This is a genomic window from Legionella pelazae, assembly GCF_052527395.1.
In genome coordinates, this window is record NZ_JBNVZS010000001.1 from 1 (window position 1) to 230,686 (window position 230,686).

Below are 230,686 nucleotides of genomic sequence, written 5' to 3' on the forward strand. Positions count from 1 at the left end.
TATAAAATATCTATTAAATTTAGCACATTACCTATGAGGATAACTTTAATTATTCCAGCAAATAACAACCATTTAAGTTAATGGCGTAAAGTTAAAACAATCATGGTAATTAGTGATCAATTTAATGTTTATTTATACTGAATATATGTAGCTAAAGTAGATCGAGCCAAACTTAGCAAATATTATTCTCACGCCAACGGCAGAATCTATTGTGTCCGGTTAGTCAGTATCTATATTCGATTTCAAAGGGTTAATCTTACATCCTCAATTTATAAACTTTAGTATAAAGTAACATAGAGTTATTTATTCATTCTCTCTAAGTTAAGTAACCACTCTTTACGTGCTATCCCACCACCATAGCCACCTAATTGGCCATTTTCCTTGATAACGCGATGACAAGGGATGATAATTGCCAGTTGATTTGCTCCATTGGCTTGCGCTACGGCTCTAAAAGCAGAGGGCTTTCCAAGAGATTTAGCAATATCTGAGTAGGTCCTTGTTTCGCCGGCAGGAATTCTTTGTAATTCTTCCCATACCCTTTGTTGAAAAGATGTTCCAAGAAAAAAGACAGGTGTTTTAAAATAATTCAATTTACTAGTAAAGTATTCTGCTAGTTCTTTTTCAATGGACGTAATAGGTGATGTTTTTCCTGGCAAAATACATGCTTTTGTTTTAGATTTCAGACGCTCAATTTCTCGTTCTAGACCACGGCGATCAACAAATTCCAAAAGATATAATGCTGAGTCAGAACTAATAGCAAGCATTGACCCAAGTTTGGTATCAAGCCATGATGCATATAAAATAAATTTATTCTCAGATTGTGAAGGTGAAGTTCCTAAATGACGAGAAAATGCATCTCTTAGACCACTTCCAGATTCATAACCTATTGTTAACTGGGTATTAATGACTGAATCACCTTCTCGGATTTGTTTCATAGCAATTCCCAATCGACGAGCCCTTGCATAAGCAACAAAAGTCATACCAAATTGTTTCTTAAATTGACGACGTGCAGTTGAAGCGTCAATCGACATTTGTTGAAAGTCACTTTCTTTCCATCTTTTTTCTGGATTATCCTCAACAGTTTTTACAAGAAATTGAACAAGATCTGAAACCTGATTTGGAGATGATAGTGGTTGACAGCGTTTACAAGGGCGATAGCCTGCTAATAAAGCTTCTTGTGCTTCATTAAAAAAATCACAATGCTTAAATTTTGGTTTTCTTGCAGAGCAGGTTGGACGGCAGAAAACGCCTGTTGTCTTAACTCCAACAAAAAATATACCTTCGTAATGACTATCTTTAGCGATTAAAGCTTGATAATACTCTTGATATTTATGCATAGATAGATCTTCATAAACTATTTTCTCTGATTTATAGTATAAATTTTTTGTTATTAGCTTGCCGCCGAAAATCAGGCATCAATTTTTTAATTAAAATTTTATTACTTTTGAATAAAGGACAAAACCCAACTTAGAAGCGTTAAGAATATGAAAAAACTAATAGACTTACATCTTCGCTTAACTAATAATAAATTAACAACGATAAATGATTATAAAGCAGATGAAGCAGTGAATAACAAATCGGGCTTAACTTGGGAAAAATTATGGAATAATGTTAACCTAAATGCACTTAGTTTTTGGAAAAAAGATAGCGCTCTTGCCGTTGGTCCTGAAGGCGTAATTGCTGAGATAAAATACCTAGCCAAAAAATGTAAATAACAAGTTATTGTCTTCTTTGAGGATGTGTGATAAATAGCTTTGCTAGGTCATTCCTTGTTCCGGTAGATGGATTCCCACGCCAGTGGAGATCCATCCTTCAAGCTGTTTTGGCGGTTTTTAGGAGATTGGATACTCGCCTACGCGGTATGACAGAGAAGGAGCGGGTATGATAGAGAATAAAAAGTAGTCAGACGCCTCGCTACCCAACAAAAACCTTGTCATTCCCGCGCGGCATTGTTGCGTAGCTAATAAATGTCTTTCCCGCGCAGGAATCCATCTAAAAATTAACCTCAGTGCTAATTGATGAATAGATCCCCGCCTTCGCGGGGATGACATAAAATTCATGGGTATGACATAAAATTCGCGGGATGATATAGAATTTTCGGGATGATATAGGATCATTTTTGGTTATAGTTAATTCTTTAACTTATCCACGCAATAATACCTTTCGGCGCAGGCAGAAATCTACCATCAAAGCTGCTTTAGCAGTTCTTACAGAGATTGGATACTCGCCTATACAAGTATGACAGAAAGCGAAAAACAGAAAACGAAATTGATAGAAGTCATCTAAGGAGAGATAATTTAATAGATTAACAGATGTAGGAATTTATAATGAAAGATATTCATAAAAATGTTAGTTTATTTGAAAAAGATTTAACAAAATTACCTCATGAAATACGTCGTCATTTGTTTAGCTTTTTTAATCAGAAAGAATTGAAAACAATGGCTAGAGTAAACAAAAAATTCCATGAGTATTGTATTGATGAACTTAAAGAATTAGCTAATAAATATAAATCTAATATTTTTTATACCGTTGGTAGTCCTATTCAATTTTCAGAGAATACTAGTAGCCATTATATTTTAGACCTGGACCCGCAGATAAGATATAGAAAAAATATTCCTCTTACAGAGATATATGATTCTTTCAGCGGAAAAAATATTGAAAGTATAAAGCTTTTTGCAAAGGAAGATGAAGCCTGTGAGTATTCTCGATTTTTAAGGAAAGGAAGCCATCTGAATGATGGTGAAGAGGCCTCGCAGCCTGCTATTTTTAAAGTCATTTATTTGAGTGAAATTAATTTTCTTGATAAAAAACAAGAAAAAATAATAATTAATCACAGGCAGCGATCTAACACATATGATTTAAATGAACGTACTAGCGATATCGAATTTTTTGAAGCCAAGAGAATAGATGTTATTCCATTAGAGGGAACATTAAAAATTCATTATTGTGAAAAAGGTAAATTTCTTGATTATGGAACAATAAATTATTCTAATTTTAGTTTAAAGCAAGAAGAAAATTATTTTAATTTCAAAAGTTGTACTATTTGTTGAAAAAAGTTGGTAAACGTAGATCGGACCTTGGCCTGATCTATGTCATCCCCGCAAAAGGCGGGGTTTACCCTTAGGATCACTACACTTGTTACACCAGCGCTTACTAGCTATTTAACTGTATCATTACCTAGATTACCAATATGAAACACCCTCTAAATATAGACTTGTTTATTTTTTTCCAATCACTGTCTAATGATGTAATCGATAATTGTAATACTAAAATTCAAGATGTCATAAGTAGTTTAAAGTTTTCTAATTCTGTTAATTTTAGATTTAGATTTTTTATAAATAGGTCACTATTTCCTTGACTAAATGATTTTTAATTTAATAGACTTCAAAAAAATTATAATAAGAATAGAGGCTTGGAATGAAAAATAGATTTTTATCCTATATACAAGATTGTTTTGAATCATTAGCAAAACAAGATTCCCACTTATTTAACTTAATAGAAGAAGAACATCAAAGACAGGATAGCTCACTCATTTTAGTCGCTTCATCTGGCGTTGCTTATCCATCGGTAATTGCTGCCAGCACTAGCGATATCACCAATTTAACTTTGGAAGGATATATCGGTAATCGTTTTCATGCTGGATGTGAAGTGATTGATCAAATAGAGCATTTAGCTATTGAAAGAGCAAAGTTAGTTTTTAAAGCGCGTTATGCTAACGTTCAGCCCTTAAGCGCAGCTATTGCAAATAATGGCTTACTTTTTAGTTTATTAGATGCTAACGATACAATCTTGGGCATGCACCTGGATGCAGGCGGGCACTTAACACATGGCGCGAAGGCTTCTATTTCCGGTAAATATTTTCATGCGGTTTCTTATGGTGTGAATTCAGAAGGCTTAATTGATTATGATGAAGTTAGAGCTTTAGCTAGAAAGCATCGACCAAAGCTTATTATTTGTGGTGCCAGCGCCTATCCTAGACTTATTGACTATAAAATTTTTCGCGAAATTGCTGATGAAGTAGGAAGTTATTTGTTAGCTGATATTTCGCATATAGCCGGTTTAATTGCTGCTGAACTTATACCTAGTCCTATTGATGATGCGCATTTTGTTGTCACTAGTACTTCTAAGCAATTATACGGGCCTCGCGGCGGTTTAATTTTAATGGGTAAAGAAGCTGATACTATTGTTAATGGTAAAACATTAGCTAATCTTGTGCAAAGTAGTATTTTTCCGGGCATTCAAGGTGCACCTAACTTAGCTTCTGTTACAGCTAAGGCGGTCATGTTTGGAGAGATATTAGCAAATGATACATTTCTACCCATGATGAAACGAGTGCAAAAAAATGCAAAATACTTAGCTGATGCATTAAGCGAAAAAGGTTATCGAATTTTAGCTGGAGGAACGGATACTCATATGGTGCTTATAGATATTTTCTCTTCGAAAGCGATGACCGGGTTTATTGCTGAAAAAGCATTAGAGCAATGTCGAGTTATCGTAAATAAAAATAGAATACCAGGCGATCAACATTCTGTTTTTGTAACTAGCGGAATTAGGCTCGGTACCAATACTATTGCTTATCATGGTATGGAAAAAGAAGGCGTGATGGCCTGTGTTGACATTATTAATAAGATACTTTCTTCAACCCAGTGCATTGATAAGAAGCAATTTGAATTAAACCCAAAAATAAAACAAGAAGCCATGGAAGGCATTACTTACATCAAACAAAATTTTTGTAATAAGGATTTGAAAATAAATAAAAATTACGAATCTCTTACAGAGAGTTTAGTCTAATTTTTATTTAAGGAATGATGTGATGTTTTCTATAATAATCAGCATCTTGTTTCTACATTTGGGTTTTGTAGCGTTGCCTGGGCCGGATTTCGCTATAGCAATGAATACAAGTCTTACGTGTGGAAGAAAAGCAGGAATTTTATGTGCCAGTGGTATTGCTACTGGCATGTTATTTAACGGTTTTATTAGTTTTTTATTAGGAGCAGCTCTTAATAAAAATTATCCAAAACTTTATTTTCTATTTATATCTTTGGGACTCATCTATTTATTTTATATTGGTTTTAGTTTGATTCTTAAATTTTATTTTTCTAATAGAAATACTTATCATCAACCTGTTTCTATTCAATTAAAAAAATCTTTTTTCATGGGCTTTATTACGAATTTAACAAACGTCAAAATTACTCTTTTTTTTACATCTATTCTGCCTTTATTTATGAGTCTTAATAAATATTTTCAATTTATTGCTTGGGTAAGTATTGGAGTAACTACCTTTGCTTGGTTTAGTTTTGTAGCTTATTTTTGTGATAAGAAAATTAAAAATATTTTTATTAATCAAATTCACTATATTGAATTAGCAATGGGTATCATCATAATTATGTTCTCTCTAGTGACTTTTTATAAGTTTGTCATATAGATTCTAAAATAATGAATTACCTTATAATATGCAAAGCTAATTATCGTGATAATTAACTTTGCTTAAAAGGTTTTTCTTAGCAAAGCTTAGCTAAACTGCCATGTTGCTCTTTCATCATACGTTGCTGATGCCTAGCCACTTCTTCTTGGCACTCTTGTACAAGGTATTTAGAACTTTTCAGATCTAGCGCTGTTTCATTGTTGTTATTTACAATAGTGCTATCAACACGTTCATCCTGCAGTAAACGTTTAACACAGCTTAAGTGGCCTCGTTCTACAGCGTCATGGAGCGCCGTATAGCCCACATTGTCTTGTCTATTTGGATCTAGTTTAGGATCTGCTAGAAACAATTCAAGAACTGCCACATCACCAATGGATGTTGCCATAAATAAGATGGGTTCTGATGTTGCCATAAGTGCATTAATATCAATACTTGGAGTTTTTAACATCATTTTGACAATTTCAAAAGCATCCTCATATTCTTTCCCTTTTTTTCCAGCCATTTTTTGTATTGCTTCTGTTAAAGGGGCTGTGCAATAGAATGAGCTATAATTAACTACTTTAATATGGGGGTAAGCTATTAGACATCCACGAATAGCACGTACATCATTTAGACGAAGAGCTACAATAAGATAATCTACATCTTCTTTAATAATACCTGGATTACTATTTTTGAAATTCTCAAAATAGGCAAGATCAGCCTTTCTTTCTTGTTTCTTTGATTTGATCAGCTGCTTTAAAGTATCGTCTTTGGTCATTTTAGCTACAGAGCCTCCCCGATTAGGTGGTCTAAACAATGTATGTGGATATTCAGATAATAATCTAACTGTAGCAGTGTGACCTTGAGTAAGAGCTAATTGTATGGGGGTAACACCATTCACATCCGCTTCATCTGGATTAGCCCCAGCATAGTAAATCAGATCATGGATATTTACATTATGACCACTTCTTGCTGCAGCATGAATGGCGGTACTATAGTTGTGAGTGGGTTTTGTTACTACTGTTGGATAAAAATCCATAAGTAACTGTAAAATTTTTGGATTCCTACTTGCTGCATAATAGGCGCTATATTCGCTCGTTTTAGCACCATGTTTGAGTAAAGCCTCTACTAGATCTACCCTGTCTGCTTTAATGGCATAGTCTAGTGCATTATCGTAATTGGTCCTAGCTGTACTAGCTCCTGCTTTAATTAAGAGCTCAATCATTTCGACAGATTTTACTAAACATAAGGACTCTTGCTCAAACCAGTTAGTCTGATTGACTGCTTGAGGAAACAGTTGGATGAGTGACGAAGCAAGTGCTAAATTGTTATTCACTACAGCAAAGTGTAGCAGAGGATAACCCTGAAATGTTTGTTTATCTAAAGACCATGAGCTTAATTCATTTAAGTTGTCAACAGTCACCGTATCATTAAGAAAATGATCCAATATTTCTAAACGACGATTCATGTTAGGATTGAGAGCTATACCAAGTGATTGTATTTGCTTGTCAAACTGCTCCGTAGAACTACCTTTAATTCGTTGCTTCCATTGGTGCAGCATGAATTCAGCTTGCATGATTTCCTGGTTAGCTTCAGATGCAAAATGATTTTTTAACAATTTTTCTGTTAACTCCAGTTTTTCCTCAGGCATTAATTTTTGGACAATTAAGCGCATTAATAGATGGGGTAGAACAGGATTATTAACATAGCGCGATATAAATTCTTCTAGATAAAATTGTTCAAAAAAGCTTATAGTATCTGTGAATAATTCGTCAGCAATCTCTTGGGGTAAAAACAAACGATATTTTACTTTCAAGGCGATTAACATACTTGCAAGACTACAATTGCCAACAGTTTGAAATTTTCCAGCAATAGTACTGTCAAATACTAATCCTAAAATGTTATGCAAATCACGCTGAATGTATGGTTTATTTGATTCTCGATTACTCTCATGGTAGAGCTTATCTAGGACTGCCTCTGTTAAATTTTGAGTCTTTGTTATTTTATAATGCTCAGTGGTCGCGTCCATGCTACAGCCGCCACCATTATTACGGTAAAAATCATCTTGGTGAAAAATGAGATCTACTGCGTGCTCAAGCCAGCCTGTAATTATTTCCGCACCTGAATTTTTGCTGTCAGCTAGTACAGATGATAGTAGATTAGCTTTAGAGGATTTAATTGACGGATAATAATCACCCCAAGGCAAAGACAAAAAATAAAAGCGCACTGCTTTTATTGTCATATTTCTTACTTGCTTAATAGCATCATGATAGGCAGTGTATCTTCCATTTATCTCACAATCTCTGACATAAGCATTCATCAAATGTACTAGAAAGGGTGCGGTATCAGAAAAAGTGCTCCCAGTTAGCAGGGTAAGGTTGTTATTGATTGGTATTGAGCCACTTAATGAAAATAAATGGCCAAACATTTTGCAATCTTTAATGAGGCCAGAATTTGCCTTAGCCGCAAGATATTGTTCTTCCCAGGCTAACATAGTCTCGTCAAAGCACTCTAAATTAAAAGCTAATTCGCTGACATAATTTAATGCTTGTAATCGTTCATCACTGTTTTCTGTCGTTAAGTTCTTAACATGACCTATGATTACATTTAGATCAGACTTTGGATTGAATTTTTTGAGGTCAGTGTATATTTCATCTCGTTCAAAAAAAGGTTTACTAATAGCGATACTAGCAAGGCAATACTCTATATCTATATCAATATTTGCTTTAATCAGCGCTTTAGTTAAAGATATTAATGTAGACTCAGATATCTGATTTTGACGAAAGTCATTAAAGCAATCTGATATAATATGCTTAAGAAACTCACTGTTTTCTTTTTGATCTTTGCATAAGTCAAGGAGCTCTTTAAATTCGGATTTAATGAAGAAATCAGAACTTCTAAGTAACTCACTCAACACCGTTCTACCGCTTGAATTTTTTTCAAAAAATAAAGATGGGTGTAGTTTAAGAACAGATAGCAGCAATACTTTATTTCCATAGTCTGATCTATTTGCTTTATTCTCCTTAATTAAATCAATTACAGTTTTACCCTCACTATTTTTATGTAAAACATCAATACCTTTCTTTATAAGTAGGGCTGCAATGTCTTCAACCGAATACTGGCAATAAATAATTGCAAGCTGCAAATAGTTATTTCCATCTTTATCTAACGTATTAACATCGAATTGCTCATGATTGATTAATTCGCTAATTAATTTCATGTCTTTATAGTCGTCATTCGACAAGATCTGCGCTAGAGCTGTTTGTCCATAATTATTTTTGATATTGGGATTTGTTTTAATATTTTTAGCTACATCATAAAGGTACTCTCTATAAGAATATGAATTTTCAGAGATCATATGTAGCAATATAGAATTATATTTGGAGGTTTTCTGGTTGGGGTTAAAGTCTTTATGTTTTATTAACTTTTTCAGTGAATCTTCTACTTGGTAGCAATTTGAATTAGAAATTAATTCGAAAAGTGTTAGGTCTGCATTAAATTGCTGATTAACATCAAACTCTTTATTTTCAAACAATAAATCAAAAGTTTTGTTTGTGTAGAATGATTCATGCTTTAAATAATAGATTAGAAAACTATTACCCTGCTTATCAATAGCATTCGCCGGGGCTCCAGCTTGTATTAATACTTGAACATAATCGGAAAAATCACTATTTTTCGCATGATTTGATTTAGCCAATACATGCAAAACTGAATCACCATCCTCAGTAAGATCCGTAGCAGCAAAATTTTCTTCCCTAAGTTTAATTAAAATTTCAGACGGTTGGTTTGTATTATTAAATAGATCGAGTAGCTTTTCACTTAACATATTTTTATCAACCTGATTTAAAAAAAGCTAGTTTAGCAAGTAAAGATTAATAAAATATTAAGCACTAGTGAAAATTAAATTTTAGGCAATATGTAGGGTAAAGAACCTTTTAAACTTAGATTAATAGGAAGGAAAGCTTACTTGCCTCGATGAGCTTTAATGTAATTATATTTATTAGCTTTTAAATGTTAGTTACCGAGCTCGGAGGTGTTTTAGCAACAGAAGTAGAATAATTTGTATATTTTAAAAGTAAATACTTTATTATTTTATTGAGCACAATACAAATAGCAGTTGCACTAAGTAATATAATGAACATATGAGTAAAGGTTTGACTGTAATGGAATTTTAGCTCAACTACAGACATAGAATCAGGAGCAATTGCAGTAAGGTTAGCTAATTTACCCGATAGATAGGCACCAATTCCTAACGAGACAAAGAAAATGCCCATCATAGTGCTTACTTTTTCTCGGCTAGCAAGTGTCGTTATTGCTGCAAGTCCAACTGGTGACAGTAATAACTCTGCTATGGAAATTAATAAATAAGTGGGTATAAAGAATAAAGGCGATAATAAGGCTTTGGAATTTTCCGAAAAATGGCACACTAAAATAATAAATACATAAGCTAAAGTTGTAAAAATCATAGCCAGTAAAAATTTATTACCAGTTCTAATACCACTTTGCTCGAGAGTTAATTTATGCTTGTTTTTGGACATAAAATAGCCAAAAAATAACATGCCGAAACTTTGAATACTAACATAATAGGGTGGAGGAAATTTAATGCCTAATAGGGTAGGTTTAACTACTCTAGCAATAAATAAAGTTAATGACAGAAACATTTGAAAATAGAAAGCCCAAAACATAACCGAGACAATACAAAGCAATCCTATAACCATCGTTTGATTAGCTTGCTTAGCAGGTTCGTGAATGTAAGTCAAAATAAGGTAACTTAATGACAATAAAACAACAAAGCCAAATGCTAAATCAGCAAAATGAGGATAAAATAAAATGAAAAAGGAAATAGACCAAAGGATAGCAATTAATAAAGCAGCTTTAATTGTTTTACTAGGGGAATATTGATAAATTTGATAATCACTAATTTGATAGCACTTAGCACCCATAATAAAGACTAAAGCAGCAATTATCATACCGAAAGCAGCACTTATAAAAGCAATTGGCCAACCAAAATAGAGATTTAAATAACTAGGTAAGGTAGTTCCTAATATAATTCCTGAAGTTATGCCCATATAAAAAATGGTAAATCCACGCTCTTTATTAGGACAATCAGTATCATAGGCATTACCTAATAAAGAAGAAATGTTGGGCTTAAGTAATCCTGTGCCTACTGCAACCCCTGCTAAGGCCGTAATTAATCCTTGGGTAGATGCTACACAGGCTAAAGCAATATAACTAATAAATAAAAAGAAGGCGCCTGTAATGATCGTTCGCTTTTGGCCAAGTAATTGATCAGCAATCCAGCCTCCAACAATGGGTGAGAGATAAGTAAGCGCAGTAAAAGAACCTACTAATGCATAAACTTGCTTATCAGGCCACTTAAAATGTAAAGCCATATATAAAGCAAGTAGAGACTGAACCACATAAAAGCCATAACGCTCCCACATCTCTGTGGCAAAGAATACTCGTAATGCTGGCGGTTGTTTAATATTATTTTCCACTTTCGTTTGCTTCAAGAAAAGCCAATACTATATATTAACATAAATGATTGTTTATTTTATATTCTTCCTGTAGAAATAAATGAATTTTTTCGTATTTAATAGAGACGCTTTTTTAAACCAATGCCAGAAGCATTAAGGTTTAACATTAAATTCTCACAAAAATAGAATAATGTATTTATTCATTAAATATTGTATAATTTATTATCACACTTGGATAAAAATTGTATATTTTTATGAAAGGAAAAGATGAAGACGAAGTTTCTAAAGTATCTAAGTTAGATAGTGTTATTAACTCTAATAGTTTATTTTCTGCAAAACCTTCTCAAAGAAGTCAATTAGGCATGGCTTCATCTATTGATCGTTTAAAAGATTTTTCTAATGCAAATCAAAGTTTATGGATAGAATTAAGTCATCAGACTATTAATGAATTAATTAGTTTATTAGCTACTTTCCCTAACACTAAACCTATATTGCGCTCAGATATTCGCTGCCCTGAAGAGGTACTATCTACCAAATTAGGTTGCGCTTACGCTTTTTTAGCAAGTAAACGGCGTGAGATAGCTAAGATTTTAAAACATAAGCCATTAGGTCATCAATTTGGTTTATTTAATAAAGCAGGTTTTGCATCTACTGATGACTTTAATTTAAATAAACATTTACCGACTCAGCGTGATAAAATTTATGCATTACTTATGGGTTTAGTGCATACTAAACATCCTTTAATTGAAGTGAGCAAATTAAATAAAGTACCTGCAACTGATTATTACGTAGAAACTGGAAAGATTGAAGATGAAGCTAACCCTGCAGTAGAGGATAAAAAGATTTCAGCAGCATTGGAAGATGTTGAACTTTATAACATAAAAATCAAGCGAAGCGCTGAGGAAATGAAGCAAATACATATCATGAATATGGCCTCAAATCAACCATTTATTGAAGATGATACAGTACTTACTATTACCTTTAATAATTATGGCAAAGACGATCTAAGAACCTCAATTATTATAGATCATAATCCAACGCCATTTGCGGAAGATTACGCAAGTGAGTCAAGTTTTTTCAGGGTGCAATTTCAGTTATTAGAACCTTATTTTATAGCCTGTTTAGATTGGCATCCTACGCAAGGAGTAGAGCAATTTTTAATTAATGCGGGTAAGCTTTGTTATGGTCTTGCCCGGTTACAGCCAGTAGGAAGAGGAAATTCAGCAATTGTCGAATGGTTAATTCGCGCTCTTGCTCAGGCTAAAAATATTGAGTTAAGTGCTTTTAATCCTACAGAGGGAATCGGTTGGGACTTTAAAGCTTTTTTAACAGTAGATATGGAAAGTTATGCTCAATGGTTTGCAAAGAATGCCTTCACGAAAGTTGTTCTTAAAGATTTATCAGCTACAACTTTAGAGAGTAATGAAGATAGGCCTTTTGTTTTATAGTTTGCAATTTTATTTATCACTTTCATAATGCATTAAATAATTATTATCACAGTAATAGCTTCTCTAAATTGATCTTCTTGTTCAAATAAGTCAATAATTCAAAATAGGACTGATAAAGGATAAATTACAATTATGGAAAATGTGCAACAAAGGCAGATAAAAGCGAAAACGGGCTCGACACTAGAGGCTAAAAGTTGGTTAACAGAAGCTGCCTTAAGAATGCTTTGTAATAATCTTGATCCAGACGTAGCTGAAGCGCCCGAATCTTTAATTGTCTATGGCGGACTTGGACGTGCAGCACGTAATTGGGAGTCTTTTAATAAACTTGTTGAAGTTCTTAAGCAATTAGAAGAAGATCAAACCCTCCTTGTTCAATCCGGAAAGCCTGTAGGTGTTTTTACAACGCATAAAGATGCACCTCGCGTATTAATTGCTAATTCTAATATCGTACCACATTGGGCGACCTGGGCTCACTTTAATGAATTAGAGCACAAAGGGTTGATGATGTACGGACAAATGACAGCAGGAAGTTGGATATATATCGGTTCACAAGGCATTATTCAGGGTACTTATGAAACGTTCAGTGCGGCAGCGAATAAGCATTTTAATGGCAATCTAAAAGGTCACTGGATATTAACAGCCGGTCTTGGTGGTATGGGAGGCGCACAACCTTTAGCGGCAGTAATGGCTGGAGCCAGTATGCTTGCTGTTGAATGTGATTTAAATCGTATTAAAAAGCGCCTACAGACTCGTTATCTCGACTGTTTTACTGATAACCTTGATGAGGCTTTACAATTAATCTCTGAGTCTTGCCAGAAAAAAGAGCCGCTATCAGTGGGTTTATTAGGAAATGCAGCTGAAATATATCCAGAGTTACTGCGCCGACAAGTAAAACCGTCACTCATCACGGATCAAACAAGCGCTCATGACCCCCTGAATGGTTATTTACCTAAAGGCTGGACATTAGAAAAAGCAGAATTCATGCGTAAAACATCACCTGATGAAGTTGTTAGCGCTGCAAAGCAGTCTATGGCTGAACAAGTAAACGCAATGCTTGGCTTTCAAGAGCAAGGTGTTGCGGTATTTGATTATGGTAATAATATTAGACAAATGGCTTATGAGCAAAATGTCAAAAATGCATTCAATATTCCAGGCTTTGTGCCAACCTATATAAGACCCTTATTTTGTGAAGGCATTGGACCTTTTCGTTGGGTTGCTCTTTCGGGTGATCCTAATGATATTTATGCCACTGATGAGAAAGTAAAAGAATTAATTCCGCATGATAAGCATTTACATCGCTGGTTAGCCATGGCACGTGAAAAAATTGCCTTTCAAGGCTTACCCGCTAGAATCTGTTGGTTAGGTCTTAAAGACAGAGCGCGTATAGGTTTGGCATTTAATGAGATGGTAAAAAATAAAGAAGTAAAAGCACCGATTGTTATAGGTCGCGATCACTTAGATTCTGGCTCTGTTGCAAGCCCTAACCGGGAAACAGAGGGTATGCAAGATGGTAGTGATGCTGTTTCTGATTGGCCATTTCTAAATGCCCTGTTAAACTGTGCAAGTGGTGCAACTTGGGTTAGTATTCACCATGGCGGCGGTGTAGGCATGGGATTTTCTCAGCATGCAGGCGTGGTTATTGTCGCTGATGGATCTGAAGCTGCAGCAAAACGTCTGCAACGCGTGCTGCACAATGATCCCGCCACCGGTGTTATGCGGCATGCTGATGCAGGCTATGAAATAGCTAAGCAATGTGCCAGAGAAAACCAATTATGGTTACCAATGCTATAAAGGGAGTTATAAGGATGGCCGAGTCTTTTGAGCTAAATCCAGGGCAATTAAATTTACAAGATATTTATTTTTTGCTAAACACGAGAGCAAAAGTTACACTTAGCCCATCCTGCTTACGACGCATTGAAGATTCTAATGAAACTGTTAAAAAAATCATTGCAGATGAAAAAACCGTCTATGGTATAAATACAGGTTTTGGTTCGCTGGCTTATCAAAGGATATCATCCGAGAAATTATATCAGTTACAACGTAATATTGTTTTATCCCATGCATGCGGCTCTGGTGAATTGCTAGCAGATGAAATCGTTGCACTCACTTTACTATTAAAAATAAATGCACTCGCTTGTGGCTATTCAGGCGTGCGGAAAGAGTTAATAGAAGCACTTTTGTTACTTTATAATAAGCAATTATATCCTTGTATTCCTGCTATGGGCTCTGTAGGCGCTTCAGGTGACTTAGCACCTTTAGCCCATTTAGCTTTGCCATTATTAGGTGAAGGAGAAATCCGTTTTAAAAATGAAATTATATCAGCTAAAGACGATAAGATAAGGGCAAGATTACCTCTTTTAGATTTAGGTCCTAAAGAGGGCTTAGCCTTGTTAAATGGCTTACAAGTTTCAACGTCTTTATGCCTTAAAGCGTTGTTTGATACTGACCTATTATTTAAGACGGCCCTACTAGCTGGGAGCCTTTCAATTGACGCAGCTAGAGGCAGTGATATCCCTTTTGATGATCGTATTCATCTTATTCGTGGTCATGAAACACAACGTCAAGTTGCTAGTCTCTATCGGTTATTTTTATCAGGCAGTCAAATTAGAGAGTCACATCGGCTATGTAATCGCGTTCAAGATCCGTATTCGCTTCGCTGCCAGCCTCAGATAATGGGCGCTATCTTGCATCAAATGAAATTTGTTGCACAAACACTGCAAGTTGAAGCTAACGCGGTAACGGATAACCCTCTAGTATTTTCAGCTGAAGGTGATATTTTATCAGGAGGAAATTTTCATGGCGAAATCCTTGCTATGGCGGCTGATAATCTAGCTTTAGCGATAGCTGAGATTGGTGCTAATGCTGAAAGGCGAATAGCGCTATTAATTGATCAGCATTTTAGTGGCTTACCTGCTTTTTTAGTCAATGATTGTGGTTTAAATTCAGGTTTTATGATAGCCCATGTCACAGCAGCTGCCTGTGCTAGTGATAATAAAGCTTTAGCACATCCTCACTCAGTCGATAGTTTACCAACTTCTGCTAATCAAGAAGATCACGTCTCAATGGCAACCAATGCAGGTAGACGTCTAAGTAACATGATTACTAACACAGCAACCATTTTAGCAATTGAGTTACTTGCAGCATGCCAAGGGTTAGAATTTCATGCGCCTTTGCAAACCTCACCCCTACTTAAAGAAGTTTACGAAAAAGTACGTACTTATGTATTGCCTCTTAATCAAGACCGGTATTTTGCACCAGATATCGCAATAATTAAAGAAAAAATTTTACAAGGCGAATTTAACAACTATGTCGCTGAAAATTTTTTCTAATTTACATAAAGGATAACTGTGACTGATCAAGATGAATTGCTATCTAGTTTTCAAAGGCATCAGCGCTTATTTGCTAGTCATTCTTATTTACCTATTGCAACTAGATTAAAAAATTTACGCTTATTAAAAAAATTATTACAACATAACGCCCTTTGTTTAGCAGAGGCAGTTAATAAAGATTATACGCATCGGGTACGTGAAGAAACGCTACTTCTTGAAATTCTCCCGACAATTAATGCTATTAATTATTGTCTAAAACAGTTAAAGAAGTGGGTAAAACCAAGAAAGAGGAGAATAGATTGGTACTTCGGTACTGGGAAAGGACATATTATAGCTCAACCCCTAGGTGTCGTAGGTATTATATCACCCTGGAATTATCCGATTCTTTTATCTATTGTGCCGCTTGCTTATGCTTTGGCTGCTGGTAATCAGGTTATGGTTAAAATGTCGGAATTTACGCCGAATGTCGGCCAAAAACTGCATGAACTGATTAAGCTTACGCCTGGCTTAAATGACTATGTCAGTCTGTATAATGGTGATATTGCTTATGCAGAAAGATTTACTAATCTACCATTTGCTCATCTATTGTTTACCGGTTCTACCACAGTGGGTAAAAAAGTAATGGCTGCTGCTAGTAAAAATTTAACACCGGTAACTTTAGAGTTAGGTGGTAAATCACCAACAATTCTTTCTTCTACAGCAAACATACGTTTTCTAAAAAGAATCTTTATGGGCAAACTGTTTAATGCAGGGCAGACTTGTCTTGCTCCTGATTACCTATTAATCGCAAGAAAGTGGGAAGATAATATTAAAAGTTTAGCTACTCAATTTATTCAGAAACACTACCCAAATATGACGGATAATAAGCACTATTCTAATATTATTTCTAGTAAACATAGCGAAAGGCTTTTAAGTTTACTGGAAGATGCTCGATCCAAAGGAGCAGATATTATCCAGTTAGGCGATTTTAAAGAAGGTGAGCGCTCCTTACCTCTTTACTTGGTCTTTAAGGTAAATTTCACTATGCAGCTTATGAAGGAAGAAATATTTGGTCCTATATTGCCCATTATTATTTATGATAACTTTCAAGAAGCTATTGATTTTATTTTATCATTACCCAATCCATTAGCTGTCTATTATTTCGGAAATAACAATTTTGAAATTAACCAACTACAATATGAAACACTATCAGGTGCTCTAGCTATAAATGATACAGTGACACAAGCAGCTATTGATGATTTGCCTTTCGGGGGCGTTGGTCAAAGTGGAATAGGCCGATATCATGGACAAGAAGGTTTTGATACTTTTTCTAATTTAAAACCAATTTTTAAGCAAGGCCGATTATCATCAATCACTTTTTTTTACCCACCCTATGGTAAATTATTGTATTATTTTCTTCGGTATTGGGCAGGTATTCGGATATCCAAAAATAACTTGGATTAAATACTTAATCCATCTGAAGCTTAAAGGTGTATGTTAATTATTATGACAGTTGAAATATTTACTGACGGCGCATGCAAAGGTAATCCAGGCCCTGGTGGCTGGGGCGCATTACTACGCTATAATGGCCAAGAGAAAAAGATTTATGGCGGTGAGACACTCACTACAAATAATCGTATGGAATTAACTGCTGCCATAAAAGCGCTACAGGCATTAAAACGGCCTTGTACGGTAGAGCTTTATACGGATTCTCAATATTTACGGCAAGGGATGACACTTTGGCTAACAGGCTGGAAGAAAAATGGTTGGCGAAATTCTAAAAGAGAGCCTGTAAAAAATGCTGATCTTTGGATACAACTAGATGAGTTAGCAAATCAGCATAAAATTAATTGGCATTGGGTTAAAGGACATAATGGTCATTATGAAAATGAGTTAGCTGATGCCTTAGCAAATCAAGGTATACTTGAGGCTGCAAAATAGCTAATTTATGCCATAATTTAAGCTATTATTGAAAAAAAATCTTTTTGTACTTACCAAAAAGGTAGAGCTTATACGAAAAGGTTTAAATACTTAATTTTTTATTTCAGGAAGTTGAATGCGGCAGATAGTTTTAGATACAGAAACAACTGGAATTGACCCTCAAAACGGGCATCGAATTATTGAAATAGGGTGTGTTGAATTAATTGATCGGAAGTTAACAGGCAATAATTATCATGTCTATTTAAATCCCGAGCGAGAAGTGGACGAGGGTGCTTTTAAAGTCCATGGTATCAGTACCGAGTTTCTTGCTGATAAGCCTAAATTTTGTGATATTGCGGAAGAATTGCTTACGTTTATTAAAGATGCAGAGCTAATTATTCATAATGCAGCGTTTGATATGGCTTTTTTAAATGCTGAATTAACTTTACTTAATTGGCCTCATCAACTGCATAATTATTGTAAGGTTCTTGATACTCTTTTATTAGCCCGTGAGAAGCATCCTGGCCAGCGAAATAGTTTAGATGCGCTTTGTAAACGTTATGAAATAGATAATTCTAATCGTCAATTGCATGGCGCACTGCTTGATGCTGAAATTTTAGCGCTTGTTTATTTAGCCATGACCGGCGGTCAGACCAGTTTGTTTGAAGATAACCTTAAACCAGTTGAGTCAGAAATTATCGATGTTGCGGTTAATGAAGTAGTTCTAAAGAGTTCTTCGCCCATTATCTATGCTACTGAACAAGAGTTGGCTACACATCAGGAATTCATTGAATTTCTGGTAAAGAAATCGGGTGTTAATCATTGGGAAGAGAAAAATTAATTTCAATTTTATTCACTGTTCGCACCATCGTGTTGTGTTGCGACTTGTTCACAGTATCCAATAGATAGTTAAGTTGAAAGTATTCGTTACTTCATCGTCATGCTGTGACTTATTTTCGCAAATTCTAGTTAAGAATTGTCTGCCATTTTTGCTAAATGAACACTTTCTTTATGAAAATGAAAAAAAATTAGCAAATTAGCTCAGCTAATTCACCCTTATTTCCCTATTTATCAGTAGAGGCCAGCAACATAGTGTAACTCGTTAACAAGCAAGATGATGGTGTGACACAGCTTATAAAATAGTATTTTCAGGTAAGGTAGGTGAGGAGAGGTTAATGGCCTAGATTAGCTTTGCTCAACAAGTGTTCTAATATAATTCTATATGAGTAAATATTATTTATTTTATTTATAATTTTCTTAATGTCACAGATATGAAAGCTAAAATTACTTTTGATGAACTTCTTAATGCTGCTAAAAAATGTGGCGATATCCTCGAAATGGGAGTTAAACTAAAAGTTTCTCCCAAACGGCTTTATGGGATCTTTTGCCTTCTGGGAAGAGATAGAAACGGATTAACTGAATTAAATGCGGCATCAGAAACAGCGATGCGACAGCGTTTTTTGGACAATGATCTATCTGACTACTTGTTAAAAAAAGAAGATTTAAATTTGTTAAATGAAGAAGACGCGAAAAAACTATTAAATTTTAATGTAAATGTTTTAGGGGGAATGTTTTCAACCACTACTGAATTAATAAGGGAAGAATTAAGAAAAAGAGGTTTAAATCCTGCGGATATTCAAAGAAAATATGTGCAAGCCCAGGGTTATATAAAAGCTAAAGAATTTATTGAATATGTAAAGGGCTTACGTAAAACTAGCCAGCTAGTGTGGATGCTTTGCAACAAAGCCAACCACCAATATCCTCCACCAGCTCAAAGGACGAGAATACAACTCTACCTCAAGTCAATGTAAAATTAACTCTCTCAGAAAGCGGCTTACAATCTACTAGCACTGATAATTTACTCAAACAACAGTTAGGGCAGTTTTTTCTGCAATTAGGGTTGCTAGATTTACAGAATACTCAAGCTGTCACTCAATGGATTGCAACTATAACTAATTTTTTAAAGCCTTATTTAGATGTAATGCCTGAAGAAAGGTTTGAACATAACATAAAGCTAATTAAAAATTCTTTAATTACTTATAATGACTATCTTTATAGGTTGTTACGAACGTTATCAACTAGCCAGGAAGATAATCTTTATTTGAATTGCTTATGTAATCTTTATAAATCCCAAGAGAGTGCTTTGGGGAATAGTTTCTCTAACCCACTCGCTTCTGTAAGGGAGGATGAATTTAGCCATATATTTCCTAATTCAGGAACTTCAATTCCTTCATACCAATCTTCGCTCACTGAATTATTTGCCGAACAATTTGATTCATTGGAAGATAAACTATCATTTTTATTAAACCGTTTACCGGATATAAACCTAAGTGATTATGAATCATTAAACTTGTGGGTCAAAGATGTGACTGACGTTTTGCAGGTCGTTTTTGAAAGGAACTCAGTAATTTCTGATGTAGTTAGGGATGTTATTACGACAATCAGCCGATCATCGTATACCCCTAATACCTACACTCAAAGCTTATTGTCTCAGCTTGTGGCTAATAATTTAAACAACTTCCATCTGCGTGTCTTATTAGAGGGGTATAATCACTTAACTTCAACTAAAAAGCGCAAACCTGAAATCCAGGAGAACTACAATAATGTTTTTTTTAGATCTAATAATATGCAGCAAAATCCCATAGATTTGCTCAACTCATCTCAAGCTTCTGAATCTTCGCTTTCGATAGGACAATCCAACTTAGAAGAAATGGAAAAAAGGACTCATAAAGTCAAGCGAGTTAATTCTTTTTTTTCAACACCAGCAGATAATAACTTTTTACAGTCAAACCTTGAAGAGCTTTCTATGCAATTTTCAACTATGAAACTTAGAGATGTAAGCTCAGATGAATTTAAAGGCTGGCTTAAAAATTTAGAAACTTTATTACGCGTGTTTGATTTATCGGAAGAAAAATTAGCGATTACAACATTAGCTCAAGCTTTACCAAGCAACTTTAAGGAACCTGAGTTTAGAAGTCAGTTACTTTTAACAGGTTTTATGTCAGATAATAAATATTTAAATTTATTAATTGATGCTATGGTATTGAAATATCCTAATTTAAATCAGCCATCTCCTTCTTAATGTCGCTGCCAAAAGCAATATTAAGTATTTTAATATATTATTGCTTAAATAAGGCACCACATTAGTTAATCTCAAAAGAAACAAAGCAGTTGTGGGATTTATTTAAACCGTTAGAAACAGCATGTTTGTTACTTTTAAAAATGATATTTTGTAAGCTCGCCCTATGTATTTAGCTCAAAGAGAGTTTAATGGAACTTTTTTACTGAGAATCCTTCCGAAAAAACAGAGGCAATAAAACAGAAATCAGAAGTATGCCTAGCATTTGGTTGCCCAAAATCGCAAAAGTTTGTATCTGTTTCTGGGTAAGATTTTTTATATCAAGATGGGTAATTAATTGAAACTTATGGAATACTTTGTGGCTTTATGGTTTCTGTAAGGAAAAGATTCACCCTCAGTAGCTTTAAAGGTTGATTCTTAGCTTTTTCAGCCCTTTTTGAACAGCCCCTGTCTTGTCACTGACGGTTTGGAAAGAGGTCTAATGAAATTTGCAGAATTGATTTGATATTCATAGCTAAGATGTCATCACAGACATAGTTAAATCACAATGGCATTATTTTATGAAGAAATTATCGCTAATTAATATTCTCTGGAGGCTGCGGATAAGTTACGACCTATAGGCGTGGGATGAATTATCAATATTTTTTAATAAAATTCTTGCCATTTTTTATTAATAGTTCAAAAGCTTACTATTTATAGTCCCTCTACAATCATATATATTGATCAAAAATACTACAAATAGTTAAATAATTGTCCTATATTTAAAATAACCTCAATAAAGATGGGGCTCATTATGGAAGCTGAGTTAAGAATAAGACATCGTGTGGTCTATTTCGTATTTATTTCCCTCTTTTTCTATTCATCGGCGCAATTTGCTGGCACATTTATATTTAACCCTAAAAAATTAACCTGGTCCGCCGTTAATCATAATGGAAAAGTTATTCGTAGTGGTAAGGCTTCTGGAGGCAGCCGATATTGTAAAGATGTAAAAAGAGCATGTAAAACACCCTCAGGAACTTATAGGATTATTAGTAAACAGGGGCCTGAATGTCGCTCAAGCCGCTATCCTTTAGGTCGAGGTGGATCGCCCATGCCTTATTGTATGTTTTTTTCAAAAAACTATGCTATTCATGGCTCTTATGATGTACCGAATTATAATGCAAGCCATGGCTGTATACGTGTAAAGCCCCATGATGCTAAATGGTTACATAGAAATTTCATTAGAATAGGGACAAAAGTTGTAATACATCCCTACTAATTTAATTTTTAAAAATTAATTATATAAGCTATTCTTCTTCAATGCTAAAAGAAGAACCACAGCCGCATGTGGTTTTAGCATTGGGATTGCGAATCACAAATTGTTCGCCTTGAATTCCTTTTATATAATCTATTTCTGCTTCATGAAGAAATTGATAGCTCATTGAATCTACTAACAATTTAACAGATGACTTTCCATCCGAGCAATGTTGAGTAATGACTGTGTCATCAGGTTGAATAGTTTCATCAAAGGTAAAACCATATTGGAATCCTGAGCAACCGCCACCTGTAATATAAACTCGTAAATGCAAGTTAGGATTATCTTCTTCAGCAATTAAAGAAGCGACTTTATCAGCAGCATTGACCGAGAAATGAAGACCTGTTTTGGGAGATTCTAAAGCTGTAGGTGATGCACTAACAGTACTCATTATCTACTCCTGAAAAAATTGTTAGAGAAATTAGCTGTAAATTGCCCATTAACCTTTATCTAAAATATAAATATATTTGGATTAACGTTAATTAATATGACTTGATAATTAATTATATTGTAACACTTAACCCAAATTTTTGTGCAATTTTCATCAATTGGTTGATTTTAACTAACGAATGACCTGCTCTATAATTGCGCCACCTAAACACTGATTACGATCATAAAATACAATGTATTGCCCCGGGGTTACTGCACGTTGAGGCGTTGAAAACATCACGCAATGCCCATTATCTATAGCAGGCGAAATGACACAAGCTTGATCAGGTTGCCTGTAGCGTGTTTTAGCGTAGCAAGTTAAGGGAAGCTTATCTTTAAAAGGCGCCAACCAGTGAATGGCACTGCAAATTAATCCTTGTGCATAAAGCATAGGGTGATCATTACCTTGGGCTACAATTAAGGTATTTGTTCTAATATCTTTTTCAACAACATACCAGGGCTCATCACTACTATCGTAGCGTCCTCCAATACCTAAGCCTTGTCGTTGCCCTATTGTGTAAAACATCAGACCATCATGACGACCTAATACTGTGCCATCACTACTCATTATTTCGCCTGGCTGAGCTAAAATAAATTCGTTAAGGAATGATTTGAAGCGCTTTTCTCCGATAAAACAAATGCCAGTAGAGTCTTTCTTTTGTGAGGTAACTAAGTTAAGGTTAGATGCAAAAGAGCGAATTTCTGGTTTTAAGTAATCACCTACTGGAAATAAAGTCTTAGCTAGGGCTTCTTTATCGACTGCATGTAAAAAGTAGGTTTGATCTTTATCCCTATCCTTAGCTTTAAATAAATTACCATTCTCTATCTTAGCATAATGGCCGGTAGCTATAAAATCTGCGCCTAATGTAAGTGCATGATTTAAAAAAGCTTTAAATTTAATTTCCTTATTACAAAGGACATCAGGATTGGGCGTACGCCCAGCTTCATATTCCCTTAAAAAGTGAGCAAAAACTCTGTCCCAGTACTCAGAAGAAAAATTAATAGTATGAAGGTGAATTCCTAATTGATTAGCTACCGCCTGGGCATCAGCTAGATCCATAGCAGCGGCACAATGGCCATCATCGTCGTCTTGTTCCCAATTTTTCATAAATAAGCCTTCAACATGGTAACCTTGTTCCTTCAGTAACCATGCGGCAACTGAAGAATCAACGCCACCAGACATACCCACTATTACTTTTGCTTTCATAAATTACGACGATTCTTAAAGGTTATATTTATATTTAAGTTTCAACTCAATTAGGTTAGATATATACTATATTTTAATTGTTATCTATTTGTCATTTTGCCAAAAAAGAGAACGTAAATTAAAATTAAATGCGTTATTATATAATATTTGAGACTTAATATGCTAATTGATCTTAAGACCCAAGCAAAACAACTCGAAGGTCAAACTGTTGAAGTTTATTTAAAAGAGAGAATGCCCAATAGAATTCCTGCACCTTGCTCATTAAGTTGTACGTATTTAGTCAAGGAAGTAGATGATTATTTTCTTTTATCACTAGAAGTGAGCGGTCAGCTAGATATTGAATGTCAACGTTGCTTAAAAAATTTTTTATATGATTATAAAAATACAACAACGTTAGCTATTTGTAATGCGGACTCTTGTGCTGAAAAATTAATGGATAAATATGAATGTGTGGTAGCTAATAATTTTTTCATAGATCTGATAGAATTAGTTACTGATGAATTACACCTTTATAGTCCAGAAAACCATCTAAATATTGGTGAATGTGATAAAGAAGTAAGCAAATTTATTCATTTTTCACCCTCAACAGTGGATAAAAGGTAAGTAATACTTGGATTACAGTCAAAAAATATGTAATATTTCGCACCAATGAATACAAATTGCCTAGGAGTAACGCAATGGCCGTACAACAGAACAAAAAAAGTCGCTCTAGAAGAGATATGAGACGTTCACATGATGCTTTAAAAGCACCGACATTAAGCGTTGATAGTACAACTGGTGAAACTCATCGTAGACATCATATAACTGCTGACGGTTATTACCGTGGCCGTAAAGTATTAGATACCGATAATGTTTACGAAGAAGAAAAAGAGTAACTCGCTTGAAAATCATTACCATTGCAATCGATGCGATGGGCGGGGATCATGGCTTGAATGTCATAATCCCCGCTTGCGCTCGCGCTGCGAAAAATAATCCTGATTTAAGATTATTATTAGTCGGTGATCAATCTCAAATTACAACTCAACTTAAGAAGCAAGGTCATTTTAATCATGATCAATTTGATGTAATTCACGCTTCTGAAGTTGTTAGTATGGATGAGTTACCTTCACATGCTATGCGCAATAAAAAAGATTCATCAATGCGAGTAGCTATAAATCTAGTTAAAGATGGTCGTGCCCAAGCTTGTGTAAGTGCGGGTAATACAGGCGCATTAATGGCGACTGCGCGCTTTGTTTTAAAAACTTTACCTGGAATTGACCGGCCGGCTATTATTGCAGAGCTACCTACTTTACAAAGTAAGACTCGAGTGATTGATTTAGGTGCTAATGTTGATTCATGTGCTGAGCATCTTTTTCAGTTTGCGGTTATGGGATCAGCACTTATTCAAGCAATTGATAAAAAAGAAAAACCTAAAATTGCTCTTCTGAATATTGGTGAAGAAGAAATCAAGGGAAATGATAAGATTAAGCGCACTGCACATATGTTAGCTAACTGTAGTTTATTAAACTATGTAGGTTATGTAGAAGGCGATGGCTTTTATTCAGGAGAAGTAGATTTAGTTGTTTGTGATGGATTCGTTGGTAATGTTGCCTTAAAAGCAAGTGAAGGCCTCGCGAAGCTTATGTTGGCTATCTTAAAAGAGTCTTTCTTAAAAAATTATTTAACTCGCCTGATGAGTGTGCTTGCTTGGCCAGCCTTAAAGCGCCTTAAAATGCGTATGGATCCAGCACGTTATAATGGTGCTAGTTTAATAGGTTTAAATGGTATAGTGGTCAAAAGCCATGGTAGTGCCCGAGAGTTAGCTTTTCGATATGCCATTGAAGAAGCTATGCTGCAGGTCAGAAATAATGTGGTTGATTTAGTACGAGATCAGATAAATGAGTTTATTAATCAAGGTGTACTGTTATGATGCATGCGGTTATTAATGGTACAGGTAGTTATTTACCTGAGAAAAGACTTACAAATTATGATCTAGAAACTAAACTTAATACTTCACACGACTGGATTATCTCTCGTACTGGCATTAGTAGCCGTCATATTGCATCTGATTATGAAACGACTTCTTATATGGCTGCTCAAGCAGCAAAACAAGCTATTAAGGCATCAACCATTAACGCTGACGAAGTAGATTTAATTATTGTTGCAAGTTGTACGCCTGATAATTTTTTTCCTGGTATCGCTTGTTATGTACAAGACGCATTAGGAATTAAATCTTATATTCCTGCAATGGATATTGGTGCTGCTTGTAGTGGTTTTGTTTATGCGCTGGATATTGCTAAACAATACATTCAAACTGGCTCGGCTAAGCATGTGTTAGTTATTGGTAGTGAAGCTATGTCTCGTGCTGTTGATTGGACTGATCGTTCTACTTGTGTATTATTTGGCGATGGTGCTGGTGCTGCCATCTTAAGTGCAGAAGAAAATCCAGGAATATTGGCAAGTGTTTTACATGCTTCTTATGATGTAAGCTCATTATTAACTTATCCAAACTATACTTCTTTTGATAATAAAGCATTAATTAGTATGCGTGGTAATGAGGTCTTTAAAATTGCAGTTAATATAATGGGTGATATTGTTGATGAAGTTCTAGAAGCTAGTAATTTAACTAAATCGGATATTAATTGGTTAATTCCTCATCAAGCTAATATTCGTATTATTCAAGGAATTGCTAAAAAACTAGATTTATCTATGTCACAAGTAATTGTTACTATTGAAAATCAAGGTAATACATCAGCTGCTTCTATACCCTTGGCTTTGGACTTAGCGATTAAAGAGAAGCGTATTAAACGTGGTGATTTATTATTACTAGAATCTTTTGGTGGTGGTATGACTTGGGGCGCAATGGTTATTCGCTATTAATATAAAGTAGTTTATTCAAATTAATTTTTAAATCCCTTGGAGAAAAGTAACTATTCGTGATAGGGATAACGATTAAAATCGAGGCTTTATATGTCAAAACTAGCATTTATATTTCCTGGCCAAGGTTCGCAATCCATAGGAATGCTCTCAGAATTAGCTGAAAGTTATCCAATCATTCAAAAAACCTTCAATATTGCTTCAGAGGAAGTTGGTTATGACGTTTGGCAACTTACTCAGCAAGGGCCTGAAGAAAGATTAAATCAAACAGAAATTACTCAAGTCGCTATGCTAACTGCGGACGTGGCTGTCTATAATTTATTATATAATTTAGATTTACCGCAACCTAAATGGATGGCTGGCCATAGTCTTGGTGAGTATGCAGCTTTGGTATGTGCTGGTGCTATTAGTTTAGATCAAGCTGTAAAATTAGTTGCAAAACGCGGCCAGCTAATGCAGGAAACTATTCCTTTAGGTCAAGGCGCTATGGCAGCTGTAGTTGGCTTAACTGACGAGCAGGTTAATCAAATTTGTGCAGAAATTAGCACGGACACCGAACAAGTTTCTGTAGCAAATTACAATTCTATAGGACAAGTTGTTATTGCAGGCCATCGCCCTGCAGTAGAAAAAGCGATCGCTAAAGCAGATAGCCAGGGAGCTAGAATGGCTAAAATACTTGCTGTAAGCGTTCCTTGTCATTGCTCGCTGTTAAACGAGGCTGCTAATGCATTCGAAACATTCTTAAATGAAGTATCATTTAAATCACCACAAATAAAAGTAATAAGTAATGTTGATTTAAGTATTTATGAAACACCTATACAGATTCGTTCCTTGTTAAAAGAGCAGTTATATAAACCTGTAAGGTGGGTTGAAATAATTCAGCTAATGAAAAAAGATGGGGTGAATCAGTTTGTTGAATGCGGTCCGGGCAAAGTTCTTTCAGGTTTAATTAAGCGCATTGATAGAGACTTACTTACATTTAATACACAAGATAAAAATTCAATAGATTATACTGTATCGCATATTGAAGCTTACAAGGTCAGTTACTGGTAAATGATTTACAAAACTTAAATTATTTAAGTTTAAATACATTTTGTATAGGGGTTTATATGATTAGCTTAGAAGGAAAAATAGCTTTAGTGACAGGCGCTAGTCGAGGAATCGGAAAGGCTATTGCGCAAACATTAGCGCAAAGAGGCGCCTATGTAGTAGGTAGTGCAACTACTAGCGAATCTGCTCTAGCTATTAGTAGAAATTTTAATGAGAGTAATCTAGCAGGTGAGGGCGTGACGCTTGACGTTACGAGTGCTGAAAGTATTGAGAGCCTTATGACTCAACTTTCTGATGAGAAAAAACTGCCCTCAATTCTTGTAAACAATGCAGGTATTACTGCTGATAATTTATTATTACGCATGGATGATAATGAGTGGTATCGAGTCATTGAAACTAATTTAAATTCTATTTTTCGCATGAGTAAAGCTTGTGTTAAAACTATGTTTAGAGCTAGATGGGGCCGTATTATTACTATTGGCTCTGTAGTTGGCTCTAGCGGAAACCCTGGCCAAGCCAATTATACGGCCGCTAAGGCAGGTATAATAGGGTTTTCAAAATCTCTGGCCCAAGAATTAGCTAGCCGAGGTGTCACAGTGAATGTTGTAGCACCGGGTTTTATTGAGACTGACATGACTGATGCTCTACCTGATTTGGTCAAGGAAGAGATGCTTAAACGCATTCCTATGAAGCGCTTTGGACAAGTAAATGATATTGCTGAAGTTGTTGCATTCTTAGCATCTGATAGGGCAAATTATATTACTGGCGAAACTATTCATGTTAATGGTGGCCTATATATGGATTAATCAAAATTTTTAATGGGTATTCTGATAAACTTATATTAATTAAGCTTGCGTTCTGTAAAGAATTGAATAAACTACCCACCATATATTTTTTTAACCTTAAGAAAGGAAATACAAGTTATGAGTACAGTTGAAGAGCGAGTTCGTAAAATTGTTGGCGAGCAATTAGGTGTTAAGGAAGATGAATTAAAAAATGATGCCTCATTCGTTGAGGATTTAGGTGCTGATTCTCTTGACACGGTAGAACTTGTTATGGCTCTTGAAGAAGAATTTGAAACTGAAATACCAGATGAAAAAGCAGAAAAAATCACAACAATTCAAGAAGCAATTGATTACATTGAATCAAATATGAATAAAGAAGAAGCCTGATAATTAAGGAGCAATTCGTTGAGTAAGCGGCGTGTTGTAGTGACCGGGATGGGGATGGTAACCCCACTTGGCTTAAATGTAGAAGAGACTTGGCGAGGTATTTTGGCTGGTAGAAGCGGTGTAGTGCCTGTAGAAGGGTTTGATGCAACTGATTTTCCAACCAAAATTTGGGCTAAAGTAAAGAATTTTAACATTGAAGATTATGTCCCTCTCAAAGAAGCTCGTAAAATGGATATGTTTACACAATATGGGTTGGCTGCAGCTGATGAGGCTATAGCCAGCTCTGGCCTCATTATTAATGAAGACATAAGTTTGCGTGCGGGCGTGGCTGTTGGCGCTGGTATTGGTGGTATAGAAACAATCACAAATAATCAAGAAAAATTAATGGCAGGTGGGCCCCGTAGAGTTTCTCCTTTTTTTATACCTGCTGGCATTATTAATATGGTTGCAGGCCAAATATCAATTAAATATAAATTAAAAGGCCCTAATATATCTGTAGTAACAGCGTGTACGACTGGTACACATAACATAGGTCTTGCAGGCAGAATGATTGCTTATGGCGATGTTGATATTATGGTTTGTGGTGGTGCTGAAATGACAACTACGCCATTGTGTTTGGCTGGTTTTTCTGCTGTTAAAGCGCTATCTAGAAGAAATGATGAGCCAGAAAAAGCCTCACGTCCTTGGGATAAAGACAGGGACGGTTTTGTTATGGGAGAGGGTGCTGGTGTTTTAGTTTTAGAAGAATATGAACACGCTAAAGCGCGTGGTGCGAAAATCTTTGCTGAATTAGTAGGATTTGGAATGTCTGGTGATGCTTTTCATATTACGGCCCCAGATGATGACGCAGATGGTGCATCTAGAGCCATGTTAGCAGCTATTCAAGATGCAAATGTAGCGCCTAGTGAGATCAATTATATTAATGCGCATGGTACATCAACTTATTTAAATGATTTAAACGAGACTAAAGCTGTAAAAAAAATATTTGGTGAGCATGCGTATCAACTAGCGATCAGTTCAACTAAATCTATGACTGGACATCTGCTTGGTGCTGCTGGTTCAGTAGAAGCCATATTCTCAATATTAGCAATTAGAGATCAAGTTGCGCCGCCTACTATTAATTTAGAACAACCAGATGTAGGATGTGATTTAAATTATGTTCCTCACAAGCCGCAGTCGATGAAGATTAACTATGCTTTGAGCAATTCTCTAGGATTTGGTGGAACTAATGGTAGCTTACTATTTAAACGTCTTTCTTCTGTTTAGGTTAAATAACTGTATTAAGTTAAGTCTTAATTCTATTTTTTAGTTTATTAGATTGCCTAATAAACTTATAATTATTATGCTAACTAATTAGTTAAATTTTTAACCTTGCCGTTTCTAAACTAAGATTAAATGGTATATTTTTTAATTAAGGCTTCTATTATAAAGGCAATTCTTATACTTAATCTTGTTTTTAATTGGAAATGCAATATGTCAAAAAAGTTTAGATATCAAGCATTCGCCTACGGTGTAATAAATGCATGCTGATGATCCCTCTCTTAATAATCGCAATACTGGATTGAAACATAAGCGCTCAATTAAAATTTTTATTGCAGTTTTAATATTCTTAATTTTAATAAGTGCACTTCTGGGTTGGTTTATCCTACTTCTCACTAAGCCCATGGCAACTGAAGGTAAATCGCTTATCTTAGAAGTAAAACCTAACTCAACAGCAAAGGTATTAGTGCAAAAATTATATGAAAACGGTTTAATTGATTCAGAATTTATTATAGAAAATTATATTAAGTATAAAGGGTTAGCTAACCAATTAAAGGCAGGCGTTTATCAAATTCAGCCTGGTGAATCACCAATAAATTTAGTCGATAGAATTGTAAAAGGTGATGTTTTAATGGCTGCATTTCGCATTATTGAAGGAACTAATATTTATCAAGTGAAGCAAAAGTTGGCTCAAGCTCCCTATCTACGTTATCAACCAGAAGATTGGACAGCTATCTTAGATCATTATCCAAGTGCGGAAGGATTATTGCTTGCCGATACTTATTATTATAATGCGGGCAGTGATGCCAAACCGCTTTTAATAAATGCAAACAAAAAATTATTAACTGTTTTAAATTATAATTGGGAGAAGCGAAGCCCAGGGTTACCCTATAAAACGCCTTATGAGTTACTTATCGCCGCTTCTATTATTGAAAAAGAGACTTCTCTACCTTCGGAGCGAAGAATTATTAGCGGTATTGTAGTTAACCGAATAAAAAAGCGAATGCCTCTACAAATGGATCCAACCGTCATTTATGCTTTAGGACCTACATTTTCTGGCAAATTAGGACATCATAATTTAGATTTTGATTCCCCTTATAATACCTATCTTTACCGAGGGCTACCGCCTACTCCAATTGCAATGGTTGGCCGGGATGCAATTGAAGCAGCAGCTCGTCCTCAATTTTCAAATTATCTCTATTTTGTAGCAAAAGGCGATGGGTCTCATATTTTTTCTACAACCTATGAGGAGCAGAAAAAAGCTATTGCTCGTTACATGAACAAGGAGAATCAATGATGCCAGGACAATTTATTGTGGTTGAAGGCCTTGAAGGAGCTGGTAAAACAACAGCTATTGAAACAATTAGGCACTATCTACAAGATAGGGTAAAAAAGGTTATAGTGACTCGTGAACCAGGTGGAACTTGTATTGGTGAGAAACTTAGGGCTTTAATTAAAGAGTCTATCCCTAATGAGCCACTTGATAGCCTTAGTGAATTGTTAATGATATATGCAGCAAGGGTGCAATTAATTCAAAATGTTATTCGGCCAGCACTAGCTAGGGGTGATTGGATACTAGCAGATCGTTTTGAGCTATCTACGTATGCGTATCAAGGGGGCGGTAGGGGCATACATCAAGCTATTTTAGATAATTTATCTAGTTTTTGCCTTTCAGGGCTAAAACCTGATTTAACTATCTTTTTAGATATTACGCCCGAACAAGGCCTGCAGCGCATCAATAACCGTGGGAAAATTGATCGCATTGAGCAAGAGCCTTTAGCATTTTTTAATCGAGTCTATCAAGCTTATCACCAAAAATTAGAGCAGATTGAAAGTGCGGTAGTCATCGATGCAAGTATGCCTGTCGAAAAAGTGCAACAATCTATTTGCTTACAGCTAAAAATATTTTTGGATGAAAATGCATACTCCTGATCTCATTAATATTGAGCCTGAATACCTTAAATTCTGGCAGCACTTTAAAGAAGTATATAGTGGTAACCGTCTGACCCATGCGCTTCTATTACGAAGCTCATCTATAAACAAGCTAGCGACTCTTTATAATCAAATGATGGCTACTCTTTTATGTAAGAAAGCTAATCCGCCTTGTGGCTCTTGTAAATCTTGCTTATTAATTAATCAAGGAGCGCATCCAGATTTATACCAAATTCAACCTGAAAAAGCAGGCGCGGCTATTAAGGTTGAGCAGATTAGAGACTTACATAATTCCTTATATACTTCACCACAAGTTTCTGAAAATAAATTAATTTTAATCTTAAATGCCGAAAGAATGAACCATGCTGCAGCAAATTCTTTGTTAAAAATTTTAGAGGAGCCACCACGTAATATCTATTTTATTTTAATCATAGAATCAATAAGCACTCTTCCTGCAACTATTTTTAGTCGTTGTCAACACTGGTATTTTCCTGAATTCAATCATGAAGGTGATTATTTTTTATCAAATGATGAATGTGCCTCAGAAAAAACGCAAAGTGAATTGTTTAAGCAGAAAGAAATCTTTATAGATGATTTAATAAATATTAGAAAAAAAAGCGCTTCAATTAATATCATTGCTGAAAAATGGGTAACTTATGAATTAGCAGATTTAACACGATTGCTTTATTTAATAACGGCACAAATGATTTATAATTATTTTTATAAGGATGTCGAAAAAACAGCTTTGTCGCTTAAATTAAATGAATTAATTCAAGGGACTAAAGTGACTCATTTGTTCTCACTCATTGATAAGTTAAATCAACTCAGTAAAAATTTAAGCTATAGTATAAATGTAAATCAGTTGCTTACTATAGAGGATTTACTGTTAAGCTTTCTGAAAAAATAGGAGCGCAAATGATTGATGTGCCTATTGTAAACGGAGATTTTCCAACAGAAGCCGCACTTTATATGGCTTATATGCCTTTTATTAAAGGTGGTGGGTTATTTATCCGCACTAACTTAAGTTTACTTTTAGGTGCTAAGGTTAAATTGTCTATTAAATTAATTGATGAACCTGAACCTTATGTTATTCCTGCAAAGGTTGCATGGATAACTCCTAGAGGTTCCCAGGGTAACAAGCCTGCAGGTTTAGGTTTTCAGCTTCAAGGAGAAGAGGGCCGAGCTTTGAAAAATAAAATAGAAACCTATTTAACTACCATGTTAAAATCGACACAAATCACTGACACCATGTAAATATGTTGACTGACTCGCATTGTCATTTAAATCTGCTAGATTTAACTGATTTTAATAACCAATTAGATAATGTCATTTCTGCGGCGCTTAACAATGATGTTAATTCACTTTTATGCGTTTGTGTAAATTTAACCGATTATCCTATACTTTGTAATATCGCCAATAAATATAGACAGGTTAAAATATCAGTGGGCTTGCATCCTAATAATCCTGTAGATCAAGAGCCTAAAGCAGAAACCCTCGTAGAATTAGCTAATCAGCATCGAGCTTGTATTGCTATTGGTGAAACAGGCCTTGATTATTATCGTGTTCATGAGGCTCATGCTCAAAAACAGCAAAGAGATCGTTTTCGCGAGCATATTCATGCAGCTATTGCTTCTCAAAAACCATTAATTATTCATACTCGACAAGCAGCAGAAGATACCTTGCAAGTTATGGCCGATGAAAATGCAAGCCAAATTGGTGGAGTAATGCATTGCTTTGCTGAAGATTTAAGTATTGCCGAGCAAGCTATTGATATGAATTTTTATATCTCTTTATCTGGAATTGTTACATTTAAGAATGCGACTACTTTGCATGAAGTAGCTAGAAAAATACCCTTGGATCGATTACTCATTGAAACAGACTCACCCTATTTAGCCCCTGTGCCTTATCGGGGAAAACAAAACCATCCTGCTTTAGTCAAATATGTAGCTCAAGCTATAAGTGAACTTAGGCAGATTAATTATGAGCAAGTTGCTATTCAGACAACTAAGAACTTTAAGCGTTGTTTTAAGTTAGAATGAACAAACGGTAGGTAAATATGAAAACAGAAGCTCAGGTTGTTATTATTGGTGCGGGTCCTGTAGGTTTAAGTGCGGCTATTGGTTTAGCTCGCCAGGGTATTAAAAGTATTATCATTGAGCGTCATGCCTCTACAACCGATCATCCTAAAGCTCGTGGAATTAACACAAGAACCATGGAAATTTTTAGGTTGTGGGGCATTGAGTCACCGTTACGGCAATATCAACTGCCAAGAGAAGCTCTCCGTTTTATCTGGCTTGAGTCCCTACAAGGTAAAGAATTAACGCGTATTAGTGCCAAGCCTAGAACAAATTTAAATACTCCAACAACAAATGCCTTGATTTCTCAAGATTGGGTTGAACAGGAGCTTTTAAAAAGAGCACAAAGCTATTCTGAGATTACATGCTATTTTAATGTAGAAATGCTTAATATTCAGCAAACGAATACAAATGTCATTACCACCGTAAAAGATAAATTATCAGGTAAACAATATCAGTTAAATTCAGATTATTTAGTCGCAGCAGATGGCGCCTCAAGTCTAACCCGTAAGTTACTTTCGATTAATATGCAGGGCCAGGATAATCTAGGTAAATTTTGTAATATTTATTGTGAAATGGATTTATCAAAATATGTGCAAGATAGACCTAGTATAGGGTATATTTTTACGCGTAAAGATGTTATGGGCACCGTTCTTTTGGCAAAAGATGGATTGCGTAAATGGTTGGTTAATATACGTTATGATGTAATTCCTGAATTAACAAAAGAGAGCTTTACGGATGATTTTTGTTTAGAAGTAGTTAGAGAAGTCATTCAAGATAAAACTATTGATGTAAGGCTCATTAATAAAGGTTTCTGGACAATGGCAGCCTTAGTTGCGGAGCGATTTCGTGACAGGCGAATCTTGCTAGCAGGAGACTCAGCACACAGGCTACCTCCAACAGGTGGCTTAGGTATGAATACGGGAATTCAGGATGCTCATAATCTTGCTTGGAAATTAGCTTTTGTTATTAAAGGGTATGCTAGCGATGCGCTCCTAGATACTTACTTTAATGAACGTGTACCTGTTGCTGTTCAGAATATCGAGTGGAGTGCTAAAAATGCTGAGCGCTTTAACGTCATATTTACCGCTCTCTATAAAGGTGATTATAAAACCATGATAGCTGCAATTGAAGAACAAAATGAACATGTTAATCAAGTTGGTTTAGATTTAGGCTTTTGTTATGAAGAAGGCGCTGTGATTAAGGAAAGTGGGCCTGCGCCTGTTCTAGATCTTTATACCTATACGCCGTCTACTTATCCAGGTTGCAGAGCGCCACACTACTTACTGAAAAAAGGGAAGAAGCTTTTATCTACACTCGATTTATTTGATAATAAATTTGTTTTATTAAGCGCTGATAAAACGGATTCTTGGCATAAAGCAGCTTTAAGGCTATCGAATTTACCTCTCGTTAGTTATCGTATTGGTGCTTCAGGAGATTTAGATGATCCAGAAGGACAGTGGCTGGATATGTATCAAATTAATTCTACAGGGGCTGTTTTAGTTAGACCAGACGGACATGTTGCTTGGCGCAGTCCAGATAATGTAGATAATCCAGAGAAATGCTTAAGCGAAATTTTTCAAAAACTATTGTTTAAGCAAGTTTAAACTAAAACCTACATGAGTTCTTTTTGTTATTAAAGACTTCACTGGAGATAAATTTAGCACCATAGTTATAACGTTTGTGCCTAGGGATAATTTTATTATTACTTATGTCATAAGTTCTTATTTTAAGCCTAAAAACCCCTTAATTTTTTGTTATAAAAATATTCAAAATGATAAGTCAGGTAATTAATTAGGTATGATGACTCTATTAATTTTGCTTTCTCTAAGTTAAGTTGAGTTGATAATATATAGCCTTGTCCATTAAGTTTTATACGGCGTTGCAAGTTCATGTATTCTATATACATTCCTTCGCTTCAGTCACTTGGGCCTGTTTAAAGTTTAGTGGGCAAGGCTATAACAATAAGGATTAAATTTAATTAAGGGTCGTCAGCAATGAAGCTTTATATCGGTATTATGTCGGGCACTAGTATGGATGGAATTGATGTTGCACTTGTTGATCTTAGTAAGAATGAATTTATTTATGGTATTACTTTTCCTTATAGTAGCGACATTAAAGCAATGCTTAGAGAATCCATGTCACTTAAGCCTCATGATTTAGGCCACTTCAGCCAATTGCATACTTTATTAGGAAGAGAATTTGCTAAAGCAGTTTTATTTCTATTAGAGCAAAGCAATCAACCTGCCCGGAATATTATTGCTATTGGTAGCCATGGACAAACGCTTTGCCATGATACTACAGCTGCTATTCCGTACACAGTCCAATTAGGGTGCCCTCATACTATTGCTGAGATGACAGGCATTACAGTAGTTGCTGATTTTAGAACACGCGATTTAGTCGTTGGCGGGCAAGGCGCTCCTTTTGCGCCAATTTATCATCAAGCTATTTTTAAAGATTTTGGTTTTCCTTTAGCGGTAGTTAATATCGGCGGTATAGCGAACTTAACTTATCTTAAAAATGAATCTGAAGTAATTGGCTATGATGTAGGTCCTGGTAATTGTTTAATGGATGCGTGGATTTATCATTGTCAAGGACTTGACTATGATAGGGATGGAGATTGGGCAGCAAAAGGTAAAGTGATAGAATCTTTATTAAACATTTTACTGCAAGATGCTTATTTTTCTCGTCAGTCACCAAAAAGTATAGGTAAAGAATATTTTTCCCTGGATTGGCTGGCTAATTACTGTGGTGCTCTTACTTTTAAAGCTATAGATATACAAGCTACTCTATTACACTTAACTGCAATAAGCATTGCAGAAAATGTAAAAGTATTATTTCCTCAGCCAAAATATCTATTCATCTGCGGAGGAGGTGCTCATAATAAAACCTTATTAAAGGAACTTACTCGTTTATTGCCTCAAATTAATGTTTTACCAACCCAAGAAATTAATATTAATCCAGATTTTATTGAGGCAGCTATGTTTGCTTGGCTTGCTGAAAGAGCATTAAATAAAGTTGCTCTAAATCTTAGAAGTATTACTGGAGCAAACTGTCCTGCAATTTTGGGAGCAATCTATCCTGCAGGGATTGACAAAGTAAATTCTCATGCGGTGTAATGCGTGTTTTAATTTGAACATAGATCTTATTTTGCAATCAGTAAAATCACAATTAGAGCACCCTTCTAAATTAAGTGCTTATACAATTTTTATATTGTCAGCAACATTTTATTTGTATGAATTTGTACTGCAAGTTGCGCCCAGTGTTATGGCTGATTCAATGATGAAAACCTTTAATGTTGGAGCAGCTGGATTTGGTATTGTTTCTGCTTTTTATTTCTATGCCTATGCGCCTATGCAATTGCCTGCAGGTCTCTTATTCGATCGCTATGGGCCAAGGAAATTAATGACTCTTGCCCTAGTTTTATGTGCAATAGGCTCGTTTTTTTTCGCCGCTACAGATAGCCTTTTTACTGCTGCTATTGGACGTTTTTTGATAGGTATTGGCTCAGCTTTCTCCTTTATAGGTGTTTTAGTATTAGTTTCACGTTGGTTTCCTGCTAAACAATTTGCGCTATTAGCAGGGATTGCCCAATTAATGAGTTCCGTTGGCGCTATGTTTGGCGAGGTGCCGCTAGCTGCTTTAATTCAAGCAGTAGGATGGCGGCAAGCGAGCTTTATTCTCGCATTAATAGGCTTTTCTTTATCTTTATTAATTTGGTTGGTCATTCGAGATTATCCTTATCAGCCAACTCAAATTGTAGCAAAACGTCATATTCGTGATGAATGGTATCGTCTTATACAGGTCTGTACTCGTACTTATACCTGGATTATTGGCGCTTATTCTTGCGCAATATGGACGCCAATTGCTGTTTTCGCAGCATTATGGGGCGTGCCTTACCTACAGCAGAAATTTCAAATTAGTGTTCTTGAGGCTTCCGGGCTTTGTAGCATGATTTGGTTAGGCATAGGTGTAGGTAGTCCTCTGTTGGGGTGGCTAAGTGACAGAGTTTATAGTCGGCGATTGTCACTTATTATTAGTGCAAGCTTGGGTTTACTAGCAACAATCTTGTTATTATATATACCTGGTATTCCAATAGGCTGGATGTACCCAATTTTATTTATACTTGGGTTTGGTGCTGGCGGCCAGACAGTAAGCTTTGCCGTAGTTAAAGATAATAATCCTCTTGAGCTAGTAGGTACTGCATCGGGTTTTAATAATTTATCTGTACTTATAGGTGGAGCAGTATTTCAACCTCTAGTGGGTATCTTTCTAAAAAATAGCAATAATTCTTTGCAAAATGGCGTTCACTTTTATACTTTAGCTAGTTACAACAAAGCATTAGTAGTAATGCCTTGTTGCTTCTTTATAAGTTTTATTATTGCTCTTTTTATTTTAAAAGAATCTCATCCAGGTCAGGTGAAATAACGTTTACTGGATTTCACAGTTAGCCAGAACCGATGAGGTGCCGTGGTTGGTTATTTCAACCATTGCACTACCCGCAACACTGATGGTTAAATCACTATTATTTTTAACACGAAGCGAAACACTCTCACCTTCTTTAAGAATATGGTTGTTTACTGTGCCCGTATATTTCAACATGACTGCAGTCAAAGTATTTTGCTTATCCTGAGTAGATAAGTTACATTTCATAGTAAGTTGCCATACAAAGGGATTAGTTAATACTTTTGCTTCATTTGGTTTAAACTCATACTGTCTTGATGCTAAGTCGGTTGCGAAACATGAGCCAGATAAAGCGATAGCTATTAAACTAATTAATCCCTTCGGTTTCATCTTCATAATCTTCCTATAAGTAAGTTAATAATCGTGCCAATTAATCATTTCATAAATTTAAGTAATTGTGTAGTTTAAATTTTTAGGTATAGCGTTACCCACTAAGCTTTATACTGCGTTGCAAGTTCACTCGGCTCAGTCATGTACTCCTATGTACAATCCTTCGCCTTGTTTCACTTACGCCTTGTCTAAAGCTTAGTGGGCAGCGCTATATTAATTATTAAATAGTAGTGAATGAATTTTTAAAAAAAATCAGCTAAGCTAACTAAAAAATAATTATTATTCATATGAGCCAGCAAGCGAAAATAATAAAAGAGCTAGCTCTACATAAAGGTTATGTAGAAGTTGCCAAATATGATTTTGCAGTTTCAAGTCTATCGTCTAATCAAGATGTAACTATTATTGCTAATCGGGAAGTTGTTAAAACATCAGACTCTGTATCAGCTCTGCTTTATATTCCAAGCCAAGATAGTTTTATATTTTGCCAACAATTTAGAGCAGGGGTTTTTTTAAATGATAGTCATGAAAATTGCTTTACTTTGGAGTGTGTCGCAGGAACTATAGATAATTCTGATGATCCAGAACAAACAGCTTGTCGTGAAATTAAGGAAGAAACAGGCATCGAAATTGAAAAACTGCAATTAATTGCAAAAACATACAAAAGCCCCGGCCTTATGACGGAAAAGAATTACCTTTTCTATGCCGAGGTAGAAGCGCCGCCTAAGCGTAACTTACATGGCGTTGACGATGAGGAAATAGTTACGCAGGTTATTAAACGTGAAATAACCTATGAATTGATGGATAACATGCAGTTAATTGATGCGGCTACATTACTGATACTTAATTGGTTTCGCGCTAAGTATTCTTAAAAAAGTACGACTTTTTAATTTTAACAAAATACTTTTTGGTAAATGTGTTTTCTAATTAGGTTATATATTTCTTTTAAACGGATATAAATGAAGTAGGTAAATAATATGCTTTATGTTTGGCTATTAATTTTTGCCATAGCTATTTTAATTAAATATAAAATATTAACGCAATTGAATTTTACTTTTATCAGTAATATTGTTGGTAATCCCAATTTAGATTCCACTAAAGCTAAAATTAGCAATGGCTTAAAACATGATGATTTACTTAGATTGATGGAGCGTTTTAATTATAAGCCAGGAGAAGGGGTCTGTTTTGGTTTTACTATTACTTGGGCACAAGAGACTGTATCGCAAAGAGAAAATGTTTTCTATGAAAGAATTAGCTTAATCCGTAGGGAGAAGGAAAATTTAGTTGCTAAAATTAGAAACATTACACATAAAATTAAGCGTAATCAATTAGTTGGTTATCAAGAGGATCAATTACTTGAGATAAAGGCACTTATCGAAGTAGTATGCATTGCTCAGTCACCGTATGACTATGAAAATATTTATGCAGAACGTATAACTCAGACAAGCATTGATAGTATTATTACTGCTCAACAAGGTTTAGACTGTGTAGATAGAACTATTAAGCGAGTCTTTACAAAAACTGTTGCTCTGACATCTCCAACAGAAGTAATCACTTACTTTAAGCATCTAAGCTTCTTAGTACATAGCCAGGATAGTTTAGCCATGGTAGTGAGTAATGAACAACACACCATAGGTTTAAAAAAACATCCCTACGGTTGGCTTTTACTAGATATTAATTGCTTATATGGGCAATCATCTGCTTATCCTTACCTCCTTCTTGACGATGAGCAATTAAGTAATCAATTGAATGACTGTTTTGAAGAGGAAGGCATTCTTATTATTAATATTGATTTTATTGCATTCGATAATTTGAATTTAAGACGTCGTTTACATCAATTAAATAATAGTTATCCGGTAACCTATCAACATTTTTCTTATAAAAATTGTCGGAATATAAGTTTTATAGAAATTTGTGCTCAAAGCGGTGATGATCTAAGCATTAGGGAGCTAGTTGCTTTACAAAATAAAAGAGGTGGTTTTTTAACCCAACAGCAAATCAAAGCCACTCTAAACTTAGCTGTTGATAACAACCAAAGCAAAATTTTAGCTGCTTTAATGGAGATTCATGATTTAAATATTAATATAGCATGTCAGTCTAATGGAACAACAGTATTAGGATTAGCCTGTAAATTAGGAAATTTATCCTTAGTTAAATTGCTTTTAACTCATCCGCGTATCAATATTAATTGTGCTAATGATAAGGGGAATACGCCTCTTATGCTTGCTTGCCAATACTCTAAACAGAGCACGGAGTTAATTATGACTTTACTTCAAGCTAGGGCTAGCTTAGTAGTACAAAACAATGATAAAAAAAATGCCTTGAAAATTGCTAGAGAAAATCATAATTCAATAGCTATTTCAGCGATTGAAAGTTATAACCGATCTCAACATCTATTAGCGGCGGGTAATAATAATATAAAATTTTTAGAAAGACAGTACGCTCTCTATCAGGTAACTCCTTACGGACATACTTTTTTTACTACTAGAAGAGCAGCTTACGATGGCGGAAATATTCAGCCTGTAAACCAATTTTCTATGTATTAAGATATGTAGCATCTTTACTTTTGTTAATAGATGCTACATGAATTAAATAAAACAAGCATTAAGGTACATCTCTTTCTTTTTCACCGGTATAAAGCTGTCGTGGGCGGCCAAGCTTAGAGCGATTAGCAACCATTTCCATCCAATGAGACATCCAGCCTACAGTTCTTGCTAAGGCGAAAATAACGGTAAACATGTTAGTGGGAATACCAATAGCACTTAAAGTTAATCCTGAATAGAAATCAACATTAGGATAAAGTTTTTTCTCAATAAAATACTCATCTTCAAGCGCAATTCGCTCAAGTTCCATTGCTAGTTTGAAAAGTGGTGAATCAAGTGCACCCACAGCTTGTAATACTGCATGACAAGTTTTTCGCATTACCTTAGCACGAGGATCATAGCTTTTATAGACTCGATGGCCAAAGCCCATTAAGCGAAATGGATCGTCTTTATCTTTAGCGCGTTTAATATAGTGATTAATATTCTTAATATCACCAATCTCATTTAACATATTCAAGCATGCTTCATTAGCTCCTCCATGTGCCGGGCCCCATAAAGCCCCAATACCCGCTGATATACACGCAAATGGGTTTGCGCCTGTTGAACCAGCAAGTCTTACTGTTGAAGTTGATGCATTTTGTTCATGATCTGCATGTAGAATAAAGATAGTATCCATTGCATTAACAATGATGGGATTAGGGGTGACGTTTTCCGAGGGGACCCCAAACATCATATGTAAAAAGTTCTCAGCATAAGACATCTTATTTAAAGGATACATATAAGGTTGGCCAACAGAGTATTTATAACTCATCGCAGCAAGAGTTGGCATTTTAGCTATGAGTCGTATTGCTGAGATATACCTATCTTTTTGGTTATTTAAATCCATTGAATCATGATAAAATGCAGATAAAGCGCCGACAATTCCAACCATAATTGCCATAGGATGAGCATCACGCCGAAAACCATTTAAAAATTGATACATTTGCTGATGTACCATGGTATGATTATTAATAAGGCTTACAAAGTCCTTTTTCTCTTCTTCATTAGGTAATTCCCCATTTAAAAGGAGATAACTAACATCTAAAAAATCCTTTTTTTCCGCTAATTGTTCAATAGGATAACCTCGATAAAGTAATATCCCTTTGTCGCCATTAATAAAAGTTATTTTTGATTCACAGGCGGCTGTTGAAACAAAGCCTGGATCAAAAGTAAATAAACCAACACTGCTTAAATTATTAATATCAATAACATCATTACCAAGTGTAGGACTATAAATAGGTAATTCTACCGGCTCGTGGCCCTCTAGGCTAAGTTCGGCAAACTTTTTGGTCATAGCGTCTCCTGAGTAATGGCTTGAGAGCCTCGCTGCGTAAAAATGCAAAAGACTATATAAAAATGATTACTGCGAGTCTACAATTTTTTTTATACTAAATGTATAATTATAATACAAATTGGCTTTTTTAAGAGGCAGATGTTTAAATTATTTAAGTGTAAAATCGATTTTTTAGATACAATAATATAATTAGATAAAAAGAAAAAGCTTTCTTGTTATAAAGTCTTAATAGCTGCTTTACCTGATTCAATTTAAGCTATCTGTATGGTATCCTTACAAGATCTTACTTTTTAAAATTGCATAAGGATCTTTCTTCGCCATGGTTTATTCTGCCAGAGAAATTATATCAGTAAATATTGAAGATGAGTTAAAACAATCTTATCTTGACTATGCAATGAGTGTGATTGTAGGCCGTGCTTTGCCTGACGTACGTGATGGGTTAAAGCCAGTTCATAGGCGTGTCTTATTTGCAATGAATGAACTGGGTAATGACTGGAATAAGGCCTATAAGAAATCAGCACGGGTAGTAGGAGATGTCATTGGTAAATATCACCCACATGGTGATACTGCCGTTTACGACACTATCGTACGCATGGCGCAACCCTTTTCTATGCGTTATTTATTGATAGATGGTCAAGGAAACTTTGGCTCAGTCGATGGTGATAGAGCTGCGGCAATGCGTTATACCGAGATACGCATGTCAAAACTTGCTCATGCTCTATTGGCAGATTTAGAAAAAAATACGGTTGATTTTGTTCCTAATTATGATGAAACAGAATTTGCACCCTCTGTGTTACCAACGCGTATTCCTAATTTATTAGTTAATGGTTCTTCAGGTATTGCTGTTGGGATGGCTACTAATATCCCGCCTCATAATTTAACAGAAGTAATAAACGCCTGTATTGCTTTAATAGATGATCCTACTTTAACTATTGAAGAATTAATGGAATATATTCCAGCGCCTGATTTTCCAACAGCGGCCATAATTAATGGTAGAGCAGGGATTGTTCAAGCCTATCAGACAGGTCGTGGTCGAATCTTTATTAGGGCGCGTACAGAAATTGAAACAGATTCTCACACCAACAAGCAAGCCATTATTATTACGGAGCTTCCTTATCAAGTAAATAAAGCTCGCTTAGTAGAAAAAATTGCAGAGTTAGTCCGTGAGAAAAAAATAGAGGGTATTTCAGGTTTAAGAGATGAATCTGATAAGCAAGGCATGCGCGTTGTTATCGAATTAAAACGTGGTGAGGTAGCAGAGGTTATCCTAAATAATCTTTATGCCCATACTCAAATGCAGAATGTGTTTGGTATTAATATGGTTGCTTTAGTAGATGGTCAGCCCCGTACATTAAATTTAAAGCAAATCTTAGAGTATTTTATTAAACACCGCCGCGAAGTTGTCACTAGGCGTACAATTTTTGAACTTAAAAAAGCACGTGAGAGAGCGCACTTATTAGAAGGTTTAGGTGTTGCTCTAGCTAATATTGATGACATGATAGAATTAATAAAAGAATCGCCCACGCCACAAGATGCTAAGGAACGCTTACTCGCTAAAACCTGGAATGCAGGTTTAGTAAAAAGTATGTTACAAGCAGCAGGTAGCGATGCATGTCGCCCAGATAACTTATCTTCAGACTATGGACTAGTAGAAAACACTTACCGACTTTCTCCTGAACAGGCACAAGCGATTTTAGAATTGAGACTACATCGCTTAACTGCTTTAGAACAAGATAAAATTATTAAAGAATTTGAGCACCTTCTGGATCACATTAAGGATTTATTAGATATACTTGCCTCGCCTGAAAGATTATTACAGGTTATTCATGATGAGTTTGTTGATATTAAAACACAATTTGGTGATGCTCGCCGTACAGAAGTTATCGCCTCTCAAGAAGATTTAACGATTGAAGATTTAATTACTGAAGAAGATGTCGTTGTCACTTTATCTCATGAAGGGTATGTAAAATATCAACCTTTATCTGCCTATCAAGCCCAACGGCGAGGTGGTAAAGGTAAGTCTGCAACCAATGTTAAAGACGAGGATTTTATTGAGAAGCTCGTTATTGCTAGTACCCATGATACATTGTTATGTTTCTCTAATCATGGCAAGCTTTATTGGTTAAAAGCTTATCAATTACCATTAGCCAGTCGGATTTCTCGTGGTAAACCTATTATTAATATCCTGCCATTAGCGCCAGGCGAGGCAATCAATGCAATGCTACCGGTAAGAAGTTATGACGAAGGTTATTTTGTGTTTATGGCAACTAAGCATGGAACCGTTAAAAAAGTACCGCTTAATGCATTTAGTAGGCCACGTTCTAATGGGATTATTGCTGTTGATCTGGGTGAAGATGATTGTCTAGTTGGTGTTGATATTACCGATGGCAGTAGGGATATCATGTTATTTACTGATGCTGGTAAGGTTATCCGGTTTGATGAAAAATTGGTTAGACCTATGGGTAGAACAGCTCGTGGGGTAAGAGGCATCCGCTTGCATGGTGATCAATCGGTTATTTCTATGGTCGTTGCTAAATCTGAAGGTACAATTTTAACGGCTACAGAAAATGGCTATGGTAAGCGAACAGATATTGGAGAATATCGAGTTTCTGGACGGGGTGGGCAAGGAGTTATCTCTATTCAAGTTAATGAACGAAATGGAAAAGTAGTTCGTGCTCTACAAGTAGAGGAAGGCGACGAGGCCATGTTAATTACCGATAAAGGCACTTTAGTGCGTTTTAGAGTTGACGAATTATCAGTAATTGGCAGGAATACTCAGGGCGTACGTTTAATGAATCTCCATGCAGGTGAGCAAGTCGTAGGAATGCAGCGTATTGTTGAACTTGATGAAACCCAAGATGATCTCGTTGTTGCCGAAGAAATGACCAATGAATAGAGGTTATAATTTTGGCGCAGGTCCTGCCATGTTGCCTAAGGAGATATTGCTTGAGGCACAACAGGAGTTATTAAATTGGCATGATTCAGGCGTGTCTATCATGGAGATAGGCCACCGCACTAATGAATTTATAACGCTTATGAAAGAAGCAGAGTATCGCTTGCGCCGGCTTTTAAATATTCCAGCAACCTATTATGTCCTGTTTTTAGGCGGAGCTGCACGTACTCAATTTAGTATGATTCCTATGAATCTACTTGAGAAAGGAGAACAAGCAGGATTTTTCATTACAGGAATTTGGTCAGCAATGGCCTATGAGGAAGCAAAGAAACTTAAGCAGGCTTATATTATTGCTTCAAGCGAGCCTAATGGGTTTTCCTCTATACCAAAGAGCCTCTCATGGCATTTTAAAGAAGATACATCGTACATTTACTATACGCCCAATGAAACAGTTAACGGTATACGATTTGCAGCACCTCCTAAACACAATACTATTCCCTTAGTTGCAGATATGACTTCATGCTTATTAGCCGAGCCAATTAATATTGCTGATTATGGCTTAATTTTTGCTGGTGCGCAGAAAAATATCGCTAATGCTGGATTAACTGTTGTCATTATAAGGCAGGATTTAGTAGAAAATATTAAGCAAACAAAGCTTCCAACGATGCTTGATTTCCGAGTTCATGCCGAAAATAAATCGATTTATGCAACACCCCCAACATTTAATTGTTATCTGGCTTTAAAAATGTTCAAGTGGATTGAAGAACAAGGTGGCGTGACAGCGCTTTATAAGCAAAATTGTGAAAAAGCGGCAAAACTATATGACTATATTGATAATAATCCCTTTTATCAGTGCAAAATTGCTAAAGATGCACGATCGATTTTAAATATTTGTTTTACTTTGTCTCGTGTCGAACTTGAAGAAATATTTCTTGATCAAGCTACCAAGAGAGGATTATTAGCTTTAAGAGGGCATCGAACCGTCGGCGGTCTTCGAGCCAGTATGTATAATTCCATGCCTCTGGAAGGCGTTGAGCGTTTAATTGAATTTATGAGTGATTTTGCCAAGGGACAGCGTTTATGAATGTCATTGATTTTGTTAGTAGTCCAGTCGAAAAATTGCAAGGAGATATTACAGTTCCTGGCGATAAATCAATCTCTCATCGGGCAATTATGCTCGCTGCTATTGCTCAAGGTACAACCACTATTAATGGTTTTTTAGATGGCGAGGATTGCTTAGCTACTCTAAAAGCTTTCCGTCAAATGGGTGTTTCTATTAAAGGCCCTATCTCTCAACGAGTTATTATTCATGGGGTAGGCAAGTATGGTTTACAGCCTCCTAAAAGTACTATAGATTGCGGAAATTCAGGTACAAGTATACGACTTTTAACAGGATTGCTTGCTGCACAGCCTTTTGATAGCTCCCTTACCGGCGATGCAAGTTTACTTAAAAGGCCTATGGAAAGAATTAGTCGACCGCTTAATCTGATGGGTGCTGATATTAATACGACAGAAGGCAAGCCTCCGCTCTTTATTAAGGGAGTGAAGGAATTAATAGGTATTACTTATGAGATGCCAGAGGCGAGCGCACAGGTTAAATCAGCGCTATTGCTAGCTGGTTTATATGCTTCTGGTGATACCACTATTATAGAGCCTTGGTTAACTCGTGATCACACGGAGAGAATGTTAACAACTTTTTCATATCCTATTCGTAAGTGTGAAAATAAAATTATAATTAACTCGGATGGCGAGTGTGTTGGGACAGATATTATTGTGCCAGGTGATATTTCTTCTGCAGCGTTTTTTATTGTTGCAGCTACGTTGATTCCTGGTTCTGACATTTTAATAAGAAATATTGGAATTAATCCGACTCGTACTGGTGTAATTCAAATTTTACAGCAAATGGGTGCTCATATCGCTCTTAAGAACAAACGACTTTACGGTGAGGAATTAGTGGCTGATTTACATGTTTGTTATGCACCGCTAGAAGGAATAGATATTCCTTCTAATTTGGTTCCTTTAGCTATTGATGAATTTCCAGTTATTTTTATAGCAGCTGCCTGTGCCAAAGGGCAAACTAGGTTGCATGGGGCTAAAGAATTACGTAATAAAGAAAGTGATAGAATTAGCGCAATGGCTGATGGCTTACAGCGCCTTGGCATAGAAACGCAAACATTCAGTGATGGTGTGTTTATCAATGGCGGTATTATAAAAGGCGGTGAAATAGATAGTTATCATGATCATAGGATAGCGATGGCTTTTTCTATAGCAGGTGCTGTTGCCAAAGATAAAGTAATAATAAAAAATTGTGCCAATGTAGCGACCTCATTTCCAAATTTTGTTAAAACAGCCAATATGATTCATTTAGCTATTGAGGAACAGCATTATGAAGCTAGATAAAGTTATTCCTGTTATCACTATTGATGGGCCAAGCGGTACTGGCAAAGGGACTTTATGTTATATGTTAGCTAATCATTTAAACTGGCATGTGCTAGACAGTGGCTCAATTTATAGAGTTCTTGCTTATGCTATCAGACAGAGAGGAATTAATTTTAATGACATTTCTAGTATGGTGGAGCTTGCTCATAATTTAAATGTGAAATTTGAAACAGATCCCCATTTAAAATGTACAGTTATTTTAGATAATCAGGATGTCTATAAAGAAATACGCAGTGAGCAATGTGGCCAAGATGCTTCAAAAATTGCTGCCATTCCAGAAATAAGAACAGCTTTATTAGCTAGACAACGTGCATTTGCTCAATTGCCAGGGCTTGTTACTGATGGTCGAGATATGGGCACAGTTGTTTTTCCAGATGCATTTCTTAAAATTTATTTGCATGCCACACCGGAAATTCGAGCAAAAAGACGATATTTACAGTTGAAAGAAAGTGGAATTGATGTTAGCCTCGCCGAGGTCATCAATGAATTAACTATGCGAGATGAGCGTGATATAAGTCGTCAACACGCGCCTTTAACACCTGCTGCAGATGCAATTCTTATTGATACAACTGGCTTAACTATTGTACAAGTGTTCAATAATGTTTTAAAATTAGTGAATAAGCAATTAAATTCTGAATGAAGTTTGTTATTAAGTTCAGGATTAAGCTCTCTTATTATTATGTTAAATGAATTTACTTAACTATAAGAGAAATCTAAATTAATTATTGGGAGGCTTTGTGATCGGGATATCACATGGCTATTTTTTTTACTAGAGAGTTAATTAACATGTCTGAAAGTTTCAAAGAGTTGTTCGAGCAAAGCATCGCTGGTGCTCAATTTTACCCTGGCGCTATAATTACTGCAAAAGTTATTGATATTGATGATGATTATGTAACTTTAAATGCTGGCTTGAAATCTGAAGGAATTGTTGCTGTAGAAGAGTTTCAAGATAAAAATGGTAAATTAGAAATTCATGTTGGGGACACCGTCGAAGTTGCTCTAGATTCTGTTGAAGATGGGTTTGGTGAGACGCTACTATCGCGCGAAAAAGCGAAGCGCCAAGAAGCATGGCGTAAATTATCGAAATCACATGAAAACAATGATACTGTAACCGGTTTAATTTCAGGTAAAGTTAAAGGTGGTTTTACAGTTGAAATTGGCTCGATAAGGGCATTCCTACCTGGTTCTTTAGTTGATGTCAGACCTGTACGTGATCCTTCTTATTTGGAAGGCAAAGAGCTTGAATTTAAAGTAATAAAAATGGATTTAAAGCGTAACAACATTGTTGTTTCACGTCGAGCTGTAGTAGAAGAAGAAAGTAGTGCTGATAGACAAGCATTATTAGATTCATTACATGACGGACAAATCTTAAATGGTATCGTTAAAAATCTTACAGATTATGGCGCATTCATTGATCTAGGTGGTATTGATGGCCTCTTACATATTACTGATATTTCTTGGAAACGTGTTAAACACCCAAGTGAAGTGCTTACTGTAGGCCAAGACGTTAAAGTTAAAGTATTAAGTTTTGATAGTGAACGTAACCGCGTTTCTTTAGGTATGAAACAGCTTGGTAATGATCCATGGGTTGATCTCGTTGAGCGCTATCCTGTCGGTAAGAAAATGAAAGGAAAAGTAACTAATATTACTGATTATGGATGTTTTGTTGAAATAGAAGAAGGCGTAGAAGGTTTAGTTCATATGTCTGAAATGGATTGGACTAATAAGAATGTTCATCCAAGCAAAGTAGTGTCTATGGGCGATATGGTCGATGTTATGGTTCTTGAAATTGATGAAGAACGTCGCCGTATTTCCCTAGGCATGAAACAATGTGTAGGTAACCCTTGGCATCAATTTGCTCAGACACATAGTAAAGGTCAAAAAGTAACTGGTAAAATTCGCTCAATTACTGATTTTGGCATCTTTATTGGACTTGAAGGTGATATTGACGGCCTGGTCCACTTATCCGATATTTCTTGGACTATTCCAGGTGAGGAAGCGGTCAAACAATTTAAGAAAGGTCAAGAGCTTGAAGCAATTATTCTTGCAATTGACCCTGAAAGAGAGCGTATTTCTTTAGGCTTAAAACAACTTGAGGGTGACTCTTTTGCTACGTTTGTTGAAGAACATAGTAAGGGTGCAATTGTTAAGGGTAAGGTAATTAGTGTGGAGCCAAAAACTGTCACTGTCGACTTAGGTCGTGATGTTATAGGAACAATTCGTGCTAATGAATTATCAGAAGATCGGGTCGAAGATGCGACTACTCTCTTTAAAGAGGGCGACGAAGTAGAGGCTAAAATCGTTAATATCGATAAGAAAAACCGTACTATTTCACTCTCAGTGAAGGCAAAAGATGCTCATGAGCAAGCAGAAGCAATTAAAAAGTATTCTCGTAGTGAAGTAGCTTCAACTACTTTAGGCGATTTACTTAAAGAAAAAATGGCTCATAGAGAAGCAGAATAGCTTAAGTTTATTTCTTGAAACTGTAAAAAAAAGCGTAGCTAACTACGCTTTTTTTATCTCTAAATTTAATTAAAATCATTGGTATGACTAAAATAAAATTAAATTTGATATAAGAAGATTTATTTTATATTTATAAGCAACTTAAGTTGCAATCTTTTCTAAGTTAATACCTTGACTTAAAGCTATTTAAATTTGAAATTTGTCAAAAGCTAGAGAAACTTGGTGTTTAAAATGAATATTATTTACTTACCCATTAAAGTTTAAATTCGCTCTAGGTTAAGCAGGTAGATTTTTTTATTCCTCATAAGGACTAATCAATGCGTATTTTAATGATAATTTTGTATTTATTTTTAATAATACTAGGAGTAAGCTTCGCTGCCTTAAATGCAGTTTCAGTGCCAATAAATTTATATGTTACTACCTTAACACTGCCAATCTCTGTATTAATAGCTATAGCTTTAAGTATTGGACTTATTCTAGGTTTTTTAATCTTTTTAGGTCGTTATTGGCGCCTTAAAATAGAGTGCTTCAAAATTAAAAATCAATTAAAAATTACAGAAACCGAAATTAAAAATTTAAGGACAATGCCATTAAAGGATCAGCCCTAGCTTTATAAATTTTATCAAGCTTAAAAATTAGTCTTAATCGAGTAACCTCCAATACGATAGGATAATATTTTTAGCATATTAGTTTACTTCTAAAATTAGATAATACTAGCAAAACAGGTCCAGATAGCAGTACAATACTTTGCGCTTATTGATTCTGATAGGGAATCTTTCGATGATTAACTTATGGCCTTTATTGTTACCTGCTGCAGCATTATCAGGCTGGTGGGTTGCTAGCCGTAATTATTTGCACAAGGACTCCAAAAATAGTAATTATTTGTCAAGAGAATATGTTGTTGGTTTAAATTATCTATTAAATGAACAGCCTGATAAAGCAGTAGATATATTTATTCAGTTGCTCGATGTTGATAGTGAAACAGTTGAAACTCATTTAGCCTTAGGCAGTTTATTTAGACGTCGTGGAGAAGTTGATAGAGCAATTCGTATCCATCAAAACCTCATTGCAAGGCCCCAGTTAAGCCTTGCTGAACGAAAAGAAGCACTGCGGGCTTTAGGTCAAGATTATATGAGCGCAGGTGTATTTGATAGGGCAGAGCGAATCTTCCTTGAGGCTGTTAAATTAGGTGGTAATCAAGAGGTTCATAGTTTACATGGTTTATTAGCTATCTATCAACAGGAGAAAGCTTGGGAAAAGGCATTAGAAATCATTCAAAAGTTGGAAAGCTCTACTGGTCAGAATTTACACCATCAGGCAGCTCATTATTATTGTGAGATTGCGGAACAGGCCTTAAAGGCTAATTTACTAGATAAAGCTCAAAATGCGACACGTCAAGCTTTGCATATTGATAAGAGATCAGTTCGCGCAAGCTTGTTACAAGCTTCTCTAGACATAAAAAATGCCCGCTATAAACAGGCCCTTCGCTCTTTAAAACGTGTGCCTGTCCAAGATCCAGATTTCTTAACCGAAATTATTGAACCTTTGGTTTTTTGTTATCGCCAATTAGATGCGATGAATGAATGTATTGAATATCTACAACAGACATTAGTGACAGATCCACGTGCGTCAACCATTTTTGTTATAGCTGATGAATTACGAAAAGAGAAAAATATCGATATAGCAATCGATTTTGTGTCAGAGAAATTAAGTACTTATCCTTCAATTAAAGGTTTAAACCGCCTTATTTATTGGCACTTAGAGAGTGCTCACGGTAAAGTGAAAACTAAATTACAGATTTTATATAATATAACCAGTAAATTTTTAGAAAATAAACCTAAATATCGCTGTGGGCAGTGTGGTTTTGGTGGTAAGCATTTGCACTGGCATTGCCCAAGCTGTAAACAGTGGGGTAAAATGAAGCCCGTTTATGGATTAGAAGGTGATTAGACAATTTTCTATTAAAAATTAATCCTTAACCAACTTTAAGAATGATAATTAGTTTAATTATTTACTAGAGCTTGTTGCCGATTACTCTACGAACCCTACGTGGCGCGGCTTGTCCGCGCCATCCAGAAAATTGTAGATTCAGTAGTAGATAAGCTGTGGAATGTATGGGCTTTAGGCATTTTAAAAAAATGAATTATCAAAAGACTTAGTTAAATTAATTTTTAAGATTTAAAGTGCAGCCAATTAATCAGTAATACAACCTATTAAAATGATTGAATTTTAGAGAATTTTATGCAATTTATCGATTTAAAAAAACAATATAAGTTAATCGAAAAGGATATTTTAAGTAGTATTCAAAATGTACTTAATCATGGTCAATATGTTATGGGGCCAGAAATTATAAGTTTAGAAAATAAATTGGCTGATTTTATTGGAGTAAAGCATGTTATTGCCAATTCAAGTGGTACAGATGCCTTATTGATGGCCTTACTATCATTAGATATAAAGCCAGATGATGAAATTATTACCAGTCCTTTTAGTTTTTTTGCAACCGCAGAAGTGATTGCTCTTTGTCACGCTAAACCTGTTTTTGTGGATATTGATCCACTTACTTATAATATTGATCCTAACAAGGTCGAAGCAGCCATTAATCAAAAGACAAAAGCAATTATGCCAGTAAGTTTATATGGTCAATGTGCTGATATGACAGCCATTAATGCAATTGCTAGCAAATATCAAATACCTGTTATCGAAGATGGGGCACAAAGTTTCGGTGCAACTCATCTTGGTCACTATTCTTGCGCATTATCAACAATAGGGTGTACAAGCTTTTTTCCATCAAAACCACTAGGCGGTTATGGTGATTCAGGCGCTTGTTTCACAAATGATGATGATATTGCAGCTAAGTTACGAGAAATCCGTAACCATGGGCAAGAGATACGTTATCAACATAAACGTATTGGATTTAATGGACGTATGGATACATTACAGGCTGCGGTTTTAATTGAAAAGATGAAATTATTTGCTCATGAAATTGAGTTACGCAATTTAGTGGCTAAACGTTATAATGATTTACTAGCAGGCGCGCTAAAGACGCCCTATATTCAACCTCAGAATAGAAGTGTATTTGCACAATACACAATTGAGGTACCTAATCGAGATGAATTTCAAACTCAATTACAGAATTTAGGTATTCCAACAGCAGTTCACTATCCAATTGCCCTGCATTGCCAGCCGGCACTGGCTTATTTAGGCTACCAGGAAGGCGATTTTCCCAACGCAGAACGAGCAAGTAAGCAGGTAATAAGTTTGCCTATGTACCCTTATTTAAGTTTTGCTGAGCAACAATCAATAGTAAATGCTATAAAATATTGTCTTAATGATATGCGAGTGACAAGTTAAATGAACCCTAGAATCATTGTGGCGCTGGATTTTTCTAATCAAGATGATGCTTTAAACTTAGTAAATAATTTAAATCCAGACGAATGCGCTTTAAAAATTGGTAGTGAGATGTTCACTTTATTTGGCCCTCGTTTTGTACGAACTTTAGTGGATAGAAATTATAATGTTTTTCTGGATTTAAAATTTCACGACATTCCCAATACTGTAGCACATGCATGTAAAGCAGCTGCTGAACTTGGTGTGTGGATGATTAATGTACACACATCTGGCGGATTCAAAATGATGCAAGCTGCACAAGAGGCACTTATGTCTTTTGGCTCTCGTAAACCTCTTTTAATAGGCGTAACGGTTTTAACGAGTACAGCCAGCCAAGAATTACCTAGTATTGGGATTATTTCGCCTCTCGAGGAGCAAATTAGCCGTCTAACTAAACTTGCACAGAAAGCGGGCCTTGATGGCGTTGTATGTTCAGCTCATGAGGTACAATTAGTAAAAGCGCTTTGTGGCTCTTCTTTCTTAACTGTCACCCCTGGCATCCGCTTACTAACTGATAACTCAGATGATCAAGTAAGGATTATGTCGCCTAAGGAAGCTTTAGATTTAGGTAGTGATTATTTGGTCATTGGCCGACCCATTACACGTGCCAAAAATCCCCAATTAGTTATTAAGTCAATTATTAATTCTTTAACTTATTTACCGAAATAAGCTGTAAGTAGGACTAAATTTTCCCACAAAAAAGCCGCTAACTAATTATTAGTTGGAAGCCTAGCTATTCATTTCCATTAAAAATTATGTTAGTTATAAAAAAGACTAAAGATTTATCAAGGAATATTTACTGACTCAAACTATCTTTAAATAAAGGATTTTCCTATAAAGTAGTCAGACGATCTGTAGCTGGAAGCAAGAACATTATAAGCTTTGCGTAACCACAAAAGATAGATCTGACCTTTTTAAAGACTGCCAGTTTTTAAAAAGTCTATTGGGAGCAAGCTATGAGGCAAGGAAAGGTACTAGGCGAGCTATTGCGTCAGAATGGTCAAGGAAGTCCTAATAGTATTTTATTAAAAAAATACTTACTTTGTGCCTATTATGGGTGGTTTAGAATAAATGGACTTTCCCCCGATGAGCAATTTTCTCTAAGTGATTATCTATTTGATGATGAGCGGCTTGTTTTTGATTTTACACATTTAAGTAAAACTGCGCGCGAGGAGTTTTTAAACTGGTTTTTATCACCCCACTTAATGCAAGCGCAGCGTACGTTTTTAACGGGTGCAAAGACAAATGATTATCGAGGTTATACAGCAGAAGTTGGCCTTAGTTGGTGGGGTAGAATTACAAATTTATTATTTTATCGTAAAAGGGCTTATAAGTGGCAGTTGGCATCATGCAAATTGGCACAAAATCATCAATTAAATAGTATCGAAATAACCGAAGGGGAAAATGGATTACTTATTGGTTTTAATCAAAATGCAACCAAAGAAACTGCAAATAAGTATCATCTTGATAATGATAACCAAGATAAGCCATTACGCAATACAAAGCGAATTTTTTTAAATGATGCTTTAGTTAAACAATTAATAAGTACCGACTTAAAAACTCAAGATTATGCTAGTATGGTATTAAAACCGCACCCATTTTCAGTTCATGTAAATTCACCAGCCCAGCGAATTCAAGCTATGCATGAATATCGCCAGGTTCAGGGTTTTATCTCTACGCTATCTTGGTATACACGTTTTTGGCGATGGATAAAATCTTGTTTTATTTCTAACCCAATGGTTAGTAAGGTAGCGCAGCCGGAGCGGAGAAATTTTACAAAGCATCAACTTTTAACAAAAAAGGGTACAATTCAAGTGTATCAGCGGGCTGATAGTGGTGAGATTTTAATTATTGAAAAGCGGCCAGATTTAGACACTAGTGTCTATTGTGGTGGCGGAGTTAGATTTTTTGGCCATATAGGCGCCTACAAGGCATTTGAAGATGCAAAGATTAAATATAAAAAATTTGCCGGAAGCTCTGCTGGTGCAATTATGGCTACACTTTGTTATCTCGGATTTTCTTCAAAAGAAATTTTTGAATTTTTTAAAAATTTTCGTCAAGAACATTTTATTTTTTATGATATTGATCGCTACGGAATATCTGATAAGCGAGCTTTAAAAGCAGCACTTGATTTTATGGTTTTAAAAAAAGTTAATGAAATTATTAAGCAATATAACTTAGATCAAACTTCTGAGGGTAAAGAATTTTTAGCAACTCAAATTTTTAAAGGTGGAAAAATAACGTTTGAATCGCTTAAAAATCTAAAGAAAGCCTATCCGGATTGTAGTCTCGGCGAAGAATTAATTGTTACAGCAACCAATATTGAAAAGCGCGAGACACGATTTTTTTCATCTAATTTAACTCCCACAATGGAAATTAGTGAAGCTTGTGCAATTTCGGCTAGTTTCCCGGTTATTTTCAAACCTACCCTTTTTGAAGGAGAAAGATACAATGATGGCGGTATTTTAAATAATTTACCTATGGACGTTTTTTACGACGATTATTCTACCTTTTTAGAATCACCGTATAATAATAGCTTAAGCTTAATTGCCTTCCAGTTTGATAGTGGTCAAGAAAGAGGAATTGTTGATAACTTTTTTACTCAGGTTTATCGAGAGAATTTTATTTTAAACTGGATTTATGGCTTTTTAACAGGCGTAAAAGATCCAGTGAGCGCATGGGAGCGGGAACGGATTAAATTAAGAAACTATGGTAATCAAGTTATTTTAATTTCGTCAGCAAACATCGGTTCTACTCAATTTAATCTGGATGCGCAGGACCAAGTGAAATTATTTAAAAATGGTTATGAGGCTGCAAAAAATTATATTAATGCACGCTATCGGCAGGATGATTTAAATTCAGAAGCTGTAAATGAAGAATATTTATTTTCAACTTTTACTAATGTTTTTGAAGCGATGTATTATGCTTGTTATCGAGGCCATAAGGATTGGTTTGAATATTTCGCTAGCCTTTGTTTGTTAGAAGGAGCGAGAGAACTTGACATTAATCAACTTAGGAATCGCTATTTTAATAAACTTGCTAATAAACAAGCAAAAAATGAAGAAGATATTATTGTTGAAAAAAACGATCCCTCCCCTGAAATTAAAGATTTAAGTATTAATAGAATACTATTTACAGCTATTTATCCTATTTTCTTAAAACTGCCTTGTAATTTTATTAATAATGCTCTTGATTTAAAATTGTTCAAATGGGCAAGGCATTCATTCTCTAGTATAGAACCCTTAGAATGTCTTACTTATCTTGAGAAATTACAAGGTGAAACTCATCTTTTAGTCAGTATCTTTATTCGTTTGCTCGCGGATTTTAAGGCAGCAATCATTGATATTGAAACATTATGCCGCAGACTAGGAATTTTTGAATCTCTTCTTGGCTTTGAAGATAAACTTTATGATCCTAGTTTTTATGGGGCATGGCACTCGATGAGTAACCAAGTCCAAAATATATTAAATGATTTTGAGAAAATAAAGTGGTCTACGTTAGTAGAATTTTGTAGCTCACTTAAAAAACCTGAAAAGAGTAGTCTTAAACCTTCTATTGTAGCAGCAAATGAATCTTTAAATGATGCCACCACTGTTAGTGTATCTTCTATTAATGATCAATCTTCTAGTATGGTTAGGCAATCGATTCATTAAGGTATATACTTAATTTTTTGATTGTTGTAAAACACGTATGGCAAAGAAGGATCATTTATATTATTTGCAACAGATGGGGGTAGATGTTTGGACTCCTCGCCAAACTCATATTTGTTCAAATAAATTGATTGATTTAGCAAGTACTGTTGCGAATTGTACTAAATGTCCGTTATATCAGAATCGCACCAATACAGTATTTTCTCGCGGTAATTCATCTGCAAAATTGATGATCATTGGTGAAGCGCCCGGTTTTAATGAAGATAAGCAAGGACTCCCTTTTGTAGGTAGAGCTGGCGCATTACTCAATCAAATGTTAAATAGTATTGGTCTTACGGAAGACGATGTTTATATTGCCAACGTTATAAAATGCCGCCCTCCCGAAAACCGTGACCCGCGCCCTGAAGAAATCCTGCAATGTAGTGGTTATCTCGTACAACAAATTGAGCTTGTAGCACCAAAATTATTATTAGCATTAGGGCGTTTTGCAGGTCAATTTCTATTAAATGAAATTCAAGCACTTAATCGAATGCGGGGTGTAGTTCACTCTTATAAGAAGATTCCTTTTATAGTGACTTACCATCCTGCTTATTTGCTACGTAAGCCAAGCGACAAAAAGAAAGCTTATCAAGATCTGCTTTGTGTGAAGGAGTTATTAGGCGGTAATGACGCATAAAATTGGTTTTACTTTACTAGAATTATTAATCGTAATAAGTATTATTAGCCTTTTATTATTATTTTCAATACCTGGTCAACAACAATTATATGAACAAAATCAATTAAAAATTGTGAGTAATAGGTTAAAAAGTGTTGTTCAATATGGGCGAAATATGGCTCTTGCTCGAGATGTAATATTAGCTCTTGCGCCGTTAAATAATCAAAATTGGTCGCAAGGGTTGGTGTTATTTATAGATAATAAAAAGCACCAGCCTAGCCAAGATAAAATAATACAAATTTGGCAATGGGCCTCCCATTCAATTCATATCAGCTGGCAGGGTTTTCAATCTACAAACTATTTACTTTTCTCGCCAAACCTAAAAAATGCTAGTTGTAATGGTCATTTTTTGCTTGTAACTAAAAATAATTTACCCAAAAAAATAATTCTTAATCGATTTTGTTATGTACATGATGAGTGATTCTATAGAAGTTAATTGATAAAAACAGTCTAGATTAAAATAAAATCATCTATACTCATCAATAGGATTAATAATATGAGCAAGGAATGTGAGAAAAATAGTGGGCTTTACCCTATTAGAGTTTTTAATAGCTATAGCGCTTGCGGCTGTTTTCTTGGCATTAGCTGTGCCTGGTTATTACTCAACTATTCAAAATAATAAAGTAGTATCTGTTGTAAATGAAATCTCAGCGGCTGTACACCTAGCTCGAATGGAGGCAATCCGGCGAGGAGTACGAGTGATTGTTTGTGCGGCGAATTCTTCTCTAACGGCTTGTGGTAGCTCAGCACAATGGACCCAAGGTTGGCTAGTTTTCATTGATGCGAATAATAATAATGGCGTTGATTCTTCTGCTGATATAATTCGTGTTCATGAGGCCTTACAAACTAATTTATCTATAACTGCCAACAGTGCGTTAATAAGTTTTGATGGCAGCGGTTTTCTGACTAGCGGTGCTTTTACCATGACTGTAAATGCGCCCGGATGCCGCGGCGATAATGTGCGTATAATTAATATTACAGCCAGTGGTCGTTTAAGCTTAACACGCGGCTTGTGTAGTTAATTTATAAATTTATTCAAATTTGGTTTAAAACTAACATTATAGGGTAAAAAAGATTATACTGATATCCACTATATTTTACTTAAAATAACATGTCCTTTATTTTCAAAGATATAGCAGACAAAACTTTACCACCCAAAACATTATTTCCATGGCTTACTTATGAGCAGTCTTTAACTAAACGTTTACAATGTATAGTAGGAGAAGCGCCTAAGTTAACTGTGCTTAAACAGCATTGGTGTCCTGTTGATTGGTGGGATAAGTATGTTGTAGGCCTTAGTGAAGATGAGTTAGCTCTACATCGTGAAATTATTATTTCTGCTGAAAATAAACAATGTTGGTATGGGCGAACTATCATTCCAGCCTCCACTTACCAATCTTATGAAGCCCTTTTTGCTCGTTTAAATCAAGAAAGTTTAGGTCAGCTTATTTTCAGCAATAAAGCAATAACTCGCCTTGCACATAAGTTTTATTCTATTACTCCACAATCCATAGAATACTATTGGCTAAAACCAATCATCCATGTTAATGATAGTAGGTTATGGGTTAGGCTGGCTGTGTTTACAATAAATAATCACGCTCAGTTTTACTTAATTGAAATTTTATTACCAGACCTATTAAGGGTAACTAATGAATTGGCATAGTTATTATCGATTAGCTCGTTTTCATAAACCGGTTGGTACCCTTTTGCTTTGGTCGCCTACAGCGTGGGCTTTATGGGTTGCTAATCAAGGCAAGCCATCCTTACATCTGATTATTTTATTTTTTTTAGGTACCATTTTTATGCGGGCAGCAGGATGCATCGTTAATGATATGGCTGATCGGAATATTGATTTGCATGTAGAGCGTACGCGGGGGAGGCCACTTACAACAGGTGAGGTATCTTTTAAAGAAGCTTTTATTTTGCTAGTCCTATTTTTGGCAGCATCATTATTTATTTTGTTAAATTTACCTTTTAACTGCTTTTACTATGCTTTATTTGCACTATTTACAACCTTTATATATCCTTTCTGTAAGCGATTTATCCAAGGGCCACAACTCATTTTAGGAATAGCTTTTTCTCTAGGTATCCCTATTGCGTTTGTCGCTTCTAATACGCCTTTTGACAAAAGCATATTTTATTTATTGCTAATTAACTATACTTGGATAGTTGCCTACGATACACAATATGCGATGGTTGACCGTCAAGATGATTTAAAAATAGGGGTTAAATCGACGGCGATTTTATTTGCCAACGCTGATCGATTAATCATAGGGCTATTACAGCTCTTTTTGCATTTTCTTTGGATTTTATTAGCAAATTACCTTAATTTATCAAATTCTTTCTTTCTTATATGGGCCATTGGGGCTGGTATTTTAGTTTACCAGCAGTGGTTAATAGTAAACCGTAACGAAACGAGGTGCTTACAAGCGTTTTCCTGGAATGGTTGGTATGGCCTTTTAATGTGGTTAGCTATTATTCTAGGATTTAATTACTAAATTTTTATTAACTGGTTAATGCCCTATACTTTTTTCTGGAATAACCCTATTAACAATAATGTTTAACGCCCAGTACTTCTTAATATTTTATTAAGCTAAATAATTTATAATGTATAAAACTTATACAAATTGGTAGTAATATATGACTGGAGTAATAATACTAAGTGATCTTGATGGGACCATTACAGCTAGAGAGGGCAGTAAGACTGTTTATAGCCCGTTCTATCAATCCCTTTTGGAAGGGTATCAAGAAGGTAAAAAGCAGTTTTATAAGGACCCTAATTTAAAAGATGATGTACAGCAATTATTTGTAGAAAAGTTTGGTCAATTTGACAGTGAATTTGATTATAGTAAGGAAGATTCAGATATATTAATGGATGCTGAAGCAGTAGATTTTTTTCATGAAATGCTTGCACTTGAAAATGTTACTATTTATATAATTACAAAAAATCGTGCAGACTATGTTAAAGAATTATTAAAATATCACGGTTTCTCACCAGAGGAAATTAATAAAATACAGATAGAAGATTCAGGCCACAAACAAGATGATGTTTATCGTAATTTAAAGGTAAGAAAAGAGGATACTCATATTCTTATTTTGGATGATAGTGGCTTAGATGTAGATGAAATGACTAGGGGTGCTAAAGCCGTGGGCTATGTTGAGGAAGAAATTAGAGCGATCAACGCACAGCCTGGTCAATTTGAATGGGCTGCTTATAAAGAAGACGTTAAAAAAATTATTAGATCAAATCAGCCCGGTCCTGATAAGCTAGAAAATCTATCAAGCTCTAGTTGTAGAGAAACTTTTTTTGCTGCATCCTCCTCCCCGATAACTAGTCCTATTAATACTCCTCAAAATGTAGAAACAAAGGCAACCTATCAGTAGGATTAGTACCAGTATTAAATCTATCTATAGTAAGAAATGCTTATCCTTAGGGATAAGCATTTTTAAATATATTTCATGCAAGTCCCGAAATAAACTGTCTTATCAATTGATTTAATTTTTCAGCCGCTTTTGATGCCATCAACACTACTGCTTCATGGCTATGGCTAGAAAAAGTTAAACCAGTTGCATAATTGGTAATAGTAGCGATGACAGCAACTTTCATTCCACAATGGTTAGCTACTAAAACTTCAGGAACTGTAGACATCCCAACAGCATCTGCCCCTAAAATTCTAAATGCCCTAATTTCAGCTGCCGTTTCATAATTAGGGCCTAAAACAGATAGGTAAACTCCTTGATGTAGGGGAATGCCTTCTTGATGGGCCGTATTTAATAAACGCTCACGCATACTTAAATCATAAGCGTTATCTAGAGGAAAAAAACGGGGGCCAAACTCATCATCATTAGGGCCAACTAAAGGGTTACCAGGCTGCATGTTAATATGATCGGTAATTAACATTAATTCACCTGGGCCTACATCCTCACGTAAGGAGCCAGAGGCATTCGTTGCTAAAAAATAATCACAGCCCAATAAACGTAAAGTTCTTACATAAGTCCTAACTATTTCATAATCAAATCCTTCATAACTATGAGCTCTACCCTGTAAACACACGACGCCCACACCACCTAAATAGCCTAATATTAAATTACTTTTATGGCCATAGACTGTTAATCTAGGAAATCCAGGTAGGTCATCGTAGTTAATTGTCACGGCATTTTCTAATTGTTCAGCAAAGCTACCTAAGCCTGAACCTAAAACCACGCCAATTGTCGGTTTAAAATTAGGGCAGCGTTCGCTAATAGTTTTGGCAGCTTGATGAGCAGAAGTTTGTTTTACCGAATTCATAGTAATTCCAAATTATGTATAGCTTTTAGAGGATTAATTAAGACGTAATTTTATATGAAAGTAGGAAATGTACCAAATAGAGATTAAATAAAGTTATCATTTTACTTGATAGGATGAATAATTCATTTGACGGTAAGGCTTAAAGTTGACAAATAGCTAAATCTAATTCGGCATTTGTTTCTTTTACCTCACGCATAGTCGCTGCTTCACAAAGTCTTACGCTTAATCCATGATAACCAAGCTGCATTTGTGGCACTATCCCAATTGACTTATTCATACGCAGTAAAATTAAATGACAGGATGTTTTAGGTGGCAATGGACATTGATAAAAGCCATTATTAGTTTGAATTTGTTGAAATTGAGCTGTGTCCCGTAATAACTGTAAATATAAATTAACTACCGAATAAAGTGTATGCAAATAGGATTGCCATAATAAGAGATCGCGCTGCCTTAGAGCTGAATTAGATTCGAGCCATAATAATAACTGTGGTGAAAGCATTTCAGCATCAATATGGGGTTGAGCAATTCTTATAGAGTGTAAAAATGGATCAATATGGATCTTCTCGCCAAACCGACCAGCTACATGAGTTAAAGTATAAATTTGTGCATGTAATCGTTTATTTAAATCTTGCGAAGGCGCTAAATTTGTCTTATTGAAAAGATGCTCTATCCGCATTAATTCCTTTAAAAAACGGCTTTTAAGTTCAGGTTTTTCTATAAGCTGAATAATTTCAATAATATTCTTTAAAGCATAATGATGAATAACAGGATGGGTTTCCTCACAGGCTTGGCTTATCGTTTGATAAAGAGTTTCTAAGCGTAGCGCAATTTTCGGTAAATAATGAGTAGCTAACTGAAAAATTATAATATCAGAAGACATAAGATGTTATTCTTTTAAGCACTATTATTAAATAATAATTATATTTTAATATATTAAGTTTTATGATGACTTTTCACGTGCCAATTGTAAATACTTTCTATGCAATTTTCTTATATTTGCTTCTAAATGCTCTATGCTAGAATCATTAAATAGGATGTCATCTGCAAGTTGAAGTCGTAAAGATTCATTAGGTTGTGTTGCAAGCATCGCAAAGACTTGATTTTTTGTGCATGAATCGCGTTTAACAACGCGGTTAACTTGTATTGTGGGAGAAGCGAAAATAACTAAGATTCGATCTAAATAAGGATATTCTTTACGGCTAGTTAATAAAGGAATTTCAATAACACAGTAGGGTCCTTGGCTATTTTTAGCCTCACTCTCAATGGCTTGGCGAATTAAAGGATGTAATAAGCGCTCAAGCCATAATCGTTCTTCTTTATTCTTAAAGACAATTTCTCTTAAATGAGCTCTATTAAGTTGTCCTTCCTGAGTAATTACACTTAAACCAAAATGCTCTTTAATTTTTAAAAAAGCAGGCTGCCCAGGCGCTGTAATTTGGCGGGCTATTTCATCTGCAATTATAACTGTTGCACCTAACGATTTAAAAAAAGAAATTGCTGTCGATTTTCCGCTACCGATATTACCTGTTAAGCCAACACAAAACATGATTTTAATTCCGTAAGTTAACATTTTTACAAGTTAATAAATTGACATAGCAAGTATCAGGAAATCCGCTACGCTGTTGACAATACTCTCTTGCTGCAATGGCGGCATCATCTCGATTTGAGTATGAATTACTTCTCCATACATGTGCCATTTGATCTAAAGCTGTACATTGCCAAGCAGGAGAAGTTGAAACGCCATTGACATACAACTCACAATTACTTTTTGAAATTTTACATGTTTCAGGATATTGGCTCTGATTTTTGCATATATCAATTGCCTTATTTATAGCAGCTCTTTGATAACTACTAATAGCAAGCCATTGGCGATTTGCGCCATCTTCAGCTGTACAATGCCATTGTGCTAAAGAAATCTGTGAGTAAATAGAAAAGCTTGCTATAAAATAAAAATTTTTTTTATTCATGCTATTTCCCTATATTGGTTAGCAGCTCTTGTAGTTGCTTAAAATTCATTGCTTTAGCTATAAACCATCCTTGTAAAAATTCAACATTTTTTAAAGTTAGATAATTAAATTGTTGCTCAGTTTCTACACCTTCAGCAATAATTTTTAATTTTAAAGTATTAGCCATATTAATAATGGCATCATTTAACGTTTCAGTTATGGCGCCAGTTCCAATTGATTGAATAAAAATTTTATCTATTTTTAAGTAATCAAATGGAAAGTGCTGCAGGTAATTAATACTTGCATGTCCTGTGCCAAAATCGTCAACTGCGAGAGAATAACCTTTGCTTCGTAATTCTTTCATCTGACTGATGGCTTTTGTTTCCTGTTCACTAAATAGCTCTCGCTCTGTAAGTTCTAGCATGATTTGTTGCGGGAGTACATTGTAATAATTACAAATAATTTCAAAATCATTAAAAAAAGTTTCACTTTTAAAATGGGCAGGACATAAGTTAAATCCTAAATGGAAATTGCGATTCTTAGCTAAAAAATCAGCACATTCGGCTAAGGATTTTTCAATTAATTGAAGAGTAATAGGTACAATAAGGCCAGAAAACTCTGCTTCCTTAATAAAGTGGTCTGGCATAATAAGTTCATTATTATTAAGCCAGCGAATTAATACCTCGGCCCCGCAATATTGTTTGCTTTTGGTACAAAAAATGGGTTGATACGATGGGTAAAACTCTTGAAGTCTTAAAGCATCATTTAATGCAGTAATGATGGAAAAATGCTTTGTCATGGTTTGTTGAAAGTAACGATGTAATATCCAAGAAAGAAATAACATGGGCAATGTTGTCAGTAACAATCGAATCAATAATTTGCTTTTAAAATTAGCTTCATTAATATCAATAATTAAATTAATATTTTTTACAGAATCAAGGGGTAAAATTAACACCTTATCATTTTGCTTATTATTTAAATTGTTAATTGAGTTAGCGTGTTGTTCATCAATGAACGTATTGCCTAAGATAACTTGCTTTTCTCGTGTATCATACAAATAAATTGATTTAAAATTAAGATCATCAATATGAATTATGAGTTCAAGTGAAGACTTTAATAGGTAAATACCTATATAAAAATTCTTATAAGGTCGCTGTAGTAAAAAAAAATCCTTATTAACTTGCTCTGTCTTCATTGGACCTAACAAGACCTGCTGTTGTATATAAGGATTAGGGAGAGGCGCTTTTGGATCAAAGGTTGTACAAAAGGATTTTGTCTTATTATTGTAAATAACAATACCTGTAATAAAAGGATTATTGTATATAATACTTTGAAGCTGAGGCATAAGGGCGGTCTGGCAGTCATGCGGTTGGGCTTCATTAAGAGGCAGTAAATCAATTGATTTAAAAATTGAATCAATAAAATTGTCTATTTTATAGCCTAGATTGCTTGCTTGTAACTGAAGCCGGCTTGTTTGTTCATATTTTAGATGTTCCCATTGATAAAAACCGATAAATAAAATTAAAAGCAAGGTTAGAGTAGCCCAAGCTACTTTAAATTTTTGCTGCAAACTGTCTTTAGGAGTTGGTTTAAGCATACCTTAAATCATATTATAAACCGCATAAATAGAGTTTAGAGTGATCTCTGCTAAATGCATAATCGTTTTTTCATCTGTGTTTAGAGGAGGAAGCCAGTAGAGTGTTTTTCCAAGGGGTCTTAAGAAAGCACCTTGTTTTAGTGCTTGCTGATAGAGCTTAAAGCCTATGCGCTGATTTGGTAATTCTTCCATGTCGCCAGCAACCATCGCGCCAATTGATCTTATATTGCTTAACTTCCCAGTTTTATCACTAATTTCTTGAAAAAGTCTAAGCATTTTCTGTCCTAATAGGGTTGCTTTTTGATTAAGGTCCTCTTCTTCAATTGCCTTAATTGTTGCTAATGCAGCACTTATAGCCAGAGCATTTCCACTGTGCGTATGTGAGTGCAAAAAGGATCTTCCCAATTCATAATCGGCATAAAATAATTCATAAATGGCATGATCAATTGACACACAGCTTAAAGGAATACTACCTGAAGTTAAACCTTTAGACAGACAAATTAAATCAGGTTTTACACCTGCATATTCACTTGCTAACCATTTTCCGGTGCGCCCTATGCCTGTCATGATTTCATCAGCAATAACATAGATGCCTTGGCTCTGTGCCCAGTCTATAAGTCTTCTTAAAAAATCTGCACTGTAGCATTGCATGCCGCCGGCACCTTGTAAAATTGGTTCTACAATGACTGCGCAGACTTCTTGTTTAATTTGTTCTAAATAGGTAACAGTCGATTGCCAGTAACTAGATGCATCATGCCAAAGAGGATCTTCTACACCATTAACATAAGGTATTTGTTTAAGAAAATAACAAGATAAACCAAGGTTATTATAAGGCTCTTTATAGATTCCTAAATCACTTACACTTAATGCACCTACTGTTTCACCATGATAACTATTTTTTAAAGAAAGAAATGTTTGCCGTTGAGGTTGTCCACGTAGTTTTTGGGCATGAAGTGCGAGTTTAAGAGCAATTTCGACAGCGCAGGAGCCATCACTGGCAAAAAATAGGTGTTGATTTTGTGTAATCGCTGCCAATTTCTCACCTAATTCAGCTAGTGCTGTATGTGTCGTACTTGCTGCAATGACATGTTCAAAACTACCCATTTGTTTTTGGATAGCTGCAAGAACAGCAGGATGTCCATGACCTAATGATTTACACCACCAGCTAGAAATTCCATCTATAAGCCTTCCTTGATTAGTTTCCAGATAACTGCCTTGTGCACTGTAAATAACTATAGGTGGGCTTTGTTCAAAGTCTTTCATTTGCATGCATGGATGCCAAATGTGATTTAAATCCTTAGTAATTATTTTTGTTGTGTTAACCATGCTTAATTTTTAAGTTGACAATAAGAAATGGCAATTTATCATGTTATAGAAAATAATAAAGAAAAATTTTGTGAATAAAGAATGATGAAGTGGACAAAAGAAAAAATTGAAAAAATTTATACTCAACCTTTTAACGATTTAATTTATGCAGCACATACATGTCATCGTGAACATCATAAAGCCAACCATTTACAGCTTGCTGCACTATTAAATATTAAAACCGGTGCTTGTCCAGAAGATTGCGGTTATTGTTCTCAAAGTGGACATTACAAAACACCCATTCAAAAAGAAAAATTACTTTCTATTGATGAAATTATTGCAAAAGCAAAGCAAGCAAAAGCATCAGGTGCTACCCGATTTTGTATGGGTGCAGCTTGGCGAAGTCCTCCAGCAAAAGCAATGCCTACATTAGTTGAAGCAATTAAACAAGTAAAAAATCTTGGTCTTGAAACTTGCATGACTCTAGGTATGCTAACTTCAGAGCAAGCAGTGATACTAGAAGAAGCTGGTCTAGATTTCTATAACCACAATATTGATACCTCACCTTCGTACTATGACAAAGTTGTAACAACTCGTACATTTAACGATAGGCTGCAGACCCTTGAAGAAGTACGTAAGTCAGGTATGAAAGTATGCTGTGGCGGTATATTAGGTTTAGGTGAAAGCAGAGAGGATAGAATTGAATTCTTAATGACATTAGTTAATTTACCTTCGCCCCCAGAAAGTGTACCTATAAATAGCTTAATTCCCGTAGAGGGAACCCCTTTAGCTAAAACAAAGCCTATAGACAGCATTGAACTGATTCGCACTATTGCAACAGCGCGTCTTCTTATGCCCAAAAGCATGATAAGGCTTAGTGCCGGGCGAGCCAAAATGAGCGATGAGTTACAAGCTCTATGTTATTTTGTGGGCGCAAATTCAGTATGGGCGGGTGAAAAATTGCTAACTCAAGAAAATCCAGAGGTTGATAAGGATCAACAATTATTTAATAAATTGGGATTGCAAGCAGCGTTAGCATGATTACTCAATTATTAAAGCAACATAAACATTTTTTGCAACAGCAGGGCTTATACAGAAAGCGGCTAGTTATTGATGCCTTAAAAAAAGATGTACTTAATTTTAGCTCCAATGACTATTTATCGTTAAGAAATAATAAGTCTATTAAACAAGCCTATATAAAAGGATTTAACCTATATCCCTCTGGTAGTGGTGCTGCAATGTCTATTTGCGGGTACCATAAAATCCATCGTGAGCTTGAAAGTACGTTTGCTCACCATTTAAAAGCTGATAGTGGCTTATTATTTAGCTCAGGGTATGCTGCTAATTTAGGTATTGTTCGTTTACTTGCACGGCTAAAATGTTATTTGTTAATTGATAAGGCAGTGCATGCTTCGGTCTATGATGGAATCAAGTTAACGGCAATAAATTATAAGCGAATTTTGCATAATAATTACGATGATTTAAACGAGAAAATACAAAATTCTTTTGCTGGTTCAGTCTTTATGACCGAAGGTATATTTAGCATGAGCGGTCAACAAGCGGATTTAAAAACTATTGCAGGGCTTTGCGCAACAAACGAAGTGCCAATCATTGTTGATGAGGCTCATTCATTTGGCATCATAGGTCAATATGGCTTAGGCGCTGTTTCTTACTATCAATTGAATCAACAACAAGTTCCTTTGCGCTTGATTACCTTTAGTAAATCCTTAGGAGGGCAGGGCGCAATCGTGGTCGGCCAAGGTGAATGGATTGAGGCATTATTTCAATGTTCGCGTTCAAATATCTATTCAACAGCTATAAGTCCTGCATTAAGTTATGGGATATTAGAAAGTTTATCATTATTAATGTCGCTTGATAATGAGCGTAAAAAATTAGCTGAGCTAATTGCTTACTTTAACCACTGTATAAAGAGTTCTCCACTTCAATGGCGACAATCACAGACCCAAATTCAACAATTGCAATTAGGTTGTCCTCGTAAAGCACTCTATTACGCTTTACAATTAAAAAAGCAAGACATAATTTGTCAAGCAATACGCCAGCCTACTGTATGTCGTCTTGCAACCGGCCTGCGAGTGGTTTTAAATTCAAATCACGAGCAACGTGATATAGATAAATTATTCAACAGGTTACATCAGATTGAGTATCTTAAACATTAACAAAACAGGTCAGGGCAGCAAGGCTTTGGTTTTATTACATGGTTGGGGCTTTGATCAAAGAATTTGGAATTCACTCCTTCCACAGCTAAGCAAAAATTTTACTTGCTATCTCGTTGATTTACCTGGTTTTGGGCAAAGCACTTTAATGTCTTGGGAGGAATTTAAATTACAACTCTTAGACTGCTTACCGAGGAAATTTGCCATTTTAGGTTGGTCCTTGGGTGGGCTTTTTGCTACTAAGTTAGCTATAGAAATACCACATCGGATGACTCATTTAGTTAATGTCACATCGTCACCTTTTTTTGTTAAAGATACCGAATGGCCTGGAATAGAACGGCAAACTCTAGAACGTTTCTTTATTAATTTAAGTGAAGATCCAAAAAGCACAACAATGGAATTTATTGCTTTACAATTAAAAAATTTTCCTCTTGCAAATGCAAAATTTGATCTAGGTGAGTTTTCCTCTAGTCAAGAAGCCTTAACGAATGGTTTATTTATCCTTGCTAATTGGGATCTGCGTTCAGATTTAAATAAGTTAAGAATTCAGACTTGTTTTATGTTCGGTAGGTTAGATGCCATTGTCCCTCGGCAATTATTAATACGAATGCAGGAGCTATATCCTTATTTTGATTATATATTATTTCCGAAGGCAGCACACATGCCTTTCATTACACACCAAAAAGATTTTATTTATGAGTTAGAGAATTTCTTATTATGAAACGTTATTTTATTACGGGTACCGATACTGATTGTGGTAAAACTTATGTATTATGTAAATTATTAACTTATTATAATCGAAAATATAAAGCGCAAGCTTTAAAACCGGTAGCAAGTGGCTGTGAAAAAATAAATAGTCACTTAATAAGTCAAGATGTAATAAGGTTACAATCTTGTAATAGCACGCCTTCTCTTTGCATTAATCGTTGGCTATATGAGCCCCCTATTTCTCCTCATCTTGCAGCACACTTTGCCAAAAATGAGTTTGATATAGCCCAAATTGCCCAATTTTGTCAGCAGGAGGAATTTAGTGACTTTGATTATTTACTTATTGAAGGGGCAGGCGGATTACTTGTGCCACTCAATGCACATGAAACTTGGCTTGATTTTTTAAAATTAACTGCTATACCTGTTATCCTCGTTGTTGGCATGCGTTTAGGTTGTATTAATCATGCTTTATTAACGGATGCAATACTTAAGCTAAATCAAATTCCATGTCTTGGTTGGATTGCAAATTGTCTTGATAAAGAAATGTTATTTATTGAAGAAAATATTGATACCTTAAAGGATAAAATGCATATGCCTTTTATTGGGAGCGTTCCATACAATTTAATAGCCGATGAGACTATAAAATTCGCTGATCATATCTTATTTAATTAATTCCTAAATGATTAATTTTTATTAGCCTTAAATGGTTTTTAAACTAGAGTTTATAGGCGCTATGCATTGTTTATGTTCAGTGAGTTAGTTATAATTTCTCATAATTTTTTGATGTTTTTTACTAAAAAGGCAGGTTTTGCTAATTTTTATTGAAATTTTAGTTAAACCCCTTATAAAAGGGTAGCTTGCAATAGCAATTTTACATTTTTCTATTTTCTGAACGGTCTTATTATGGGGAGTCCTGGATGCCAATTTATGAGTATGAGTGTTCAAATTGCCATCACAAATTCGATTTGATACAAAAAATACATGACGCACCTGCAACTCAATGCCCGCAATGTTTTCAAGATACAGCAGTTCGACTTGTTTCGGCTGCCGGTTTTCAATTAAAGGGGAATGGCTGGTATGTCACAGATTTTAAAAATAAAGGTAATCAGCCACCAGCTAAAGCGAATAAAGACAAAGACAATAGTACGACTGGTGAGAAAACGCCTGAAGTAAAAACAGATTCAACTTCAAAAGGTGAAAAAGATTGAAATCTAAATCATTTCGCAGCTTTCTATTTGCTGGATTAATAATTTGGCTGCCTATTTTAGTTACTTTTGTTGTTTTAAGATTTATTATTGATATCTTGGATTCAACAATTGCTCTCTTGCCCCATGCTTATCAGCCAGAGCAGTTGATTGGCATGCGTATTCCTGGCTTAGGTGTTGTGCTTTCGCTATTGTTGTTAATTGTAACTGGAATAGTGGCAACTAATATTCTTGGTCAACGAATAATGGGTTGGGGCGAAGCTTTGCTAGCGCGTATTCCTTTGGTTCGCACTATTTATAATACTTCAAAACAAATTATTCAGGCTGTTTTTGGAACTAATAGCCAAGCTTTTCGAAAAGTCATGTTAGTTCAATATCCACGTAAGGGTGTATGGTCTTTAGCATTCCAAACGGGTATGGCTAATGCCGAGATTACTTCTCATACGGGTGATGAAATGGTGAATTTATTTATACCTACAACACCTAATCCTACTTCCGGCTTTTTAATTTTAGTGCCAAAACGCGAGGTTATTGAATTAGCTATGACTATTGATGAGGCATTAACGTTTATTATTTCTTTAGGTGTTATGCCATCGCCAGATAGTAAAGCGCCTGTTACTTATACTTATTAAAATAGGTGTCCCATGCGATCACATTATTGTGCAAAAATTAATGAAACAATGATAGACCAGACTGTAAGTATCTGTGGCTGGGTTCACAATCGTCGGGATCATGGTGGCGTTATATTTTTAGATATCCGGGATCGCACTGGATTAGTACAGGTTGTTTATGAGCCTGAGTTGGCACAAATTTTTAACATAGCAGAAAAATTACGTCATGAATTTGTAATTTATGTAAGAGGTAAAGTACGTGCACGGCCAGCAGGTATGATTAATCCCAAGATGGCTACTGGCCAAATTGAAATCTTAGGTTTTGAACTTGAGATCCTTAATCAATCTCAGATACCACCCTTTTTACCTGATGAATATCAATCAATAAGTGAAGATTTGCGGTACCGGTATCGTTATTTAGACTTGCGTCGTTCAGATATGCAGAAAAATTTAATTTTAAGGCATAACTTAATTAAATGTATTCGTGATTATTTAAATGCCCAAGGTTTTTTCGATATCGAAACGCCTATGTTAACAAAGGCTACACCTGAAGGCGCTAGAGATTATTTAGTGCCTTCAAGAGTTCACCCGGGTTCATTTTATGCCTTACCGCAGTCACCACAGTTATTTAAACAATTACTAATGATGTCAGGTTTTGATAAATACTATCAAATTGTACGTTGTTTTCGTGATGAGGATTTAAGAGCAGATAGACAACCTGAATTTACCCAACTTGATATGGAGATGTCATTTGTTGACGAACAAGCAGTGCAAAATGTAATTGAAGAAATGCTTTCAAGAGTGTTTAAAGATATTTTACAAATTGATTTACCGCTTCCTTTGCCTAAAATGAGTTATGAAGAGGCTATGCGTCGTTTTGGTAGTGACAAACCAGATTTACGTATTCCATTAGAACTTATTGATATTGCCGATTTAGTTGAAGATTCTGAGTTTAAAGTGTTTGCAAGGGCTGCAAAAAATACAGATGGTCGTGTCGTTGCATTGAGATTGCCCAATGGTATTAAATTAAGTCGCAAGGAATTGGATGATTATGCAAATTTTGTAGGTATTTATGGCGCTAAAGGCTTAGCTTATATTAAAGTTAATGATAGAATGCAAGGTATAGCTGGGTTACAGTCGCCAATTATTAAATTTTTATCCGAAGATATAGTTAATTCTATTTTAGATAGATTAGAGGCACAAACCGGAGATGTTTTATTTTTTGGCGCAGATGAAACATCCATAGTAAATGAATCTATGGGCGCATTGAGGGTAAAGCTCGGGCATGATTGTGGATTAGTTGAGTCAGGCTGGCAATTGCTTTGGATAGTTGATTGGCCAATGTTTGAAATTGATCCTAACACACAATCATTACAACCCATGCATCATCCCTTTACGTCCCCTAGGCAACTTGATAAAGAAGCTTTAAAAAACGCCCCAACGAAAACCTTGGCTAAAGCCTATGATATCGTCATTAATGGCTATGAAATTGGTGGCGGCTCGATTCGTATACATCAGCCTGAATTACAGCAAGCTGTTTTTGATTTAATTGGTATTAGTGAACAAGAGGCTAAGGATAAATTCGGTTTTCTACTCGATGCATTACAATTTGGTTGCCCTCCACATGGTGGTATTGCTTTAGGGATTGACAGGTTAGCAATGTTGCTAACGAACTCTTCTTCTATACGAGATGTGATTGCATTTCCTAAAACACAATCCGCTGCATGCCTCTTAACTAACGCGCCTACACCTATAGGCCAAGCTCAACTTACTGAATTGGGAATTCGCCTTGCACCTAAATTATCAATATCCAAATAAAATACCAAAAGGATGTTATACGGTACTAAGGAATTGGTTGCTTATTGCAGTAATTTTATTAATCAGTACTGCAATTGCTTTCGCACGCTCATCGACTACTAATTCTAGTAAACTTATTGAATATTTAACTCAAGAGAAAACTAATTTAACTTTACTTATTAGCGAAGCTAAACTATTTGCACAGCCTGCAACAGAAGAAGAATATGCAAAACGGATACAACAAAATGAAGCCTTAATTGCTTTAAATAAGGCAAAAATTACTAGTCTCGAAAGTTTTCTAATAACGCAAAAGAAGCTACAAGCAGATTTTGGCTTGCGTCTTAAACAGCTCCAGCAATTTCCCGTGTCTGATTCACCACAAATTAATTCTCAAGCCAAAATTGAGAGAATTAATGCACTAAATGAAGTAAATAAAAAGACAATAGAGCTCATTAATGAGAATCTAAATTTAGCAACTCGTTATCAAGATTTATTATTAGAACAAAGGCAAAAGCTTGACCTCTGGAAGTCAAAAGCCCAAATGCGACAACGCTTAAATGACTTACACTCACAAGAGGATAAATTAAATCAATCTTTAGATAAGCTATATGAGAATAGTCTTGCGTTGCAGCAGAAAATTAAGGCTGAGGCTAATAACAAGACTACCTATCTTCTTGAAGCAAAGCTATTATTAAATAATCAGGTCATAAATCTTACTCAACACAAAATTGCAAGCCTTAATCTCCAAAGGAAATTGATAAAAGCCGATTATGAATTGTTAAAAACGCCTGACATTCGTACTTTGCAAACTGTAACTGACGTTTATAAAAGTACTATTTCACAATTATCAGACATGGAGCAAGCTTTAAAAAAGATGGTTAATATGTTGGATATTGAGCAGCGTCATCTTACCGAATCAAGTATTAAACAACAATTTATATCATTAATTAGAATTATTAATAAGCGTATTGCTGACATAACTATTCAAGAACAAACCCTCCAAGAAGACTTGGAGAATCATCAACAGGAACTAAAAAAACAATTATCGGTAAGGCAAAGTCTATCGGAATATCGAATTGATAGCTGGCCTATGATCATGCATGAGTTAGCACGCATACCCACGCAATTTTATAATTATGTAAAATCATTAACGTTAAAAACACGTGACAATTATTTATGGCAAGATACCGCTCCTGCTGTTCTTATCTGGATTACGCTAATTATTACAGCAGCAGGATTTTACTTTCTGCATCACTTATTAAAACGCTTAACTCAAGATAAAGAGCGCTCTAGGCTTTCAGGCCATTTGTATGATGGTATCTTAACTTTACTTAGTCGAAATATGCCTTATTTGGCTTTAAGTGGCTTTTTATTTGTTGTGCTTTATCTTAATAAGGTTCCTTTTAGCAATTACCAGCTTTTGTTTAACCTTATTTTAGTTTGGCTAGCTTTTCGTACCGTTTTGTTAGTTGCTCGTCTAATACTACTTGAGCGTATTAGTGATTCTTCTGGTAAGGATGTAAAATTATACTATCGAGTTAAGTGGCTATTATTGGCAGGAGGGTGGACAACTGCTTTAATGGTTTTTAGTTATCAATTGCCATTACCGCTGCTTGTGCAAGATATTTTTAATCGCCTCTTTATGCTGTTTTTGGTAGCTGTTTCTATTTTAGTTCTGAAAAGTAAAGAGGTCATTACACATCTTCTCTATCCGGTATTAAAAACAAAAAAGCGCTATGTACGCAATGCGGTCATGATATTAATGGTATTAACCCCACTTACTTTACTTATTACCGCAATTATCGGTTTAATCGGTTATATTAATTTGGCCTGGACTATGAGTAGGTATCAGGTACAAGTTTTATTTATTATTACCAGCTATATTGTTATTCGCGGGTTATTATTTGATGCTTTAGAGCTTATATCGGAGTGGATGATTTCTCATTCAACAAACGGTTGGCTTTGGATAGAGGTTATTTTAAAGCCTGCTGACAAAGTTTTAAGAGTACTTCTTCTTATTTTTTCTCTCGTAGTTTTTTGCCAATTATTTGGTTGGCTATCTGATTCAATGATGCTGGCAAAATTACAGCGTATTGGTGAATATCCCTTAGTTAATATCTCTGGTATTCATATCACTTCAGTAAGCCTTATTGAATTTTTTATTGTTCTTGCTGTTTTTTATTGGGTTGCTAAATGGACTCGTGAATTTTGTTATCGGTGGTTGTATCGTAGTACTCGTGATGCCGGGATTCGTAATAGTTTGTCTGTCTTTACTCAATACGCTGTTATTTTAATAGGTAGTATTATTACTCTACGTGTTCTAGGTTTTGATTTTAGCGGCATGTCCATGGTTATTGGCGGTCTGGCTGTGGGCATGGGTTTTGGCTTGCGTGATTTTGCAAGCAACATTGTGGGCGGTATTATGCTACTTATTGAGCGACCCGTAAGAGAAGGTGATTTAATTACTTTAGGAAATTATGAAGGACGCGTATCCCATATTGGTATTCGCTCAATGCGAGTGTCTTCTTGGGATAATATGGAAGTATTAATTCCTAATGCTGAAACATTTAATAAGCCTTTTACTAATTGGACCCATCAAGATAGTATTATTAGAACAGTTGTTCCTATTAAAGTAAGTCGTGCTGATGATCCTACTGTTGTGCAACAATTAATTTTAGATGTATTAGCTACGAGTCCTGAAATTGTTAGTGAGCCGCCGGCTCAAGTTTTCTTGAAAAAAATTGATGAAGCTTTAATTGAATTTGAAGTGCGTTATTTTATTAATGTACAAACACATACTCGTTTTGAAGTACGATCTAATGTGCTGTTTGCAATTATGGAGCAATTTAAAAAGGCAGGCATCAAACCGCCTATACCACCTATTAGTGTGCAATTAAAAGAATTAGAAGAACAAGAATCTAAAGAAAAAAAAGAAAAAAAATATGAGCGAGCACTTATTAAAAATCCCACCGATTAATGAAAAAGAATTACTAGCTCGCTGCCTTCAAATTGAAGGTATTAGTTTTGCACAACTTGCAAACTTAATTCAGACAATAATTCCCAAAGATCAGGCGAAGCGAAAGGGCTGGGCAGGCCAAGCGATTGAAATTATTTTAGGTGCCACAGCAGGTACCAAAGCCTTGCCTGATTTTATGCATCTAGGTGTCGAATTAAAAACAATTCCCTTTAATGCGCGGGGTATACCTGCAGAATCGACCTTTATTACTACAATTCCACTTCTAACGGTTCATCAGCAGATTTGGTTTAATTCGGACTGCTATAAAAAATTAAAACGCATTCTTTGGATTCCGGTAGAAGGCGCTCGTGATATCCCTTTTGAAGAGCGACGTATTGGCCAGGCCTATTTGTGGTCTCCAACCGCTGAACAAGAAACTGTTTTAAAAGAGGATTGGTTTGAATTAACAACCATGATAGGCACAGGTCGCCTAGAAGAAATTGATGCAACGATGGGGCAATATCTGCAAGTTCGCCCTAAAGCTGCTAATGCGCGCTCACTTTGTTATGGCTTTAATAGTGAAGGAAATAAAATTCTTACCTTACCTCGGGGGTTTTATCTTAGACGGCAATTTACTGAGACAATATTTGGCACAAAATAAAAAAGAATCATTAAAATAAGTTTATTAGATCAATTGGTTACATTAAAATGAAATTAGCTATTTTCAACAAGAATTTAATTGATATTAAAAATGAGTGCTGTTATTATTCAAACGTAGTGATTGCTTTGATAAAGCTATAAATATTCATAACAAGGATGAAAGCATGAAAACAATATTATCTAAATTTATTAACAAGTTCACTTTAGGGTTGTACATCGCTCTGGTTAATTCTGTTGCGTTTGCATCGGTTCCAGCTCGAGCTCCCTTCTTATCTACTCCTGCTATGGCAGTTGGAGGAGCGCTAGTCTTGACAGTTATTGGTGGTCTCATTTGGGCAAATAGCCTTGATGACGACGATGATGATGTTAACGTTAACCTTCTTAGCTAGTTTAATTAAATGCTAGCAGTTATAACTGCTAGCATTTAATATTTTGATCAGTTGAGAGCCTTAGCTATGACTAGTCATTCAATGCGTTATTCATGGCAAGTAATGTATGCTTCCGTTTTTGCTCTAGTTATTCGAGATATTCAGAAGAAATTTATTAAAACAGTTAATACTGAACGCTCCATTGGTTTTATATGGGTGATATTAGAGCCTATAATGCATATTGGAATATGGATGCTAATTCGTATGGTATTTAACAGAAATACTCATACTCTTATTCCTACTCCTCTTTTTATTTTATTAGGTGTTATACCTTTTCTATTATTTCGTAATATTATTAGTAGTAGCAAAATAAGTATTAAAGCCAATAAAAATTTTTATTTATTCCGACAAGTAAGACCTTTGGATCCTATTCTTGCGAAAATCATTAGCGAAATTATGATTTCAGTATTTATATTTCTAATTTTATTAGCAGGGCTTAGATGGTTTGGAATAAAATGGTTTCTCTATGATTTTACAACATTGTTATTCAATTCACTGTCTTTTGTCGGATTTATTCTAGGGCTCTCTCTCATAATAGCCATTGCTTGTTTTTTCTTTAACTTTATAGCTACAGTTATTTCTATTGTTAATCGAATGACCTACATCCTTTCAGGCGTTTTTTTTAGTGCAGATATGTTACCTCAGCCTGTAAGAAATATAGCTCTTTACAATCCAGTATTTCAATTTATTGAAATACTGCGCGAAAGTTTTACGCCGCCTTTTTCATTTACTCCTTATACGTCAAGTGAATACTTATTAAAAATATCATTAATTATTTTAGCTATTGGGTTTGCGCTTTACTTGGCTGCCTATCAAAAAATCATGATTGAGATTGAGCAGCGATGATTGAAGCAATTAATATTAGTAAACATTATAAAGTTCAAGGAAAGAAGCATACAGTATTTAATAATTTGTCCTTGCGTATAAAACCAGGCGAAAGAATTGCATTGATGGGGCCAAATGGCGCAGGTAAGTCAACTTTGTTACGTATTTTATGTGGCATAGAAAAGCCGAGCAGTGGTGTAGTTAATATTACCAGCCGCTTATCTTGGCCGGTGGGTGTGGCAGGCGGCTTTATAGGAAATCTAACAGGACGAGAAAATGTGAAATTTGTTTGTCGACTCTTTATGACTAAGAAAGACGAGACAAAAGAGAAAATTAATTTTGTACAAGAGTTTGCTGAAATTGGCCATTATTTTGATATGCCCGTACAGTCTTATAGTTCTGGGATGCGTTCGCGTTTAGCTTTTGGTCTATCAATGGCCTTTGATTTTGATTTTTATATTGTTGATGAAGCTTTGGCCGTAGGTGATGCTGCTTTTAGAAAGAAGTGCAAAATTACTTTCTGTGAAAAGGCTGAGACAAAAGGTATTATTATGGTTTCTCATAGTCTTGGTGTAGTAAGAGAGTTTTGTAGACAAGGTATATTTTTACAAGGTAGTAAGATAACTAAAGCCAATTCAGTAGAAGAGATAGTTGAATTGTATAATTCTCTAGCTTGATATGTTTATTTGACAGCGAGCATTTGTTTAGAGCTTAGTTTCTAGCTTTTGTGAATAATATATGTTACTGTTTTTGCGCGAATCTGGAGTTGCTTTATTATTAAAGGAAGTACATGGAACAAGTATATAAAGGAAAAAGAGTTCTTATTACTGGTGCTGCAGGCACAATTGGTAGTGTTTTAACTTCAAAATTATTACAATTAAATGTTAAAGAAGTAAAAGCACTTGATAATAATGAATCAGAATTATTCTATTTAAATGAAAAGCATCGCAAAGAGAATCGATATAATGGTTTCTTCGCCGATATCAGAGATTTAGATAGACTTAAATATCTTGCTCGCAACGTAGATATTATTTTACATACTGCAGCGATGAAGCATGTCATTATTAGTGAACAGAGTCCTTTTGAAGCTGTAAGAACTAATGCTGAAGGCACACTTAATGTCATCAGTGCTGCAATAGAATCCTCAACTGTTAGCCGTGTAATTTATACAAGCAGCGATAAAGCCGTTAACTCCACGAATGTAATGGGGACGACAAAATTATTAGGTGAGCGCCTCATTACTTCTGCAAGCAATATCAAAGGTTCCAGCAATATCATTTTTAGTAGTACCCGTTTTGGGAATGTGATTGGCTCCCGTGGTTCCGTTCTTCCTATTTTTTATTCGCAAATTAAAGAAGGTCAAAATATTACTATTACCGATAAGCGTATGAGTCGTTTTTTTATGACGGCTGATGAAGCTGTTAAGCTCGTTATTGAAGCATCAATTCTTGCTAAAGGTGGTGAGGTCTTTATCACGAAGATGCCAGTGATGCGTATTATTGATTTAGCAACTGCTATGATAGAGCTAGTAGCTCCTAAATTTAATCGCAATCCAGAAGATATTGAGATTGAATATATAGGATCAAAACCTGGTGAAAAGCTTTATGAAGAATTAATGACCCAAGATGAAACTGAAAGAGCCTATGAGCTTGAGCATATGTTTATCGTAAAACCTGCCATGCTTCCCTTATATGAAGAAATAGATTACAGCAGTTATGAAACTTTAGTTAGTAAAAACGTCACAAAGCCTTATATAAGTTCAAGTGAAAAGTTTATGACAGTTGAGGAGATAAAAGATTATTTACTCTCTCACTTCCTGCTAGATTGCTATAAATATGAGGGGTCTATTCCTAGTAATATTACTAAACGAATTATACCAATAGTTTCTAAAGAGCTGAGTCAAGATTACGCTGCATTAACTGTATAAGTCTTAAGGAGAAGTAACGTGCCTCATGTTTTAATTTTAGGTGGAGATGGTTATCTCGGTTGGCCTACAAGTATGTATTTTTCGAATCGTGGTTTTGAGGTGACTGTCGTTGATAATTACTTAAGGCGCAATGCTTGTGTAGAGCTAGACGTTGGCATGCTTTATCCTGTGCCATCACTCATGGAGCGCGCTAAAATATGGCATGAATTAACTGGAAAAGAGATTAAAGTTGTTATCGGGGATTTATCTGATCCTGAAATAATGCGTAGTTTATTTAATGGTCACGTTACTTATCAATGGGCAGAGAACAAAGAATTTACAGGAATTCCTGACACTGTAATTCACTATGCAGAGCAACCATCAGCGCCTTATTCCTTAATAAATTATAAATATGCCAATAATACTATTCAAAATAATCTATTAGTGACGAATAATATTTTATTCGCGCTCAGAGACTATGCTCCAGATACCCATCTAATTAAGTTAGGCACAATGGGTGAGTATGGTACTCCTAACATTGACATTGAAGAAGGCTGGCTTGAAATAGAGCATAAAGGGCGCAAAGATAAGTTTTTATTTCCACGTCAAGCAAGTTCCATTTATCATACAACCAAGATTATGGATACTGACTTAATTTGGTTTGCAGTACGAATGTGGGATCTTAAGTGCACTGATTTAATGCAAGGTCCTGTCTATGGCATAGATACGCCAGAGTCTGAGATAGATGATCGCCTAAAAACTATTTTTAATTATGATGAAATTTTTGGCACAATTATCAATCGGTTTATTACTCAAGCTGTTGTAGGTTATCCGTTAACTGTTTATGGCAAAGGCGGCCAAACACGTGGTTATTTAAATATTAACGACACCTTACAATGTGTTCACGCTTCAGAGAAAACACCTGCAAAAAAAGGTGAGCTTCGTATCTTTAATCAAATCATGGAAACCTTTACAGCGAATGAATTAGCTGAATTGACTAAGAAAGTAGGGGATAGTCTTGGTTTTAATGTTGAAATTAAAAATATAGAAAATCCACGTAAAGAGAAAGAAGAGCATTATTACAACCCTGCTTATCAGGGCTTACAAAATATAGGTGTAGAACCTCATTATCTGACTGAAGATTCTATGCAAAGTATTTTTGAAGTGGTAAACCGTTATAAAAATAATATTCGACAGGATATTATTTTTAAAGGCATTCGGTGGTAAGGAAATAAAGTTTTAAAGTTTTTAAGGAATAAAAGTGAATTTAATGCAGAGTTGTTATACAGCACCAGAAGATATTATCATCCAGCCAGGCGCTACAATCGGTTTAAAGCACAAAGAGAATAGTAAAGATACAGTTTTTAGTCAAAATACATTTATTCGTACAGGTAGTATTATCTATTGTGATGTCACTTGTGGCCCTTATTTCCAAACAGGACATAATGTTTTAATTCGTGAACATACAGAGATTGGACAGCATGTCGTTATAGGAACAAATACTGTTTTAGATGGCAATATCATTATCGGTAGTTATGTAAAGATTGAATCTAATTGTTATATTCCTACCCACACAATTATTGGTTCCCGCGTATTTATTGGCCCTGGAGTAACGATGACAAATGATAAATACCCTTTAAAAATGCGTGACGAATATAAACCAGTAGGGCCAATCATCGAAGATGAAGTAACTATCGGTGGTGGAGCAGTTGTTGTTCCTGGTATAAGAATAGGTAGAGGTTCCTTTATAGCCGCTGGTGCAGTTGTTACAAAAAATATTCCACCTATGTCTTTAGTTACAGGCGTCTCAAGTAAAGTAACGGAGCTGCCTAAAAAACTTAAGGAAAAAAATATGGCTCTTAGTTGGCAAAAATATCTATCGGCTAATACTGTTAATTCCTAGGAAATATTGAAATGCTTAGCTTAAAAAAAATTAAAATGGCAGAAATTAGTTTGGCTTCATCTGAAATTGAAGCAGCTTTGAAGATTTTACAATCTGGGGCATTAAGACAAGGTAAGGAATGCGAACTCTTTGAAAAAGAATTTGCTGAAAAAGTTGGTGCTAAACATGCAATTTCATGTGCAAATGGTTCTGCTACATTGCATTTAGCTTATATGACTTTTATTAAGCCAGGAGATGAAGTATTAGTGCCATCATTTACGTTTATGGCAACTGGCTCAATGGTAACTATGGCAGGAGGGAAGCCTGTAATTTGTGATATTGATAAAGATACTTTTCTTATTGATCTTGAGGATGCAGCAAAGCGCTTAACTGAAAAAACAGTGGCTATTTCTCCAGTTCATTTATTTGGCAATGTTTGTAATATTGAACTCATTCAAGATTTCGCTAAAAAGCATAACCTTAAAATTATTTGGGATAATGCACAAGCACATGGCGCACAGTTTTTAGGTAAGGATGTAGGATGTTTCAACGATTTTACCTCCTATTCATTTTATCCTTCAAAGAATTTGTTTGTAGGTGAAGGAGGTATGATTCTCACTAATGATGATGAGGCAGCCTACAAGCTTCGCTTTATGCGTACTCATGGCCAAACTGGGAAGTATTATCACACTATGCTTGGTTTAAATTATCGAATGACTGATGTAGAGGCAGCAATTGGACGTGAGCAATTAAAGCGTCTTGATGAAATGCTAGCAATAAGGACAAGAAATTATAATTATTATAATGAAAATTTATCTAATATCCCTGGCTTAACTCCTCAAAAGATTCTACCTCAAACTAAACCTGCAGTGCATCAATATTGTTTACGAGTTGATCCTGAATTGACTGGAGTTACCAGAGATCAAGTAATTCAATCTCTAAACAGCAAGGGGATTGAGACTGGGATTCATTACCCTCGCGGTCTTCATCAGCAGCCTATTTTTATAGATATGTATGGGGAGCAAAATTTGCCTGTTACAGAGAAATTATGTCAGGAAATCTTTGCTATTCCCGTTCATCATGGTTTGTCTGAGGAAGATATTGAGTATATCACTGACGCAATTATAAAAACCTGTCTCTAAGTATTTAAAGAGATTCTTAACTTTAGGTGGAGTTCTTTAAGGAGTCCAGGAGAGATTTTGATGCTTAAATTAAATAATAAAATTAAAATTCATAAAGGATTTTTATCAAAATTTTTTGCCAAAAAGAAGCATAGTAAATTAGATGAAAAGGCACTTTTAAGGCAGATAAATGCTTTAAAGAAGAAAAATCAAAATCTTTTAGCAAGAGTTGAAATCTTGATTAATACACAAAACCAACTCCGGGAAAGAATTAAAAGTAAAACTGCTATCGCTAATGATAAATTTACTACTCATACGCCGCCTAATGAAAATCATTTATCTTTATTATCTTCTATAAAGAATTGTTTTAAAAGGTATAAGAAAAAGATACTTAAATTTGATAAAAAAATTGGTAAATTTAACGAACAATCTGAAAATCCTGCTGTATTTAAAAAAAGAATAGAAGCCTTACTTAAAAATCAAGAAATATTAAGAAAAAAAATAAGTCAAAATGGAGCGGTTAACAGATATTTAAATTTTGCTCAATTGTGTCAAACTATGGCTCTTAAGCTTAAAGCTGATGTGTATATTGGCCATGGAATACACTCATTACCTGCTGTTGATGTATTGGCACGAACTGCAGGTGGTAAAAAATTTAATGATGTAATTGAAATTCCCTCTTTTTTCGATCGATTGTTAGTACCTAGTTGGCCAATTTCAAATTTAGTTTTTCTGGATAATGCTTTTGAAACTTACCTTAGAAAATTTGATGGTTTATTAACTGTAGGTTGGGCACTGAAGGATCAAATTAAGCACTTTGGTACTCCGGTAACGGTGATTCCAAATTATAGATATTCTCAAGAGCTAAATCCAAGTAATGTCCTTCGTGAAAAATGTAATTTAGGGAAAGAAGAAAAAATTATATTATCTTTAAGTACAGTAACTGCAGGCCTTGAAGCCGTTATAGAAAGTTTAACGTTCCTCAAAGAGACTGCTCATCTGGTAATTGTAGGAGATATAAAGCCTAGTAGTTATGAGGATAAAATAAGGTCGTTAATACAAGAGCTACACTTAGAAAATAGGGTACATTTTTTTCCTAAAATTGAATATAGCCAATTAACATCTTTTATATCAGCTGCCAATGTAGGTTTAATCATCAGAGATCCTAATATCTTAAACAATAAAATTTCCTTACCTAATCGTATATTTGATTATGTATTTTCAGGTATACCTGTTTGTAGCCCTAATATTAAAGACATTGCAACGATAATAAAAACATACAAGGCAGGTGCAATAGTTAAGGAATTAACCCCAGAAGGATGGTTCAATGCTATAGAGTCTGTACTTTCAAAAAATGAAAAAATGAAAGCGAATGCTATTCAAGCTTCAAAAGAATTAATTTGGGAGAAAGTTGAAGACAAATTATATAAGGCTCTTGGTCACCCAAAAAAAGTTACTTATATAAGTATTGTTAATTTAAAGGAAAATAACCGTACTATGCGAATGGCAGCAAGTTTGGTTAAGAAAGGAGTGGAAGTTATAATCTGTTACCCTAGTAAAGAGAAACCTTATATTGAAAATGGAATTCAGTTTATTCCAACTGTTCCTTGTTAAAATTATCTATTAGGAAGATTGATGTTACGGCAATTTAAAAGTCATTTATTAAGGAAATTGATATTAAGGCGATCTAATCGTAGGCCTAAAATTTTATTGGCTCCTATGAATATAGCAAATATGCCTATGCAGGTAGTAACTAAATTAAAGGATCTAGATTATAATATTGAACAGGTTCAATATACGATGGGTGAAGGTCATAATTTAGGTTATGCTCTAGATAAGGAAATTGATGTTAGAAAATATGGTGGTCGTGTTAAGGCACATTGCTCTATTTTAGAAGACTATATTGAGAGAGGTTTCGATATTTTTCATTTTTGGAATAAGTCACTCTTTTATAATGTAAATCTTACAGCAATGAGTGGTTTTGATATTCCATTACTTAAAGCTCGCGATAAAAAAATTATTTTTAGATTTACAGGTTTTGATTTAAGAACGCCTTCTAAAGATATGGAGTTTAATCCATATAGCCCGTATCGTTATGGCTATCAGAATAGAGTTCCTGAGACCTTAATTTTAAAATTTAATGATTTCCTTCATGAGTATGTTGATCAGTTTGTTGTTCCAGATCCTGAATTACAGCAGTTCTGTCCTACTGCTAAAATAGTTCCGCGCGCGCTAGACTTAAAAGAGTGGAATTTTATTGGTATAAAACGCAAAGTTAAACCTCTAATTGTACATGCGCCAACTGAGCCTGTTTGTAAGGGTACCTCTTTTATATTAAGAGCTATTGATGATCTTAAGGATGAGGGTCTAGATTTTGAGTTCAAACTCATAAAGAATATGCACCATTTAGAAGCTCAACAATGGTATAGAGAAGCCGATATTATTATAGATCAAATCTTAATTGGCGCAACTGGCGTGCTATCCCTTGAAGCAATGGCTATTGGTAAACCTGTCGTATTAAATCTTAGAGAAGATCTCTTCAGCAAATATTATAAATGTGAGTTACCTATTATAAATGCTAATCCAGACAATATAAATAAGCAGTTAAAAACTATTATACAAGATTATGAATGGAGGAAACATTTATCCAACTCAGGTCGATTATTGGTTGAAAAATTTCATAATATAGATCTTGTAATAAATGATTATATTTCTATGTATGAAAATGTTTTCACTAAGCCCGGTGTTCAACCAACTCGATATGCTGACATTGCTTATTTAGCTGAGCAAGCTGAGCGCTTTGAAATGGCAGAAAGAATATTAAATAAAATGAAAAAGGACAAGTTTATAATTGCTAATATTAAAGGTGAGAGCCTGCTAAATAAAGTAGCCGCGTCTTTACCTCCCGAGTTAAAGCAAGCTGTTCTTAAACAATTTAATCTAGAAAAAGAAATACAGGAAAAAAATTAGTTTCTGATGTATAAGGATATAGGTGTAGGCGATGGTAGAGTTCACTAAAAAATTCATTAATGATAAAGAATTATCTAATGAGATCTGTGTTGTTGTTGGTACAAGGCCTGGAATCATTATGTTAGCTCCAGTTATTCATACTTTAATCAAGACGAATATTCCTTATTTTGTTATTCACACTGGACAACACTATTCCCCAGCTATGGATAGCGATTTATTTGAAGATTTAAAATTGCCTGTTCCAGAATATCATTTAAAAAACACTTCCCTTAAATCCACACATGGAGGCCAGACTGCCACAATGCTAGAAGGTTGCGAGGAGATACTTCTAAAAAGAAAGCCAAAGCTAGTATTAGTAAATGGTGACGCTAATACTAATCTTGCCGCAGGTTTGGCAGCCCGCAAACTTAGGATTGCTGTAGGTCATATTGAAGCTGGTGAGCGAAGCTTTGATTGGTTAATGCCTGAAGAGCATAATCGCCGGATACTTGATCATATTTCAGATCTTTTATTTACCACAGGAGAAAAGGGAGCAAAGCAGCTTGCTAAAGAATGCGTAATAGGTAAAGTATATATCACTGGAAATACTATTGTAGATGCCTCACTTAATCATGCATTACTAGCTGAAAAAGAGGATTGCTTTACAAAATATAAGATTATGCCTAAAGAATATTTGCTTTTAACTAGTCATCGTGAAGAAAATGTAGATGTTTATTCTAAGCTAAAAAATATCATTGAAGGTGCTGCGCTGGCAGCAACACAGTGTAATATGCCAATCTTATTTGTTGCACATCCGAGAACTATTAAAAGGTTAAAGGAATTTGATTTACATACAATGCTTTTAGAACAAAATGACATAATTTTCTGTGAAGCGCTTAGATATCTTGAGTTTCTACAATTGCTGATTAATGCCAAGATTGTACTTACTGATTCTGGAGGTGTACAACAAGAAGCTTATATACATAAAAGGCCTTGTGTAACTCTAAGAGAGAATACTGAGTGGTCAGAAACATTGCTCAATGGATGTAATCGTTTAGCTGGAGCAAATGATCCGAAAGAAATTGCAGATTGTGTACATGCAGCATTAACCATGCAATGTAATAACTGGGCACCTATTTTTGGAGATGGATTTGCAGCTGAGAGGATTGTCAGCCATTGTCAGGATTTTATTTCTAAATAGAAATAGTTCTATCATAGCCTTTATAAGGCTAGTTAATTTAGTTCAGTTTTTATAAGGATTATAATGAAAATAGGTATTATTGGTTGTGGAAAGCAAGCACCTAAGCATATTCATGGTATACGCGATAATGGTAAATTGGATATCGTCGTATATGACGTAAATAGAGAAGCTGCTAGTAATATTGCGCAAAAATATGATACTCAGTTGGCTCCAACTATTGATTCAATTTTAAATGATCCTAGTGTTTCAGGCATCATAGTTGCTACTCCTACACCTACCCATTTTGATTTTATTAGTCAATCTCTCAAAGCTAAGAAACATGTTTTTTGTGAAAAGCCCTTATGTGAAAATTTAGAGCAGGCAAAGTTACTCAGTATATTAAGTAAAGAGACTGGCTGCTTTGTTCAAGTTGGTTATGTTTATAGGCAAGTACCTGCCTTTCAAGAGCTAAATAAGTTATTGCTATCACCAGAGAAACCCTTAGGAAATATTGTTTGTGCTAACCTTAGATTAGGTGGCCGGGGTGATCATCATCTCTGGAAACATACCCGTGCTTTAGGGGGCGGGGCTATTAATGAAATGCTAGTTCATATGGTCGATTTAGCAAGCTGGTTATTTGGAGAGATTACAGATGTATGTAACCAAGAAACGCAATTATTAAGGCCTAAGCGAGTGATTGGTGGCCAGGAAATTGTTGCTGATGCAGAAGATTTTGTGTTTATTTCAGGTTTCACTCATTTAGGTAACTATGTTTCGCTTCAAGCAGATCTAATTACACCTGCGTTTAGCCAATTTATTGAGGTACAAGGTGATAATGGTAGCTTCTTTGGCTCTATACAAGAAGATAAACCATCCTATTTTTATTTAATAAAAAAAACAAATTCTTATAGTGCTGGTAAGAATACAATAAAGTTTCAAAGTGTAAATTTATTTAGTAGACAGATGGACGAATTCATTAATAATTTATATCAAAATCAATTAAATCACTCTCCCAGTATAACTGACTCAATTTCAATCTTTAATATAGTAAATCAACTTGTTAAATCAAACTAATGCATAAATATTTCAATTTCTTATTTAACAAAAACAAGAAAGTAGTCGCTAAATTAATAAAGAAGCATCGCTCACATTTATATAATTTTCCTCTTGATAGAATTTTAACATTTACACGATATGCATTTAATAATCATGAATCTCTTTATTCCGATTTATATATTGCTCATGGAGTAAGAGCTTTAGCTGCTGCAAATATGATTAGTTCTTTACATAAAAAGGACTATATATATGATGCTATAGAAATTCCATCGTTGTATCATCGTAACTTGCCTTTAAAATGGCACCCTACCATTTTAAATACCATCGAACAATTAAATGAGAATTATTTAAAAAAAGCCAAAAAAATTGTTACAGTAGGTTATTCTTTAGGAAAATATTTAACTCAATATGACGTACCAATACATGTCATTCCTAATTATCGTATAGATTCATCATCTACATTTAATATGAGTTGTCATAAGAAGTGTCTACATGAATTATGTAAAATTAATAAAGAAAAAAGTTTGGTTTTAATTTTAAGTACTGTCACTAGCAATATAGAAAATTTAATTTTTAGTTTAAATCAGCTTCCTAAGCATGTTCATTTTATTTTTTTAGGTAAAGTTAAGCCAAATTCGTATAAAGTTGCAGTGCAGAAATTAGCCAGAGAGAATAATCTTCATGAACGATGTCATTGGCTTGAACCAATACCTTATAATAATTTAATTGATACTATCTCTTGCGCTGATGTTGGGTTAATTGTATTAGATAAAGAAAGATTAAATAGTTATTTATCTTTGCCAAACCGCCTATTTGATTATTTTGCAGCAAGTATACCTATTATTTCACCAGATATACCAGATATTTCCTTTTATTTAAGAAAGCATAAGTGTGGTATTATTTTAGATAATTTGCAGCCTTCATCATGGGCACAGGCTATTTCTAGCATGTTAAATACCTTAAGTTATTATAAGGGAAATATGGCTAATTTAAATAAAATATATCGCTGGAAAGTTTGCGAGCCAATCTTATTAGAGTTAATTGGTAACGTTAAGTCTGTTACTATCTTAAGTATGAATGATCTGGTAAGTAATCAGCGTGTTAATAGGATCGCTACTACACTAGCTGCTCAAGGCATTTTAACTAAAATCTTTTGTTTAAGTGAAAGCAAGACAACATATTCTCATCCCAATATTCAATATCATTTGCTAGAAAAATTTTGAACTTTTGTAAGAGCATACTTAGATGATAAAAAGAATAATAGATACTCATTTATTTCATTTTATTTATATATGTGAGTTATTAGCATTTACGAATAATAAATTCTATTTTAATCTCCTTTTTAGAAGGCAATTTTTAAATAAATGTAAGGAATTGAGCCAGGGGAAAAATAATTTTTACTCCACGTTAGCCAGTTTATATTTAGAAGGTCTGCATAATATTCCTTTTGAAAATATTGCATCTTTTACCAAAAATCTGAGTAATAAAGATTTAAAAAAAGTTATTAAGGCTTATATACAAGTCAATCCAGAAATAGGATTAAAGCTTTTAGAGAGAATTAATAAAAATTCTAAGCTCGCTTTTATTTATCGTTCACAACTATTTCCAACTAAAGAAGATGAGCAAAAATTAAAGCAACTTCAAGAGAAGAAACCTGCTCTTATTTTTAATCTCTATAATCACTTACATTTTTTCCATACACCACATTGTGAGCAAATCCTTAATCAATACTTTATATCACATAACTTGTTACCTATTTACAAAATAGACACCAATAAGCCTCTTTATATAAATAATATTGCTTCGAAAAGTAATATTAATGATGATAATAAATATGGAAAAGTATCTATTATAATGAGTGCTAAGGATGAAGAATTTTTAATAGAGAAGTCTACGGAATCATTAATTAAACAGACTTATGCAAATATTGAAATCATTTTTATTAATGATGCTTCTACAGATAGGACAAAAGATATTTTTATAAGTACATGTCGTAAATACTATTTTAATGATTTTAAAATAGTTAATCTGAAGAAAAATGTTGGCCCATTTTACTGTATGAATTTAGGACTTGAGATAGCTCAAGGTGAATTTATAACTTTTCATGGTGCAGACGACTGGGCGCATCCTCAGCGAATATCATTTCAGCTTAAAGAAATAATCAAATATAACGCCGTTGCTTCTATGTCTAAGTTAATTAGAATAAAGCCTACCGGTGAGCTTTTTTCAAAGCATATTTATCCTCTAAATCGTATATGTGTATCCTCGCTCTTGTTTAAACGTAAGGTGATAAGTGATTTAGGTTATTTTTATACGGACTTACTTGGTTCAGACTCTGAATATCCTGAAAGAATACGTCTTTTCTATGGTGCGTGTAGTTTGATTGTTTCGCCTTTAGTGCTTACTATAGCGGCTCATAGAAATGATTCAAGAACAACTTGTAATCAATTTGGTACAGCTAATTTTGGTATTAATAAACGTCGTTTGCTAGATTTAGAAATATTAATGCAAAGATTATATGAACAGTTTAAATTAAAAGAACCCTATTATGTTGGATTTAATCCAAATCAATATTCTATTTAATAATCTCTATCGGCTTGAAGTGACTGATTAATGAATTATTGTGATGGATAATGCTGCTTTTCATAAAGTTTTATCTTCTATTATAACAATTGATCGAAGCGACAGGTATATCTTTAAAAATCTACCTCTTTATTCTCACTCTCAATTCAATGCACTTATCCATAACTGAGATTAAATAATGTTAAAATATTCCAAGTAGCATCATCATAGCAACTAATTATCTACAATGATTCAAGGTATTAAATTTATGAAATTAGTATTCAATTTTTTGCCCCTAACTAGATAAGTATTCTTTAAAATAAGTATGAATGTTATAGTAATTCACATTTTTGATAGGTTCTTTTGGACTACCAGTTGTTACAATATTTACTCTTGCTCCGAAATTTACCAAAGTTTGTGCCATTCGTAAGGTACGATTATTATTGCTTAAATCACGTTTTCCAATAAAGGTCACTGTTTTCGGATAGTTAAAAAATTCTAAAAATTTATCTTCTTGTGCTTCCCAGACAAGCGCTTCTGCTGCATTTTCAAGATTACTCCGATATATTTTTGGCTTGACAGCAAATTGTTTAATTATATCTGGAATTTGATTAAACTGTTCCTTTAATAAATTTATTCACTTAATAATTATATTCGATTGGCAAATTATAATTTACTTTTTAAATTCAGCAATAATAATTTATAGCTATTAATCAGCAAATATAAAAAACTTGATTTTGATTTATCTTTAAAAAGGGAATTTAATTTATAATGGATAAAATCATTAGGCAATTAATTATTTTGAAAACGAGTTATTTTTATAAATGATTGTCTTGGATATATTAAATGTTTCATCAATTTCACTGACAGATTTATTTATTTTTATCTAGTAGTTGCTTTGCTAAGTTTTTTATTCCCATGGCCAATAAGGGCTTAAGCCAAGATAATGAATTTTATAACTTGGAGAACATTTTTAGATGGGTTATCTATGATTATTCGTCTGATTTTAACAATTTACAATTAATACCTAAACTTATTCATTAATTTTAAAGCATAGAAAATTTCTCTGGGAATTTCAGCTTTCTTCCTGAAAATATCGTCTTATTTTTCTCTATAAAGAGGATAAGTTTAAATTTTTTCTTAAAGCGAGAAATATTGCTTAAATTAATACCATTGCATGAATGGTTGCAATTACAATTTATTGTTCATTATAAGTTTTATTACTAAAATGTACCTTAAATAAGTCTTTTCGGTTTCCTTGATTTAAGATAGTAGCCATTTTTAATATCATCCTGCTTCCCGTACGCTTAAAAGTAAAAGGAAATAATGCATGTAAAAAACAAGCGACTGAACCTAATAGCATGTTAAGAGAAAATCTCAGTGCAAATGCCATATGTTGGAAATATGATTCACCTACTTCACTAGGGTGCTTTGTAAAAATATTTTTCAACTTTATTCCTTAAAGCTAGATATCATCCGTGTTAAAAAATACATACTATAACGAATAAAATTTAAATGTAAAGTATCAGCTTACACTTAATATATTGATTAACGAAGGCTCTAAATAATTAATTGTTATATGAAATATTCGGTAATCGCGAAAACAGAAGAGTTTATTATAGCATTGCTTGCAGATATTAATGAAATCTTTTAACATTTCCCTGCTGCGTTTACTTTAGGAAACATTAATTAAACATTAATGGTTAGTCTAAAGTAATAGGCTTAATTGGATAAATTAGTTTATTATGGATTGATCTTTGAAACAGCTGCGACGAATTATTAAGCGTGGGACCGACTTAATACCTCTTGAAATAAAGTCCTTACAGCAACATAAAACTTATCTGGCTTTTAAGTCACATCCTATAAGTGAGCGGTTTTTTATTTTTGTTAGGGCTCGAAAATTATTTTCTTTTCTAGTTTTATTTCCTTGGTTTATTGCTGCATTTTATATACTTTGTATTCAGACGCCCGTTTATGAAAGTAGTGCAAAGATTTTAGTTGAGCGTGATGATCAACGCGATCCCATTAACAGTACTATGGGTATGTGGAGTGGTGGTAATGCGGCCCCCTCTGAAATATATTTGACGCGAGAATATATTATTTCGCGAGAAATTTTGTCTCACATTGAACAGCGATTTGGAATAAAGGATCATTATCAATCAAAGAAAAATGATTTTCTTTCACGGTTAGACAAGAAAGCTACACAAAGTGAATTTCTAAAATATTATCGCAACAAGGTAACTGCAGTAGTTGAACCTGAAACGTATGAAATTATTATTACCGCTGCTGCCTTCACACCTGAAGCTGCCAAAAAGATTGTGACTGAAATCATTCAAGACACCAAGCAATTTGTTAATAAAGTTTCAAATACGTTAGCCAAAAAACAATATGCTTTTGCTAAAATGAAATTAGGCCTGGCAAAGGATAAGTTATTTCAAGCTGGCAAAGATGTCATGGAGTGGCAAAATCAAAATGGTTTGTTTGATCCTAAAGAGACAGCTCAAGTTGTTTCATCCGTAATGGCTAAACTTAAAGGGACCTTAGTTGAAAAGCAAACGGAGTTAATCACTTATTCATCATTCATGCAGCCCAATTCGAATAAAGTGGTCACATTAACAGAAGAAATTAAAGCGCTCAAAGAGCAAATTGAGCAGCAAACTAATTTGTTATTAGGTAATAAAGAGAAAAATGGTAAGTTAAATAAAATCATGACTGATTTTGAGTGGGTTCAATTACAACTTAAGTTTGCGCAAGCAGAGTATCAGGCAGCACAACAGGCATTTGACGCAGCAGCAATTAATCTAGCCAAAAACCAGAATTTATTAATTGAAATTGAGCGGCCTAATTTACCTGATGAACCTAGTAAGCCATTGCCTTTTTATGATTTAGTAAATTTATTATTTTTTCTTTTAATCATTTTTGTTTTAACAAAGATGGCCGTCATCATTATTAAGGAGCATAGGGATTAAAGACATAAGTTTTATGTAGCGCCCAACTCATTATTTTGGCTACAAGCTAAAAGTGGAATTAAATAAAAATATATTAGTCTGCGCGGACATGCATTGTTGCGTGGATAATGAATGCCTTTCCCGCGCAGGCGGGAATCCATGTGAAATTAACTCCAATGCTAATTGATGAATAGATCATTTTTGGTTGTGTCTTGGCATGACAAATTTTTTTATTGGATAGAGAGAAAAGTTTTAATTAAGACTTGATGATTAGAGGGTAAGCGATCAGAATAAAAAGATGTTTCTTTCTTTTTAAATTATTATGCGGCTATTAAAAATTTATAACATCTACCTCGGGTTTCTATTTTCCAATCTATTATATGCTCAAACGTTGCTGCCTAATGAAATAAATAATTTGATTGATCAAATGCTACCGCAAGCTTATGTCGGGGTTTATATTAAAGATTTACAAACTGGTGAAATAGTTTATCAGCGTAATGCCAATAAAATGTTTTATCCCGCAAGTAATATGAAGTTATTATCAGCAGCGGCAGCATTATATAAACTAGGTCCAAGTTACCGTTATACGACTCAATTAGCGAGAGCTGATAAGGATATTTTTCTTATTTTTAAGGGTTCACCCTCATTAACTGCAGAGAAATTACAAGATTTGCTTTTACAATTACCTAAATTAGGTATTAATAAAATTGAAGGTAATTTTATTATTGATTCTTCATTTTTTAAACCGCCATTTTACCCACCAGGCACTTCATATGATGACTTAGGTTGGTATTATGCAGCGCCAAGCAGTGCTATTATCATTAATGGAAATGCAGTCACTTATCATGTGAATACACCGGAGCTCAATAAAGTGGCTGAAATTACCACAAAGGCACTTCATAATCCTTTAACCTTGATTAACGATGTAACCACAGTTACGAAAGCAGAAGAAAAAGAACATTGTTCGCTTGATATCCAATCAATAAAAGATAACATAATTCGGCTTTATGGCTGTGTTGCTCAAACAGAGCAGCCCAGATACTTGCCTTTATCTATTCCTAATCCAGAATTATTTGCCAGTGAGATTGTCAAGCAGACGCTTACAAAAAATGGCATTGAATTAAAGGGAAAAATTATTTCCGGCAAAACGCCATCTAACGCACAAATTATTGCCAAAGTTGAATCTGAAGAGCTAACCAAATTACTAACCCACATGCTAGAAGAATCTGATAACCTTTATGCAGATAGTATTACTAAATTGTTAGCTGTTACCCTAACAGGTGAGGGGAATTACAAACAAGGTGCCTATAGTATAAAAACTATTCTTACAAAACATACTCACTTAGATATGAAGCAGATTGAACTAGCTGATGGAATAGGTACTCGATATAATCTCATCACTCCTGAGCAACTCGTTATTTTACTTACTGATTTGTATCATGATGAAGTGATTGGCTCAACGTTTTTAGCTCTTTTACCAAAGATGGGTCGTTCTGGTACTTTAAGAGATAGAATGAAAAAAACAGCACTTGCTGGAAAAATTGCTGCAAAAACAGGCTCAATGCATGATGTATCATCGTTATCAGGTTATTTAGCTGCTCCTAATGGAAAAGAATATATTTTTTCGATTATTATTAATGGTGTTAACACTAATATTTTAAAAGCTAAAGAACTAGAAGAAAAAATTTTATTAGCTGTTGCAGAAGAAACTAATATAAAAAAAGAACAACAAAATAACGATTAAATCTTTTCTGATATTATTATTTCTCAAAATAAGGAGATGGGATGAGGCTTTATTATACCAAAGGCGCTTGTTCATTAGTTCAGCGCATTATTATTAATGAGCTTAGGCTTAAGGTGCAGTTTGAATCAGTAAATTTAAAAACAAAAGAAACAGAGTCAGGTAAAAATTATTTAACAATTAATCCTAAAGGCGCAGTACCGGCGTTAGAACTGGATAATGGTGAAATTCTTACCGAGAATGCTGTGCTTCTTCAATATCTCGCTGATGAAGCTCAAGCAATCACTCTATTGCCCGGAGTAGGTGATATAAAGCGTTATCGTGTTTTAGAATGGGTAAATTATATCACGGCAGAAGTACATAAAAGTTTTGGCGCTTTATTTAATCCTAATTTATCAGAGCAGGTAAAAAACGATGTTTTTATTCCTGTTATAAAATCAAAGTTATCTTTTATTAATCAGCATATGCAGCAACCTTATTTGCTGGCTAGTCATTTTACAATTGCTGATGCTTACCTCTTTGTTATGCTACTTTGGGCAAAGAATTTTCAACTAAATTTAAGTGAATGGCCTCATTTAGAACATTTTGCAAAAGAGCTTAGTCAACGTGAAGCTATTAAAAAATCGTTGCAAGAAGAAGGCTTAGAATTCTTATAAACAGTCCGTTACATGGTTAATTAGTAAGTTAAATTAAATTTTATTCAACTAAATCCCATTACTAAGCTGATAAATTTTAAATTTATTCAGGGAATACAGTTTTATGTCATTTGCTTTTTTATCTGCCCTTAATCAGAGTTATGATTTAATTTTTATCTTTTTAAGGGCAGTACTGTTATTTATTTTTACCATTATACTTATTCGTTTTGGTAATCATCGTTACAATTTGAATACTGTAATGGATACCTTATTGATTATTACTTTAGGAGGTTTAATTGGCCGAGGTATTAATGGTCCTACTACATTAGTATCCACCTTAGTAGCAACTAGCACGCTAATTGTATTACATAAATTGCTTGCAAAATTGACTTTTTGTTTTCCACAAATTGAAAGTATATTTAAAGGTAGGCCCCACGTGCTTATTGAGAATGGCAGGGTATGTGGCGGTAATTTAGCTCGTTATAATATCACTCAAAGTGATTTAGAAGGTGCGATACGCGAGCAACTTAATACAGATGATATTAAATGCGTAAAATTTGGTTTTTTAGAAAGAAGTGGCAAAATTACTTTCATAAAGAATGAAAATAGCTAAAATTTCTATATTATAATTGATATAAGCTGATCTTGTTGGTTAAAGTGTTATCATTGTTGGTTGTTTAACTATTGTTTTCTAATACCTTTTTTTAGGCTATAAATTTTTAATAGAAATTGAGGATTCAAGAGAGTAAGAAGGAGTGCCTATAATTAAATAATCACTATATCTATAAATTTATGAAAATTGTTATTAAAATCGGTACACAAAGCATATTAAAAAGTGATGGAAGCCCAATAGAATCTGTACTGCTGAAAGTTGTTAATCAAGTTACTCAGTTGTTAAAAGCTAAACATCAGGTTATTCTGGTTAGCTCAGGCGCAGTAGGCTCAGGGCGAAAAATATCTAAAACTTTTCTACAAAAACAGTCTAGTAATACGGTAGGAGAAAAGCAGCTTTTAGCCTCGATTGGACAACCTGAATTAATTAATATCTATTCCTCACTATTTAAAGTCGAGACTATTTTAGTTTCGCAGCTTCTCCTTACTAAGCAAGATTTTCAAACCCGTCAACATTACTTAAATATTGCCCGTTTATTACTCGAGTTATCAAAGCATCAAAATATTATTCCTATCATTAATGAGAATGATTCTGTGGCAATTGAGGAATTAATGTTTACAGATAATGATGAGTTAGCAGGGCTTATTGCAGCCCAGGTTAATGCCGATTATTTAATAATTTTAACCAATGTTGATGGTGTTTTTACAGGTGATCCTAGAAGTCCTGACTCAAAGTTAATCGATTTTATTGATCCTAATCAAGGATGGCCTACCGTTTCAACATCCAAATCTTCATTAGGAAGAGGAGGAATGCTATCAAAATTAAATACCGCTCGTAAAATGTCAAGCTTAGGAATAACAACAACCATTGCTAATATTAATACTGATTCAGTGATTATTCGCATCCTTAATAAAGAATCGTTGGGTACCACTATTTTAGCCCATAAAAAGACATCTAATATAAAAAGATGGATTGCGCTCCATAATAAAAAGCAGCTACCTTCTATTACTATTAATGATAACTTACTCTCCTTAATTAAAGAAAGTAGGCGAATACTAAGTATTCTTCCCGTAGGCATTGTAAGTTATTCAGGCGAGTGGCAAAAAGGGGATTTAATTGATATTTTAAATTTAAAAAATGAAAAAGTTGGGATAGGTCTTACTCGTTATGATGATAAACGCCTGGAAGAGTATTTGGGCGAAAAAAATAAACCAGCCTTTATCCATTATGATTATTTACATATTTTATAGTGAAACAAATTATTATGAATCATGAAATTATTAATCGATTAGATGCAGTTAAAAAAGCTTTCTATGAACTTGAAAATTTAAACTCTTCTATACGTGCAGATATTTTAAATAGATTGGCTGCACTCCTTAGAGATTCAAGTAAAAAATTAATTGTAGAAAATGAGAAAGATCTTTTACGCATGGATAGGGCTGATCCAAGATATGATCGTTTATTGTTAAATGAAGAAAGAATTAAAGGCATTGCGTCTGATATTGAAACGGTCGCAAAATTAGCAAATCCATTAGGTAAATTAATTGCAGAAAACAAAAGGCCTAATGGCTTACTTATTCAAAAAATCACAGTACCTATTGGAGTAATTGCTGTCATTTATGAATCTCGACCTAATGTTACTCTTGATGTTTTTAGCCTTTGTTTTAAGACCGGGAATGCTTGTGTTTTAAAGGGTGGAAAAGAAGCCTTTTATTCTAATCAGTATTTAATTTCCTTAATTAAAATAGTTTTAAACGAGTTTAGTTTAAATCCTGATATCGTTTATTTCTTTCCGCCAGAGCGTGAATTAACAAACTATTTACTTACAGCCTGTGATTATATTGATTTATGCATTCCTAGAGGCAGCCAAGCCTTAATAAGTTTTGTAAGGCAGCATGCGCATGTGCCCATAATAGAAACAGGGGCAGGTATAGTGCATACCTATTTTGATAAAAGTGGTGATTTACAAAAAGGGCAGGTTATTGTTGATAATGCAAAAACTCGCAGGGTAAGTGTTTGTAATGCCTTAGACACACTCATTATTCATCAAGAACGGCTAGCTGATTTGCCTTTTTTAGTTAAATTATTGGCTGATAAACAAGTGGCAATTCATGCGGATGAACAAAGTTATCAGGCTTTAGATAAGGCCTACTCAAGCAAGCTTCTATTTCATGCTAAAGAAGAGAATTTTGGCCAGGAGTATTTAGATTATAAACTTTCTATTAAAACAGTACGTTCATTGCAAGAGGCGATTGAACATATTCAAAAATATACCTCTCATCATAGTGAAGCTATTATTGCCGAAGATAAAAAAACTCAGCAGCAATTCTTAACTGATGTTGATGCTGCTGTAGTATATGTTAATACCTCAACTGCTTTTACCGATGGTGGGCAGTTTGGTTTAGGTGCAGAAATAGGAATTAGCACTCAGAAAATTCATGCGCGTGGGCCGATGGGATTAGATGCTTTAACAAGTTATAAATGGCTTGTTTATGGTGATGGTCAAATACGAAAATAATCTTATTAAATTAATGATAGAAAGCTACTGACTAGACTAATTTAGCACATTACCAAAGTAATATAAAATTACGGCTCATTTATTATCAAATAAGCTATTATCTATTGACCTTGTTCAAAACCATAGGCTTGCGCCTCTTCAAGAGCAGCATCTTTTTTATTTTCAGAACTTTGAGGATCTGAAAATAACTTACTTTGGCTTATCAATGTCAGAGCTATCTTTTTTGGTAATTGTTCTATTTGCTCTGATTTTTTCTCTTTATGCTTACCTTCAAGTGCATCTGTGCTTTGAATATAATCATAATTATCTCCTAGCACACCTGGGTCTTGGGCAGGAGTAGGATCATGTGTACTAATATCAGAAAACAGTCGTTGCAATGTTTCTAAATCACCACTGCTTTCTAAAGCAAGGGGAGCTGAGACTGTTTGATCACGTGGGTCGCTTTTGAAAGGCTCATTTCTATTACTTTGTACTACCGGAGTTTGTGAGCTAGGCATGATTATTTTATCCTTTATAAGTTTGTCATACTTTAGATCAAATTTCATGCAAGATTCAGGTATGTGAGACACTAATGCGGGACTATTTTCAGCTCTAAATTCATTGGTTTTCGTACCGCGAGTATCAAACATAAATTTTTCTAATTGCTTATGTTGTAATGACTCAAGAGATTTTACCTCACCAATTATTACGAATTCACCACTAAAATAATAATACAGTTTGCCATCTTTAAAATCTTTATTTAATTTAATATTATAAAGACTACAAATGTCTTCAATCTTAAAGATATCTATAGCAAGCTCGTAAACCCTAAAATGCATGCTATCTGCATTTCCAATAAATCTTCTTTTCATAAAAACTAACTGAATTGGAATAGTAGTATCTCCCGTTATCATCTCGCCACGAAAAACTATATAAACATACGGTAATCCTTTATTAGAAGGATCTGATTCCTTTGGTAAAAAATCCAGTAGTTTTTCAGGATTGTCTAATTCATTTGCTACTATAACCATCCCATTCTTATTTAAAATCAAATAAGCAAAAGGATTCTTCTTCTGTACCATCCATGAAAAAGAATCGCTATTAAAATTAGGGTTTTTACTACGCGATGCAGTACTATCAGAAACGGAAGAAGATTCAGAAAATTCTGACTTAGAAAACATAATTAATATATTTTGAATCGATTAGAGTTAATGGAATCTTAGCAAGAATACCTTAACTAAATATTAACTGCTTTTGCCAGTTATTTTTTGTGGGATGAAGGTATCTAAAATAATTTTTATTTTATAATTGAAGGTTTTTCACTTTGATTAGAGTTTGTTTCGTTTTCTCGACGTAAATGGTCTTTAAAGAGATTTTTATTTTGTTCAGCAAAAATACTATTTTCTTTATATCCCCTGGTTCTATCATATTCGTTAAGGTAATGATCATAATGGCCATTCTTCTTTACATGTTCTAAATATGAGTTAACATCAAGTAGTATTTTAAATTGTTGTAATTCCTTATCCGTAAGGCTTGGAAGCACTCCAGGATTTGCATAAACAATATCTCGATATAACGAAATCGCTTGCTGGAATGATTCATATTCTGCCATCTCAATATAGGTAGCATATTCTTCTGCTGTTAAAAAATTTGAGTAATTTAGCTTACTTCTTGTTAAAGCAGGATTAGTCGCATTACACAGCTCAAAGATGAAAGTTTGTAGTTTTTTTTCAAGAGGTAAACTACCTTTAACCTGAATTTCTTTCTTTTTTACTGACCACTGTCCTTGAAACTGTAAATTATCTTGCGAAAAATTAATTTTAACATCTGATATATTTGCTAGTACAGAGAGTACATCTTCGCAAATAGGTGAAGATCGAAAAAGCTCAAATAATGTGATTATTTGATTAAGATTTTCGTCTTTACAAACAACAGTTATAGGATAAATTAGCTTATTATCTTTAAGTATAAATTGAACCACTATGCTAAACTAACAAACCACAGAGATTAATTCTGATGCAAAAAATACTATATTTTGCTTAAGGAAAAATTAAGAAAAGGGCAGAATTTTTGACGTCATTAAGTAAAAAATACAAACTAAGGCTGAAAAAGCTGGAAATCCTAATATAAACCAAATTTTAAAAAGCGTATGATAATTCGCCGGTAAACTAAGATCAGTCTTTATACAATGAGCAAGTATATTACGTAGTTTAATTTGAATCCAAACAACAGGTAACCAGAAACAACCAGTTAAAAGATATAAAAAGTAGCTTGCTAAAAGCCAAGGGGCATTCCAAGGATAACCTAATAGCAAAATTAACCAAATTCCTGTTAGTGGCTGCACAATGACAGCAGGAGTGGTAAAGAGAAAATCGGCTAAAACAGTGTTACGTACCGCATAATACTTTTCATATAAATTATTAGTAAATTTTAAACGAAACATAAAAAAAGCAATGCCTATTCCTGTGCCAAATAGCACAGTTGAACTAATAATATGTAGTGTTTTAACGAAAAGATAAGTATTCATATAAAATAGACTCATTTATGCATAAAATCCTAACAGAATTTATATTATTATACTTTTAATTAGTTAGGGTAGGGCATTATGATTATTTCCTTTGCAGAATTTGAGAAAGTTGATTTACGCGCAGGAACTATTGTTCAAGCAGAGTTATTTCCACGGGCTAAAAAGCCTGCCTATAAAGTATGGGTCGATTTTGGGCCAACTTTAGGCGTTCTACAAACATCAGCACAAATCACTACTCACTATACACCAGAAACCCTTATAGGGCGAAAAGTAATAGGGTGTGTAAATCTCGGGGAAAAAAACATTGCAGGATTTACTTCACAATTTTTATTAGTAGGCTTTTCTGATGATCAAGGCGCGATATATTTAGCAACGACAGATTCTAACGTTCCTAATGGCCAAAAGCTTCACTAATTTGTCCATTTTTTAAGACAAAAATTTACGATTGCTAAGGAACACCATTGGCAATTCTATTAATTTAACAATTGACATAAATGACAATCAATTTAGCACATTACCAAAATTTGTTATATTAAAAATCCAAGATTAAAAAACTAAAAATTTTAACTTTAAAAGTTAAAGTTAAAAGGAAAAAGCAGAACAGAAAATGCAAGTTGGGCTATTTAACCCAACTTAATAATTATTTTGCCTCACAACTAATCACAGTTACAGTAGGATCTTTAGCTATTGCACCGGATACTTGGAATCCTATAGCTTGTTGCTGTCCAGGGAGTAAGCCATTATAAGGATCATAAGTATTAGCGTTAAAAGTAAACACGCCAGCGTTTACAGAATAAGTTTGATTGCTACCAATCCAATAGTTTGCAATCGTTGGGTTACTTATTTCATTGCTATTAAAACTGATCTTAAAGGTAAAACTTTTAATTGCTGCGTTTGTACTGGTGTTGGTAATATTGCCTTGAAAAACAGCACCAGTGTCCCAACGATTTTGCAGGATAAATTTAACATCACAATTTTGTTGGTTCACTGCGCCAGCTTGATAGAAAGCATTTAATTCTAATTGGTTAGAAGCCCCTGTAACAACCAAGCTTTTGGCGCTTTTATCTGCTGCAAGGCTATAAGTTTTACCATTAAACTGAATGGAAGTAGGTAGTTCTACTTGATAAGTTTCGTTACTAAATACACCTGTTTTATTGTTTATATTTTGGTTATAAATTGTTGAAGTGCATATTCCATTTTGAGTTGTACAGGTTAAACTGTTTTGATTATTTACTTCTGAAGTAAAGGTAATTTTGGTTGTCAAAGTTTGACTACTTACAGGATTTCCTTGTTCATCTAATAAATTAATTTTATAACTTACTTGTGTTGCAGGCTGAGGCCCTATTTGTTGGCCTTGTAAATTAACATCTACATCAGTTGCTTGGCCATTAGTAATCTCAAAAGCAATAGGGGAGTTGCTAGCTTTAACCTGGTAGACAAGATGAGCTGTGTTATCTATTTGATAACTATCTGCAATCAATAAATTATAAGAACCACTATCTAGATCAAGAGAGCAGCCATTAGTTATATCGCAACTATAAGTTTGCTGCGTCTCTTTAATGGTTAAGTCAGCTACTCCCTTAACAGGAAATCCAGGAGTAGTAAATGTCACGTTGAGTTTACCCGTAGCAACTGTTTGATTAAATAAGTCATGTAAGACCTTTTCAGCTTGCAGATTAATTGCACCGCTATTCGGGTCAATTAAACTAATGGTATCGCCTAGATAACCAACCGCCCAAAAGAATAAATCATTTTGCATGCCATTAGCAATCATATAAGGAACTACGGCTTTTTGGAAAAAGGCAAGACCTTCAGCACTTTTCCAGGAGGCTTCTCCTAAAACAATAGGATAACCTGCTTTCTTTAGAAATCCCCATGTCCAATTAAAACGAAGCTCACTAGGCTTACCTGGTGCTGATTCCCAAGTGGCTACTTCACGTGGATAAACATGTGGTGAAAACACAATATGGGATTTGTTAGCACTAGCATCGCCCATTAGCCAAGTGATGGTAGCATCATCTAAGCCGGCTGTTTTAAGTTGCTGAATGAAGCCTGCACGATTAAAACTAGGTACACCGATCTTAGCATTGTTTTTGTCCAATAAGGGCTTAAAGTCTTCGCCCCAATTACCTTTAAATTCAACCCTCTTTGTTCCCGTCGCGCAGTTAGTAGGATCATCTGAAATAGAGTAAGCTTCAGGATTAGGTACTAAATCAGTCTCTTTAACACAGGCCACTGGTTGATCTGGATCGCCTGAACCAGGGCCAGAACCTTCAACAAATAATAGTAAATCTGGATTATATTGATTAAGGATTTTAGCCGCTGAGGCAATTACTTTTATCCAAGCTGGTTGATCAGCGTTATCTCGAAACCAATAAAGTCGATGAGGCTCATTAAAAACGTCAATCCCAATTACGTTTGTCAAATTGCGCGCTTTGATTTCATTTGCTAGTAATTTTAAGTCCGCTTCATATTGAACCAAACTATAAACTGTCCCGTCACGATAACCATCACCATACCCATAACGGTGATGAAAATCGATCAATACTTTAACATTGTTTTTTTTAAATTCTTCAAGGGTAATCCAGAATGCTTCTTGTGGCGTTACCGTTTGCGCACAAGCTGAACCATTGGTTTCCCAGACTTTACAGAAAATACCATTAGCGCGGGTAGGTTCTGCTTTATTAGCCAAAGCACGATTCATGTCCACTTGTCCCGTATTATCATAAAGGACACCAGGCTGAATAGGCAGTCGTATCGTTTTAAAAGATACGCCGTTTGCTTTGGTTACGCCCGAATCAGTAAAATCCCAAGGACGAACTAGGGCATCCATCATACCATAGGTTTTACTATAAGATGTGGAAATATTACCCACAGCATAAAACGGGTTGGATGCCAATCCTTGGACAATTTTTGAATCTTGAAAGCCTGACCAAGAGATGCCATCAATTTTTACAAGATTGCCAGCACTATCATAAATGTTGCCACTTTGGGTATAGAAGGCATAACTTGATGTCGAAACTAGAAGACCAATCAGGCCCTTGCTGATATTTCTTTTAATATACATAAGCGGTTCCTTTTTGTTTCTTGAATAACTTTACTGTCATTATCCAAAATGATAGACCCTCTGATCGATTTTGCAACAATTTAAATTAAAAAAAATTATAAAGCAAATTTTATACCTCAATTGAACAAGATTTATAAAAAATATTAAAATAAATTTGATTTATCTAGCTCCTATTGATAGAAAATTATTTGTATAATATTGTAATTCTACTAAGAGAAAAGGCAGATTAGTTATGAGTGCAATTGATATAATTGATTGCTTTAATGCGTTGCTTAAAAACTTAGAAGAATTCAAAATTCATGTTTATCAAGAATTAAAAAATAATCCTGTCTGGATTAATGATCCATCTAATAAAGAAATATTGATTTCAGATTACAATCATTTTATTGCAGCTTTGACAGATTTTTATCCTGGTGATCTTGAAACACCACAACACACTAAGTCATTCCAAGGGGCGTTAGGTGGCAATTTAACAACCCTGCAGTTAGTAAATTCAGTCAATAAAAGTAAAGATCAATTAAAAGCGGTAATCAATGAGTATTTAAATGAAATAAAAACTAAGGATACGCAAGTTATTCATACTCTCTTAAAAAATGCAAGGTTTCCCCGGCTTAAATTAAAACAAGTCTATCGTCATATACCTTGTATTGATTACCATCCAAGACGTATTACTTTTACTCAAGTAAAGCATAATTCTCATAAAGTCATTAGTAAAAAGGAACTTGCAGCAAGATTAGATAAAATAGGCAAGGGCCGACATATTGATGTGCAGCAGCAAAAATTACAGTATTTAGATGATGATAAATTAGCCATTCATCGCGACACTCAATCTTTATCAGCGGTAAATATTGCCACTTTCAAAAATGAAGAGGGTTTATCTTTTACCCGAAAATTAATGACATCCATGCCTATTGTTTACTTGCAACAAGATAACTTACCTTTACCAGAGGTAGGTTATAGTCGACGACAGAAACGTTCCTTGTCAACTGTAAGAAGCGATAAAAAGATTGAAGATGAGGTTTTTCTACCCTCTGCTGCTGCTTATCGTTATAAACATCCTAAGTAAGCTCTATACAAAGTTAATATTTTTTTATCAAAGGAAGTGACTCATTATAACAGTCAAGTCCTAAACAATTATTAATTTTTCTGTCAGATAATTTTAAGTTTTACTCTTACCTAAACTAGAGTTATCCCCAAAAACTGTGGATAACTGTGTGAGGAATTTGTTTACCTAATGAGTATAGAAAGAATTTATCAATTACAATTTTTTAATTGAATCGACCAATTCTTTAGCTTCCGAAAGGGTAAACGGTTTATAAAGAAATCCTGCCATACCTACAGCAGAGGCTTGAGCATTAAATTGGACTTCACTATGAATAGTTAAAGCTATAATCGGCGTATTTTTATTAAAAAGACTTTGAGTTTTAATTAAGTTAGTTGTCTCAAATCCATTAGGGCCATTGCTTAGCCCTAAATCCATTAAAATAGCATCATAGCGTGTATTATTGGCTTTACCCAAAGCTGCTATACCATTATCAGCCGTATCAACAATACAATTTAGTTCAGTTAAGTGTAACTTAGCCACCACTTGCGCTGCTTTTGCATCTTCAACTATTAATATGCGCATCGGTTTATTCATCTTTATTTCCAATAATACATTAGATATTTAAATTAAAGCATACCAACCTTATGGTTGCGTATTTAAATTAAATCTATTCTGAGTTAATTAAAAAGGAGTGTAAAATACTAAATTTAAGATTCTATTAAAAGGGCAAATTTTATTTGTAAACTTCTATTTTATAGCAATCTTAAGAAAGTCTTGCAATAATTTTGAGCTATTTTTTCTTATCTAAAATTACTTATGCTAAGCTGTTATAGGATGTAAAGAGTTCTAATTAAAAAAAAGGAATAGCTATGAAAAAGAAATGGATCCTACCTTCACTCTTGCTTTCTCAAGTTATTTATGCTGCACCATGTCCATTTGATCAAGCAAAATCATGTGAATTAAAAACTGATATTTTGAAAGATAAATCACCTGAAGGCTTAAATTACTATGCACCCACTAATTATGATCATCGGATGTCTGGTGAGATAAATGTTTATGATGTTTCAAAAGTCATTAAAAAAACGGATGGCACATTAACCTTACTGGCTGATATTGTTAATCCTGGTTTTTGGCGATCAGGGGAAATTATGACTCGTCATAATTTGACATCGCCGCCTTATAATTCGCCAACGCCATCTACTCCCTGGACTACTAAAGTAACCACCCATGGTTATTTAGAAGTCAATGTTCGGTTACCTTTTTGTACAGCGAGCGCTGATGGCCGATGTCAAAATGGTACAAACCCGGCTGAGTATAATCGAGGGCTCTGGCCAGCTATTTGGATGATGCCTACTTATGATCATGAATGGCCCCTAAATGGCGAATTCGATATCATGGAAGCGTACCCTAAAAATACAGCATTTAATGTTACTACAGCTGCTCTTCATTTTAACGGCAATGATCCAAGCTGTGGGGGGTTTGATTGTCGAGGCTGGGGTTATGGTTTAGATAGCCATACCTTTCCTGAACTCGCTTATAGACAACCACATACCTGGGGTTATGAATGGGAAAAAGACCCACAAAGTTCTAATGGCGGTTATATTATGACCGGTTATATTGATAACATGCGTGTTTGGGGCCCCTTAAGAACCGATACTTTACCTGCTGATGGTGCTAATGCTTTTAGGCGAGGCTTTAATGACCCAAATGGCGGATTTTATTTGATAGTTAATTTAGCTATTGGTGGACCTTATGCAGGAGCGCCTAATCCGCAACTGCAAAAGGCAAGTATGGATGTAAATAGTATTAAAGTTTACGAAGTAGGTGGCAGTACGCCTACCGATCAATGTAAACCGCCAATCAATATTACTTCTTCTTATACGGATGATTTAAGAAGTGTGACACTTAATTGGAATAAACCACAAGACGGTGCGGCAGTTCAATTGTATCGTGTGAAAGATTGGCGTAAACATTTAATGTGGGAAGGCACTCAGCTTACCTTTATGGATAAGACTTTACCTGGTGAACCAGGCAAATACACTTATTTTTTAAGTTCAGTCTGTGGCGGCCAAGAATCGGCTGATATCCAGTATGATGTTTATGTGACGGAGAGTGTTTGCAATCCGCCTCGTAATATTACTGCCACTTATTCAGCTGATAAAAGATCAATTACCTTAAAGTGGAGTAGGCCAACTAGTGGCGCAGCAGCTGCCTCTTATGAGGTAAAAGATTGGCTAAAGCGTCTACTTTGGCGAGGAGCAGCCTTAACCTGGACTGATAAAAGCTTGCCTGGCACTTCCGGAAAATTTACTTATTTTATGAATACAGTTTGCCAAAATGGTAAGCGTTCAACGCTTGTTCAAAAAGATGTTTATATCCCTTAATTCTAACAATGGGTTCTGCTTTTTTGCAGAACCCTAAGTTGCTGGTATTGGAAAAACTTCCTTAACCCAGAAATCTTCAACATTATTAAGAGTAAGGCTATGATGCGTTTCTACCACTTAACAAAAAATGCTCTTTTGTCCATTTTTGCCAAAAGAACCATAGGGGTGCGAGCATTACTTATTCAGGATGATGAGACGTTATTGGTTAAACATACCTATCAATTAGGTTGGTATACCATTGGTGGCGGTGTTGAGCCAGGCGAAACACCTTATCAAGCGTTACAAAGGGAGCTTAAGGAAGAGGTAGGTGTTAACCTTTTAGCGCCTGCGCAATTATTTGCCGTTTATTATAGTCATAATGAAAAACGCGATGATTATATTGTTTTTTATATTTGTCAGGCTTTTCAGCAAGAAAGTAGTTACTCTGCAGAAATTGCCGAGCAACAATGGTTTAAATTAAATAATTTACCCAATGATATTTCACCAGCAACAAAAAAACGCATTGAGGAATATCTTGGCAAAACTTCAATTAGTGAATATTGGTAAGATCTATTTTCTTTTCATAAATTTGCTTAAACATTTTTGTTTTATGTTTATAATAACTTACTTTAAGATTGGTAAATAAAATTATGTATTCACAAGCGCTTGTTCGTAGCCCTTCTGCCAGTATGATTCATGGTTTAACTGCAAATCAAAATCCTATTCCTGTAAATTTTAATTTCGCTTTAGTGCAGCATCAAAACTATATTACCGCCCTTAAAAATTGTGGGTTAGAGGTAACAACGTTACCACCTCTGGAGCACTATCCTGATGCTTGCTTTGTAGAAGATACGGCATTATTAACAGAGCATGTCGCTATTCTAACTCGCCCCGGTGCCTTAAGTAGGCAAGGTGAAGTGGCCTTCATTGAGCCATGGATTGTGTCTTTCTATAAAGATCGCATTAAAAAAATTCAAGCCCCAGGAACAGTCGATGCTGGTGATATTTTACAAGTCGAAAATCATTTTTATATTGGACTGTCCAAGCGTACAAACCAACAGGGAGCAGAGCAGTTAGCGGCTATTTTAGCCTCTTTTGGTTACACTAGCTCAACCATTGAGTTGCAAGAATTTCTCCATTTAAAAACCGGTGTGTCTTATTTGGGCAATAATTGCTTATTGGTAGCAGGGGAATTAATCAATCATCCAGAATGGCAATCCTTTAAACAAATTAGAGTTGTTAAGGAAGAGGCGTATGCGGCAAATTCAATCAATATCAATAATATTATTATTTTGCCAGCAGGCTTTAAAGCGACAGCTCAAAGCTTAGAAAAACATGGTTTTAAAATTCTTACCGTTGATGTTTCTGAGTTTGAAAAGATTGATGGTGGCTTAAGCTGCTTATCGCTGAGATTTTAATGCCAAAAAAATTAAGCACGTTACAATTGACGTTAATCATTGTTTGCTCAGTAGATAGTATCCGCAATTTACCTGCGGCAGCCCTAATAGGGTGGGATCTTTTTATCTATTTTCCACTCGCTTTTCTTTTTTTTCTATTACCTAGTGCTGCCATTGCCAGCTGGTTTACTCAGCAGTCGGATGAAGGTATTTATGGCTGGGTAAAATTAAGTCTTGGAAGAGGATTTGGTTTGATCGCCATCTGGTTGCAGTTTATGCAAAATCTTTTTATTTTTCCCACCTTTCTTGCTTTTATTGCTGGCCTTTTTTTATATTGTTTAGATAGCGCTTTAGCACAAAATAATCAGCTTATTTTTTTAATTACTAATGCTTTGATTTGGGGACTGACCTGGATTAATTGGCGTGGTTTTTCTTTATCTGCGCTGCTAACGGTATTTTGTTCTGTTATTGGCCTTATTATTCCCTTTCTTTTAATTTTAGCCATTGGGGTTAAATGGCTAATAGCCCATTCGCACACCTTCACCACACTTGCATCGCATACAGAAAATTCATGGACCGCCTTAACAGCCATTATTCTTTCTTTTTGTGGTATTGAAGTTGCAGCAATCCATGCTAAAGAAAGTAAGGCAAGGGCGCTACCAAAAGCAATCAGTCTTTCTGTTGTCATCATTTTTTGTACCATGTTATTGGGTTCACTAACATTAGCTCTCATTATCCCAAGCCAGCAACTTAATTTTATTACCGGTATTCCTGATTTATTCCAAATTTTTTTCAGCCAAATTAAATTAGAAAAAGCAGCTGTTTTAATTGATATGATGGTTTTGATCGGTTGTATTGGCTGTGCTAATAATTGGTTGATTTCGCCTATTAAAGGACTCTCGTTTGCTTTTAACAAGCAGGGTAATACAGCTCATACAGCCCACATCAACAACCAACTCCTAGTCATTCAAGCCAGTATAATTTCTATTATCAGCGTTCTTTTTTTATTCTTCCCATCTGTTAATATGTCTTATTGGCTTATGATTGTTCTGGCTACGCAAATGTATTTAGGAATGTATTTTTTAATGTTTTTAGGTGCTATTCGGCTAGCAATGCAAATAAATAAAACACATTCTTGGCGGATAATCTTGCTTGCCCTATTAGGGATATTGGGTAGTCTGATTGCTTTTAGGGTAAGTTTTTACCCACCCACAAACTTATTGATTAGTCCATTAAATTATTGTTTCACTCTGCTTTTAAGTTTGGGAAGCATGACTATTATAACCCTCGTCGGATACTATGTCCTTAATCAAAAATTTTCTAAGTTGTCTAGGGTCTGTTGACACATAGGCAACCATAGAAGAGCACGCACCATAGCGACCACGTTGGATTTAACACCTTAACTAAATTTAAATTTTTGTTATATCGTTTACTAATAAATAATTTTATTAGCCTAGTCTCAAAAACCCATAATAGGGAATAAATATACAAGTATACTGTGTGTTTGCTTACATCCTTATAGGTATGTAACACTTAACTTAAACAGTATTTCAGACTAATTTTTTTCGATGTTTTTCTTATTTTTAAGAGGCTTAGACAGAACAAATGAAAGATAGATCAATATTGCTTGTGGAAGATAATATTAAGTTAGCAAATTACCTCAAAGAGAGCTTACAAGAAGCAGGTTATGATGTATCTATTGAAAAACGTGGTGATAGGGCTGTCTATCGCATTATTCGTGAGCAACCTAGCCTAGTTATATTAGACATAATGCTTCCTGGGATGAATGGCGATCAAATATGTCACACTATTAGGGAGGACTATTTGGGGAAAATACTTATGTTGACTGCAGTTAATGATATTGAAAGTGAAGTATCCTCTTTAAACTTAGGAGCAGATGACTACCTAACTAAACCTGTTGCAGATGAGGTTTTAAAAGCAAGGATAGAAGCGTTGTTACGTCGGCCTAATTTAGTTAATAATCAAAATCAATTTCAATTTGGTAATTTTTCTATCAATTTTAGTACTAAGCGTGTTCATCTTTTTAACGAAGAAATTTCAATAAGTAGCAGTGACTTTGAGGTTCTTGTTTTATTGGTTAAGAATCATGATAGGTTACTTAGTAGAGATAGCATTATGTATGCTCTATCTGGACACGAATATGATGGGGTTGATAGAAGTATCGATTTAAAAATATCACGTTTAAGAAAAGCATTAAATGATAATAGTAAAAAGCCTTATCGTATAAAAACAATCCATAAAAAAGGATATATATTTGTATCTGAGGCTTGGAAATAAACATAGACCACGGCCATTAATTTTATGCAGGACTTACAAAAGAGCTACAATCTCTAAAATTCTTTTGTCTAGATCCTGGTACTTTTTGTAAGGCCTGTTATGAGAGCTTCACGAAATATCGCAAATCTATAGTCATATCCCTCGACAAAATTGTCATTTTAAAATAATAATGTTTGTACAATTTATATACATTTGAGCCAGATACTTTTGATAAGATCAACCTATAAAGTAATAGTGTCGAGTTGATCCATGAAAGATGCTGCAATACAAATCTTAATATATAGACCAGACCCAGATCATCCAGTGCCTGAAGCGCAAAGAGGTGTGGTGGTAAACCCTCACCTAAAACAACGGTTTGCGCAATTTGTGCCAATTGGTGTTTTTTTAGAGGGCTCCGATTTGAGGTATTATTTTTTCGATCAGTGTGATAAATCCCCGAAAATCTATAGTAGTTTGGACGAGCTCAAAACAGACTTACCAAAGGGATCAGACAATACAACTATATTCGAAAAAAACCCGCAGTTATTTATCATGGGGCATGGCAATGGTGGCTATTATGGTCTGGGTAATCGCCATGGCCCAAGTGAGCATTTATATGATGACCATTTTGATAAGCTATTATCGAGCTTTAAACAAACATTACCTAAGCATCGGGGTGAAGTTTTTGTGACCTTAGAAGGCTGTAATACAGATAGTCAGCTTGATGCTGCAGCGAACCAACAGGAGAAAACATTTTTAGAAAGAGTATCAGTAAAGCATCCAGAAATCACATTTGGCGGAACTGGACCATGGAATAGCCAAGATGCCCAGACTGGCTTCCGATCACTTACGCCAGAAGCGCCTATCACATCAATGGCAGGAAATGTCTGGAAAGCAGGAAACAGTATTATTTTTTATCATGGCCCATATCAAGTTGCTGTGCGCAAATCATTATTTGCCTCAACAAAAACGGCTAAAGAATTAAAAGTTAACACTATAGAATATGCACGTGCAATGTTAGGGAAAGACCATGAAGAACTAATAGCGAAAATAGCTTTAAATCGAGATATTCTAAAAATTCAAGATTTAAAAAAAATGGATAGTTTTCCAAAATTGCAACTTCAAGAAGTGAATGCTTCAAAGTTTTTTGAGCAGGAAAGGCAAATTTTAGGGCAAGAGCAAGAACATTATTTAACACGTGTGCGTGATATCTTAAAGCGAGCAGACTCCATAGAGCAACTGAACAATAGAGACATACTAGAGCTTCTCTTAGGTTTAAAAGAACCGTTGGTATTTAAAGATCACGAAGGGTTATTAGAGTCAATTTTAGCTAAAAAAGATTTGTTACGGCTGGCCATGGTAAGTTGTGGCAAAGTCCTTATTGGTGGCCCAAGTAATGATAGCGTCATTGATTTATTATTAAAACATGGCGCTGATATTAATAGCGTGGATAAAAAAGGCATGACGGCTTTGCATTATGCGGTACAAAATTTTTATAATTATAGAGAAGAGCCGCTGAATCTCATTAAAAAATTATTAAAGCACGGTGCTAGTCTTGAAGCGCAAGATAATAAAGGACAAACCCCCATCGAGACAGCGCAAGAACATAGCAAAGATGGAAGAGTCACTGCTAGTGATAAACTTCTAGCCTCTTTGAAACCTGGCAATTTGCCACTCACTCCCTTAAAATTAAAGCAGTCCGTTAGACAGCTATTTCAGATGAGTCAACACAAAGCTGATGAGCTACTTTCATTACCTATTGCGAAACGTGAATATAGCAAATGTAGTGAAGGTACTCTTTATATTCCTGAAGATGTAGTGGAAAAATTACATGGAGTCCTACAATCTGCAAAGGGCAATAATGAACTATTATTGGCATTTGAATCAGAGCTTAATACAGTTACCAGCGCTCTTGAAAGAGGGCTTGGAACTGGAGAGATGATTGATGGCAATGAAGATGAATTTATCCCTAAACGTTTTGATGATGCAAAGCTCAAGCTAGCAACAGTTACAGACGCACTGATTGAGATGAAACAAGCGGCTACTTCAAAAGATGCTGAAGTTAAAGACAAATTTCCAAAGCTAAAGACTTAGTCGCAGCCTTCCTATATGCGATCAATAGAAATCATCTAGAAAAAGAAAGAGAAAAATATAGTCCTTTAGCGATTCCAAACTATGGGAGTCATAAGAGGTGTCTTGAGAGGAAACTGTAATTTCTTATAGTCGCTATTCATAAGAATATCGTGGAAGTACTATTGTGAATCTAGCGCCTTTTAAGAGCGGTGATTGTGTAGCCATGACCTTTCCTGCGTGGAGATTAACAACTTTTTTAACAATAGCTAATCCTAACCCAATATGTTTATCTCCAATTTCGGCGTCTTCGGCAATCGTATATTCAGAAAAAATGTCATCTATACCCTCATCCGGCAGGCCGGGGCCATCATCGTCTACATGAATTAAAACATGACTATCAGTAAGCGAAATGGTTAAAGAAATATGGCGCACGGCAAATTTCATAGCATTGGTAATCAAATTAGTAACAGCGTGTTTTAAAATATTTTCATCTATACATGCTTCCAAGGAATTTAACTCATTAGTCTGAAGTGTAATTTTAAATGCTGATGAATAATAAGGTTCTAGTAACTTTCTTAACCATAATATTATATCTGTCTTTGACTTTTTTAATTTTAATTCGCTAGAATGTATTTTTGAGTAAATCAAAAAAGTGCTGACGATGCGATTTATGTCTGCAATATCTTCTTGTATGCTGTTTATCTGTTTAGTGAGTAATATATCTTTAGCGTTTTTTCTTTTGATACTATCCGTTGCCATTTGTATGGTTGACAGAGGAGTTCTAATTTCATGCGCAACAAATCGGCACATTTGTTTATGTGATTCAATCAGTTCTTTTAAGCGCTTACCCATGTGAATGATATTTATATAAAGTCCATACAAAACAGAGGTGGTGCTTATTTTCTGATGAAAGTCAAAATTCCCTTGACTAAAATTTTTAGTTATCCGATATACCTTTTTCACATTCCTCACAAAAAGCAGTGAGAGAAATGTAATAAAACAAAGGGTTAAGAAAAAGAAAGCCAATATAAAATAATCCATTACATCACTGATTCTTGCCGTAATGGGTAGATAGCTGAGCGGGCCAATTTTAAGTATTTCACCACTAAAACCATAATAGAGAATACCAATTTGTGACGAGTTTTTATTTGTTTCAAACACTAGACGCTTTGTTAATAAAGAATTAACTATATTACTTGGCAAGTATTTACTCCTAGCATCATAAACATGAATTGGGAAGCCATATATTCTTTCAAGCTTTAATGTTTCTTTATCCCACGTATTTTTTGACTTTAATAATAAATGTTCAACAATTTGTTTTAAAGCAGGGTTCATATAATGAAAAATAAATTGGCCTGGATCTGAAAAATAGTAAGCTAATGCATAAGGGGTATTACCAATTTTTTTATATGCTATATGTTCTACAATGACCTCGTTGAGAAATTGATAGGTTTTACCTGATAGGAAAATTATCTCGCCATTATTTAATTGGTTATTTTGCGTTGAAGTAAGTTTTAGACTATCGATTGATACAAGATGAACAACATTATCTGTCTTTTGCTTTATTATTGCATCCCAGTTTGATCTTGGGCTATTAATTAATTCATTTTCTATACTAATTAAAAGTCCTTGTGACATTGTTTTCCCTGCATTAATAACTATCTTTGTCTCAACTGACTTTAAATAGTTAAAAAATGCCAAAACAAAAATTAAAAAAATCACCAAGAACGCAGTCAAAACTTTAATATATACATTAAATTTCATTACCATGCACTCTAAATAAATAGATACCTTTCACAAGAAAAGCTTTTATTTTATGATGCTCTTTATCAAGGAAATCCTAAATTCCTTCTAAGAGTTGCGATTATTGGATCTATCCTCAAATCAATGCCATCATAGGCGCTAATGCAATGAGCCATCTTGTTTATCAATCATTACATATACAGGCATTTAGTCGAAATTCTCTTTGCAAGAATAAAGCACTTTCGTGTTCTTGCCACAAGATTTGATAAATTAAAGCGAAACTATACGTCCATGGTCGCTATGGCACGTGCTCTCCTGTGGTTGCCTATGTAAATTGTCAACAGACCCGTTTAGTCTAGCTTAGCATGAAAGCGCTTTATCTCGTTGGCAAATAGCTCCGGATACTCAATATAAGGTAGATGCCCACAATGATTAAAACAAAAATACTCAGCATTTAGCATATGTTTCGCTAGGAGGTGTACGGTGTCTTTATTAAAAATTAAATCTTCATCAGCGGCCAATATAAGGGCAGGTACTTTAATTTGCTCAATCCAAGCAGTGGAATCAAAATCAGTTAACGCTGCATACTGCCCTTCATAACCTTGCAGAGTAAAGGGGTAAGGATTACTTAATCCTTGTTGTATTAATTGTTCAACTACCCCCGGCTTAGCAAGAAACTGAAAAGAAAAAAGCCAGCTTGCCGAGGATTTAATCAATGTATGAATAGGTGCTTGCGCTTTCAGTAATTCAAGTTGGGCATCTATATAAAGTTGATAAGGGGTTTGAATAGTCATGACAGAATTACTGATGGTTGCTGATTTTACCAACTCAGGATGCGCAAAAGCCAATGTTTGCACAATAAGCCCGCCCATGGAATTACCCACAAAATGCGCTTGTCTAATTTTAAGTCGGTCACATAATTGGACAACATCCTCTGCCATTTCAGCGATGGTATAAGGACCTTCAGGCACATCGGTTTGGCCTGCACCTCGATTATCGATTAAAATCACTCTATACCCATCGGTAAAATGAGGCAGAATTTCTTGCCAAACAGTATGATCAACACTAAAACCAGCGATAAAAATAAGCGCTTCACCAATGCCATGTATTTCGTAATACATGGAAATATTATTTAGTCTTAGCTTGGGCATGAAGGTTAGCCTTTAAATTTTAAATTAATTATTTAATTATTTTAGCCAATTTATAAAGAGAGTAATAAGAATATAAATCTATTTTAAAGCCCAGCTTGAACTTTACGCCGGTATTGCGCTGGGGTCTCACCAGCCCATTGTTTAAAGCGAGCAATAAAACTACTGTCATTACTGTATCCTAAGCATTGGCTTACTTGGGTGACGGAATAACCGCGCTCTAGTAAAGCAAAGGCATGCATTAAGCGCAATTCCAAACGCCACTTTTCAAAGCTCATACCTATTTCTTTTTGGGTGATGCGATTTAACGTACGTGCAGTAATATTAACCATTTGGGCATAATCGTTGACAGATTTTGCTTCGCCAGGTGTTTGTAATATTGCTTGGAAAATCTTATTTAAACGCTTATCTAAAGGTTTTGGTAGGGACAATGGCAAGGTTATGGCTTGATTGATAAAATCAACAATGACTGTTGCTAGCCGAAATTCAGGACTGTCTTTCGTGTAGCCTGGTTTAATAAAACAAAATTTTTCAATCATTAATTTTAATAAAGGTTCAACTTGTAGTATTTGCATCGCATCAGGTAGTTGTAAAAATTGCTTTACATCAATATATAAAGAGCGATAACTCACCTTGCTTGCTGAGTAAACGTCGTGTTTTACATTTGGTGGAATCCATGCTGCTTTGCTAGGTGGTAATAAGAAATAACGGCCCTGGCAATAAAAATGGGTCACCCCACGACTGCAATATAAGAGTTGCCCTTTACGGTGACAATGCTCGCCTGGTGTGGTTGGCTGTTTATCAAAGGCAAACCCAATCACAGGTGCAGCAATTTCATCAGGATCAATGATGTCTTGGACAGTATAGTAAGGCATGTCTTAATTACATTATTTTTTGTCAAAATCAGGATATTAATACGTCTTAATAAAAAATACTATGGGATTTTCATTTCAAGAGGATGTAAGGATGTATATCGATTTAACACTTAGTATGAACCAATTAACTATCGATAAAGAGGTTATCCATGAAAACTATGATGTTTTCTTAAAATCTGGCCACTTTGGCACTCACATTGATATTCATTTAAAAACAGAAATACCGCTAGAGTACATGGAAAATCGGGCTTTATTATTTGATGTAAGTCATGTTAAAGATCGCGACATTGATATCACCGATATTGATTTAGAAGCAATTAAAGCGAAAGATTGTCTTTTATTTAAAACAGATAGAATTAAAGAACATATCTATGGCTCCCAAGCTTATTTTCATAACCATCCACAATTATCAGATGCATTAATTGATGCGTTGATTGCCAAGAAAATTCATATCATTGCCATCGATGCAGCCGGTATTCGGCGTGGCAGAGAACATGCTTTAGCTGATAAGCGCTGTGAAGTCCAAGGGATTTATATTGTTGAGAATATTACTAATCTTGATAATTTAACACGCCAAATAACAGGACCCTTTCTTATACATTTAATGTGGTTAAATTTACCTGGAAAAACAGGCTTGCCTTGTCGCATGGTCGCTAAGTTAGAGAACACTTAATCCTTAGATAACCAACTTAGGGCTGGATTTTTAAACTAATTTAGCAATTTGCAAGCAAAACCTCGCAGGCGATATATAATTAGTAGTAATACTATTTGCAATGGTTTGTTAGTTGTTAGAGGTTAGCAATGATTAATCCACTCGAGTACCAATCTAAGGGCGATAAAGAAAATTCAGCCTATTTTAATGAATATAAAACTAAAATTTATGAAAGAAGGCGAGCATCTGGGCTTGAAGATTTATATGGTGATATGTGCGGGATTGTTGTACAAGTCCAAACAGGGGATGCGATCGATTATCTTAAAGAATTGTATTATATGACGCCTTATCGTTATGTTAGAAGTTATATTAGTGATACACATAAATTTTATTGCCTTGTTAATACAGAAAATGCTCCGGTTTATATTGTACTTGAGCCTTTAGATCCTAATTTCAGGGACGATATCACGCGCCTTAATAAAATGTATCCTTTGGCGCGACCTAAATTTAATGCCCGCTATGTGGGAGAAATTTATCGCTGTAAGGATAAAGATGAAGTACGCAGGATTCTTATCTCCCATGATTTTAATTTCAGCATTCCAGACATGACTGAGAATAAATTTTATTGCAGTAAACACATTCATTTCACTAAATTGTCTGATTTTACTTATAACAGTGTTGGCTATATTGATAGCGATATTTTCGATTTTGATAGTCTAGAATTAGGGCAGCGTTTTTTTCTTACGCCTGAACAAGAAGCAATACTGAATGAGGCAGACCTTTGGAGTGAAAAACAAGGGACAAAAAGTTTATTAAAGGGTATCGATCATATGGCTACCCGAATTTTAGCAGGTGAGCGAGAAGATGCCATTTTAGAATTTTTATGCTTGTCTAATTATTATTTTTGGGGTGCTTACAATATTTATGACATGAATTCATCAACGAATGTCAATCGGACGCCGCATGGCAATGATATTCGTTCACCGGCAAAAGTATTTACTGCCAATAATACGCCTTACATGGTTAATTCGTTTGAGAATCTGCCTATGCCTACTGAAACATTCGTACGCAACTATGGCAGACGTATGCACCATGTTGCTTATGAAATAAGTGATGGTGATCATAGTTCTGGCAAAAAGAATATTGATTTTGTCGTCAATACTTTAAAAAATAATTTACCCATTCACTTCTTAGCGCAAGTTTTTGGTACTTGTACCGATGTGCCCGATTTAAAGCAGATATTTTCTAAACACTCGCAATATTCTTTATTGATTACAGAATATGTTGAACGATGCCATGGGTTTGATGGGTTCTTTACCAAAGAAAATGTTGCAGCCTTAACCGATGCAGCAAGCTTGGATGAAAGCTTAGATCACTATCATCGTACACTTGGTGATTAAAGTTAGGTTAAGTTTTGCATATTTTTAATCACATATTCTGCGCCGTATTGGTTTAGGTGATCACCATTAAAATAGTAAGGAAGTTCGGCATCACGCGCATAGCATTTGCCATCAGTGCAAAATAAAGGACGAGGATCGAATAATTTTACTGCAGGAAATTCTCTTAATAAATCATCAATCACTTTATCATAGGGTGCTATGCGCTTTTGGTAAGTCGCAAAATCTATCCAGCAATTGTTGCGAATGGGGCGAAAGGATAAACGAATAGGCCGTAATTTAAAGCAAGTGTTAATATTAAAATCTAAGTCAGGTATATCTTTTAAAAAGATGACCTCTTTATGGGATGCCAGAATAGTAGCAATTAAGCGTCGACCATTTTCTTGAAAACTGATCACTTCTTTTGGCTCAAGAGGCTTTGCTTGTCGCCAATGGCCCTTCGCAATAGCAAAGCCGCCTGTCATTAGATAAGACCAATAACCCGATAAATAAACTTTTTTGATGCTTTTGTTTGTCTTTAAAAATGCCAAAATAGCATCGTATTTTTTTTGACAATCGCCTTTTAGTAGGCGATGATTGGCAAAAGGAAGGCATGAAGGTTGAACAATCATTAACACGGAATGGTTAGAAAACTGCCGCCAAATAGCATTGCGATAATGCGCTGTATGGGAATCACCCATAAACAGGATATCAGGTAAGGTATTTTTAGAGAGTTTACAGCCCACATTAAATGAAAGTTGGCTAAATTCAGGAATTAATTGGCTGCAATCAAAATCATCTACTAAAGGTAAAGGATTGCTGATTAAATCGACAATTTTGCTCACTTGAGCTGGTTTAAAGATTAAGCCAGAGTGCTGATAAATACCTCCACCTAAACCACCGACAATACTCATTAAAATAAGTAAGATAATCGTTTTTTTTTGGTTATAAGCACCGAATCGCACCGGCTTTTCAATAAATTTATAGGTTAACCACGCGAAAATAATAGCTACACCGACACCTAATAGGTTTAATGCTTTACTGGGGTTAAGCTCGGTAATTTTTATAAAAGATAAAATAGGCCAGTGCCATAAGTAGAGAGGAAAACTAATTAAGCCGATCCATACCATGAAGCGGTTGGCTAATAAAGTGCGATTTAGCCAGGCTTGGGGTCCAGCAGCAATTAATAATAGTGCACCGCCGCAGGGTAATAAAGCCCAGCCCCCCGGAAAAGACATCGTTTTTTTAACTTTAAAATGAGCATACATGATTAAAGCAAAACCTATTAAGGCAAGCACATTGTTTAAAAAATTGGGGTTGGCAATTAGAGTATTATGTTTAAAGAGGGTTTTTAAAAAATGATGTAGCTTTAGTTTTAAGTTCTTAAATTCGTTGTGCTTATATAAATTAACCCAAGCTAACAAACTGCCACATATTAATTCCCAAAAACGAGTTTGTGGCATATAAAAAGTGGCAATCGCATCTTGGTGAATGGTTTTCATGTTAAGGCTGAAAGAAAGCAGGATAACAAAAGCCAAAATCGCAAAGATGTTTAATCGCTTCTTGAAAGAAAACCAGAGTAAGAGTGGCCAAATAAGGTAAAATTGTTCCTCTATGCCTAAACTCCATAAGTGTAATAAGGGTTTATAATAGGCTGCTTTATCAAAATAACCTGCTTCTTGCCATAAAATAAAATTAGAAATAAAGCTTGCACCCGCTGCAATGTGTTTGCCTAATTCTTTAAATTCTGTGGCAAACAAGATAACCCAGCCTAATAATAAGCTGCTAACTAGAACAGTTAATAAGGCAGGAAATATCCTTCTAATTCGCTTGGCATAAAAGTCTCGTAGACTAAAACAATTGTTTTCTAAGTTTTCCAATAAAATAGTAGAAATTAAAAAACCAGAGATGACAAAAAAAATATCAACGCCAATGAATCCGCCAGGTAAACTATGGGGAAGGGCATGAAACACCACAACTGAAATAACCGCTAACGCTCGTAAACCATCGATATCGGCCCGATACTTAGTAGAGGAACTTTTTAAATAATTGTTTTTCATCGTTCTATTTTTATTAGTTATTAACTAAAACCTTTTTTTCGGCTCAAATAAGTTTAAAGGGCCTACAGCAAAGCATCTTGATCACCAATTTCTTAGCTTTTTAGAATAATTCTCTGGCAATAACATGTTAATTGTAAAATATTTTAGGGCAATCAAATAGGTTTTTGCTTTTTATCATGCAATCTATTTTGTTTCTGCTAAGCTCCAAGTTAAGACCCTTTAAAATTTAAGCGCATGATGAGTTCAGTTTTGGAGGCTTTAACCCCCTTTATTAATGAATTAAAAGCATTAAATGTTCAAGAACATGATGATATTTTTAATATGCAAAAGGTTTCATCCATTGTGCAATTCTGGGTGAACCAAAGTGATTGGTTAGAAGAGCGATTTAAAACAGTCGATACCTCTGAAGGTTTTAAATCATGGTTAATCTATGAAGAATCTAATCATTGTTTAGCAGTAAATTTAGTGGCCTGGGAGCCTGGACGCGAAATTTCACCGCATGATCATCGCACTTGGGCTGTAGTGGGATGTGTGAGTGGTATTGAAGAAAATTACTTTTGGAGGCGACTCGATAATGGTTTAATACCCGGCTATGCTGACATTGAAAGGCAAGAGCCGCCAATTATATGCCATCCTGGTGATGTTATCACCATACAAGCTAATCAAATCCATAGTGTCGTTAATATTGCAAGCGTAACGGCTGTCTCATTGCATGTGTATGGCAAAAATTTAAATTATACCAACCGATGCAAATATGACCCGGTTAATAAAACAGCTGAGCATTTTGTCATTGATTTTAATCAATAAACTGTTTGAAGCAAGCGCCTTAAGACTATAAATTAAATAAAAAAGCGGGCTGTTATATTGACATATCGCAAAATTACGATATAATAACTGGTATGAATATCGTACTTATATTGAAAGCGCTTTCTAATGAAAGGCGGTTGCAAATTATTGAATGGCTAAAAGAGCCCGCTAAGCATTTTAGCTCCTCGCATTGTGATGTGAGTGTAGATGGCGTTTGTGTTGGGCTTATTGAAAAGAAAGCCGGTTTATCGCAATCCACTATCTCAGCTTATTTATCTCAATTGCACCAAGCGGGCCTTATTACTATGGAGCGCCGAGGCCAGTGGACTTATTGTAAATTAAACCAACCTTTTATTGAGAAATTTTTACAGGAGTTTAAGACTAAGATATAAAATTTTTTAACTATTTATATCGATAATTTGCGATATTTAGAAATTATTTAGGAGATGCACATGGTTAACGTAAATATTCTTTTAGAATCGTTTAAGCTTAATGAAATAATTGAGCTTAAAAATCGTATTGTGATGGCACCTATGACCCGCAATAAAGCAACCGATGATTTAAGTCCTACTTCCGAGATGGCCACCTATTATGCAAGACGTGCGGATGCAGGATTGATTATTACTGAAGGCACTATTATCCGTCCTGATGGCCGAGGTTATAGCAATACCCCTGGCATTTACACTGACCAGCAGATAGCAGGATGGCAGAAGATTACGCAAGCAGTGCATCAAAATAAGGGTAAGATTTTTTTACAAATTTGGCATGTGGGCCGGGTTTCTCATCCTATTTTTTTAAATGGCTCTTTACCCATCTCTGCTTCTGAAACGCAAATGAGTAGCCGGGTGCGCAGAGCTGATGGGGAACTTTATTATGGCAAATCAAGAGCACTTTCCTTGGCAGAAATTAAAGACTTAGTCAGCAGTTATGCAAAAGCAGCTAAGAATGCGCTTAAAGCCGGTTTTGACGGCATTGAAATCCATGGCGCTAATGGCTATTTAATTGATCAGTTTTTACATTACTCAACAAATAAGCGCCAAGATGCTTACGGTGTTGAACCAGAAAATCTGGCTCGGTTTGCACTAGAGGTTGTTGATGCTTGTATAGCAGAAATTGGTCGTGAGCGAGTAGGAATTAGGCTATCACCTGGTGCTTATTTAAATGAGATTGTAGGTGACAGACGCGATTCGATAGTTTTTCAATATTTATTAGCGCAGTTAAGTGAGAAACAAATTGCTTATCTACATACCGGGAACTTCGATGATGAGACGCGCTTTCCAGAACTTAATCATAAAACAATGACTGAGTTTATGCGGATGCATTTTAAGGGCCATTTAATTGCCAGTGGCGGTTATACCGTGCAAAAGGCAATTAAGCAAATGCTTGCCAAGCAGTTTGATTTGATTGCCTTTGGCAGACCTTTTATTGCTAATCCTGATTTGGTTAGCCGAATAAAAAACGCCGCTAACATGCATTCATATGATGCAGCAATGTTAGAAACATTAGTTTAATTACCTCTAAAAATAAAGCATGCTATGAACACTTTAAATTTTAATAATATTTTAATTCCTGCTGCCATTGGTTTTGGCATCTTTCAACTCAGTGGCAAGGAACTTATCGATAATATTATTTATGCTCTTTAGCAAGGTTATAGACATTATTTGGAGCACTTCAAGAAAGTGCTCTGCTGCTTTGTACTAATTTTTGGCAATGCAAAGGTTATTTTCTTGCATACGGATCTTTAATTCAGCCATTATAAATTCACCTTGTAATGCGCTACTAAGAATTTCATTAGAAGCCATATAACTTACTTTAATAGTCAACCCTAGATTCTCGTTAGCATTTACTAGTTCTTGTCCTGCGTGCTGAAGTCGATTAAGAACTATCATACAACCTTCTTCTTTAGTAAAAGGCAATAAAAAAAGCATACTCTCATCTAACCGTGAGGCGAGATCACTTTCTCTAATGACCTGACGCAAATTGGTAAAAATTTTTCCAATGAACTCAGAAGACTGTTCTTTTTTAACTTCTTCTCGGTTATTAACATCTATTTGTAGCATCATGACACTAAAGTGAAGTAAACCGTAACGTTCTGATAGTTTCGTATACCAATTTAAAATGGACAGAAAAACAGGATAATCGGTCATCTTAAAATATTGGCCAAAGCTTGCGTAGAAACTATTTTCTATTCCAAGTACGACATACTCACCCTGACGTGTTAAATGATAATCATATAAGGGTTTTCTGATAAATTCGCTAGAAGCTGAAGTGCGATGACAACTTAAGCAAACTAATTCAAGTATAGGTTCGGCAAAAAAATGACCACAAGCGTTACATAATTTGTTTTCAATAGGCTTTTCGTAATCAACACCGGGTGCCTCAAGCTTAATATGGCAATTACTACAAATTAATCGTTCTTGACGTAAAAACTCAGGTACAGGAGCGATTTGGCCGCAAGCAAAGCAATGCACAAATTGTTGGGGTTTAAAATTGGTTGAACGACAATTTGGACATGACTTTCTTAAATTAAGTAAACCAGAATCACACGCCGGGCAGGTTTCAATTTCATCAATAACATCACTATGTGCAAGTAGATTTCTAGTGACTAAACTCTCTAAGAATTTCCAATTATCAACTTCTAAATTGTCCTTAAAAAGGATATTTAATAGTGGGTAATCATACACAAAAGGAGATTTATCGCTTTTATAACCTTTTACAGGACAATGAGGACGCGAATATAGATAAGCCAATAATATTGATTCTCTATTGGGTGATTGAAAAGTTAAAGGCGAAATATTGTGGATACGTTCATAAATTTTGTTAGCACTGTTGATAAGATTATCATCAGCAGGCCCAGCAAAGAGGTGTCTTAGGTGAGGTGGTACGTCATCATGATAATAAACAGGGGTAAAACGATAACTGGCTCTGCTCCTTATTTCTTTGAGCAAATCAATCCAATTTTGCTGAGAATTTTTAGATAAGACTAAGGCAAAAGGTGGCTTATCCGGCAAGTTCATAATAGAGATAGCTTCGTCAACGCCTAGAGGAAAAAGGCGCTTAATTTGGGTATTTTTAATAATCCAAACAGTTTGCTGGCTCATCCATTTACTCCGTCTATTCCTTTGAATCTAATCAAACTGCTATTAGTTATTGCTTTATTTCTTCTATGGCTATAATTTTAGCACTCTTTTCATTAAAGTATTTTAAACTATACAATTTGAACTGGATTTATCAGGATGATGAAAGAAAAACGTGCTAACAATAGCAGACAGCGTTAAAAATTCCATCAATAGAAGGCGCATTCAGAGTGCTCATTAACCGTTAAGCATCATCAGAATCACCCCGTTCATTATGAACGGGTAAGGAAAGATCAGGCGCAATGGAATTACCTGAGATTCTGCGGGAATCACTAGCCCATTCACCTAGGTCAATTAGCTTGCAGCGCTCAGAGCAAAAAGGCCTAAACGCATTAGCAGCGCTCCAAATCTTAAGTTTTCCGCAGGTAGGGCATGCAATTTCTTTAACTTTATTCATCGTCATTTTACAAAATTGTCCTATAACTAATTATGTGGTACAGATTAATCCTTTTCAATGGCTAAAATGGCTTAGTTTTATATTATATACTTAGTTACCGATCTTTTACTTATTTAGTACTACTTAAGGGAGTAAAATAGCATGGAGCACCGAGTTGTTATTATAGTAACCAATACGCCTGAATATGAAGCGGTAGGCTATAGGACCGGTTTATGGCTAAGTGAGTTAACCCATTTTTGGCATGTGTTAGCTAAGGCTGGCATAAAAATGGATATTGCAAGTCCTTTAGGCGGGTTTGTACCCTTAGATCCAGAAAGTTTGATGTTACCACAAGCTGGATTTAATTTAGGTTTCAAAGGAACAGTTCACCAATATTATAAAAACCGTGACTTTATGAATTTATTAAGCAATTCGTTAAATCTCAGCGACATTAATCCAGCAAATTATAGCGCTCTTTATCTGACTGGTGGTCACGGCGTTTGCTTTGATTTTCCGAAAAGTAAGGCCTTAGCGGATTTAATAAGCCAATTTTACACTGCTAACAAAATTATAGCTGCTGTTTGCCATGGTCCTGCTGGATTATTAGAATCTAAATTAAGCACAGGTCATTATCTAATTGAGGGAAAAGAGCTAACTTGCTTTTCTTGGCGAGAAGAAAAATGGGCAAAACGTGCGCAAGCGGTTCCTTTTAATTTGGAAGAGGAATTAACCAAACGGGGTGCTAAATACAGCAAAGCTAAAATTCCTTTTCAAAAGCACCTAGTAGAAGATGGGCTTCTTATTACTGGGCAAAATCCTGCTAGTGCAAAGGGTGTAGGTGAAGCGGTGTTAAAAAAACTAATCTAGCGAGATATTTTAAGTGTCACATCGTTAATGATTAGAGTGAATAATTGTTTTTTATAAGGTTTGATTTAGATGAGTATTTGGATTGACGGCGATGCTTGCCCTAAAGCAATTAAACAAATTTTATTTCGTGCAGCCATAAAACGCGGTGTCCTTGTTACAATGGTTGCAAACCATTATGCAATGATTCCTGCATCGCCTTTCATTAAACGTGTTATCGTCACAGCGGGTTTTGATAAAGCTGATAGCTACATTGTTGATCATTTGCAGAGCAAAGAACTGGTCATTACCTCTGATATCATTTTGGCGGATCATGTGATTGCAAAGCAAGCTTATGCGCTTAATCCACGTGGTACACTATACTCAGCTAATAATATAAAACAGATTTTAAGTATCCGAAATTTAAATGAGTCGTTGCGCGACAACGGTTTAATTGGCGGGGGAGCAGACAAATTAAGTAATAAAGAAATCCAAAATTTTTCTAATCAGTTAGATCGATTTATCAGCAACATGTCTAAATAACTAGGTCATTTAAGCAACCGACAAAAACTAGCTATCTTATAGTCTGCTCTATCGCCATTCTCTGTTAACTAAATATTGGGGATTGGGGACGAACATTAATTTCCGTTTGCTTATCTGCTGACGAGCAATTGTTAAACACACTTAAGTTAACTAAAGCGCTATAGGCAGAATTTTGCAACATTACTCCATCGTTTACTTGTTGGCTTGGGAATTGGTTTCGTAATGGATTAATTATCTCATTGACTGACCTCAATGTTTCAGGTGAAAAAAGATTGGCATTTCTTTCTAATACCGCTTGTGCTTGTATATAATAATGCCTTGCCTCAGCTTGATTTTCTGCTGCTAATTCTTGTGCTAGCACACAGGAAGCTTTAATTAGATTAAATATTATTTTTTCTTGCAATGCTAATGGTCGTGTCTCTTCTGCAGGCCAGTCATCTAAGATAGATAAAGCTTTATTCGCTAAAAAAATAGCTTCAGAATATTGTTTATTCTGTAAACACGTAATAATTAAATTAGAATAGATAGGAAGTTTTTGAGTAATATGGGTTGCAGAAAGATAATCTAGATTGTAAATTTCTAAAGCCTTTTGATAAGCGTCAATTGCCTGTGGAAGATTCTTTTTCCTAAAATAGGTATTACCGACTGCTTTGAAACTTATTGCTAAGTAAGATAATAACTCTTTAGTGTCTTTACGCTCTTTACTAAAGGATGTTGGTAACATGTTATGCGCTTCAGTTAAACGCGTTTGAATCTTATTTAATCTTTCTACTATTTTATCAAGAGGAGTTTTTGTAAGCATAACTTGGTTAGATTCATTATGATAATCAGCAAAAATTTTACGAGCTTCTTCATAATTTTGCCGTGCTTTGATTTCTTTTAACATCTCAATAATAGTGAACTGCTCTTTAGCATTATTGGTTGATTTATAAGCAGTTTCGAGCTTTGTTTTTGCTATCTCAAGTGCATCAACAAACGATTTCCTGACCTCTTCAGCTTCACTTATCAACGCTTTTTTATGATCACTTAGATGGGCTATAACACTATGTAAATATTCTTCTGAATCAAAGTAATAAATATCATTATTCAATATCGCCATATGTTTAAATAATGCATCAATGCGGTCTATACCATCTTCAATACCGTGAGCAAGATAATAATCAAAATCAATTTGAGCATCGCCTAAAGCTATGACAGTCGGTAAACCTTCACCTTTATAGGAAACATCTTTTAGTGCTTGTGCATTCATCGGAAATGCTAAAAAATCAGGTTTTTGTTTGGATGACGGCAAATGTTGATAGTGAATAGGTTTTGTATAACTTTCTAGGACAGTTTGTACCCATTTATCATAGTTTTCCTTTGCTAAAGGATCTGGTGCGTGCAGATATAAGCAAATCTTATCTTTTCCAAATTCCATGCCATAACAACGAGGCAATTTAAATTCTTTCCAACCTAACTTACGCAATTCGATTATGGAACGAGTAAAAGAGAGTGGATCGATGGATGTTGGATCATCAACAATACGCTCCATATTGAAATTAAAATGGTACCAATCAATTTGGCTCATTTTAACATAAGCGAGAAAATGATTATGTACAGGTGGTTCCGTAATAGGTATCAATTGAAAAGGGGAGTTAGAGGTAATTTTATTGACTGCATTTATCACTTCACGTCGTGTGCCCGTACAGTCAAAAACATAATCCGCTTCAATAATTTCTTCACCATTCTCCGTTTCCACAACAACACCTGGCTTTTGGGTATTTTTATGCAAACGTATAAAGCGTTTATTTTCAATTTGAATGCCTAAATTTTTTGCTTCTTTATATAATATTTTTTCTAGGTCTTTGATATGTCCAACTTTATTTTCTGGCCAGAAATCCTCTTTTAAACCTTTTTGTGCTCTTTCAAAAACACTAGCATTTAAATGACCTGGACGGGTATAATTTCCAGCTCGTGGATCATAAATGACAATATTTCTTAATCCTTTTTTTCTAAATTTAATTGCAGTATATAAACCAGCAGGGCCTGCACCAATAATCATGACTTTTTTCATAATGCTCCAAAAACAACCAAAGTGAATTTTGACGTATTTAAAAAAAGGGGATTATATTTTGCAAAGATTAAGAAAATATTAAAAAGCTTCGATTTGATCTTCACTGGGTTCAAATAAGTGGATATTAAGACACATCTATTCTAACAAACCTTCTTTAGAGCTCATTGATAATGAACGATATATATTAGTAGCTGCCTAAATAGAATTAGCTTTTTTTGTGCTTATAGTATAAAATCTAACCAGAAAAATAGTATAATATTTTTAGCTTATTTCACATGGCTTTGTAAATTTAGATAGTCAAAAAGGAAAAGTATATGCCTCATAAAACTAAAGAAGGAAAAAGAAAAAAATTAGCTAAATCCTTTAGACCTTCTTTATTCACAACGATGGAGTCCATAATAACTGACAATAATCAGACATCATTTGATGCATTTCTGCAAGAAAATGAAGGAAAATCAGTTAATGCAAAATTTTTATTAGCAAATTGGAAAGAGTTTAAGCCTCTCTTTACACAAAGCTTACCGCTTTTAAAAGAAATCATTACTCGAGAAATTAGTCGTCCTGAGCATACTTTCGCTTTTTATAACGGCAGCTCTAATGCAATAAAATTTTTTCGTATGGTAATGAGTATTATTTATAAAGAGGAAGGATTGGGAGCAGAGATAGAAAGCATAAAACCCAACTTGATACTTGGGCGTCTTAAGGCTCAATCTTTTTCTCCTCAAAGATTTTTTGAGAAAACTATCGATCAGAAAAAATTTCTATATCCTTTCAATAATTCGTACAATCTCAAAGAAAGGCCTGTTTTCGATCATGAAAAAAAAATCACAAAAAACCTCCTGGCTGCCTCCATATTACTGCATGATGGTAATATAGGGGAATCTGGGTGGCTTTTATTTCAAGAAAATTTTAGTATATCTATAAATTCTGACGAATTAACGTTTCTTAGAGTGATTTTTGGTGAGTTTTTCATTAAGAAGGGTTGGGATACCTTCCCTATAGATAAACTAGTTGAGTTGTATGCGAAATATAAAAATATTTTACAAGCCCAGCTTTTGCAAATTTTTATATCTGAAACGGCGTTTAATGATCTAGGTTATTATTGTTATGCGGGAGGCGTTCCAGTGGTTAAGGATAGCGCCTCTTTCCTGCATGATCTTTTAGAGGAATTTAAGAATCAAGATTCGACCCAGTGGAAGAAAGTAGTTACTGAGAACTTAACTAAAGCTTTTAAAGAGAATAAACTTTATCATTTAGCAGATAGACCATACCCCCCATGTGACTTAGTTTATGATGACGGTGCTGAAGTTGATTGGTTAGGATTTTTGCAGGCTCGATTCATAACAACCAACCCTGATTTTTATACTTCCTCAGAAATCACGATTAATGAATACTATCAGAGTGACGAAGCTTATTATAGGGCTAAGGAACTCAAAGGAGAGTTGAAATCTCTCATTAATCTATTTTTTGAAGAAAATCAAAAGAGCGCTCAGAAAATTAGATAGATAAGCTCAAACTAAACCCACCAGCAACCGATATTTGTGCTCTCTAACTAGACTTAAATAGTCTAATAACCAACCATACCAGCTATATCCATTAACACTTCCGCTCTAAAATCAGTATATAGTGCCCATCTTGGAACTTGCGTGATTGGGAGAAATTTTTTTTTAAATTGCATGCTATTGAGAGTAAATTGTTTTATTTGGCTCAGCTGATAATATTTTTTAATGATCCAAAGATCAACATTGTTTGATGGGATCTCATTATTATACAAATGCGCTATTTTTCCCCAACTGATTTGTTGCACCCCTTCTTGTTTCAATTGCAATAAAATTTGTGAAAAACACCAATCAGATAAATAATTGGCTCGATACTTCAAATCATACGCAGCATGCTCAAAAAAATATTGATTAAGCCCTGTTTTACAAGCAGTGACAACCGCAATTAACTCATTATATTGATTTGTTACCTTCCATATTCTTCTATAAATTGATGGATGATATACATAACGTTTCACGATTGCTGCACCAAGTCTTGGAAATGACAAATGTCTTAATTTTGAAAAATAAGAAATAAGATGATTAATTTGGTCTAAATTTTCATCTTCCTGTAATTCATTGAGTTGCAAGCGATCTCGTTTTGCGCGGTGGATGGCATGCCGAAAATCTCGGCTTTTAATTCCACTTAGCTCAAATCGCTGTATATCTGTTATCCATTCATGACCTAAAAAAAATTTTTTCAATGGTATTTGATGCTGATCAATTGTTTTAACAATTGACTCATTCACGTCAATAAAGCTGCAAAAGCGCTGTAACTGCTTTGACTCATCGAGAATTATATGAATCGCATTAACTACTTTCTTAAAATAATCATTTATATCAGCGCTCACAAAATCTCCTTGATAAATATCGGTAAATTCGGCTGGAAAATGAGCGATGATTAAATCTTCAACTTTTCTATGATTAAAAGCTTGTTCATATAGCAAGCCATGATGGGAACATGAAAGTTTATTTTTTTTAAATGCAGTGAGAATAATAGGATCAATTGCCTTTGTTGTGGAGGTCAATTTGTCTTTTGCAACTTCTCTAAAGGTTCTTGTCTTTTTAGTTTTAAATTTATAGATACACGCTTGTAAGATAAAAGTAACTAAAAACTTAACTTTTTTCATTGATAAATTGTTCCATCTCTATACAATCCAATAAATTCGTTTAAATTAAAATAATCTGCAATCGTATATTTAAACAACTTAGAACTAAAAAATCTTTAATATTACAATGAAAAAAATTAATTATCTCTATATTACTCAAACTAATTTATCTGCTATGGAAAATAGTGGCATGCTATTGGTAAAGGGCTTGCGAAACGTATAACTGAAAAATTTCATATGGATTACCATAGCTTTTATAAAATTAATTAGTAAGCGAGAAACCCGATTAGAGCTTGAGCATTTTCTAGAAAAAGGGGCTCGACTTGTACTTTTTTAAAAGAGCTCAATGAACAAGATGAAAAGAGAGCTATTACCAAACATTCTTCTAAGTTTTTCTAGGGAAAATAAGACTAAAACTCGCTCCTTTTAATGTCTTAGATTCATTTACTGAGAGCGTCCCATCATGTAGATTCAATATGGATTTGGTAATTGATAAACCAAGCCCAATATGTTTTCCTATCGGGCCTATTAGTAGATACGAGAATCATACTGTTATAAAATTATAATGACATCTCGGAGCTAGAAATGAAAAAAGAAAGACAAACCACTTATCAAAGAAAAACTCCTCAATTTTTTCTTGGTTTTTTCATTGATCTTGTGCTATGGAGTTTAACGCTTATAGTCTTATTAATTCTTAATTAAATTAAATCAGGACTTCCTGCCTTAGAAGTAATTGCAGGCTTTCCTTACAAGAAATCGCTTGGCAAGTTTAGGTCGGGCCCATAGCCCGACACTTGCTCAACCTCCGTATTTGCATCTTAGAAGTTAAAATAAGTTCTATCATAACAATATAATGTAACTTTCTTGTTTCTTATCATAACTTTAGTAGTTGTTGGTGATATTTTGCGAACTTTTAATTTTTTAATTTTTTTGACAGTACAAACTCGTTCTGTTTCGCCAATTGTTAGAAAATAGAACCCATTTATTGGCGTTATAGTTGGAGGCAAATAATACACACCATCACGAAACTCTACCGTTGTGAACGTAGGCGCCGTTGTAAGACCGATAATGCTCACTCTATCATTAACGATTTGTATATTATTATCTATATCTACAGGGGTGGTTGCCTCCATGTTTGGATTAACAGTCGTATCTACTACTTGAGCATCAGCAGGAGTAGTTACGGAGGTTGTGGAACCATCTACATTGGTAGTAGTCGATTGAACACTAGTTCCAGTAGTGGGATCAACGGTTGTGGTAGAAGGAGTAGTTGAGGTTGTGGAACCATCTACGTTGGTAGTAGTCGATTCAGTAGTATTTCCAGTAGCTGGATCAACGGTTGTTGTAGTGGTACTTGTGCCCGCCGCAGCAAAAACCATACTAGTACTTAAAAGGGTTATCCCTATAATATATCCTTTGTTCATTCCATCCTCCTTAATTTTTAGGAACTATATTATATTAGCATAAATCAAAATACTTTAAGTAAGAAGCTAGCATAACAATATTATTGAGCTTATATTAGCTTGCTGAGAGTCACATAAACAAATAAAATAAATATTTAGGTGATGTTAATTAAATGACCAGTTAAGTGACTAATTTACGGGCTTTTGGGAGTAGGTCAGGTGCAGTTCCATAACCGGTCGTTTAAAGGCGAGAGCTATTGGGTTAAGGTTTAACTGCAACAATTTATTACTTGGAATTGGCTTCATAAGAGTTTTCAAAGAAGTCTATTAAATAAAATTTTATAAATTCCAACCCTTGCTTGTATTAAAGAGTTTTGGTTCAAAGCTTATTTTAAAAGGGTGTATGTTTCAGTGTTGATTCTTGTTCCCTAATAAAAAAGTACAAATGTTCTTTGTCAAAACTGTCAACATCTTTATATGAATCTAATAATTGTGCTAAAACACCACTTTCCAGTATTTGTTTTTCTTCTGATGTGAAAATAATCTCAAGATTACCATCTAATAGTTCAAAAATTTTTTGAGCTACAATGACCTCGGCTTCTATAAATTGGGTTTTATTTGATGCGGCTTGGCTAGAAAAAAATGTGGTTGATGAATTCTCTTTGGTCGTTTGATTTTGAATAAAATTAGTTAATGACTCCTTGAGTTGATTGAATGAACCGTTATATGGCTTGGGCTGAATTGATACCAGGCGAGAGAATTCAATTGGAGATGACGTAAAAATTATTTTTAAATCTAGCGGAATATCATTCGTTTTTGAATTAGAAAAATTTGTTAGATTGTTGACATTTAACAGGGCTTCATACAAGATTTCGCAAATTGCAGCGCTACCTCTATAGCATGGCATTCCTTGCGCAAGATGCCATACTATTTCTTTAATTAATTCTGATTTTTTTTCAGAATCGCTATTTTTTTTCCAAAAGTTCATTATAAATTCCACTCACAGCAGTGTACATTTTTTCTAATTCTCTTACATTAGTATGATCAATGCGGATGTATGATACATCTTCATCATTTTTATCTTGAGCATGAATTAAATTTAAAGTGGAATAATTTATTCCGCCGTACATAACAGTGAGGTAATTAACCGAATTTATTTTTTTAATTCCAGAGATACCATAAAAACCAAGTGAGTTGACGCCCGTTTCTAATGTACATTTCTCTTTCATCTTCTCAAATAAAACTAAAATCTCATTATAAAAACTTGCGTATCGGCCTGAATTATCAATTATAGTTTTCATGGTATTACTAGTAGTTTTAGGCTCTCGTAATTTCCCCAAATCATTTTTATCTTGTTGATCTAATAATTCAGCAATTTTTTTTCTAAGACCAGCAAGAAAAATATATAAATCTTTAAAATTTTCACCTTTTACAATTTGATTTGAAACGGCTTGTACAGAAATTTTCTTTATAAATTCGTAAGCTGCCTGTTTATCAGGATTCCACGCTGCAATTAATGAATTAGGTTCTCTTGGCATCATACATACCTCTGAATTGTTGATAAAAGTATAGTATTAAAACCAAGATATATGTGCTTCCTAAATACGTTGCTTGAATTGAAGGCCAACCTGGCTGGCATGTTTATCAAGTAACTTTGCAGCATTTAACAACTATAGCGTCTCATTTATCTGAAAGAGTATGTATAAGCTAATATAAGCGATTTGGTGATTTTATAAGTGGATGATAGGTAATTAGCTGGAAAAAGAATTCATTAATCAATTGTTTGACATTTATACTTGAGAGCTAGCTCTAATATAACTCTCTAAATATCGTACATTATTTGTAACACAGCTCTTAAATTTATTATGCTTATTCTAAATTATTTGGCAGAATCTAGATGTATCAGGTACTTTTTCCTCATGTTTGATTTTTAGCACAGGTTTGAGTTTTGGCGGGAGTGCAATTTCTGTTAATGTATATAATATTTCAAATAATTTAGTCTCTTTTCCTGTAAAACCAACCTGTTCTGATTCAGCTCTTAATTTCTTACATGAAAAATCGCCTGGTATAATTCCGACGATATTATAGTTTAATTCATCTTTGAAACTTACTAACTCAGAATAACAATCGTCTGTGGCATTAATAACCATAAGTGGAGAAGATAGCGATGAGTAATCTCTTGATTTAACTATTTCAGGACAGGATTGAGTTATTTCTTCTAATATACTTTTCAACTCAGCTTGTGATAACTCCTGCTCATCATTTCCTAAATCAATTAATTTTAGTAATTTATTTTTTCTATCCTCAAAATCTTCTGTCAAAATAATTTTACGCTTTTGGATATTATCAATTAGAAACAGTTCGTCTTCTTGTGAATAAAAGAATGAATAAGGATGTTTATTAGAAAATTGGAATTTTTTTTCAGGCGTTTCAATAATAATATCAAATGTTTTTTTATGATTAATAATCATATTTAGGATGTTTGAACCATGATAGAAATTTTGTAATCCTTCGCAGCAAATTCTTACCTGATCTATCGAGCTGGCTTTTATGAAAAGACATAGCGTATCTTCCATGAATCTGGCCATATACTCATAAGCGGTAAAAAGAGATTGCCGAATATGTTTCATCTGTAACGTATATTCATAAAACTCAATTTGGCATTTATTTATTAAAGATTGTACATGTCTTGTTACCCAAATTGACTTTACTGTATCAAGCTTAGTTGCATCAATAAAATAAACAGGTAAAGGGAAATTATAATCAATGTATTCTAAGTCAATACAACTGTTTAATTTTTTTTGCAAATCTACTAAGGACAGTTCATTGTGGGCTAGACGCGCAAGCAAATTGTTTCCAGGCAACTGAAATAAGGGATTATATTTTTTAACTAATTCTTTAGCTGAAAGCCCTAGATATTGTTTTAAATCTTTCGTAATAAATTGCTCTTTCCATAGGCAATCATCTTCAACTTCTTCTTTAATTTGTTTAGATACAGATGCTAGTCGACCTAGCTGTTGACGGGTAAAAAAGGAAAACATATAAAGTCTTATTTCTTTAGGTAAGTTATTCATCACAGTTTTTTACACAAGCCATTTTGGTGTGGTTAAATTGAACTTTCGAATGTTATAAAAACAGGTTTTTAAGCTCTTACACAAAAGTCTTTAAAATAAAAGCATCATTATTATAATAGTCAAGTCGAAAGTGCAATCGATATACTACTGATTAAGTTGTTAACTACAGTTTTATTGCAGTTTATAAAAATGGATTGAAAACCTCACCTCAATCCATAATTTTAGGATGTGTTCAAAATAAAAATTCATTTCGCTTTTATTTTTTAATGCTTACTGCTCTAATTACTCTTGTGAGCTGAACGCTTTAAGCTAATTTCATCTAAAAGTTGATGGTGACTATCAATTACATCAAAGCTATTTTCAACTAACAGAAATTGAATGTTAACTATTTTTGTTGTTTATTTGTATAACATAAAACGGACGTTTTTAGTTGTATTATTTGTATCTGTTTTTCACTTTATAAAATTAATATGTTCTGTATAATTTAATCCTTAAATAAGGTTAATTATTAACATTCATCATAAATGGATAAATTATGGCCAAAACCATTGCTTACATTCGAGCATCAACTGATAAACAAGATTTAAACAATCAAAAATTAGAAATCTATGAGTTTGCTAAGAAAAATAAATTAGTAGTGGATGATTTTATTCAGATGACTATTTCCAGTCGGAAAACGATCAAAGAGCGACGTATCGATGAAATGCTCTCGGTGCTCAATGATGCTGATACCTTAATTGTCACAGAGCTTAGTCGCCTCGGCCGAAGTACCGCAGAAGTGATTGGGCTTATCAATGAGCTAATCAAAAAACAAGTTCGAGTCATTGCTATCAAACAAGGCCTTGATATGAAGCAGCACGACATGACGTCTAAAGTCATGATTACACTTTTTTCCTTGTTTGCTGAACTTGAGCGTGACTTAATTAGCCTTCGGACGAAAGAGGCGCTTGCCAGTAAACAAAGAGAAGGTGTTCGATTAGGCAAACCCAAAGGTATTATTCAGAAAAGTAAGTTCGATAAAGATATCGATAAAATTATTGAGTTATTAAAATTAGGACTATCGGTTAGAAAAATTGCTTCCTATTTAGGTTATAGTAATCATATTGGTCTTAATATGTATGTTAAGAAACGTAATCTTAGACAAGCAGCCGTTCTATCATGACTGATTCCTATTTAAATCGCTATGCTGTACCTGAAGATGAGAATTTTGAACCTGGCGCGGAAGTGGGGATACTTAAAAATTTTCTTGGGATTAAATCAAAAGATAAAATAGAAATTATTGAGGAGCAGGAATTACAACGAACTGAGCTAGAGTTGCTAGAAATATTTGATGAAAATCATTGTTTCAGTGCGGAAGTTTTATGTAACATTCATGAATTATGGCTTGGAGATGTTTATCCTTTTGCTGGAAAATACAGAACAGTAAATATGGAAAAAGCAGGTTTTCCTTTTGCTCCAGCAATAAATATAGCTAAGTTAATGTCAAAATTTGAAAAAGAATGCCTTTCTGATATACGCCCTGCCATTACACTAATATAGATGAACTAGCTTATGCATTAGGTGTTGTACATGTTGAATTTATTATCATTCATCCCTTTCGCGAAGGAAATGGGCGCACTGCACGCTTGCTAGCTGACTTAATGGCTATGCAAGCAAGAAAACCACCCTTAAATTACACAGCCATTGATCAAACACAAAATCCAGAAGGCTTTTCCCACTATATTCTTGCAATTCACGCAGGGTTTACAGGAGATTATTCTTTAATTAAAAATATTTTTAAATTGTTAATAGAGCAATCTATTTAGATATTTTATAGATTTTTTTCTTGCCCTGTGAAGGTATATTAAAAGATTTGAGAACAATGTTTTTCTCATAAATGCCTTCAACGCCACACGATGTTCTTACTGAGCGCTGCACTAAACGCTCACGATTGTCAGCATCCTTTAAATAAGGGTTTGTACTGATAAGATTTTGTTTTTTCATAATCTAAGTATAACACATTTAAGCTTCTGCCTTAAAGAGAATATAAAACAATAAACAACCCTAAAGCTATGATTCTTTAACTTCCGTAGTCTATATAATTCGGGCGATTTTTATTAAAGAGCATTATCTTTCAGGAACTCTTTTTAGGATTTCTAAACTTAGCAATAAAATTGACTATTTTCAAACGTCTAGGAATTTTCTCTAGCAAATTTTAGTCTACTTTGATTGCTGGAAGAAGGTGGACAAGGGATGTTATAAGATATATAAAGGATCTTGTCTTCCTCTGCCATTTTAGTGTAACCACTATTAATTTGCTTGCAATGCTCAATCATATGAAAATTTAGAGCATTAACTTCGTAGTATTTGAGTCGCAAGAATAGATGGCCCCGTAATGACACTTTTATAGACGGGTTCAAAAATTTTAAACTTATTTTTCTTCCGCTATTTTTTTCTAAAAATACTATAATAGACGGAAGTGAAATTTCCTTTTTTAATTGCTCATAAATACAATTTAAGCAATTTAAAATTATGAGTTTCTTTTAAGAAAAATGAAACCAAATATGTTGCTTAGGGGAATCAACTTTTAGACGTCAAAGTAATAACCATTAAATCAAAGATTGAGGTTTGGAAAGAGGTCTATTATTTTCTTCTTTAAACTGCACCAACTCCTTAGGCGCTTTATCGCCTAATTTTTAATATTCATATAGGAAGAGGTAAGGGGAGCTTCTGCCTCAACTAGGCGTTGTAAGCAGGTGAATTTTGCTTCCTGATATATCTTGAGGCATGTATCAAAAATCACTTCTTTACTTGGTGAGAGCGCATTTAATTTTAACGTCTCAATATTAGGATTTGAAAATTCTCCACTGGCAACATAACTGGGGTTTTGTAAAATTTTTTCCATTTCATTTTCTGCACGCATATACTCAGTAACAAGCTCTTCTACAGAATAACCTGGTATGATATTTGAATTTACTAACAAAACAGGCAATAAATTTTCTTGCATTAATAAATATTGTGATAATAGCATTGAATAAGTTCGGCCTACACCATCTTGAAAAGGATGAAATAACACAGCATACTTTAAATAAGAAAAAATGGCTGTCAGTTTTTCTTCTTTTGTTTTAGCAACTTTTAACTGAGCTTTTAATTCGTTTATTTGTTCCTCACCAATAGTATTTAAAAAATCTTCAATATTATCTATTGAACGGCCACCAGCATAAAAGTAGATTTCTTGCCTGTTCTTCTCTTCCCATAATAAAGCTGCTAATTCTTCTGAATCTTGCCCTAAATTTCCAATCGGCTCACTTTTAGTTGCATTACGAAATTCAAATTGACTTTTCCCATGCCGCTTTGTTACTTCCTTTAAATAATTAATAGATTCAATTAATCCGGCTAGACTGTCCGCCTCTTTTACTAAAAGCCAGAGAGCCGGCCGGCATCGAAATTCACCCGAAGTCTGTTCTAACATGTTTTCAACCTTTTCGGTGCTTATTTTGTGTAAACGTTTGATGAACTCTAATGATAAAGGTTCACGCTCTACTACACTTGACAGCACAGTTGCTAAGCCACGTGTTACATGAAGCAAATATCCGGGTTCTGTCTCCTCAAACCCTATCCATCCCTGTTGCATATTTATTACATCTACTAGTATTTCGCTTTTTCTATTCTCTAGCCTAAACCGTTTTAGCCATCCTAACATTTCTTCATCACCATTAGCCATCTCATAGAGACTACCAACAGTAAGAGAGCTAATGCTTTTTTTGATTTCTTCAACAGGCACAAGTTTAGCCTGCTCCATTGGGACACTTTGCAACTTTGAAAAAAGCGTATGATAAATATATTGACGAAAATCAAATCTACCTCTTTCAATAAAAAATCTCCAAAATTCTAATTCTGGAAAATTTTCTAAAAAATATTGTAGATTATTTCTACCAGCAGCACCTACACCAGCAACACCTGCAGTAGTATCAGAATCGATAGTATTTGTAAAAAATTTGCTATACATACTCATCCAACGTTCTAACTTTATTTTTGTAGTATAGTAAATTTTTGCCTTTTTTTTGTACAACCGTTCTTACTTATAGGAATAAGCATATATTTATACAGCTAACTCTGTAAATTTGTCTTTTAGGACCTCTCTTCTACTTTCAGGAACTGTTTGAATAATTTTAGGGAGTATTCTAAGCACATTCTCAATACAGGCAATCCTTCAACATAACTATATTATATTTAATATATGAACTAATTTATGGATATTAAGATAAATTAAGAGATGACAAATAAATTAAGTTTGATAGGGAAATTATATGAATAGTTCAGAAGCAAGAATATTTGTTGAAAATTGGTTTGACAAGGTTTGGGTGCAATCATCTGTTGATAATCTTAAATCCTTCTATGATAGCAGGGTTAAAGTAACAGCAAACGGATCGAATTATAATATAGAAGAGCTAATCAAACATTGTGAGTGGTGTAGAGAAAATGAAAAAATTGTAAAAGTTGATTTTGCTGATGTTGTTGCCGAAGGTAATATCATTGCTTTCAGGGTTAGGTATAAATATGCCGACAAAAATCAGAGCAGTTTAACAGGTGAAAATATTGGAATTATGCACTTAAATGCAGATAAAAAGATTATCCAAATAGATGTTAAATCTAGTGAGGTATTCAGTACAAATTAGGAGGGCACCTATGTTAGAAATTAATAATGAAAATGATGTGGATGCTTTATTATTAGGCTTGTCTTTTATGGGTACAGGAGGGGGTGGAACTCGTGAAATGGGAAAAGGGTTACTAATGGATTGTTTAAATTCAGGAAAAAAAATAAAGTTTGTTTCATTAGAGGTGCTAGAAGATAACTCTCTGACAGCATGTGCTTACATGATGGGTTCAAGCAGCCCAATGACACATGAAAAAAAACAACAAATGCAAGCTTATGGCTTAGTTGATATTAAAGTTAATAATATGCAAGCTGCAGCTATAAAGACATTAGAAAAATTTTCTAATGTAAAAATTGATGCAATTATGCCTTTGGAATTAGGGGCTGCAGCCAGTTCAGGAGCGATTTCAGGAGCAGCTTGGTTAGATTTACCTATCATTGATGCAGACTATATGGGAAGAGCTCTCCCTGAAATTTCTCAAACCTTACCCGTGATACACAATCTCCCTATGTTACCTTTAGCTAGTGTTGATAAATATGGCAATGAAGTCATAATAAGTAATGCCAGTAGTTATACTATAGCTGAGAGATTGGGCAAAAGCGTTGCTTCAGCTTCCTTTGATTTAGCGGGCCAAGCTGCATTCCTTTTAAGTGGAAAAGATATCAAGCCAATAGCATTATCTGGCACTATCAGTAAAGCATTTGATTTAGGTAAAACAATCTTAAAAGCTCAACAAAACAAATCTAATGTTACGGAAGCAATAATTCAGCATTTTAATAATAGTGCTAAGGTGCTTTTTAAAGGGCATATTGCAAAACTTGAATCTTACGAGAAAGATGGGTATTTTTATGGAGAAAATCACATTAATGGGAGTGACGAATATTCTGGGAATAAGTTCCGAGTATGGTTTAAAAATGAGCATATTTTGTCTTGGATAAATGATAAGCCCTATGTGTCATGTCCAGATTTAATTTGTATTATTGATAGTTCTTCAGGCTTACCCTTGCTCAATGGTCGAATGGAAATAGATCAAGATATTACAATCTTAGGTATACCTGCTGATAAAAAGCTACGGTTTAATAAAGCTCTCGAACTATTAAATCCAAAATATTTTGGATTTGATTTCGGATATGAGCCATTGAAATAAAATTAGTCAAATTGTTTATTGTTATTAGTATTCTATAAATCCAAAAATCCAATAGTTACTTTAATTATTATATAATAATCCTTATAACAGGTAACAACTAAGAAGTTAGATAAAAAATAACTTGAGATTTGTCAATGTAAGTAAACTGAATTAGCTTCCTTTGAATCAAATTATCCTTGAACTATTAAAAATCTCCGTTACAGATCATGACTATTTCCATAATATAAGTAAATTTTGAAAAAGGTAGTCTATTCAAATGAGTACAACAATTTTACAAATTTAAATTTTGCTCAAGAGTACTAACATGTGCGTAGCCAATTAATCTAGACATCACTTTTCTCAATTATTATTATTTTTAATGGGTATTTAATACTTTGATTTATTATACAAGTTTTGAGAAAATAGCCATGAATAAAAGCGTTAGTAGATAAAGATTCTAGGTTTTTTTTATTAAGGGGCGAAAAGAGTCTCAAAAAAGGGTCGTTTTTTGAGAGTCAAGCCTAATGTTAATTTAATAGCATTTAATGTATTTATTAACTTATCAGGCTAACGTAGGATTCCAGTTCTAAGGGCTCTGTTGCAAAAACTTGAATTCTATAAAAATCAAAAAAATATTTTTCACTCGGGTATTACAAAGTTTAAATTAGATGAATTAATTTTCTGCCCAAATAGCCAAAAAACTAGCAGATTGCAACTTCGAGAATCTACTTTCCAAAACTAAAAAATTTTTTGCAACAGAGCCATTTTTTGAGCTCATAGAAAGTACTATTGAAATTAACTAATAATACTACAGCTTTATTTTTTGCAACACCGCCGGGCTTCTTCAGCGACAGCAGTTAACTCGGTCACATCGAAATAACTTGGTGACGATTATCCAAAGTCATCTGTTCCTCAAGTTGTGATTTAAGATTGATAAAATCCTTTGTTCTTACTTCACATAATGCTGTCATGGCAATCAACGAATGCTGTTCGCCAAACGCCCACTGCCGGGATTGCGCGACCACTGGATGCCACTTACCCTCGTCGCGCGCTCCGCCGCCACCCTTATATAAAGCAAAATCAATACCCAACTTGGAATCAATGCTAAACCAACTTTCATCCTCGTCAGTAGCCCAATTATAGAATTGTTTTGATGATTTTGGTTGTGAGGTAAACTTAGGCACAGGATCAAAAGGCTCATTAGAGCAGTACTCATAAACAACATGCATAGGCAGCAGCTTTTGTGCACCACCAACGCCTTCGCGCCAGTGCTTATCAATGGTATCCCAATCCTCAGCCCCTGGCACGTCTATCGAATTCATTTGCGTTTCCAGCTCTTTAATGGTTTGTAGCTCTTTAATGATGGTATTTTCGAAATCAAAATGCTTTTCAGTGATTGTTTTCCCACTAAGCCTATAAGTGACGCCCTCTATGCTAATTTTGTTGTATTGAGCAATCAATTGTGCGAATACCTGCTTACCTTCTTCGTTTTTAGGTAAGCACGCAAGCATCATTGTCCACATGTGTTTATCCAAGGCCCAAAGTGCATATTCAAGGCTACTTATGTTATCAAAGGTCCGTCCAGAGCAATCCGTCACTTTGCCCCTTTTAAAAATTAAACTCATGTCCTTCTTTAATATCGCTGCAACCGCTTCATGTTCTCCGCGCGTTACATAATGTAATAATTTACGAACATCAATCATAGGTTTAAACAAGGCCAAATGATATGGGGATGTCATAGAAAGGTTTACTAAATCAGGGGTTGATAAACTTTGTGCTGTTTCGATTTGGAGGTTCGAGTTTAATTTATTAAATTCAAATTTGTCTTTCATACTTTCTTTTTGCCTTATTTATATTCATTTAGGTTAATTTAAGAAAACATTATACATAAACTGATTGGTATAATAAAGATCACCATGATTTAATATAGATCATACAAAGAGGCTGCTCAGAGATATTTATCTATTAATGCGAGATCATACCCAAAACATACTAATCACTGGTGCGGGTACTGCGGGACCAGCCTTGGCTTTTTGGTTATAAAAATATAGTTTTTCAGTAATGGTTATAGAACAAGCATCTGAATTAAGAGTCGGAGGCTATAAAGTTAATCTGCAAGGCAAAGCCATCGAAAGCGATACCTTATCAAGCTCAAAGTCTTTATATTAACCCGGCACTAAATTGTAACAATATTACTATATGCGTATAATGCAAGAAATTTTGTTATTAAAAGTATAAGCATGGATAGCGGGGATCTATCAATCAGTGAGTTGCAAGGCTCTATTGCAAAAAATTTTTTAGTTTTGAAAAGTGAGTCAGTTTTGGTGTTAGAATAGACTCTGTTGCAAATAAGATAATTTAATTTTCCACCAAGATAGAAAAAATTACTAAATTTTAGATTCGAAAATCCACTTTCCAGGAGTGAAGTTTTTTTGCAACAGAGCCAATCAATCAATTTACATTTACATTCTGAAGTTCGTTAGTTGATTATCAGCGCTAGCTTCTTCTAGTTCTTCTTGCAAAGTAGTTATACTGTCTAATAATTTATTTGCCTTTCTTTTAAGTCGTTCTACTTTCTCTATAACTGCTTCTGAATTCATTACATTATCATTTCTCTTATTTTTTGATTCTTGGCCTAATGATTCTGCAGCAGTAAAAAGAGTTTGTTTAATTTCCTTTGGAAAAGGAAACCGTACATCCAATTCATTAATAAATAGTTTAACATCACTAGCACTAGAGTACTCTAAATCAAAAGCATACTTATTTCCCAAAAGGATGTCATTAGAAACGTCTTTAATATTCATTTCTTTACTGGCTAGAGATAATGAAAATTCGTCGTAAACATTCTTATCTTCAACTTGAAAGGTAATTATATTTTTTCTTTCATGTCCTCCATTAATACAAAAACTGATTTTTTTATCTACAAAAATATAGGATAGATAGAGGTCGTCAGGAAGATTGTTATAGTTTATGTCGTCCCTTCTCCACTGCGCATTTTGTTTCATCTCGAGGGCAGAAGGAGATTTATTTCCTTGTTCAAAAAAAGAGTGCATTGAATACATAACGATCCTTACTTTTTATTAATATAGCTAAATTTCGGCTAATTTAACTATATAATTATCTTTTTATCAATAGCTTATACTTAGTGAATTCTATTAGAGCTTCTGAACTGAAAAGAACCTCTCTATATAGTAAATGTCTTTCACTTAAAGCTGAACTATATCTTGAGTTTATATTTTGTGTTCATTATATTTGCAGTAAAGCCAGATAGACCATCAAATTTGTTCATTATTCCATAGAAATTTTGACAATCTTATTAATCAATCGTACTGGAAGAGTTGTTCTAGTAGCCTATATGCCTAATTAATATTGTAGAAAATAAAGATGTTTTCAAGAAAAGATAACTCGTATGTTCTTTCCTATGTAAGTAAAAAGGATTTATTAAGCTTAGGCTCAGTTAGTAAAACTTTTGCGTACATCGCTAGCGATGACAGTTTATGGGGCACTGTTGCAAAAACTTGAATTCTATAAAAATCAAAAAATATTCTTCACTTGGGTATTACAAAGTTTAAATTAGATGAATTAATTTTCCGCCCAAATAGCCAAAACTAGCAGATTGCAACTTCAAGAATCCACTTTCTAAAATTAAAAATTTTCTGCAACAGAGCCATTTTTTGAGCTCATAGAAAGTACCATTGAAATTAACTAATAATACTACAGCTTTATTTTTGCAACACCACCGGGATAAGCATGTGGCGGCTTACCCGGGCTTCTTCATCGATATGTTGCCAACTCAGTCAAATCTGAAAAACTTGGTGAGGATTATCCAAAGTCATCTGTTTTTCAAGTTGCGATTTGAGATTGATAAAGTCCTTTGTTCTCGCTACATATAACGCCATTAAAGCGGCTAAATCAGTCTCGCGCATAACTCGGTGATAAATTGCCGCCCCGTACCCCTTCGCCGTTCCAGCAGGGCCATCCTCCCGAGCGCCTTTATATATTGCAAATCCGGAACCTAATTTCGACTCAACATCAAACCAATTTTCATCCTTTTTAGTAGTCCAATTATTGAATTGTTTTGATGATTTTGGCTGCGAGGTAAACTTAGGCACAGGATGAAAAGGCTCATTAGAGCAGTACTCATAAACAACATGCATAGGCAGCAGTTTTTGTGCACCACCAACACCTTCGCGCCACTGCTTATCAATGGCATCCCAATTCTTAGCCCCTGGCGCGTTTATAGAATCCACTTGCGTTTGCAGCTCTTTAATGATGGTATTTTCGAAATCAAAATGCTTTTCAGTGACTGTTTCCCCATTAAGCTTATAAGTGACACCCTCTGTGCAGATTTTGTTGTATTGAGCAATTAAGCTTGCAAATACCTTCTTGCCTTCTTCATTTTGAGGTATGCACGAAATCATCACTGCCCACATGTGTTTATCCAAGGCCCAAAGTGCATATTCAAGGCTACTTATGTTATCAAAGGTCCGTCCAGAGCAATCCGTCACTTTGCCCCTTTTAAAAATTAAACTCATGTCCTTCTTTAATATCGCTGCAACCGCTTCATGTTCTCCGCGCGTTACATAATGTAATAATTTACGAACATCAATCATAGGTTTAAACAAGGCCAAATGATATGGGGATGTCATAGAAAGGTTTACTAAATCAGGGGTTGATAAACTTTGTGCTGTTTCGATTTGGAGGTTCGAGTTTAATTTATTAAATTCAAATTTGTCTTTCATACTTTCTTTTTGCCTTATTTATATTCATTTAGGTTAATTTAAGAAAACATTATACATAAACTGATTGGTATAATAAAGATCACCATGATTTAATATAGATCATACAAAGAGGCTGCTCAGAGATATTTATCTATTAATGCGAGATCATACCCAAAATAGTTCTGTTGCAAGAAATTTTCACTTCTAAAAAGTGGGTCTTCGAATTTAAAATTCAGTAATTCTTCTAGGTGAAAAATTAAATTATCTAATTTAAATTTTAATACCTAAGTGAAGAATATGCTTTGATTGCTATAGGATTCAATTTTTGCAAGAGAGCTACAAATAACCTAAACTGCTAAACAGCATCTACTAACAATCTTGGTATATTTTTGTGGTTGAATTTTTTATTGTAGCAATAGCTGGCTTTTTCTGTGGCTTTCTCAATACTTTTGAAGAGGTAAATAAACATGACTATTAATGCACGTGAGTATCTAGAAAAACAAATAGGTCCTTTAAGTTTAGGTAAAACCCTTCGTGCTATTCGATTAGGTGAAGAGAGGAAAGCCAAACTCATTTTGCTAAAAGGTTAGGTATTTCCGTTCAATATCTTTGTGATTTAGAGCATGATCGTAAGATAGTTAGTGCTAAGAAAGCTAAAGCCTTTGCAGATAAACTTGGCTATTCTGATAAACAATTTGTTCGGCTTGCCTTACAAGATTCATTAAATCAATATAATATACCCATGCATGTTGAAATTTCTGCTGCTTAAAGAATTTGATATAAATATATCTACTTTTAAATATCTGCATAAATTTGTGTTCCATTAGTTCTATTATCCTAAATAATTTTAAAGATTGATTTTTATAAATCCTGAAAGATGGCCGAAAAACCACTCTGAAGCAACGAGCTTGTCGCTAGCTAATTTGATTAACTTTGGTCTCATAAACGGTCGTCTTACGAGACAGCTCTAAAATAGACTAAAGTATTTTTTAAGTCGCTGGTTATGTTCTTTTATATGACACCTAACTTAACTGTTTTTTCTATAAAGGAATTCGGCTCTAAAGGAGGGCTAAAGAGATAACCTTGAATTTGAGAACACTGATATTTTTTTAATAATTTAAATTGTTCTTCGCGCTCCACCCCTTCAGCTAGAGAAATTAGATTTAACGTTTTAGCCATGACAATAATTGTCCGAGCAATTCTATTGTCATTTTTATTTAAATGCAGATTAGTAATAAATGCCTTATCTATCTTTAGGGTTTTAAGAGGTAATTTTTGTAAATATGAAAGCGAAGAAAACCCAGTACCGAAATCATCTAAGGAAAAAGTAATACCTAGTTTACATAAAGCGTTCATGACTAAAAGTGCTTCTTCGGCTATTAAGAAGGAGGATTCGGTAATCTCTAAGTCAATATAATTTGGTTCAATCTGGTAGTCAGTCAACAAAGCAGTAACTTCTTCAATAAAGCCTGCGCTTAATAAGTGTTTTGGAGAAATGTTAATAGACATAGGTATTTTTTTATAACCTTTCTTATTCCACTGCGCTATATCCTCACATACTCTCTTTAACACAAAACGTCCTAGTTTAATAATTAAATCTGATTGTTCCGCTATTGAGACGAACGTCATGGGAGAAATATCATTGCCTTTCGAGTCCTTCCAGCGACAGAGCGCTTCGGCACCACAAATTTTTTCTGATTTAACGTCTATTCTTGGTTGGTAAACTATTGTTAGAGCATTCTCTTCTAAGGCTTTATTTAATAAAATTTCAAGCTCATAATTTTGAATAACTTGTTTAGTAACCTCATCTGAATAAAAGCGGTAGGAAATATTATTCACACAAGGTGCACGCATGGCATATAGCGCATGCTGGACAAGCTCATCACCATTTTCGCTGTCTTGAGGGTAAATGCTTACTCCGATTTGAGGCGTAAGTAAAGAAGCTCTGTCATGGGAATTAAGTAGTTCTGCAAAAAGACTTTCAATCTTCTGAATAAGGATTGAGGTAAAATAGCTGTAATCAGGCGAAACAGGTAATACTAATGTAAATACATCATCATCCCAGCGGGCGATCGCTATATGGTTCAAATAAATCTCTTTTAATCTCTTAGCCGTTTCTTTAAGAATTGTTTCACTAGTAACGGAGCCTAAGACATTTTCAAGCTCCTTAAAACGATTAAGTCGTATAGCTATCACTGCAATCCGGCTATTGGCTTGACTATTACGGATAGCACTATTAAGGTTTTCTAATAATAATCTTCTGTTAGGTAGCTCAGTAACGGAGTCAAAATAAATGGTTTGCTCAATTTTTTTTCTCATTTCATTAAGATGGTAAGTATAACTTAATTCGTGTTCAACGAGCCGTGCAAACTGGATTAATAAATTCTCTTCCTGCGTAGAAAAACTACGTGGTTTTTTATCAATCAAACAAAGGGTTCCTAAGGCCTTGCCTGTTGGACCTCTTAAAACGGCACCTGCATAAAAACGAATAAACGGCTCATTAAGAACTAAAGGATTGGTGTTAAATCGTTTATCTTTTAAAGCATTAGGAATGACTAATATTTCTCTTTCTTCAATGGTATAGGTACAAAAGGAAACACTTCTTGGCATTTCACTGACTTCTAAGCCCAAACAAGCTTTAAACCATTGCCTGTTAACATCGATTAAACTCACTATTACGATAGGAATATTAAAAATATCAGCTACTAGTTTAGTGTATTGGTCAAACCTAAGTTCTTTTTCTGTATCAAGAATTTGTAGATTATATAATTCCTTTAACCTTAAAACTTCTTTATCTTTTTTGAAACTCATATTCTTTCCTCATGGACCTAAGCTAATCTTTCTAACTCATTAATATCTTTATAAACTGTATACTTATATTTTAATCCATAAAGGACTATAGGAGGGATGATGGGTCTGTTGTCAAAACTAACAAACGCAAAAATGATAGATTTTAAACGTAGAGCACCAGTATAAGCCTGATTGTGCAGTGATAAATGATACTTCACTATTATTGCCAATCAGCCACTTGTTAAATTAACCTTTTTAAACGTATTCATCACTTTTCCAGGTTACTTTAGTAAAATAGGTAAGATTAAATCATTTAAGCAATTGATATAATTTATATTTAGATAAGCTAGAAAAATTAAACATTGACAGAGATGACAATACGCTGAATCCAAAAGTAGACAGGTTTTTGATAATTTATAATTAAATATGGTCTCAAAAATGGTTCGTTTTTTGAGAATTTGTGATCCTTTTGATAAGTTATATTTTTTTCTTCACTGCTTTAAACGCCAATATAAACACGTACTCTTTCCATGATTTTATTTTTTATCAATATTGAAATTTAATAATCAATTCTGGAGAATAGAGAGCTTTTTTAAGTTGCTCTTGAGAAATTATGACAAATTTTACAGAACAAGCATTATTATCATTGTGTTCTAGTTCTGAAGTCCTTAATTTAAGTAATCAAAATGTTTGCGATGATGATCTAATTGACATTATCAATTTTCTTAATAGACATCCTCAAATAAAAACGGTTGATTTAAGCTGTAATCAGATTGGTGCTATTGGCGCTAAAGATTTTGCTCTGCATAATACGGCCGCAACGACGGTTAATTTACGTGGGAATGAAATTGGTGCTGTTGGCGCGAAAGACTTTGCTGAGCATAATAGAACCGCGACCACAGTTGATTTAGGCGAGAATCAGATTGGTGCTGTTGGCGCTAAAGATTTTGCTCTGCATAATAAGACTGCAACGACGGTTGATTTACGCTGGAATGAGATTGGTGATGTTGGCGCGAAAGATTTTGCTCTGCATAGTACGACCGTAACGACGGTTGATTTACGCTGGAATGAGATTGGTGCTGTTGGCGCGAAAGACTTTGCTGAGCATAATACGACCGTAACTACGGTTGATTTAAGTTGGAATGAGATTGGTGATGTTGGCATCAAAGCACTTGCAAGTAATCTCGTTCTGCAAATGATTAAAGCAGACAATTCTGGATTAACTAGGATAGGTCATTTAGCTTTAAATGAAAAAAGTCCACGTAAGCGGGCCTGCTATGGAAGAGAAGTTGGTTTACCTAGCGACGTCCCCTCATTGCTACGGTTAAGCTTGTTTAGTATTAAAGAAAAGCTTATTCGTGATAATCAAGGTCAATTGCGTTCTTTCGACAAAGATGATCTAAACGGTCTTGAGGATTTAGTCCCGTTACTTAATCAGAATAAAATCTAACCACCAAAAATTAGGCTGTCACTCATCTAACAAAACAGTAAGGTATGGATTGTCTCAAAAATGGTTCCGGCCTGTTGCAAAAGGTGAAAAAACTTTACACATTAGGACTATCCTGATCTAATCAGCGGCTTTTAAAATAGCTCATGCAAGGTCAATTTCGCAATGAACTGCTTAATTCGAATAACTCCCTGATAGACAACCTTATTTCGCCAACTCATTTATTAAAAAAAGTGAACCGGTCTGTTGATTTTTCCTTTGTTAATGAATTAACAGCGTCTTGTTATAGTCCTAATAATGGTAGACCCTCAATATCACCAGAGCTGTGTTTTCGCATGTTGCTTATCGGTTATTTATTTTCAATACCCTCAAACCAACGCCTTATAGAAGAAGTAAAGTATAATATCAGTTATCGGTGGTTTTGCGGGTTAGCGTTGGATTCACCTGTACCAAGCCATTCTTCGCTTAGTCGTTTTTTTAAGCGACTATCGTTTAGTGTATTTCAGTCCTTTTTAATGCCATACTTAAACAATATCATCAAGCAGGTTTGCTTCATAGTAAAAGTGTGATGACGGATAGTACCTTGTTTCAAGCGAATGCTTCTATTAACTCACTCGTACCCAAATCCGGTAATAAAGACACAAGACAAGGCGAGCGAGGTGTTAAACTTGCTAAACGAACTGTCTCTAATAAAATTCATCAAACCCTAAAATATAAAGCACATGTTAGGTTTTAACCATGAGATTGATGAAGTCATCGCTGATCGCGCTTATGGCGCAGGGCATACTATTGCAACGCTCAAATCAATGGGTATTACTACCTATATTCCTTTATTTAGTACCCGTAGCGGCGCTTCACAACGAACAGTCACACCCAACTTTGATTATGATGCGGAAAAGGATATCTACCGTTGTCCTGCTAATTTTGATTTATTTCAATAGGTTACATTGGCTATGCAGACAGCCTTATTTAAGCAAAAATTAGTGGAAAGACTGGCACAAATTGAAAGTGTGATGAATGAGTTGAAAAACTATCATGGCTTAGCAAAAGCTAATACCGAGGCATTTATAACGTCCAAATACAAGCTTATATGGCGGTTATTGCTATCAATGTTAAACGGATGGCTTTTTTCATCAGGTATTTCTATTTAATTACCCGGTACCTTTTGCAACAGGCCGGGTCTTTTTTTAAGACTTCTTATTAATTACTATCTATTTAAATAGGTAAGCAATAGTTCTCCTCTCTATCCTTCTCAAGCTCAGGCTGAACAAAAGAAAACAGCTGCATTTTCATTTAGAGGTAAGCCATTAAACGGTGAATGTTCTTCTTTTTGTGGCCTTCATAGAAGGGTTTATCCACGTTTTAAGCAGTGCACGGGCATGAGCCTCAGTGATTTAAATACCTGGCTTTCTATATCAGTCCATCATACTTTCTTAATGATTTAAATATATACTATTTGTATGTATATAAATCAATAAAGCTAAGTATTTATTATTCTTATGGAAATTTACTATGCCATCGCTAGAAAATGTTACACTTGAAGAATGGGAAATTGCAGAATTTTATTTAAAAACAGCCCCTGATGGAACAAAAATTAAGAAAACTAATTGGAAAAGAAAATACATTCAACCTGGAACTAAGGAAGAAGTTAAGCTTAAACATTCTTTCATAAAAATAGAGAACAATATTTATGCGTTAGCGTCGGGAGAATATCTGGGGAAAGGTACTTTCGGGAAAGTTAAACTTATTAAAAATAAGAATAACGAATTATTCGCTATAAAAATTTCGCGCGAGATTAACTGGGATGAAGCAAATATTTCAAAAGATCTAGGAATAGAAAAAGCACGACCAATTCATAGAATTGATAGCTCTAAAAAATATTATGTCATGGAATACTTAGGAATTAATCTTTCAGATTTTCTAAGCCAAAATTATTTAAATGGACTTCAAAGACTCGATCTAGCCTTGCAATGCGTAATACAAGTAGATAATTTACATAAAGGGCGCACAGCTATTTCTAAAAAGAAGCGGATTCATAGAGATATCAAGGAAAGTAATTTTGTAATCAAAGAAGGAAAAATTACTTTAGTCGACTTCGGAATAGCAACAAAGATAAAAGATAGCAATGAAATATTTTATGGTCAATGGTGCGGTACGCGTGGTTATATGGCACCTGAAGTTTATCAACGCCAAACTTCCGTTAAATCTGATATATATTCTTTAGGAGTTGTTTTAGAACACATAAATAAAGGAAATAAGAATGTAGCTTATCTTTCTACTCTAATGCAGAATAAAAATCCGCAACTAAGACCTGATTTAGACTTAGTAAAAATTTTTCTACTTGTAGAATTAAATAATTCTGATGAAGCCTTATATAACGAACTAAATATTACTGCAGGGCAGGCAAAAGCAGTAACTGTAGCAATGCTATGCTCTAAATCAGAAAAATTATATGAAGAAAGCTTAATTAATAATATTAAAAATAATCCTCTTTTATGTAAAGCACTCACAATTTGTTATGATTATTTGAAAGATAAAGACCTATTTTCATATCATGGAAAAAAGGCAACAGAAAAATTCGTTGTTAACCTATTAACAAACCCTTCGCTGTATACAGAAGAAAAAATTAAGGCAGAAATTGCTAGTTATTTATCTGGAGAAGGAGAGTATGGCACATGGTATGGAGGTGCTTCTAGCTACAAGGAAGGATCGAGAATGTCTTATATGCATAAAGGTGGGTTATTTGCTTTAAAGTGTCAAGATGACAAAGAGCAATTTTTAGAACGCCCTGAAGACGATTTAAAAGAACTAAATCTAGAAGTAAAACCAGATAATTAATATTCTTCGAGATTCTAGCTGTAAGCGCACAATCAATCTCCTACATCTAATATTTATTGATAGGTAAATTGATTAGGTTTGTTGTTTATTTCCATGTGCCTGCCCAGTTCGCTAATAAAACGGTTTATTCTAAAAAGCGGTTCGTTCAGCTTTGCTTGTAAAATTATATAAATTTATACCTTAAACAACGAAACGTTTCAATTAGTGAAAAACAATCAAAGATATTAAACTATTTAAATAATCAGCAGAGTAAGAAATGACATTAAATCTTATTATTCGTAAGGCAGTAATAGAGGATGTTCCAAGCTTCCTGCCTTTGATGGATCAATTAGGGTATCCGCAACCTCTTGAAATTTTAAAAGCCCAATTTGAAATTTTTTCTAAACAAGAAGGATATGAAATTTTTCTTGCTGATAAGGCAGGTACGATTATTGGATGGGTCGCATGGTCAAAAAGTTATCTGTTTGTTACTCCTACCACGCGAATTCATATTGAAGGATTGGTCGTTGATAAAAAATTTAGAGGTCAGGATATTGGAAGGAAATTAATGAAGAAAGTTGAGGAGGTCGCACAGCAGTTAAGCCCTTGTATCGTTGATCTTACTTCTGGTTAAGACGTGCAAAAGATGGCTCTCATGATTTCTATCAGTCTATTGGTTATCAAAATGAAGGCTATATGGCTAAATTATATTTAAGAAAAGAAATTTCCTAAAAATCAGCTTCACAAAAACTAATTTAAGAAGGAACAATCATCCTTTATAAGTAATAGTGGAAGCTATTAAGATGGGTTATTCAGGTAATAAATCGTTGCTCTATGAGCATTAAAGGTTTTAGCGATTTCGCCACCAGGATTATAGTTTTGCAACAATCGATTGATTAATCACTTTAATCTTAGTAAAGAGTGAAAACCTAGGATGATAGAGCGTAATTACTTAATCATGACCTAGGTTTAATTGAGTTTTATGCGTTATCAATAGCTTGAGCTATTTTAAGAACTGAATTGGTTAAATTGGGAGAATATTGTTTATTAGCACATTCTAATTTTCTAAAAAATGCATCATCAAACCATTCTACAGTATAAGTAAATCCTGAGTTTGGAGTTCCCATTACTTCCACAGTTGTTGTTTTTCCGTTTATATCATTGCGAACATCTTCTTTAGCAATGACAATGGAGCCATGACTCAGCTTTACATTATTTTCACTAAAAGAGCAATTACCTACGTTATTATTGGTGAAAAACTGAATAGCCCCAACCCAACCTTGATCTTTTAAATAGGTAAGGTAAGGCGCAGCCCCAATATATTTATCAGCTACAGTGGATGGAACAGGTGTTGGACTATAAGCCATTTTTAAATCATTAATACTTTTTTTAAGATGAGTACTCTCAGGATCACTATCACTACCATGAGCCATTAAGTCCCTTTTGGAAGTGATCTCGAGGTTTAAAAGCTGATTTGTTGATGGATTGTCTGACTTAATGTAACCAAACTTTTGAATATCCTTCTTGAACTTAAGTCGCTCTTCTTTTCTTTCTGTATAGCTTGACATTTGTTTCTCAGGAATTACCTTTATACCACCATCTGGTGCAGGTAAGCCTTGTTTTTCAAGATATGCCTTAGTCCATTCCAGGCGTTGTACTTCAATATCGTTTTGTTGGTCTGCATAGACTGTGTTTACTCCTATCACCAACATTAACGGAATTATTTTTTTCATAACTTTCCTTTTAAATTAATCCCACCAGCCATCGTATATGCTGCAGTCACCTACGCTGGTCATTACATCTAATCTCTCTTTACCATTTGGATACCAAAAATGAAAACCATTAACCCACCATTGGTCACCTCGTGTTGAATAGGCCTCAGTAGCATGATAGGCAGCGGCTCTCCACGTATATTGCGTACCTGTATTTAGAATATGAGCAGGCTTTGATGCGCCTTTTGGAAAGTGATGGCTTTCTACGCGCCAATAATAATTGTTATTAGCGTGCCAGGTTATCGACTCATTAAATCCGAAACAATTTGCTCGACTATGAGCTGTAGGACCCCAGACACCAGCACTAGGACAGGCTGATATAGATAGCAGAGTAACACCTGCTATAGTTTTTAAATACTTCATTGTAAAAATTACTCCAACTTTCTATTAACACTCCTTGTATCTATTAATCCGTAATCCCTTTAAGGTGAATAATAACTCTTTTTAAAAAAATATGAATGCCTCATAACTTCTTAAACTAAAGATAAAATCGGTGGTGAAGTGTCAGCTTAAGCTAAACTATGAAACAATTTTGCATGATGGTTAACGACGATAAATTTTTAAAGATAAGTCTATTTTTAATCTGAGCGCTAGTTAGGTTGCCTTTAGTCACACAAACAAATAAAATCTATATTTACGTGACGTTAATTAATAACCAGTTAAATGACTGATTTACAGGTTTTTGGGGTAGGTTAGGGTTAGTTCCATAACCGGTCGTTTATGTGACCAATTCTATTTAATCATAAACATTATAAATTACTCTTACTTTCTGATAGAAGTTTCCCAATCGATTTAGGATTTTCTACTTGACCAGGTACTCTTTGATATAGTTAAAAATCTTCTTTTAAGTAGCGTGATCTAACTTTTTTAAATCTTTTTCAACGCCTATCTTCAAACTTCATTTTCCCGGTCAAGGTGACGCTCCATTTCTTCTAGTTTTTATTGATTAATATTTGACCAAATAGATTAAAAAATGATAAAATATTTTTATAAGTGTCAATTTTTAGGGCAAATTTATGAAAAAGTTATTTGAAAACAAGGAAGATAAGGAGAAAATAAACCAAACGGCAGTTAAAAATCATTGGGAAGAGTATAATGAAAGTTCAGAGGACGTATGTATACGTATAAATGGAAAAACCTTAACATCAAAAGTTATTCACATTTTTTCTTTGAAAAATTTCAATTAGAACATTATTTGTTGAGCAAAGGCTCTAAGATTTTACAATTTGGTGCTGCTAGAGGAGATTTTTTAGATAAGTATAAAACTGATTATCAAAATCATGGGTTATGATTATAGTAAAGAAGCTATTAAAGAATTAACTCATAAAAATATTCCCTGTCAGTTAGTAGATTTAAATAATATTTCTGAAACTCAAAGCTACTTAAATCTCGATATCGATAAATCGCCAATTAACTTCATAGCCATAAGAGTAGTCCAATATCTAGAAGATAAAGCATTAGCTGCACTCATAATTACGTTTTTAAATAATGCAGTTTCTGATTCGCGCTTTATAATCTCCAATAATGTAAGTCGTCAGTTTCCTAAAAATTATATCGCTTCATTTTTTGGTGCAAGAACAGATGTGAAGATTATGCTAATAGATGAAACGCCGAAAAAAATAGACGGATGTTCTGACTCTGAGCATCATGATAATGAAGTTTTAGTTGTGCAGAAATTATAGGTTGCATAATAAAGGCAATAAACTGAGAGTATTGTGTCAGCTTTTAAGAAAACAAAGAGTAAATTCAACATTATCGGTTTGTTTACTTAAAAAAGATAAGTATACATTAAGACTACGGAAATCTAGCTAGAAAAAGAAGTAGTTAACTTTTCTTGAAAAGCTAGTAAAAACGAAAATAGGAATCCCTTTTTTGGCTCTGTCACAACAATGCCAAATTCGCCACAATCCGTTTAAGCCTATCTGGGCTATCACCAACGTAAATAGAGGTTGTTACAATGGAAGCATGGCCTGCTAATCTTGATGCGGCTTTGATATCAACCTCTTGTTCAATCAATTTGGTAATAAAGGTTCGCCGACTTGCTCCCAGAATACCTGCTTTGTCATACAATTTTCGGAACCATTTTTGTAAAGTATTCGGTGTAAAGCGGCTTCGCCGTTGCGTTTGAAAGAAAGGTTTATAGCGGGCCATGTGGTTTGCTTTTAAATGATTAAGATAGGCTTGTAGTGCTTCTCGTAATTTTTTATTACTTAAATAAACATAACGTTGTTTTTCACCTTTGGTCATGGAGCGCTTAAGGCAAATTTCATCGAGTAAGCGGTAATGGCTATCAGCAACATCAGCAATAGTCAAAGAAGCAATTTCTTTTGCTCGAAACCCTAAGCCAAACGAACAATAAATCATCGCCACATTGCGAATGGCAAATGTACTATCTTTAGCTACTGCTAAGAGTCGTCTAAACTCAGCATCTTTTAAAACTTTCGCTTTACAGGCTTTGGCCATATTTTTTTCTAAGTTCCTGAAAAGAATATATTTTAACTAAAAAAGGTCCTCTTATAAAAAGTAAAGTTCAATATCTTTTAAAAACCCTTGCTGGTATTAAAGAGGTCCTCAAATCTTCAAGGAACTCTTTTAAAATTTTAGGACTGATTTTTTTCAAGCCCTCAAATTATAGTTTCAGGATCTCAATTCATAATTGTGGGTTGTATTTGCATTGATATACTTATCGATAATTTTATTGAAATTACTTAAGTAATTAATGATCCAAGAAAATGTTTCGGTAATCGAAACCTAATGCACCACAGTGTAGCCTAAATGGTTAAGGCATAAATCACTTACAAATAATTTTTAAACGCTTACATAGTTATCTAAATTTTAACAATCTATTAAGCACTAGTTTGCACATTAAATATTTTATTAGATAAATTATCAATCAAATATAAGGCATGTTAATATTTAATATCCGCGATAAAAGCAAAAGAAATAAATCATGTCATATACTAATAAATGTCCAATATCGTTTGAGCCGCTTGTTAAAGAAAAGGCTTTTTTAATTAAGGTTCCTAAATCGGATAATAAAACCAAAGACATTTATTATTACACTGGCAATGAGAAAACTTTAAAAGAACTCTCATCGTGCCCCTTCTCAAGAAGACAGGGGAATTATTATGCAATTAAATTATCAGAAAAAACGCTAGATGATTGTAAAGATATGGCTCCTCAAGATATTGCTAGCAAGTTATTGAAAAGCGACAATAACGATACACTTGTTGAGGATAATGATGTTCTTTCTAAAATTGACAAAGAAAATAAATTTAATTGGCAATTAAGAAAATTTAAAAATAAAGCAAGCAATAATCAATATGAAACAAACAATCAAGATCTACTAGACTTTACTGATAACCAGACTAGTGAAAATCCATTTTTTCCAATATTACTAGATAGGGAGCCTTCTAATGAAAATTCGATTTCTTCACCAACAATATTAGATAGGGCGTCTCTCTCAATAAATCGACAACTAATAAGCAATTATAGAGCAAATTTTCTAAGACATCCTACACCACAAATTGCAATTTTTGAATCTATCATCAACCGTAATCAATTTGTAAGATATGGTAGAGTAATTACTGAATTATTAAATAATGCACTAGAAGAGCATGACTTAGTATTTCTATTTCATGCTTATCTACTCATCTCTAAACTTGATGATAGCCGTGCTAAAACTGCACTCCAAAATGCTGTTTATAATCAATTAGTGAAATACATAGCAGGTTTTCTGGTACTAACTAATACCATTTCAATTGCTATCGATTTATTTAATAATGGTTTTTCATCTTCTACCTGTTTTGGAATTTTAAAAGTTTTGCTTATTGATCGCGCCCAAGATAGCCTTGAGCTTTTATTTAAAGAGAGTAGCCGACCTAGAGCTAACTCAATATTTAGTTCAATATTTATTGATGGCCCTAAACAATTAACGAATCCTTCTAAAGTTTATGAGAGCGCAAAAAGTGCAACAGCTAATGCTTATGAATTTGCAAAAACAAATGTAAGTTTTTTTTACAATAAATTTATAAAAGCAGAACCCGTACAATACGAGCTTCCGGAAGACTTAGCTAATGCTCAAGAAAGTTTAGCTAGGTTTATGGGTAGGTAAGAGAAGGCACAATAATTTTTGCATTTGAAAATTAACCTAATAGTTTTTTTAAATTATAGAGCCAATTACTTTGACGCATGTTAAAGGCTAAATAACGATATAATGTTGGCTTAGAAATATTAAGCACTTTGCAATATCAGCAATAGTTAAAGCTTTATCTTAGTGCATTCGTTTCGCCGCTTGGATTTTGGAGGCATCGACTTTAGGGCGGCCCTTTTTTTTTCTCGTGCTCGTGCAGCAGAGAGACCCGCTTGCGTTCGCTCTTGAATGAGGCGGCGCTCAAATTGTGCCATGGAAGAAAAAATATTAAAGACTAATTCGCCAGAAGCGGTGGTGGTATCAATCGCGCCATCGCATAGAGATTTAAAACCGACCCCTTTTTCTCGCAAGGTTTCAATAAGCGAAACTAAGTGAGGCCTAATCGGTCAAGACGCCAAACCACTAACACATCGCCCGCTGACAAATTCTCTAAACATTGGGTCAAACCAGGCCGGTCCGTTTTAGAACCTGAAACTTTATCTTTAAAAATATTATTTTTTTGACAGCCAGCTTGGAGGAGGGCATCCACTTGTAAGTTTAAATTTTGCTCAATAGTGCTGACGCGAGCGTATCCAATTAATCGTGACATTACTTTTTCTCAATTATTGTTATTTTTAATGTGTATTTAATACTTTGATTGTGATATGGAAATATAATAAAAATAGCAATGTGTAAAGGTAGGCTGAATAAGGGAAATTGATAGTAGGGGGTTGTGAGGATGAAGCGTCTCAAAAAAGGGTCCTTTTCCGAGATTTTTTGAAGTTAATTTTAATGGCTATAAAAATGTGATTGAAATTAAATAAAATGGATTTAAAATTTGCACAATTATCATTTTAAGGTCATCAGGCATGTTAACTCCTACTTTTTTTTCAGACCTCCCGTTAGATGTTGCGCTCTTGATTTATTCTAAGCTGCCTGCCCAGACGTTGTATAAGCAATGTCGTTTAGTTGATAAGCGCCAATCGTTTATAGCTACCCTATCCTTATTAATGAAACAAGATGCTGAGGCAGTTATTTACCAGGAAAAAGTAGTAAACAGTTTATTAAAACAGAGAATGAATCAATCTCTTAGTAGTGCTTATTTGTCTGATGCGAATCGCCAACGATTAATCAACGCCTTGTTTAAGCTCATCAAAAATCCCTTTTTAGATTTTAAAAATAAATTACCTATCTTGGTAGTTATAAGCAGACTTGAGAATAAATCTGTATTATTTAATAACAGTCTACACCAAGGCCTTGAGCTGACGTTGAGAACTAGTCCTAAACATGGCTGCATAATATTAAGTGAGTTAGCTCCTTTCTTCAAGCCAACTGATTTAGCAAAATTTATTATTCCCGTGAGTGCAATGTTAACGAGGCCAAACCAAGATGTTCGCCAAGCAGCCGTAGTATGTTTAACCACACTTGCGTCTACACATTTTAGCACGATACTTACAGAGGTTAGAACTAAATTAAGTAACACGAATCGGGATGTTCGTCGAGCAGCCTTAGAGTGTTTAACAGCGCTTGCGCCGGATGTGCAACCCGCCGAGCTTAGCATGATACTCACAGAAGTTATGGGTAAATTGAGTGATGGAAGTTGGGATGTTCGCCAAGCAGCCGTGACGTGTTTAGCAGCGCTTGCTTTGCACGCACAACCCACTGACCTTAGTACAGTATTCTCGAAAGTCAGTAATAAATTGAGTGATATAGATGGGGAAGTTCGTAAAGCAGCCGCAGTATGTTTAGCGACACTTGCGTCGCATGTGCAGCCTGCTGAGCTTAGCACGATACTTACGGAGGTTAAAGGTAAATTGAGAAATGGAGATGGGGATGTTCGTCAAACAGCAGTAAAGTGTTTAGCAGCGCTTACAGCATATGCACAACCGAGTGAAGTGATTATGATAATCACAGTGGTTAAAGCTACATTAGATGATGAAGACTGGAATGTTCGCCAAGCAGCTGTAGAATGTCTAGCAGTAGTTGCCCCGCAGGCACAACCTAATGAACTTAGTACGATAATTATAGAAGCCAAGGCTAAATTGACTGATACGGATCGAGATGTGCGTCGAGCAGCTTTACAATGTTTAGCAGTGCTTGCTTTGCACGCGCAACCGACTGAAATTAGTATAATACTCACAGAGGTCAAGGCTACTTTAAGTGATACGAGCGAGAATGTCCGTCAAGCAGCTTTACAATGTTTAATAGCACTTGCTTTGCACGCGCAACCTATCGAGTCTAACGCGATACTTACGGAGGTGAGGGCAAAATTGAATGATACAGATGGGGAAGTTCGTGAAACAGCCCTAGTGTGTTTAGCAGCATTTGTGCCATATGTGCAACCCATCGAGCTTGGCACTATACTCACGGAGGTAAGTGCAAAATTGAATGATATAAATGGAGATGTTCGTGAAGCAGCTGTAGCGTGTTTAGCAAAGCTTGCGTCATACGTGCCACCTACCGAGCTTAGCACGATACTTACCGAGGTTAGGGCTAAATTGAGTGCTACAGATGGGAATGTTCGTGAAGCAGCTGTAATGTGTTTAACAGCGCTTGCGTCGCACGTGCCACCTACAAAGCTTAACGCGATAATCACCGAGGTTAAGGCTAAATTAAGTGATACAGATGTGTATGTTTGTGAAGCAGCCGCAGCGTGTTTAGTAACACTTGCCTCACGCGTGCAACCAATAGAGATTAGTAAGCTTTTTAAAGAGGTCAAGTCTACTTTGGCCGATGCAAGCGAAGGTGTTCGTCAAGCAACTTTTAAACATTTAGTCAGGCTAGTCAACTATCTACCTTATGATGCTCAAAGAGAGTTTATAAACGCTAATAATAGTGATTTATTACAAAGCAAATTTCGTGAGCCTTTTTATCAGTTAGTGAATTGTTTAATAAGTCAACAAAATAGGAAAGATGATGAAGTGAATGAAATTCTACAATTGGTGAAAGATGATGACCTAATTCTTAATACCTTCTCAACAAACTTTAGCTATTTGTTAACCGGCCATATGCCTACTAATATAAAACAGTTTAAGCCCTAGGTTTGTTCCTGGCTAATCATTTATACTAAGGTCTGAGTGAAAAAGTTGTTGAGACTTGGAAGGGCTCGTTTTAATATATTCAAATTAATTTAAAAAATTCTATCTATTACAATCTATTTAATAACAAGTTTTTAAAATCATTTAACCCAAATATATACTGTTTAAAATGGAGCTATTGTCAATTATTTAGGAGGTTATTATGAAAGAAAAAGATGCCATAGAACTAGAAAAAATATATGGTGCATCAGCCGTTGCAAATAAATTACGACGAATTGCAGAGGCTATTGAGCAAAACAAGGGCTTTCAAATACAAATAAACAAAAAACGTATTTATGTACCCGTTGATGTGTATGTTGAATTTGAGTATGAAGAAGAAAATGATGAATATGAGCTTGGCATTGAAATAAAGTGGAGCAAAAATAAAGGTTAGTTTTTCTTGAGTCAGCAGAATAAAATTTAATCCTATATGTTAATCTGACGATGCCTTGAGAATAATCAGTAGAGCTTTTTAGAACCTGCTGTTAATAATTATTTTAAATTTGATATATTGAGATAAATACACGAGATCTATCTCTATATCAAAGATACAGTTTAATCATTGGCTTTGTGCATAGACTTGATAATCATAACTATCAGTATATATGCAAATTAATTTACCTTTATCTTCTGTTTCATCTGGCGCATGGATTCCATTACTTACAGATGTGAAAGTTATAATTCCTAGCTTTAAAGCTTCGCTTTCACTATTGAAATAACCAGGGAATTTAAATTTTGTCTCCCACACCCTATTTTGATAATTGTATAGGCCAGAAGTTAGTACCCACCAATCATTGATTAGGTTGGATGCCTTTATGAATTTAGCGTCTTTAATTAAATTTATAGGCGGACAGTTGTTAGATGCTGCTAAAACAGTACTACTTAATGTTAAAATACTTACACTCCATATAATACTTTTTATAATTTTCATTGAATACTCCATTAATCAAGAAATTCACTATTCAAAATAGCTTACATTAATTCTAATTCAGATTTAGCAATAATGGTGGCTTTTTCGTTAAAGGTTCTTCTTTCTTTTTTATTGTTATTAGGTCAACCATCGCCGGTCTTTTAAATGAACACGTCCATTGAGTGTAGGCATAAGTTCATTTCTTGTAAATGCATAGTCAACAAACGCTTATCGCTTTCATTAGAAGAAAAGTTAGCTACTTTAGTCAATACAACGTATATTTTAGTGTCAAGAAAGTCCTTATCTAACTGTTTATCTTCAACTTAAACCAAAGCACATCTAATTCAAAAGGAGGTATTCATGTACAAAAATTTTTTAGATGGAATAAATCAATTTTTGCTTTATTACGGAGTAAGTACAAAAAAAACGGATATTGTGGAAGAAACTATTTTAAAAATAGCAGGGATTCAGGATAAACCAAAACGCTGTCAGTTTGGTATAGTGCCTCAAAAAAAAGAAACGCCACAATTCAGTGCTGCATACGATGAGAAGACAGAAACTTACTCACAGTTTCTTGACTTTCGTTCTTTTGATAAAGAAAGAATGTATTTTGCTATACGAGGTATGTCTACAAAAGCTAATCAGCAGTTCTTAAACTATCTTAATCAATATCCAAAAGCTGCTCTATTGTATTATTTTAATGATGAAAAGAATGCCCATTATTTCGAAATAAATAGTGCATGGGCTTTGGAATTTTTTCTTCCAAAATTTAAAGAATATGTTCAGTACATGGATAAAGAAAGTGCTCCTGATTTAAAGTTATATCAAATTAAATCCAAAGACACCCCAGAAGCGAAAGCAGCTCAACTATTAAAACCTATTTGCTATTTAGAAAATTTTATTAATGCTAAAGACTTAACACAAATAGATTTTTCTTGGACCACTTATCTTTACAAGCGTATCTCTCAGGTATTTATTAATTCTTCTTCCAATCAAAGTGAACTAATTGAAAAGCTAATCCAACTTAAGTCTTCTGTCCTTCAGTTATCAGATTACCATGCCTTATTAAAAGGGTTTAATGATTTTAAAAAACAATTATGGTCAAAGCCAGAGTATTTCAATCATGAAGGGTTTAAAACTCAATTTCAGAAATTAAGTGATAGCGTTAATATTTTTGTGGCTGAAAAGCAAAATGAGGAAGAAGAGAAAGAACGTCAAGCCCAAAGTATGAAAAGGCAAAAGACAGATGAGCCTAGGCAGTTAAAACGATATTACGTTAGACTTCGACAGTGGGAAGATGACGATGGCTTTTTAAAAGCAAGAGCATTACCAAGAGCGTTTAGTCAGCTAACCCTTCTATCCCAAAATAGATTAAATTTACCAGAGAAAATTGAAGCAAGAATTGCAAGTCATATCATTAATTACCATGGAACATCTCATTTTGGGCCGAACAAAACAATTCACAATCTAACTAAAGATTCTGAGAAAAAATTAATGTATACACAACAATGTTTTTCTCTCTTTAAATCCTTAAAGGGAAAAGGTACAGCAGAAAAAGAACAATTATATGAAGAAGAAAATAAACAATTTACTCAGGCAATCAATCCCTAAATTATAATCTGACGTGTTAGTTGAAGGTTAAGTCAAAGGTACTTAACCTTATTCCTATTAAGAAGGATTCTTAAATTAAGAGTAGATTGCACTATCCAATACCAGCAAAGTTCACTCTTTGTAACTTTAAATCTGTATGCTCTTTAAGACATTACTGTAAATTACCTTGATGAATAATACATTAATTAAAAATTTAAATAATTTGATGAGTCAACATAATCTCAATCTAATGAGTTTATCGAGATTAGCAAATATTCCTCAACCCACCTTACATCACTGTTATCAGGAAAAACAAAAAAACCTAGAAGCTCGCTTCTTCAAAATTTATCTCAATTTTCTGCTGTATCAATTACAACTTTATTAGAAACAGAGTTAATCAATCAGCCCGTAAGTAGCGTTAAGAATTTTCCCATTATGAATTGGAATCAAAATACATTGAGTTTTTTTAACAGGCCTTTAGAAAATGAATTTATATTTGGGACCTATCCTAATGAAAGTTTTGCTTTCTTCATTCATAAAAAATTTGTCATAGTGATTTGCCTAATCAAAGTTTAGCCATCATTGCCCCAAGCACACTTGAAGAATCACAATATGGGTTAGTTTATTTTAAAAAATACGGTCTTATTCTTAATAAAATCTACAAACTTATTCTTAATAAAATCTACAAAGAGCAGGGCAATTTCTTTATTAAATATCAAAAAGAAACTCAAGACCTTTTATTGTTAAAAATTGATTTAGACCAAGTTAGATGGTTTGGACGGCTAATTGAATTAAGACTAATGGGACAAGCACTAACTGATTATTTATAACTAATTTCAGTAAAAGTTTTGCATAAGGATAATTAGCCAATTTTATTATTTTCCAATAATTTAGCCAATTTTATTATTTTCCAATAATTTTGTATTTTCTAAGATGGGATGCATCCTTGCTCTTTCCTGCCATGCATCAATTGCTGGGGCAGTTAAAAACATAATTTCACCATCTATTTCCTTCTGGCCCTCATAATATAACGCATCAAAAATAGGCTCCTTAAGTGCAGTAAGTCCAAGCTTAAAGTAAAATCCACCGCTTTTATTCGCTGAAAAAAGGCTAATACGGCCTTCATATCCTGCGTTTAAGCTTTGCTCAAAGGCGGCCTGAAAAAGCAACGTACCTAGGGAATAATTCTCTCTTCTATATGACTCAATCGAATCAATTGCTACAAAACCAAGTTCAGAATATGCTTCAGCCAAATGAGTAGAGTTTTCTAAAAAACTAAAATGAGTATAACCTGCAACTTCATTATTTTTATCAATTAAGAAAAGAAAATTTATCTTTTGATTAGTAGAACTATTATGACAAATATGATACATATCTAAATCGATTAGCCCAGCTTGAGAACTACTTTTAGGGATAACGGTTAATTCTGAAACTTTTGCATAATGAAAATCTGTGATTTGTAACGCAGCTGTCTCAGTACTGGCTTGTAAAACTCGAAGTAGTATAGGACTAATATTTTTCATTATTGTATCGTTTATGTTAATAGGGTTAAAGTTTGCAGTTATAGAGTAACTATTTGTAATTACTTCAGGTAAATTCTGAATTTGTCGGACAGAGTCGTTCTGTGTTTCGCTCCAAAAGCCCAATCTATACCCTTTTTTCATACTATTTCTCTAAAAATCCAGATTATTAATAGTAATAATAGAATATTTAACCTTTTAAAGCACAATGCCATTACTGTTTATAACTCATTAATTTGTGAATTTAGCAGCTTAAGCCTTTGAATTTATTAAATAGCTGTTAATAAGATTACCGATGAATTCTTCTATAACAAATAGTTTTCATTTTGAGAAAAGAAATCATTTAAAAAAACCAGTTGTTATATGACTAATCATTGTTTCCATAGTTAGTTTATGACTAATATTGAATATTAACTATGAACCAAGCAATTAACATATCGCCTAAACCTTCGATAAGCAATGTAGATATAAGTTAATTTATTTATTTTCTATTTGAAAATATCTTCTCTGAAAGAAATAGATAGTTAGCTTGGAGAGTTTAATTTTATGATGTCTTGAGTTAGTTGGCTATTCCATTGCGCCCTGCGCACTAAATGATGCAGGAAGTTTCTATTCAAAGAAGGGCACAAGCAGGCGTTATCCCTAACTTACAAATCCCTTGAAGAGAGGCTCGTCAACTTTCTCACAGGGCAGAGATGAAAATAAATATTATATAGAAAGGAGGCTTATCATGGCTAAATCAAATTTAATTGGCATTAACCACATAGCACTTGAAGTAGGTGATGTTGAAAAAGCATTAGAATTCTATAGTCACATTTTTAATTTTACTTTACGAGGCAAGAGTAACGAGCATGCCTTTATTGATTTAGGCGATCAATTTATTGCCCTTATGAAAAGTACAACCCCCCATAAAGATAAAATTCGTCATTTTGGTTTGGTAGTTGATGACCGCTCTAAGGTTAAAGAGTTAGCAATAGAAGCTGGAGCAGAATTTATAGGGGATAAATTTTTCGATTTTCTCGATCCTTGGGGTAATTTCATTCAAGTAGTCGAATATGCTGATATTCAATTTACTAAGGCACCTGAAATATTAGCCGGAATGAAATTGAACGTCCATAAAAATGAAGCAGCGTTGCAAGAGCTCGCTGATAAGGGCATGACACTTAAATCATAAAATAATTCAGAGAATTTAGGATGATTTATGGGTATGTTCACGTCTCTACACAAGAGCGAACTGCTCTTGTTATAAAACTAGATATTACTCATATAATTAACAATATGAGTAATATCATTATAAATTAATTCTATGTAATATCTGAAATACAAGATAAGCGCTTTAATAGTTCTTAATTTGAGATGAATAACTGTTAAGCTCAAAATTTATTAAATTAAATAACCTCAACCTCTTCAGCTTGCGGTCCTTTTTGACCTTGCGAAGGTTTAAACAAAACCTGAGCCCCTTCTGAAAGCGTTTTAAAACCACCGCTTTGAATCGCGCTAAAATGGACGAAGTAATCTTTGCCATTGCTTTCAATAAAACCAAAACCTTTGTCTTCATTAAACCACTTTACTGTCCCACGAGTCTTGTCTGACATGAAATTAAATACCCTAGAAGTTAAATTACTATATTAACACCTTTAAAACTTAATTTTAAAGTGGTGAGTGAATACTGAAAAGCCTAAGATTTTATTTCCGCAAAATGGTCGTTTTTTGAGAAAATATAATAGGTTATAAATTGGACTATTAATTCATATTAACCCATAAGGCTTCATGAATTGGATGGTCTTTACAGACATCTGTGATAGTCAAAAATTTATCAAATTTTTGAGCCGAATGTGCCGCCGAGTTAAGCAAAAAATATTCCTTATTGTTGTTAACCTTAAAGTTCATCCTAGTAAGAAAGTGCAACAATACATTAATCAGCTTAAAGATAACATTGAAATTTTTTTTGTCCTCATACAGCCCTGAGCTCAATCGTCAGGAATTAGTCAGCCAAGATGTCAAGGGCAACTGCAACCATTTCAGAGCGTTGAAAACCTGGATGATTTAACTATAAACATTCGCTATTATCTGACAAAAATTCAATTTAACCCGGATAAAATCATAAACTTTTTTAAGAAAAAAGAAGTCACTTATGCAGCAGTATAATTATTATTACAATTTAGAGCCTGTGTAATAGCGAACGTAATCTTTTGGATGTTGCAACAGAGCCAGCTATAATATATTTATAAGATCACCCGGAGAATTATTCTATGTTTCATCAAAGTAATTGGCCGTCGGAAGAGTTTATGGAAAATTTAAAAGAAAAAATTAGGGAAGTAGATTTCAATGGAGTTTATAAATTAATCAAAGAAGCACAAAAAAGAAATTATGATCTAAATTTCAATGATCCAAAAACAAAGTACACGCCATTACATTTTGCGATTGCGAGAGCAACAGATAGCAATGAAACAGACATGCTAGAAATAATAAAGTTGTTAAAAGATTCTGGTTGCGATATTAATAAAGTAGCTAAAGACTCATACAACAATGCGCCGATGCATACAGCTTGCCGAAGAGCATTACCGTCAATAGTAATATGGCTAATAGAAAATGGGGTCGACAAAAATGTAAAGAACAAAACTAATCAAACCCCTATGGACTATGTTAACAAACAAATAAAGAGTGCTGAGGAAAGAAATCAAGGCCGCATCAAAGAGAGGCTAATGGATGTTAAAGATGCATTACAGATAAATTTCCTAGGATTTTTAAAGAAGTTTTAATATTACTCTGGCGTCTAAAAGTTGATTATTCTAGCTTGTTTGCTCAAGACATTATGCTTATTTAAGCTCTGCTGCAAAAAATTTTCTACTTTTTGAAAGTGGGACTTTGAAGTCAAATGTTAGCTATCTTTGCCCTTTAAGTGGGAATTTAATTTAATGTTTAAATTTCTTAAATTTTGCTGGTGGAAAATATTTTTTTGATTTCTACTAAATTAACTTTTTGCCACAGAACCAATGAACTTAAACAAAATTTTAGGGAAAATAATTTGACTGCTAGTTGCCTCCCAACAGTTAAGTAGCTATTAATTTCAAGATATTGTTTATTTTTAATATTTCCTAATTAGGAAATATAGTGTGATAAATACACTTTTTTAAGCTTATATTAATGGACATCTATAGTCTAAAATTTAATAAATTAAACTTAACATTCTGACTTATTGTGTTCTATAATCAATTAATATGATTCATCTTGATACATTGACAATCTGTGTATTCTGTTTTACTATTTATGTGGGATTTTAATAAGTTAATTCAACTTCTTTCCCAAGAAAAACTAACCTTTATTTTTTTTCCACTTTATTTCAATGCCAAGCTCGTATTCATCGCTTTCTTCTTCATACTCAAATTCAACATACACATCAACGGGTACATAAATACGCTTTTTGTTTATTTGTATTTGAAAGCCTGTGTTTTGCTCAATAGCCTCTGCAATTCGTCGTAATTTATTTGCAACGGCTGATGAGCCATATATTTTTTCCAGTTCTATTGCATCTTTTTCTTTCATAATAACCTCCTAAATAATTGACAATAGCTCCATTTTAAACAGTATGCATTTGGGCTAAACGATTTTAAAAACTCTTTATTAAAATATAAGTAATACAGAAAGATGGCCTACCCCTTTGGATAGCTTTACCCATTAGCCTAATATAATCCTTCCTTTATGCTCTCTCAGCTAATTATAGTAGTTTGCTAACCGGTAACATGCCTATTGATACAAGATAATTTAAGTGCCCAAGTCTGTTCCTTTAACCGAGGTTATACAAAATCAGCCAATCAATTACACTTTAATTTAAGTGAAAGAAGCGTTAAGGATTAGAAACGGTCATTTTTTGAGAGTTATTCTCATAGCGAAGTAACCTTGCCCTGTATTCGCAGTTGTTAAAGAATAATTTAAATTCTCATACTCTTATACCATTCCATATTTTCTTCACTATCTGAAACATTTGCTAATTCAAAGAAATTAAATTCTTGTGGCTGTAAAGTTAATTTTGCCTCTTTAAGTCCTATTAGATCATGACTTATGTTTGGCCCTCCGACATACCAATTTCTATTATTATCAAGATAAAAAGTATGCGATGTACCAGTAATGATTTTAATAATTTTATTTGAGTTGGGTAAATTAATAGGTTCAAATAATTTATCACCTTCCCACGCAATCGAAATAGGGTGCTTACTATTATTTGCTTGATGCCTGATATAACCTCCTGAAAAATACCATTGATCTTGTGTGTCGCATGCAAACACATGGTAATCGCCCGCAGCAAGATTCTGAATTGAAAGACCGTGTGGAGATTTATATTCAAAAATTGGGTAAGAGGAACTAGCATTAGCTCCTAATTGGTTACGACTATTATAACCGCAAGCAAACCATCGGCCACTACTGCCCCGTATAAAAGTATTTTCTTTACCAAGCTTAATGTCTAAGATTGTTTCTTCAGCGGGTAGCATGATAGGCACAGGCTCCTTAATTTCTCCCTTAGCACCAAAAAACTCGCCTTTACCAAATCCATACCAACTACCGTCACTATCGCGTAAACAAATATGCTTATCTTTGCTAACTACATCAGTAATATTTTTACCTTTTTTTTGAATATAATCTAATGCCGCCTGGTAAGGCCCGGAAGAATGCCATAGACCTTTGTTATCACAAATAAAATAATCGTAGTCACCCGTTACAACTCTAGTAATGGCACCATCTGAAAACTCTATCTTCTTTATTTGTTCTGCATAGGTGGGAGTCAGTTCTGAAGAAAGGTGTTTTCCAAATTCAAAATAATTATTTTTCATATCGCCAAAAATAGCATATTCACTTCCCACGTGCATGGTTCTTATCAAAAAGTCATTTTGAATGGGGATATGCTCTATATTTTTTTCCAAGCCTCTGTAGGGTCTTCCAACAGCAAATACTTTCCCCTCCCACAAATAAAAACTGCCAAATGCATGAACGGCGATTTGTAGTTTCTTCTTCTCAATATTCATTGCTGCTTTAAGGTGCGGATCAGAGCCAAATTTTTTAGACGCTAACCTTAATGAAAAAATACTGTGTAGAGAAAGGTATTTAGATGCTAATATTCCAATAACATCACCAGGCACATCTAAGATTATTGTATTGTTTTGATTCGTTGAATTTAGCGGGGAATTTTTTTCTTCTTGTAGCATAGTAATATCACTTTATTATAATTGTGTGGTACAGCTGACAGTATCCCATTTGGAATCAATGTCTGTCAGGTCAATTTTAGTTAAGCAAGCTTTTTATCTAAATCTGGTTATCAATAAACGTTGGCATTGGGTTCGCTCACAACCCATTACGCCTAGATAAGGGCGCTCATTATTATAATAATAAAATTATTCGTCTAGCTCTTTTTGAAATCTAAGTTATAGAATTATAAGATAGTTCATTAGAAGAGCTTAAGAATAACAGAAATTTGAATTTACATGGGGCTTTCAAACCCTTAATCACAGGAACTGTCAATCAAAATGTTGAAATAAAACAAACATTCAAAGGATCCAAGTTGACAGGTAACGTCGATGACATTCTAAAACAATTTGCTATTTCAGAGGATGACAATCACGCCTCTAACTTTAAACCTTAATTTATTTGGTAGCATAGGGGTTGATAGTCCATGCATTGCTTATTTGATTTGTACCCTAAATTAGGGTGCAATAAAATTAAAAATAAGTCGTTTGTAATAATGAATTGTTATACGGTTGTTTTAACCAAAAAAGTGGAAAAAGAATTAAAGAAGGTGCCTACACATATTGCCATTAAACTGTTTGAATGGATTGAAGCGGTTGTACATGAAGGATTATTAGAGGTTCGAAAGGTACCGGAGTTTCACGATGAACCGCTGCAAGGAAAATGAAAAGGGCAGCGCTCTATTCGCTTAAGTAAAGCTTATCGAGCAATTTATATCATGGGAAAAAATCAGCAGATGGAAATTGTTGAGTTTATAGAGGTCAATAAACATGAATATTAGTAAATCACAGGCTGCATTAGATTATTATAGACGTTTCATTAGCCCCAAAATGGCTGCCGAGTTCGCTAACAAGCTAGGTTACTCTAAAAAACAGTTTGTTCGGCTTTGTCTGCAGGATTTATTGGATCGAGAAGGGCTCGATTTGTCAGTTAGCGTTGAGAATGTGGTTTAAATGCTGAGAGTGGATTATGGATTAATAGCTATAAAATTTCAGTTGATATTTTACATTTAAAATTTTTCAAGGATAGCAAGTGCTTCATACTACTTCTCAATTGAGAATATTTAAAATTTTTATGTTAATAGGTGCATTTTCAGCAATGACTGCCACAATTTTAGGTGCTTTTGCAGCTCATGCCTTGAAGATACAATTTAGCGACTACCAGATGCAAATTTTCCAAACAGGTATTTTGTATCAATTTATCCATAGTCTTTCCTTGTTGTTTGTTGGGATGGTTCTTTTGCAATTTGATACAAAAACTCTGCGAGTATCCGGATGGTTATTTTTTATTGGTATCCTGCTCTTTTCAGGTAGCTTGTATTTAATGAGCTTGATGCAAGTAAAAGCAATTGGAATAATTACTCCATTTGGTGGAGCTTGCTTTATCATTGGCTGGCTATTACTAGCTGTTGGAATATACAAGATCAATTCATAAGAGTATTTACCAGAAGAGCAAGCATTTTATCAATTAACATCTATTAAGTCTCATAAATTTTAGAATCAGACTTATTTAAAATTTTGGAATGGCGGATTCAATACACTGATGCAACCTTCTTGATTAAGCCTATTTTGTAAAGAAGATAACCCTAAGCCTACAATTGCAATTTTAAGGGCGGTGTTGCACAGTACTATTGTATACTTTCTAAAAGTCAACAAGGAGCAAGTGATGCCACAAGAGACGATGGAGCAAGAAAAGTTGGATGTTAATCCAGTTGGTTCAAGTAAGATAAGTCCTGATGTTTATGAAAACGCAAGGAAACTAAATACTCAAATTGCTACTAGAGGACCTGCAGTGCTTTATGCTTTAAGCAAAGCAAGTGAATCTTTGACTAGAGGAAATATAGTTACTGGTATTGGAGGTATGGTTATTGGTGCTTTTGGATTTTTTGGTAACCGGTATTTTAGAAATAAAGGTGATGATTCGGCTTATACTTATATGGGTCAACTAGTAGGAGGGGTGCAATTTACAGCTGGATTTATGTTGTTGTCAATTGAGGCATTTGAAACATATACCAATTCTGGCGAAGCCGGCCCTTTATTGAAGGTTTTGGGAATGGCTGGAATGGCACTAGCTTTAACTGAAAGCGCCTTAGTCTTGTTTAATTCCTATTTGTACGGCGATGGCTCACCCAAAGCGTTATCAGAAGCCAGACCTAAAATGAATTAATCCACTTTCAGAAAGCATCTATTTAAGACTAAATGTAGCAAGGTTGGGCTAAACGAAGTGCAGCCCAACAAAATCTAAATAATCACCAGAGACGATTGAGCTGCTTGATATTTATTCCAATTGTACATTTATATTTCAAATTTATAAGATATTGAGAGACGAAGCATAGAGGAGAGCACGTGTCCCAAAAACACATCTTAAGAAGCAAACAGAGCCATTTTATCTCTGGCGATGGTAAGTAAGGGTAGCTTTAATGTAACGTTGAAAACCCGAGTCAAGTTGCACACCATTATATCCAAGCAGTAAGAGAAATAAAACGATTAGGAAAAGGGGCTGACGATCATACATTAGGTATATATCTAATGCTTCATCTACGATCGGCATATCAGGAGATTAAAGAACAAAAACAATTGGAGTTCAATATTGAAAAAGTAGCCGAATTAGAATTTAAATTATTTCTTAGTGATATAAGAAACTCGACTTTTGAGGATAATTACCAAGTCTTAGTCAAGCTTTATGAAACTGTATTTCAAACTAAGTCAGATAAAATCTTGAAATCTGCTATGCTCAGAGCCTTTTTGATTAAATATAAATTTACTATTTTTGAAACAACTAAACAATTAACATCTTCTGATCAAGACATCCTCTTGTTTCACCTAGGCTACATTTCTTTATAAACCTACAGATGTAATATGAGAATTTTATATTTATTACAGAATCGAGCATTATTGCTTAGTGTCCCAAAAACACATGATTATAAATATCAGAGTATTCAAAAGCATTAAGTATATTCAATCAAGCAAAAAAAAGATTAAGTATTTATGAATAATAATCTTAATGGACAATTTTAATTCTTGATATTTCTAGTATTATGATATAAATTAACTACTTGGTCTGAGGTGCTAATGATGCAGGGAAAAAGGATAGAAGAGTTATTAGAAATAGATGCAGGAGAGTTATGCGATACCTTATTTTTTCAAGGTAATGGCTCTTCTCAAACGCAAGTACTTAAGTATGTAGGTAATCAGAAAGTTAATGCAACAACTGGCGAAACAATGTGGTGTACAGGACGAAATAATCTTTCGCCGCTGAACGTGATTTATAAAGTGCATTTAGGTGTTGAAATTGCCGATGTTAATTTGAATCCTTTTGATTCCTATTTGTCCTACCTTAATTCTATTAAAATAATAGGTTCAGCTATAACATGGGGAGCTAATTGGCATAATGGGTTTCACTTTACATCTAGTCTCCCAAAAACAGAGTCAGTAGTATTTCACACTCCAATTCTTTCACAGGTGAGTATTGGCCAAGAAACAGATATACAATCACATAGAAAAAAATATGACTCCTGGCTAGTTAGTAAAGATAAAACAAATGGACTTATTTTATGGGGCGTCTCTCGGGGTACCGCTGCAACATTTTGTGCTTTTGCAAAGGAAAAATATCCCGAAGTAAAACTAGTCGTCTTAGAGGGCGCAGTTGATTCTGTACAAAATGTTATACCTTGCAGGGTAGCAAATACAATTCCAGTAGATTTTATTTCAAAAAAAATTTCAAATGCTATAACTTTAGGTTTTTCTTTTTTTAAGAAATATAACCTGATGCAGTACGATCCAGAAGGGCCATCACCCTTAAAAAGTGTTGAAGAATTCCCTGAAGGAATTCCAATTGTTTTTATCACTTCAAAAAAAGATACAGTAGTTACCTGTAAAAATACAAGAAATATTGCTCAAGCATTGGCAGATAAAGGTAAAAATGATGTTTATCTTTTAGAACTTAAACATTCTAGTCATCCTAATTATATGTTTGATGACGTTAACGATCGTAATAATTATGAAGCTTTTATCCATGCTATTTATAAAAAATATAATTTAAAACATAACTCTGACTTGGCTCTAAAAGGAGAAAACCTTGTTCAGGATTGCATATTACATGAGCTAAACCGTGCGAATATAATGAATTTTTGTTAATTGACGATTTAATTTAAATATAGCGAGGACAATGGCTGTAAAGGCAGAATCTTTCCTGAAGTGCGACAGATGATTAAACTATCATCAGTTGCGCGAGAGGAAAGAGATGGGAAAACACTATAAACAGTTAACGGAGCTAGATAGGGGATTTATTAGTTTAATGCTGGCCAAGGGCTATGCTAAATCAAAGATAGCAATCCTGCTCAGGGTTCATCGCTCAACGATTTATCGAGAACTAAAGCGCAATAGCATAGTTAGTTCTTGGACTGATAATGAGCCTTACTATTTAGGCCAAACTGCCCATAAGCGTTATTTAAAGCGCCGGAAACGCCATCGAAAGTTAGATGATAACAAACTACTTCAAGATTATGTTCATAAGAAGCTCGCAAGGGGTTGGTCACCTTGGCAAATTGAAGGGCGTTTAAAACGTGAAAACAAAGTAGGGATGCATATCTCTCATGAGACAATTTACCGCTATATTTATAGTGATTACGCCATCCGTAATCGATTTTATTCATGTTTAAGACGTAAACATAAGTTACGTATTAAACGTTATGCGCGTCACTCGAGGTTTCCTAGTGAATTGCTGATTACTAACCGACCTCAAGTTATTAATGAACGTGCTGAATTTGGTCACTGGGAAGGTGACCTTATGATGTTTAAGCGAGGTATCAAAGGTAACTTATTGACGTTAAGGGAAAGAAAGACACGCTATTTAATTGCCATCAAAAATGAGAATAAAACAGCAAAAGCTACCGCATTAGCGCTTATCTCAACTGTAAAATCGATTAAGTCTGCTATTAAAACAATTACTTTTGATCAAGGCTCTGAATTTCAAAACTATCGATGGTGTTTTACGTGTTGAGCTGCCAAGGCAAACCAATATTGATGTCATGAAATCACATGCTATTAATCAGCTCACACATGAAATTAACAATAGACCATATTTGATGAGCTGAACTAGTGGCTTGCAGAAGGGATTTGTTGCACTTCGTGTGAGATTCTCCAAGATGCCAATTAAGTCTGATTATTGTGATAATCAGACTTAGTTAATTTATTAAACCCGCTGTTGAAGCCAAAAATAATATATTTGGTGTTTTAAAGCCTCATGTTTTTCTTGGCCTGTCATTGAGTTTTATCCTTAATTGTTTTAAGTATTCATCAGTGATTGATTCAAAGCTTGCACTTTTTTAAATAGATGAATGAAAAAATCGGTATTTAATTGCTCGGCTATTTTTTCATGTTTGGCAAATTGGCTGCCGTTATCGGCTGTAATTGATAAAGCTAAATTATGATATGGCTTTAAAACATCTATCGTGATTATAGGCAAATTCACTATCATTATTAATAGTCATAATCGTTCTTTTCCCACGTGTAACAACTACTTTCATGTTTTCCAAATTAAGAGCATATTTCAAAAAACAATACTCTCTAACATTTGATAAAACATTACTTCTAAAAGCTACTATATTCACACCTTCAAAATGTCTAGCTGATCTCACTCTTAACAATGGATGACCTTCTCTGGCAACTCGTTTTCCTACTTCCTGACATCTATAATAGTTTATTGGATCTAAAAGCCACGGGTACTCTTCTGTTTTAGATGACAAATCTATAGCTAAGCCAATACAAGCTACTTTAGCTACCCGTCTGTCTACATAAATTTGCTTTTCACCACTAAATGCATCAAGCGCATCAGTAATGCTCTTAGTAAAATGATATACTGTCTCATATATAGTGGTTTCTAATGTTTCAGATGCATACCAGCATGGATTTTGCCCATCACTAAAGCGGGATGCAGTTAAGTTCTCAAAAGGATAATCAATGAATGAGTTTTCACTATACTCAAAACCTCTTTGTATTAGTTGGCTATTTTCAAGACAAGAATGTGTAGCGGCTTCTAAATTATTAGCTGCTTCCCAATTATTGGGATTCTCACTTAGATCATCAAATAAATCTTGCGTTGGCCTTACAGAAGGGATATTTCGAAAAACATCTTCAGAATAATCAATTATTATCTCGAACAATGACATTAATTTCCTCTCATGTAATCCGTTAACTTCCTAACTTGAGCAATGCCAATATAGCCTTCAGATAACATAACTTCTAGAGGAGTTAAGTTATGAAGTCTTTTATTTCTAGCTTTTATCCACTTGTAGACAACTGCTCTATTGTAAGGATATAGAATTCTTAGGCTTTTATGTATGCCAAGCAGATTTCCAACACGCTCTATGGTATCTCTACCCGAAATATGAGCTTTACCATTTTGGAAATTGTTTAATTGTTGAGGGCTTATGCCACCCAATAAATTGCATTGTTCATCAACTTTTAAATCCCAATGCTTGAATAATTGTACTATGTTTGCCGTATTTCTCTTTAAAGTATCAATATTCAGATCAACGGATCGGCTATTTTTTAAAGCTATAGAGTTACTCATTACAGCCTCCCAGAATAATCTATATATGTATTAAATTAGCCTATAAATGGATTAATGTCAATTAAACATCCACTAATAGGTATTTTTCATCTAATTATAGATAATAAAGGGGTTTAACTAACCGCAATTTTTTGCCTAATTGAAGCTTTTGGTTAATGCCGGTTGCTGTTAACTCCCCTAGCCCTTCTTGCCAAACATAGGGGATTTAGGAATTTCAACTGTGGTTTTCATTTTACAATAAATAGCTCAATTAATGAATAATTTGCTTTTTATTAATGATTTTAAATCCCTCTTGAAATATAAATTTAAATTTAGCTGTTATTTAATAATTTCTTAAGAATTTTCTTTTAAAATAAGGCTAAGATTATAAAATTGTATTGCATTTTTATTAACCTATCTTACCAGAGCTAAGTAGATAATTCTGAGATACTATAGAATTTAGAGGTATACAACATGCCTATTACACTACCATCAGAAGCAGAGAAAGCTTGGGATAGTTTTTACAAAAAAAGTTACTTATCTAAAAAAAGAAAATCTAATAGATTACAAGACTCCGCTTCAAATCGATTATCGAAAATTGAAGTAGAACAGTATATGGCTGTTATTTCTGCTAAGTTTGCAGATACAAATAAAAAGCACAAGTTTAATTCTGCAGATAGTGCAGCAAGAACAATTCAAACATTCTGGCGTCATAAAAAAAATGTTAAGGATTTTTTTAGTAATAAATCAGTTTACCGCTCAGTTAATAAAAGATTAGCTGATGAATTGCTGCTTGCAATAAAGAATGGAAATTGGGAAGAAGATATTTTCTCTGACGTCAAATTACCTTATGTTGCCCTAGCGCTATTTGATCAAGGTAAAATCTCATATCATCAAATTTGTACTATTTTTGAGCGTTTATATGTATTTGAGGATTTTAACCCCCGAAAAACATATAAAATTTTAGACCACTTTGGAAATTTTACGCCAGAGGCAGAAACTATATTACTGCCTTCCATCACACGTCCAAATCTACCTTTAGATGCAACACAAAAAGAAGCATTTAGGTTATTATTATTATCCCTTCCTCCTTCAGAGCAAATCTTTTACACAACAGAAGTTGGCTATTTAAAATTCAATGATAATAATGCAGATCAATTAGGCAATACACTGTATAAACTGGGAGCCTTATATGTGCATGACTACAAGGAAGATGCGGTAATTGAACACGATAAAAAACAAACCTCGTCTTTTACAGCATCTGGTCATATAATATCTGAGTCTGGTGAGGGCCCCCTAGATAAGCAAGATGAACTTGAACAACAAGATGATGGCAGACCTTTAGCAGAGAAAAACATCACAGAGGTTGAAGTAACTAAGAAAGAAATCGTTCGACTGTCTATGGGCGCCTTTGATGCCTTAGGTATTGCGCGTTTTGAAGAAAATTATGTCAAGCCTACTTTTCGCTTAGGTATGCTAACCATTGATGATATTATGGCTGGTGTAAGACAATTTACTCGGCCATCTTCACTACCTTATCCTAAATGGCCCTTTTATTCTCAAATTCATGGGTTAAAACCAATTACAGTTTTAGAAGCAATAGATCATGAGAAGTTCCATAGTCTTCAGATGTCAAAAACGCCTAAGTGTATTATTAAAGCTCTGTGGCATATAAGTGATTTCTTTACGCGGCAAACAACGATATTAAAGAGCAAAGAAACTTGGAATTGGCATGATGCTGAGTTTAACTATGCTTATGATTCTGATGATGTCAATATTGCACTTGTCTATAAGGATAGTCTTGAATTTTTAAACAACGCCGTAAAACCGTTTAGCTATTTATCACAATTTAACTTAGAGAATCTATCTATTGAAGATAATACTGATTTATTTTGTAGAATGCTAAGTACGGGTAAAGATTATATAACCAATGGTGGTTTTTTATTTCTAAACAATACTCATATTACACCAGCTGGTATCCTGACCTTCATTGATATGATTGAGCATCCAGATATGTGGCAAGAATTTAAAATTGATCCAAAATTTTTTCCAGATAATAGTAGCCTTGTTATGGCTCCTTTTAAAAACTATTATCAACGTATTTTATCTATTTATAATAATATAAGACACGATAGGCCCGAGCTCAAAGTGTTCAAGTGCCAACTATTCTTTTATTTAGTAGAGAAAAACAAAACTGATCAATTTGAAAGTTTATGTCATTATATTAATGAGAACCCAGACTTAGTTAAAACCTTAAAGTTTGAAAAAGTGACAAAAAGTGCACGATGGTCAAGCCAATTTCAAGAAATTCTTCAATGTAGAATTGAAGATAAGGTTGATTTAGCGCAAGCATGTAACTTAACCGTCCTAACCAATTCTGAGTCTTTAGTAAGTCCCAACTACTTGAGACGCTTTATTGCTGCTAAAGAACTAAGAACTAGCCTTTCATCATCAAATTTACTACAATGGAGAAATAATAGCTTCGGGTAAAAGAAAACAGGCGCCTTCTTTGCTTAAAGTTTAGCGCTGCAATTTAAGAGCGTCTTTAATTTACTGATGTAGCTCCTATACTTAAGAATTGAATTTAGCTTCCGCAACACATTTATTTTCTTTAATTAATAATCAATATAAAAGTTGAAATGCTTAGCATGAATTTAAAAATAATAAAACTGCTTTTTGCACATGTAAGCGATTTTCACTTTGGTTAAAAATAATAGATTGGGGGCTATCAGGTAGCGTCACAGAAACTTCTTTGCCACGCTCCATTGGCATACAGTGCATAAAGACAGCGTTAGATCTGGCCTTCGTCATCAATGCTTCATTCACTTGAAACTCATTAAAAGCGCTTTGGGTCTTTTGCTGCTCAAATCCCATGCTTACCCAAACATCAGTATAAACTGCATGGGCATTTTGCACAGCCTCCTTGGGCGTTGCATAACAATGAATTTTATTGGGGAATAAGTTTTTACTATAAGACAAGATTGTTGCATCAGGTTCATGGCCTTTTGGGCAACAATAATGGATAGTTACGCCAACACGCGGTGCCATAGTAAGCAGGCTATGCAAAATATTATTACCATCGCCAATGTAGGTTAGTGTTAAGTCTTCAAGCTTACCAAAGCATTCTTGTAAGGATAATAAGTCGGCCAGTATTTGACAAGGATGATATAAGGCCGATAGTCCATTGATGATGGGAATTGTTGCATATTGCGCTATCTCTTCTAACAGCTCATCTGCATGAGTTCTTACCATGACAAAGTCACAATAACCGTTTAATACCCGCATGAAGTCTTTGGGCTCTTCTGTTTTTCTCGTACTGCTAATGCTTTCTACTGCTATACCCCCTAGTGTCTCTATGGCTAAATTAAAACTTAAGCGGGTCCTAAAAGAAGGTTTTTCAAAAATCATTGCTAATGCTTTTTTGCTCAGCGCGTTGTGATATTGACTAGGATTTTGTTTAATGGCATGGGCTAAGCGCAATATATAAGCTATATCTTTCGCGGATAACTCATTCCCTGTTAAAAGATGTTTGGTTTTATTTGGATGCTTTATTTGCCCATGCAGCTCTTGCAAAGGTTCTAAAAGTGTTTGTTGATTTTTATTAGCTATCATACGTAGCCCCTTTGATTAATACATATTAAGATACTGAGTGTTTTACAACTGAAAGGCATAGCTATTAAAACGCTAGGAAGAGTTTTAACAGCTACACAACGCGCCTGCTGCAAATACGCGTTATCAGCCAACAGGAGATATGCCATCATCGCTCTCCTTTAAAATCTCGGTTAATGAGCAATTTTTCTCAACAGCTTTAGCTACCCAAGCACCGACTTGATGATGCGCATCTCTAAAAGGAATGCCCTTTTTCACCAAAGTTTCTAGTAAGGCCGTTGCATCTAGATAGCCTTGATTGGCTTGCTCACTCATCTTAGCTGTATTAAAGGTTAAGCTTTTTAAGAAGGGAGCAAGAATCGTCAGACAAGAGGTTAAGGTTATAACGGTATCAAATAAGCCTTCTTTATCTTCTTGCATGTCCTTATTATAAGCTAAAGGTTGTGCTTTCATGACCGTTAAAATACCCATTAAATGCCCAAAAACGCGTCCAGTTTTACCGCGTATTAATTCTAAGATATCAGGATTTTTCTTATTGGGCATAAGCGAGGAACCTGTGGCGAAGGCATCATCTAGGATTAAGAAATTAAATTCAGTGGTTGCCCAAAAAATAAAATCTTCACACATTCTTGATAAATGCACCATGGTAATAGCAGCAGCGCTGCAAAATTCCATAATAAAATCGCGGTCACTCACCGCATCAAGGGTATTTTCAATAACCCCTTTAAAGCCTAGTTCTTGGGCGACCCATTGCCTATCTAGAGGCAAGCTACTACCCGCTAAGGCGCCAGCGCCTAAGGGGGAGAAATTCATGCGTTCTTTTAAATCGATAAAGCGGCTAATATCACGTTCAAACATGTTTTTATAAGCATCCAGATACCAACCTAAATAGACTGGTTGTGCTTGTTGCAAATGGGTATAGCCAGGCATTTTAGCGCTAGCATGTTCAGCACTGAGCGTGCATAAAACGGTCGTGACTGGCTGTAATAGGCTAACAACTTTATCAACTGCCTCTCGGGTATAGAGACGTAAATCAAGAGCAACTTGATCATTACGGCTGCGCCCCGTGTGTAATTTTTTCCCAATATCACCAATTTTTTCAATTAATAGATGTTCAATAAACATATGAATGTCTTCAAAATGAGCATCTAAAACATATTGACCTGCCGCAAGCTCTTGTAAAATTGCATCCAGGGCATGGCAGATCATATCTGCATCACTTTGAGGAATAATGTTTTGCTTGCCCAGCATTTGTGCATGAGCCTTACTGCCTAAAATATCATAGGTATAAAGAACATGATCAAAGGCTAAGGAAGCGTTAAATTGAGCAGCAAGCGGATGCAATGGTTTTTTAAAGCGTCCGCCCCAAGTTTTATTGCTCATTTTTTCCTCCATGCACCATACCAAAGACTTTTGCTGATAAAGAAAATAAATTAATAAAGCCTGCCGCGTCTTGCTGATTATAAACTTCATCTTCTTCAAACGTTGCAAAGGCCGCATGATGAAGGCTATAAGGTGAAGTCATCCTGTCAGGCACAATATTGCCTTTAAAAAGTTTAAGTGTAACCGTGCCGGTAATATATTTTTGTGTCACGGCAATAAACGCATCGAGCGCTTCGCGCGTTTGCGAAAACCAACGTCCTTCATAAACTAAGTTGGCATAGGTGCCTTGCAACGATTGCTTAAGGTGCAGCGTTGCTTTATCAAGACATAAACTTTCCAGCATTTTATGGGCTTTATAAAGCACAGCCGCCGCCGGCGCTTCATACACGCCACGAATTTTCATGCCAACTAGACGATTTTCAATAATATCAGCAACCCCAATACCGTGGTTACCAGCGATTTCATTGAGCAGCTTTAAGAGTTGAACCGGTGGTAATGGTTGATCATTAATGGCAACCGGAATACCCTCGTTAAACTTAATACTGAGTTGCTCTGGCTGATTAGGCGTTTGCTCCAGGGGTTTAGTCATCAGTAATACATCATCAGGGCAACTTTGGGCTGGATCTTCTAACACACCGCCTTCATGAGAAATATACCAAATGTTATGATCGCGCGAATAAGGTGCTTTCGGGGTTAGCGTTAATTCAATACCATGCTCTTTCGCGTACTCGATGGCTTGTTGCCTTGATTTAATTTCCCATACTCGCCAAGGTGCAATGACTTTTAAGTGTGGTGCTAGTGCATTAATGGTATATTCAAAGCGCACTTGATCATTGCCTTTGCCTGTAGCACCGTGCGCAATTGCTTGAGCTTTTTCCGCTAGTGCAACTTCCACGAGTTTTTGAGCAATGAGGGGGCGTGAAATGGTTCCTAGAATGTATTGATCTTCATACAAGGCACCTGCTTTCATTAAGGGCCATAAGTAATCCTTGATAAATGTTTCTTGGACATCCAAGACTAACGCTTTTGTAGCACCACTTTTCAAAGCCTTTTTTTGAATAGCAACTAAATCTTCCTGTTGCCCTAAATCACAGATAACAGCAATAATTTCAGTATTATTATAATTATTTTTTAACCAAGGGATCATGACGGAGGTATCTAAGCCACCAGAATAAGCTAAAATAATTTTATTGACAGTTTTATTCATTATTTCTCCTCAGTTATGGGCTTAATTTGGGCGTTTAATTCATTGTCTCTTTCATTTTTAAACATAATGTGCCAGGGTTTTGTTGATTTAAAATTGCATTTATTAAAATATTTGGTTGCCTACCATTGGCAATCATGACTTGGTCTAAATTATGCTGCAACGCATTTAAAATAGCATTTACTTTGACTAGCATGCCATTGTTAACGACTGCGTGCTTTACTAATTCTTGCAGGGCATTTTCCGAAAGGGTTGCTAATAATTCGCCTTGATTATTATAAATACCATCTTGATCAGTTAAATAAATTAGCTTATCGACGGACAATGCACTCGCTAAATGACACGCTGCCATATCACCGTTTATATTGACAGCATTACCTGCATCATCAACCCCGATAGTTGCAATGACAGGGGTAATCTGATTGGCTAATAAGTGGTGAATATCACCTGGATTAACCTGCTTTACCTCGCCGACAAAACCATATTTATTATCTAAATAATTGCATTGAAGCATGTGATTTTCAGCACCCGATAAGCCGGCTGCTTTGATACCAAGTTTATTAAGCATCCTTACCAACATCTGATTGACTTGCCCACATAAAACCATTTCAATAATTTTTATGGCCACGCTCGATGTTACCCGCAGACCTGCAATGAACTTTGACTCAATGCCATAAATAGTAAGTGCTTCATTGATAGCTTTACTGCCACCGTGAACTAAAACAATTTGATAACCGCTTGCCAGTATGGCTTTAAGATCATTGCATAATGCAGAGGCTGCCTTGAGGTCATGTAGAATAGAGCCACCAACTTTAATCAAAATGAGTTTACTCGCTGATGTATAAACCTTTGGGTGCTTGAGTGGCTTCATGAAACATACTCCGCATTAATTTTGACGTACTTCTCAGTCAAATCACATCCCCAGGCAGTGGCCTTTTTATCGCCTTGAAAAAAATTAACCGCAATAATGATGGTATCTTTTGCTAATAATTCTTTAAGCGCCATTAAATGAGTGTTTGGTCTGCCTTGTGCAAATAAAGTGATGCCTTGTATTGAAATTTCGCACTGATTAAGCATTTTTTCAGTAATCGCTTCATTGCCAATGCGAGCAAGAATTCGCCCCCAATTAGGCGATTGACCATAAATTGCTGTTTTAATTAGGGGGCTTGTGATGATCGCTTTAGCAACGGCTTTCGCTTGGGTTTCAGTTGCAGCGCCACTGACTTTCGCCTCAATTAATTTTGAAGCGCCTTCCCCATCGCGAGCAATACTTTTGGCTAACGTGGTAGCTATTTCTAAGAGTGCTTGATAGAAAATAGTTTTATCGTAAGTAGAATCGATAGAAACGTGACTATTACCATTAGCCATTAAAAATACACAATCATTTGTGGATGTCTCACCATCCACACTAATCATATTAAAACTTTGATCACAGACTTGTCTTAACCAATTTTGTGCCTCTGAGATAGCCAGTTTGGCATCGGTTAACAAATAGCCTAACATGGTAGCCATATTAGGATGAATCATGCCTGATCCTTTACAAATCCCGGTAATGCGTATAGTGCCTTCTGAAAGTTCAACATCCTTGTAAACTGTTTTAGGCACTAAATCAGTGGTTAAAATAGCCGTAGCAAAATTTTCAGCAATATCGGTAGTTTTATGAACTAAAGTGGGTATTGCTTGGGTAATTTTCTCAATGGATAAAGGTTTGCCAATGACGCCCGTAGATGCCGTGAGTACTTGATTAGGATAGCAATTTAAATTCTTGGCAAGCGTTTCAGCCATCACAAAATTGTGAATAACACCTTCATCACCTGTGGCGGCATTAGCTTCACCGCTGTTGGTAATAATGGCTTTAATATTATCAGCCGGTAAACATTGCTCACAATAATTAACAGGGGCTGCTTTAAAGTGATTTTGAGTAAAAACGCCTACGGTCACAGCAGGTGAATCAGAAATGATAACACCTAAGTCTGGCCGATAGAGGCGCACGCCACAATTAATACCCCCTGCTTTAAAGCCATCGGGTAGCTTCGTTCTAAAAATGCCAGAACCAAGGATCATAGCCCCCCCTGTAATGATAATAACCCGGTACTCAGCGGTAAACTAAACGCAGCGTTGAGATTTTCTATTGCTTGACTTGCGGCACCCTTTAATAAGTTATCTAGCGAAGTAAACAATGTAATTTGGCCATCTTGCACGAAATAACCAATGTGGCAATGAGGCGTACCGATAACCTGGTTGAGGGCTAAAATAGACTGATTATCTGCCGATTTCTGGCCTAACGCTTGATAATAAACAAAAGGATAATTTTGATAAGCGTCTTGATAAGCTTGCGCAACAGTTTGACTAATTTCAGTATCTGTTAACCCAGCGTGGGCCTCGCCATAGATAGTCATAGCAATCCCTCGAACAAGCGGCAGGAGTGAAGTCGTTAACCGAAGCGTCACATCTTTGCCACCCACGGCTGTGAGTGCGCTTTTAATTTCTGGTATATGTTGATGACTTCCTATCTTATAAGGCAGAAAATTATTAGCCATTTCACAAAACATTAAATGGGGATTTGTTTGCTTTCCACTACCTGATACACCTGATTTTGCATCGATAATGATCGTGTTTTGGTTTAGTACATCTGCTTTAAGCAAAGGCAGTAAGCTCATTAAGGCACCTGTGGCATAACAACCTGGATTAGCAATTAATTGATGTGTCGGTTGCGAAGTTATCCAAGGCGTTAGGCCATAACAAGCTTTATCAATTAGAAAAGACGCAGCATGTTTTAACCCATACCAGGTTAAAAATTGTTCTTCAGGTAACCGAAAGCCGCCACTTAAATCAATAATCCGAATTGCGTTATCAAATAAAGCTGCAGCAATTTCAATGGAAACCTGGGCAGGGGTTGCTAAAAATAAAACATCGATTTGGGCAATACATAGCTTAATGTCTTCATAACTATATACTGGAATATTTTGTAGCTTTAAAGCTGGTAACTGTTGGTGTAGCTCAACTTGAGTTTGACGACTGAAGGCGGCAACTAGGTTTAAATATGGGTGACATTTTACCAGTTGCACTAATACTTGACCGCTATAGCCTTGTATACCTGCAATAGCAACATTAATTATCTTTGTCATGAATAAAAATCCAAAAATTAGCTTTCAAATTGAGTAAATATTCAGAATTATTGAATATTAACTTATTAGAATTTTTTTTACAAGCAAGAATTAACAAATTATGCAAATTTTGTGGCATAATATTGAATAAATATTCATTCTTGATGAATTAAATGAAGGATAGATAAATGGCCAGTTCAGTGAGTCGCAAAGATGATCACGATCAAACATTAATGGACGATCTACGACAATTACTGATAGAGGGAACTGTAACAACCCAAGAAGATATTTGTGCAGCGCTGCAAACTAAAGGACATCATGTCAATCAGTCGAAAGTATCACGCTTAATTCATAAGCTCAATGCCATTAAATCTAAAAATGAGTTAGGGCAAATCGTTTACCGGTTAGCAAGAGAGCCTGCGCCCCCTACTACCTCAAGTCAATTATCAACTTTAATTATCGATGTGGTTGCCAATGAAGCCATTATTATTGTTAACACAAGCCCAGGTGCTGCGCAATTGGTTGCTCGCGTATTAGATTATCATCGCGACAGAATTCAAATTCTGGGCACCATTGCGGGTGATGATTCTATTTTTATTGCACCTAAGTCAATAAAAACAATCAATGATTCGTATAAGGAGATAAAAAAGATATTATTAACGTAAGTATTAATATTATTTTGTCTTTATTAAATGCCTACTTTATGGCTTGAGGCATTGTATCACCAATCAAATCATTATTATCTACAAGGTGATTATCTTTTTCCTCAATTCCATAAGAAGTGCTAGTTGATTTATGACCACTATTAACTTCAATTTCCTTTTTGCCTGCAAAAAGGCCTATATTTGCTGTGAGTGTCGAAGAACTGATTTTTTCACCGTCCCTATTTAATGGATTAGGGGGCTGCATTTTTCTTCTGATGACCTCATCATATTCAGAATTAAGCATTAAAAGCTCTAATGGAATATGAGTTACTAAAGCTGGAATCTCTTCCTCCTTTTGCGTGCCACCCTTATTTCTATAACGATCAGACAGAGTCCCTTTTAAATTAAACTCGATGCCTGCTAAGCGATGACCTAATACATTCTGCACAAAATCATCTTCCGTTAAATCACCCTTACATTCGCCACTATAACTGGGTTTCATCCAATCAGGGATAACAATGCCATGCTCTAATAGTTCTTTTCGCCATAATCTTGCCTGCTCACCAATGCTATCATGCCAACTTTGGCCATTCTGATTAATGCCTCTCATAAATATAACTTGCACCGGCTTTTTTATACCTTCCTTAGTAGTAAGTAATGCATTAAAAGCTAGATAAGCCGTATTATAGGGATTTGTTCCTGTATAAGGAGTAGGTTGAGGCAATAAAAAGCGATTACTTAAGTTACTAGGATAGGGTGTTCTGCCCCCTAGAATTGCGACACTTTGCTCATCTAACACAACGAAACTTTGCCCGCGCATACCATTTGTTACATACAAAGGATGTTTTACTTCATCTTTGTTTATGTTTTTGGTTTTTTTTATATTGTTTTCATTACAGTTATTAGCATCAACTGTATTCTTAACCACACTAGCACTGTCTGCTGCTTCAGATAATGCTGATCCTCTTTTCCTACTTAATGGGGAATCTGTAATTGGATCAGTCTTTAAGCTTCCTACATCAATACTTACCGATGTGTACGCTGGTTCACTAGAATGTTGATCTAGAGACGCTTCTTTTATTTGAACTTCAGAGGTGGCAGTCGAAGAAGTACTTTCTGAAGGATTATCCTGTAATTCAAATCGTTTTTGCATAATATACTATTTAATCTTAAATCTTCTGATAACCTAATGTAACACAATCAGCTTAAGGTAAAATTAACTACTTTTTGTTATTAAATTGCACTATTTATCTAAGTAATTTAAAGGCTAATTTTGGTTTACAGTTATCCTTTATTAGATGTATTAATGTCTAAGACTCATTTATATTCTGCAACGCTAGTATTCTCATTCGTGTTAGAAGCAGTCTTATTAAGCCCGCCACCAAAAAATCCAAACATTGATGCTGCTGAGCCAGTAGATAATTTATTTGCGCTTGTGTGGCTACCAGACGTAATAGATAGATTCTTAGTAGGGTCAATTTCCTCTTTATTGAGTACGTCAATATTGCTACCTTCACTACCGGTAATAGAAGCTGATTGAGATTGTTCTTTTAAAACTTCTCCATTTACTTCTCTTACTGGCTCAGGGGTAAGAAGTTTGAGTTCTCGAGCTAGATCATACTTATCTTCTTCCTCCTTGCTACCTTCGCTGGTAGTAGAAGTGGATTGAGACTGTTCTTTTAAAGCTTCTCCATCTAGTCCATCTACTTCTTCTAGAGAGTCAGGCGGGCCAAATTTTAATCCTTTAGCTGTATCATGCTCATCACTTACTTCAAAACATTCCTTAGGAATATGTGTTATTAATTTTGGCGCTTTTTCGCTTCTATAAGTACTCGTTGTTTTAGTACCCTTTAAATTAAAGGTTAACTTTGTTAAAGATTCTCCTAGGGTATTTCGCATGTTGTCTATAGTTAGCTCTGCGTTTTCACTGGCTACATTAGGTCTACATTCGCCACTATAATCACAATCATTATCATAGGTAATGTCCAGTTTTTCTTTTAATAATTCTTTAACACGGGGGTGTCTAGCATTATCTCTAACGCCTGGATGGTGGCTATTTCCATCTTTCTTAATACCTTGTATAAATATAATTTGTATAGGTTTGTTATTTTTATCCCTGCCTTTAAATACAACATAAGCATATTGAAATGCATTAGGCCCAGTATAGGCGTCTTTTTGCTTTAATAAAAAAGAATTACTATTATCTGTATTTCCTCTTATTATACCGGCACTATTAACCGTGCTATTTGCATTTAAAACAATAAAACTTATTCTTGGCACACCGATTATCTCTATAAAAGATGGATCACTTTTATTATCTTTTTGTCTTTTAACTTTGCTATTATTATTGCTAATATCTTGTGATGAAACGGAGCTATCTTCTTCTAAATCCTTATTAGTTCTTTTTTTATTGTTAATTAATTGCGAATTTTCTGTAGTTTGAGATTCTAAATTTTCGCTATTTTCTGACAAATTACCTTCTATCGTAGAATCCAGAATCATAGAATTTTCTACTAAAGGCGTATCAGTGATAGAAGCCGAATTTTCTATTTCTATGGGATTTTTCATGATAAAACGCACTAATTAATTTTAAATTCTAATGATCTTAATGTAGCACATCCACATTAAGATAAAATTAACAATTTTTGCTATTAGCAGGATATTTTTTAATATTTTTTCAATGATTAATCTTAAACTTAGCATTTATTTAGCCTATTTAATTACCTCTGGATACCAACTGTTAAGTCGCCTAAGCCAAAATTAAGAGATAAATTTACCCGGCAAGGTAGGTTAATAATAAATCAATTAGAATTTTCTTAATACACTCTTAAGTATTTTTGTTTATAATGGAACAAAGCCAACCGGAGATTATCATGACCACCAAAAAACCTATTAACCTTAATGAGTATGAGCTGACTGAATTTGATATACCTGTGTTAAGGACAGAGCCAGTTCAAATAGAAAACAAAAAATTTAAATTACCGCAGGCTGAAATTAAGGCTATACTTGATTGCGTTAGCGATGTGGAGCAAGACTTTTCAACAAAAGAACCTGTTAATAGCAAAAAGCACTAATTAAACCTTTCTTATTTTAACCTAGAAAGCTTAAGCGGATAGTCACCGCTTAAGCTTTCTCAATTAGATTTTATTGAATCCAACCTAATATGATTTTTTTATTAACCAGTTCCGAGAATTGCTTTAATTATTCACTCCAGTGATTATTGACGGCATGGATTATGGTAAAAGTAATAAGCCATTCTCTTTAAATTATTTTTTTCTTAGCACATTTGATGTTTTAATAAGGCTCCAATCATTTTTTATTAATGTCTTAAGTTTATGATTTTATATGGTGATCCCGCTTCTGTGTTTGTGCATAAACCTTTTGTTTTATTACTTGAAAAACAAATTCATTTTGTTAATGACCCAATTACTTTATATGATTATGTGAATGATAATTTCCTAAAAGTAAGCCCATTGCAGAAAATTCCAGCGCTGCAAGATGGTAACTTTATGCTTGCCGATTCCTCTGCTATCTGTGCTTATTTGGAAAGAAAATACCCTACACCATGTTTTTACCCTAAAGATAGTCAGGCCTATGCCCAAGCGCTATGGTTTGAAGAGTATGCTGATACCGTTTTATTTACAGCCCTTGCCCCTATTTATTATCAGATGGTGCTTGCTCCCTTATATGGTAAACAAACTAACCTAGGTGCTATTGAAACAACCCTAAAACAGCAATTGCCGCCTGTAGCAACTTATTTAGATAATCAATTGCTAAATAAAAAATATTTAGTAAATAATAATTTTACCATTGCTGATGTCAGTGTGGTCAGTATGTTTTTAAATATGGATTTGGTAGGTTTCCCACTTAATAAAATGGCTTGGCCTCATCTAAGTGCTTATCTAGATCGTCATTTTAAACGAACAAGTTTTAAAGTTTGCCAGCAGGCTGTTAAACATGCTTTAGAAAAAGCTCGAAAAAGCGCTACTACTAATTTGGAATCCTTCATTTAAGTAATGAGTTTATAAGAGTACGCCTTGTAAATAACTAACTATCTTTTCACTCGCATGCCCATCACCATAAGGAGAAATACCTTTAGCGATAGAAGCATAAAATTCTTTATCTTCAAGAAGGCGCGCAACAGTGCTTACAATATTATCTTTCTCAGTGCCGACAAGTAACCCAACTCCTTCTGTAATGATTGCAGGTCTTTCAGTCGTATGTCTTAATACTAAAACAGGCTTACTTAAGGCTGGCGCTTCCTCTTGGATACCGCCAGAATCCGTCATTATCAAAATGCACTGCTGCATTAGATGAACGAACTCTTCGTAACAAAGAGGTGGTATTAAATGAATTTTTGGATTGTTAGCTAACATCTTAGTGATTACTTCTTGTACATGTGGATTGGGATGCACAGGGAAAACGAAATTAATGTTATACTTTCGTGCTAGTGCAATAATTGCTGCACAAATATTTTCTAAATGCTGACCAAAATTCTCACGTCGATGAGCAGTCACTATGATAATATTTTCAAGGTGCTGAAACTGGCCTCGATCGGGGGTATGTTTTAATGTCCAATAAAGAGTATCAATGACCGGATTACCCGTTACAATAATCTTTGCCGGCGAAATATTTTCACGTAATAAATTATCTTTCTCATTATGCGTTGGTGCGAAGTGCCAAGTGGCCATTGGCGCTGTTAGAACACGATTTATCTCCTCAGGATAGGGTTCCCGCACATTATAAGTTCTTAAACCCGCTTCAATATGGCCAAAAAAAATATTATGATAAAAAGCCATCAGTGCGGAAACAAAAACAGTCGTTGTATCACCGGCTGCTAACAATACATCAAACTTTTGTCTTAAAACAAGCGATTCAAGTTTACTACAAAGCCTACTGGTTAAGGTACCTAGCGATTGATTAACAGTCATGGCATTTAAATCAATATCAGGCGTAATTTGGAAAGAGGCTAAAATACCATCTAAAAGATTACGATGCTGAGCTGTATTTATAACAGTCAATTTAGCCCAAGAACAAGACTTTAAGAGCTCAATAACAGGAAACATCTTAATAAGTTCAGGCCTTGTGCCAATAATGCAACCAATATGAACGCATCTTACCATGAATTAATCCCTTAATTAAGTTGGCTAATACATGAATTAAGCTATTTAAATACATTTATTTTCTATTAGTATAGTTACAGTTAGGGAAACTTCTCGTTAAATAACTGCATTGCATTTCTTTTTAGCTCATAGGCAAGTTAAATTACCTTTAAGAATGGGAATTAGTATCGAGGAAGAAGAGGCATTGACCTTAACGATGCCAGCTTATTTAGCGCAAAGTAAAGCCTTAGGACTTAAGGTTGTTTCTATCTTTCCAAAAAATTTAACTAAACATAAGCCCTCTATTACCGGTTTTATTGTGCTGCTTAATGCGACAACCGGTGAACCACAGTTATTAATGGATGGTAGATATTTAACGGCATTGCGTACAGGTGCTGTATCAGGTTTGGCAACCAGGTATTTTGCTAAAAAAGATGCCTCACACTTAGCTATTATCGGCACAGGGGCTCAAGCTTATACGCAATTAGAAGCCATAGCTGCTGTTTGTCCTATTACGCATGTGTCTCTTTGGTCACGTACTGAAAGTAATGCCAAATTCTTTGCAAAAAAAATTGCTAATGATTATGAAGTACAAGTTCATTCCACCATAGCAGCTACCGTTAGAGATGCGGATGTTATTTGTACGGTTACAAGCAGTACAGAGCCTCTAATTGATTTATCTATGTTAAAGCCTGACGTCCACATTAATGCAATTGGTTCTCATACGCCCTTAATGCAAGAAATCGGTGCTGATATCTTGCAACAGGCTGTTGTGATTGTTGATCAGGTAGAAGCGGTATTAAAGGAAGCAGGTGAAATCATTGCGGCCATTAACAATCATCAATTAGAGCAAGAAGCCCTTATTGAAATTGGCCAATGGCTAGTAAATAAAAATAAGAATTATCAAACATCACTTACTGTATTTAAATCCGTTGGTCTTGCCATTCAAGATTTAAGCGTTGCCGAAGTCGTTTATCGGAATGCATTAAGACGGAACTTAGGTTTTACGTTTGTCTTAAGTTAACAAGTCCTAGCCCATAGGCAATTTCCGTAGCTTATAAGGGTTAACTAACTTTATCAAAGAGGCTCCCTATAACTGGCTACAAGACCGCCATCAACAACTAAATCAGAACCGGTAATATAAGTAGCCTCATCACTGGCCAAAAAGCAAGCAGCATAAGCAATATCTAAAGGCGTGCCAATTCGCCCCAAAGGAACTAATGCCTGCCTTTTTTTTAAGTAATCAGGATCCTGACTTAATACCTTATTAAAAATAGGCGTCTCAATATAACCGGGTGAAATGCTATTTACCCGAATACGACGTGGAGCTAAGTCAAAGGCAAAGCTCTTAGCTAATTTTACAATGGCGGCCTTAGTAGAGGAATAAATACTGTGATTACGTATCGTTACATGGGCAGCAACTGATGCAATTAATATAATAGCTGCGCCATCTTTCAAGTGAGAAAGGGCATGCTTCACCGTGAAGTAAGTGCCTTTATAATTGATATTAACCATATAATCAAAATCAGCTTCTGTCATATCAGCAACAGAAACGCGTACCCCTACCCCTGAGTTTGCAACTAAAATATCTATTTTACCAAAGGCTTGCGCAGTCTCTTGAAATAAACGAATTAAATCTTGTGATTTCGTCACATCCCCATTTATGGTAAGGATTTGAGGATGGGTCTGTTTTAACTCAGATAAACTTTGTTCATCGCGAGCAAGGGTAACGACTTTCGCACCTTCTGCTAAGAAATGCTCAACAATCCCGCGACCAATCCCTTTATTGCCACCCGTTATAACGGCTACCTTATTATGTAATCTCATTTATTAATTCTCATGTTATTGGTTTAAATCAGTTTAATATAAAAATAGCTTAGGTATAGTCAAAGTAAAGTTAAATGCTAAGAAATTGAGCTTAAATTAAAAAAGAAATTCCTGCACCAAAATAATGGTCAATATTATATAAATAACCTGTTAAGCGTTGGCCTGCACTCACATCAAAGACAATATGGGGGCGCCATAAATAAAGAAGGCCGACATCTGCATTAAATCCACTACTTTCGGTAGCACCTGTTTTAGTTTGACCGTAAATTTCACCATAGAGTGACAATTTTTCCGTTAACGAATAGGATAAAACCCCATCAGGATTAAAACTATTATAATGTTGCCCCCCAGCGGTTATTGGATCTGATTGGATACTGCCGCCCACTACAAAGGTAAAATTTAATTTATCCGTCATGGTGTAATTAATAATGGCATTAGCAAAACTACCAAGCGCTTTACTGCCAAAATCTCTACTTCCGCCCGCTAATTCAAAGGCACCTTCAATAGTTAATAGCCATTTATCATTAAAACCTACCTGATGTTTAAGACCTATTGTTGAGTTAGAAAATCCTGAACTAACAGGCGAAAATTGATAATTATAATTGGGCAAAACAAAAAAAATTTCACTTTGCATCGGTAGGCCAATACGTAATTCAGACTGAGGAAAATTATGTAAATTACCCCTCCCTGGTGCTAATTTTTGATAATCATAACCCAATTCAAAGTCAATATTTCTAACAGGGATAACGCAGGGACTATCCGCATTGTTTGGTCTATCAACTAAATTGATAAACGCATTTTTGCCTGAGCAAGGATTTGAATCAGCATAAGCGATACTGTTCATACTTAAGAAAGCTATTCCCAAACAACAGGTGCTTATTTGTCTTAGCATTATTCCAATCAATCCATTGCTTTTATCTAACCATAACAAATCTCGTTTTATAAATAAATGTGTTAAAATTTTTTCATTGTTGCTATTTTTGATTTAACTTAAACCCATGTTAATAACGAAACAATTGGCTTATAGCGTTGAAAATTGTATCAAGCAAAGTCATGCTAATCTTACTTATCGTATTCCCAATAGTAGCCTTTTAGAAGTCGGCTCAGGCACGGCTTTTTTCATGGGTCAAACATCATTTTTTTCGCAAGTCATGGGTTGGGGATTTAATTCAAGCGACAAAGAATTTTTAACCCAAATTCAAGCCATAGAAAATTTTTATAAAAAGCTTAATCATCTATCCATTAACATCGAGTTAAGCCCTTTAGTAGGCAATAATATTGTAGAAAAATTAAGTGCCCGAGGTTATTGTGTTTCCGAAGTCAATAACATTTCTCTACTGCAGCTTCAGCTTTCCCATGAAAACATTAGCCCTCTACCCCTTAGCGCCGATTATCAAATTAAAAAAGTCAGTCAGCCTGAATTACAAGCTTGGGCTCACTGTGTTGCTTTAGGATTTGATTGTCCAAAAGCTTGGCAGCAGTTTTATCATTATGCCTGCACTGCCAATGTAACGGTCTTTGGCGCTTACTTTAACGATCAATTAGTGGCAGGTGGCACGATTGCCATTCATCAATCCATTTGTGATTTAGGTATTACAAGCACGCTCCCTGTTCACCGTGGCAAGGGATTGCAAAAGGCACTTTTAGCTTATCGCATTGCTTTTGCAAAGGCCGCTGGTGCCGAAATTGCCTCCGTTACAACTGAGCCTGGTTCTATTTCTGATTTAAATAGCCAAAAGATGGGATTTTTAATTGCTTATACTCGCTTAAAATTTACCCGTTTAATCGCACAATAAGTGCCACGAAATCTTTTAAGCGTATTTATTCACCTTTTCAATGATTACTTGCCAATCAGGGCCGGTTCCTAGCTGATATTTTTTAGCAAAATTACCTTGATTAATACCGATAGCGATATCCATTAAACTATTTAAATAAAGTAATTCTTGCTTATCTTCAACGGCGCTAAAGGTATTTTCGAAAGAAAGCTCACTTTCATACTTTTTCTGCTGTTGGTGCCAAATAGTAACCTTATACGTTTGGCCTGGGGTAAAGCCAAACTGCTTGACCAGCTGCTGGTTAATATCAGTCCACACATTGCCATACTGCGGATCAAATACCATTATTTTACCCTTAAGTTTATTGTTAATAAGTGTTGCTTCTTGATTAGGTAAGGTAACGATAGGTTGAGTAAAAAGCGGTCCGACTTCGGCAAAGGTAATCTTGCCTGAGGCGAGTCGTGCACCTGTATAACCATAAACATCACGCCCATGAAACGTATAAGAGGCTTCAGAGCCTTTTATACGATTAACTGATTCATTAATTAATCGCACTGCTTTAATACCAATTTTATGAGCAACTAAAGTGAGTAAACCATTATCTGGACCTACAAAGTATTGGCCGTTATTTAACTCAGCCACAATCGAATGTCGCTTGCTACCAACACCGGGATCCACAACAGCCACAAAAACTGTTTTACTTGGCCAATAAGGAGCTGCTTGATACAACCGATAGGCACCTTCCCAGATATTATAAGGTGGAATTTCATGAGTCAAATCGGAGATAACTAAACCTTGATCAACAGAGTAGGCAACCCCTTTAATGGCACTGACAGCACTGTCTTTTAAGCCAAAATCCGTTTCTAGGACTAAAATACCAGCTGAAGTGGGCATACCAATAAACAAGGTAAGCGATAACAATAGACTTAAAAGTAATGATTTTCCAAGTTGCATAACGATGCTCTTAAAAATTAAAATCAAATAGTATGTATTTAAATGTTATCTGGCAACTACTTAGCGTTCTTTGCGCTACAAGAAAGATAAGCTATAATCCTTAACTTTTAAATTTAAAGTGAATATGACCCTTTCTTTAGCTAATAAGACTGTATTAATTACAGGTGCCTCAAGTGGAATTGGTGAAGCCTGCGCCAAAGTTTTAGCTGCACAAAACGCTAATTTAATTTTAACTGCAAGGCGTTTAGACCGATTACAAGCATTAACCACGTCGTTGCAAAAAAAACACGCTATAAACGTTTTGCCAATCGAGTTGGATATTCGTGATAAAAATAAAGTTGGAGAATTGTATCAATCGTTACCCACCCAATATCAAGACATAGATATTCTTATTAACAATGCCGGTTTAGCATTAGCAACAGATCCCATCCATGAAGGTGACTTAACTAACTGGGATACCATGATTGACACTAATCTTAAAGGCTTACTGTATATTAGTCGCTATGTGCTACCAAGTATGGTCAAGCGCAACCAAGGACATATTGTGAATATTGGCTCCATTGCAGGTCAAGATGTTTATGCTAATGGTAATGTCTATAGTGCTACAAAGCATGCCGTTAGAGCAATTACGAAATCAATGCGACTTGATTTAGCTGGAACCGGTGTGCGTGTCACTGAAATTGCGCCAGGCGCAGTAGAGACTGAATTTAGTATTGTCCGTTGGAATGATCAAAAACGCGCAAAAAAGTTTTATCAAGATTTTAATCCTCTCATTGCTGAGGATATTGCTGATGCAGTGCTTTATGCAGTCACGCGGCCCTTACATGTAGACATTACTGAAATGACTATTTTGCCGACAGCACAAGCAGCTTGTAGTGTAATCAGTAGAACAGGCAGAAAGTAATTCTTAGTTAGTAAGCAAAATAAAATAGTGCAATAACTCGTGCTACCTTATCATCAGGTCATAAATATTCAGTGCACAGTAGCCTTTCCATCTTCTTATTAGCAGCTATTTAGTCAGTTTTGTCTAGTGTAAAGTTTATTTATTGGTGCAATCGATTTACTTAATCTTTAGTTAAGATTAATAATATAAAATAATAGAACAATATATAAATTTTAAAATCTTTATGAAAGAGAAATATGCTACAGGCAATAGGGCGCTTATAAAAAAATGGCGTCGACAAAAAACGCAATGGGAAATGATATTTAGAGGGGAAGTTCCAGAAACCGATTTAAAAACTTTAATTACCTCCTGGGATGATTTCAAGGATAAAACAATCAGAATAGCTGCACTTCATCCTATGTACCAGATGTATCATCCTGATTTGTGTTTGAAGGAATTATGGGATGAAGTTAGTCTTTTTATGCAGCGGGCGAATAAATTCTTTTTTGGCACAGACTCGCAGATTACGCTAAAGCCATATGAGAAGTTCTCCACGTCAGAAGAAGACATTGCTTTAGTAAAAGCAAATAAAAAATTAGCAGAAAACTTGCCCTCTCAAAAAGTTTTAGTAAAAACGCAACAGGCTATTGCTTTTAAGGCACTAAATAAAATACTTGATCATCATTTAGAAGAACAATTATATAAGAAAGAAAAAAGTCTACGAACCTGTTTTGGTCTATTTCAGCCAAGTAATACTAAGAATCCAGAGGCTATTAATGCCCTTAAATCAGCGCTAAGGGGTGAAGTTGATAAAACTTTATTATTAAAGCACCTCAGTACTTTACGTAGTGGTGAGCTTGGTAAAGCTATTCGGAAATTTGTAAAAGACGGCTCAGCAAATGATATTGTTGGTCAAGAAGTAAAGACTGTCAGAGATTTTATAAAAGCGCTGGCTGGCGTTGTTGTAACGCCATCCTACAACAGTAATTATTGGGCAACGAAAACAAATACCGGCCTGCAACGAATCTAATCTAAAATATTGGCTAGCAATTTAACAAATGCCCTTGAATCATGGATCGACTAACATAGCACCGGCAGCAATTGTGTTGTTTAGTAGCGCTTTAAATACGATATTTTATTTGCACAAATCCACCACTTAAATTCTTTGTTTCCATGTGTTTTAATTGAATATCGTGCGATAAATAGCCAAATAGAGAGCGGCCTGAGCCAATTAAAACAGGGGTAATGGTTATTGTAAGCTCGTGAATTAAGTTTTCAGCTAAAAAACGTTGAATAGTGATGCCACCATCAATATAAAGATGGCTAAACCCTTGGTCAGCTAAACGTTTAACTAAAGCCTTGGGGGTTTCAGAAGAATTTGAGACCTTGTCTTGTAGATGTTTAGGGATCAAGATTGGTTTACTACTTAAGACAATGACTGGCAGATTGCCATAAGGCCACTGCTCAAAGGTCAATACTTTTGCAAATGACTCTCTACCCATCACTAAAGCGTCAACCGTTTGGATAAAAGAATGATACCCACCATCCTCCGTACTAGCAGCTTGTGTATTAGCCTTCATGAGCCAATCAATGGCGCCATCTTTGCGCGCAATAAACCCATCTAAACTAAGAGCAATAAAGACAGAACATTTAATTGGCATCATCTACCTAGTTGACTAGTTACTTAAATTAATTGCTGAAAGAAGCGTTTAAATCTTGGTTTATAATAATTCTCTTTATCCCAAGAGAGCAGTACCCGCTCTGCTCGACCTACAATTTGCTTGCGCGGCACAAAACCAAAATAGCGTGAATCAGCACTGTCATCTCGGTTATCGCCTAACATCAAAAATTGCCCTTGAGGTACAGTGATAGGCCCAAATGTTCGTACAGCAGGTTTAGAGGGCAATGCCATAACACGATGTTCTTTCTTAGCTAAATATTCAGTGGCAATGACTGCTTGGTGTTGTTCATCCTTTGGCAAACTGTATTGAAGAGATTGTTTATCAAGTTGATAGTGCGTGAGATGTCCATTAATCATTAAATAGTTATTTTTCATTGCAATAGTATCACCCGGTATCCCTATGACACGTTTGATTAAACGCTGGCCATCTTGCGGTTTATAAAAGACAACGATATCACCGCGCTTAGGTTCAGCCCAATTAGCAAGATGCTTAGTTGTGAAAGGAATTTTAAGATCATAGGCTAATTTATTAACTAAAATTAAATCACCAACATACAGGGTAGGTTCCATAGAACCAGATGGGATTCGGTTCCAATCAGCAATAGCGGAACGGCCAGCAAAAAGAAAAAAAGCAAGTATTAAAAAATGGATACTTTCTTTAATTGAGTGAATAGTAAGATACTTTTTCTTCATTGTGCTCCCCAGAAATTTTGAATTATTAGAATAACATTTTCCTCTGACTGAAAGCAAAAGCAGCAAGAGCATTTCATTATTAATATTAGTGCTCATTTAATTCATAGTTTGATTACTAAAAATCTTATTGTAAAATATATCTTCATTTTCAGCAGCACGTTAGTTAAGAGGTTTAAATGAAATTTAAGTTAAAAGGGCTAAAACGCGCTCCTTCTTCCAGTTTGGGTGAAGCCTTTGAAAATATTCCTATTAATACTACTGTATTAGTTCTAAGTTGTAACAGACTCTTTAACAAAGGGATCAATGATCTAATTAATGCTTTTAATTTAACTCCAACTACAGTCACCATTCTAGATCTAGGAGGTAACCTTCTTGGGAATATGACCACAGAAAATTTAACTAAATTATTTGCAAGCATTCCGAACAGTATTACAACACTTAATTTGCGAAGAAATAATCTTTGGAATAAAAATGGCAATGACTTGGCAACAGCTTTTACTGCCCTTATGCCTAATGTAAAAAGACTAGTATTAGGCAGCAATAATTTCAAGGATAAAAAAACATCAGATTTAAACCTTGCTTTTAAAGCTATCCCGCAAAGCGTAACTGAACTCGATTTAAGTAGAAGTAATTTAAATCTTTTCTCTTTAAAGAAGCTAAATCAGCTTAAAGGATCTTTGCCTCATATACAAAAAGTGATATTAAGTCATAATGAAATAGAAAAAATGACAGCAAAACAACGTTTAGCATTAGCCAATCTCTTTCCAAATGTCAAAAAATTAGTTTTTATAGATAAACATGGGAAAAGGTTAGCTCCTTATCTAGAATCTAATTTAGCACGAGATTTAGGTTTAAGATTAGATATACCCTCTTTACTTAAACAAGCTTCATTCTTTGTTGCTAAGAACAAAAACAATGAACAATTAAAAAAATGTAACACTATTTTGAATGCTGAAGCGGAGGCTTATGTCGCTTCTGCCTTTTCTTATTAGTAACTTAAAAGAGCTACTTTATAAGTCTGGACTAATAAAGGTAGCTCTAATTGATTTAATGATAATTAATAAAGCATTAATATTTTTATTACCTCTACTTTTAGCACTTAAAATGATAAAGCTTAATCGTGATCTTTATGCAAATGATGCATTAACTGTGGCCAAGCAGCTTCTGGGCAAATATTTAATTCATGTTATTGACGGCCAAGAAAAAGTAGGAAGAATTGTTGAGGTTGAAGCTTATATTGGCCCTCATGACTTGGCCTCCCATGCTTCTAAAGGCATTACACCGCGTACTAAAATTATGTATGGCCCGCCGGGTTATGCTTACGTTTATTTAATTTATGGTATGTATCATTGTATGAATGTAGTAACCGGTCCAGACGGGTATGGGTCTGCGGTATTAATTCGTGCGCTTGAACCCATTCAAAATATTACTGAGCGCACGCAAGGCCCGGGCTTACTTTGTCAAGCCATGCAAATTAATAAATTATTAAATGGGCATGATTTGTTAAGTGATAATTTTTACCTTGCAAGCGATGGTGAAACATCGTTTACGATAATAAGTCGGCCACGTATTGGTGTTGCTTATGCTAAAGAATGGGCAGAAAAACCTTTTCGTTTCTACATTCAGGGCAATGAATTCATATCAAAAAAGTAGAGCTAATTATAGTTTGGTCTGCTTACAAAAGATGTTGGTAAATCTTCTGGAAAATCATAAATATCTGGATTTATCTCTTTAAGAATTGGGAGTCTATCTTGGTAGGGATCAAATTGATAGACATGAAAAAAATCATCTTTCGCTTTTAACATTTTACCAAAGTTAATTGAATCATCGAGATCTGAATCAATACGAACAGTATAGTCCCCGCAGGCAAATTCTGGCACCATGGTGTTAGAATCAGCAATAATAATGTGTACTGTTGGTGCTTTTAAGCCTTGATTTTTTACTAAATGATGTAATAAACCTACTGAATGCTCAAAGCATATTTCAACACCTATAGTTATATTATTTTGGGCATCTAACGTAAAAAGGAATTCTTGCTCTTTAAAAGTATAGGCACTTAGCTTTTGCGGCGCATTTCTGGGTATTTCTTCACAAGGTGCTATTTTATGTCGATGATAAGCTTTTCCGCCTTGCTTAAAAAAATAGCATGTATTTTTAATATTAGAAAAAGAATCTTGTGAGCTCGCTAGACTGAACTGTTTTTTATAATCTAAAAAATGGTAGCTAGCATTATTTACATACTCTAACTTTTTAATAAATTGATACTTATCATAGGCAGTGCTAATGTGTCTTATTTTTTCTTGTTTATCATTAACTAACATTATTTTTTGCGAAATAAGGCTGCCTGCAATAATTAAAAGATCTCTTTTATTAGTCACTTGAGACAATAATTGTTTGAACTTACGAATGTTATCCTGGCTGACTGCTAGTTGATTGCTTATCCCATACTCTCGCCAAGCGACAATGACATAAGCGTCAGGATGTAACTGTTTCGCTACTTTATAAGCTCGTAAGGTAGAAAATGCTAATGCCATTAATTGATCATCGAAGCTCTTTTTTTCAAATTCTATATTATGAGTTAAATTAATTGCGACAAGAACAATCTTTTTCATAAATCACATCACTATACAATTGTTTAAATCCAAAGCAATATTGCCTTAAATATCTATACAAAATTGATTATCTTCTAGAGATTTTAAAACCTAGGATAATATCAGAAAATTCTTAAGAAAAAATTATGAATAAGCAGACTTTTTACTTGTTGATTTTTATTTTTTGGGAGGTTAATGGCAATAAACTAATCTAAATATATTATGTACATAGTGCTTGTAATTTAATAACAAAGTTATTTATTATTCATTTACTTTAAATAGATAGGGGCTTCCTTAATGGCAGCGTAAAATGCAAAAGGCGTTTGCGATCAGTTAGGATTTAAAACCTACGCTCATTTTACGCCCTTATGTGCTGGTTTAATTTAGAAGCCCTTTCAGCTTAAGCGCTAGCTGGGAAAAGACATTATTTAATACCGTAGTAATCTACAGTATTAAAATCTATGTACCGGTTTTACCTATTTGGTTAATCTGCTTTTGCAATTGTTGCATTTGCTGTTGGAAATTAGCTTGAATTTGCCGCATTTGATTTTGTGTTTGAGTACTTAATTGTTGTATCTGACTTTGAAAAGCAGCATGTATATCTTTGAATTGCTTTTGTATTTGATTATTTAAAGCCGTAATTTGTTGTTGATTTTGATTTTGTAGCTGCTTGAGTTGATTCTGAATTTGGGTATTTAGCTGCATAATCTGTGCGTTTGCGGTTTGGGGATTTGTAGAGGGGGTATTAGCTGCAGCATGCGCAATGGACATGGTAGATAAAAAAATTAAACCATAGACTTTGCTTCCTCGTAACTTCATGATTTCTTCCTTGTTATTAAAAAGATAACTGCAAATACTTTAACTAATTTAATTGGGAATGCAAGCTCTAAAAACTTATATTAATTTGTTTTATTTGAAATTTTTAATTATTTATCTATAGTAGAGAGGTATTTATTTTTTCTTCAGGGATGAGGATTGGTATGCAGGTTTTTAATATTAGTGAAACATTTCCAGCACTAGTAACGTTAAGAAATAACTTAACATTTAATGAACTATTGAATATTTTACCTTCACATATGCCTGCCTTTGAAAAATTACTATTGACCCATGGCGCAATCCTTTTTCGTGGTTTTCCCCTAATAGAGCCTAAACAATTTGTAAATTTTATTGAAAAACTGAACTTAGGCAAATTTACTAATTACATAGGGGGCGATAGCCCAAGAAGTAAAATTATGGATGGTATTTATACTTCTACTGAAGCACCAGCTAATATTTATATTCCTCTCCATCAGGAGCTTTCTTATCTTTCAACATATCCTAAACATATTTATTTTTTTTGTGAAATCGAACCTGTTATGGGCGGTGAAACAATTATAGGTGATGCTAGAGAAATTTATAGACAACTTAATCCGCAGCTGGTTTCGCGCTTTACAGAGAAAAAGATTACTTATGTAGCACACTATTATCATAAAAGTTTAATAATGGATTTCATTAATCGTATAGCTCGCTCGCATAAATCCTGGTCAGAAGTCTTTGAAACAACTAATCCCGCTGAAGTAGAGAAGTTTTGTGCAGAGAATAATATTCAACTAAGATGGCTAAAAGATAAATGGCTTGAGATTAAGCAATCAATGCCCCCTCTTCTACAACATCCAATTACTAAAGAAACGGTATGGTTTAATCAAGCTCACTTATATGATTTTAACCCAAAGTTATTAGGTATATGGAAATTCTTAGCCTCTAAAATTTTGTATTTTCGCCGTCTAACGCGTTTACATGAAGTTTCCTTTGCTGATGGGGAAAAAATACCTCGTAAAGATATTTACCATATTATGGACACTTTAAAAAAATGTACTGTCCCTGTTCCTTGGAAAAAAGGTGATCTAATGGTATTAGATAATATTTTAACCATGCATGGACGGTCGACTTTTAAAGGACAACGACGTATCTTAACTTCATTGACTTCCTAGGCTTAGATGATTGATTTCAGGCATTTCTTGATCAAGCGCTGCATTAGGCTTATCTAGAAAGCTTACGAACTCGTCTATCTCTTTAGCCTGTTTATCTCCTAGGAAACGTGCGTCCTCAATAGCTTCTGTTGCTGAAATTACCGCAATGGCTGTACCTAAGATTGCAAGACCAAGGCCTAGAGCTAATAATCCCCATGGCCCTATCGATAATAACATTGCGCCTGCAGTGACTCCAGCAATGCCTGCCAAGGCTTCATTCATAAACATAAAACCAGTCATACAAGCTATGAAGCCCGAAACGGTAAAAATAGAGTTAAAGAATAAATTAGCACCTACTGTTACTTTATTATAAGTTTTATTTTCATTTAATAATTGCTGCAAAAGATGGTATTGACTTTTTAAAGCAGTAATATTTTCAGAAGACGGATCTTCAATACAGCGAGTAGCGGTTAATAAAATGTAAGTTAATAGCTCATGGCTTTCTTTATTTAGAATATTTTTTAAACCTTCAAGGCCACATAAAAAATGACGTCCTTTTATAACAATATAGTTATCAAAAAATTTGTTTCTTAACTCCCTATCATTAGTTGACAGGGATAAATTTAATCGATTTTCTAACTGAGCAAGAAATTCTTTACGCTGTATATTCCAAGTCACAATACTTCTAAGTCCATAACTTTAAATAAGGGCTAATATATAGTAGTTTTTTATTAATGTATATCTTTCCTTTAAGGTTTAGATCCGTGCAAATGACACATTGTTTTACATTCTTGCAGGAGATTTTAAACCCCTACTAGTTTAGCTATTAAAAGAGGCAAAATATTGATTTGTGCTTACAGTTAACTAAAATTTGATATGGATGTTTTGATTATGGAAACCCAGGAAAAGGAAATCCTTATGAAAAAACTGTTATTACCAACTTTATTAGGTATTTCATGCTTCACAATGGCAAATTTAGCATTTTCAAGTGTAATGCCAGGAAGCCCATGTATAGGGATAGATGGGAAAATTTGCAACGCCGGTACGCGAAACTGTGTCTGCCAACAGAATAAAATAGGCAAGTGGTGCCGTGATGTAAATGGGGTTCGTTGTCACCGTGGTACTCGCGGTTGTATCTGCAAGTACTAGAAACTGGATTGTTTATGCTCAAATTTAGATGGGGCCTCTTATAACTGAGGTTCCCAGACTATATGTTATAAATCTCTTCTAGACTAGATTCGTTTGTTTAATATTCTTTCTTGCTGAAAATTTACTAAATTCTAGATTATCGCCTCTCAATTGCAAGTCGCAGGAAACGACCCTTTACAAAATCGATTGCACGACGAATTTTTTGTTCAGGCCGTGCTCTATACGAAGGCGCTTTAAAAAAATACGCCTCGCCTTCAGGCGACTGTTCAGAAAAAAAGTAATTGAATACGCAGCATCGAGGCGCGTCACATAAAACTGGGTTAACAGCATGCCAAGAGCTACGATTTGTTTCCATAACTACTAAGCGATTAAACAAGCATGGAATAATGATGTGATTTTTAATTGATTCATCCCATAATTCAAAATTCCCACCATTTTCTAGCTGCCAATTAGGAGAAACATAATAGAGTACGTTGACTACTCGATAGTATTGTTTTTTTTCTACATCATGTGAATGATCGATATGAGGATTAATATAGTAGCCTTTAAGTAGCGTACTAATTCCTCCTGCATAACGGGTAGGATCAGGTATTTGATTTTTAATTCCTGTGATTTCCTCAATGATGGCAACCACTTTAGGATCTTGAATAGCAGCATTAATATCTTGCAGTAAGGAATGTGTATCTTTCAAATGGCTATACTTTAATCTTAATCTTCCAAAGATGCTCAATAAATGCATTTGATTTGGTTTAGGAAAGTTCGCATATATTTGTTCGGCAATTTCAGTGGGCAAAAGATTATCCAATACAAAATGGCGAGCTACTTTTATAGGGTGCTCCATAAAAAATTCTTTTTTGAGGTGATCCTTGGCCTCAGTTAGCCGGCTGACAATCAGATCAGTTAATTGATTTCTCATAGGAATGCCCTTTGTCTTAAATTGATCAAACAACACTCTTTTTTATCATGATCTTTACAATATGATTTAACACTATTTAACAGATAATGCTTTAAATTATAGTTCAATTAAAACAAATAACTTAGGGTTTCCTGTTATTAGAGTAATCACTTATTAAAATCAGGTAATTTTTTAGAACTCATAGATAGGTTATAAAATTAGTGGTTATGCGCTAGCTTTATTTTGCACAGCACCGTCTCGAGCGCGAAAACAGATCATTTAGGGCTCATCCGAAGAAAATCTTAATTTATCTCCGTTTCGTGGGTTCTCTTTTTGAGATAAAGAAATTATCCATCTTATTTGATACGAAGAAAATTATTGTTAGCTTTCTTAGTTTGATACATTCTTTGATCAGCCGCATGGATAATATCATCTATTTTTTTACCGTCTTTTGGAACATAGGCTATGCCTATACTGACGCGACCCTCAATTTTATTTCCTGATAAATTATAAGTTGTATTTAATGCTTTATAAATTTTCTGCGTAGCTATTTTTGCACTACTATAGTTCTTAATTTCAGAAATAATAACAATAAACTCATCACCACCCATACGTGCAGCAAAATCTTCACCCCGAATAGAATGAGCTAACCGTTCAGCTAATTTTACTAAAAATAAGTCGCCAATTTTATGCCCATAGGTGTCATTAATCCTTTTAAAATGATCGACATCGATAAATAGAACAGCAAATTTACGGTTATAGCGTTGTGCTTTTGCAAGCTCACGCTGAAAGTGAGTTTCAAATTGCCGACGGTTTGGAAGATTTGTTAAGAGATCATAATGTGCTAGGTGCTCCAATTGTTTCTGAGCTTTCCTCTGCTCTGTGATATCGCGAATAACAATAAGATAGGATTTTTCTTCCTCTTCGAGACCAAAATTTCTTACAGAAATTCGGAAAATTTTTTCCTCTTCTTGATCAAGAAAGTAAAATTCGAAATCCATCCATCTATCCATATGTAAATTAAATAATTGCTCATTGCCATAAGCTGGATCTGCAGGATAAATCCTCATAAGATCGAATAGCTCGATGATATTTTTACCTAACAAAGTAATGTGGGGCTTGCCAATCAGATCATCAAAAACCTTATTGCACCATTGAATATTGCCTTTTTTATTAACCCAAATTACTGCCTCATCAATAGCATTGAATATAAGCTCCATTTTTGTAATGGTGTTACGTAAATGACTTATTTGCTGATTATTTAGTTCCGCCATTTTCAGACTCCGTAGGTCTAATTAGTGCACCAAATATCCATTTACCCTCTTTTTTTTCAGCATAAATGGTGTGTTCAGCAAACAATGTCCCACCAGTAGCATGCCGAATAGAAAGTAATAAGGGTTTGCCTAGTAGTGTAGGTTTTTCCGTTTTTAAGAAGCGCGAAAAACCAATATCATGGGCTGTATGAAATTCTTCTGGGATGATGATAAAAAGAGGTTTGCCTACAAGGCTTTGCTTGTTCCAACCATATACCTTCTGAAATGTCTCATTAATCTGGGTTATTATTCCTTCCTCATTTATTGAAATAGCGGGAATATCTTCTTGAGCAATCATTTCTGAGATTTTTGTAGACATGTCCTGAGCCTCGCTTTTATATTCCAAAAGTGTAGCATGTGACTTCAATATAATAATATTGTTACCATATAAAAATCATATAAAAAACAATATCGTACAAATTATATCAAAACATTAGGCTATCGTAGATTGCTTATTGACACATGGATTCAAAAAATGTGGCTAACCATTACCATCTTATAATGTATCCTCTGTCAAAATCCTGCTGGTTAGTCAGCAAATAGCTTATGAACTATCAAACTGAACTTGCTCTACGTAAACCGATTAAAATTGCCTTAGGTTAAATCTCTTTTTTGATTTGACTTTATAATATACATTTATCGACAAATTATTACAAATTGATAAAATTAATCACCTCTTTAGACATAGAGATAAATTAATTATATATAGTTTTTTTAGACAAGCAGGTATAAAACTAGCTGATTCTAGTTTCGCTAAGAAAGTAGGTAAAGAATTAGTTGATGGCCGACTAGGAGATAGAATTATAGCCAGTGCTGCTGCTTATGGAATGTACAAGGTCCAAAAATTAACTGATGATATATTTACACAAGACTTAAGAAAGCCGGACTCTGAATTAAAATTAAAATAAATATTATTTTAGCCAGCGCGTAAAAGGTTTCATTTGCCAAAATGACATCCGTATCTTTTATTTGTCTTGAATGTGTCTAATCTTTTGCATGTCTTGATCATGCAATGTGCATTTGTTCTTAAAATTGATGTAGCTGTTAGTCAACTTGTCACATAAGTGGCCGATTATAAAACTACTTGTTTAATGATTAGTTGGATATTTGCTGAACAAAATAATGTTGTACATAATGGTAATGTGCTAAATTTAACATGCACATCATAAATTAGTTATCCCCAAAATTTGTGAATAACTAATTTAGGTTCATAGAAGGCAAGAAATTAAATTTAATAAGTTGGTTAATAATACTTTGCCAGTCAAGGAATACCCTATTCAAAGTAACATTTTAGATAAAGGCAACAACCTAAGAACATTCTGTTGCTATATCGAACGTGTAGTAACTAAAATAGTATTTGGCTTTCCTTGGGCGTGAATAGCTGGATAATACATTGATTCTGCAAAGATAGGCGGCACAACAAACTGCCCTACATTCGTTGGCTTAATTCGATAACGAATTTCTTTAGTTTCACTTCCTACACTAGTAAATAAAATCACCCTATCCTCTCTCAAATCAATATAATCTATATTTTCTGAATTAATAGAGTCATTATTTACTTCAAAACCGCCAGGTAATAAATCTAGAATCACAACATTATTAACAAATTGATTATCTAAAGCTCTTATTTTGATACGAACTTCAATTTCGTTACCTAAAGGAAGTTGAGTAATTGGCTTACCATCTAGAGATAAATATTCTCGATAAATTTCTAAGCCTTGTCTAATTTCTTTTATTGGAAGTTGCTTATTAAACCCTGCTTGGGTTAATTGATAAAAATAACGCTGATTATTCGGGTTATCAATCACTATTTGTTTTAAAGTATCACTTAAAGTTAATTTTTTATAAGTGTTATTTGCTGTGTCTAGCATTTTTTGCTGGTTATTGTTAAGTACTCCAGTAATGACTAATGGCTCAGTTGTATTAAGCTGGACGCCCTGATTATAAGAAGCTAAAGCTAAACTCATATACCCAGAAAATAAAGTATTTATATCGCTACTATTAATCGCTTTAATAAGTTGTAAAACTAATTTATCGCCTAGTTTTTCTAATTGACTAGGAAAATGTTGTGCTAATAAATATAAATATTGAGCGTCTGAAACATTGGCATTATAAAAGTCATTATTTTTTAAATTTACACTTTGTATTTGATAACGATCAATTAATTGCGAAGCAATCCGATCATTTTTCAGTAATTTATAGGTAGCTGCAATATAAGCACCGGTGATGGTTTTTTGCCAATTAAGTGTTTTATCTTTATCTAAATATAATTGTAAATTAATTAGATAATTGGTAGTTACAATTTCATTACGAGTTAGAATATAAATAGCATAAGCTTGTAGTCGCGCTGTTTCATCGTTACTAGCATTTCGGGAAGCGAAATCTTTAAGACAACTGATGCCTGTCGATAACATCTCCGTTGGCACAGCATATCCTTGATTTCTTGCTTCAGTTAAAAAATGCATGGCATAAATCGTTGCAAACGTATCATTTATGTCATTATTTACTTCCGGCCAATAACTAAAGCTGCCATTAGACATTTGACGTTGTCTTAATAATTGCACAGTATCTTGTATTCTTTCGTTAATCTTATTTTTATCTTGAATAAACCAAGGCTGATTAGCCATTGCTAATAAAGGTATGGCTTTACTGGTAAGTTGTTCGGTACAGCCATAAAGAAAATTATCTAAGTAGCGTTCTAAACCAGTGACTAAAATAAGTGGACTAGTAGACGTAGCGATCTCGGCTTGATGATACTCGGTATAAAAATTCTTATTAAGCGTAAATGTTTTTTTCTTTTCTTTAGATGCCCCACTATCAATAACAGTTATAAAATTACTAGCGGGCCTTATACTTAAGGTGCTATCAATCTTGCCCGATTTATCGCCTAAGTAAGCTTCTAGGGTAAGATTAGCATTCCCTAAATCAGGTTTGGCTTTTAATTTAAAGCGAACCATTTGCTCATGACCTTCACTAATATTAATAATTGTTGAGTCAGGGCCGAGGATCGTAAGGCTAGGTGAGGCTTTTAATTTAACAGTAACGGGCGCATTTGAGCCTGAATTCTCCACATTATTTGCAATGCTAGCTGTTATCTCAAATTCATCGTTAGGGGCAACAAAAGTAGGTACATTGGGCATAATAACAAAATTACCACGCACTACTACTTGCTTATCAGCTGAGCCAACAGCATCATCCGTCACGGCGATGGCCATGATTTTAATACTACCATTAAAATAGTTAGGTATTTGATAAACTAACTCATGTTGAGTAGCATCACTAGCAAGAATTCCAGGCCAAAACACAACGGGGAGATCATTTTTTCGTTTAAATGGATTAAGATGCTGAGTTAAAAGTGCCTCACCGCCATCGCCTCCTACGGTTGATAGCTCTCGCTCTCTAACATATTTTGGTAAAATTTGGTCAACCGTTTGTTGAGTAAGCACTTCTAGGGCGCGCTTTTGAAAGAAAAAAGCCAGTGGGTCAGGCGTTAAATAGTTAGCCACTTGTAAAATGCCTTCATCAACAGCAAAGACGATAATTTTCCCAGGCTTATCAGTGCTATAGTTGATAATTAAATTATCACCAGGTTTTACTAACTTAGTTGTATTAAGTTGAATATGAACCTTACGATCGTCATGATTAATTGTAAATGGAACAACATTATAACTAAGAGGACTAATAAATATCTCAGGCGAATTCCAATCACGAATAAAAGCGACGTTAACATAGCCATTGCCTTGAAAATTTTCAGGAATATGAATTTTTTGCACTGAACTTGTTGTATCTGTCTTAAACCATTGTAAGGCATATACTTTATCTTGCTCAATAGTGATTAAACCTGAGCCTGTATAGGGAGATGTGATTTGCAATTCAATATCTTCTCCTGCATTAAATTCTGTTTTATTAAGCTTGATATTAAGCTCAGCATTTTTAGCTAAAGGTAATTGGCTCTCTCCTACAATAGAGAATTTAACTCGACTTACTTCCACATTATTGTCATTTAAAATGCTTAAGGCAAAGTCACCAATTTGATCAGTAGGAAGCGTATAAGTAGTTCCTTGTTCATTAATAGATAAAGGCTTCGTATCTATTGCTTTTGTTTGAATGACGGATTGATATTGGTAAGTCCCATTGGGATTTTTAACCAGTGTTGTTATAGGCCGCAGTGACAATAATTGCGCTCTTAAATTATTAACTGTTTTGGTATTAAGTTCAGGGTTAACGGCAATTAAATTTAGATTACGTATACTATGCTGTTTAATATAGCTAAGATCACCATCAGGTTTATAGCCAACAAAATACGGAAGTGGGCTTACTAATGTTTTAATCTGAGTTGCCACACTTCGCCCCCCTTCTGCTTCAAAGCCTTGTGCAAAAAAAGTTAATTGATAAGTGGCGTGCTCAAAACGGTTTAAGTTTAAATTAAATTGTGCTTCTCCTTTATCATTTGTTTGGCTATCAGGAAGCGTTTCAGTATATACTTTGGGCGGCTTTTTAGGGTCAAATAAAGGATCAACAAAAATATAACCTGGGTATTTTGCAAATTCTACTCGTTGTGGGGTTAGTAATATTTTCCCATTAACTCGCCTACCCTCTGCTGGTGAGCCGTAAAGATTCCATAGATTAATATTTGCAGTAACTTGCTTAGGTGATATCCAACCTATCTTATTAGAGGGTGATAAATTCGTTGTTATTCGCATCCGGTCGGGTTGAAATTCAGCAACCCTAAAAGTAGTGCTTCCTAACATAGCTTCTTTATGCTTGTCTTTTATTGTGTATAGATAGACAGAATATTGCCCCGTTGGCGACGTTGTATTTGTTTTAAAGTCAAAGTTAAAAAAACCAATCTTATCAAGAATAAACTTTTGGTCATAAACGGTTGCACCTCGAGGGTCAATAATGACAGCTTCTAATGGAAGCTCTGGTGATTGGGCTTGCGCATAAGCCTTTTTAATAATTAAGCCAAAGTGAGTTAAATCGCCTGGTCTATAAATCCCTCGATCTGAGAAAAGATAAGCACTTAAGCTAGGTAATTCTTGATTATTACTATAAAGACCGCCTACATCAAAACGTGAATAATTAAGTTGCCGATTGGCATTACTGTAAGGAATGAAAGAAACATCACTCCCTAAGCGTGCTAAATAGACAACAGGTTCCCTATCATCAATAAAATCTTTAAGGGTTGGGAAATTAACATGCCCTTGATTATCAGTAAACCCAGACACAATGGGAAGGCCATTTTTACCTAAAACAGATACTTCTACTCCGCCGACTGGTTCCCCTGCAACAATAGACTGAGCAAAAACGTCATGACTGCCATCACTATTATCTTTAATTAACAGGCCTAAATCGGTAATTAAAACTAAACGGCTTGTTTTAATATCTAATGGTGTTTTATTTGTAATATCCCAACCAGTCGCTTTTAATAAAAATAAGCCTTTCATACCCTCTTGATTAAGAGGGGCTGCTAAATATTTTGTCAGATCTAAAGCAGTATATTGTTGTTTGGTTAAATCATTGTCAGCAAATGATTGGACTTCTGAGTAAATATCGCTAATATTTTGCTGGTTAAAAGTATAATTTATAAACGTTGGGTTATTAAAATTACCTTCAGTTTGAGTAATTAATTGATTGATATTACCAGGCAATACGCGAGCTATTTCAAATTTAACGCTAGGAACGCCTCGAACAAGAACAGATAATTTTTTTTCACCACTTAAAGCAAGCAAGGCACCTTTATGGAGGAAGCTAATTTCTTGAGGCAATTGGGGTACTTTTACAATAGTGGTATAGTCATTAGCCAACTTAAAATCACCAAAAGCAGGCGTGCCTTTATCTAATTTAATATATAAATAATGGGGGCTTTTTGCACTAAATTTATAACTATGCAAGGTTGAATAATTTCTATCTGAAGGTATTGGTTGAATTAGTACCGGTTTTGCTAATGCTAAAATTGCCGGGGTTACTTCACCAGGTGTTTGCCATGCGTAATTTTCTTTCTCAGCTGCAAAGCGGGTGACTGGATAATTAGCCGGTAACATATAAACATGCAAGGATTTATTTATTTGCTCATTGGTAATCCCAATTGAGGTTTCAATGGTTAAAACTTGTTCTGGTCTATCGTGTTCATTACGAACAATTGTTGCAGCGGTATTTAACACCTTAAAATAATTAGATACATCAGGAATTAATAGATTTTGAGTAATTTCCTGTGTTGTAGCATCACTGCCGGTACTAGATTGTACACTTTTATTAATTCTAAGTACTAAATAACGTTCTATATCAGTAATAGGCAAGCTTTCAGAGTGAATATAAGCAGTCCTTTTATGCTCATCATAGTCTATTGTCCATTTAAACTGTTTCGCTGCTAAGTTAAGCTTTTCATTTTTTATTTCTTGAAGATAGAGGGCTATTTTCTTTTCAAAGCTAACGGGATTGACAGGAAAATTAAATTCGACAGTCGCTACTGCTTGCCTAATTTTAGGATCGATGGGAGCCTGATAAAATTTAAATTCCTTTATTTTAGCTAGGAAATGTTGAGTAGCAAATTTATAAGTTAGACGCTCTAACTTAGTTCCTTTAGCAAAAAAAGCCTCTTCAAATTGAAGAGTAAACGTTTGACCTGCAGGCCAATCCTTTTTTGGTTTAAATATTAACTGATGATCATTTTCCCAAGTCCATACCCCTTCAATTTTTGGACTTAATTGAACACGCTCAGAAACATCTTTTGTGACTGATTCTAGTGGCGCAACCGATTTAGGAATAAATTCTTTTTCTAGTTGCAAACCAAAATTAATAATTAAATTATCTGGTTCGAGGGTATCTACAATAGGTGTAATTTTGGGCGCTGTAATCTTCGCCGTAATTAAATGGGGTTTGGGTAAATTTCTATACCAGATGTAACTAGCTACTGCTGATAAAAATAGAATAAGGAAAAGTGTTGCGATAGACCAAAATAAAAAAGGTCGATTTTTAGCTTTTCTTTTTAGGAAAGTAACCCATGGTGGACTAGTCCACTGTATTTGCCCTAATAAAAATATAAAAAAAGCACTAATCTTGGCCTTTTTTTTAGTAATGGGCGGGTTGTTCATATATAATTCAGCCAGTAAATAAATTTGCAAGCACCTGCCAGCGCAAATGCTTCAAGTTGCAAGGCATTTTATTTTTTTAAAAGCTAAAATTCAAGCATTATGAAATATTTTTTTACATGTGCAGGCTTGGTCCTCGTGGTTTTAATTGTAACAGCGTATGCTTCTTTGTATTTCTTACCAGCTCCACCTTTATTAAAAAAAGTAGACTTTTCTACAGCAGTTTATGATGAAGAACAACAATTATTACGGTTATCCCTTAGTAAAGAAGATAAATATCGAGTCTTTACCCCGCTAAAAAAAATTGACCCTACTCTGATTTCTGCCGCCCTTTTGCAAGAAGATCAGTATTTTTATTTTCACCATGGCATAAATCCTCTCGCTCTGATTAAAGCTACTTGGAAAACTTACTTTGAAAAGTCACGTCGACTAGGCGCTTCAACCATCACGATGCAGGTCGCTCGCTTACGATTTGGGATAAATTCAAAAAAAATATCAGGAAAAGTAATACAAATTATACGTGCTCTTCAATTGGAAATGCATTATAGCAAAAATCAATTACTAGAAGCCTATTTAAATCTTGCGCCTTATGGTAACAATATTGAAGGGGTTGGGGCTGCAAGTTTAATCTATTTTGACAAAGCCGCTGATAAAATTAATTTGCCTGAAGCGCTAACCTTAGCGGTCATACCCCAAAATCCTAATAAACGTACACCGCAAAATAAAGAATTAAAGGCAATTCGCAATAAGTTATTTCACCGTTGGATAGCGCTTCATCCTGACGATAAAAAGTATGAAATGGCAATGAATCTACCACTAGAAATGAAATCCATTCATTCCTTACCCTTTCTTGCACCTCATTTTGTAAACTCAATATTACATACTACGCCTTCCCACTTAAAAGCAATTCATACAACTTTGAACAGTAAACTTCAGCTACTTTTAGAGCGTATTACTAAAAATTATATTCAAAGAAAATATCATTTAGGTGTTTATAATGCTGCCGTATTGTTAGTTGATGTTCGTGACATGAGCATTAAAGCTTCTGTTGGCTCAGCTGATTTTTTTAATAAAGCTATCAGTGGTCAAATTAATGGCACTGATGCGAAACGTTCACCCGGTTCAACCTTAAAACCTTTTGTGTATGCTTTAGCTTTTGATCAAGGTCTAATCCATCCATATACGGTTTTAAAAGATGTTCCATCGAGTTTTGGCCACTATAATCCAGAAAATTTTGATTATGATTTTATGGGGCCTATTAAAGCTAAAGATGCGCTAATCTTTAGCCGTAATATTCCAGCCATCTATTTAGCTAGCCAACTTACGCATCCTACTTTATATGATTTACTCAATGATGCTCATGTGACAAATTTAAAATCAGAATCTTATTATGGTCTCGCCTTAACCTTAGGAGGCGCTGAATTAAGTATGCGCGAGTTAGCCAGCCTTTATGCCATGCTTGCTAATGACGGTTTATGGCGACCTTTACGTAGTCTGCAAGATGAAAGCAGTCATCCCGGCAAAAGAATGTTAAGTCCTGAAGCAAGCTTTTTAGTTTTAGAAATTTTAAAAGAGACGCCCCAGTCTATGGGTTATCTATCTAAAACAAATTTGCACAATTTATCTAATACGGTTGCTTGGAAAACAGGAACCTCATCAAGTTACCGCGATGCCTGGACGGCTGGGATATTTGGCCCATACGTGTTGATAACTTGGATTGGTAATTTTGACAACAAAAGCAATCCAGCTTTTGTAGGTAAAAATATTGCTGCTCCATTATTTTTTGAACTGATAGATGCTATTAAATATACACAAGGAACTTTACCCTCCCTGCCTAAAAATGTCAGTTCTCTCAATTTAATAAAAACAGAAGTATGTAAAGCGTCTGGCTTGCTTCCGACTCGGTTTTGTCATGATACCGAGCAAACTTGGTTTATTCCTGGTAAATCACCTATTCAAACAGATAATATTTATCGGGAAGTGGCTATTAATAAATTAACAGGATTTAGAACATGTCATTTTGATGAAAATACTCGTTTTGAGATTTATGAATTTTGGCCTTCTGATTTGTTAGCTATTTTTAAACAAGCAGGGATTTCTCGTCGCACGCCGCCTCGATATGAGCCAGACTGTGCTTTGACATCAACTAATAGTTTAAAACCACAAATTACATCTCCTCAAATGGATCTTCATTATATTTTTCGTATAGGTAGTTTACAAAAAACAGTTATACCATTCTCGGCTGTAACTGACGCTGATATTAAGACTTTATACTGGTTTATAAATGATTCATTTTTAACAAAGACCCGCTCAGATGAAACCTATTTTTGGCAAGCGAGACCGGGTAATTTTGTAGTTCGCGTTGTTGATGATCATGGCTTTTCCGATGCACGTAATATAGAAATTAAAGTAGAATCTTAACAAGTCACTAGCAAGTTAATAATGGCCTGATTTGCCTCGGGAAACGAATAAGTTGGTAACTCTTCTAAATCAATCCAACGTAAATCTGCTTGAGTTTCTAAGCACTGAGCAGTTCCTTTAAACTTAGTTATTCGATATACCAGCAAGGTTACACTTTTAAATGGATACTGATAATTAATTTCAGTTAAAAATTCAGCAGCTTCTACAGACAGGCCAACCTCTTCACGGATTTCTCGTACTAGAGCATCATAAGGCGTTTCTAAATCTTCTACTTTACCACCGGGAAATTCCCAAAGACCACCATGATCTACATGCGTAGGCCTTCGAGTAATAAGGACTTTGTTTTGAGCATTAATAATAATACCTACAACAACATTGATAGCTCCAGTTAACTTTTTCACAACTCTCCAAAGAAAATTATTTTACTTAATGTCTTTAAGGTATCTGTCAGTTTGGCAATTTAGCTTAATAAAACTTAATTTATTTTAATTAAAACGGCAATCAAATCTATCATAAATTTTTATTAGAATGCTTACAGACCTTTTAGCTATAATTATTGCATTAGACTTAAGCAGCAGATCTTAAAATAAGTCACAGTAGATAATGAACTACAAATAATTTAATGTGTTGGCTTGTTATATTCAAAAACGGGCTCACCTATAGCCACTTTTTCAATATTATCTTTTGAATTTACAACAGGGTCTGCTAATGACCTTTGAAATTCAGCAGGCTTACTTATAGCTTTTTCAGCACAGTCAACTGAATGAACTATTTCCTCCGATAACTTTGCTTTTTCATCTGGACTTCGCCATCGTGATAGAAAAGATTTTTCATTCATTTTTTTGACTATCGTGGAATAAAAAGGTTCCTTTTTTAAGTCGCTTAAAACTTGATTACTTCGAGATATGACAGCTTGCAGCAATAATTCTATAAAAATTAGGCTATGAGATATATAAACATCACCTTTAGGATTATTATTAAACAAATTTTCAATTTTTGCCCTTAACATCTCAATGTCTCGTAAGAGGACATACTTTTCCTCTAACCTGTAATCAGGATCCATGTTTTTATGAATCCAGTTAAGCCGTATCTGAACTGGAGCATCAAAATTATCCAGTATTGCTTCATCTGTTTGAAATCGAGCATGGGATACGTCAATTTTCCTTCCTTGATTATTCCAACATTGTAATCCTTGCTTGTCTACTACCACTTTTTGAATGCCTCTCATATCTAAAAGAATAATTTCAAATTTTTCAATTTTGTAATGTTTACATAAATTTCTTATATATCCTTCCATACCAACATTAGGATGACTTTCTAAATGGGTAGGATAATCAAAGTTATGCGGCGTGCCAATATAGAAAATTAGCTGTTCTCCTTTTGACTCTTGCGCTAATTTTCTCATCCAGTTTCTAAATGGCTCATTAGTATCTTGCACATTGAGCGTACATCCTATGTGTGGCTCATAATCCTCACTACTGCGTAAATGATAAAGCCCAAATAATCCCGTGTTAGTCTTAGCATATATTGCTGAGCATCCGTTAAAATCCTTGCTAAATAAAGTATTTGATGAGCCCGGTAACTCAACCTCTCCACCTCTATCCATTATGATCTCTTTTACTAATGGCATATATATAAGCAAATTAGATTACATATATACAAATATAGTAAAAATTACACTATCTTTTGTAGAAGGCAAAAATGTTAGTTAATAGAAAGAAGAGAGAAAACTTGAAGTTAAAACTTATCGATTAATATAAAACCTATGTAACTCTCTTTAATTTTTAAGACTTATAAAAAGATAACTTGATTAAGGTAAGATTAGCCTAGATATTTAATTATTATCTAGGCTACGGTTTAGAAAGTGCTTTCTTCTGCAATAGGGTACTTTACCCTCAGAGGCAATCTAAAGAGATAATCAGAACGATTACCCAATGCATGTGTATACTTTCCATTATTACAGCACCCTACAAATTAAGGCTTAAGCTAATTTTCCATGGCAGTTTTTATATTTTTTGCCTGAATCACAAGGACAAGGATCATTACGGCCAACTTTTTCTTCGCGGCGACGAAATGGAATTAGATTTCCCGTATCAGGTTCACTGTTATCAGCAGCTTCATCTTCATGAACGAACTTCATTTGATGGACTTGTTCAGCGCGTCGTTGCTCTTCAGCAGCATCAACATCTGCTTCACTTTGGATTTTAACTGAACTTAAAATACGAATTAAATCATACTTTAATGCTTCTAACATCTCTGAAAACAGTGAAAATGCCTCACGTTTGTATTCCTGCTTAGGATCTTTTTGTGCATAGCCGCGTAAATGAATACCTTGGCGTAAATAATCCATAGCAGCCAAATGCTCCCGCCAATGGTTATCCATTGTTTGTAGAATAATTGATTTTTCAAACTGAGCGAGAATTTCACGACCTACTTGATTTTCTTTTTCTGTATATTGCTCTTTACTCAAGTTAAAAATTCTCTCACGTATTTGTTCTGGCTGAATATGATGATCTTCTTCCACCCACTGCTCAACATCCGCTTGGATTTGAAAATCTTCTGCTAAAGCTTTCGTCAAACCTTTAAGATCCCATTGATCTTCTAAACTTTGGGGCGGAATAAAGCTATCTACCAAGCCATTTATCACATCTTCTCGCATGGCTTCTACAACTTCTTTAGGATCAGTCATAGCCATAATAGAAGCACGTTGTGTATAAATAACCTTACGTTGATTATTAGCAACATTATCATAATCTAATAACTGCTTACGAACGTCAAAATGATGTCCCTCAAGTTTACGCTGTGCATTTTCAATCGCTTTAGTTACTAAGCTATGTTCAATCGGTTCACCTGGTTGCATACCTAAGCGACGCATCATTGCAGCAACTCGCTCTGAGGCAAAAATTCGCATTAAATTATCTTCAAGAGATAAATAAAAACGACTACTGCCTGGGTCACCTTGGCGACCCGCTCGTCCGCGTAACTGATTATCAATTCGGCGTGATTCATGACGCTCTGAACCAATAATTCGCAATCCACCAGCATTTAAAACTTCCTGATGGCGTTCTTCCCATGCTTTCTTGATCTTAGCGCGCTCTTCTTCAGAAGCATCAGCCGGTAATTGTGCTAGTTCAGCAGAAAGGCTTCCGCCCAATACAATATCTGTTCCACGACCAGCCATATTCGTTGCAATTGTTACTACACCTGGACGACCAGCTTCGGCAATGATTTGTGCCTCTTTCTCATGAAACTTAGCATTAAGTACTTGATGTTTAATCCCTGCTTTCTTTAATAGATGACTAACTAACTCTGAGGATTCAATGGAGGTAGTTCCTACTAAAACAGGCTGCTTACGAGCAATACAATCTTTTACATCTTCAATAATGGCTTGATATTTATCTTGCTGAGTTAGGTAAACTAAATCAGGCTCATCTTTTCTGCACATAGGCTTATTCGTTGGAATAACAACGACTTCAAGATTATAAATCTGTTGAAATTCATAAGCCTCAGTATCTGCCGTACCAGTCATGCCTGCTAGTTTATTGTAAATTCTGAAGTAATTTTGGAAAGTAATTGAGGCAAGAGTTTGGTTTTCCTGTTGGATTGCAACGCCTTCTTTTGCTTCAACTGCTTGATGTAGTCCTTCAGACCAGCGTCGACCCGGCATTGTGCGGCCCGTATGTTCATCAACAATGATGACTTGATTATCTCTAACAATATAATCAACATCCCGATGAAACATGGCATGTGCTTTAAGTGCTGCATTAACATGATGCATAAGCATAATATTACTAGCATGATAAAGACTATCGCCTTGAGTTAATAATCCTTCTTGAACCAGTAATTCTTCAATGTGTTGATGACCAGCTTCGGTTAAGTGTGCTTGTTTTTGCTTTTCATCAATAGTAAAGTCACCGCCATCGCCTTCTGTTTCTTGTTTTTTAAGTAAGGGAATTAATTTATTTACTTTAATATAAAGCTCAGAACTATTTTCAGCAGCCCCTGAAATAATTAAAGGCGTTCTTGCCTCATCAATAAGAATAGAGTCAACTTCATCGACTATGGCAAAATTAAGTTCTCTTTGTACTTTGTCATCTAGGCTAAATGCCATATTATCACGCAGATAGTCAAAGCCAAATTCATTATTAGTGCCATATACAATATCAGCAGAATAAGCTTGCTTTTTCTCAGCATGAGGCATGTCTGGGATAATAACCCCTACAGTTAAGCCTAAAAACTCATAAATAGGACGCATCCATTCACTATCTCGTTTAGCAAGATAATCATTAACAGTCACAATATGAACGCCAGCGCCGCTAATCGCATTTAAATAAGCAGGTAAAGTAGCTACCAGTGTTTTACCTTCACCAGTGCGCATTTCAGCAATATTACCTTCATGCAAAACCATACCACCTATCAACTGGACATCAAAATGTCTAAGTTCTAGTGTTCGCTTAGCCACTTCACGCGTGACAGCAAAGGCTTCAGCTAACATTTCATCTAAAGTTTCGCCTTCTGCAAAGCGCGCTTTAAACTCATTTGTTTTTGCAGCCAGCTCTGCATCTGATAGACTTTGCATTGAGGGTTCAAATGCATTAATTGATTCGACAACTTTCTCCATGCGTCGTAAGGTACGTTCGTTCCGACTACCAAACATCTTTTTAATCAACGTATTTAGCATTGCCTCGATAATCCTCTAACTGTCTCGCATCAAAACTGGTTAATTTACTAGAATTCTAGTTAAATTGCCATGTATGTTTCATTTTTTCATCAATATCAATAAATTAAATAACAATTTATATTTCTTCATTTAGTCATGAAACAAGAACTTAGCTCAAAAAGCTAACTGATAGCTATTTCAACCTTATTTTCATTAGTTTCTAGCATGGCATTTTCATGGTTTATAAGCCAGTCTAATGCTTCTTTTAAATAAAAAACTGCCTTTTTCTGTTGTGCTAAAACAAGCTTATCCTTCCATTGTTTAGCTAAAGGCAACCCATGTGCAAAATTAAAAATAGGTTTAAGTAAAATACTTAATGGCACACCTTGCTGATATTCTTCAATAGCATAATCAAGATAGGTTTCTATAATTTGACTGCGTGTTCTAATCTTTACATTAGGAAAAAACCAAAGATGCATGGCTGCTAATGCATAGGGATTTTTACAGGCCAGTCGACCTAACATGACACCATCTACATAATTCATATGGTGCTTAATTGCCGATAAATCAAGGATATTACCATTAATAATAATGGGAATGGCTGGAAGTTCTTCTTTTATACGATAAACATAATCATAATGCACAGGCGGAATAGTACGATTCTGTTTAGGGCTTAATCCATGCAGCCACGCCTTACGAGCATGTACTACTAACTTATCACATCCAGCGTCAACAAGTTTATGAGCAAAGTTAGCAAAAAAATCATAACTGTCTTGATGGTCAATGCCAATCCTTGTCTTAGCTGTTACAGGAATAGTCACTGCTTCTTTCATTGCTGCTATACAATCCGCAACATGCTCTGCTTCAGCCATTAAACAAGCACCCATACGCCCTGACACAACTCTATCACTTGGGCATCCTAAATTAAGATTGACTTCGCTATAACCATATTTAGCAGCAAGTTTTGCACAAGCCACTAAATCCGTTTTATCGGATCCACCTAGCTGCAGTGCTAATGGGAGCTCCATCTTTGCATAGGTTAAGCATCGCTTAGGATTATGTTTAATTGCACCAACGGTCTGCATATCTGTATATAATAATGCACAAGGCGCAATAAGGCGCATTAAAACGCGAAAATGAGTATAGCTCCAATCAATCATTGGAGCTACTGCTAAAGGTGAAAGAAGTGCATCAACCATTTGAGCTATAATTACAGCCAACTATAGGGGCTTATTATAGTACATATTCAGCTTAAAATGGGCTTTTTCCTTAAATTTGTTTAATTATTTTGCGCTTAATTTTTTATTCTATGCTAAAAATCATAATATAGCGTCGCCCACTAAGTTTTAGACAAGGCGCAGGTGAAGCAAGGCGAAGGAGTGTACAACTAAGTACATGACTGAGCCGAGCAAGCTTGCAACGAAGTATAAAGCTTAGTGGGTGGCGCTATATAGCTTTTAAAGCGGTCACGAGGAGCTGCAATTTTGAACGTCCCTGAAAAACATTTACATCTAGTTTATAGGCAATATGAACTTTCTTTGCGCGGTGATTAGGCCAATTTGTTAAGTCAACGTTAAACGCTATTGCATCTATTGGCTCTCCGCCCAAGCTATGTAATAAAGTTAATTTAAGGTGGTGTTGACCCACTAAACGTTGCTCTAATATCTCAAATTCATTATCGAAACAAGGCTCTGGAAATTGCTGCCCCCAAGGTCCTGCTTGCTGAAGTAGTGTCGCCATTTCAAGATTAAGATCATGAATCTCTAACGGCCCATCTGTTAATAACAGTCCTTCGCAATGAGAAGCATCCATATGCTTTTCAACTTCAGCAAGAAAGGCTTGGTGAAAAGTATTAAAATTATCAGGATGCAGACTTAAGCCAGCAGCCATGGCATGTCCACCAAATTTATTAATGAGTCCAGAATGATTTTTATCAATCGCTGCCAATACATCGCGAATATTTAAAGCCGCTATTGAACGAGCCGAACCCTTTATCTCATTTTCACTGACCACCGAAAAAATAATGACAGGGCGATGGTAACGATCTTTTAATCTGCCAGCTAAAATACCTATAACACCCTGATGCCAAGAAGGATCAATTAAACATAAAGCAATAGGCAATTGCTGTGCATATTCTATGTGCTGAGTTAATTGTTCAATGGCTCGTAGAGCTTGCTCTTTCATCTCTGCTTCAATAACTCGTCGCTCTTGATTTAATTCATCTAAGTGCTCTGCTAATTTTTTCGCTTGATTAAGATCATCGCATAGTAAACATTCAATCCCCAAAGACATATCATCTAGACGGCCTGCTGCATTTAAACGAGGCGCAATAGCAAAACCTAAATCACTTTCACGAAGACGTGAAAAATCACGTCTGGTAATCTCTATTAATGCCTTAATACCAGGCCTACATAAGCCCTGACGAATACGCGCTAAGCCTTGATTTACTAGAATACGATTATTTTGATCAAGAGGCACAACATCTGCTACAGTGCCTAAAGCCACTAAATCTAGAAATTGAGCCATATTAGGTTCAGGCAAGGATTGCTGCGCAAACCAGCCATGATTTACAAGATGTCTGCGCAAAGCGAGCATAACATAAAAAATAACACCGACACCCGCTATTGCTTTACTATTGAATGGGTCATCTAACTGATTAGGATTAACGATTGCGCAAGCGTTCGGTAGCACCTCTCCTGGTAAGTGGTGATCTGTAATAACGACATCAATTTCAGAGGCATTTGCTGCATCAACGCCTTCTATACTGGTAATACCGTTATCAACAGTAATAATTAGATTTGGGCACCATTTTTTAGCTACTTCAATAATTGCTGGTGTTAAACCGTAGCCATATTCAAAGCGATTAGGCACTAAATACTCAACATTCATAGCGCCCATACTACGTAGAGCCGATACAGCTAAAGCGGTAGATGTTGCACCATCGGCATCAAAATCACCAATAATTAAAATCCGTTGCTGAGCCTGCAAAGCATACTCTAAACGTAAACAGGCTTTATCTATTCCAGTTAAATGATTAAAAGGTAGCAATGTTTGTAGGCGCTTATCTAATTGGGTTTCATCAGTAATTCCACGTGCTGCATAAATTCGCTGTAAAACCGGTGAGATTCCTCCTAAAGCAGGTAATGAATCTGGTAAAGTCCTTTGTTTAATTAGCATTAATTAACCCTCGCCATAATTTATCCCACCAATGCTCTTTAAATGTTTGATAAGCAGTATTATTCCAAAACCAGCTCACTGTGCGATTCTTTAACATCTCAGTAAGTTTCTCAGTATTAATCTGGTTTATGTCTTTTAATAGCAAAATACTATTATTATCAATACGATCAGTTAAGTCTAACTGTTTTATTTGCTGAGAAAAAGCTAATCTAAATCGCGCATCATCAGTTAAGATTAATCTTTTAGAATTTAGGGCAAATTCTCCACCACCATAAAACCATAACCCATTAAGAGGAGGTTTATTTAATCGCTGTTGATTATAATCATGATTACTCAAAAACATTTGTAATTCAGTAAATAAACGCTGCCAATAAAGTGTTTTATCCATTTCCTCTAAAAAAGGCATCAATGATTTATGCATTATAAGATGCACAGGCTGGCTATTTAACTGTGGTTTATTAGCGACTTTAATTAACCATATGTTGGCACTATGGTAATACATACTAAAGTTCTCTTCCATAAGAAACTGCTCGACTTCTTTAAACCAAGCGTAGGATTCCTTGTCATTTAAATCTAAATCATTATTCGCTGCAACAATAAATGCATCATTATGACTGGCTTGCCAAAAAATAGGTGAAGCCACAAGCCATTCTCCTTCTAATTGATAGTATTGTTTTAGCAAATCTCCTAAAGGAGGATGGCTGGTTTCATAACCTAAAGTTGCTAAAAAATTTAATTCAAAATTCCCTTGTGTAACTAATGGCTTAGAATTTTTTGGTACTGGAGAAAATTTATTATTACTAAGGATTACATCCATATCAAATTACCTTTAATTTAAGACAGTTTTTATTGCCACAAAAACACTTATTTTTTGAAGAATTTTTCAACACGAGATCTTCATTACCGGCATTCAGCAATTTAGAGGACTTAACTACATTTCTGGATCCTTTGGTCAAGCCGGCATTGTCACATTGTTGCGTTGGTAGAGAATGTCTTTCCCGCGTAGGCGGGAATCCATCCATGTGAAATTAACCTCAGTGCTAATTTATGAATAGATCCCCGCCTGCGCGGGGATGACATTCATTAGCCGCGCAACAAATGCTGACTTGTTCGCAAAATCCAAAGGATCCTGAACCAAACCGCAGGATGTGGAAATCGAAAAGTTTTTAAATAGCTTCAGCGTAGCCATCTCTTTTAAAGAGTGCTTTTAAATTTCTTAATGCTTGTCGTATCCGCTGGTTATTTTCAATTAGTCCAAAGCGAACAAAACTATCTCCTTGCGGTCCAAATCCTATGCCAGGAGAAACAGCTATATGAGCTTCTTTCAATAAATACTTTGAAAACTCTAAAGAACCTAAATGCCGGTAGAAAGGAGGTATTTTAGCCCAGACAAACATGGTTGCCTTTGGCTTTTCCACTTGCCAGCCTAAATCTTGGAGGCCCTCACATAATGCATTACGACGCCGCTCATAAAGTTTACATATTTCCTTAACACAATCATCTGGGCCTTCTAAAGCAGCAATGGCTGCAACTTGGATTGGTGTGAAAGTACCATAATCTAAATAGGATTTTATACGAGCTAGGGCAGCTACCAACTCTTCATTGCCACAGGCAAAACCTACTCGCCAACCAGGCATGTTATAGGATTTGGATAAAGAATAAGTCTCAATGGCAACATCTATTGCTTCAGGCACTTCTAAAATAGAAGGTGCTTTATAACCATCAAAAACAATATCTGCATAGGCTAAATCATGAATAACCCAAATTTTGTGTTTCTTAGCTAAAGTAACCATTTCTTCAAAAAAAGCATAATCAACACAATGGGTGCTGGGATTAGCAGGAAAGTTAATAACTAATGCTTTAGGACGCGGCCAAGTTTGTTCAATTGCCTCTTCAATAGCACATAAAAACTGTTTTTCTTCATGCAAAGGAATTTGTTTAACATTAGCGCCAGCAATGATAAAGCCATACGTATGAATAGGATAGGCAGGATCAGGCACTAAGACGGTATCACCGGGCCCACTGATTGCCAAAGCTAAATGAGCAAGTCCTTCCTTTGATCCAATGGTTGTAAGTACTTGTTTTTCAGGATCTAAGTGAACATTATAATTTCTCTTATACCAATTAGCCATTGCTCGTCGTAAGCGTGGAATTCCTTTAGACATAGAATAACGGTGCGTATTAGGGCGCTTTACTGTTTCAACTAATTTATCGACTATATGAGGTGGCGTTGGCTGATCTGGATTTCCCATCCCAAAGTCAATGATATCTTCGCCTCGCGCTCGTGCTTCTGCCTTTAATTGAGTTAAAGTATTAAATACATAGGGCGGTAAGCGTTTAATGCGCGAAAATTGACTCATAATTTTACCTCTGTGTTATAATGCAATTAATATCATTTAATGGCCAAAACGATGCATATTAGTCTAGAAAATAGTGATCAATACGCTATTCAAGGTTATAGCGAAACAGAAGTCAAAATTGATTCTGTTATTTATCAACACAATATCATAGTCAGTAAGCATGGTGTTATAACAGACTGGCCTCTATCTACCATTCAACATTTAAATGATAAAAACTTAGCACCATTGTTAACACATACACCTAATATAATCATTATTGGCCATGCTCTAGAAGGAAAATTTGCCCCTATTTCTTTATTACAAACTTTGTCCAACCAACGTATCAGCCTAGAGTCCATGTCAATCGGCGCAGCCTGTCGTACTTATAACATTTTACTTAGCGAACAACGCGAAGTAGCCTTAGGACTTATTTTATCATAATTAAAATTTAGCTACCTACTTGTCGACGCGCCTCAAGTACATTAGGAACCCGCTCTAATTTATTTAAAAGACGAGATAAACTATTTAACCCATCTATTTCTACCGTTAAGGTAATAAAGGCTGTGTTATCTTGCTTACTACTTTGAGTTTGTAGGGCGTAAACATGAGCGCGCTCATTGGCAAGTAAAGAGGTTATATCACGTAGTAAATCTGAGCGATTAAATGCCTTTATCAAAATATCAACGACATAATGATCTCGCGTTGAACT

General features: G+C 34.8%; 212 protein-coding genes and 3 pseudogenes (1 of these 215 cut by a window edge). 137 read left to right on the top strand and 78 right to left on the bottom strand.

Translation table 11 applies throughout. From position 1 onward, the window contains the following. Window positions 1-299: 299 nt before the first annotated feature. Complete coding sequence (locus ACQUW5_RS00005; RefSeq protein WP_444988777.1) at window positions 300-1,337, bottom strand: bifunctional transcriptional activator/DNA repair enzyme AdaA; 1,038 nt, start codon at window positions 1,335-1,337, stop codon at window positions 300-302. 147 nt (window positions 1,338-1,484) lie between these two features. Between ACQUW5_RS00005 and ACQUW5_RS00010 the strand changes: the two genes are divergently transcribed. The 4 genes from ACQUW5_RS00010 to ACQUW5_RS00025 all read left to right on the top strand — a co-directional run bounded on the left by ACQUW5_RS00010 (window position 1,485) and on the right by ACQUW5_RS00025 (window position 5,425). Further along, complete coding sequence (locus ACQUW5_RS00010; RefSeq protein WP_444988779.1) at window positions 1,485-1,715, top strand: hypothetical protein; 231 nt, start codon at window positions 1,485-1,487, stop codon at window positions 1,713-1,715. Between the two features lie 612 nt (window positions 1,716-2,327). Beyond that, window positions 2,328-3,050, top strand: coding sequence for an F-box protein (locus ACQUW5_RS00015; RefSeq protein ID WP_444988781.1), 723 nt, complete (start codon window positions 2,328-2,330; stop codon window positions 3,048-3,050). A gap of 367 nt (window positions 3,051-3,417) precedes the next feature. Next, window positions 3,418-4,791: a serine hydroxymethyltransferase gene (gene glyA, locus ACQUW5_RS00020; protein ID WP_444988783.1), complete on the top strand. Its 1,374-nt coding sequence runs from the start codon at window positions 3,418-3,420 to the stop codon at window positions 4,789-4,791. Window positions 4,792-4,813: 22 nt separating this feature from the next. Beyond that, window positions 4,814-5,425, top strand: coding sequence for a LysE family translocator (locus tag ACQUW5_RS00025; RefSeq protein WP_444988785.1), 612 nt, complete (start codon window positions 4,814-4,816; stop codon window positions 5,423-5,425). Between the two features lie 76 nt (window positions 5,426-5,501). Here ACQUW5_RS00025 and ACQUW5_RS00030 read toward each other — a convergent pair whose 3' ends face one another. Next, window positions 5,502-9,230, bottom strand: coding sequence for an ankyrin repeat domain-containing protein (locus tag ACQUW5_RS00030; protein ID WP_444988787.1), 3,729 nt, complete (start codon window positions 9,228-9,230; stop codon window positions 5,502-5,504). Window positions 9,231-9,411: 181 nt separating this feature from the next. After that, entirely contained in the window at window positions 9,412-10,902 is a 1,491-nt protein-coding gene (locus ACQUW5_RS00035) for a peptide MFS transporter (RefSeq protein ID WP_444988789.1), read from the bottom strand. 233 nt (window positions 10,903-11,135) lie between these two features. Between ACQUW5_RS00035 and ACQUW5_RS00040 the strand changes: the two genes are divergently transcribed. From ACQUW5_RS00040 to ACQUW5_RS00080, 9 genes are all read left to right on the top strand, one after another. Continuing rightward, window positions 11,136-12,329: a hypothetical protein gene (locus tag ACQUW5_RS00040; protein WP_444988791.1), complete on the top strand. Its 1,194-nt coding sequence runs from the start codon at window positions 11,136-11,138 to the stop codon at window positions 12,327-12,329. Window positions 12,330-12,461: 132 nt separating this feature from the next. Then, window positions 12,462-14,120 carry a urocanate hydratase gene (gene hutU / locus ACQUW5_RS00045; protein ID WP_444988793.1) on the top strand — a complete coding sequence of 553 codons (1,659 nt, stop codon included), beginning with the start codon at window positions 12,462-12,464 and terminating at the stop codon, window positions 14,118-14,120. A 14-nt stretch (window positions 14,121-14,134) separates the two neighbouring features. After that, window positions 14,135-15,658: a histidine ammonia-lyase gene (gene hutH, locus ACQUW5_RS00050; RefSeq protein WP_444988795.1), complete on the top strand. Its 1,524-nt coding sequence runs from the start codon at window positions 14,135-14,137 to the stop codon at window positions 15,656-15,658. Window positions 15,659-15,676: 18 nt separating this feature from the next. Next, on the top strand, window positions 15,677-17,101 hold the full coding sequence (locus ACQUW5_RS00055; protein ID WP_444988797.1) for an aldehyde dehydrogenase family protein: 1,425 nt from the start codon (window positions 15,677-15,679) through the stop codon (window positions 17,099-17,101). A 42-nt stretch (window positions 17,102-17,143) separates the two neighbouring features. Beyond that, entirely contained in the window at window positions 17,144-17,578 is a 435-nt protein-coding gene (rnhA, locus tag ACQUW5_RS00060; RefSeq protein WP_444988799.1) for a ribonuclease HI, read from the top strand. Window positions 17,579-17,693: 115 nt separating this feature from the next. Then, the gene (dnaQ, locus tag ACQUW5_RS00065) at window positions 17,694-18,398 is read left to right on the top strand and encodes a DNA polymerase III subunit epsilon (protein WP_444988801.1); all 705 of its coding nucleotides are present in this window, start codon (window positions 17,694-17,696) and stop codon (window positions 18,396-18,398) included. Window positions 18,399-18,828: 430 nt separating this feature from the next. Continuing rightward, window positions 18,829-19,368, top strand: coding sequence for a hypothetical protein (locus ACQUW5_RS00070; RefSeq protein WP_444988803.1), 540 nt, complete (start codon window positions 18,829-18,831; stop codon window positions 19,366-19,368). Beyond that, on the top strand, window positions 19,284-20,639 hold the full coding sequence (locus ACQUW5_RS00075) for a hypothetical protein (protein ID WP_444988805.1): 1,356 nt from the start codon (window positions 19,284-19,286) through the stop codon (window positions 20,637-20,639). The genes ACQUW5_RS00070 and ACQUW5_RS00075 overlap by 85 nt, the downstream gene beginning before the upstream one ends. A gap of 790 nt (window positions 20,640-21,429) precedes the next feature. After that, the gene (locus ACQUW5_RS00080; protein ID WP_444988807.1) at window positions 21,430-21,894 is read left to right on the top strand and encodes a L,D-transpeptidase; all 465 of its coding nucleotides are present in this window, start codon (window positions 21,430-21,432) and stop codon (window positions 21,892-21,894) included. Window positions 21,895-21,922: 28 nt separating this feature from the next. On the opposite strand, the gene erpA is transcribed toward ACQUW5_RS00080, so the two are convergent. Continuing rightward, entirely contained in the window at window positions 21,923-22,321 is a 399-nt protein-coding gene (gene erpA, locus ACQUW5_RS00085; protein WP_444988809.1) for an iron-sulfur cluster insertion protein ErpA, read from the bottom strand. A 171-nt stretch (window positions 22,322-22,492) separates the two neighbouring features. Further along, entirely contained in the window at window positions 22,493-23,566 is a 1,074-nt protein-coding gene (mnmA, locus tag ACQUW5_RS00090) for a tRNA 2-thiouridine(34) synthase MnmA (RefSeq protein WP_444988811.1), read from the bottom strand. A gap of 159 nt (window positions 23,567-23,725) precedes the next feature. Between mnmA and ACQUW5_RS00095 the strand changes: the two genes are divergently transcribed. The 16 genes from ACQUW5_RS00095 to ACQUW5_RS00170 all read left to right on the top strand — a co-directional run bounded on the left by ACQUW5_RS00095 (window position 23,726) and on the right by ACQUW5_RS00170 (window position 38,339). Continuing rightward, window positions 23,726-24,169 (top strand): YceD family protein, encoded by a 444-nt coding sequence (locus tag ACQUW5_RS00095; protein WP_444988813.1) that lies wholly within the window; start codon window positions 23,726-23,728, stop codon window positions 24,167-24,169. 74 nt (window positions 24,170-24,243) lie between these two features. Beyond that, window positions 24,244-24,441, top strand: a complete 198-nt coding sequence (rpmF, locus tag ACQUW5_RS00100; RefSeq protein ID WP_444989596.1) for a 50S ribosomal protein L32 — start codon at window positions 24,244-24,246, stop codon at window positions 24,439-24,441. A 5-nt stretch (window positions 24,442-24,446) separates the two neighbouring features. After that, entirely contained in the window at window positions 24,447-25,475 is a 1,029-nt protein-coding gene (gene plsX, locus ACQUW5_RS00105; protein WP_444988815.1) for a phosphate acyltransferase PlsX, read from the top strand. After that, window positions 25,472-26,425 carry a beta-ketoacyl-ACP synthase III gene (locus tag ACQUW5_RS00110; protein WP_444988817.1) on the top strand — a complete coding sequence of 318 codons (954 nt, stop codon included), beginning with the start codon at window positions 25,472-25,474 and terminating at the stop codon, window positions 26,423-26,425. Before plsX ends, ACQUW5_RS00110 begins: the two co-directional genes overlap by 4 nt. Before the next feature lie 90 nt (window positions 26,426-26,515). Then, window positions 26,516-27,475: an ACP S-malonyltransferase gene (gene fabD, locus ACQUW5_RS00115; RefSeq protein WP_444988819.1), complete on the top strand. Its 960-nt coding sequence runs from the start codon at window positions 26,516-26,518 to the stop codon at window positions 27,473-27,475. Window positions 27,476-27,531: 56 nt separating this feature from the next. Then, window positions 27,532-28,278: a 3-oxoacyl-ACP reductase FabG gene (fabG, locus tag ACQUW5_RS00120; protein ID WP_444988821.1), complete on the top strand. Its 747-nt coding sequence runs from the start codon at window positions 27,532-27,534 to the stop codon at window positions 28,276-28,278. 117 nt (window positions 28,279-28,395) lie between these two features. Continuing rightward, window positions 28,396-28,644 (top strand): acyl carrier protein, encoded by a 249-nt coding sequence (acpP, locus tag ACQUW5_RS00125; RefSeq protein ID WP_444988823.1) that lies wholly within the window; start codon window positions 28,396-28,398, stop codon window positions 28,642-28,644. 18 nt (window positions 28,645-28,662) lie between these two features. Next, window positions 28,663-29,910: a beta-ketoacyl-ACP synthase II gene (gene fabF, locus ACQUW5_RS00130; protein WP_444988825.1), complete on the top strand. Its 1,248-nt coding sequence runs from the start codon at window positions 28,663-28,665 to the stop codon at window positions 29,908-29,910. A gap of 253 nt (window positions 29,911-30,163) precedes the next feature. Then, on the top strand, window positions 30,164-31,201 hold the full coding sequence (mltG, locus tag ACQUW5_RS00135; protein WP_444988827.1) for an endolytic transglycosylase MltG: 1,038 nt from the start codon (window positions 30,164-30,166) through the stop codon (window positions 31,199-31,201). Further along, a complete protein-coding gene (gene tmk, locus ACQUW5_RS00140; RefSeq protein ID WP_444988829.1) occupies window positions 31,198-31,836 on the top strand; it encodes a dTMP kinase in 639 nt (212 codons plus the stop codon). The genes mltG and tmk overlap by 4 nt, the downstream gene beginning before the upstream one ends. Then, window positions 31,823-32,743, top strand: a complete 921-nt coding sequence (locus ACQUW5_RS00145; protein WP_444988831.1) for a DNA polymerase III delta subunit-related protein — start codon at window positions 31,823-31,825, stop codon at window positions 32,741-32,743. The genes tmk and ACQUW5_RS00145 overlap by 14 nt, the downstream gene beginning before the upstream one ends. An 8-nt stretch (window positions 32,744-32,751) precedes the next feature. Continuing rightward, window positions 32,752-33,090, top strand: a complete 339-nt coding sequence (locus tag ACQUW5_RS00150) for a PilZ domain-containing protein (protein WP_444988832.1) — start codon at window positions 32,752-32,754, stop codon at window positions 33,088-33,090. Between the two features lie 2 nt (window positions 33,091-33,092). After that, entirely contained in the window at window positions 33,093-33,875 is a 783-nt protein-coding gene (locus tag ACQUW5_RS00155; protein WP_444988834.1) for a TatD family hydrolase, read from the top strand. A 17-nt stretch (window positions 33,876-33,892) separates the two neighbouring features. Further along, the gene (locus ACQUW5_RS00160; protein ID WP_444988836.1) at window positions 33,893-35,518 is read left to right on the top strand and encodes an FAD-dependent monooxygenase; all 1,626 of its coding nucleotides are present in this window, start codon (window positions 33,893-33,895) and stop codon (window positions 35,516-35,518) included. A 390-nt stretch (window positions 35,519-35,908) separates the two neighbouring features. After that, window positions 35,909-37,030, top strand: a complete 1,122-nt coding sequence (locus ACQUW5_RS00165) for an anhydro-N-acetylmuramic acid kinase (protein WP_444988838.1) — start codon at window positions 35,909-35,911, stop codon at window positions 37,028-37,030. A 31-nt stretch (window positions 37,031-37,061) separates the two neighbouring features. Further along, entirely contained in the window at window positions 37,062-38,339 is a 1,278-nt protein-coding gene (locus tag ACQUW5_RS00170; protein ID WP_444988839.1) for an MFS transporter, read from the top strand. A 3-nt stretch (window positions 38,340-38,342) separates the two neighbouring features. Here the strand turns inward: ACQUW5_RS00170 and ACQUW5_RS00175 are convergent, their stop codons facing one another. Beyond that, a complete protein-coding gene (locus tag ACQUW5_RS00175; protein WP_444988841.1) occupies window positions 38,343-38,705 on the bottom strand; it encodes a hypothetical protein in 363 nt (120 codons plus the stop codon). 287 nt (window positions 38,706-38,992) lie between these two features. Between ACQUW5_RS00175 and ACQUW5_RS00180 the strand changes: the two genes are divergently transcribed. Beyond that, the gene (locus ACQUW5_RS00180; protein ID WP_444988843.1) at window positions 38,993-39,574 is read left to right on the top strand and encodes an NUDIX domain-containing protein; all 582 of its coding nucleotides are present in this window, start codon (window positions 38,993-38,995) and stop codon (window positions 39,572-39,574) included. Window positions 39,575-39,679: 105 nt separating this feature from the next. Next, window positions 39,680-41,248, top strand: a complete 1,569-nt coding sequence (locus tag ACQUW5_RS00185) for an ankyrin repeat domain-containing protein (protein ID WP_444988845.1) — start codon at window positions 39,680-39,682, stop codon at window positions 41,246-41,248. A 58-nt stretch (window positions 41,249-41,306) separates the two neighbouring features. Here the strand turns inward: ACQUW5_RS00185 and gltA are convergent, their stop codons facing one another. Beyond that, the gene (gene gltA, locus ACQUW5_RS00190) at window positions 41,307-42,578 is read right to left on the bottom strand and encodes a citrate synthase (protein WP_444988847.1); all 1,272 of its coding nucleotides are present in this window, start codon (window positions 42,576-42,578) and stop codon (window positions 41,307-41,309) included. Between the two features lie 319 nt (window positions 42,579-42,897). Here gltA and gyrA point away from each other — a divergent pair, with 319 nt between their 5' ends. The 16 genes from gyrA to ACQUW5_RS00270 all read left to right on the top strand — a co-directional run bounded on the left by gyrA (window position 42,898) and on the right by ACQUW5_RS00270 (window position 61,509). Further along, entirely contained in the window at window positions 42,898-45,474 is a 2,577-nt protein-coding gene (gene gyrA, locus ACQUW5_RS00195) for a DNA gyrase subunit A (RefSeq protein WP_444988849.1), read from the top strand. Continuing rightward, entirely contained in the window at window positions 45,467-46,555 is a 1,089-nt protein-coding gene (gene serC, locus ACQUW5_RS00200) for a 3-phosphoserine/phosphohydroxythreonine transaminase (RefSeq protein ID WP_444988851.1), read from the top strand. Before gyrA ends, serC begins: the two co-directional genes overlap by 8 nt. Then, window positions 46,552-47,871 carry a 3-phosphoshikimate 1-carboxyvinyltransferase gene (gene aroA / locus ACQUW5_RS00205; RefSeq protein WP_444988853.1) on the top strand — a complete coding sequence of 440 codons (1,320 nt, stop codon included), beginning with the start codon at window positions 46,552-46,554 and terminating at the stop codon, window positions 47,869-47,871. Before serC ends, aroA begins: the two co-directional genes overlap by 4 nt. Beyond that, window positions 47,858-48,550: a (d)CMP kinase gene (gene cmk, locus ACQUW5_RS00210; RefSeq protein WP_444988855.1), complete on the top strand. Its 693-nt coding sequence runs from the start codon at window positions 47,858-47,860 to the stop codon at window positions 48,548-48,550. Before aroA ends, cmk begins: the two co-directional genes overlap by 14 nt. 146 nt (window positions 48,551-48,696) lie before the next feature. Beyond that, window positions 48,697-50,373, top strand: coding sequence for a 30S ribosomal protein S1 (rpsA, locus tag ACQUW5_RS00215; RefSeq protein ID WP_444989597.1), 1,677 nt, complete (start codon window positions 48,697-48,699; stop codon window positions 50,371-50,373). Between the two features lie 317 nt (window positions 50,374-50,690). Beyond that, complete coding sequence (locus ACQUW5_RS00220; RefSeq protein ID WP_444988857.1) at window positions 50,691-50,981, top strand: LapA family protein; 291 nt, start codon at window positions 50,691-50,693, stop codon at window positions 50,979-50,981. A gap of 172 nt (window positions 50,982-51,153) precedes the next feature. Beyond that, on the top strand, window positions 51,154-52,323 hold the full coding sequence (lapB, locus tag ACQUW5_RS00225) for a lipopolysaccharide assembly protein LapB (RefSeq protein WP_444988859.1): 1,170 nt from the start codon (window positions 51,154-51,156) through the stop codon (window positions 52,321-52,323). 291 nt (window positions 52,324-52,614) lie between these two features. Beyond that, window positions 52,615-53,724, top strand: coding sequence for a DegT/DnrJ/EryC1/StrS family aminotransferase (locus ACQUW5_RS00230; protein ID WP_444988861.1), 1,110 nt, complete (start codon window positions 52,615-52,617; stop codon window positions 53,722-53,724). Continuing rightward, entirely contained in the window at window positions 53,725-54,429 is a 705-nt protein-coding gene (gene pyrF, locus ACQUW5_RS00235; protein ID WP_444988863.1) for an orotidine-5'-phosphate decarboxylase, read from the top strand. A gap of 287 nt (window positions 54,430-54,716) precedes the next feature. Continuing rightward, window positions 54,717-57,413, top strand: coding sequence for a Dot/Icm T4SS effector VpdC (gene vpdC / locus ACQUW5_RS00240; protein WP_444988865.1), 2,697 nt, complete (start codon window positions 54,717-54,719; stop codon window positions 57,411-57,413). Window positions 57,414-57,450: 37 nt separating this feature from the next. Then, window positions 57,451-58,086, top strand: coding sequence for a uracil-DNA glycosylase (locus tag ACQUW5_RS00245; RefSeq protein WP_444988867.1), 636 nt, complete (start codon window positions 57,451-57,453; stop codon window positions 58,084-58,086). Continuing rightward, the gene (locus tag ACQUW5_RS00250) at window positions 58,076-58,546 is read left to right on the top strand and encodes a pilus assembly FimT family protein (RefSeq protein ID WP_444988869.1); all 471 of its coding nucleotides are present in this window, start codon (window positions 58,076-58,078) and stop codon (window positions 58,544-58,546) included. The genes ACQUW5_RS00245 and ACQUW5_RS00250 overlap by 11 nt, the downstream gene beginning before the upstream one ends. An 88-nt stretch (window positions 58,547-58,634) precedes the next feature. Beyond that, entirely contained in the window at window positions 58,635-59,147 is a 513-nt protein-coding gene (locus ACQUW5_RS00255; protein WP_444988871.1) for a GspH/FimT family pseudopilin, read from the top strand. A gap of 89 nt (window positions 59,148-59,236) precedes the next feature. Then, a complete protein-coding gene (locus ACQUW5_RS00260) occupies window positions 59,237-59,788 on the top strand; it encodes a chorismate--pyruvate lyase family protein (protein WP_444988873.1) in 552 nt (183 codons plus the stop codon). Further along, complete coding sequence (gene ubiA, locus ACQUW5_RS00265) at window positions 59,775-60,623, top strand: 4-hydroxybenzoate octaprenyltransferase (protein ID WP_444988874.1); 849 nt, start codon at window positions 59,775-59,777, stop codon at window positions 60,621-60,623. Before ACQUW5_RS00260 ends, ubiA begins: the two co-directional genes overlap by 14 nt. Window positions 60,624-60,765: 142 nt before the next feature. Next, entirely contained in the window at window positions 60,766-61,509 is a 744-nt protein-coding gene (locus tag ACQUW5_RS00270; RefSeq protein WP_444988876.1) for a hypothetical protein, read from the top strand. A gap of 73 nt (window positions 61,510-61,582) precedes the next feature. Here ACQUW5_RS00270 and ACQUW5_RS00275 read toward each other — a convergent pair whose 3' ends face one another. From ACQUW5_RS00275 to bioA, 6 genes are all read right to left on the bottom strand, one after another. Beyond that, complete coding sequence (locus tag ACQUW5_RS00275) at window positions 61,583-62,413, bottom strand: purine-nucleoside phosphorylase (RefSeq protein ID WP_444988877.1); 831 nt, start codon at window positions 62,411-62,413, stop codon at window positions 61,583-61,585. A gap of 139 nt (window positions 62,414-62,552) precedes the next feature. Continuing rightward, the gene (gene zapD / locus ACQUW5_RS00280; protein WP_444988879.1) at window positions 62,553-63,293 is read right to left on the bottom strand and encodes a cell division protein ZapD; all 741 of its coding nucleotides are present in this window, start codon (window positions 63,291-63,293) and stop codon (window positions 62,553-62,555) included. A gap of 60 nt (window positions 63,294-63,353) precedes the next feature. Continuing rightward, window positions 63,354-63,962, bottom strand: a complete 609-nt coding sequence (coaE, locus tag ACQUW5_RS00285) for a dephospho-CoA kinase (protein WP_444989598.1) — start codon at window positions 63,960-63,962, stop codon at window positions 63,354-63,356. A gap of 1 nt (window position 63,963) precedes the next feature. Further along, window positions 63,964-64,380 (bottom strand): hypothetical protein, encoded by a 417-nt coding sequence (locus ACQUW5_RS00290; protein WP_444988881.1) that lies wholly within the window; start codon window positions 64,378-64,380, stop codon window positions 63,964-63,966. A 1-nt stretch (window position 64,381) separates the two neighbouring features. Beyond that, window positions 64,382-65,956, bottom strand: a complete 1,575-nt coding sequence (locus tag ACQUW5_RS00295) for an EAL domain-containing protein (protein ID WP_444988882.1) — start codon at window positions 65,954-65,956, stop codon at window positions 64,382-64,384. A gap of 3 nt (window positions 65,957-65,959) precedes the next feature. Next, window positions 65,960-67,282 (bottom strand): adenosylmethionine--8-amino-7-oxononanoate transaminase, encoded by a 1,323-nt coding sequence (gene bioA, locus ACQUW5_RS00300; protein WP_444988884.1) that lies wholly within the window; start codon window positions 67,280-67,282, stop codon window positions 65,960-65,962. Between the two features lie 81 nt (window positions 67,283-67,363). Here bioA and bioB point away from each other — a divergent pair, with 81 nt between their 5' ends. The 22 genes and pseudogenes from bioB (at window position 67,364) to ACQUW5_RS00410 (ending at window position 91,302) form a co-directional block, all read left to right on the top strand. Further along, window positions 67,364-68,302 carry a biotin synthase BioB gene (gene bioB, locus ACQUW5_RS00305; protein WP_444988886.1) on the top strand — a complete coding sequence of 313 codons (939 nt, stop codon included), beginning with the start codon at window positions 67,364-67,366 and terminating at the stop codon, window positions 68,300-68,302. Continuing rightward, a complete protein-coding gene (locus tag ACQUW5_RS00310; protein WP_444988887.1) occupies window positions 68,299-69,438 on the top strand; it encodes an aminotransferase class I/II-fold pyridoxal phosphate-dependent enzyme in 1,140 nt (379 codons plus the stop codon). Before bioB ends, ACQUW5_RS00310 begins: the two co-directional genes overlap by 4 nt. Beyond that, window positions 69,419-70,156, top strand: a complete 738-nt coding sequence (locus ACQUW5_RS00315; RefSeq protein ID WP_444988888.1) for an alpha/beta fold hydrolase — start codon at window positions 69,419-69,421, stop codon at window positions 70,154-70,156. Before ACQUW5_RS00310 ends, ACQUW5_RS00315 begins: the two co-directional genes overlap by 20 nt. Then, window positions 70,153-70,815: a dethiobiotin synthase gene (bioD, locus tag ACQUW5_RS00320; RefSeq protein ID WP_444988890.1), complete on the top strand. Its 663-nt coding sequence runs from the start codon at window positions 70,153-70,155 to the stop codon at window positions 70,813-70,815. Before ACQUW5_RS00315 ends, bioD begins: the two co-directional genes overlap by 4 nt. Before the next feature lie 245 nt (window positions 70,816-71,060). Next, on the top strand, window positions 71,061-71,351 hold the full coding sequence (locus tag ACQUW5_RS00325) for an FmdB family zinc ribbon protein (RefSeq protein WP_444988892.1): 291 nt from the start codon (window positions 71,061-71,063) through the stop codon (window positions 71,349-71,351). Continuing rightward, the gene (locus ACQUW5_RS00330) at window positions 71,348-71,980 is read left to right on the top strand and encodes a DUF502 domain-containing protein (protein WP_444988894.1); all 633 of its coding nucleotides are present in this window, start codon (window positions 71,348-71,350) and stop codon (window positions 71,978-71,980) included. The genes ACQUW5_RS00325 and ACQUW5_RS00330 overlap by 4 nt, the downstream gene beginning before the upstream one ends. A gap of 12 nt (window positions 71,981-71,992) precedes the next feature. Next, window positions 71,993-73,777, top strand: coding sequence for an aspartate--tRNA ligase (aspS, locus tag ACQUW5_RS00335; protein WP_444988896.1), 1,785 nt, complete (start codon window positions 71,993-71,995; stop codon window positions 73,775-73,777). A gap of 37 nt (window positions 73,778-73,814) precedes the next feature. Beyond that, complete coding sequence (locus ACQUW5_RS00340) at window positions 73,815-76,733, top strand: mechanosensitive ion channel domain-containing protein (protein WP_444988898.1); 2,919 nt, start codon at window positions 73,815-73,817, stop codon at window positions 76,731-76,733. Continuing rightward, window positions 76,699-77,373, top strand: coding sequence for a DNA mismatch repair endonuclease MutH (gene mutH / locus ACQUW5_RS00345; RefSeq protein WP_444988900.1), 675 nt, complete (start codon window positions 76,699-76,701; stop codon window positions 77,371-77,373). Before ACQUW5_RS00340 ends, mutH begins: the two co-directional genes overlap by 35 nt. 163 nt (window positions 77,374-77,536) lie before the next feature. Continuing rightward, on the top strand, window positions 77,537-77,761 hold the full coding sequence (locus ACQUW5_RS00350) for a hypothetical protein (RefSeq protein WP_444988902.1): 225 nt from the start codon (window positions 77,537-77,539) through the stop codon (window positions 77,759-77,761). 66 nt (window positions 77,762-77,827) lie between these two features. Next, complete coding sequence (locus ACQUW5_RS00355) at window positions 77,828-78,646, top strand: ABC transporter permease (RefSeq protein ID WP_444988904.1); 819 nt, start codon at window positions 77,828-77,830, stop codon at window positions 78,644-78,646. Between the two features lie 68 nt (window positions 78,647-78,714). Continuing rightward, window positions 78,715-79,302 (top strand): annotated as a pseudogene (locus ACQUW5_RS00360) (ABC transporter ATP-binding protein); the annotation flags it as partial. Window positions 79,303-79,415: 113 nt separating this feature from the next. Beyond that, a complete protein-coding gene (locus tag ACQUW5_RS00365) occupies window positions 79,416-80,552 on the top strand; it encodes a polysaccharide biosynthesis protein (RefSeq protein WP_444988906.1) in 1,137 nt (378 codons plus the stop codon). Window positions 80,553-80,570: 18 nt separating this feature from the next. Beyond that, on the top strand, window positions 80,571-81,758 hold the full coding sequence (locus tag ACQUW5_RS00370; RefSeq protein WP_444988908.1) for an NAD-dependent epimerase/dehydratase family protein: 1,188 nt from the start codon (window positions 80,571-80,573) through the stop codon (window positions 81,756-81,758). Window positions 81,759-81,801: 43 nt separating this feature from the next. Continuing rightward, the gene (locus tag ACQUW5_RS00375) at window positions 81,802-82,434 is read left to right on the top strand and encodes an acyltransferase (protein ID WP_444989599.1); all 633 of its coding nucleotides are present in this window, start codon (window positions 81,802-81,804) and stop codon (window positions 82,432-82,434) included. A gap of 11 nt (window positions 82,435-82,445) precedes the next feature. After that, on the top strand, window positions 82,446-83,555 hold the full coding sequence (locus ACQUW5_RS00380) for a DegT/DnrJ/EryC1/StrS family aminotransferase (RefSeq protein WP_444988910.1): 1,110 nt from the start codon (window positions 82,446-82,448) through the stop codon (window positions 83,553-83,555). Window positions 83,556-83,615: 60 nt separating this feature from the next. Beyond that, window positions 83,616-85,148, top strand: coding sequence for a glycosyltransferase (locus ACQUW5_RS00385; protein WP_444988912.1), 1,533 nt, complete (start codon window positions 83,616-83,618; stop codon window positions 85,146-85,148). A gap of 21 nt (window positions 85,149-85,169) precedes the next feature. Further along, window positions 85,170-86,504 (top strand): glycosyltransferase, encoded by a 1,335-nt coding sequence (locus tag ACQUW5_RS00390; RefSeq protein ID WP_444988914.1) that lies wholly within the window; start codon window positions 85,170-85,172, stop codon window positions 86,502-86,504. Window positions 86,505-86,535: 31 nt separating this feature from the next. Further along, window positions 86,536-87,684 carry a non-hydrolyzing UDP-N-acetylglucosamine 2-epimerase gene (wecB, locus tag ACQUW5_RS00395; RefSeq protein ID WP_444988916.1) on the top strand — a complete coding sequence of 383 codons (1,149 nt, stop codon included), beginning with the start codon at window positions 86,536-86,538 and terminating at the stop codon, window positions 87,682-87,684. A 63-nt stretch (window positions 87,685-87,747) separates the two neighbouring features. Further along, window positions 87,748-88,737 carry a Gfo/Idh/MocA family protein gene (locus ACQUW5_RS00400; RefSeq protein ID WP_444988918.1) on the top strand — a complete coding sequence of 330 codons (990 nt, stop codon included), beginning with the start codon at window positions 87,748-87,750 and terminating at the stop codon, window positions 88,735-88,737. Beyond that, on the top strand, window positions 88,737-89,942 hold the full coding sequence (locus tag ACQUW5_RS00405) for a glycosyltransferase (protein ID WP_444988920.1): 1,206 nt from the start codon (window positions 88,737-88,739) through the stop codon (window positions 89,940-89,942). The genes ACQUW5_RS00400 and ACQUW5_RS00405 overlap by 1 nt, the downstream gene beginning before the upstream one ends. 22 nt (window positions 89,943-89,964) lie before the next feature. After that, on the top strand, window positions 89,965-91,302 hold the full coding sequence (locus ACQUW5_RS00410; protein WP_444988922.1) for a glycosyltransferase family 2 protein: 1,338 nt from the start codon (window positions 89,965-89,967) through the stop codon (window positions 91,300-91,302). Window positions 91,303-92,479: 1,177 nt separating this feature from the next. Here the strand turns inward: ACQUW5_RS00410 and ACQUW5_RS00415 are convergent. Next, the gene (locus ACQUW5_RS00415; protein ID WP_444988924.1) at window positions 92,480-92,731 is read right to left on the bottom strand and encodes a DUF6356 family protein; all 252 of its coding nucleotides are present in this window, start codon (window positions 92,729-92,731) and stop codon (window positions 92,480-92,482) included. A 307-nt stretch (window positions 92,732-93,038) separates the two neighbouring features. Here ACQUW5_RS00415 and ACQUW5_RS00420 point away from each other — a divergent pair, with 307 nt between their 5' ends. The 6 genes from ACQUW5_RS00420 (at window position 93,039) to ACQUW5_RS00445 (ending at window position 99,736) form a co-directional block, all read left to right on the top strand. Next, window positions 93,039-94,250 carry a KpsE/RkpR family capsule polysaccharide export protein gene (locus tag ACQUW5_RS00420; protein WP_444988926.1) on the top strand — a complete coding sequence of 404 codons (1,212 nt, stop codon included), beginning with the start codon at window positions 93,039-93,041 and terminating at the stop codon, window positions 94,248-94,250. 301 nt (window positions 94,251-94,551) lie between these two features. Next, window positions 94,552-95,973, top strand: a complete 1,422-nt coding sequence (gene dacB, locus ACQUW5_RS00425; RefSeq protein WP_510175236.1) for a D-alanyl-D-alanine carboxypeptidase/D-alanyl-D-alanine endopeptidase — start codon at window positions 94,552-94,554, stop codon at window positions 95,971-95,973. 41 nt (window positions 95,974-96,014) lie between these two features. Continuing rightward, window positions 96,015-96,626, top strand: coding sequence for a glutathione transferase GstA (gene gstA, locus ACQUW5_RS00430; protein WP_444988930.1), 612 nt, complete (start codon window positions 96,015-96,017; stop codon window positions 96,624-96,626). Window positions 96,627-96,729: 103 nt separating this feature from the next. Further along, window positions 96,730-97,218, top strand: coding sequence for a DUF421 domain-containing protein (locus tag ACQUW5_RS00435; RefSeq protein ID WP_444988932.1), 489 nt, complete (start codon window positions 96,730-96,732; stop codon window positions 97,216-97,218). Between the two features lie 179 nt (window positions 97,219-97,397). After that, the gene (gene proB, locus ACQUW5_RS00440) at window positions 97,398-98,468 is read left to right on the top strand and encodes a glutamate 5-kinase (RefSeq protein WP_444988934.1); all 1,071 of its coding nucleotides are present in this window, start codon (window positions 97,398-97,400) and stop codon (window positions 98,466-98,468) included. A gap of 14 nt (window positions 98,469-98,482) precedes the next feature. Further along, on the top strand, window positions 98,483-99,736 hold the full coding sequence (locus tag ACQUW5_RS00445) for a glutamate-5-semialdehyde dehydrogenase (protein ID WP_444988936.1): 1,254 nt from the start codon (window positions 98,483-98,485) through the stop codon (window positions 99,734-99,736). A 101-nt stretch (window positions 99,737-99,837) separates the two neighbouring features. Here ACQUW5_RS00445 and ACQUW5_RS00450 read toward each other — a convergent pair whose 3' ends face one another. The 3 genes from ACQUW5_RS00450 to ACQUW5_RS00460 form a co-directional block, all read right to left on the bottom strand. After that, on the bottom strand, window positions 99,838-100,896 hold the full coding sequence (locus tag ACQUW5_RS00450; protein WP_444988938.1) for a hypothetical protein: 1,059 nt from the start codon (window positions 100,894-100,896) through the stop codon (window positions 99,838-99,840). 116 nt (window positions 100,897-101,012) lie between these two features. Then, window positions 101,013-101,696, bottom strand: a complete 684-nt coding sequence (locus ACQUW5_RS00455) for a hypothetical protein (protein WP_444988940.1) — start codon at window positions 101,694-101,696, stop codon at window positions 101,013-101,015. A 69-nt stretch (window positions 101,697-101,765) separates the two neighbouring features. Continuing rightward, a complete protein-coding gene (locus tag ACQUW5_RS00460) occupies window positions 101,766-102,242 on the bottom strand; it encodes a DUF2269 family protein (protein ID WP_444988942.1) in 477 nt (158 codons plus the stop codon). 78 nt (window positions 102,243-102,320) lie between these two features. On the opposite strand from ACQUW5_RS00460, the gene ACQUW5_RS00465 reads away from it, so the two are divergent. Further along, window positions 102,321-102,656 (top strand): tRNA-binding protein, encoded by a 336-nt coding sequence (locus tag ACQUW5_RS00465; protein WP_444988944.1) that lies wholly within the window; start codon window positions 102,321-102,323, stop codon window positions 102,654-102,656. A gap of 226 nt (window positions 102,657-102,882) precedes the next feature. Here the strand turns inward: ACQUW5_RS00465 and ACQUW5_RS00470 are convergent, their stop codons facing one another. Further along, complete coding sequence (locus ACQUW5_RS00470; protein WP_444988946.1) at window positions 102,883-105,309, bottom strand: hypothetical protein; 2,427 nt, start codon at window positions 105,307-105,309, stop codon at window positions 102,883-102,885. A 232-nt stretch (window positions 105,310-105,541) separates the two neighbouring features. On the opposite strand from ACQUW5_RS00470, the gene ACQUW5_RS00475 reads away from it, so the two are divergent. Next, window positions 105,542-106,375: a DNA replication terminus site-binding protein gene (locus ACQUW5_RS00475; protein ID WP_444988948.1), complete on the top strand. Its 834-nt coding sequence runs from the start codon at window positions 105,542-105,544 to the stop codon at window positions 106,373-106,375. Between the two features lie 192 nt (window positions 106,376-106,567). On the opposite strand, the gene ACQUW5_RS00480 is transcribed toward ACQUW5_RS00475, so the two are convergent. Further along, entirely contained in the window at window positions 106,568-106,948 is a 381-nt protein-coding gene (locus ACQUW5_RS00480; RefSeq protein ID WP_444988950.1) for a response regulator, read from the bottom strand. Window positions 106,949-107,223: 275 nt separating this feature from the next. Between ACQUW5_RS00480 and ACQUW5_RS00485 the strand changes: the two genes are divergently transcribed. The 6 genes from ACQUW5_RS00485 to ACQUW5_RS00510 all read left to right on the top strand — a co-directional run bounded on the left by ACQUW5_RS00485 (window position 107,224) and on the right by ACQUW5_RS00510 (window position 114,485). Further along, the gene (locus tag ACQUW5_RS00485; RefSeq protein WP_444988952.1) at window positions 107,224-108,738 is read left to right on the top strand and encodes a glycoside hydrolase family 16 protein; all 1,515 of its coding nucleotides are present in this window, start codon (window positions 107,224-107,226) and stop codon (window positions 108,736-108,738) included. A gap of 99 nt (window positions 108,739-108,837) precedes the next feature. Further along, window positions 108,838-109,284: an NUDIX domain-containing protein gene (locus tag ACQUW5_RS00490; protein ID WP_444988954.1), complete on the top strand. Its 447-nt coding sequence runs from the start codon at window positions 108,838-108,840 to the stop codon at window positions 109,282-109,284. 83 nt (window positions 109,285-109,367) lie between these two features. Continuing rightward, window positions 109,368-110,135, top strand: coding sequence for a dimethylarginine dimethylaminohydrolase family protein (locus ACQUW5_RS00495; protein WP_444988956.1), 768 nt, complete (start codon window positions 109,368-109,370; stop codon window positions 110,133-110,135). Further along, entirely contained in the window at window positions 110,135-111,457 is a 1,323-nt protein-coding gene (locus ACQUW5_RS00500; RefSeq protein ID WP_444988958.1) for an APC family permease, read from the top strand. The genes ACQUW5_RS00495 and ACQUW5_RS00500 overlap by 1 nt, the downstream gene beginning before the upstream one ends. Before the next feature lie 262 nt (window positions 111,458-111,719). Beyond that, on the top strand, window positions 111,720-112,412 hold the full coding sequence (locus tag ACQUW5_RS00505; RefSeq protein WP_444988960.1) for a response regulator: 693 nt from the start codon (window positions 111,720-111,722) through the stop codon (window positions 112,410-112,412). A 249-nt stretch (window positions 112,413-112,661) separates the two neighbouring features. Further along, the gene (locus tag ACQUW5_RS00510; protein ID WP_444988962.1) at window positions 112,662-114,485 is read left to right on the top strand and encodes an ankyrin repeat domain-containing protein; all 1,824 of its coding nucleotides are present in this window, start codon (window positions 112,662-112,664) and stop codon (window positions 114,483-114,485) included. A 132-nt stretch (window positions 114,486-114,617) separates the two neighbouring features. On the opposite strand, the gene ACQUW5_RS00515 is transcribed toward ACQUW5_RS00510, so the two are convergent. After that, complete coding sequence (locus ACQUW5_RS00515) at window positions 114,618-116,228, bottom strand: sensor histidine kinase (RefSeq protein WP_444988964.1); 1,611 nt, start codon at window positions 116,226-116,228, stop codon at window positions 114,618-114,620. A 171-nt stretch (window positions 116,229-116,399) separates the two neighbouring features. On the opposite strand from ACQUW5_RS00515, the pseudogene ACQUW5_RS00520 reads away from it, so the two are divergent. Continuing rightward, window positions 116,400-116,540 (top strand): annotated as a pseudogene (locus tag ACQUW5_RS00520) (IS5/IS1182 family transposase); the annotation flags it as partial. Between the two features lie 17 nt (window positions 116,541-116,557). On the opposite strand, the gene ACQUW5_RS00525 reads toward ACQUW5_RS00520, so the two are convergent. After that, a complete protein-coding gene (locus tag ACQUW5_RS00525; protein WP_444988966.1) occupies window positions 116,558-117,358 on the bottom strand; it encodes an alpha/beta fold hydrolase in 801 nt (266 codons plus the stop codon). An 83-nt stretch (window positions 117,359-117,441) separates the two neighbouring features. Then, window positions 117,442-118,230 carry an AraC family transcriptional regulator gene (locus ACQUW5_RS00530; protein ID WP_444988968.1) on the bottom strand — a complete coding sequence of 263 codons (789 nt, stop codon included), beginning with the start codon at window positions 118,228-118,230 and terminating at the stop codon, window positions 117,442-117,444. Between the two features lie 91 nt (window positions 118,231-118,321). Here ACQUW5_RS00530 and ACQUW5_RS00535 point away from each other — a divergent pair, with 91 nt between their 5' ends. Together ACQUW5_RS00535 and ACQUW5_RS00540 are read left to right on the top strand one after the other, a co-directional pair. Further along, complete coding sequence (locus tag ACQUW5_RS00535; protein WP_444988970.1) at window positions 118,322-118,903, top strand: cyclase family protein; 582 nt, start codon at window positions 118,322-118,324, stop codon at window positions 118,901-118,903. Window positions 118,904-119,031: 128 nt separating this feature from the next. Next, window positions 119,032-120,282 (top strand): hypothetical protein, encoded by a 1,251-nt coding sequence (locus ACQUW5_RS00540; RefSeq protein WP_444988972.1) that lies wholly within the window; start codon window positions 119,032-119,034, stop codon window positions 120,280-120,282. A 2-nt stretch (window positions 120,283-120,284) separates the two neighbouring features. Here ACQUW5_RS00540 and ACQUW5_RS00545 read toward each other — a convergent pair whose 3' ends face one another. Further along, complete coding sequence (locus ACQUW5_RS00545; protein WP_444988974.1) at window positions 120,285-122,318, bottom strand: acyltransferase family protein; 2,034 nt, start codon at window positions 122,316-122,318, stop codon at window positions 120,285-120,287. 234 nt (window positions 122,319-122,552) lie between these two features. Between ACQUW5_RS00545 and ACQUW5_RS00550 the strand changes: the two genes are divergently transcribed. The 3 genes from ACQUW5_RS00550 (at window position 122,553) to ACQUW5_RS00560 (ending at window position 124,636) form a co-directional block, all read left to right on the top strand. Continuing rightward, window positions 122,553-123,125: a cysteine dioxygenase family protein gene (locus ACQUW5_RS00550; protein WP_444988976.1), complete on the top strand. Its 573-nt coding sequence runs from the start codon at window positions 122,553-122,555 to the stop codon at window positions 123,123-123,125. Window positions 123,126-123,217: 92 nt separating this feature from the next. Next, window positions 123,218-123,517 carry an ArsR/SmtB family transcription factor gene (locus ACQUW5_RS00555; protein WP_444988978.1) on the top strand — a complete coding sequence of 100 codons (300 nt, stop codon included), beginning with the start codon at window positions 123,218-123,220 and terminating at the stop codon, window positions 123,515-123,517. Window positions 123,518-123,577: 60 nt separating this feature from the next. Further along, entirely contained in the window at window positions 123,578-124,636 is a 1,059-nt protein-coding gene (locus tag ACQUW5_RS00560) for an alkene reductase (protein WP_444988980.1), read from the top strand. A gap of 186 nt (window positions 124,637-124,822) precedes the next feature. On the opposite strand, the gene ACQUW5_RS00565 is transcribed toward ACQUW5_RS00560, so the two are convergent. Then, window positions 124,823-126,226: a TackOD1 domain-containing metal-binding protein gene (locus tag ACQUW5_RS00565; RefSeq protein ID WP_444988981.1), complete on the bottom strand. Its 1,404-nt coding sequence runs from the start codon at window positions 126,224-126,226 to the stop codon at window positions 124,823-124,825. 220 nt (window positions 126,227-126,446) lie between these two features. Next, window positions 126,447-126,659 carry a DNA gyrase inhibitor YacG gene (locus ACQUW5_RS00570; RefSeq protein WP_444988983.1) on the bottom strand — a complete coding sequence of 71 codons (213 nt, stop codon included), beginning with the start codon at window positions 126,657-126,659 and terminating at the stop codon, window positions 126,447-126,449. A gap of 141 nt (window positions 126,660-126,800) precedes the next feature. On the opposite strand from ACQUW5_RS00570, the gene ACQUW5_RS00575 reads away from it, so the two are divergent. Both ACQUW5_RS00575 and ACQUW5_RS00580 read left to right on the top strand, forming a co-directional pair. Continuing rightward, window positions 126,801-127,505: a type 1 glutamine amidotransferase domain-containing protein gene (locus ACQUW5_RS00575; RefSeq protein WP_444988985.1), complete on the top strand. Its 705-nt coding sequence runs from the start codon at window positions 126,801-126,803 to the stop codon at window positions 127,503-127,505. A gap of 69 nt (window positions 127,506-127,574) precedes the next feature. Then, a complete protein-coding gene (locus ACQUW5_RS00580) occupies window positions 127,575-128,024 on the top strand; it encodes a YaiI/YqxD family protein (protein WP_444988987.1) in 450 nt (149 codons plus the stop codon). Between the two features lie 64 nt (window positions 128,025-128,088). On the opposite strand, the gene ACQUW5_RS00585 is transcribed toward ACQUW5_RS00580, so the two are convergent. Then, window positions 128,089-130,077, bottom strand: coding sequence for a tetratricopeptide repeat protein (locus ACQUW5_RS00585; protein WP_444988989.1), 1,989 nt, complete (start codon window positions 130,075-130,077; stop codon window positions 128,089-128,091). Window positions 130,078-130,391: 314 nt separating this feature from the next. On the opposite strand from ACQUW5_RS00585, the gene ACQUW5_RS00590 reads away from it, so the two are divergent. Continuing rightward, the gene (locus ACQUW5_RS00590; RefSeq protein WP_444988991.1) at window positions 130,392-131,582 is read left to right on the top strand and encodes a hypothetical protein; all 1,191 of its coding nucleotides are present in this window, start codon (window positions 130,392-130,394) and stop codon (window positions 131,580-131,582) included. Window positions 131,583-131,644: 62 nt separating this feature from the next. On the opposite strand, the gene ACQUW5_RS00595 is transcribed toward ACQUW5_RS00590, so the two are convergent. The 5 genes from ACQUW5_RS00595 to ACQUW5_RS00615 all read right to left on the bottom strand — a co-directional run bounded on the left by ACQUW5_RS00595 (window position 131,645) and on the right by ACQUW5_RS00615 (window position 137,201). Then, the gene (locus ACQUW5_RS00595; RefSeq protein WP_444988993.1) at window positions 131,645-132,745 is read right to left on the bottom strand and encodes a hypothetical protein; all 1,101 of its coding nucleotides are present in this window, start codon (window positions 132,743-132,745) and stop codon (window positions 131,645-131,647) included. 797 nt (window positions 132,746-133,542) lie between these two features. After that, window positions 133,543-134,148, bottom strand: a complete 606-nt coding sequence (locus tag ACQUW5_RS00600; RefSeq protein ID WP_444988995.1) for a hypothetical protein — start codon at window positions 134,146-134,148, stop codon at window positions 133,543-133,545. 370 nt (window positions 134,149-134,518) lie between these two features. Further along, complete coding sequence (locus ACQUW5_RS00605) at window positions 134,519-135,115, bottom strand: hypothetical protein (protein WP_444988996.1); 597 nt, start codon at window positions 135,113-135,115, stop codon at window positions 134,519-134,521. Then, window positions 135,093-135,668 (bottom strand): hypothetical protein, encoded by a 576-nt coding sequence (locus ACQUW5_RS00610; RefSeq protein WP_444988998.1) that lies wholly within the window; start codon window positions 135,666-135,668, stop codon window positions 135,093-135,095. Before ACQUW5_RS00610 ends, ACQUW5_RS00605 begins: the two co-directional genes overlap by 23 nt. Before the next feature lie 333 nt (window positions 135,669-136,001). Further along, the gene (locus tag ACQUW5_RS00615) at window positions 136,002-137,201 is read right to left on the bottom strand and encodes an F-box protein (RefSeq protein ID WP_444989600.1); all 1,200 of its coding nucleotides are present in this window, start codon (window positions 137,199-137,201) and stop codon (window positions 136,002-136,004) included. A gap of 535 nt (window positions 137,202-137,736) precedes the next feature. On the opposite strand from ACQUW5_RS00615, the gene ACQUW5_RS00620 reads away from it, so the two are divergent. The 3 genes from ACQUW5_RS00620 to ACQUW5_RS00630 all read left to right on the top strand — a co-directional run bounded on the left by ACQUW5_RS00620 (window position 137,737) and on the right by ACQUW5_RS00630 (window position 139,006). Then, window positions 137,737-138,363, top strand: a complete 627-nt coding sequence (locus ACQUW5_RS00620; RefSeq protein WP_444989000.1) for a recombinase family protein — start codon at window positions 137,737-137,739, stop codon at window positions 138,361-138,363. Beyond that, window positions 138,360-138,740 (top strand): Fic family protein, encoded by a 381-nt coding sequence (locus ACQUW5_RS00625; protein WP_444989002.1) that lies wholly within the window; start codon window positions 138,360-138,362, stop codon window positions 138,738-138,740. Before ACQUW5_RS00620 ends, ACQUW5_RS00625 begins: the two co-directional genes overlap by 4 nt. Window positions 138,741-138,826: 86 nt before the next feature. Then, window positions 138,827-139,006 (top strand): hypothetical protein, encoded by a 180-nt coding sequence (locus ACQUW5_RS00630; RefSeq protein ID WP_444989004.1) that lies wholly within the window; start codon window positions 138,827-138,829, stop codon window positions 139,004-139,006. 863 nt (window positions 139,007-139,869) lie between these two features. Here ACQUW5_RS00630 and ACQUW5_RS00635 read toward each other — a convergent pair. Continuing rightward, window positions 139,870-141,189, bottom strand: a complete 1,320-nt coding sequence (locus ACQUW5_RS00635; protein WP_444989006.1) for a hypothetical protein — start codon at window positions 141,187-141,189, stop codon at window positions 139,870-139,872. A 301-nt stretch (window positions 141,190-141,490) separates the two neighbouring features. Here ACQUW5_RS00635 and ACQUW5_RS00640 point away from each other — a divergent pair, with 301 nt between their 5' ends. Together ACQUW5_RS00640 and ACQUW5_RS00645 are read left to right on the top strand one after the other, a co-directional pair. Beyond that, window positions 141,491-141,859 carry a hypothetical protein gene (locus tag ACQUW5_RS00640; protein ID WP_444989008.1) on the top strand — a complete coding sequence of 123 codons (369 nt, stop codon included), beginning with the start codon at window positions 141,491-141,493 and terminating at the stop codon, window positions 141,857-141,859. A 10-nt stretch (window positions 141,860-141,869) separates the two neighbouring features. After that, window positions 141,870-142,985 carry a DUF917 domain-containing protein gene (locus ACQUW5_RS00645; RefSeq protein WP_444989010.1) on the top strand — a complete coding sequence of 372 codons (1,116 nt, stop codon included), beginning with the start codon at window positions 141,870-141,872 and terminating at the stop codon, window positions 142,983-142,985. 845 nt (window positions 142,986-143,830) lie between these two features. On the opposite strand, the gene ACQUW5_RS00650 is transcribed toward ACQUW5_RS00645, so the two are convergent. Both ACQUW5_RS00650 and ACQUW5_RS00655 read right to left on the bottom strand, forming a co-directional pair. Then, window positions 143,831-144,796 carry a Dot/Icm T4SS effector CpeA-related protein gene (locus tag ACQUW5_RS00650; RefSeq protein WP_444989012.1) on the bottom strand — a complete coding sequence of 322 codons (966 nt, stop codon included), beginning with the start codon at window positions 144,794-144,796 and terminating at the stop codon, window positions 143,831-143,833. A 630-nt stretch (window positions 144,797-145,426) separates the two neighbouring features. Then, window positions 145,427-146,026, bottom strand: a complete 600-nt coding sequence (locus tag ACQUW5_RS00655; RefSeq protein ID WP_444989014.1) for a hypothetical protein — start codon at window positions 146,024-146,026, stop codon at window positions 145,427-145,429. Window positions 146,027-146,348: 322 nt separating this feature from the next. Here ACQUW5_RS00655 and ACQUW5_RS00660 point away from each other — a divergent pair, with 322 nt between their 5' ends. Further along, the gene (locus ACQUW5_RS00660; RefSeq protein WP_444989016.1) at window positions 146,349-146,486 is read left to right on the top strand and encodes an F-box protein; all 138 of its coding nucleotides are present in this window, start codon (window positions 146,349-146,351) and stop codon (window positions 146,484-146,486) included. A 275-nt stretch (window positions 146,487-146,761) separates the two neighbouring features. Here ACQUW5_RS00660 and ACQUW5_RS00665 read toward each other — a convergent pair whose 3' ends face one another. Continuing rightward, the gene (locus ACQUW5_RS00665) at window positions 146,762-147,706 is read right to left on the bottom strand and encodes a Dot/Icm T4SS effector CpeA-related protein (RefSeq protein WP_444989018.1); all 945 of its coding nucleotides are present in this window, start codon (window positions 147,704-147,706) and stop codon (window positions 146,762-146,764) included. Between the two features lie 446 nt (window positions 147,707-148,152). On the opposite strand from ACQUW5_RS00665, the gene ACQUW5_RS00670 reads away from it, so the two are divergent. Both ACQUW5_RS00670 and ACQUW5_RS00675 read left to right on the top strand, forming a co-directional pair. After that, window positions 148,153-148,275 (top strand): hypothetical protein, encoded by a 123-nt coding sequence (locus ACQUW5_RS00670; protein WP_444989020.1) that lies wholly within the window; start codon window positions 148,153-148,155, stop codon window positions 148,273-148,275. A 2-nt stretch (window positions 148,276-148,277) separates the two neighbouring features. Further along, window positions 148,278-148,454, top strand: a complete 177-nt coding sequence (locus ACQUW5_RS00675) for a hypothetical protein (protein WP_444989601.1) — start codon at window positions 148,278-148,280, stop codon at window positions 148,452-148,454. 242 nt (window positions 148,455-148,696) lie between these two features. On the opposite strand, the gene ACQUW5_RS00680 is transcribed toward ACQUW5_RS00675, so the two are convergent. Next, entirely contained in the window at window positions 148,697-150,496 is a 1,800-nt protein-coding gene (locus ACQUW5_RS00680) for a sensor domain-containing phosphodiesterase (RefSeq protein ID WP_444989022.1), read from the bottom strand. Window positions 150,497-151,088: 592 nt separating this feature from the next. On the opposite strand from ACQUW5_RS00680, the gene ACQUW5_RS00685 reads away from it, so the two are divergent. From ACQUW5_RS00685 to ACQUW5_RS00715, 7 genes are all read left to right on the top strand, one after another. Continuing rightward, entirely contained in the window at window positions 151,089-151,925 is an 837-nt protein-coding gene (locus ACQUW5_RS00685; RefSeq protein ID WP_444989024.1) for a leucine-rich repeat domain-containing protein, read from the top strand. A gap of 143 nt (window positions 151,926-152,068) precedes the next feature. Beyond that, complete coding sequence (locus ACQUW5_RS00690; RefSeq protein ID WP_444989026.1) at window positions 152,069-152,491, top strand: transposase; 423 nt, start codon at window positions 152,069-152,071, stop codon at window positions 152,489-152,491. Next, window positions 152,491-152,658: a hypothetical protein gene (locus tag ACQUW5_RS00695; RefSeq protein WP_444989028.1), complete on the top strand. Its 168-nt coding sequence runs from the start codon at window positions 152,491-152,493 to the stop codon at window positions 152,656-152,658. Before ACQUW5_RS00690 ends, ACQUW5_RS00695 begins: the two co-directional genes overlap by 1 nt. Further along, the gene (locus ACQUW5_RS00700) at window positions 152,645-152,863 is read left to right on the top strand and encodes a hypothetical protein (protein WP_444989030.1); all 219 of its coding nucleotides are present in this window, start codon (window positions 152,645-152,647) and stop codon (window positions 152,861-152,863) included. The genes ACQUW5_RS00695 and ACQUW5_RS00700 overlap by 14 nt, the downstream gene beginning before the upstream one ends. Window positions 152,864-152,875: 12 nt before the next feature. Then, window positions 152,876-153,073, top strand: coding sequence for a hypothetical protein (locus tag ACQUW5_RS00705; protein WP_444989032.1), 198 nt, complete (start codon window positions 152,876-152,878; stop codon window positions 153,071-153,073). Between the two features lie 361 nt (window positions 153,074-153,434). Then, entirely contained in the window at window positions 153,435-154,760 is a 1,326-nt protein-coding gene (locus ACQUW5_RS00710; protein WP_444989034.1) for a protein kinase domain-containing protein, read from the top strand. Window positions 154,761-155,016: 256 nt separating this feature from the next. Further along, window positions 155,017-155,373 carry a GNAT family N-acetyltransferase gene (locus tag ACQUW5_RS00715; RefSeq protein ID WP_444989035.1) on the top strand — a complete coding sequence of 119 codons (357 nt, stop codon included), beginning with the start codon at window positions 155,017-155,019 and terminating at the stop codon, window positions 155,371-155,373. 346 nt (window positions 155,374-155,719) lie between these two features. Here the strand turns inward: ACQUW5_RS00715 and ACQUW5_RS00720 are convergent, their stop codons facing one another. After that, complete coding sequence (locus ACQUW5_RS00720; RefSeq protein WP_444989037.1) at window positions 155,720-156,472, bottom strand: hypothetical protein; 753 nt, start codon at window positions 156,470-156,472, stop codon at window positions 155,720-155,722. A 15-nt stretch (window positions 156,473-156,487) separates the two neighbouring features. Continuing rightward, window positions 156,488-156,874: a hypothetical protein gene (locus ACQUW5_RS00725; RefSeq protein ID WP_444989039.1), complete on the bottom strand. Its 387-nt coding sequence runs from the start codon at window positions 156,872-156,874 to the stop codon at window positions 156,488-156,490. A 653-nt stretch (window positions 156,875-157,527) separates the two neighbouring features. On the opposite strand from ACQUW5_RS00725, the gene ACQUW5_RS00730 reads away from it, so the two are divergent. Beyond that, window positions 157,528-157,698 (top strand): hypothetical protein, encoded by a 171-nt coding sequence (locus ACQUW5_RS00730; protein ID WP_444989041.1) that lies wholly within the window; start codon window positions 157,528-157,530, stop codon window positions 157,696-157,698. A gap of 93 nt (window positions 157,699-157,791) precedes the next feature. Continuing rightward, window positions 157,792-158,193 (top strand): hypothetical protein, encoded by a 402-nt coding sequence (locus tag ACQUW5_RS00735; RefSeq protein WP_444989043.1) that lies wholly within the window; start codon window positions 157,792-157,794, stop codon window positions 158,191-158,193. A gap of 199 nt (window positions 158,194-158,392) precedes the next feature. Here ACQUW5_RS00735 and ACQUW5_RS00740 read toward each other — a convergent pair whose 3' ends face one another. Then, window positions 158,393-158,974, bottom strand: a complete 582-nt coding sequence (locus ACQUW5_RS00740; RefSeq protein WP_444989045.1) for a tyrosine-type recombinase/integrase — start codon at window positions 158,972-158,974, stop codon at window positions 158,393-158,395. Window positions 158,975-159,461: 487 nt separating this feature from the next. On the opposite strand from ACQUW5_RS00740, the gene ACQUW5_RS00745 reads away from it, so the two are divergent. Next, window positions 159,462-160,625, top strand: a complete 1,164-nt coding sequence (locus ACQUW5_RS00745; protein ID WP_444989047.1) for a hypothetical protein — start codon at window positions 159,462-159,464, stop codon at window positions 160,623-160,625. Between the two features lie 146 nt (window positions 160,626-160,771). Here ACQUW5_RS00745 and ACQUW5_RS00750 read toward each other — a convergent pair whose 3' ends face one another. Then, window positions 160,772-161,014 (bottom strand): recombinase family protein, encoded by a 243-nt coding sequence (locus tag ACQUW5_RS00750; protein WP_444989048.1) that lies wholly within the window; start codon window positions 161,012-161,014, stop codon window positions 160,772-160,774. 17 nt (window positions 161,015-161,031) lie between these two features. Further along, on the bottom strand, window positions 161,032-161,253 hold the full coding sequence (locus tag ACQUW5_RS00755; protein WP_444989050.1) for a recombinase family protein: 222 nt from the start codon (window positions 161,251-161,253) through the stop codon (window positions 161,032-161,034). Window positions 161,254-161,512: 259 nt separating this feature from the next. Between ACQUW5_RS00755 and ACQUW5_RS00760 the strand changes: the two genes are divergently transcribed. After that, the gene (locus ACQUW5_RS00760; protein ID WP_444989052.1) at window positions 161,513-163,684 is read left to right on the top strand and encodes a HEAT repeat domain-containing protein; all 2,172 of its coding nucleotides are present in this window, start codon (window positions 161,513-161,515) and stop codon (window positions 163,682-163,684) included. 199 nt (window positions 163,685-163,883) lie between these two features. Beyond that, window positions 163,884-164,114, top strand: a complete 231-nt coding sequence (locus tag ACQUW5_RS00765) for an amphi-Trp domain-containing protein (RefSeq protein WP_444989054.1) — start codon at window positions 163,884-163,886, stop codon at window positions 164,112-164,114. Between the two features lie 165 nt (window positions 164,115-164,279). Here ACQUW5_RS00765 and ACQUW5_RS00770 read toward each other — a convergent pair whose 3' ends face one another. Next, window positions 164,280-164,651, bottom strand: a complete 372-nt coding sequence (locus ACQUW5_RS00770; protein ID WP_444989056.1) for a hypothetical protein — start codon at window positions 164,649-164,651, stop codon at window positions 164,280-164,282. 339 nt (window positions 164,652-164,990) lie between these two features. Between ACQUW5_RS00770 and ACQUW5_RS00775 the strand changes: the two genes are divergently transcribed. Continuing rightward, window positions 164,991-166,241 (top strand): hypothetical protein, encoded by a 1,251-nt coding sequence (locus ACQUW5_RS00775; protein WP_444989058.1) that lies wholly within the window; start codon window positions 164,991-164,993, stop codon window positions 166,239-166,241. Window positions 166,242-166,777: 536 nt separating this feature from the next. Continuing rightward, entirely contained in the window at window positions 166,778-167,050 is a 273-nt protein-coding gene (locus ACQUW5_RS00780; RefSeq protein WP_444989060.1) for a hypothetical protein, read from the top strand. Between the two features lie 60 nt (window positions 167,051-167,110). Here ACQUW5_RS00780 and ACQUW5_RS00785 read toward each other — a convergent pair whose 3' ends face one another. Continuing rightward, the gene (locus ACQUW5_RS00785) at window positions 167,111-167,743 is read right to left on the bottom strand and encodes a hypothetical protein (RefSeq protein WP_444989062.1); all 633 of its coding nucleotides are present in this window, start codon (window positions 167,741-167,743) and stop codon (window positions 167,111-167,113) included. Between the two features lie 727 nt (window positions 167,744-168,470). Between ACQUW5_RS00785 and ACQUW5_RS00790 the strand changes: the two genes are divergently transcribed. Then, window positions 168,471-168,914 (top strand): VOC family protein, encoded by a 444-nt coding sequence (locus ACQUW5_RS00790; protein WP_444989064.1) that lies wholly within the window; start codon window positions 168,471-168,473, stop codon window positions 168,912-168,914. Window positions 168,915-169,128: 214 nt separating this feature from the next. On the opposite strand, the gene ACQUW5_RS00795 is transcribed toward ACQUW5_RS00790, so the two are convergent. Next, complete coding sequence (locus ACQUW5_RS00795; protein WP_444989066.1) at window positions 169,129-169,335, bottom strand: cold-shock protein; 207 nt, start codon at window positions 169,333-169,335, stop codon at window positions 169,129-169,131. A gap of 184 nt (window positions 169,336-169,519) precedes the next feature. Here ACQUW5_RS00795 and ACQUW5_RS00800 point away from each other — a divergent pair, with 184 nt between their 5' ends. Then, window positions 169,520-169,708 (top strand): transposase, encoded by a 189-nt coding sequence (locus ACQUW5_RS00800; RefSeq protein WP_444989602.1) that lies wholly within the window; start codon window positions 169,520-169,522, stop codon window positions 169,706-169,708. Between the two features lie 320 nt (window positions 169,709-170,028). Further along, window positions 170,029-170,502, top strand: coding sequence for an ankyrin repeat domain-containing protein (locus ACQUW5_RS00805; RefSeq protein WP_444989068.1), 474 nt, complete (start codon window positions 170,029-170,031; stop codon window positions 170,500-170,502). 553 nt (window positions 170,503-171,055) lie between these two features. Here ACQUW5_RS00805 and ACQUW5_RS00810 read toward each other — a convergent pair. Together ACQUW5_RS00810 and ACQUW5_RS00815 are read right to left on the bottom strand one after the other, a co-directional pair. Then, window positions 171,056-171,286 carry an amphi-Trp domain-containing protein gene (locus ACQUW5_RS00810; protein ID WP_444989069.1) on the bottom strand — a complete coding sequence of 77 codons (231 nt, stop codon included), beginning with the start codon at window positions 171,284-171,286 and terminating at the stop codon, window positions 171,056-171,058. A gap of 386 nt (window positions 171,287-171,672) precedes the next feature. Continuing rightward, window positions 171,673-172,941, bottom strand: a complete 1,269-nt coding sequence (locus ACQUW5_RS00815; RefSeq protein WP_444989071.1) for an RCC1 domain-containing protein — start codon at window positions 172,939-172,941, stop codon at window positions 171,673-171,675. Between the two features lie 464 nt (window positions 172,942-173,405). Here ACQUW5_RS00815 and ACQUW5_RS00820 point away from each other — a divergent pair, with 464 nt between their 5' ends. The 7 genes from ACQUW5_RS00820 to ACQUW5_RS00850 all read left to right on the top strand — a co-directional run bounded on the left by ACQUW5_RS00820 (window position 173,406) and on the right by ACQUW5_RS00850 (window position 177,979). Next, window positions 173,406-173,645, top strand: coding sequence for a hypothetical protein (locus ACQUW5_RS00820; protein ID WP_444989073.1), 240 nt, complete (start codon window positions 173,406-173,408; stop codon window positions 173,643-173,645). Between the two features lie 103 nt (window positions 173,646-173,748). Continuing rightward, window positions 173,749-173,931 (top strand): hypothetical protein, encoded by a 183-nt coding sequence (locus ACQUW5_RS00825; RefSeq protein WP_444989075.1) that lies wholly within the window; start codon window positions 173,749-173,751, stop codon window positions 173,929-173,931. 79 nt (window positions 173,932-174,010) lie between these two features. Continuing rightward, window positions 174,011-174,412, top strand: a complete 402-nt coding sequence (locus ACQUW5_RS00830) for a DUF423 domain-containing protein (protein ID WP_444989077.1) — start codon at window positions 174,011-174,013, stop codon at window positions 174,410-174,412. A 231-nt stretch (window positions 174,413-174,643) separates the two neighbouring features. Continuing rightward, window positions 174,644-175,144 carry a hypothetical protein gene (locus ACQUW5_RS00835; protein WP_444989079.1) on the top strand — a complete coding sequence of 167 codons (501 nt, stop codon included), beginning with the start codon at window positions 174,644-174,646 and terminating at the stop codon, window positions 175,142-175,144. Window positions 175,145-175,506: 362 nt separating this feature from the next. Next, complete coding sequence (locus ACQUW5_RS00840) at window positions 175,507-175,821, top strand: hypothetical protein (protein WP_444989081.1); 315 nt, start codon at window positions 175,507-175,509, stop codon at window positions 175,819-175,821. 228 nt (window positions 175,822-176,049) lie between these two features. Further along, complete coding sequence (locus ACQUW5_RS00845) at window positions 176,050-177,114, top strand: hypothetical protein (RefSeq protein ID WP_444989083.1); 1,065 nt, start codon at window positions 176,050-176,052, stop codon at window positions 177,112-177,114. 106 nt (window positions 177,115-177,220) lie between these two features. Beyond that, the gene (locus tag ACQUW5_RS00850) at window positions 177,221-177,979 is read left to right on the top strand and encodes an IS30 family transposase (RefSeq protein WP_444989085.1); all 759 of its coding nucleotides are present in this window, start codon (window positions 177,221-177,223) and stop codon (window positions 177,977-177,979) included. A gap of 339 nt (window positions 177,980-178,318) precedes the next feature. Here the strand turns inward: ACQUW5_RS00850 and ACQUW5_RS00855 are convergent. The 3 genes and pseudogenes from ACQUW5_RS00855 to ACQUW5_RS00865 form a co-directional block, all read right to left on the bottom strand. Beyond that, a pseudogene (locus tag ACQUW5_RS00855) lies at window positions 178,319-178,447 on the bottom strand (IS30 family transposase); the annotation flags it as partial. Continuing rightward, on the bottom strand, window positions 178,404-179,147 hold the full coding sequence (locus ACQUW5_RS00860; RefSeq protein WP_444989087.1) for an RES family NAD+ phosphorylase: 744 nt from the start codon (window positions 179,145-179,147) through the stop codon (window positions 178,404-178,406). The pseudogene ACQUW5_RS00855 and the gene ACQUW5_RS00860, both read right to left, overlap by 44 nt. Further along, window positions 179,147-179,551, bottom strand: coding sequence for an antitoxin Xre/MbcA/ParS toxin-binding domain-containing protein (locus ACQUW5_RS00865; RefSeq protein ID WP_444989089.1), 405 nt, complete (start codon window positions 179,549-179,551; stop codon window positions 179,147-179,149). Before ACQUW5_RS00865 ends, ACQUW5_RS00860 begins: the two co-directional genes overlap by 1 nt. 453 nt (window positions 179,552-180,004) lie before the next feature. Here ACQUW5_RS00865 and ACQUW5_RS00870 point away from each other — a divergent pair, with 453 nt between their 5' ends. After that, window positions 180,005-182,020: a hypothetical protein gene (locus ACQUW5_RS00870; RefSeq protein ID WP_444989091.1), complete on the top strand. Its 2,016-nt coding sequence runs from the start codon at window positions 180,005-180,007 to the stop codon at window positions 182,018-182,020. A 153-nt stretch (window positions 182,021-182,173) separates the two neighbouring features. Here ACQUW5_RS00870 and argF read toward each other — a convergent pair whose 3' ends face one another. The 6 genes from argF to argC form a co-directional block, all read right to left on the bottom strand. Then, window positions 182,174-183,142 (bottom strand): ornithine carbamoyltransferase, encoded by a 969-nt coding sequence (argF, locus tag ACQUW5_RS00875; RefSeq protein ID WP_444989093.1) that lies wholly within the window; start codon window positions 183,140-183,142, stop codon window positions 182,174-182,176. A 123-nt stretch (window positions 183,143-183,265) separates the two neighbouring features. Then, window positions 183,266-184,522 (bottom strand): argininosuccinate lyase, encoded by a 1,257-nt coding sequence (gene argH, locus ACQUW5_RS00880; RefSeq protein WP_444989095.1) that lies wholly within the window; start codon window positions 184,520-184,522, stop codon window positions 183,266-183,268. Next, window positions 184,512-185,729: an argininosuccinate synthase gene (locus ACQUW5_RS00885; protein ID WP_444989097.1), complete on the bottom strand. Its 1,218-nt coding sequence runs from the start codon at window positions 185,727-185,729 to the stop codon at window positions 184,512-184,514. The genes argH and ACQUW5_RS00885 overlap by 11 nt, the downstream gene beginning before the upstream one ends. Before the next feature lie 34 nt (window positions 185,730-185,763). Continuing rightward, the gene (gene argB, locus ACQUW5_RS00890; RefSeq protein ID WP_444989099.1) at window positions 185,764-186,597 is read right to left on the bottom strand and encodes an acetylglutamate kinase; all 834 of its coding nucleotides are present in this window, start codon (window positions 186,595-186,597) and stop codon (window positions 185,764-185,766) included. Next, entirely contained in the window at window positions 186,594-187,790 is a 1,197-nt protein-coding gene (gene argJ / locus ACQUW5_RS00895; RefSeq protein WP_444989101.1) for a bifunctional glutamate N-acetyltransferase/amino-acid acetyltransferase ArgJ, read from the bottom strand. The genes argB and argJ overlap by 4 nt, the downstream gene beginning before the upstream one ends. After that, window positions 187,787-188,854, bottom strand: coding sequence for an N-acetyl-gamma-glutamyl-phosphate reductase (gene argC, locus ACQUW5_RS00900; protein ID WP_444989103.1), 1,068 nt, complete (start codon window positions 188,852-188,854; stop codon window positions 187,787-187,789). The genes argJ and argC overlap by 4 nt, the downstream gene beginning before the upstream one ends. A 167-nt stretch (window positions 188,855-189,021) precedes the next feature. Between argC and ACQUW5_RS00905 the strand changes: the two genes are divergently transcribed. After that, window positions 189,022-189,498: an arginine repressor gene (locus ACQUW5_RS00905; protein ID WP_444989105.1), complete on the top strand. Its 477-nt coding sequence runs from the start codon at window positions 189,022-189,024 to the stop codon at window positions 189,496-189,498. Between the two features lie 31 nt (window positions 189,499-189,529). Here the strand turns inward: ACQUW5_RS00905 and ACQUW5_RS00910 are convergent, their stop codons facing one another. Both ACQUW5_RS00910 and ACQUW5_RS00915 read right to left on the bottom strand, forming a co-directional pair. Beyond that, a complete protein-coding gene (locus tag ACQUW5_RS00910; RefSeq protein WP_444989107.1) occupies window positions 189,530-190,630 on the bottom strand; it encodes a hypothetical protein in 1,101 nt (366 codons plus the stop codon). Window positions 190,631-190,794: 164 nt separating this feature from the next. Continuing rightward, window positions 190,795-192,045 (bottom strand): hypothetical protein, encoded by a 1,251-nt coding sequence (locus ACQUW5_RS00915; protein ID WP_444989109.1) that lies wholly within the window; start codon window positions 192,043-192,045, stop codon window positions 190,795-190,797. 305 nt (window positions 192,046-192,350) lie between these two features. Between ACQUW5_RS00915 and ACQUW5_RS00920 the strand changes: the two genes are divergently transcribed. Beyond that, a complete protein-coding gene (locus ACQUW5_RS00920) occupies window positions 192,351-192,551 on the top strand; it encodes a hypothetical protein (protein ID WP_444989111.1) in 201 nt (66 codons plus the stop codon). A gap of 261 nt (window positions 192,552-192,812) precedes the next feature. Continuing rightward, window positions 192,813-193,490, top strand: coding sequence for a glutathione S-transferase family protein (locus ACQUW5_RS00925; protein WP_444989113.1), 678 nt, complete (start codon window positions 192,813-192,815; stop codon window positions 193,488-193,490). A gap of 9 nt (window positions 193,491-193,499) precedes the next feature. Here ACQUW5_RS00925 and wecB (ACQUW5_RS00930) read toward each other — a convergent pair whose 3' ends face one another. After that, window positions 193,500-194,600 (bottom strand): non-hydrolyzing UDP-N-acetylglucosamine 2-epimerase, encoded by a 1,101-nt coding sequence (gene wecB / locus ACQUW5_RS00930; protein ID WP_444989115.1) that lies wholly within the window; start codon window positions 194,598-194,600, stop codon window positions 193,500-193,502. 109 nt (window positions 194,601-194,709) lie between these two features. On the opposite strand from wecB (ACQUW5_RS00930), the gene ACQUW5_RS00935 reads away from it, so the two are divergent. Next, window positions 194,710-195,603 (top strand): ornithine cyclodeaminase family protein, encoded by an 894-nt coding sequence (locus tag ACQUW5_RS00935; protein ID WP_444989117.1) that lies wholly within the window; start codon window positions 194,710-194,712, stop codon window positions 195,601-195,603. 53 nt (window positions 195,604-195,656) lie between these two features. Here ACQUW5_RS00935 and ACQUW5_RS00940 read toward each other — a convergent pair whose 3' ends face one another. Together ACQUW5_RS00940 and ACQUW5_RS00945 are read right to left on the bottom strand one after the other, a co-directional pair. Further along, window positions 195,657-196,406, bottom strand: coding sequence for an SDR family NAD(P)-dependent oxidoreductase (locus ACQUW5_RS00940; protein ID WP_444989119.1), 750 nt, complete (start codon window positions 196,404-196,406; stop codon window positions 195,657-195,659). 91 nt (window positions 196,407-196,497) lie between these two features. After that, on the bottom strand, window positions 196,498-197,250 hold the full coding sequence (locus ACQUW5_RS00945) for a transporter (RefSeq protein ID WP_444989121.1): 753 nt from the start codon (window positions 197,248-197,250) through the stop codon (window positions 196,498-196,500). 154 nt (window positions 197,251-197,404) lie between these two features. Here ACQUW5_RS00945 and ACQUW5_RS00950 point away from each other — a divergent pair, with 154 nt between their 5' ends. Beyond that, on the top strand, window positions 197,405-198,202 hold the full coding sequence (locus ACQUW5_RS00950; protein WP_444989123.1) for a GNAT family N-acetyltransferase: 798 nt from the start codon (window positions 197,405-197,407) through the stop codon (window positions 198,200-198,202). Between the two features lie 15 nt (window positions 198,203-198,217). On the opposite strand, the gene ACQUW5_RS00955 is transcribed toward ACQUW5_RS00950, so the two are convergent. Then, window positions 198,218-199,135 carry an SAM hydrolase/SAM-dependent halogenase family protein gene (locus ACQUW5_RS00955; RefSeq protein ID WP_444989125.1) on the bottom strand — a complete coding sequence of 306 codons (918 nt, stop codon included), beginning with the start codon at window positions 199,133-199,135 and terminating at the stop codon, window positions 198,218-198,220. A 124-nt stretch (window positions 199,136-199,259) separates the two neighbouring features. Here ACQUW5_RS00955 and ACQUW5_RS00960 point away from each other — a divergent pair, with 124 nt between their 5' ends. Together ACQUW5_RS00960 and ACQUW5_RS00965 are read left to right on the top strand one after the other, a co-directional pair. After that, complete coding sequence (locus ACQUW5_RS00960; RefSeq protein WP_444989127.1) at window positions 199,260-200,039, top strand: SDR family NAD(P)-dependent oxidoreductase; 780 nt, start codon at window positions 199,260-199,262, stop codon at window positions 200,037-200,039. A gap of 223 nt (window positions 200,040-200,262) precedes the next feature. Then, window positions 200,263-201,048, top strand: a complete 786-nt coding sequence (locus ACQUW5_RS00965; protein WP_444989129.1) for a hypothetical protein — start codon at window positions 200,263-200,265, stop codon at window positions 201,046-201,048. 91 nt (window positions 201,049-201,139) lie between these two features. Here the strand turns inward: ACQUW5_RS00965 and ACQUW5_RS00970 are convergent, their stop codons facing one another. Both ACQUW5_RS00970 and lepB read right to left on the bottom strand, forming a co-directional pair. Continuing rightward, window positions 201,140-201,679 carry a dihydrofolate reductase family protein gene (locus tag ACQUW5_RS00970; protein ID WP_444989131.1) on the bottom strand — a complete coding sequence of 180 codons (540 nt, stop codon included), beginning with the start codon at window positions 201,677-201,679 and terminating at the stop codon, window positions 201,140-201,142. Window positions 201,680-201,702: 23 nt separating this feature from the next. Further along, window positions 201,703-202,392, bottom strand: coding sequence for a signal peptidase I (gene lepB / locus ACQUW5_RS00975; RefSeq protein ID WP_444989133.1), 690 nt, complete (start codon window positions 202,390-202,392; stop codon window positions 201,703-201,705). Between the two features lie 176 nt (window positions 202,393-202,568). Here lepB and ACQUW5_RS00980 point away from each other — a divergent pair, with 176 nt between their 5' ends. After that, window positions 202,569-203,384 (top strand): hypothetical protein, encoded by an 816-nt coding sequence (locus ACQUW5_RS00980; RefSeq protein WP_444989135.1) that lies wholly within the window; start codon window positions 202,569-202,571, stop codon window positions 203,382-203,384. A gap of 112 nt (window positions 203,385-203,496) precedes the next feature. Then, entirely contained in the window at window positions 203,497-204,045 is a 549-nt protein-coding gene (locus ACQUW5_RS00985) for a DNA-3-methyladenine glycosylase (RefSeq protein ID WP_444989603.1), read from the top strand. Window positions 204,046-204,047: 2 nt separating this feature from the next. Here ACQUW5_RS00985 and ACQUW5_RS00990 read toward each other — a convergent pair whose 3' ends face one another. Next, a complete protein-coding gene (locus ACQUW5_RS00990) occupies window positions 204,048-205,004 on the bottom strand; it encodes a hypothetical protein (protein WP_444989137.1) in 957 nt (318 codons plus the stop codon). 438 nt (window positions 205,005-205,442) lie between these two features. Then, window positions 205,443-205,802, bottom strand: a complete 360-nt coding sequence (locus ACQUW5_RS00995) for a hypothetical protein (RefSeq protein WP_444989139.1) — start codon at window positions 205,800-205,802, stop codon at window positions 205,443-205,445. A 161-nt stretch (window positions 205,803-205,963) separates the two neighbouring features. Between ACQUW5_RS00995 and ACQUW5_RS01000 the strand changes: the two genes are divergently transcribed. After that, window positions 205,964-206,953, top strand: coding sequence for a TauD/TfdA family dioxygenase (locus ACQUW5_RS01000; RefSeq protein WP_444989141.1), 990 nt, complete (start codon window positions 205,964-205,966; stop codon window positions 206,951-206,953). On the opposite strand, the gene ACQUW5_RS01005 is transcribed toward ACQUW5_RS01000, so the two are convergent. From ACQUW5_RS01005 to ACQUW5_RS01025, 5 genes are all read right to left on the bottom strand, one after another. Then, entirely contained in the window at window positions 206,939-207,610 is a 672-nt protein-coding gene (locus ACQUW5_RS01005; RefSeq protein ID WP_444989143.1) for a hypothetical protein, read from the bottom strand. The genes ACQUW5_RS01000 and ACQUW5_RS01005 overlap by 15 nt on opposite strands. A gap of 607 nt (window positions 207,611-208,217) precedes the next feature. Then, window positions 208,218-208,997, bottom strand: coding sequence for a 2OG-Fe(II) oxygenase (locus tag ACQUW5_RS01010; protein ID WP_444989145.1), 780 nt, complete (start codon window positions 208,995-208,997; stop codon window positions 208,218-208,220). A 335-nt stretch (window positions 208,998-209,332) separates the two neighbouring features. Continuing rightward, window positions 209,333-210,250: a GGDEF domain-containing protein gene (locus ACQUW5_RS01015; RefSeq protein ID WP_444989147.1), complete on the bottom strand. Its 918-nt coding sequence runs from the start codon at window positions 210,248-210,250 to the stop codon at window positions 209,333-209,335. After that, window positions 210,234-210,608, bottom strand: coding sequence for a PAS domain-containing protein (locus ACQUW5_RS01020; RefSeq protein ID WP_444989149.1), 375 nt, complete (start codon window positions 210,606-210,608; stop codon window positions 210,234-210,236). Before ACQUW5_RS01020 ends, ACQUW5_RS01015 begins: the two co-directional genes overlap by 17 nt. A 1,006-nt stretch (window positions 210,609-211,614) precedes the next feature. Next, window positions 211,615-217,383, bottom strand: a complete 5,769-nt coding sequence (locus ACQUW5_RS01025) for an alpha-2-macroglobulin (protein ID WP_444989151.1) — start codon at window positions 217,381-217,383, stop codon at window positions 211,615-211,617. A 135-nt stretch (window positions 217,384-217,518) separates the two neighbouring features. Here ACQUW5_RS01025 and pbpC point away from each other — a divergent pair, with 135 nt between their 5' ends. After that, a complete protein-coding gene (pbpC, locus tag ACQUW5_RS01030; protein WP_510175237.1) occupies window positions 217,519-219,801 on the top strand; it encodes a penicillin-binding protein 1C in 2,283 nt (760 codons plus the stop codon). Here pbpC and mutT read toward each other — a convergent pair. The 7 genes from mutT to alaC all read right to left on the bottom strand — a co-directional run bounded on the left by mutT (window position 219,798) and on the right by alaC (window position 229,998). After that, window positions 219,798-220,202: an 8-oxo-dGTP diphosphatase MutT gene (mutT, locus tag ACQUW5_RS01035; protein ID WP_444989154.1), complete on the bottom strand. Its 405-nt coding sequence runs from the start codon at window positions 220,200-220,202 to the stop codon at window positions 219,798-219,800. The genes pbpC and mutT overlap by 4 nt on opposite strands. Before the next feature lie 218 nt (window positions 220,203-220,420). Then, window positions 220,421-221,407 carry a hypothetical protein gene (locus ACQUW5_RS01040; protein WP_444989156.1) on the bottom strand — a complete coding sequence of 329 codons (987 nt, stop codon included), beginning with the start codon at window positions 221,405-221,407 and terminating at the stop codon, window positions 220,421-220,423. Between the two features lie 375 nt (window positions 221,408-221,782). Then, window positions 221,783-224,482 carry a preprotein translocase subunit SecA gene (gene secA, locus ACQUW5_RS01045; RefSeq protein WP_444989158.1) on the bottom strand — a complete coding sequence of 900 codons (2,700 nt, stop codon included), beginning with the start codon at window positions 224,480-224,482 and terminating at the stop codon, window positions 221,783-221,785. 161 nt (window positions 224,483-224,643) lie between these two features. Continuing rightward, window positions 224,644-225,660 carry a tRNA dihydrouridine(20/20a) synthase DusA gene (dusA, locus tag ACQUW5_RS01050; RefSeq protein ID WP_444989604.1) on the bottom strand — a complete coding sequence of 339 codons (1,017 nt, stop codon included), beginning with the start codon at window positions 225,658-225,660 and terminating at the stop codon, window positions 224,644-224,646. A 247-nt stretch (window positions 225,661-225,907) separates the two neighbouring features. Then, window positions 225,908-227,638: a single-stranded-DNA-specific exonuclease RecJ gene (gene recJ, locus ACQUW5_RS01055; RefSeq protein ID WP_444989159.1), complete on the bottom strand. Its 1,731-nt coding sequence runs from the start codon at window positions 227,636-227,638 to the stop codon at window positions 225,908-225,910. After that, window positions 227,628-228,455 (bottom strand): hypothetical protein, encoded by an 828-nt coding sequence (locus ACQUW5_RS01060; protein ID WP_444989161.1) that lies wholly within the window; start codon window positions 228,453-228,455, stop codon window positions 227,628-227,630. The genes recJ and ACQUW5_RS01060 overlap by 11 nt, the downstream gene beginning before the upstream one ends. Window positions 228,456-228,804: 349 nt before the next feature. After that, window positions 228,805-229,998 (bottom strand): alanine transaminase, encoded by a 1,194-nt coding sequence (gene alaC / locus ACQUW5_RS01065; RefSeq protein WP_444989163.1) that lies wholly within the window; start codon window positions 229,996-229,998, stop codon window positions 228,805-228,807. Window positions 229,999-230,049: 51 nt separating this feature from the next. Between alaC and ACQUW5_RS01070 the strand changes: the two genes are divergently transcribed. Next, window positions 230,050-230,418, top strand: a complete 369-nt coding sequence (locus ACQUW5_RS01070) for an Mth938-like domain-containing protein (protein ID WP_444989165.1) — start codon at window positions 230,050-230,052, stop codon at window positions 230,416-230,418. Between the two features lie 7 nt (window positions 230,419-230,425). Here ACQUW5_RS01070 and relA read toward each other — a convergent pair whose 3' ends face one another. After that, window positions 230,426-230,686: the 3' end of a GTP diphosphokinase gene (relA, locus tag ACQUW5_RS01075; protein WP_444989166.1), read on the bottom strand. It continues 1,956 nt past the right edge of the window; only the last 261 of its 2,217 coding nucleotides appear in the window; its start codon lies beyond the right edge, outside the window; its stop codon occupies window positions 230,426-230,428.

What these genes read in the sequence shown, in the direction of transcription:
- ACQUW5_RS00005 (WP_444988777.1), bottom strand. Translation starts at nt 1,337, where the DNA reads ATGCATAAATATCAAGAGTATTATCAAGCTTTAATCGCTAAAGATAGT.
- ACQUW5_RS00010 (WP_444988779.1), top strand. Translation starts at nt 1,485, where the DNA reads ATGAAAAAACTAATAGACTTACATCTTCGCTTAACTAATAATAAATTA.
- ACQUW5_RS00015 (WP_444988781.1), top strand. Translation starts at nt 2,328, where the DNA reads ATGAAAGATATTCATAAAAATGTTAGTTTATTTGAAAAAGATTTAACA.
- glyA (WP_444988783.1), top strand. Translation starts at nt 3,418, where the DNA reads ATGAAAAATAGATTTTTATCCTATATACAAGATTGTTTTGAATCATTA.
- ACQUW5_RS00025 (WP_444988785.1), top strand. Translation starts at nt 4,814, where the DNA reads ATGTTTTCTATAATAATCAGCATCTTGTTTCTACATTTGGGTTTTGTA.
- ACQUW5_RS00030 (WP_444988787.1), bottom strand. Translation starts at nt 9,230, where the DNA reads ATGTTAAGTGAAAAGCTACTCGATCTATTTAATAATACAAACCAACCG.
- ACQUW5_RS00040 (WP_444988791.1), top strand. Translation starts at nt 11,136, where the DNA reads ATGAAAGGAAAAGATGAAGACGAAGTTTCTAAAGTATCTAAGTTAGAT.
- hutU (WP_444988793.1), top strand. Translation starts at nt 12,462, where the DNA reads ATGGAAAATGTGCAACAAAGGCAGATAAAAGCGAAAACGGGCTCGACA.
- hutH (WP_444988795.1), top strand. Translation starts at nt 14,135, where the DNA reads ATGGCCGAGTCTTTTGAGCTAAATCCAGGGCAATTAAATTTACAAGAT.
- rnhA (WP_444988799.1), top strand. Translation starts at nt 17,144, where the DNA reads ATGACAGTTGAAATATTTACTGACGGCGCATGCAAAGGTAATCCAGGC.
- dnaQ (WP_444988801.1), top strand. Translation starts at nt 17,694, where the DNA reads ATGCGGCAGATAGTTTTAGATACAGAAACAACTGGAATTGACCCTCAA.
- ACQUW5_RS00070 (WP_444988803.1), top strand. Translation starts at nt 18,829, where the DNA reads ATGAAAGCTAAAATTACTTTTGATGAACTTCTTAATGCTGCTAAAAAA.
- ACQUW5_RS00080 (WP_444988807.1), top strand. Translation starts at nt 21,430, where the DNA reads ATGGAAGCTGAGTTAAGAATAAGACATCGTGTGGTCTATTTCGTATTT.
- erpA (WP_444988809.1), bottom strand. Translation starts at nt 22,321, where the DNA reads ATGAGTACTGTTAGTGCATCACCTACAGCTTTAGAATCTCCCAAAACA.
- mnmA (WP_444988811.1), bottom strand. Translation starts at nt 23,566, where the DNA reads ATGAAAGCAAAAGTAATAGTGGGTATGTCTGGTGGCGTTGATTCTTCA.
- ACQUW5_RS00095 (WP_444988813.1), top strand. Translation starts at nt 23,726, where the DNA reads ATGCTAATTGATCTTAAGACCCAAGCAAAACAACTCGAAGGTCAAACT.
- rpmF (WP_444989596.1), top strand. Translation starts at nt 24,244, where the DNA reads ATGGCCGTACAACAGAACAAAAAAAGTCGCTCTAGAAGAGATATGAGA.
- ACQUW5_RS00110 (WP_444988817.1), top strand. Translation starts at nt 25,472, where the DNA reads ATGATGCATGCGGTTATTAATGGTACAGGTAGTTATTTACCTGAGAAA.
- fabD (WP_444988819.1), top strand. Translation starts at nt 26,516, where the DNA reads ATGTCAAAACTAGCATTTATATTTCCTGGCCAAGGTTCGCAATCCATA.
- fabG (WP_444988821.1), top strand. Translation starts at nt 27,532, where the DNA reads ATGATTAGCTTAGAAGGAAAAATAGCTTTAGTGACAGGCGCTAGTCGA.
- acpP (WP_444988823.1), top strand. Translation starts at nt 28,396, where the DNA reads ATGAGTACAGTTGAAGAGCGAGTTCGTAAAATTGTTGGCGAGCAATTA.
- mltG (WP_444988827.1), top strand. Translation starts at nt 30,164, where the DNA reads ATGCATGCTGATGATCCCTCTCTTAATAATCGCAATACTGGATTGAAA.
- tmk (WP_444988829.1), top strand. Translation starts at nt 31,198, where the DNA reads ATGATGCCAGGACAATTTATTGTGGTTGAAGGCCTTGAAGGAGCTGGT.
- ACQUW5_RS00145 (WP_444988831.1), top strand. Translation starts at nt 31,823, where the DNA reads ATGCATACTCCTGATCTCATTAATATTGAGCCTGAATACCTTAAATTC.
- ACQUW5_RS00150 (WP_444988832.1), top strand. Translation starts at nt 32,752, where the DNA reads ATGATTGATGTGCCTATTGTAAACGGAGATTTTCCAACAGAAGCCGCA.
- ACQUW5_RS00155 (WP_444988834.1), top strand. Translation starts at nt 33,093, where the DNA reads ATGTTGACTGACTCGCATTGTCATTTAAATCTGCTAGATTTAACTGAT.
- ACQUW5_RS00160 (WP_444988836.1), top strand. Translation starts at nt 33,893, where the DNA reads ATGAAAACAGAAGCTCAGGTTGTTATTATTGGTGCGGGTCCTGTAGGT.
- ACQUW5_RS00165 (WP_444988838.1), top strand. Translation starts at nt 35,909, where the DNA reads ATGAAGCTTTATATCGGTATTATGTCGGGCACTAGTATGGATGGAATT.
- ACQUW5_RS00175 (WP_444988841.1), bottom strand. Translation starts at nt 38,705, where the DNA reads ATGAAACCGAAGGGATTAATTAGTTTAATAGCTATCGCTTTATCTGGC.
- ACQUW5_RS00180 (WP_444988843.1), top strand. Translation starts at nt 38,993, where the DNA reads ATGAGCCAGCAAGCGAAAATAATAAAAGAGCTAGCTCTACATAAAGGT.
- ACQUW5_RS00185 (WP_444988845.1), top strand. Translation starts at nt 39,680, where the DNA reads ATGCTTTATGTTTGGCTATTAATTTTTGCCATAGCTATTTTAATTAAA.
- gltA (WP_444988847.1), bottom strand. Translation starts at nt 42,578, where the DNA reads ATGACCAAAAAGTTTGCCGAACTTAGCCTAGAGGGCCACGAGCCGGTA.
- gyrA (WP_444988849.1), top strand. Translation starts at nt 42,898, where the DNA reads ATGGTTTATTCTGCCAGAGAAATTATATCAGTAAATATTGAAGATGAG.
- serC (WP_444988851.1), top strand. Translation starts at nt 45,467, where the DNA reads ATGAATAGAGGTTATAATTTTGGCGCAGGTCCTGCCATGTTGCCTAAG.
- aroA (WP_444988853.1), top strand. Translation starts at nt 46,552, where the DNA reads ATGAATGTCATTGATTTTGTTAGTAGTCCAGTCGAAAAATTGCAAGGA.
- cmk (WP_444988855.1), top strand. Translation starts at nt 47,858, where the DNA reads ATGAAGCTAGATAAAGTTATTCCTGTTATCACTATTGATGGGCCAAGC.
- rpsA (WP_444989597.1), top strand. Translation starts at nt 48,697, where the DNA reads ATGTCTGAAAGTTTCAAAGAGTTGTTCGAGCAAAGCATCGCTGGTGCT.
- ACQUW5_RS00220 (WP_444988857.1), top strand. Translation starts at nt 50,691, where the DNA reads ATGCGTATTTTAATGATAATTTTGTATTTATTTTTAATAATACTAGGA.
- lapB (WP_444988859.1), top strand. Translation starts at nt 51,154, where the DNA reads ATGATTAACTTATGGCCTTTATTGTTACCTGCTGCAGCATTATCAGGC.
- ACQUW5_RS00230 (WP_444988861.1), top strand. Translation starts at nt 52,615, where the DNA reads ATGCAATTTATCGATTTAAAAAAACAATATAAGTTAATCGAAAAGGAT.
- pyrF (WP_444988863.1), top strand. Translation starts at nt 53,725, where the DNA reads ATGAACCCTAGAATCATTGTGGCGCTGGATTTTTCTAATCAAGATGAT.
- vpdC (WP_444988865.1), top strand. Translation starts at nt 54,717, where the DNA reads ATGAGGCAAGGAAAGGTACTAGGCGAGCTATTGCGTCAGAATGGTCAA.
- ACQUW5_RS00245 (WP_444988867.1), top strand. Translation starts at nt 57,451, where the DNA reads ATGGCAAAGAAGGATCATTTATATTATTTGCAACAGATGGGGGTAGAT.
- ACQUW5_RS00250 (WP_444988869.1), top strand. Translation starts at nt 58,076, where the DNA reads ATGACGCATAAAATTGGTTTTACTTTACTAGAATTATTAATCGTAATA.
- ACQUW5_RS00260 (WP_444988873.1), top strand. Translation starts at nt 59,237, where the DNA reads ATGTCCTTTATTTTCAAAGATATAGCAGACAAAACTTTACCACCCAAA.
- ubiA (WP_444988874.1), top strand. Translation starts at nt 59,775, where the DNA reads ATGAATTGGCATAGTTATTATCGATTAGCTCGTTTTCATAAACCGGTT.
- ACQUW5_RS00270 (WP_444988876.1), top strand. Translation starts at nt 60,766, where the DNA reads ATGACTGGAGTAATAATACTAAGTGATCTTGATGGGACCATTACAGCT.
- ACQUW5_RS00275 (WP_444988877.1), bottom strand. Translation starts at nt 62,413, where the DNA reads ATGAATTCGGTAAAACAAACTTCTGCTCATCAAGCTGCCAAAACTATT.
- zapD (WP_444988879.1), bottom strand. Translation starts at nt 63,293, where the DNA reads ATGTCTTCTGATATTATAATTTTTCAGTTAGCTACTCATTATTTACCG.
- ACQUW5_RS00290 (WP_444988881.1), bottom strand. Translation starts at nt 64,380, where the DNA reads ATGAATAAAAAAAATTTTTATTTTATAGCAAGCTTTTCTATTTACTCA.
- ACQUW5_RS00295 (WP_444988882.1), bottom strand. Translation starts at nt 65,956, where the DNA reads ATGCTTAAACCAACTCCTAAAGACAGTTTGCAGCAAAAATTTAAAGTA.
- bioA (WP_444988884.1), bottom strand. Translation starts at nt 67,282, where the DNA reads ATGGTTAACACAACAAAAATAATTACTAAGGATTTAAATCACATTTGG.
- bioB (WP_444988886.1), top strand. Translation starts at nt 67,364, where the DNA reads ATGATGAAGTGGACAAAAGAAAAAATTGAAAAAATTTATACTCAACCT.
- ACQUW5_RS00310 (WP_444988887.1), top strand. Translation starts at nt 68,299, where the DNA reads ATGATTACTCAATTATTAAAGCAACATAAACATTTTTTGCAACAGCAG.
- bioD (WP_444988890.1), top strand. Translation starts at nt 70,153, where the DNA reads ATGAAACGTTATTTTATTACGGGTACCGATACTGATTGTGGTAAAACT.
- ACQUW5_RS00325 (WP_444988892.1), top strand. Translation starts at nt 71,061, where the DNA reads ATGCCAATTTATGAGTATGAGTGTTCAAATTGCCATCACAAATTCGAT.
- aspS (WP_444988896.1), top strand. Translation starts at nt 71,993, where the DNA reads ATGCGATCACATTATTGTGCAAAAATTAATGAAACAATGATAGACCAG.
- mutH (WP_444988900.1), top strand. Translation starts at nt 76,699, where the DNA reads ATGAGCGAGCACTTATTAAAAATCCCACCGATTAATGAAAAAGAATTA.
- ACQUW5_RS00350 (WP_444988902.1), top strand. Translation starts at nt 77,537, where the DNA reads ATGAAAACAATATTATCTAAATTTATTAACAAGTTCACTTTAGGGTTG.
- ACQUW5_RS00355 (WP_444988904.1), top strand. Translation starts at nt 77,828, where the DNA reads ATGACTAGTCATTCAATGCGTTATTCATGGCAAGTAATGTATGCTTCC.
- ACQUW5_RS00365 (WP_444988906.1), top strand. Translation starts at nt 79,416, where the DNA reads ATGGAACAAGTATATAAAGGAAAAAGAGTTCTTATTACTGGTGCTGCA.
- ACQUW5_RS00375 (WP_444989599.1), top strand. Translation starts at nt 81,802, where the DNA reads ATGCAGAGTTGTTATACAGCACCAGAAGATATTATCATCCAGCCAGGC.
- ACQUW5_RS00380 (WP_444988910.1), top strand. Translation starts at nt 82,446, where the DNA reads ATGCTTAGCTTAAAAAAAATTAAAATGGCAGAAATTAGTTTGGCTTCA.
- ACQUW5_RS00385 (WP_444988912.1), top strand. Translation starts at nt 83,616, where the DNA reads ATGCTTAAATTAAATAATAAAATTAAAATTCATAAAGGATTTTTATCA.
- ACQUW5_RS00390 (WP_444988914.1), top strand. Translation starts at nt 85,170, where the DNA reads ATGTTACGGCAATTTAAAAGTCATTTATTAAGGAAATTGATATTAAGG.
- wecB (WP_444988916.1), top strand. Translation starts at nt 86,536, where the DNA reads ATGGTAGAGTTCACTAAAAAATTCATTAATGATAAAGAATTATCTAAT.
- ACQUW5_RS00400 (WP_444988918.1), top strand. Translation starts at nt 87,748, where the DNA reads ATGAAAATAGGTATTATTGGTTGTGGAAAGCAAGCACCTAAGCATATT.
- ACQUW5_RS00405 (WP_444988920.1), top strand. Translation starts at nt 88,737, where the DNA reads ATGCATAAATATTTCAATTTCTTATTTAACAAAAACAAGAAAGTAGTC.
- ACQUW5_RS00410 (WP_444988922.1), top strand. Translation starts at nt 89,965, where the DNA reads ATGATAAAAAGAATAATAGATACTCATTTATTTCATTTTATTTATATA.
- dacB (WP_510175236.1), top strand. Translation starts at nt 94,552, where the DNA reads ATGCGGCTATTAAAAATTTATAACATCTACCTCGGGTTTCTATTTTCC.
- gstA (WP_444988930.1), top strand. Translation starts at nt 96,015, where the DNA reads ATGAGGCTTTATTATACCAAAGGCGCTTGTTCATTAGTTCAGCGCATT.
- ACQUW5_RS00435 (WP_444988932.1), top strand. Translation starts at nt 96,730, where the DNA reads ATGTCATTTGCTTTTTTATCTGCCCTTAATCAGAGTTATGATTTAATT.
- proB (WP_444988934.1), top strand. Translation starts at nt 97,398, where the DNA reads ATGAAAATTGTTATTAAAATCGGTACACAAAGCATATTAAAAAGTGAT.
- ACQUW5_RS00445 (WP_444988936.1), top strand. Translation starts at nt 98,483, where the DNA reads ATGAATCATGAAATTATTAATCGATTAGATGCAGTTAAAAAAGCTTTC.
- ACQUW5_RS00450 (WP_444988938.1), bottom strand. Translation starts at nt 100,896, where the DNA reads ATGTTTTCTAAGTCAGAATTTTCTGAATCTTCTTCCGTTTCTGATAGT.
- ACQUW5_RS00460 (WP_444988942.1), bottom strand. Translation starts at nt 102,242, where the DNA reads ATGAATACTTATCTTTTCGTTAAAACACTACATATTATTAGTTCAACT.
- ACQUW5_RS00465 (WP_444988944.1), top strand. Translation starts at nt 102,321, where the DNA reads ATGATTATTTCCTTTGCAGAATTTGAGAAAGTTGATTTACGCGCAGGA.
- ACQUW5_RS00470 (WP_444988946.1), bottom strand. Translation starts at nt 105,309, where the DNA reads ATGTATATTAAAAGAAATATCAGCAAGGGCCTGATTGGTCTTCTAGTT.
- ACQUW5_RS00475 (WP_444988948.1), top strand. Translation starts at nt 105,542, where the DNA reads ATGAGTGCAATTGATATAATTGATTGCTTTAATGCGTTGCTTAAAAAC.
- ACQUW5_RS00480 (WP_444988950.1), bottom strand. Translation starts at nt 106,948, where the DNA reads ATGAATAAACCGATGCGCATATTAATAGTTGAAGATGCAAAAGCAGCG.
- ACQUW5_RS00485 (WP_444988952.1), top strand. Translation starts at nt 107,224, where the DNA reads ATGAAAAAGAAATGGATCCTACCTTCACTCTTGCTTTCTCAAGTTATT.
- ACQUW5_RS00490 (WP_444988954.1), top strand. Translation starts at nt 108,838, where the DNA reads ATGATGCGTTTCTACCACTTAACAAAAAATGCTCTTTTGTCCATTTTT.
- ACQUW5_RS00495 (WP_444988956.1), top strand. Translation starts at nt 109,368, where the DNA reads ATGTATTCACAAGCGCTTGTTCGTAGCCCTTCTGCCAGTATGATTCAT.
- ACQUW5_RS00500 (WP_444988958.1), top strand. Translation starts at nt 110,135, where the DNA reads ATGCCAAAAAAATTAAGCACGTTACAATTGACGTTAATCATTGTTTGC.
- ACQUW5_RS00505 (WP_444988960.1), top strand. Translation starts at nt 111,720, where the DNA reads ATGAAAGATAGATCAATATTGCTTGTGGAAGATAATATTAAGTTAGCA.
- ACQUW5_RS00510 (WP_444988962.1), top strand. Translation starts at nt 112,662, where the DNA reads ATGAAAGATGCTGCAATACAAATCTTAATATATAGACCAGACCCAGAT.
- ACQUW5_RS00515 (WP_444988964.1), bottom strand. Translation starts at nt 116,228, where the DNA reads ATGAAATTTAATGTATATATTAAAGTTTTGACTGCGTTCTTGGTGATT.
- ACQUW5_RS00525 (WP_444988966.1), bottom strand. Translation starts at nt 117,358, where the DNA reads ATGCCCAAGCTAAGACTAAATAATATTTCCATGTATTACGAAATACAT.
- ACQUW5_RS00530 (WP_444988968.1), bottom strand. Translation starts at nt 118,230, where the DNA reads ATGCCTTACTATACTGTCCAAGACATCATTGATCCTGATGAAATTGCT.
- ACQUW5_RS00535 (WP_444988970.1), top strand. Translation starts at nt 118,322, where the DNA reads ATGTATATCGATTTAACACTTAGTATGAACCAATTAACTATCGATAAA.
- ACQUW5_RS00540 (WP_444988972.1), top strand. Translation starts at nt 119,032, where the DNA reads ATGATTAATCCACTCGAGTACCAATCTAAGGGCGATAAAGAAAATTCA.
- ACQUW5_RS00545 (WP_444988974.1), bottom strand. Translation starts at nt 122,318, where the DNA reads ATGAAAAACAATTATTTAAAAAGTTCCTCTACTAAGTATCGGGCCGAT.
- ACQUW5_RS00550 (WP_444988976.1), top strand. Translation starts at nt 122,553, where the DNA reads ATGATGAGTTCAGTTTTGGAGGCTTTAACCCCCTTTATTAATGAATTA.
- ACQUW5_RS00555 (WP_444988978.1), top strand. Translation starts at nt 123,218, where the DNA reads ATGAATATCGTACTTATATTGAAAGCGCTTTCTAATGAAAGGCGGTTG.
- ACQUW5_RS00560 (WP_444988980.1), top strand. Translation starts at nt 123,578, where the DNA reads ATGGTTAACGTAAATATTCTTTTAGAATCGTTTAAGCTTAATGAAATA.
- ACQUW5_RS00565 (WP_444988981.1), bottom strand. Translation starts at nt 126,226, where the DNA reads ATGAGCCAGCAAACTGTTTGGATTATTAAAAATACCCAAATTAAGCGC.
- ACQUW5_RS00570 (WP_444988983.1), bottom strand. Translation starts at nt 126,659, where the DNA reads ATGAATAAAGTTAAAGAAATTGCATGCCCTACCTGCGGAAAACTTAAG.
- ACQUW5_RS00575 (WP_444988985.1), top strand. Translation starts at nt 126,801, where the DNA reads ATGGAGCACCGAGTTGTTATTATAGTAACCAATACGCCTGAATATGAA.
- ACQUW5_RS00580 (WP_444988987.1), top strand. Translation starts at nt 127,575, where the DNA reads ATGAGTATTTGGATTGACGGCGATGCTTGCCCTAAAGCAATTAAACAA.
- ACQUW5_RS00585 (WP_444988989.1), bottom strand. Translation starts at nt 130,077, where the DNA reads ATGAAAAAAGTCATGATTATTGGTGCAGGCCCTGCTGGTTTATATACT.
- ACQUW5_RS00590 (WP_444988991.1), top strand. Translation starts at nt 130,392, where the DNA reads ATGCCTCATAAAACTAAAGAAGGAAAAAGAAAAAAATTAGCTAAATCC.
- ACQUW5_RS00595 (WP_444988993.1), bottom strand. Translation starts at nt 132,745, where the DNA reads ATGAAAAAAGTTAAGTTTTTAGTTACTTTTATCTTACAAGCGTGTATC.
- ACQUW5_RS00600 (WP_444988995.1), bottom strand. Translation starts at nt 134,148, where the DNA reads ATGAACAAAGGATATATTATAGGGATAACCCTTTTAAGTACTAGTATG.
- ACQUW5_RS00605 (WP_444988996.1), bottom strand. Translation starts at nt 135,115, where the DNA reads ATGAACTTTTGGAAAAAAAATAGCGATTCTGAAAAAAAATCAGAATTA.
- ACQUW5_RS00610 (WP_444988998.1), bottom strand. Translation starts at nt 135,668, where the DNA reads ATGATGCCAAGAGAACCTAATTCATTAATTGCAGCGTGGAATCCTGAT.
- ACQUW5_RS00615 (WP_444989600.1), bottom strand. Translation starts at nt 137,201, where the DNA reads ATGAATAACTTACCTAAAGAAATAAGACTTTATATGTTTTCCTTTTTT.
- ACQUW5_RS00620 (WP_444989000.1), top strand. Translation starts at nt 137,737, where the DNA reads ATGGCCAAAACCATTGCTTACATTCGAGCATCAACTGATAAACAAGAT.
- ACQUW5_RS00625 (WP_444989002.1), top strand. Translation starts at nt 138,360, where the DNA reads ATGACTGATTCCTATTTAAATCGCTATGCTGTACCTGAAGATGAGAAT.
- ACQUW5_RS00635 (WP_444989006.1), bottom strand. Translation starts at nt 141,189, where the DNA reads ATGTATAGCAAATTTTTTACAAATACTATCGATTCTGATACTACTGCA.
- ACQUW5_RS00640 (WP_444989008.1), top strand. Translation starts at nt 141,491, where the DNA reads ATGAATAGTTCAGAAGCAAGAATATTTGTTGAAAATTGGTTTGACAAG.
- ACQUW5_RS00645 (WP_444989010.1), top strand. Translation starts at nt 141,870, where the DNA reads ATGTTAGAAATTAATAATGAAAATGATGTGGATGCTTTATTATTAGGC.
- ACQUW5_RS00650 (WP_444989012.1), bottom strand. Translation starts at nt 144,796, where the DNA reads ATGAAAGACAAATTTGAATTTAATAAATTAAACTCGAACCTCCAAATC.
- ACQUW5_RS00655 (WP_444989014.1), bottom strand. Translation starts at nt 146,026, where the DNA reads ATGTATTCAATGCACTCTTTTTTTGAACAAGGAAATAAATCTCCTTCT.
- ACQUW5_RS00660 (WP_444989016.1), top strand. Translation starts at nt 146,349, where the DNA reads ATGTTTTCAAGAAAAGATAACTCGTATGTTCTTTCCTATGTAAGTAAA.
- ACQUW5_RS00665 (WP_444989018.1), bottom strand. Translation starts at nt 147,706, where the DNA reads ATGAAAGACAAATTTGAATTTAATAAATTAAACTCGAACCTCCAAATC.
- ACQUW5_RS00670 (WP_444989020.1), top strand. Translation starts at nt 148,153, where the DNA reads ATGACTATTAATGCACGTGAGTATCTAGAAAAACAAATAGGTCCTTTA.
- ACQUW5_RS00680 (WP_444989022.1), bottom strand. Translation starts at nt 150,496, where the DNA reads ATGAGTTTCAAAAAAGATAAAGAAGTTTTAAGGTTAAAGGAATTATAT.
- ACQUW5_RS00685 (WP_444989024.1), top strand. Translation starts at nt 151,089, where the DNA reads ATGACAAATTTTACAGAACAAGCATTATTATCATTGTGTTCTAGTTCT.
- ACQUW5_RS00690 (WP_444989026.1), top strand. Translation starts at nt 152,069, where the DNA reads ATGCAAGGTCAATTTCGCAATGAACTGCTTAATTCGAATAACTCCCTG.
- ACQUW5_RS00695 (WP_444989028.1), top strand. Translation starts at nt 152,491, where the DNA reads ATGACGGATAGTACCTTGTTTCAAGCGAATGCTTCTATTAACTCACTC.
- ACQUW5_RS00700 (WP_444989030.1), top strand. Translation starts at nt 152,645, where the DNA reads ATGTTAGGTTTTAACCATGAGATTGATGAAGTCATCGCTGATCGCGCT.
- ACQUW5_RS00705 (WP_444989032.1), top strand. Translation starts at nt 152,876, where the DNA reads ATGCAGACAGCCTTATTTAAGCAAAAATTAGTGGAAAGACTGGCACAA.
- ACQUW5_RS00710 (WP_444989034.1), top strand. Translation starts at nt 153,435, where the DNA reads ATGCCATCGCTAGAAAATGTTACACTTGAAGAATGGGAAATTGCAGAA.
- ACQUW5_RS00715 (WP_444989035.1), top strand. Translation starts at nt 155,017, where the DNA reads ATGACATTAAATCTTATTATTCGTAAGGCAGTAATAGAGGATGTTCCA.
- ACQUW5_RS00720 (WP_444989037.1), bottom strand. Translation starts at nt 156,472, where the DNA reads ATGAAAAAAATAATTCCGTTAATGTTGGTGATAGGAGTAAACACAGTC.
- ACQUW5_RS00725 (WP_444989039.1), bottom strand. Translation starts at nt 156,874, where the DNA reads ATGAAGTATTTAAAAACTATAGCAGGTGTTACTCTGCTATCTATATCA.
- ACQUW5_RS00730 (WP_444989041.1), top strand. Translation starts at nt 157,528, where the DNA reads ATGAAAAAGTTATTTGAAAACAAGGAAGATAAGGAGAAAATAAACCAA.
- ACQUW5_RS00735 (WP_444989043.1), top strand. Translation starts at nt 157,792, where the DNA reads ATGGGTTATGATTATAGTAAAGAAGCTATTAAAGAATTAACTCATAAA.
- ACQUW5_RS00740 (WP_444989045.1), bottom strand. Translation starts at nt 158,974, where the DNA reads ATGGCCAAAGCCTGTAAAGCGAAAGTTTTAAAAGATGCTGAGTTTAGA.
- ACQUW5_RS00745 (WP_444989047.1), top strand. Translation starts at nt 159,462, where the DNA reads ATGTCATATACTAATAAATGTCCAATATCGTTTGAGCCGCTTGTTAAA.
- ACQUW5_RS00755 (WP_444989050.1), bottom strand. Translation starts at nt 161,253, where the DNA reads ATGTCACGATTAATTGGATACGCTCGCGTCAGCACTATTGAGCAAAAT.
- ACQUW5_RS00760 (WP_444989052.1), top strand. Translation starts at nt 161,513, where the DNA reads ATGTTAACTCCTACTTTTTTTTCAGACCTCCCGTTAGATGTTGCGCTC.
- ACQUW5_RS00765 (WP_444989054.1), top strand. Translation starts at nt 163,884, where the DNA reads ATGAAAGAAAAAGATGCCATAGAACTAGAAAAAATATATGGTGCATCA.
- ACQUW5_RS00770 (WP_444989056.1), bottom strand. Translation starts at nt 164,651, where the DNA reads ATGAAAATTATAAAAAGTATTATATGGAGTGTAAGTATTTTAACATTA.
- ACQUW5_RS00775 (WP_444989058.1), top strand. Translation starts at nt 164,991, where the DNA reads ATGTACAAAAATTTTTTAGATGGAATAAATCAATTTTTGCTTTATTAC.
- ACQUW5_RS00785 (WP_444989062.1), bottom strand. Translation starts at nt 167,743, where the DNA reads ATGAAAAATATTAGTCCTATACTACTTCGAGTTTTACAAGCCAGTACT.
- ACQUW5_RS00790 (WP_444989064.1), top strand. Translation starts at nt 168,471, where the DNA reads ATGGCTAAATCAAATTTAATTGGCATTAACCACATAGCACTTGAAGTA.
- ACQUW5_RS00795 (WP_444989066.1), bottom strand. Translation starts at nt 169,335, where the DNA reads ATGTCAGACAAGACTCGTGGGACAGTAAAGTGGTTTAATGAAGACAAA.
- ACQUW5_RS00800 (WP_444989602.1), top strand. Translation starts at nt 169,520, where the DNA reads ATGGTCTTTACAGACATCTGTGATAGTCAAAAATTTATCAAATTTTTG.
- ACQUW5_RS00805 (WP_444989068.1), top strand. Translation starts at nt 170,029, where the DNA reads ATGGAAAATTTAAAAGAAAAAATTAGGGAAGTAGATTTCAATGGAGTT.
- ACQUW5_RS00810 (WP_444989069.1), bottom strand. Translation starts at nt 171,286, where the DNA reads ATGAAAGAAAAAGATGCAATAGAACTGGAAAAAATATATGGCTCATCA.
- ACQUW5_RS00815 (WP_444989071.1), bottom strand. Translation starts at nt 172,941, where the DNA reads ATGCTACAAGAAGAAAAAAATTCCCCGCTAAATTCAACGAATCAAAAC.
- ACQUW5_RS00820 (WP_444989073.1), top strand. Translation starts at nt 173,406, where the DNA reads ATGCATTGCTTATTTGATTTGTACCCTAAATTAGGGTGCAATAAAATT.
- ACQUW5_RS00825 (WP_444989075.1), top strand. Translation starts at nt 173,749, where the DNA reads ATGAATATTAGTAAATCACAGGCTGCATTAGATTATTATAGACGTTTC.
- ACQUW5_RS00835 (WP_444989079.1), top strand. Translation starts at nt 174,644, where the DNA reads ATGCCACAAGAGACGATGGAGCAAGAAAAGTTGGATGTTAATCCAGTT.
- ACQUW5_RS00840 (WP_444989081.1), top strand. Translation starts at nt 175,507, where the DNA reads ATGCTTCATCTACGATCGGCATATCAGGAGATTAAAGAACAAAAACAA.
- ACQUW5_RS00845 (WP_444989083.1), top strand. Translation starts at nt 176,050, where the DNA reads ATGATGCAGGGAAAAAGGATAGAAGAGTTATTAGAAATAGATGCAGGA.
- ACQUW5_RS00850 (WP_444989085.1), top strand. Translation starts at nt 177,221, where the DNA reads ATGGGAAAACACTATAAACAGTTAACGGAGCTAGATAGGGGATTTATT.
- ACQUW5_RS00860 (WP_444989087.1), bottom strand. Translation starts at nt 179,147, where the DNA reads ATGTCATTGTTCGAGATAATAATTGATTATTCTGAAGATGTTTTTCGA.
- ACQUW5_RS00865 (WP_444989089.1), bottom strand. Translation starts at nt 179,551, where the DNA reads ATGAGTAACTCTATAGCTTTAAAAAATAGCCGATCCGTTGATCTGAAT.
- ACQUW5_RS00870 (WP_444989091.1), top strand. Translation starts at nt 180,005, where the DNA reads ATGCCTATTACACTACCATCAGAAGCAGAGAAAGCTTGGGATAGTTTT.
- argF (WP_444989093.1), bottom strand. Translation starts at nt 183,142, where the DNA reads ATGATAGCTAATAAAAATCAACAAACACTTTTAGAACCTTTGCAAGAG.
- argH (WP_444989095.1), bottom strand. Translation starts at nt 184,522, where the DNA reads ATGAGCAATAAAACTTGGGGCGGACGCTTTAAAAAACCATTGCATCCG.
- ACQUW5_RS00885 (WP_444989097.1), bottom strand. Translation starts at nt 185,729, where the DNA reads ATGAATAAAACTGTCAATAAAATTATTTTAGCTTATTCTGGTGGCTTA.
- argB (WP_444989099.1), bottom strand. Translation starts at nt 186,597, where the DNA reads ATGAAGCCACTCAAGCACCCAAAGGTTTATACATCAGCGAGTAAACTC.
- argJ (WP_444989101.1), bottom strand. Translation starts at nt 187,790, where the DNA reads ATGATCCTTGGTTCTGGCATTTTTAGAACGAAGCTACCCGATGGCTTT.
- argC (WP_444989103.1), bottom strand. Translation starts at nt 188,854, where the DNA reads ATGACAAAGATAATTAATGTTGCTATTGCAGGTATACAAGGCTATAGC.
- ACQUW5_RS00905 (WP_444989105.1), top strand. Translation starts at nt 189,022, where the DNA reads ATGGCCAGTTCAGTGAGTCGCAAAGATGATCACGATCAAACATTAATG.
- ACQUW5_RS00910 (WP_444989107.1), bottom strand. Translation starts at nt 190,630, where the DNA reads ATGCAAAAACGATTTGAATTACAGGATAATCCTTCAGAAAGTACTTCT.
- ACQUW5_RS00915 (WP_444989109.1), bottom strand. Translation starts at nt 192,045, where the DNA reads ATGAAAAATCCCATAGAAATAGAAAATTCGGCTTCTATCACTGATACG.
- ACQUW5_RS00920 (WP_444989111.1), top strand. Translation starts at nt 192,351, where the DNA reads ATGACCACCAAAAAACCTATTAACCTTAATGAGTATGAGCTGACTGAA.
- ACQUW5_RS00925 (WP_444989113.1), top strand. Translation starts at nt 192,813, where the DNA reads ATGATTTTATATGGTGATCCCGCTTCTGTGTTTGTGCATAAACCTTTT.
- wecB (WP_444989115.1), bottom strand. Translation starts at nt 194,600, where the DNA reads ATGGTAAGATGCGTTCATATTGGTTGCATTATTGGCACAAGGCCTGAA.
- ACQUW5_RS00940 (WP_444989119.1), bottom strand. Translation starts at nt 196,406, where the DNA reads ATGAGATTACATAATAAGGTAGCCGTTATAACGGGTGGCAATAAAGGG.
- ACQUW5_RS00945 (WP_444989121.1), bottom strand. Translation starts at nt 197,250, where the DNA reads ATGAACAGTATCGCTTATGCTGATTCAAATCCTTGCTCAGGCAAAAAT.
- ACQUW5_RS00950 (WP_444989123.1), top strand. Translation starts at nt 197,405, where the DNA reads ATGTTAATAACGAAACAATTGGCTTATAGCGTTGAAAATTGTATCAAG.
- ACQUW5_RS00955 (WP_444989125.1), bottom strand. Translation starts at nt 199,135, where the DNA reads ATGCAACTTGGAAAATCATTACTTTTAAGTCTATTGTTATCGCTTACC.
- ACQUW5_RS00960 (WP_444989127.1), top strand. Translation starts at nt 199,260, where the DNA reads ATGACCCTTTCTTTAGCTAATAAGACTGTATTAATTACAGGTGCCTCA.
- ACQUW5_RS00965 (WP_444989129.1), top strand. Translation starts at nt 200,263, where the DNA reads ATGAAAGAGAAATATGCTACAGGCAATAGGGCGCTTATAAAAAAATGG.
- ACQUW5_RS00970 (WP_444989131.1), bottom strand. Translation starts at nt 201,679, where the DNA reads ATGCCAATTAAATGTTCTGTCTTTATTGCTCTTAGTTTAGATGGGTTT.
- lepB (WP_444989133.1), bottom strand. Translation starts at nt 202,392, where the DNA reads ATGAAGAAAAAGTATCTTACTATTCACTCAATTAAAGAAAGTATCCAT.
- ACQUW5_RS00980 (WP_444989135.1), top strand. Translation starts at nt 202,569, where the DNA reads ATGAAATTTAAGTTAAAAGGGCTAAAACGCGCTCCTTCTTCCAGTTTG.
- ACQUW5_RS00985 (WP_444989603.1), top strand. Translation starts at nt 203,497, where the DNA reads ATGATAAAGCTTAATCGTGATCTTTATGCAAATGATGCATTAACTGTG.
- ACQUW5_RS00990 (WP_444989137.1), bottom strand. Translation starts at nt 205,004, where the DNA reads ATGAAAAAGATTGTTCTTGTCGCAATTAATTTAACTCATAATATAGAA.
- ACQUW5_RS00995 (WP_444989139.1), bottom strand. Translation starts at nt 205,802, where the DNA reads ATGAAGTTACGAGGAAGCAAAGTCTATGGTTTAATTTTTTTATCTACC.
- ACQUW5_RS01000 (WP_444989141.1), top strand. Translation starts at nt 205,964, where the DNA reads ATGCAGGTTTTTAATATTAGTGAAACATTTCCAGCACTAGTAACGTTA.
- ACQUW5_RS01010 (WP_444989145.1), bottom strand. Translation starts at nt 208,997, where the DNA reads ATGAGAAATCAATTAACTGATCTGATTGTCAGCCGGCTAACTGAGGCC.
- ACQUW5_RS01015 (WP_444989147.1), bottom strand. Translation starts at nt 210,250, where the DNA reads ATGGCGGAACTAAATAATCAGCAAATAAGTCATTTACGTAACACCATT.
- ACQUW5_RS01020 (WP_444989149.1), bottom strand. Translation starts at nt 210,608, where the DNA reads ATGTCTACAAAAATCTCAGAAATGATTGCTCAAGAAGATATTCCCGCT.
- ACQUW5_RS01025 (WP_444989151.1), bottom strand. Translation starts at nt 217,383, where the DNA reads ATGAACAACCCGCCCATTACTAAAAAAAAGGCCAAGATTAGTGCTTTT.
- ACQUW5_RS01040 (WP_444989156.1), bottom strand. Translation starts at nt 221,407, where the DNA reads ATGGATAGAGGTGGAGAGGTTGAGTTACCGGGCTCATCAAATACTTTA.
- secA (WP_444989158.1), bottom strand. Translation starts at nt 224,482, where the DNA reads ATGCTAAATACGTTGATTAAAAAGATGTTTGGTAGTCGGAACGAACGT.
- dusA (WP_444989604.1), bottom strand. Translation starts at nt 225,660, where the DNA reads ATGGTTGATGCACTTCTTTCACCTTTAGCAGTAGCTCCAATGATTGAT.
- recJ (WP_444989159.1), bottom strand. Translation starts at nt 227,638, where the DNA reads ATGCTAATTAAACAAAGGACTTTACCAGATTCATTACCTGCTTTAGGA.
- ACQUW5_RS01060 (WP_444989161.1), bottom strand. Translation starts at nt 228,455, where the DNA reads ATGGATGTAATCCTTAGTAATAATAAATTTTCTCCAGTACCAAAAAAT.
- alaC (WP_444989163.1), bottom strand. Translation starts at nt 229,998, where the DNA reads ATGAGTCAATTTTCGCGCATTAAACGCTTACCGCCCTATGTATTTAAT.
- ACQUW5_RS01070 (WP_444989165.1), top strand. Translation starts at nt 230,050, where the DNA reads ATGCATATTAGTCTAGAAAATAGTGATCAATACGCTATTCAAGGTTAT.